Source organism: Leclercia sp. Marseille-Q4284 (assembly GCF_916618945.1).
In the GTDB taxonomy this organism is placed as follows: domain Bacteria; phylum Pseudomonadota; class Gammaproteobacteria; order Enterobacterales; family Enterobacteriaceae; genus Enterobacter; species Enterobacter tamurae.
The window spans coordinates 515,290-745,975 of the sequence record NZ_CAKAKG010000002.1 but is presented as its reverse complement, the minus strand read 5'-3'; the positions used below and the strand labels follow the sequence as shown (position 1 = coordinate 745,975).

Annotated in this window: 198 protein-coding genes, 8 tRNA genes, 3 rRNA genes, 1 other RNA gene and 1 riboswitch (2 of these 211 running past the window's edge); of the genes, 120 read left to right on the top strand and 90 right to left on the bottom strand. The window is 56.8% G+C overall.

Annotated features, from left to right (window positions below; all coding sequences use genetic code 11):
* The 3 genes from secB to cysE form a co-directional block, all read left to right on the top strand.
* Positions 1-388 carry the 3' portion of a protein-export chaperone SecB gene (gene secB / locus LG383_RS18245; RefSeq protein WP_106995460.1) on the top strand. Its footprint begins 80 nt before the window's first position, so the window shows 388 of its 468 coding nt (coding positions 81-468); its start codon lies off the left edge, out of view; it ends in the stop codon at positions 386-388.
* Positions 388-1,407 carry an NAD(P)H-dependent glycerol-3-phosphate dehydrogenase gene (gpsA, locus tag LG383_RS18240; protein ID WP_225759853.1) on the top strand — a complete coding sequence of 340 codons (1,020 nt, stop codon included), beginning with the start codon at positions 388-390 and terminating at the stop codon, positions 1,405-1,407. Before secB ends, gpsA begins: the two co-directional genes overlap by 1 nt.
* Positions 1,408-1,486: 79 nt before the next feature.
* Positions 1,487-2,305: a serine O-acetyltransferase gene (gene cysE / locus LG383_RS18235; RefSeq protein WP_106995462.1), complete on the top strand. Its 819-nt coding sequence runs from the start codon at positions 1,487-1,489 to the stop codon at positions 2,303-2,305.
* 38 nt (positions 2,306-2,343) lie between these two features.
* Here cysE and trmL read toward each other — a convergent pair whose 3' ends face one another.
* From trmL to LG383_RS18190, 9 genes are all read right to left on the bottom strand, one after another.
* The gene (gene trmL, locus LG383_RS18230; protein ID WP_225759852.1) at positions 2,344-2,814 is read right to left on the bottom strand and encodes a tRNA (uridine(34)/cytosine(34)/5-carboxymethylaminomethyluridine(34)-2'-O)-methyltransferase TrmL; all 471 of its coding nucleotides are present in this window, start codon (positions 2,812-2,814) and stop codon (positions 2,344-2,346) included.
* Positions 2,815-2,853: 39 nt separating this feature from the next.
* Positions 2,854-4,041 carry an FMN-dependent L-lactate dehydrogenase LldD gene (lldD, locus tag LG383_RS18225; RefSeq protein WP_166181162.1) on the bottom strand — a complete coding sequence of 396 codons (1,188 nt, stop codon included), beginning with the start codon at positions 4,039-4,041 and terminating at the stop codon, positions 2,854-2,856.
* Complete coding sequence (lldR, locus tag LG383_RS18220) at positions 4,038-4,811, bottom strand: transcriptional regulator LldR (RefSeq protein WP_106995465.1); 774 nt, start codon at positions 4,809-4,811, stop codon at positions 4,038-4,040. Before lldR ends, lldD begins: the two co-directional genes overlap by 4 nt.
* Positions 4,808-6,463, bottom strand: a complete 1,656-nt coding sequence (gene lldP, locus LG383_RS18215; protein WP_166181166.1) for an L-lactate permease — start codon at positions 6,461-6,463, stop codon at positions 4,808-4,810. Before lldP ends, lldR begins: the two co-directional genes overlap by 4 nt.
* 274 nt (positions 6,464-6,737) lie before the next feature.
* Positions 6,738-7,163, bottom strand: a complete 426-nt coding sequence (gene nudI, locus LG383_RS18210; RefSeq protein ID WP_225759851.1) for a nucleoside triphosphatase NudI — start codon at positions 7,161-7,163, stop codon at positions 6,738-6,740.
* Positions 7,164-7,387: 224 nt separating this feature from the next.
* Complete coding sequence (locus tag LG383_RS18205) at positions 7,388-7,750, bottom strand: YibL family ribosome-associated protein (protein WP_106995468.1); 363 nt, start codon at positions 7,748-7,750, stop codon at positions 7,388-7,390.
* Between the two features lie 59 nt (positions 7,751-7,809).
* On the bottom strand, positions 7,810-8,400 hold the full coding sequence (gene mtlR / locus LG383_RS18200; protein WP_106995469.1) for a mannitol operon repressor MtlR: 591 nt from the start codon (positions 8,398-8,400) through the stop codon (positions 7,810-7,812).
* The gene (gene mtlD / locus LG383_RS18195) at positions 8,397-9,545 is read right to left on the bottom strand and encodes a mannitol-1-phosphate 5-dehydrogenase (protein WP_225759850.1); all 1,149 of its coding nucleotides are present in this window, start codon (positions 9,543-9,545) and stop codon (positions 8,397-8,399) included. Before mtlD ends, mtlR begins: the two co-directional genes overlap by 4 nt.
* Positions 9,546-9,653: 108 nt before the next feature.
* Positions 9,654-11,567, bottom strand: coding sequence for a PTS mannitol transporter subunit IICBA (locus tag LG383_RS18190; protein WP_106995471.1), 1,914 nt, complete (start codon positions 11,565-11,567; stop codon positions 9,654-9,656).
* A gap of 660 nt (positions 11,568-12,227) precedes the next feature.
* Between LG383_RS18190 and LG383_RS18185 the strand changes: the two genes are divergently transcribed.
* The 5 genes from LG383_RS18185 to selB all read left to right on the top strand — a co-directional run bounded on the left by LG383_RS18185 (position 12,228) and on the right by selB (position 17,766).
* Positions 12,228-12,584 carry a DUF3302 domain-containing protein gene (locus tag LG383_RS18185; RefSeq protein WP_106995472.1) on the top strand — a complete coding sequence of 119 codons (357 nt, stop codon included), beginning with the start codon at positions 12,228-12,230 and terminating at the stop codon, positions 12,582-12,584.
* A 2-nt stretch (positions 12,585-12,586) separates the two neighbouring features.
* Positions 12,587-13,723: an HlyD family secretion protein gene (locus LG383_RS18180; RefSeq protein WP_225759849.1), complete on the top strand. Its 1,137-nt coding sequence runs from the start codon at positions 12,587-12,589 to the stop codon at positions 13,721-13,723.
* A gap of 93 nt (positions 13,724-13,816) precedes the next feature.
* On the top strand, positions 13,817-14,425 hold the full coding sequence (locus LG383_RS18175; RefSeq protein ID WP_225759848.1) for a glutathione S-transferase: 609 nt from the start codon (positions 13,817-13,819) through the stop codon (positions 14,423-14,425).
* A 102-nt stretch (positions 14,426-14,527) separates the two neighbouring features.
* Positions 14,528-15,913 (top strand): L-seryl-tRNA(Sec) selenium transferase, encoded by a 1,386-nt coding sequence (gene selA / locus LG383_RS18170; RefSeq protein WP_225759847.1) that lies wholly within the window; start codon positions 14,528-14,530, stop codon positions 15,911-15,913.
* On the top strand, positions 15,910-17,766 hold the full coding sequence (gene selB / locus LG383_RS18165; protein WP_225759846.1) for a selenocysteine-specific translation elongation factor: 1,857 nt from the start codon (positions 15,910-15,912) through the stop codon (positions 17,764-17,766). The genes selA and selB overlap by 4 nt, the downstream gene beginning before the upstream one ends.
* Here selB and LG383_RS18160 read toward each other — a convergent pair.
* Positions 17,763-18,650, bottom strand: coding sequence for an ROK family protein (locus LG383_RS18160; protein WP_225759845.1), 888 nt, complete (start codon positions 18,648-18,650; stop codon positions 17,763-17,765). The genes selB and LG383_RS18160 overlap by 4 nt on opposite strands.
* A gap of 166 nt (positions 18,651-18,816) precedes the next feature.
* On the opposite strand from LG383_RS18160, the gene aldB reads away from it, so the two are divergent.
* Positions 18,817-20,355 carry an aldehyde dehydrogenase AldB gene (gene aldB, locus LG383_RS18155; protein ID WP_106995478.1) on the top strand — a complete coding sequence of 513 codons (1,539 nt, stop codon included), beginning with the start codon at positions 18,817-18,819 and terminating at the stop codon, positions 20,353-20,355.
* Here aldB and LG383_RS18150 read toward each other — a convergent pair.
* Positions 20,352-21,314, bottom strand: coding sequence for a LysR family transcriptional regulator (locus LG383_RS18150; RefSeq protein ID WP_225759844.1), 963 nt, complete (start codon positions 21,312-21,314; stop codon positions 20,352-20,354). The genes aldB and LG383_RS18150 overlap by 4 nt on opposite strands.
* Positions 21,315-21,433: 119 nt before the next feature.
* Here LG383_RS18150 and LG383_RS18145 point away from each other — a divergent pair, with 119 nt between their 5' ends.
* Entirely contained in the window at positions 21,434-22,174 is a 741-nt protein-coding gene (locus LG383_RS18145) for a MipA/OmpV family protein (protein ID WP_225759843.1), read from the top strand.
* 51 nt (positions 22,175-22,225) lie between these two features.
* On the opposite strand, the gene LG383_RS18140 is transcribed toward LG383_RS18145, so the two are convergent.
* On the bottom strand, positions 22,226-24,181 hold the full coding sequence (locus LG383_RS18140) for a glycoside hydrolase family 127 protein (protein ID WP_225759842.1): 1,956 nt from the start codon (positions 24,179-24,181) through the stop codon (positions 22,226-22,228).
* Between the two features lie 10 nt (positions 24,182-24,191).
* Complete coding sequence (locus tag LG383_RS18135) at positions 24,192-25,592, bottom strand: MFS transporter (RefSeq protein WP_225759841.1); 1,401 nt, start codon at positions 25,590-25,592, stop codon at positions 24,192-24,194.
* 226 nt (positions 25,593-25,818) lie between these two features.
* Here LG383_RS18135 and LG383_RS18130 point away from each other — a divergent pair, with 226 nt between their 5' ends.
* Both LG383_RS18130 and LG383_RS18125 read left to right on the top strand, forming a co-directional pair.
* Positions 25,819-26,637, top strand: coding sequence for a helix-turn-helix transcriptional regulator (locus LG383_RS18130; RefSeq protein WP_225759840.1), 819 nt, complete (start codon positions 25,819-25,821; stop codon positions 26,635-26,637).
* A gap of 127 nt (positions 26,638-26,764) precedes the next feature.
* Positions 26,765-27,235: a 4Fe-4S binding protein gene (locus tag LG383_RS18125; RefSeq protein ID WP_225759839.1), complete on the top strand. Its 471-nt coding sequence runs from the start codon at positions 26,765-26,767 to the stop codon at positions 27,233-27,235.
* A gap of 4 nt (positions 27,236-27,239) precedes the next feature.
* Here LG383_RS18125 and avtA read toward each other — a convergent pair whose 3' ends face one another.
* Both avtA and LG383_RS18115 read right to left on the bottom strand, forming a co-directional pair.
* Positions 27,240-28,496: a valine--pyruvate transaminase gene (avtA, locus tag LG383_RS18120; RefSeq protein WP_106995486.1), complete on the bottom strand. Its 1,257-nt coding sequence runs from the start codon at positions 28,494-28,496 to the stop codon at positions 27,240-27,242.
* 176 nt (positions 28,497-28,672) lie between these two features.
* A complete protein-coding gene (locus tag LG383_RS18115) occupies positions 28,673-30,703 on the bottom strand; it encodes an alpha-amylase (RefSeq protein ID WP_225759838.1) in 2,031 nt (676 codons plus the stop codon).
* A 313-nt stretch (positions 30,704-31,016) separates the two neighbouring features.
* On the opposite strand from LG383_RS18115, the gene LG383_RS18110 reads away from it, so the two are divergent.
* On the top strand, positions 31,017-31,841 hold the full coding sequence (locus LG383_RS18110; RefSeq protein WP_106995488.1) for a protein bax: 825 nt from the start codon (positions 31,017-31,019) through the stop codon (positions 31,839-31,841).
* A 37-nt stretch (positions 31,842-31,878) separates the two neighbouring features.
* Here the strand turns inward: LG383_RS18110 and xylR are convergent, their stop codons facing one another.
* The 4 genes from xylR to xylF form a co-directional block, all read right to left on the bottom strand.
* Positions 31,879-33,057, bottom strand: a complete 1,179-nt coding sequence (gene xylR / locus LG383_RS18105) for a D-xylose utilization transcriptional activator XylR (RefSeq protein WP_106995489.1) — start codon at positions 33,055-33,057, stop codon at positions 31,879-31,881.
* 42 nt (positions 33,058-33,099) lie between these two features.
* On the bottom strand, positions 33,100-34,281 hold the full coding sequence (xylH, locus tag LG383_RS18100) for a xylose ABC transporter permease XylH (RefSeq protein ID WP_106995490.1): 1,182 nt from the start codon (positions 34,279-34,281) through the stop codon (positions 33,100-33,102).
* Positions 34,259-35,800 carry a xylose ABC transporter ATP-binding protein gene (locus LG383_RS18095; RefSeq protein ID WP_225759837.1) on the bottom strand — a complete coding sequence of 514 codons (1,542 nt, stop codon included), beginning with the start codon at positions 35,798-35,800 and terminating at the stop codon, positions 34,259-34,261. Before LG383_RS18095 ends, xylH begins: the two co-directional genes overlap by 23 nt.
* Before the next feature lie 71 nt (positions 35,801-35,871).
* On the bottom strand, positions 35,872-36,864 hold the full coding sequence (xylF, locus tag LG383_RS18090) for a D-xylose ABC transporter substrate-binding protein (protein ID WP_106995492.1): 993 nt from the start codon (positions 36,862-36,864) through the stop codon (positions 35,872-35,874).
* Between the two features lie 370 nt (positions 36,865-37,234).
* On the opposite strand from xylF, the gene xylA reads away from it, so the two are divergent.
* Positions 37,235-38,557, top strand: coding sequence for a xylose isomerase (gene xylA, locus LG383_RS18085; protein WP_106995493.1), 1,323 nt, complete (start codon positions 37,235-37,237; stop codon positions 38,555-38,557).
* A 58-nt stretch (positions 38,558-38,615) separates the two neighbouring features.
* Positions 38,616-40,070, top strand: coding sequence for a xylulokinase (xylB, locus tag LG383_RS18080; RefSeq protein ID WP_106995494.1), 1,455 nt, complete (start codon positions 38,616-38,618; stop codon positions 40,068-40,070).
* Positions 40,071-40,149: 79 nt separating this feature from the next.
* Here xylB and LG383_RS18075 read toward each other — a convergent pair whose 3' ends face one another.
* Positions 40,150-41,145 (bottom strand): acyltransferase, encoded by a 996-nt coding sequence (locus LG383_RS18075; protein ID WP_225759836.1) that lies wholly within the window; start codon positions 41,143-41,145, stop codon positions 40,150-40,152.
* A gap of 198 nt (positions 41,146-41,343) precedes the next feature.
* Between LG383_RS18075 and LG383_RS18070 the strand changes: the two genes are divergently transcribed.
* The 4 genes from LG383_RS18070 (at position 41,344) to LG383_RS18055 (ending at position 46,655) form a co-directional block, all read left to right on the top strand.
* Positions 41,344-41,631 (top strand): YsaB family lipoprotein, encoded by a 288-nt coding sequence (locus LG383_RS18070; protein WP_370635202.1) that lies wholly within the window; start codon positions 41,344-41,346, stop codon positions 41,629-41,631.
* 159 nt (positions 41,632-41,790) lie between these two features.
* Positions 41,791-42,702, top strand: a complete 912-nt coding sequence (gene glyQ, locus LG383_RS18065; RefSeq protein WP_003860141.1) for a glycine--tRNA ligase subunit alpha — start codon at positions 41,791-41,793, stop codon at positions 42,700-42,702.
* Between the two features lie 9 nt (positions 42,703-42,711).
* On the top strand, positions 42,712-44,781 hold the full coding sequence (gene glyS / locus LG383_RS18060; RefSeq protein ID WP_225759835.1) for a glycine--tRNA ligase subunit beta: 2,070 nt from the start codon (positions 42,712-42,714) through the stop codon (positions 44,779-44,781).
* Positions 44,782-45,035: 254 nt separating this feature from the next.
* Positions 45,036-46,655: an ABC-F family ATP-binding cassette domain-containing protein gene (locus LG383_RS18055; protein WP_225759834.1), complete on the top strand. Its 1,620-nt coding sequence runs from the start codon at positions 45,036-45,038 to the stop codon at positions 46,653-46,655.
* Positions 46,656-46,696: 41 nt separating this feature from the next.
* On the opposite strand, the gene LG383_RS18050 is transcribed toward LG383_RS18055, so the two are convergent.
* Positions 46,697-46,987: an HTH-type transcriptional regulator gene (locus tag LG383_RS18050; protein ID WP_106995499.1), complete on the bottom strand. Its 291-nt coding sequence runs from the start codon at positions 46,985-46,987 to the stop codon at positions 46,697-46,699.
* A gap of 331 nt (positions 46,988-47,318) precedes the next feature.
* Here LG383_RS18050 and LG383_RS18045 point away from each other — a divergent pair, with 331 nt between their 5' ends.
* Positions 47,319-48,029, top strand: a complete 711-nt coding sequence (locus tag LG383_RS18045) for a DUF3053 domain-containing protein (protein ID WP_106995500.1) — start codon at positions 47,319-47,321, stop codon at positions 48,027-48,029.
* A 269-nt stretch (positions 48,030-48,298) separates the two neighbouring features.
* Positions 48,299-48,511 carry an RNA chaperone/antiterminator CspA gene (cspA, locus tag LG383_RS18040; RefSeq protein WP_032615822.1) on the top strand — a complete coding sequence of 71 codons (213 nt, stop codon included), beginning with the start codon at positions 48,299-48,301 and terminating at the stop codon, positions 48,509-48,511.
* A gap of 55 nt (positions 48,512-48,566) precedes the next feature.
* Here cspA and ghrB read toward each other — a convergent pair whose 3' ends face one another.
* The 6 genes from ghrB to LG383_RS18010 all read right to left on the bottom strand — a co-directional run bounded on the left by ghrB (position 48,567) and on the right by LG383_RS18010 (position 54,599).
* Positions 48,567-49,541 carry a glyoxylate/hydroxypyruvate reductase GhrB gene (gene ghrB, locus LG383_RS18035; protein ID WP_225759833.1) on the bottom strand — a complete coding sequence of 325 codons (975 nt, stop codon included), beginning with the start codon at positions 49,539-49,541 and terminating at the stop codon, positions 48,567-48,569.
* A 26-nt stretch (positions 49,542-49,567) separates the two neighbouring features.
* Positions 49,568-50,848 carry an MFS transporter gene (locus LG383_RS18030; RefSeq protein ID WP_225759832.1) on the bottom strand — a complete coding sequence of 427 codons (1,281 nt, stop codon included), beginning with the start codon at positions 50,846-50,848 and terminating at the stop codon, positions 49,568-49,570.
* 108 nt (positions 50,849-50,956) lie between these two features.
* The gene (locus tag LG383_RS18025; RefSeq protein ID WP_225759831.1) at positions 50,957-51,895 is read right to left on the bottom strand and encodes a sugar kinase; all 939 of its coding nucleotides are present in this window, start codon (positions 51,893-51,895) and stop codon (positions 50,957-50,959) included.
* A 4-nt stretch (positions 51,896-51,899) separates the two neighbouring features.
* The gene (locus tag LG383_RS18020; protein WP_106995504.1) at positions 51,900-52,649 is read right to left on the bottom strand and encodes a sugar phosphate isomerase/epimerase; all 750 of its coding nucleotides are present in this window, start codon (positions 52,647-52,649) and stop codon (positions 51,900-51,902) included.
* 101 nt (positions 52,650-52,750) lie between these two features.
* The gene (locus LG383_RS18015) at positions 52,751-53,767 is read right to left on the bottom strand and encodes a substrate-binding domain-containing protein (protein WP_106995505.1); all 1,017 of its coding nucleotides are present in this window, start codon (positions 53,765-53,767) and stop codon (positions 52,751-52,753) included.
* Between the two features lie 169 nt (positions 53,768-53,936).
* Complete coding sequence (locus LG383_RS18010) at positions 53,937-54,599, bottom strand: OmpA family lipoprotein (RefSeq protein WP_106995506.1); 663 nt, start codon at positions 54,597-54,599, stop codon at positions 53,937-53,939.
* 168 nt (positions 54,600-54,767) lie between these two features.
* On the opposite strand from LG383_RS18010, the gene LG383_RS18005 reads away from it, so the two are divergent.
* On the top strand, positions 54,768-57,095 hold the full coding sequence (locus LG383_RS18005; RefSeq protein WP_225759830.1) for a molybdopterin guanine dinucleotide-containing S/N-oxide reductase: 2,328 nt from the start codon (positions 54,768-54,770) through the stop codon (positions 57,093-57,095).
* Here LG383_RS18005 and LG383_RS18000 read toward each other — a convergent pair.
* Together LG383_RS18000 and tag are read right to left on the bottom strand one after the other, a co-directional pair.
* Positions 57,058-57,504, bottom strand: coding sequence for an N-acetyltransferase (locus LG383_RS18000; protein ID WP_106995508.1), 447 nt, complete (start codon positions 57,502-57,504; stop codon positions 57,058-57,060). The genes LG383_RS18005 and LG383_RS18000 overlap by 38 nt on opposite strands.
* Entirely contained in the window at positions 57,482-58,063 is a 582-nt protein-coding gene (gene tag, locus LG383_RS17995; protein WP_106995509.1) for a DNA-3-methyladenine glycosylase I, read from the bottom strand. Before tag ends, LG383_RS18000 begins: the two co-directional genes overlap by 23 nt.
* Before the next feature lie 180 nt (positions 58,064-58,243).
* Between tag and LG383_RS17990 the strand changes: the two genes are divergently transcribed.
* The 10 genes from LG383_RS17990 to dppF all read left to right on the top strand — a co-directional run bounded on the left by LG383_RS17990 (position 58,244) and on the right by dppF (position 69,011).
* Complete coding sequence (locus LG383_RS17990) at positions 58,244-58,945, top strand: autotransporter domain-containing protein (protein ID WP_106995510.1); 702 nt, start codon at positions 58,244-58,246, stop codon at positions 58,943-58,945.
* 205 nt (positions 58,946-59,150) lie between these two features.
* Positions 59,151-60,353 carry an MFS transporter gene (locus LG383_RS17985; protein WP_106995511.1) on the top strand — a complete coding sequence of 401 codons (1,203 nt, stop codon included), beginning with the start codon at positions 59,151-59,153 and terminating at the stop codon, positions 60,351-60,353.
* A 265-nt stretch (positions 60,354-60,618) separates the two neighbouring features.
* Positions 60,619-62,310 carry a kdo(2)-lipid A phosphoethanolamine 7''-transferase gene (gene eptB / locus LG383_RS17980; protein ID WP_106995512.1) on the top strand — a complete coding sequence of 564 codons (1,692 nt, stop codon included), beginning with the start codon at positions 60,619-60,621 and terminating at the stop codon, positions 62,308-62,310.
* Positions 62,311-62,401: 91 nt separating this feature from the next.
* Positions 62,402-62,478 (top strand) — tRNA-Pro (locus LG383_RS17975).
* A 34-nt stretch (positions 62,479-62,512) separates the two neighbouring features.
* A non-coding RNA gene (locus tag LG383_RS17970) (RtT sRNA) lies at positions 62,513-62,644 on the top strand.
* A gap of 646 nt (positions 62,645-63,290) precedes the next feature.
* Positions 63,291-64,898 (top strand): dipeptide ABC transporter periplasmic-binding protein DppA, encoded by a 1,608-nt coding sequence (gene dppA, locus LG383_RS17965; RefSeq protein ID WP_225759829.1) that lies wholly within the window; start codon positions 63,291-63,293, stop codon positions 64,896-64,898.
* Between the two features lie 177 nt (positions 64,899-65,075).
* A complete protein-coding gene (gene dppB / locus LG383_RS17960; RefSeq protein WP_106995515.1) occupies positions 65,076-66,095 on the top strand; it encodes a dipeptide ABC transporter permease DppB in 1,020 nt (339 codons plus the stop codon).
* Positions 66,096-66,104: 9 nt separating this feature from the next.
* Entirely contained in the window at positions 66,105-67,007 is a 903-nt protein-coding gene (gene dppC, locus LG383_RS17955) for a dipeptide ABC transporter permease DppC (RefSeq protein ID WP_225759828.1), read from the top strand.
* 10 nt (positions 67,008-67,017) lie between these two features.
* A complete protein-coding gene (dppD, locus tag LG383_RS17950) occupies positions 67,018-68,001 on the top strand; it encodes a dipeptide ABC transporter ATP-binding protein (RefSeq protein WP_106995517.1) in 984 nt (327 codons plus the stop codon).
* Complete coding sequence (gene dppF, locus LG383_RS17945; RefSeq protein ID WP_106995518.1) at positions 67,998-69,011, top strand: dipeptide ABC transporter ATP-binding subunit DppF; 1,014 nt, start codon at positions 67,998-68,000, stop codon at positions 69,009-69,011. Before dppD ends, dppF begins: the two co-directional genes overlap by 4 nt.
* 52 nt (positions 69,012-69,063) lie before the next feature.
* Here dppF and coaA read toward each other — a convergent pair whose 3' ends face one another.
* Positions 69,064-70,014: a type I pantothenate kinase gene (gene coaA / locus LG383_RS17940; RefSeq protein WP_106995519.1), complete on the bottom strand. Its 951-nt coding sequence runs from the start codon at positions 70,012-70,014 to the stop codon at positions 69,064-69,066.
* Positions 70,015-70,350: 336 nt separating this feature from the next.
* On the opposite strand from coaA, the gene LG383_RS17935 reads away from it, so the two are divergent.
* From LG383_RS17935 to rpoC, 13 genes are all read left to right on the top strand, one after another.
* Positions 70,351-70,426 (top strand) — tRNA-Thr (locus tag LG383_RS17935).
* Between the two features lie 8 nt (positions 70,427-70,434).
* Positions 70,435-70,519 (top strand) — tRNA-Tyr (locus tag LG383_RS17930).
* A 117-nt stretch (positions 70,520-70,636) separates the two neighbouring features.
* Positions 70,637-70,711 (top strand) — tRNA-Gly (locus LG383_RS17925).
* Positions 70,712-70,717: 6 nt separating this feature from the next.
* A tRNA-Thr gene (locus LG383_RS17920) sits at positions 70,718-70,793 on the top strand.
* A 118-nt stretch (positions 70,794-70,911) separates the two neighbouring features.
* Positions 70,912-72,096, top strand: coding sequence for an elongation factor Tu (gene tuf, locus LG383_RS17915; RefSeq protein WP_225759827.1), 1,185 nt, complete (start codon positions 70,912-70,914; stop codon positions 72,094-72,096).
* Between the two features lie 231 nt (positions 72,097-72,327).
* Positions 72,328-72,711, top strand: coding sequence for a preprotein translocase subunit SecE (gene secE / locus LG383_RS17910; RefSeq protein ID WP_003862342.1), 384 nt, complete (start codon positions 72,328-72,330; stop codon positions 72,709-72,711).
* Position 72,712: 1 nt separating this feature from the next.
* Positions 72,713-73,258, top strand: a complete 546-nt coding sequence (nusG, locus tag LG383_RS17905; RefSeq protein ID WP_106996043.1) for a transcription termination/antitermination protein NusG — start codon at positions 72,713-72,715, stop codon at positions 73,256-73,258.
* Between the two features lie 156 nt (positions 73,259-73,414).
* The gene (gene rplK / locus LG383_RS17900) at positions 73,415-73,843 is read left to right on the top strand and encodes a 50S ribosomal protein L11 (protein WP_032615878.1); all 429 of its coding nucleotides are present in this window, start codon (positions 73,415-73,417) and stop codon (positions 73,841-73,843) included.
* Between the two features lie 3 nt (positions 73,844-73,846).
* Positions 73,847-74,551: a 50S ribosomal protein L1 gene (gene rplA, locus LG383_RS17895; protein ID WP_006176745.1), complete on the top strand. Its 705-nt coding sequence runs from the start codon at positions 73,847-73,849 to the stop codon at positions 74,549-74,551.
* Between the two features lie 291 nt (positions 74,552-74,842).
* The gene (gene rplJ, locus LG383_RS17890; RefSeq protein WP_024548056.1) at positions 74,843-75,340 is read left to right on the top strand and encodes a 50S ribosomal protein L10; all 498 of its coding nucleotides are present in this window, start codon (positions 74,843-74,845) and stop codon (positions 75,338-75,340) included.
* 66 nt (positions 75,341-75,406) lie between these two features.
* Positions 75,407-75,772 carry a 50S ribosomal protein L7/L12 gene (rplL, locus tag LG383_RS17885; protein ID WP_106996044.1) on the top strand — a complete coding sequence of 122 codons (366 nt, stop codon included), beginning with the start codon at positions 75,407-75,409 and terminating at the stop codon, positions 75,770-75,772.
* 317 nt (positions 75,773-76,089) lie between these two features.
* Positions 76,090-80,118, top strand: a complete 4,029-nt coding sequence (gene rpoB, locus LG383_RS17880) for a DNA-directed RNA polymerase subunit beta (RefSeq protein WP_106996045.1) — start codon at positions 76,090-76,092, stop codon at positions 80,116-80,118.
* Positions 80,119-80,194: 76 nt separating this feature from the next.
* On the top strand, positions 80,195-84,418 hold the full coding sequence (gene rpoC / locus LG383_RS17875; RefSeq protein WP_225759826.1) for a DNA-directed RNA polymerase subunit beta': 4,224 nt from the start codon (positions 80,195-80,197) through the stop codon (positions 84,416-84,418).
* 157 nt (positions 84,419-84,575) lie between these two features.
* Here the strand turns inward: rpoC and LG383_RS17870 are convergent, their stop codons facing one another.
* The 9 genes from LG383_RS17870 to rsd form a co-directional block, all read right to left on the bottom strand.
* Positions 84,576-84,893, bottom strand: coding sequence for a PTS lactose/cellobiose transporter subunit IIA (locus LG383_RS17870; RefSeq protein ID WP_032615888.1), 318 nt, complete (start codon positions 84,891-84,893; stop codon positions 84,576-84,578).
* 3 nt (positions 84,894-84,896) lie between these two features.
* The gene (locus tag LG383_RS17865; RefSeq protein ID WP_039028885.1) at positions 84,897-85,202 is read right to left on the bottom strand and encodes a PTS sugar transporter subunit IIB; all 306 of its coding nucleotides are present in this window, start codon (positions 85,200-85,202) and stop codon (positions 84,897-84,899) included.
* Positions 85,203-85,493: 291 nt separating this feature from the next.
* Complete coding sequence (gene thiH / locus LG383_RS17860) at positions 85,494-86,627, bottom strand: 2-iminoacetate synthase ThiH (RefSeq protein ID WP_225759825.1); 1,134 nt, start codon at positions 86,625-86,627, stop codon at positions 85,494-85,496.
* Entirely contained in the window at positions 86,624-87,394 is a 771-nt protein-coding gene (thiG, locus tag LG383_RS17855) for a thiazole synthase (protein ID WP_225759824.1), read from the bottom strand. The genes thiH and thiG overlap by 4 nt, the downstream gene beginning before the upstream one ends.
* Position 87,395: 1 nt before the next feature.
* Positions 87,396-87,596 carry a sulfur carrier protein ThiS gene (gene thiS, locus LG383_RS17850; RefSeq protein WP_225759823.1) on the bottom strand — a complete coding sequence of 67 codons (201 nt, stop codon included), beginning with the start codon at positions 87,594-87,596 and terminating at the stop codon, positions 87,396-87,398.
* The gene (locus LG383_RS17845; protein ID WP_225759822.1) at positions 87,580-88,335 is read right to left on the bottom strand and encodes a HesA/MoeB/ThiF family protein; all 756 of its coding nucleotides are present in this window, start codon (positions 88,333-88,335) and stop codon (positions 87,580-87,582) included. Before LG383_RS17845 ends, thiS begins: the two co-directional genes overlap by 17 nt.
* Positions 88,328-88,963: a thiamine phosphate synthase gene (thiE, locus tag LG383_RS17840; RefSeq protein ID WP_225759821.1), complete on the bottom strand. Its 636-nt coding sequence runs from the start codon at positions 88,961-88,963 to the stop codon at positions 88,328-88,330. Before thiE ends, LG383_RS17845 begins: the two co-directional genes overlap by 8 nt.
* On the bottom strand, positions 88,963-90,858 hold the full coding sequence (thiC, locus tag LG383_RS17835; RefSeq protein WP_225759820.1) for a phosphomethylpyrimidine synthase ThiC: 1,896 nt from the start codon (positions 90,856-90,858) through the stop codon (positions 88,963-88,965). Before thiC ends, thiE begins: the two co-directional genes overlap by 1 nt.
* A 76-nt stretch (positions 90,859-90,934) precedes the next feature.
* Positions 90,935-91,043: riboswitch (TPP riboswitch) on the bottom strand.
* Positions 91,044-91,096: 53 nt separating this feature from the next.
* Positions 91,097-91,594, bottom strand: coding sequence for a sigma D regulator (gene rsd, locus LG383_RS17830; RefSeq protein WP_225759819.1), 498 nt, complete (start codon positions 91,592-91,594; stop codon positions 91,097-91,099).
* Between the two features lie 95 nt (positions 91,595-91,689).
* On the opposite strand from rsd, the gene nudC reads away from it, so the two are divergent.
* The 6 genes from nudC to LG383_RS17800 all read left to right on the top strand — a co-directional run bounded on the left by nudC (position 91,690) and on the right by LG383_RS17800 (position 96,046).
* Positions 91,690-92,463 carry an NAD(+) diphosphatase gene (gene nudC / locus LG383_RS17825; RefSeq protein ID WP_225759818.1) on the top strand — a complete coding sequence of 258 codons (774 nt, stop codon included), beginning with the start codon at positions 91,690-91,692 and terminating at the stop codon, positions 92,461-92,463.
* 42 nt (positions 92,464-92,505) lie between these two features.
* Positions 92,506-93,570, top strand: coding sequence for a uroporphyrinogen decarboxylase (hemE, locus tag LG383_RS17820; protein ID WP_225759817.1), 1,065 nt, complete (start codon positions 92,506-92,508; stop codon positions 93,568-93,570).
* Positions 93,571-93,579: 9 nt separating this feature from the next.
* On the top strand, positions 93,580-94,251 hold the full coding sequence (nfi, locus tag LG383_RS17815; protein ID WP_106996057.1) for a deoxyribonuclease V: 672 nt from the start codon (positions 93,580-93,582) through the stop codon (positions 94,249-94,251).
* A gap of 41 nt (positions 94,252-94,292) precedes the next feature.
* The gene (locus LG383_RS17810) at positions 94,293-94,883 is read left to right on the top strand and encodes a YjaG family protein (RefSeq protein WP_106996058.1); all 591 of its coding nucleotides are present in this window, start codon (positions 94,293-94,295) and stop codon (positions 94,881-94,883) included.
* Positions 94,884-95,069: 186 nt separating this feature from the next.
* Positions 95,070-95,342: a nucleoid-associated protein HU-alpha gene (hupA, locus tag LG383_RS17805; RefSeq protein WP_032615913.1), complete on the top strand. Its 273-nt coding sequence runs from the start codon at positions 95,070-95,072 to the stop codon at positions 95,340-95,342.
* A gap of 11 nt (positions 95,343-95,353) precedes the next feature.
* Entirely contained in the window at positions 95,354-96,046 is a 693-nt protein-coding gene (locus LG383_RS17800) for a DUF1481 domain-containing protein (RefSeq protein ID WP_106996059.1), read from the top strand.
* A 53-nt stretch (positions 96,047-96,099) separates the two neighbouring features.
* On the opposite strand, the gene purD is transcribed toward LG383_RS17800, so the two are convergent.
* Together purD and purH are read right to left on the bottom strand one after the other, a co-directional pair.
* Positions 96,100-97,392: a phosphoribosylamine--glycine ligase gene (purD, locus tag LG383_RS17795; protein ID WP_225759816.1), complete on the bottom strand. Its 1,293-nt coding sequence runs from the start codon at positions 97,390-97,392 to the stop codon at positions 96,100-96,102.
* A 15-nt stretch (positions 97,393-97,407) separates the two neighbouring features.
* Positions 97,408-98,997, bottom strand: a complete 1,590-nt coding sequence (gene purH / locus LG383_RS17790) for a bifunctional phosphoribosylaminoimidazolecarboxamide formyltransferase/IMP cyclohydrolase (protein ID WP_225759815.1) — start codon at positions 98,995-98,997, stop codon at positions 97,408-97,410.
* A gap of 560 nt (positions 98,998-99,557) precedes the next feature.
* Between purH and LG383_RS17785 the strand changes: the two genes are divergently transcribed.
* The 9 genes from LG383_RS17785 (at position 99,558) to aceK (ending at position 110,832) form a co-directional block, all read left to right on the top strand.
* Positions 99,558-101,097, top strand: a 16S ribosomal RNA gene (locus LG383_RS17785).
* Between the two features lie 70 nt (positions 101,098-101,167).
* A tRNA-Ile gene (locus tag LG383_RS17780) sits at positions 101,168-101,244 on the top strand.
* A 37-nt stretch (positions 101,245-101,281) separates the two neighbouring features.
* Positions 101,282-101,357, top strand: a tRNA-Ala gene (locus tag LG383_RS17775).
* Positions 101,358-101,554: 197 nt separating this feature from the next.
* Positions 101,555-104,461, top strand: a 23S ribosomal RNA gene (locus LG383_RS17770).
* A gap of 97 nt (positions 104,462-104,558) precedes the next feature.
* Positions 104,559-104,674: ribosomal RNA gene (rrf, locus tag LG383_RS17765) — 5S ribosomal RNA — on the top strand.
* Together the 16S, 23S and 5S rRNA genes with 2 tRNA genes alongside form the textbook arrangement of a ribosomal RNA operon.
* Positions 104,675-104,915: 241 nt before the next feature.
* Positions 104,916-105,845, top strand: a complete 930-nt coding sequence (gene metA / locus LG383_RS17760; protein ID WP_225759814.1) for a homoserine O-succinyltransferase — start codon at positions 104,916-104,918, stop codon at positions 105,843-105,845.
* 269 nt (positions 105,846-106,114) lie between these two features.
* Positions 106,115-107,716 carry a malate synthase A gene (aceB, locus tag LG383_RS17755; protein WP_225759813.1) on the top strand — a complete coding sequence of 534 codons (1,602 nt, stop codon included), beginning with the start codon at positions 106,115-106,117 and terminating at the stop codon, positions 107,714-107,716.
* Positions 107,717-107,749: 33 nt separating this feature from the next.
* Positions 107,750-109,054, top strand: a complete 1,305-nt coding sequence (aceA, locus tag LG383_RS17750; protein ID WP_225759812.1) for an isocitrate lyase — start codon at positions 107,750-107,752, stop codon at positions 109,052-109,054.
* A 50-nt stretch (positions 109,055-109,104) separates the two neighbouring features.
* The gene (aceK, locus tag LG383_RS17745) at positions 109,105-110,832 is read left to right on the top strand and encodes a bifunctional isocitrate dehydrogenase kinase/phosphatase (protein ID WP_225759811.1); all 1,728 of its coding nucleotides are present in this window, start codon (positions 109,105-109,107) and stop codon (positions 110,830-110,832) included.
* On the opposite strand, the gene iclR is transcribed toward aceK, so the two are convergent.
* Entirely contained in the window at positions 110,829-111,653 is an 825-nt protein-coding gene (iclR, locus tag LG383_RS17740) for a glyoxylate bypass operon transcriptional repressor IclR (RefSeq protein WP_146145521.1), read from the bottom strand. The two genes, aceK and iclR, sit on opposite strands and share 4 nt — an antisense overlap.
* A 194-nt stretch (positions 111,654-111,847) precedes the next feature.
* Here iclR and metH point away from each other — a divergent pair, with 194 nt between their 5' ends.
* The 5 genes from metH to rluF all read left to right on the top strand — a co-directional run bounded on the left by metH (position 111,848) and on the right by rluF (position 118,974).
* A complete protein-coding gene (gene metH, locus LG383_RS17735) occupies positions 111,848-115,531 on the top strand; it encodes a methionine synthase (RefSeq protein ID WP_225759810.1) in 3,684 nt (1,227 codons plus the stop codon).
* A gap of 176 nt (positions 115,532-115,707) precedes the next feature.
* On the top strand, positions 115,708-117,339 hold the full coding sequence (locus LG383_RS17730) for a Na/Pi cotransporter family protein (RefSeq protein ID WP_225759809.1): 1,632 nt from the start codon (positions 115,708-115,710) through the stop codon (positions 117,337-117,339).
* A 95-nt stretch (positions 117,340-117,434) separates the two neighbouring features.
* A complete protein-coding gene (locus tag LG383_RS17725; RefSeq protein WP_225759808.1) occupies positions 117,435-117,728 on the top strand; it encodes a type II toxin-antitoxin system CcdA family antitoxin in 294 nt (97 codons plus the stop codon).
* Positions 117,728-118,045, top strand: coding sequence for a CcdB family protein (locus tag LG383_RS17720; RefSeq protein WP_225759807.1), 318 nt, complete (start codon positions 117,728-117,730; stop codon positions 118,043-118,045). The genes LG383_RS17725 and LG383_RS17720 overlap by 1 nt, the downstream gene beginning before the upstream one ends.
* A gap of 53 nt (positions 118,046-118,098) precedes the next feature.
* The gene (gene rluF, locus LG383_RS17715; protein WP_106993909.1) at positions 118,099-118,974 is read left to right on the top strand and encodes a 23S rRNA pseudouridine(2604) synthase RluF; all 876 of its coding nucleotides are present in this window, start codon (positions 118,099-118,101) and stop codon (positions 118,972-118,974) included.
* On the opposite strand, the gene LG383_RS17710 is transcribed toward rluF, so the two are convergent.
* The 3 genes from LG383_RS17710 to rtcR all read right to left on the bottom strand — a co-directional run bounded on the left by LG383_RS17710 (position 118,975) and on the right by rtcR (position 121,943).
* Positions 118,975-119,247 (bottom strand): DUF3811 domain-containing protein, encoded by a 273-nt coding sequence (locus LG383_RS17710; RefSeq protein WP_106993910.1) that lies wholly within the window; start codon positions 119,245-119,247, stop codon positions 118,975-118,977.
* Between the two features lie 63 nt (positions 119,248-119,310).
* On the bottom strand, positions 119,311-120,255 hold the full coding sequence (panS, locus tag LG383_RS17705) for a ketopantoate/pantoate/pantothenate transporter PanS (RefSeq protein WP_225759806.1): 945 nt from the start codon (positions 120,253-120,255) through the stop codon (positions 119,311-119,313).
* Positions 120,256-120,368: 113 nt separating this feature from the next.
* Positions 120,369-121,943, bottom strand: coding sequence for an RNA repair transcriptional activator RtcR (gene rtcR / locus LG383_RS17700; protein ID WP_225759805.1), 1,575 nt, complete (start codon positions 121,941-121,943; stop codon positions 120,369-120,371).
* Positions 121,944-122,131: 188 nt separating this feature from the next.
* Here rtcR and LG383_RS17695 point away from each other — a divergent pair, with 188 nt between their 5' ends.
* Positions 122,132-123,358, top strand: a complete 1,227-nt coding sequence (locus LG383_RS17695; RefSeq protein WP_225759804.1) for an RtcB family protein — start codon at positions 122,132-122,134, stop codon at positions 123,356-123,358.
* A gap of 5 nt (positions 123,359-123,363) precedes the next feature.
* Positions 123,364-124,152 carry a nucleotidyltransferase domain-containing protein gene (locus LG383_RS17690; protein WP_225759803.1) on the top strand — a complete coding sequence of 263 codons (789 nt, stop codon included), beginning with the start codon at positions 123,364-123,366 and terminating at the stop codon, positions 124,150-124,152.
* A 31-nt stretch (positions 124,153-124,183) separates the two neighbouring features.
* Here LG383_RS17690 and lysC read toward each other — a convergent pair whose 3' ends face one another.
* Entirely contained in the window at positions 124,184-125,533 is a 1,350-nt protein-coding gene (gene lysC, locus LG383_RS17685; protein ID WP_106993914.1) for a lysine-sensitive aspartokinase 3, read from the bottom strand.
* Between the two features lie 304 nt (positions 125,534-125,837).
* Here lysC and pgi point away from each other — a divergent pair, with 304 nt between their 5' ends.
* Together pgi and psiE are read left to right on the top strand one after the other, a co-directional pair.
* Complete coding sequence (pgi, locus tag LG383_RS17680) at positions 125,838-127,487, top strand: glucose-6-phosphate isomerase (protein WP_106993915.1); 1,650 nt, start codon at positions 125,838-125,840, stop codon at positions 127,485-127,487.
* A 179-nt stretch (positions 127,488-127,666) separates the two neighbouring features.
* A complete protein-coding gene (psiE, locus tag LG383_RS17675) occupies positions 127,667-128,077 on the top strand; it encodes a phosphate-starvation-inducible protein PsiE (RefSeq protein ID WP_106993916.1) in 411 nt (136 codons plus the stop codon).
* Between the two features lie 92 nt (positions 128,078-128,169).
* Here psiE and malG read toward each other — a convergent pair whose 3' ends face one another.
* From malG to malE, 3 genes are all read right to left on the bottom strand, one after another.
* Positions 128,170-129,060 (bottom strand): maltose ABC transporter permease MalG, encoded by an 891-nt coding sequence (gene malG, locus LG383_RS17670; RefSeq protein ID WP_106993917.1) that lies wholly within the window; start codon positions 129,058-129,060, stop codon positions 128,170-128,172.
* Positions 129,061-129,074: 14 nt separating this feature from the next.
* Complete coding sequence (gene malF, locus LG383_RS17665; RefSeq protein ID WP_166181271.1) at positions 129,075-130,619, bottom strand: maltose ABC transporter permease MalF; 1,545 nt, start codon at positions 130,617-130,619, stop codon at positions 129,075-129,077.
* 121 nt (positions 130,620-130,740) lie between these two features.
* Entirely contained in the window at positions 130,741-131,931 is a 1,191-nt protein-coding gene (gene malE / locus LG383_RS17660) for a maltose/maltodextrin ABC transporter substrate-binding protein MalE (RefSeq protein WP_106993919.1), read from the bottom strand.
* Between the two features lie 369 nt (positions 131,932-132,300).
* Between malE and malK the strand changes: the two genes are divergently transcribed.
* The 5 genes from malK to ubiA all read left to right on the top strand — a co-directional run bounded on the left by malK (position 132,301) and on the right by ubiA (position 137,426).
* Complete coding sequence (gene malK / locus LG383_RS17655) at positions 132,301-133,410, top strand: maltose/maltodextrin ABC transporter ATP-binding protein MalK (RefSeq protein ID WP_106993920.1); 1,110 nt, start codon at positions 132,301-132,303, stop codon at positions 133,408-133,410.
* Positions 133,411-133,484: 74 nt separating this feature from the next.
* Complete coding sequence (locus LG383_RS17650) at positions 133,485-134,789, top strand: maltoporin (protein WP_225759802.1); 1,305 nt, start codon at positions 133,485-133,487, stop codon at positions 134,787-134,789.
* A 113-nt stretch (positions 134,790-134,902) separates the two neighbouring features.
* A complete protein-coding gene (malM, locus tag LG383_RS17645; protein ID WP_106993922.1) occupies positions 134,903-135,865 on the top strand; it encodes a maltose operon protein MalM in 963 nt (320 codons plus the stop codon).
* Positions 135,866-136,046: 181 nt separating this feature from the next.
* Positions 136,047-136,544, top strand: a complete 498-nt coding sequence (gene ubiC, locus LG383_RS17640; protein ID WP_106993923.1) for a chorismate lyase — start codon at positions 136,047-136,049, stop codon at positions 136,542-136,544.
* 12 nt (positions 136,545-136,556) lie between these two features.
* The gene (gene ubiA, locus LG383_RS17635; RefSeq protein ID WP_106993924.1) at positions 136,557-137,426 is read left to right on the top strand and encodes a 4-hydroxybenzoate octaprenyltransferase; all 870 of its coding nucleotides are present in this window, start codon (positions 136,557-136,559) and stop codon (positions 137,424-137,426) included.
* A 94-nt stretch (positions 137,427-137,520) separates the two neighbouring features.
* On the opposite strand, the gene plsB is transcribed toward ubiA, so the two are convergent.
* Entirely contained in the window at positions 137,521-139,941 is a 2,421-nt protein-coding gene (gene plsB, locus LG383_RS17630; protein WP_166181279.1) for a glycerol-3-phosphate 1-O-acyltransferase PlsB, read from the bottom strand.
* A gap of 155 nt (positions 139,942-140,096) precedes the next feature.
* Between plsB and LG383_RS17625 the strand changes: the two genes are divergently transcribed.
* The 4 genes from LG383_RS17625 to LG383_RS17610 all read left to right on the top strand — a co-directional run bounded on the left by LG383_RS17625 (position 140,097) and on the right by LG383_RS17610 (position 142,917).
* Positions 140,097-140,465 (top strand): diacylglycerol kinase, encoded by a 369-nt coding sequence (locus LG383_RS17625; RefSeq protein WP_106993926.1) that lies wholly within the window; start codon positions 140,097-140,099, stop codon positions 140,463-140,465.
* Between the two features lie 109 nt (positions 140,466-140,574).
* A complete protein-coding gene (gene lexA, locus LG383_RS17620; protein WP_106993927.1) occupies positions 140,575-141,183 on the top strand; it encodes a transcriptional repressor LexA in 609 nt (202 codons plus the stop codon).
* Between the two features lie 63 nt (positions 141,184-141,246).
* Positions 141,247-142,566: an MATE family efflux transporter DinF gene (gene dinF, locus LG383_RS17615; protein ID WP_166181283.1), complete on the top strand. Its 1,320-nt coding sequence runs from the start codon at positions 141,247-141,249 to the stop codon at positions 142,564-142,566.
* A gap of 141 nt (positions 142,567-142,707) precedes the next feature.
* Positions 142,708-142,917, top strand: a complete 210-nt coding sequence (locus LG383_RS17610) for a CsbD family protein (protein ID WP_032615972.1) — start codon at positions 142,708-142,710, stop codon at positions 142,915-142,917.
* Between the two features lie 69 nt (positions 142,918-142,986).
* On the opposite strand, the gene zur is transcribed toward LG383_RS17610, so the two are convergent.
* Complete coding sequence (zur, locus tag LG383_RS17605; protein ID WP_032615974.1) at positions 142,987-143,502, bottom strand: zinc uptake transcriptional repressor Zur; 516 nt, start codon at positions 143,500-143,502, stop codon at positions 142,987-142,989.
* 112 nt (positions 143,503-143,614) lie between these two features.
* Between zur and LG383_RS17600 the strand changes: the two genes are divergently transcribed.
* From LG383_RS17600 to pspG, 4 genes are all read left to right on the top strand, one after another.
* Complete coding sequence (locus LG383_RS17600; RefSeq protein ID WP_106993929.1) at positions 143,615-144,103, top strand: cupin domain-containing protein; 489 nt, start codon at positions 143,615-143,617, stop codon at positions 144,101-144,103.
* Positions 144,104-144,266: 163 nt separating this feature from the next.
* On the top strand, positions 144,267-145,577 hold the full coding sequence (locus LG383_RS17595) for a conjugal transfer protein TraF (RefSeq protein WP_225759801.1): 1,311 nt from the start codon (positions 144,267-144,269) through the stop codon (positions 145,575-145,577).
* A gap of 80 nt (positions 145,578-145,657) precedes the next feature.
* A complete protein-coding gene (gene dusA / locus LG383_RS17590) occupies positions 145,658-146,653 on the top strand; it encodes a tRNA dihydrouridine(20/20a) synthase DusA (protein ID WP_106993931.1) in 996 nt (331 codons plus the stop codon).
* A gap of 144 nt (positions 146,654-146,797) precedes the next feature.
* The gene (gene pspG / locus LG383_RS17585; RefSeq protein WP_106993932.1) at positions 146,798-147,040 is read left to right on the top strand and encodes an envelope stress response protein PspG; all 243 of its coding nucleotides are present in this window, start codon (positions 146,798-146,800) and stop codon (positions 147,038-147,040) included.
* Between the two features lie 183 nt (positions 147,041-147,223).
* Here pspG and LG383_RS17580 read toward each other — a convergent pair whose 3' ends face one another.
* Positions 147,224-148,207, bottom strand: coding sequence for a quinone oxidoreductase (locus LG383_RS17580; protein WP_225759800.1), 984 nt, complete (start codon positions 148,205-148,207; stop codon positions 147,224-147,226).
* A 71-nt stretch (positions 148,208-148,278) separates the two neighbouring features.
* Here LG383_RS17580 and dnaB point away from each other — a divergent pair, with 71 nt between their 5' ends.
* From dnaB to LG383_RS17550, 6 genes are all read left to right on the top strand, one after another.
* Positions 148,279-149,691 (top strand): replicative DNA helicase, encoded by a 1,413-nt coding sequence (gene dnaB, locus LG383_RS17575; protein ID WP_106993934.1) that lies wholly within the window; start codon positions 148,279-148,281, stop codon positions 149,689-149,691.
* Between the two features lie 16 nt (positions 149,692-149,707).
* Positions 149,708-150,787, top strand: coding sequence for an alanine racemase (gene alr, locus LG383_RS17570; RefSeq protein WP_106993935.1), 1,080 nt, complete (start codon positions 149,708-149,710; stop codon positions 150,785-150,787).
* A 146-nt stretch (positions 150,788-150,933) separates the two neighbouring features.
* Positions 150,934-152,127: an aromatic amino acid transaminase gene (gene tyrB / locus LG383_RS17565; protein ID WP_225759799.1), complete on the top strand. Its 1,194-nt coding sequence runs from the start codon at positions 150,934-150,936 to the stop codon at positions 152,125-152,127.
* A gap of 192 nt (positions 152,128-152,319) precedes the next feature.
* Positions 152,320-153,033 carry an acid phosphatase AphA gene (aphA, locus tag LG383_RS17560; protein WP_225759798.1) on the top strand — a complete coding sequence of 238 codons (714 nt, stop codon included), beginning with the start codon at positions 152,320-152,322 and terminating at the stop codon, positions 153,031-153,033.
* A gap of 115 nt (positions 153,034-153,148) precedes the next feature.
* Positions 153,149-153,565: a secondary thiamine-phosphate synthase enzyme YjbQ gene (locus LG383_RS17555; RefSeq protein ID WP_106993938.1), complete on the top strand. Its 417-nt coding sequence runs from the start codon at positions 153,149-153,151 to the stop codon at positions 153,563-153,565.
* 2 nt (positions 153,566-153,567) lie between these two features.
* Entirely contained in the window at positions 153,568-153,921 is a 354-nt protein-coding gene (locus tag LG383_RS17550) for an MmcQ/YjbR family DNA-binding protein (RefSeq protein ID WP_106993939.1), read from the top strand.
* Here LG383_RS17550 and uvrA read toward each other — a convergent pair whose 3' ends face one another.
* A complete protein-coding gene (uvrA, locus tag LG383_RS17545) occupies positions 153,922-156,747 on the bottom strand; it encodes an excinuclease ABC subunit UvrA (protein WP_106993940.1) in 2,826 nt (941 codons plus the stop codon). It lies immediately after the preceding gene.
* Between the two features lie 249 nt (positions 156,748-156,996).
* Here uvrA and ssb1 point away from each other — a divergent pair, with 249 nt between their 5' ends.
* A complete protein-coding gene (gene ssb1 / locus LG383_RS17540; protein ID WP_106993941.1) occupies positions 156,997-157,530 on the top strand; it encodes a single-stranded DNA-binding protein SSB1 in 534 nt (177 codons plus the stop codon).
* Positions 157,531-157,594: 64 nt separating this feature from the next.
* On the opposite strand, the gene LG383_RS17535 is transcribed toward ssb1, so the two are convergent.
* Complete coding sequence (locus LG383_RS17535; protein ID WP_106993942.1) at positions 157,595-157,876, bottom strand: YjcB family protein; 282 nt, start codon at positions 157,874-157,876, stop codon at positions 157,595-157,597.
* Positions 157,877-158,424: 548 nt separating this feature from the next.
* Between LG383_RS17535 and LG383_RS17530 the strand changes: the two genes are divergently transcribed.
* Entirely contained in the window at positions 158,425-159,819 is a 1,395-nt protein-coding gene (locus tag LG383_RS17530) for a GGDEF domain-containing protein (protein ID WP_370635171.1), read from the top strand.
* A 338-nt stretch (positions 159,820-160,157) separates the two neighbouring features.
* A complete protein-coding gene (locus LG383_RS17525; protein WP_106993944.1) occupies positions 160,158-161,744 on the top strand; it encodes an EAL domain-containing protein in 1,587 nt (528 codons plus the stop codon).
* Here LG383_RS17525 and soxS read toward each other — a convergent pair.
* A complete protein-coding gene (soxS, locus tag LG383_RS17520) occupies positions 161,741-162,067 on the bottom strand; it encodes a superoxide response transcriptional regulator SoxS (protein ID WP_039031951.1) in 327 nt (108 codons plus the stop codon). The two genes, LG383_RS17525 and soxS, sit on opposite strands and share 4 nt — an antisense overlap.
* A gap of 98 nt (positions 162,068-162,165) precedes the next feature.
* Between soxS and soxR the strand changes: the two genes are divergently transcribed.
* The 4 genes from soxR to LG383_RS17500 all read left to right on the top strand — a co-directional run bounded on the left by soxR (position 162,166) and on the right by LG383_RS17500 (position 167,017).
* Positions 162,166-162,624 (top strand): redox-sensitive transcriptional activator SoxR, encoded by a 459-nt coding sequence (gene soxR / locus LG383_RS17515; RefSeq protein WP_225759796.1) that lies wholly within the window; start codon positions 162,166-162,168, stop codon positions 162,622-162,624.
* A gap of 275 nt (positions 162,625-162,899) precedes the next feature.
* Positions 162,900-163,571: a glutathione S-transferase family protein gene (locus LG383_RS17510; RefSeq protein ID WP_106993946.1), complete on the top strand. Its 672-nt coding sequence runs from the start codon at positions 162,900-162,902 to the stop codon at positions 163,569-163,571.
* A gap of 298 nt (positions 163,572-163,869) precedes the next feature.
* Positions 163,870-165,219, top strand: coding sequence for a guanine/hypoxanthine transporter GhxP (ghxP, locus tag LG383_RS17505; protein ID WP_106993947.1), 1,350 nt, complete (start codon positions 163,870-163,872; stop codon positions 165,217-165,219).
* Between the two features lie 151 nt (positions 165,220-165,370).
* Positions 165,371-167,017, top strand: coding sequence for a Na+/H+ antiporter (locus LG383_RS17500; RefSeq protein WP_106993948.1), 1,647 nt, complete (start codon positions 165,371-165,373; stop codon positions 167,015-167,017).
* Between the two features lie 94 nt (positions 167,018-167,111).
* On the opposite strand, the gene LG383_RS17495 is transcribed toward LG383_RS17500, so the two are convergent.
* Positions 167,112-167,996, bottom strand: a complete 885-nt coding sequence (locus LG383_RS17495; protein ID WP_106993949.1) for a LysR family transcriptional regulator — start codon at positions 167,994-167,996, stop codon at positions 167,112-167,114.
* 101 nt (positions 167,997-168,097) lie between these two features.
* On the opposite strand from LG383_RS17495, the gene LG383_RS17490 reads away from it, so the two are divergent.
* From LG383_RS17490 to LG383_RS17480, 3 genes are all read left to right on the top strand, one after another.
* Entirely contained in the window at positions 168,098-168,508 is a 411-nt protein-coding gene (locus tag LG383_RS17490) for a CidA/LrgA family protein (RefSeq protein ID WP_225759795.1), read from the top strand.
* On the top strand, positions 168,501-169,190 hold the full coding sequence (locus LG383_RS17485; protein ID WP_106993951.1) for an LrgB family protein: 690 nt from the start codon (positions 168,501-168,503) through the stop codon (positions 169,188-169,190). Before LG383_RS17490 ends, LG383_RS17485 begins: the two co-directional genes overlap by 8 nt.
* 143 nt (positions 169,191-169,333) lie before the next feature.
* Positions 169,334-170,485, top strand: coding sequence for an integrase core domain-containing protein (locus tag LG383_RS17480; protein WP_106996121.1), 1,152 nt, complete (start codon positions 169,334-169,336; stop codon positions 170,483-170,485).
* A 78-nt stretch (positions 170,486-170,563) separates the two neighbouring features.
* On the opposite strand, the gene LG383_RS17475 is transcribed toward LG383_RS17480, so the two are convergent.
* Positions 170,564-171,841 carry an ABC transporter substrate-binding protein gene (locus LG383_RS17475; protein WP_370635200.1) on the bottom strand — a complete coding sequence of 426 codons (1,278 nt, stop codon included), beginning with the start codon at positions 171,839-171,841 and terminating at the stop codon, positions 170,564-170,566.
* A 50-nt stretch (positions 171,842-171,891) separates the two neighbouring features.
* Positions 171,892-173,187, bottom strand: a complete 1,296-nt coding sequence (locus LG383_RS17470) for a Gfo/Idh/MocA family protein (protein WP_225759793.1) — start codon at positions 173,185-173,187, stop codon at positions 171,892-171,894.
* Between the two features lie 47 nt (positions 173,188-173,234).
* Between LG383_RS17470 and LG383_RS17465 the strand changes: the two genes are divergently transcribed.
* Positions 173,235-174,812 carry a hypothetical protein gene (locus LG383_RS17465; RefSeq protein WP_225759792.1) on the top strand — a complete coding sequence of 526 codons (1,578 nt, stop codon included), beginning with the start codon at positions 173,235-173,237 and terminating at the stop codon, positions 174,810-174,812.
* 210 nt (positions 174,813-175,022) lie between these two features.
* Here LG383_RS17465 and actP read toward each other — a convergent pair whose 3' ends face one another.
* From actP to acs, 3 genes are all read right to left on the bottom strand, one after another.
* Positions 175,023-176,672 (bottom strand): cation/acetate symporter ActP, encoded by a 1,650-nt coding sequence (gene actP, locus LG383_RS17460; protein ID WP_106993954.1) that lies wholly within the window; start codon positions 176,670-176,672, stop codon positions 175,023-175,025.
* On the bottom strand, positions 176,669-176,983 hold the full coding sequence (locus tag LG383_RS17455) for a DUF485 domain-containing protein (protein ID WP_106993955.1): 315 nt from the start codon (positions 176,981-176,983) through the stop codon (positions 176,669-176,671). Before LG383_RS17455 ends, actP begins: the two co-directional genes overlap by 4 nt.
* 82 nt (positions 176,984-177,065) lie before the next feature.
* Entirely contained in the window at positions 177,066-179,024 is a 1,959-nt protein-coding gene (acs, locus tag LG383_RS17450; protein ID WP_106993956.1) for an acetate--CoA ligase, read from the bottom strand.
* Positions 179,025-179,444: 420 nt separating this feature from the next.
* Between acs and gltP the strand changes: the two genes are divergently transcribed.
* Positions 179,445-180,758: a glutamate/aspartate:proton symporter GltP gene (gene gltP, locus LG383_RS17445; protein WP_106993957.1), complete on the top strand. Its 1,314-nt coding sequence runs from the start codon at positions 179,445-179,447 to the stop codon at positions 180,756-180,758.
* An 85-nt stretch (positions 180,759-180,843) separates the two neighbouring features.
* Here the strand turns inward: gltP and LG383_RS17440 are convergent, their stop codons facing one another.
* The 3 genes from LG383_RS17440 to fdhF form a co-directional block, all read right to left on the bottom strand.
* Positions 180,844-181,518 (bottom strand): tetratricopeptide repeat protein, encoded by a 675-nt coding sequence (locus LG383_RS17440; protein ID WP_225759791.1) that lies wholly within the window; start codon positions 181,516-181,518, stop codon positions 180,844-180,846.
* 117 nt (positions 181,519-181,635) lie between these two features.
* Positions 181,636-181,788 (bottom strand): Hok/Gef family protein, encoded by a 153-nt coding sequence (locus LG383_RS17435; protein WP_166181319.1) that lies wholly within the window; start codon positions 181,786-181,788, stop codon positions 181,636-181,638.
* A gap of 322 nt (positions 181,789-182,110) precedes the next feature.
* The gene (gene fdhF / locus LG383_RS17430; RefSeq protein ID WP_225759790.1) at positions 182,111-184,258 is read right to left on the bottom strand and encodes a formate dehydrogenase subunit alpha; all 2,148 of its coding nucleotides are present in this window, start codon (positions 184,256-184,258) and stop codon (positions 182,111-182,113) included.
* A gap of 227 nt (positions 184,259-184,485) precedes the next feature.
* Between fdhF and LG383_RS17425 the strand changes: the two genes are divergently transcribed.
* Positions 184,486-185,217, top strand: a complete 732-nt coding sequence (locus tag LG383_RS17425) for a response regulator (RefSeq protein WP_106993961.1) — start codon at positions 184,486-184,488, stop codon at positions 185,215-185,217.
* On the opposite strand, the gene LG383_RS17420 is transcribed toward LG383_RS17425, so the two are convergent.
* The 6 genes from LG383_RS17420 to LG383_RS17395 all read right to left on the bottom strand — a co-directional run bounded on the left by LG383_RS17420 (position 185,214) and on the right by LG383_RS17395 (position 191,390).
* Entirely contained in the window at positions 185,214-186,224 is a 1,011-nt protein-coding gene (locus LG383_RS17420) for a carbohydrate kinase family protein (RefSeq protein WP_225759789.1), read from the bottom strand. The two genes, LG383_RS17425 and LG383_RS17420, sit on opposite strands and share 4 nt — an antisense overlap.
* Positions 186,224-187,084 (bottom strand): ketose 1,6-bisphosphate aldolase, encoded by an 861-nt coding sequence (locus tag LG383_RS17415; protein WP_225759788.1) that lies wholly within the window; start codon positions 187,082-187,084, stop codon positions 186,224-186,226. The genes LG383_RS17420 and LG383_RS17415 overlap by 1 nt, the downstream gene beginning before the upstream one ends.
* 10 nt (positions 187,085-187,094) lie before the next feature.
* Positions 187,095-187,781 (bottom strand): D-lyxose/D-mannose family sugar isomerase, encoded by a 687-nt coding sequence (locus LG383_RS17410; protein ID WP_225759787.1) that lies wholly within the window; start codon positions 187,779-187,781, stop codon positions 187,095-187,097.
* Positions 187,782-187,907: 126 nt separating this feature from the next.
* Positions 187,908-188,849 carry an ABC transporter substrate-binding protein gene (locus tag LG383_RS17405; protein ID WP_225759786.1) on the bottom strand — a complete coding sequence of 314 codons (942 nt, stop codon included), beginning with the start codon at positions 188,847-188,849 and terminating at the stop codon, positions 187,908-187,910.
* A gap of 28 nt (positions 188,850-188,877) precedes the next feature.
* Positions 188,878-189,873: a ribose ABC transporter permease gene (locus LG383_RS17400; RefSeq protein WP_106993966.1), complete on the bottom strand. Its 996-nt coding sequence runs from the start codon at positions 189,871-189,873 to the stop codon at positions 188,878-188,880.
* 2 nt (positions 189,874-189,875) lie between these two features.
* Positions 189,876-191,390: a sugar ABC transporter ATP-binding protein gene (locus LG383_RS17395; RefSeq protein WP_166181324.1), complete on the bottom strand. Its 1,515-nt coding sequence runs from the start codon at positions 191,388-191,390 to the stop codon at positions 189,876-189,878.
* 186 nt (positions 191,391-191,576) lie between these two features.
* Here LG383_RS17395 and LG383_RS17390 point away from each other — a divergent pair, with 186 nt between their 5' ends.
* Entirely contained in the window at positions 191,577-193,859 is a 2,283-nt protein-coding gene (locus tag LG383_RS17390; RefSeq protein ID WP_225759785.1) for a hybrid sensor histidine kinase/response regulator, read from the top strand.
* A 70-nt stretch (positions 193,860-193,929) separates the two neighbouring features.
* Positions 193,930-194,256, top strand: a complete 327-nt coding sequence (gene yjdP, locus LG383_RS17385; protein ID WP_166181326.1) for a DDRRRQL repeat protein YjdP — start codon at positions 193,930-193,932, stop codon at positions 194,254-194,256.
* A 90-nt stretch (positions 194,257-194,346) separates the two neighbouring features.
* Here yjdP and phnP read toward each other — a convergent pair whose 3' ends face one another.
* The 16 genes from phnP to LG383_RS17305 form a co-directional block, all read right to left on the bottom strand.
* A complete protein-coding gene (phnP, locus tag LG383_RS17380) occupies positions 194,347-195,105 on the bottom strand; it encodes a phosphonate metabolism protein PhnP (RefSeq protein WP_225759784.1) in 759 nt (252 codons plus the stop codon).
* Positions 195,106-195,114: 9 nt separating this feature from the next.
* Positions 195,115-195,549, bottom strand: coding sequence for an aminoalkylphosphonate N-acetyltransferase (phnO, locus tag LG383_RS17375; protein ID WP_225759783.1), 435 nt, complete (start codon positions 195,547-195,549; stop codon positions 195,115-195,117).
* A complete protein-coding gene (gene phnN, locus LG383_RS17370) occupies positions 195,542-196,093 on the bottom strand; it encodes a ribose 1,5-bisphosphokinase (protein WP_225760160.1) in 552 nt (183 codons plus the stop codon). Before phnN ends, phnO begins: the two co-directional genes overlap by 8 nt.
* Positions 196,090-197,226, bottom strand: a complete 1,137-nt coding sequence (phnM, locus tag LG383_RS17365; RefSeq protein ID WP_225759782.1) for an alpha-D-ribose 1-methylphosphonate 5-triphosphate diphosphatase — start codon at positions 197,224-197,226, stop codon at positions 196,090-196,092. The genes phnN and phnM overlap by 4 nt, the downstream gene beginning before the upstream one ends.
* Positions 197,223-197,903 (bottom strand): phosphonate C-P lyase system protein PhnL, encoded by a 681-nt coding sequence (gene phnL, locus LG383_RS17360; RefSeq protein ID WP_225759781.1) that lies wholly within the window; start codon positions 197,901-197,903, stop codon positions 197,223-197,225. Before phnL ends, phnM begins: the two co-directional genes overlap by 4 nt.
* A 107-nt stretch (positions 197,904-198,010) precedes the next feature.
* Entirely contained in the window at positions 198,011-198,766 is a 756-nt protein-coding gene (gene phnK, locus LG383_RS17355; RefSeq protein WP_225759780.1) for a phosphonate C-P lyase system protein PhnK, read from the bottom strand.
* Positions 198,763-199,608, bottom strand: coding sequence for an alpha-D-ribose 1-methylphosphonate 5-phosphate C-P-lyase PhnJ (gene phnJ / locus LG383_RS17350; protein WP_106993978.1), 846 nt, complete (start codon positions 199,606-199,608; stop codon positions 198,763-198,765). Before phnJ ends, phnK begins: the two co-directional genes overlap by 4 nt.
* Complete coding sequence (locus LG383_RS17345) at positions 199,601-200,665, bottom strand: carbon-phosphorus lyase complex subunit PhnI (protein ID WP_225759779.1); 1,065 nt, start codon at positions 200,663-200,665, stop codon at positions 199,601-199,603. The genes phnJ and LG383_RS17345 overlap by 8 nt, the downstream gene beginning before the upstream one ends.
* Positions 200,665-201,249, bottom strand: a complete 585-nt coding sequence (gene phnH, locus LG383_RS17340; protein WP_166181334.1) for a phosphonate C-P lyase system protein PhnH — start codon at positions 201,247-201,249, stop codon at positions 200,665-200,667. The genes LG383_RS17345 and phnH overlap by 1 nt, the downstream gene beginning before the upstream one ends.
* On the bottom strand, positions 201,246-201,698 hold the full coding sequence (phnG, locus tag LG383_RS17335) for a phosphonate C-P lyase system protein PhnG (RefSeq protein ID WP_225759778.1): 453 nt from the start codon (positions 201,696-201,698) through the stop codon (positions 201,246-201,248). Before phnG ends, phnH begins: the two co-directional genes overlap by 4 nt.
* A complete protein-coding gene (gene phnF, locus LG383_RS17330) occupies positions 201,699-202,424 on the bottom strand; it encodes a phosphonate metabolism transcriptional regulator PhnF (RefSeq protein ID WP_225759777.1) in 726 nt (241 codons plus the stop codon).
* 20 nt (positions 202,425-202,444) lie between these two features.
* Positions 202,445-203,224 (bottom strand): phosphonate ABC transporter, permease protein PhnE, encoded by a 780-nt coding sequence (gene phnE / locus LG383_RS17325; RefSeq protein ID WP_166181337.1) that lies wholly within the window; start codon positions 203,222-203,224, stop codon positions 202,445-202,447.
* A 124-nt stretch (positions 203,225-203,348) separates the two neighbouring features.
* Positions 203,349-204,365: a phosphonate ABC transporter substrate-binding protein gene (gene phnD, locus LG383_RS17320; RefSeq protein WP_225759776.1), complete on the bottom strand. Its 1,017-nt coding sequence runs from the start codon at positions 204,363-204,365 to the stop codon at positions 203,349-203,351.
* A gap of 24 nt (positions 204,366-204,389) precedes the next feature.
* Positions 204,390-205,178 (bottom strand): phosphonate ABC transporter ATP-binding protein, encoded by a 789-nt coding sequence (phnC, locus tag LG383_RS17315; RefSeq protein WP_225759775.1) that lies wholly within the window; start codon positions 205,176-205,178, stop codon positions 204,390-204,392.
* Positions 205,179-205,311: 133 nt separating this feature from the next.
* Complete coding sequence (gene yjdN, locus LG383_RS17310; RefSeq protein WP_225759774.1) at positions 205,312-205,743, bottom strand: VOC family metalloprotein YjdN; 432 nt, start codon at positions 205,741-205,743, stop codon at positions 205,312-205,314.
* Between the two features lie 124 nt (positions 205,744-205,867).
* Positions 205,868-206,203 carry a zinc ribbon domain-containing protein YjdM gene (locus LG383_RS17305; protein WP_225759773.1) on the bottom strand — a complete coding sequence of 112 codons (336 nt, stop codon included), beginning with the start codon at positions 206,201-206,203 and terminating at the stop codon, positions 205,868-205,870.
* Positions 206,204-206,796: 593 nt separating this feature from the next.
* Here LG383_RS17305 and crfC point away from each other — a divergent pair.
* Complete coding sequence (gene crfC, locus LG383_RS17300; RefSeq protein ID WP_225759772.1) at positions 206,797-209,154, top strand: clamp-binding protein CrfC; 2,358 nt, start codon at positions 206,797-206,799, stop codon at positions 209,152-209,154.
* Complete coding sequence (locus LG383_RS17295; protein WP_106993989.1) at positions 209,151-210,062, top strand: diguanylate cyclase regulator RdcB family protein; 912 nt, start codon at positions 209,151-209,153, stop codon at positions 210,060-210,062. Before crfC ends, LG383_RS17295 begins: the two co-directional genes overlap by 4 nt.
* Before the next feature lie 5 nt (positions 210,063-210,067).
* On the opposite strand, the gene kdgT is transcribed toward LG383_RS17295, so the two are convergent.
* The gene (gene kdgT, locus LG383_RS17290; RefSeq protein ID WP_106994126.1) at positions 210,068-211,063 is read right to left on the bottom strand and encodes a 2-keto-3-deoxygluconate transporter; all 996 of its coding nucleotides are present in this window, start codon (positions 211,061-211,063) and stop codon (positions 210,068-210,070) included.
* A gap of 656 nt (positions 211,064-211,719) precedes the next feature.
* Here kdgT and proP point away from each other — a divergent pair.
* The 11 genes from proP to LG383_RS17235 all read left to right on the top strand — a co-directional run bounded on the left by proP (position 211,720) and on the right by LG383_RS17235 (position 225,226).
* Complete coding sequence (proP, locus tag LG383_RS17285) at positions 211,720-213,222, top strand: glycine betaine/L-proline transporter ProP (protein ID WP_166181344.1); 1,503 nt, start codon at positions 211,720-211,722, stop codon at positions 213,220-213,222.
* 319 nt (positions 213,223-213,541) lie between these two features.
* Positions 213,542-214,957, top strand: a complete 1,416-nt coding sequence (locus tag LG383_RS17280) for an undecaprenyl-phosphate glucose phosphotransferase (protein WP_106993991.1) — start codon at positions 213,542-213,544, stop codon at positions 214,955-214,957.
* Positions 214,947-216,233, top strand: coding sequence for an outer membrane beta-barrel protein (locus LG383_RS17275; protein WP_106993992.1), 1,287 nt, complete (start codon positions 214,947-214,949; stop codon positions 216,231-216,233). The genes LG383_RS17280 and LG383_RS17275 overlap by 11 nt, the downstream gene beginning before the upstream one ends.
* Position 216,234: 1 nt before the next feature.
* Positions 216,235-216,792: a polysaccharide biosynthesis/export family protein gene (locus LG383_RS17270; RefSeq protein ID WP_106993993.1), complete on the top strand. Its 558-nt coding sequence runs from the start codon at positions 216,235-216,237 to the stop codon at positions 216,790-216,792.
* Positions 216,793-216,794: 2 nt separating this feature from the next.
* The gene (locus LG383_RS17265) at positions 216,795-218,915 is read left to right on the top strand and encodes a tyrosine-protein kinase domain-containing protein (protein WP_166181347.1); all 2,121 of its coding nucleotides are present in this window, start codon (positions 216,795-216,797) and stop codon (positions 218,913-218,915) included.
* Positions 218,912-220,123, top strand: a complete 1,212-nt coding sequence (locus LG383_RS17260) for an oligosaccharide flippase family protein (RefSeq protein ID WP_225759771.1) — start codon at positions 218,912-218,914, stop codon at positions 220,121-220,123. The genes LG383_RS17265 and LG383_RS17260 overlap by 4 nt, the downstream gene beginning before the upstream one ends.
* The gene (locus tag LG383_RS17255; RefSeq protein WP_225759770.1) at positions 220,120-221,496 is read left to right on the top strand and encodes a capsular biosynthesis protein; all 1,377 of its coding nucleotides are present in this window, start codon (positions 220,120-220,122) and stop codon (positions 221,494-221,496) included. The genes LG383_RS17260 and LG383_RS17255 overlap by 4 nt, the downstream gene beginning before the upstream one ends.
* Positions 221,493-222,491 carry a glycosyltransferase family 2 protein gene (locus LG383_RS17250; protein ID WP_106993997.1) on the top strand — a complete coding sequence of 333 codons (999 nt, stop codon included), beginning with the start codon at positions 221,493-221,495 and terminating at the stop codon, positions 222,489-222,491. Before LG383_RS17255 ends, LG383_RS17250 begins: the two co-directional genes overlap by 4 nt.
* Positions 222,491-223,702, top strand: a complete 1,212-nt coding sequence (locus LG383_RS17245; RefSeq protein WP_106993998.1) for a glycosyltransferase family 4 protein — start codon at positions 222,491-222,493, stop codon at positions 223,700-223,702. The genes LG383_RS17250 and LG383_RS17245 overlap by 1 nt, the downstream gene beginning before the upstream one ends.
* Position 223,703: 1 nt before the next feature.
* Complete coding sequence (locus LG383_RS17240; RefSeq protein WP_225759769.1) at positions 223,704-224,816, top strand: glycosyltransferase family 4 protein; 1,113 nt, start codon at positions 223,704-223,706, stop codon at positions 224,814-224,816.
* A 2-nt stretch (positions 224,817-224,818) separates the two neighbouring features.
* Positions 224,819-225,226 (top strand): hypothetical protein, encoded by a 408-nt coding sequence (locus tag LG383_RS17235; protein ID WP_166181352.1) that lies wholly within the window; start codon positions 224,819-224,821, stop codon positions 225,224-225,226.
* Here LG383_RS17235 and galE read toward each other — a convergent pair whose 3' ends face one another.
* Both galE and LG383_RS17225 read right to left on the bottom strand, forming a co-directional pair.
* Positions 225,227-226,243, bottom strand: coding sequence for a UDP-glucose 4-epimerase GalE (galE, locus tag LG383_RS17230; protein ID WP_225759768.1), 1,017 nt, complete (start codon positions 226,241-226,243; stop codon positions 225,227-225,229). It lies immediately after the preceding gene.
* Between the two features lie 121 nt (positions 226,244-226,364).
* Entirely contained in the window at positions 226,365-227,291 is a 927-nt protein-coding gene (locus tag LG383_RS17225) for a hypothetical protein (RefSeq protein WP_106994002.1), read from the bottom strand.
* 196 nt (positions 227,292-227,487) lie between these two features.
* Here LG383_RS17225 and LG383_RS17220 point away from each other — a divergent pair, with 196 nt between their 5' ends.
* From LG383_RS17220 to LG383_RS17210, 3 genes are all read left to right on the top strand, one after another.
* Positions 227,488-228,912 (top strand): DUF4832 domain-containing protein, encoded by a 1,425-nt coding sequence (locus LG383_RS17220; RefSeq protein WP_225759767.1) that lies wholly within the window; start codon positions 227,488-227,490, stop codon positions 228,910-228,912.
* Positions 228,913-229,032: 120 nt separating this feature from the next.
* A complete protein-coding gene (locus LG383_RS17215) occupies positions 229,033-229,326 on the top strand; it encodes a DUF1778 domain-containing protein (protein ID WP_106994004.1) in 294 nt (97 codons plus the stop codon).
* Positions 229,323-229,808 carry a GNAT family N-acetyltransferase gene (locus tag LG383_RS17210; RefSeq protein ID WP_106994005.1) on the top strand — a complete coding sequence of 162 codons (486 nt, stop codon included), beginning with the start codon at positions 229,323-229,325 and terminating at the stop codon, positions 229,806-229,808. The genes LG383_RS17215 and LG383_RS17210 overlap by 4 nt, the downstream gene beginning before the upstream one ends.
* A gap of 261 nt (positions 229,809-230,069) precedes the next feature.
* Here the strand turns inward: LG383_RS17210 and LG383_RS17205 are convergent.
* Positions 230,070-230,145 (bottom strand) — tRNA-Phe (locus LG383_RS17205).
* A 172-nt stretch (positions 230,146-230,317) separates the two neighbouring features.
* Between LG383_RS17205 and LG383_RS17200 the strand changes: the two genes are divergently transcribed.
* On the top strand, positions 230,318-230,686 hold the start of the coding sequence (locus tag LG383_RS17200; protein ID WP_225759766.1) for an AraC family transcriptional regulator. Its footprint extends 474 nt past the window's final position; only the first 369 of its 843 coding nucleotides appear in the window; the start codon lies at positions 230,318-230,320; its stop codon lies off the right edge, out of view.

Below are 230,686 nucleotides of genomic sequence, written 5' to 3'. Positions count from 1 at the left end.
TGCGCCGCATGTTTTCCAGAAAGACTGGCAGCCAGAGGTTAAACTTGATCTGGATACCGCATCCACCCAACTGGCGGATGACGTGTATGAAGTCGTGCTGCGTGTTACCGTAACCGCCTCTCTGGGCGAAGAGACTGCATTCCTGTGCGAAGTACAGCAGGGCGGCATCTTCTCCATTGGCGGCATCGAAGGTAATCAGATGGCGCATTGCCTGGGTGCATACTGCCCGAACATCCTGTTCCCGTATGCCCGCGAATGCATCACCAGCCTGGTTTCCCGTGGTACGTTCCCGCAACTGAACCTTGCGCCGGTGAATTTCGATGCGCTGTTCATGAACTATCTGCAGCAGCAAGCTGGCGAAGGTACTGAACAACATCAGGATGCCTGATGAGTACTGTCAATGCGTCAATGACTGTGATCGGTGCCGGCTCTTACGGCACCGCTCTTGCTATCACGCTGGCAAGAAATGGTCACGAAGTGGTTCTCTGGGGCCACAATCCTGAACATATCGCGACGTTAGAAGCCGATCGCTGCAACGTTGCGTTCCTCCCTGATGTGCCTTTCCCTGACTCACTGCATCTTGAAAGCGACCTGGCAACCGCGCTGGCCGCCAGCCGTAATATTCTGATCGTTGTGCCGAGCCACGTGTTTGGCAAGGTGCTGCGACAGATTAAACCGCTGATGCGTGATGATGCGCGCGTGGTCTGGGCCACCAAAGGGCTGGAAGCCGAGACCGGCCGCCTGCTGCAGGATGTCGCCCGCGAAGCGCTGGGTGATGCCATTCCGCTGGCGGTGATCTCCGGCCCGACCTTTGCGAAAGAGCTGGCGGCAGGGCTGCCGACGGCCATTTCACTGGCCTCGACCGACGAGACCTTTGCTGACGATCTGCAGCAGCTGCTGCACTGCGGTAAAAGCTTCCGCGTCTACAGCAACCCCGATTTTATCGGCGTTCAGCTGGGCGGTGCGGTGAAGAACGTTATCGCGATCGGTGCGGGCATGTCTGACGGTATCGGCTTTGGCGCGAACGCGCGTACGGCTTTGATTACCCGTGGCCTGACCGAAATGTCCCGTCTGGGCGCGGCGCTGGGTGCCGATCCGGCCACCTTTATGGGGATGGCAGGGTTAGGCGATCTGGTGCTGACCTGTACCGACAACCAGTCGCGTAACCGCCGTTTTGGCATGATGCTCGGACAGGGCATGGATGTTATCGGCGCGCAGGAGAAGATCGGCCAGGTGGTGGAAGGCTACCGCAATACCAAGGAAGTCCGCGAGTTGGCACACCGCTTTGGTGTCGAAATGCCAATAACCGAGGAAATTTATCAGGTATTGTATTGCGGAAAAAATGCGCGCGAGGCAGCATTGACCTTATTAGGTCGTGCACGCAAGGACGAGCGTAGCAGCAATTAACTGCAGGAAAGCGTTATCACCTGAATGACCCGGCCGGCAAAGAACTGGCCGGTCATTATCATTACGTCTGGAGTAAGCAATGCCGTGTGAAGAACTGGATATCGTCTGGAACAATATTAAAGCCGAAGCCCGGGCTCTGGCCGACTGTGAGCCGATGCTCGCCAGTTTCTACCACGCGACGCTACTCAAGCACGAAAACCTCGGCAGCGCCCTGAGCTATATGCTCGCCAACAAACTGGCTTCCCCAATCATGCCGGCCATCGCCATTCGTGAAGTGGTGGAAGAGGCCTATGCGGCCGACCCGGAGATGATCGCCTCCGCCGCGTATGATATCCAGGCGGTACGCAATCGTGACCCGGCGGTGGACAAATACTCCACGCCGCTGCTCTATCTGAAAGGTTTCCACGCTTTGCAGTCCTACCGTATCGGCCACTGGCTGTGGAACGAAGGCCGCCGCGCGCTGGCGATCTTCCTGCAAAACCAGGTCTCGGTGAGCTTCCAGGTGGATATCCACCCGGCGGCGAAGATTGGTCGCGGGATCATGCTCGACCACGCCACCGGGATTGTGGTGGGTGAAACGGCGGTGATTGAAAACGACGTCTCGATCCTGCAGTCGGTGACCCTGGGCGGGACCGGCAAAACCAGCGGCGATCGCCACCCGAAAATCCGTGAAGGGGTGATGATTGGCGCGGGCGCGAAGATTCTGGGCAATATCGAAGTCGGGCGCGGGGCGAAAATTGGCGCCGGTTCAGTGGTGTTGCAACCTGTACCGCCGCATACCACCGCCGCAGGCGTCCCGGCGCGTATTGTCGGCAGGCCGGACAGTGATAAACCGGCGATGGATATGGATCAGTTCTTCAACGGCCACCATACCTTTGAGTATGGCGACGGCATTTAAGTAAACGCCCGGTGGCGCGACGCTTACCGGGCCTGGCTCTACCGTAATATCGCACCGGCATACCCCAGCTGGCGCCAGGCTTCATACACCACCACCGACACCGCATTTGACAGGTTCATGCTGCGGCTGTCCGGCATCATCGGAATACGGATTTTTTGTTCGGCAGGGAGGGCATCGAGAATGGTGGCTGGCAGGCCGCGCGTTTCCGGGCCAAACAGCAGATAGTCGCCTTCCTGATAGCTCACCGCGCTGTGCGCAGGCGTACCTTTGGTCGTCAGGGCAAAAATCCGTTCCGGCTTTTCCGTGTCCATAAATGCGCTCAGGTCCTGATGGCGGACCACGGCGGTAAATTCATGATAATCCAGCCCGGCGCGGCGCAGGCGCTTGTCATCCCAGGTAAAGCCCATCGGCTCAATAATATGCAGACGGAACCCGGTATTAGCGCACAGGCGGATGATATTGCCGGTATTGGGTGGAATTTCTGGTTCGAATAAGACGATGTTAAGCATGCTGCCCCCTTAATTTGCGGGGGCAGAATAGCATTTTCACTACGCCGCGTCCCCCTGTGCCAGCGGTGCCAGCCCGGCAGGGATCTTGCTCAGCTCCTGCACCAGCATCTCCTTGCTGATCTCGGGAATGGATTTCGCCCCGGTAAGCGTCATTGCCACCTTCATCTCTTTCTCGATCAGATTAAGCAGATTCGCCACCCCCGCCTGACCGTGGGTCGCCAGCGCATAGAGATAAGCCCGGCCCAGCAGGACGGTATCGGCGCCGAGGGCAATCATGCGCACCACGTCCAGACCGTTGCGGATCCCGGAGTCCGCCAGAATCGCGATATCGCCCTTCACCGCATCGGCAATGGCGGGCAGGGCGCGGGCTGAGGAGAGCACCCCGTCCAGCTGGCGGCCGCCGTGGTTCGACACCACGATGCCGTCGGCACCAAAGCGCACCGCGTCGCGGGCATCTTCAGGATCGAGGATCCCCTTGATCACCATCGGACCATCCCAGAACTCACGGATCCACTCCAGGTCTTTCCACGAGATCGACGGATCGAAGTTATTCGCCAGCCAGCCAATGTAATCTTCCAGCCCGGTCGGTTTACCCAGATAGGCAGAGATATTCCCCAGATCGTGCGGGCGGCCGTTGAGCCCGACATCCCACGCCCACTGCGGATGGGTCACTGCCTGCCAGTAACGGCGCATCGCCGCGTTCGCGCCGCTCATCCCGGAATGGGCATCGCGATAGCGTGCGCCGGGCGTCGGCATATCGACGGTAAACACCAGCGTGGAGCAGCCCGCCGCTTTGGCGCGCTCCAGGGCATTACGCATAAAGCCGCGATCGCGCAGGACGTACAGCTGGAACCACATCGGACGCTTGATGGTCGGGGCGACCTCTTCAATCGGGCAGACCGAGACGGTGGATAGGGTAAAGGGGATGCCTTTGGCATCGGCGGCCGCGGCGGCTTGCACTTCACCGCGACGGGCGTACATGCCGCACAGCCCGACGGGGGCGAGGGCTACCGGCATGGAGAGCGTTTCGTTGAAAAGCTTCGTCTCAAGGCTCAGGTCGGACATATTCTTCAGCACGCGCTGGCGCAGGGCCACCTGGGACAGATCTTCCACATTGCGGCGCAGGGTGTATTCCGAGTAAGCCCCGCCGTCAATGTAGTGAAACAGGAACGGGGGCAGGATGCGCTGCGCTGCGGCGCGATAGTCACTGGCTGCGGAAATGATCATGCTTTGTTCTCCCTGGAAATAGCGTTGTCGCCAGGCAGACGGGTAATACGCGCCTGTCGGGCCTGATCTTCATCGAATTGTTTGATGGTGGTATGCACGAAGCCCAGATGCGCCATCATCGCCTGACGGGCCGCTTCGGCATCCCCGGTAAGAATGGCGTTCAGCACCGCCTCGTGCTGCTCGGTCAGTTGCGCAAAGACCGGCGGCACCAGATACATACGCTGGCGACTCTGCTTGACGGAGGATTGCAGCAGATCGAAGAAGCCGCGCATGGTCTGGAGCAGAACAACGTTGTGAGAGGCTTCGGCAATCGCCAGATGAAAACGCACATCCGCCTGCGAGGCGATATCCGGATCGCTGCTTTGTGTTGCCTCGAAGCAGGCTTTGAGCTTCTCTTTGTCGGCTTCTGTCGCCCGCATGGCCGCATGCCAGGCGGTGCTGGCTTCGATGGCGTGACGGGCTTCGAGAATATCGAAGCTGTAGTCCGGGTCGTTGGCCATTAAGGTTTTCAGCGGCTGGACGATCGCCTGTTCTGACCACGCCTCCTGCTGCCAGCGCACAAAGGTCCCGCCGCCGCGACGGCTCAGCAAAACCCCGTCGCTGACCAGCGTCGCCAGGGCTTCGCGCAGCGAGTTGCGCGACACGCCAAGCTGGGCGGCAAGCTGGCGCTCGGCGGGCAACTTCATACCCGCCTCCAGCTGTTGTTCTTCAATCAGCGCCCGCACGCGAGAGGCGATCTCGTCGGACAGGCGTCTGGGCATCACTATCATGGGATCATCCAGGTTAAGACGTAAGCCTGCAGGGTGGTGATCACCCCCACCATGCAGGTGAATATCAGGCTGTGCTTCACGGTAAAGCGGAACAGATCCGACTCTTTGCCCACCAGGCCAACCGCCGCACAGGCAATGGCGATGGACTGCGGCGAGATCATCTTCCCGGTCACGCCGCCGGTGGTGTTAGCGGCGACCAGCAGCACGTCCGAGACGCCAATCTGCTGGGCGGCGGTCGCCTGCAGGGCGGCGAACAGGGCGTTCGATGAGGTATCCGACCCGGTCAGGAATACCCCCAGCCAGCCAAGGAACGGCGAGAAGAAGGTAAACGCGGAGCCGGTATGCGCCAGCGCCAGGGCCAGCGTCGATGACAGCCCGGAGTAGTTAGAGATAAAGGCGAAGGCCAGCACCATCCCGATGGAGTAAATCGGCAGCGCCAGCTCTTTCAGCGTACTGGCAAAGGTCTGTACCGCCGCCGCGGGTTTCATCCGCAGCCACACAATAGAAAGGATAGCGGCAAACAGGATGGCCGTGCCGGTGGCAGAGAACCAGTCGAATTTGTACACCGCAGCATACGGCGTGGCGTCGTGGACCACAGGCGGCATGCGGGCAACCATTTTATCGAGGAACGGCACGGAGATATTCACCACCATGTCGTACAGCGCGCCGTTCGGGGCAAACAGAGCTTTAAACGGCGGGATACTCCACAGGGTAACCGTGGCGGTCAGGAACAGGAACGGCGACCAGGCGCGGATAATTTGTCCCGGCGTGTAGCGGGTGCGGGCCAGGGTCATATCCACCTGTGACGCGCCCATATCGCCAAAGCGGAAGGTACGCACCGGCTGCCAGCGTTTCAGGAACAGGGTCAGACAGACCAGCGAGACCAGGGAGGAGATAATGTCCGGCAGTTCCGGACCGAGGAAGTTGGAGCTCAGATACTGGGCGATAGCAAAAGAGCCACCCGCCACCACTACCGCAGGCCAGGTCTCCTTCACGCCGCGCCAGCCATCCATAATCGCCATGATCCAGAACAGCACGATAATGGTCAGGAACGGCAGCTGACGGCCCACCATCTGGCCGATCTCGAAGCTGTCCAGCCCGGTCACCTGCCCGGCCACCAGAATCGGAATGCCCATTGCGCCAAAGGCCACCGGCGCGGTATTCACGATCAGACACAGGCCAGCGGCATACAGCGGGTTAAAGCCCAGCCCGACCAGCAGCGCGGCGGTAATCGCCACTGGCGCACCGAATCCGGCCGCCCCTTCCAGGAAGGCACCAAAACAGAAGCCGACGATCAGCATCTGCAGACGCTGGTCCGGCGTAATCGAAAGAATCGACGAGCGGATAATGTCGAATTGCCCGGTCTTTACCGAGATTTTATAGACAAAGACCGCGGCGATGATGATCCACGCAATCGGCCACAGACCATAGAAGAAGCCATACACCACCGAGGCCAGGGCGCGATCCACCGGCATTTTATAGAAGAACAGGGCTACCAGCAGGGCGATGGCGACGGTATAGGTCGCGGCGAGATAGCCCTTCAGCTTGAGTTTAATCAGCGCGAAGAAGAAGAACAGGATGGGAAGCGAGGCGATCAGACTCGACAGCCAGATATTTCCCGCCGGATCGTAGTTTTGTTGCCAGAGGCTCATTGCAGGTCTCCCGAGGACCACACAGCTGCAACGCGGTGAGTCTGTGCTCATCTCGGCGTCACATTGCGTGTAAAAGTGGTCCTGCCAATAGTGTGATGTAGGGTTAATGACAACAAATGGTTAACCAAATGTTATTGGTCGGCAATGTGTTTGTGAGCAAAGATTATGGAATTGTGAACCAAGAGAGGGTTGGTTGCGGAATTGGTTGGGCCAATTTTGCGGGGCTTTCAAAGAGTAGGCTCACCCCGCAATTATCAAACAAAGCGAAAAACCGTCAAATGAGTCCCTTTTGGGCGAACGTGATCAGAGTGGCCTCGTTGAGATCCATATCTTTAAGCTTTTCAGGGGCCACCCAGATAATTTCCTGAAATTCTTCATTGAAAGTGATATTCCGGTTTGCACTCACACAATCAAAGATAAGATAGATCATGTAAATTTCTTCGGTAGTACCATCCTGATAGGTTTTAATACGGGTATCATCACGAAATGCCCACGGCTGTATATCAGCGATAACAAGTTCTTCACCTAACTCTTCCTTGATTTCTCGCCTTAGCGCGGTTTCCATCGTCTCACCCGGTTCCATACCGCCGCCAGGCAGAGCCCACTGCCCCGGAAAAACGCCACGGTCCGATGCCATTTTACAAAGCAGATACTCGCCGTTGTTTTGGATAACAGGGCACACGATCATTCTCTGGCGCATTTTTTCTCCTTAAAAACATAGCGTTCTGAAGTATCAGATCAGAAAACATTCCAATATTATCAGCATGATGACAAACCCCCACCCGCTGGCGAAAATGCTCATGGAAGGGTTTTAATATTGTACGTCGAGGTTAAGTGGGGAAAAAAGGGAATACAGGGGATATAAAAAACCCAATGCATTCTCAATATGAATGCATTGGGTTACTAAAACAGAACGTGAACTTATCAGAACTCAGTCTTACTAAAACCCGTCATCTCTTTCAGGCCCATCTCACGGCCCAGCTCGGTCATCGGGTGGACAACCACCAGGCCGCGCACGCTTTTTTTCAGCTTGCCCATGTCGGCCTGCTCTTTTTTAGTGATCGCACGGCGGAACGGCAGGTTTGACAGCTTCTGCGCTTCTTTGCTCAGCTTCTGCTCTTTCACGCCGCGCAGACGCTCGATTTCGGTTTCCAGCGTCGCTTTCTCTTTTTCCAGCTCGGCGTATTTCTCGGCGGCCTCAACCAGCGAGAGGCTGGCCTGCTGGTGGCGGATCAGATCCAGGCGGTCGCTCAGGCGTTTAATTTCGTTCTTTTCGACTTCTTTCATCACAAATAGCTCTAAAAACAGGGGAGATTACAGGGAAGGATACACCAATGTGCGCAGGCTTACTTCTGAAACGCTTTTTTTAAGCTGATTCGGGAAATCAGCTCAGTCAGGGAGAGGACCATGGTGGAGCGGACAATCTGCTGGTAACGCTGCTTCTGCATCGCGTACAGCTCCGGGTCGCTGATATCAAAATGCGGCGACGGGGGCAGGGCGGTCACGCAGTGCAGCTCTCCAAGCGGGCCGAGGATCTCGTCGTCGGTGAACCCATACTCGTTGCCGTCGTGATTCAACTCTTCGCGCAGCGCCATCAGCAGCTCAGCATCTTCATACTCATGACGGCTGATAACGCCAAGGCCATAGATCAGTTTCAGACGCACGGATAAATCGCCCAAGGGGCCGTCGCCGTCGAGTAACGGTTCAACTGCGTATTTCACCGCGTAGTCGTCTTTGCGAAACACCTGAAGCACCAGGATATTCACCGCCTCGGTTAACAACTCGACGGCAGATATCAGGAAACTTCGAACGGTTTTGCCAGCATTCAGACGCTCCAGCACACGGTTTTCAAAGGCCTGGGTTTGTTCCATTATTGCCTGCATATCTGACAATCTATATTCCGGGCGCAGGATGACCTGCGCCAGTTCCTGCATCATTTGGTTGCGTTGTAGTTTTTTACCGCCTCCACCACCACGTCGCTGTTGGCATCCAGACCGGATACCTGCGCCAGCGCGGCTTGTGGACCTTGCTCGTCAATCAGCTGTGCCAGCTCCTGCGCCTGCGGATCTTCTTCGCTGCGATAGTGCATCGCGGCGGCAATGCCTTTGACCAGGCTGGTGTGCGGCAGACCATATTCCAGCGTACCGAGCAGCGGCTTGATCAGACGATCGCCCGCACTCAGCTTACGCAGCGGCTGACGACCCACGCGCTCAACGTCATCTTTCAGATACGGGTTTTCAAAACGACCGAGGATTTTCTGAATATATGCCGCATGCTTATCGGCATCAAAACCGTAGCGTTGAATCAGTACCGCGCCGCTCTCGTCCATTGCACCTTTTACCACGGCGCGAACGTTCTCATCGAGAATGGCGTCACGAATGGTCTGATGACTGGCTAATTTACCGAGGTAGGCGGTTATAGCATGCCCGGTGTTCAGCGTGAAGAGTTTACGTTCGACAAATGCCATCAGGTTATCAGTTAATTCCATCCCGGCGATCTCAGGCAGCGCGCCTTTGAACTGGGTTTTGTCGACGATCCATTCGCTGAAGGTCTCTACGGTCACTTCCAGCGGATCGTGGGTCGCGGAGGCCGACGGCGGAACGATGCGGTCCACGGCGGAATCGACAAAGCCTACGTGCTCTTCAACCCAGGCTTTATCTTCGTCAGCCACCGCGGCCATGACATGACCTTTCAGCTGGGTGGTGCCGCGCACCATATTCTCACAGGCGATAATGTTCAGCGGGGTGTCGTTACCCTGGGCCTTACGTTTTGCCAGCCCTTTGGCGACGGCCGGGGCGATGCGCTCCAGCACGACCGGGCCGACCGCGGTGGTGACCAGGTCAACGCTGGCGATCAGGTCAATAACCTCGTCGCCAATGCTGCTGACCGCGTTCACGCCGGTTACGGTTTCAACCTGCTCGTTTTCACCCACCACATGAACCTGATAGCTATGACGGGCATTCAGGGCATCCAGTACCGTCTGATTAACATCCGCGAATGTCAGCGTAATGCCCGCGTCTGCCAGCAGTTTGCCGATAAAACCACGACCGATATTACCTGCGCCGAAATGTAATGCTTTCATCGTATTAACCTTCATCAATGTTGTTACCCGAGAGGGCTGGGGTGAGGAACCACGCGAATTTCCCCTCACCCTAGCCCTCTCCCCGGTGGGGAGAGGGAAGGGAAAGACTTACTTGTTCAACAGCGCCAGGACTTCTTCGACGCTGGTGGTATTTGCCAGACGTTCGATAACGGTCTCATCGTCCAGAGCGTTAGTCAGGCTGGTAATCACCTGGATGTGCTCGTTGTTGCGAGCGGCGATACCAATCACCAGACGGGCGATGTCATCTTCTTCTTCACCGAAGCGCACGCCTGCCGGGTACTGACAGAACACCACGCCGGTTTTCAGAACGCGATCTTTCGCTTCTACCGTACCGTGCGGCACCGCAATGGATTCGCCCAGGTAGGTCGGGGTCAGTTTTTCACGTTCCAGCATTGCTTCAACATATTCCGGCTGCACGTAGCCGCCTTTCACCAGCTGCTCACCGGCAAAGCGAATCGCTTCTTCTTTATGGCTCGCGGTACGGCCAAGGAAGATGTTCTCCGCACCCAGACGGAACAGGTGGCTGTTGCTCTCGTCGAAGCTGTCCTGCAGGCTGGTACGTACTTTCACTTCGTTATCTTCGTGACGCTGTGCGGCTACCAGACGTTCGGTCAGGCTGGTGTACAGACCGCTGTCGAGGAAGTTGGTCAGCGAAATGTGCTGCGCCTGCGGAACCTGGCGCATCGCACGCTCGGTCAGGTCGCGGTGGGTGATGACCAGGTCAACATCCGGCGGCAGGCTGTTAATAGCGCTGTTGGTAACGGAGATCTGAGACAGACCGGCATCCGCTACTTTCTTACGCAGTACACCGGCACCCATGGCGCTGGAACCCATACCGGCGTCGCAGGCAACGATGATTTTACGCACGTGGCTCAGGTCGTTAGAGACATCACCTGCGGTCAGTGGCGTTGCAGCAACACCTTTAGACTGAGATTTCATGTCCTGCATACGACGGGTTGCCGCTTCGATATCGTCTTCTTCTTTCACTTTGCTGGTTTTCAGCAGGATAGCTGAGACCACGAAGGAGACCGCCATGGCCGCACAGATAGCAGCGATGTTAGCGAAGTAGGCACCTTTCGGTGTCATCGCCAGTACCGCCAGGATAGAGCCCGGGGAAGCAGGGGACACCAGACCGCCGCCCAGCACGCTCAGCGTGAACACGCCAGTCATACCGCCGAGGATAACGGCAAGGATCAGACGTGGGTTCATCAGCACGTACGGGAAGTAAATTTCGTGGATACCACCGAGGAAGTGGATGATAGCCGCACCGCCAGCAGACTGCTTAGCGCTACCGCGACCAAAGAACATATACGCCAGCAGCACGCCCATACCCGGACCCGGGTTCGCTTCAATCAGGAAGAAGATGGATTTGCCGAGGTCATGGGACTGCTGAATACCCAGCGGGGAGAAGATCCCGTGGTTGATGGCGTTGTTGAGGAACAGGATTTTTGCCGGTTCAACAAAGATGGACGCCAGCGGCAGCATGTCGTGGGCAACCATGAAGTTAACGCCCGCCGCCAGCAGTTTGGAGAGCACTTCAACTGCCGGGCCAATGCCGAGGAACGCCAGAATCGCCAGGATCATGCCGATGATGCCGGCAGAGAAGTTGTTCACCAGCATTTCGAAGCCGGATTTGATTTTACCATCAACCCAGACGTCGAACTTCTTAATCGCCCAGCCGCCCAGAGGACCGGCAATCATGGCGCCGAGGAACATTGGCATATCGGCACCGACGATCACGCCCATGGTGGTGATCGCACCCACCACGCCACCGCGGTCTCCGCCCACCAGACGACCACCGGTATAACCGATGAGCAGCGGCAGCAGATAGGTGATCATTGGGCCAACAAGTTTCGCCAGCGTTTCGTTAGGCAACCACCCTGTCGGAATAAATAACGCAGTGATGATACCCCACGCGATAAACGCGCCGATATTTGGCATCACCATGTTGCTGAGGAATCGACCAAAGCTTTGAACTTTGATCTTGAAATCGGATGACATAAAACACCCCTTCTTTTTGTTAACGCAGGCTTAGAGCCCGAGGTTTGTTGTTAATGCGGTGGCAGAGGTTGCCCAGCCCTGTTCTGATGAGGTGAAATTTGGCACTTAATAGTTTACCTGTCCAGACAGGGCAAAATAGTGTGATTTAGATCACGTAAATATAGGGGGTGTGATAATGATTGAGGTGATCTTCGTCACAAAAATGAAGTGTAAAAAAAATACAATGGCCGCAAAAGCGGCAGTTTGACGGCTAAAATGTGAAATAAATCACATTTCGTTGTCGTGAGTTTGTTTCCGGAGTGTGATCGATTCCACAAAATATTTTTATACGGATTTCTCTGGATGTGATCGACGGCAACATCTGTTTAACCCAGCAGCGCCAGGATGTAAGTAAGCAACACTTATCGTTAAAAAAATAGTACCAGAATATGGTATGGCGAAAAGCGCTAAGCTGGATTAAGCTCATACTGTAAACTTAAGTCTATTATTATTCAGGATATATTTTGTCACGCTTCTAAACTTGCATGGAGATATAAGAAAAAATCATACTCCCCGGCTCTGAAATAATAAGTACACATTCGTGTGCTTAACCAATAATTAATTTGGCTGCTTACCATTTAATTATTTTAATGAGTTTACGATTTATTTAGTGAGGCAAATATGTTTCTCAACTATTTTGCGCTGGGTGTGTTGATTTTTGTCTTCCTGGTTCTTTTTTATGGAATCATCGCTATCCATGACATTCCGTATAATATGGCCAAAAAGCGCAATCATCCCCATGCCGATGCGATCCATACCGCGGGATGGATTAGCCTGTTTACGCTGCATGCCATTTGGCCGTTTCTGTGGATTTGGGCCACCCTCTACCAGCCAGAGCGTGGCTGGGGGATGCAGAACCACATACAGCCGCCCGAACGCAGCCCCGACGTCGATGCGCTGGCAAAGCGCGTAGCCGAGCTGGAAAACAAACTGGCCGCAGTGCAACCCACTGCTGATAAGAACACGTCGGAGCGCTAATCATGGATCTGTTGATCATCCTGACCTATGTCGCGTTTGCATGGGCGATCTTTAAAATATTCCGTATTCCGGTAAACCAGTGGACGTTAGCCACCGCGACCTTAGGCGGCGTGTTTATTGTGGCCGGGCTTATTTTATTAATGAACTATAACCACCCGTATACGTTTACGGCGCAGAAAGCGGTTATTTCTATTCCTATTACTCCGCAGGTCACGGGGGTGGTGAGTGAAGTTACCGATAAAAATAACCAGCTTATTAAAAAGGGCGACGTGTTATTTAAAATCGATCCGAGCCGCTATCAGGCTCGCGTCGATCGTCTCCAGGCCGACCTGGTCACCGCGACGCACAATATCAAGGTACTGAAAGCACAGCTTGCGGAAGCCCAGTCGAATACCACCCGCGTCTCTGCCGAGCGCGATCGTCTGTTTAAAGACTATCAGCGCTATTTAAAAGGCAGCCAGGCGAAGGTCAATCCGTTCTCTGAAAGCGATATCGATAACGCGCGGCAAAACTACCTGGCGCAGGATGCCATGGTGAAAGGCTCAGTGGCGGAACAAACCCAGATCCAGAGCCAGTTAGACAGCATGTCTAACGGCGAGCAGTCGCAGATCGCCTCGCTGCGCGCCCAGTTAGCAGAAGCGCAATACAACCTGGATCAGACCATTATCCGTGCGCCAAGCAACGGCTATGTCACTCAGGTGCTGATTCGCCCGGGGACCTACGCGGCCTCTCTGCCGCTGCGCCCGGTAATGGTGTTTATCCCTGAGCAGAAACGGCAGATCGTGGCGCAGTTCCGTCAGAACTCGTTGCTGCGTCTGAAACCAGGCGATGAAGCGGAGGTGGTGTTCAATGCCCTGCCAGGGCAGGTCTTCTCCGGTAAGCTCACCAGCATTCTGCCGGTGGTGCCGGGCGGCTCCTACCAGGCACAGGGCGCGCTGCAGGCGCTGACGGTGGTGCCGGGTACGGATGGCGTACTTGGCACTATCGAGCTGGAGCCGAACGCCGACGTGGACGCGCTGCCTGACGGCATCTACGCCCAGGTCGCGGTTTACTCCGACCACTTCTCGCACGTCTCGGTGATGCGTAAAGTGCTGCTGCGTATGACCAGCTGGATGCACTACCTCTATCTCGACCATTAATCCTTTCACAGGCAGGTATGCGATACGCATAGCCTGCCTTTTTTCTTTGCCTGGGCCATACTTATCCTTTTGTTGGCGAATAAGGAGCAGGCAATGAAACTCATCGGCAGCTATACCAGTCCCTTCGTGCGTAAAATCTCCATTCTCCTGCTGGAGAAAGGCATCACCTTCGAATTTGTAAACGAGCAACCCTATCAGGCCGATAACGGTGTCGCGCACTACAATCCGCTGGGGAAAGTCCCGGCGCTGGTGACCGATGATGGGGAGCACTGGTTCGATTCGCCGATTATTGCCAGCTATATCGAGCTGCTGGATATTGCCCCGGCGATGATCCCCCGCGACCCCAAAGCTGCGCTGGCTATCCGACAAATTGAGGCGCTGGCGGATGGGATCATGGATGCGGCTCTGGCCTCGGTGCGTGAGCAGGCGCGTCCGGCGGCACAGCAGTCGGAGACCGAGCTGCTGCGTCAGCGCGAGAAAATCCTCCGCAGCCTTGATCAATGTGAACAGCTGATCCGCGACGGGAAAATCGCTACCGACAGCGTCAACCTGGCGACCATCGCCATTGCCTGCGCCATCGGCTACCTGAATTTCCGTCGCGTCTCGCCGGGCTGGTGCGTGGATCGCCCCCTGCTGGTTAAACTGGCAGAAACCCTGTTCCAGCGCGAAAGCTTCGCCCGCACCGAACCGCCAAAGGCTTGATGTCGTCGATAACACTTCCTTGCCGGACGCGGTACAATCGCCCTGACATTGACTCCCTCTCCCGTCGGGAGGGGGGAAGATACCCAACCGTCAGGCGCTTCCATGACTACTCAGCACGCACTCTATAGCCAACTTCCCGCGACCGATCGTCTGCTTCGCGACGCCCGTCTTTCCGCCGTTATTGCCCGTTTTGGTCACAGCCGAACGGTCGAGACCTTACGCCTGTTGCAGGACGAAGCCCGCGCCGGGATCCGCGCCGACAATCGCCTGCCAGCGTGGTGTGACGATTGGGCTCAGGAGACCGAAAAACGGCTGGCGACGGAAGACGCGCCGGGCCTGCGGCCGGTCATCAACCTGACGGGAACGGTGCTGCACACCAATCTGGGGCGCGCGCTGCTGGCTCAGGAGGCGGTGGCTGCGGTAACCCAGGCGATGCAGACGCCGGTTACCCTGGAGTACGATCTTGACGGCGCCGGGCGCGGCCATCGCGATCGGCCGCTGGCGGCGCTGCTGTGCCAGCTCACCGGGGCGGAAGATGCCTGCATTGTGAATAACAACGCTGCGGCGGTGCTGCTGATGCTGGCCGCAACCGCCAGCGGGAAAGAGGTGGTGGTCTCCCGCGGCGAGCTGGTGGAGATCGGCGGGGCGTTTCGCATCCCGGACGTGATGACCCAGGCCGGGTGCCAGCTGCGGGAAGTGGGCACCACCAACCGCACCCACGAGCGGGACTACGCCGCGGCCATCAATGACAATACCGCCCTGCTGATGAAGGTGCATACCAGCAATTACCATATTGAAGGCTTCACCCATGCCGTTGACGAGGCGGATCTGGTGCGCATCGGCCAGGAGAGAGACGTGCCTGTGGTGGTCGATCTCGGCAGCGGTTCGCTGGTGGATCTCAGCCGCTATGGCCTGCCGAAAGAGCCGATGCCGCAGGCGTTAATTGCCGCTGGCGTCAGCCTGGTGAGCTTCTCGGGTGACAAGCTGCTGGGCGGCCCGCAGGCGGGGATCATCGTCGGCAAGCGCGACCTGATCGCCAGATTGCAACAGCACCCACTGAAACGCGCCCTGCGCGCGGATAAAATGACCCTCGCCGCGCTGGAGGCCACCTTACGCCTCTATCTCCATCCGGAGACGCTGGCCGAACGCCTGCCGACGTTGCGCCTGTTGAGCCGCGACGCCGCCGCGATCCAGCGTCAGGGGGAGCGGCTGCAGGCCCTGGTCGCGCCGCACTATCCTGATTTTGAGGTTCGCGTGGAAGCGTGCCTGTCACAGCCGGGCAGCGGATCGCTGCCGGTGGATCGCCTGCCGGGCGCGGCCCTGACCTTTACCCCGCGCGACGGCCGCGGTGCGCAGCTGGAGGCGCTGGCGTTACGCTGGCGATCCCTGCCGGTGCCGGTGCTTGGCCGGATAAAGGACGGGCGTCTGTGGCTGGATTTACGCTGTCTGGAAGATGAAGCACAGTTTCTGGAGATGTTGTTGAGATGATTATTGCCACTGCCGGTCATGTTGACCACGGCAAAACCACCCTGCTGCAGGCGATCACCGGCGTCAACGCCGACCGCCTGCCGGAAGAGAAAAAGCGCGGCATGACCATCGATCTGGGTTATGCCTACTGGCCCCAGCCGGATGGCCGGGTGCTGGGATTTATCGACGTGCCGGGGCACGAAAAGTTTTTGTCCAACATGCTGGCCGGGGTCGGCGGGATCGACCACGCCCTGCTGGTGGTGGCCTGCGATGACGGAGTGATGGCGCAGACGCGCGAGCACCTGCAGATCCTCCAGCTGACCGGCAACCCGCAGCTGACGGTGGCCCTGACCAAAGCCGATCGCGTCGACGACGCCCGGGTAGAGGCGGTGCGCGACGAGGTGCTCGCCACCCTGGGGGAGTATGGCTTTGCCGACGCGACGCTGTTTGTCACCGTCGCCACCGAGGGGCGGGGCATTAATGCCCTGCGCGATCACCTGCAACAGCTCCCGGCCCGCGCCCATGCGGATCATCACCGCTTCCGTCTGGCCATCGACCGCGCCTTTACCGTGAAAGGGGCCGGTCTGGTGGTCACCGGCACGGCGCTGTCGGGCGAAGTGCGGGTGGGGGATAGCCTGTGGCTGACCGGGGTCAATAAGCCGGTGCGCATTCGTGGGCTGCACGCGCAAAACCAACCTGCTGAGCAGGCTCACGCCGGACAGCGCATTGCCCTGAATCTGGTGGGCGACGCGGAAAAAGCGGCGCTGAACCGCGGCGACTGGCTACTGGCCGACGCCCCGCCGGAGCCCACCACGCGGGCGATCGTCACGCTGCAAGGCGACGTGCCGCTGGCGCAGTGGCAGCCGCTGCATATTCACCATGCCGCCAGCCACGTCACTGGCCGCGTCTCGCTGCTGGAGGGGGCGCTGGCGGAGCTGGTCTTTGATGCCCCGTTATGGCTGGCCGACAACGATCGGCTGGTGCTGCGCGATATCTCAGCCCGCGTCACCCTGGCCGGGGCGCGGGTGGTTACCCTTAACCCGCCGCGTCGCGGGAAGCGCAAGCCGGAGTACCTGCAGTGGCTGGCCACGCTGGCACCGGCGACGGATGACCATGCTGCATTGCTGGTACATCTCGAACGCGGGGCGGTAAATCTGGAGGCGTTCGGCTGGGCACGCCAGCTCAGCGGGGAAGGGCTGCGTCAGCTGACCCAACAGCCGGGGTTTATCCAGGCCGGTTCCGGTCTGTTAAATACCGCTGTCGCGGCGCGCTGGCAGCGTAAAATTCTGGAGGTGTTGGCGACCTATCATCAGCAGCATCAGGATGAACCTGGCCCCGGGCGGGAACGCCTGCGGCGCATGGCCCTGCCGATGGAAGACGAGGCCCTGGTTCTGCTGCTGATCGAGCGGATGCGCGAGAGCGGGGAGCTGCACAGCTATCACGGCTGGCTGCACCTGCCGGATCACAAGGCGGGCTTTACCCCGGCGCAGCAGGCTGTGTGGGAAAAAGCTACCCTGCTGTTTGGCGACGAACCCTGGTGGGTGCGCGACCTGGCCCGTGAAACCGCCACCGACGAGCAGACCATGCGTCAGGTGCTGAAGCATGCGGCGCAGCAGGGGTTGATTACCGCGATCGTCAAAGATCGTTATTACCGCCACGATCGGATTGTCACCTTTGCCAACCTGATCCGCGAGCTGGACCAGGCGCGCGGCTCCACCTGCGCGGCGGATTTCCGCGACCGGTTGAACGTCGGACGTAAGCTGGCGATCCAGATCCTCGAGTACTTCAACCGCATTGGCTTTACCCGCCGCCGCGGTAACGATCATCTCCTGCGGGATGCGTTGCTCTTTGCCGACGAGAGGCAGCAGGGTTAATCCTTTTTGCTGGCGAACTTCTGTTTCGCCAGCCATACGGCACCCAGCCTGCCCGCCTGGTTCCCCAGCTGGCAGGGCAGGATCGGCACCTGCAGCGAGTCCCACTCTTCAAAGGTTTGCAGGTGTTTGTCGAGCAGCGTATAGATTTTCTCCTGCTCGCTGATGCCGCCGCCAATCAGTACGACCTGCGGGTCGAACATCGAGATCACGCTGTAGACGCCGCGGGCGAGGAACAGGGCCCACTCCTCTACGGCTTCGCGCAGGTGCAGATCGTTCTCCATCCGCTCGAACAGCTCTTCCCCTTTCGGCATATCGTCCCCGGAGACTCCCAGCGCCCGGCGGCAGGTCTCCATCAGCCCTTTGGCAGAGGCCACCTCATGCATCCCTTCGCCTTTTTTGCCGACCGGGATAACCCCGAACTCTCCGGCGCGGTAGTGTGAGCCGCGATAGAGATCGCCCCCGAGCACAATCCCGCCGCCAATCCCGGTGCCGAGCGTCATGCAGACAAAATTCTCATACTCGCGCCCTGCGCCACACCAGCGTTCGCCGAGGGCGGCACAGCTGGCGTCATTGTCGGCCACCAGCGGCAGGTCGGTCAGCTCTGCGAAGAGTTCGTACAGGTTGACGTTATCCAGGTACTCCAGCGCGCCAGCCTTCGCCGCTTCGCCGGTATGGGTGTTAATGTGGCCGGGGATGCTCACCCCGATCGCCGTAATCTCGTGCTCTTTCTCATAGGCCTCGACCACCTCGCGCCACTTCTGCTTAAAGCTCTCTTCATCCTCCGGCGTATCAAACTGATCGGTGGTGAGTTCGTTGCCGTCCTCGTCGATCACGCCGTGTTTAATGTGGGTTCCGCCCACGTCGAAGCCGATAAAAAGCCGCATTTATCCTTCCTTCTGCCAGAGTTGTGCGTCTTAAGTATGGCTCAGGGCAGGAAACCAAACGTAAAGTAAGGTAATGCGTGAAGGGGCTCGCAAAGCAGGCGACAACTGGCGATATTTTCACCGCCGGGGTCTACCTTTGAAGGACACTTCACGCAAGGAGACAGTCATGACGAATAACCCTCCCTCAGCACGTATCCTGCCCGGCGAATATGGTTTCCCCCTCCAACTGAAAGCCCGTTATGACAACTTTATCGGCGGCGACTGGGTTCCTCCGGCCGACGGCGAGTATTACCAGAACCTCACGCCGGTAACCGGCCAGCCGCTGTGCGAAATCGCCAGCTCCGGGAAGCGCGATATCGATCTGGCGCTGGATGCGGCCCACAAGATAAAAGAGAAATGGGCCCACACTTCGGTGCAGGATCGTGCCGCGATCCTGTTCAAAATTGCCGATCGTATGGAGCAGAACCTGGAGCTACTGGCTACGGCTGAGACCTGGGACAACGGGAAACCGATCCGCGAAACCATGGCCGCCGACGTGCCGCTGGCAATCGACCACTTCCGCTATTTCGCCTCCTGTATTCGCGCCCAGGAGGGCGGGATTAGCGAGGTGGACAAGGATACCGTTGCCTATCACTTCCATGAGCCGCTGGGCGTGGTCGGGCAGATCATCCCGTGGAACTTCCCCCTGCTGATGGCCGCCTGGAAAATGGCGCCTGCGCTGGCAGCCGGGAACTGCGTGGTGCTAAAGCCAGCGCGCTTAACGCCGCTGTCGATCCTGCTGCTGATGGAAGTGGTAGGCGACCTGCTCCCGCCGGGGGTAGTAAACGTGGTCAACGGCGCCGGAGGGGAAATCGGGGAATATCTGGCGACCTCCAAACGGATCGCCAAAGTGGCCTTTACCGGCTCCACCGAAGTGGGCCAGCAGATCATGCAGTACGCCACCCAGAACATCATTCCGGTGACGCTGGAGCTCGGCGGCAAATCCCCGAACATCTTCTTCGCCGACGTCATGGATGAAGAGGATGCCTTCTTTGATAAGGCCCTGGAAGGGTTCGCTCTCTTTGCCTTCAACCAGGGCGAAGTCTGCACCTGTCCAAGCCGGGCGCTGGTACAGGAGTCGATCTACGAGCGCTTTATGGAGCGCGCCATTCGTCGCGTGGAGTCGATCCGCAGCGGCAACCCGCTGGACAGCGTCACCCAGATGGGGGCGCAGGTGTCCCACGGGCAGCTGGAGACCATCCTCAACTATATCGATATCGGTAAAAATGAGGGGGCCGAGATCTTAACCGGCGGTCGGCGTAAGCAGCTGGATGGCGAGCTGAAAGAGGGGTATTACCTCGAGCCGACCATTCTGTCCGGCAAAAACAACATGCGCGTCTTCCAGGAGGAGATCTTTGGCCCGGTGCTGGCGGTGACCACCTTCAAAACCATGGCGGAGGCGCTGGAGCTGGCCAACGATACGCAGTATGGCCTGGGGGCAGGGGTCTGGAGCCGTAACGGCAATCTTGCTTATCAGATGGGGCGTGGGATCCAGGCCGGACGCGTCTGGACCAACTGCTATCATGCTTACCCGGCCCATGCTGCGTTTGGCGGCTACAAACAGTCGGGTATTGGCCGTGAAACCCACAAGATGATGCTGGAACATTACCAGCAGACCAAATGCCTGCTGGTGAGCTACTCCGATAAACCGTTGGGCCTGTTCTAACTTCTGAGAGCAGGCCGCCCCAGGGGGGTCTGCTCAATCTGTTTACGCAGGGTATTCAGCACCCCATCCAGGACAAACTGCACCCGCCACGGCTGATAGTCACGTTTGCGGAAGATGGCCACCAGATCCAGCCACCACTCCTCCTGATGGGTGAAGCAGGGCACCATTGAGCCCTGTTCTATCTCCCGGAGCAGACTCTCTTTTGGCGCAAAGACGATGCCCAGATGATTGCGGGCCAGCTCCAGCGCCGTCTGGGTGTTGTCGCAAATATAGTTACCCGAGACTTTATAATCGAGCACCTGCTCGCTATTATTCGCGCGAAAACGCCAGATGTTAGCATCGTCGATTATCATTGAGTCGATAAGAATGCAGGAGTGATTAATAAGATCGTCGGGTTTGTTGATGGGGTGTTTTTTTATATATTCCGGCGTGGCGAAAGCCGTAACAGAATATTTAGTTAAGGTGCTGGCGACCAGACTTTCATCTTTTGGTTGGGCATAGGTAATTAAAATATCGCAGTCATCGGGAAAGGTAACCCCTTCAAAAAACTCATTCCGGTCCAGGTTGTAGGTTTTCAGGCTAATACGGATATCGCCAATATTTTCGATCTCATGAATGACGTGGCGAGCCAGGTAGGTGACGATCCCTGAGGGGGCATAAAGGGTGACTTTACCGCATTTTTCGTGTTTGTAATCAGCAATAAAATTAATGAGTTGCTCGTTTTTTTCCAGCGATGCATCGATAAACGGCAGCAGCGATTCACCAAACTGGGTCAGCGCCAGATGGCGGGTGGTGCGTTCAAACACCTTCAGCCCGACGCGCGTCTCGAAATCAGCGAGATATTTACTGACATTGGCCTGGGCCATCCCCAGCAATGCCGCTGCATCACCAATGCTGTGCGTCGCGGCAATGACGGAAACAATCTTTAATTCTCGCGGTTTGATTTGCAACTTGTTCATTGCCTGACATCCATCTATATGAATTTATATATAATATTATACAAATAACCACATTGCATCGCGATTTTTGTAACCATTATTATGCGCGGCGTCGTATGACATTTAATGGATTACAAACAATGACGTTTAAAAAGAATTTACTTATTGCGGTCGCTTTATTTACGGCGACATCCGCAATGGCCGATGATTTTTCAGTTGGCGCTGGCGCAGTGTTTAATGAATCACCCTATAAAGGCTATAACGACAACGTCTCCGCTGTCCCGTTAATGAGCTACGAAGGCGAGCACTTCTACGTGCGTCAGACCACCGGCGGCTGGATTGTCTGGAAAGATGGCAAAAACGAGCTCAGCCTGACTGCCTCGTGGATGCCGCTGCACTTCGACCCGGACGATAACGACGATCGTGCCATGAGCCAGCTGGATGAGCGTAAAGCCTCCGCGATGCTGGGCGGGGCCTACTATCGTCACGAAAGCTGGGGGAGCCTGAAAGTTGCGCTGGCGGCGGATGCGATGGACGAGAGCGGCGGCGTGATGGGCGAGCTGTCCTACTTCCGTCCGATCCGCATGGAGCGCCTGACCCTGACGCCGTCGGTGGGCGTATTCTTCCATGACGAAAGCTTCAACGATTATTACTACGGTGTGTCTGAGAAAGAGTCCCGTCGCAGCGGCCTGCAGCAGTATACCGCTGGCGAAACCGTGACCCCCTATATTGGCCTGGCGGCGAAGTATCAGCTGACGCAGAACCTCTATCTGAACGCCAGCGCAATCTATACCGTGCTGCCTGACGAGGTGAAAAACAGCCCGATGATCGACCGTGACGACAGCTTCGCGCTGATGACCGGGCTTTCCTGGACGTTTTAAGAGTCCAAAAAGCTGCCCTCAGGGACGAGGGCAGCCTCACTCGTTTTCTGCTTACGCCTCATCCACCCAGATCCGCATCTCCCCCTCTCCGCGGTTCGCCCAGCTAAACCATGGAATAAAGGTCAGGGTCTGCGCCTGCTGCGTGACCGGGGCGCGATCGTATTGCCACAGCGGTTGCTGTTCTGCGTTCGCAGCGTGGCGGGCATAACCCTGGGTCTGAATCAGCATTTTGTGGGCAAAAATTCCCTTCCCTTCCACGAGCTTAAATTCGCTATCCGCAGGCAGGGTCAGATTATGTAGCCCGGCGCCGTTATCCGCCTCTTCGAGACAGTAGACCAGCGGCCCGCGCTGAAGCGCCACTTTTCCGGCCTGCTGGCGCACCTGCGGATTACCGTATACCCGACGAACCGGCATCGGCAGGGTTAACTGCAGCCTGTCGCCCTCCTGCCAGCGGCGGGTCAGGTAGAGATAACCCTGGCGTACCTCACCGGTGACCGCTTCGCCGTTCAGCGTCAGCAGCGGGTTGTCGCACCAGTCCGGCAGACGCAGGGCCAGAGTATGGTCGATCGCCACCGGGGAGGTGATCTCAATGTTGACCTGCTCCTGCCACGGGTAGTTGCCGCTGATCCGCACCTGCAACTCTTTATCACCTACCGGGAAGGCCATGCTGTTGCCGATATAGAGGTTAATAAACAGGGCATCCTCACGGACGGTGTAGATGTAGTGACCGATCGAGGTCAGCACCCGGGCGATATTCGGCGGGCAGCAGGCACAGCCGAACCAGCGCTGGCGAACCGGCTTCACATGATCGTAGATATGGTTAAACTTCAGTGACTTCGGATGCACCTCCAGCGGGTTGACGTAGAAGAAGTGTTTCCCGTCCAGCGCCATACCGCCCAACACGGTGTTGTACAGGGCGCGTTCCATCACGTCGGCATACTGACTGTTGGCCTCCATCTCCAGCATCCGCCGGGCAAACATCATCAGGCCGATCGAGGCGCAGCTTTCGGCATAGACGGTGTCGTTCGGCAGATCGTAATCGCTGCTGAAGGCTTCGCCGCTGCTCTGGGAGCCAATCCCGCCGGTAATATACAGCTGGCGCTGGGCCATGTTGTTCCACAGGCGCAGGCAGTCCTGGCGTTTGCCTTCGTCCTGGCTCAGGCGGGCCAGGTGCGCGACGCCGGCCATCAGATAGACGAAGCGCACCGCGTGGCCGATGGCCGTCTGCTGTTCGGCCAGCGGCTGATGCGCCTGACTGTAGGCTTTATCCTGCACCATCCACGCCGGGCCGTAAGTGTTCCAGTAGGACGTCTTGCCGCGCTTTTCATATTCGATGTCGTAGAAGTGCGGCTGAGTCCCGCGCTGCTCGACAAAGTATTTCACCAGTGCCAGATAGCGTGGCTCCTGTGTGACATCGAACAGGCGCATCAGCGCCAGCTCAATCTCCGGGTGACCCGGATAGCCGTGCAGCTGCTGCTCGCCCGGACCAAAGACGCTGTCGATATGGTCGGCCAGCTTGCAGACCACTTCCAGCAGACGGCGTTTGCCGGTGCCCTGGAAGTAGGCCACGCCCGCTTCAATCATGTGCCCGGCGCAGTAGAGCTCGTGGCACTCCGCCAGGTTCGTCCAGCGCTCCTCCGGGGCTTTGACCGTGAAGTAGGTATTCAGGTAGCCATCGTCGCACTGCGCGGCGGCTACCAGATCGATCACCTCATCGGCGGTCTTTTCCAGCTCCGGGTCGGGTTTCTGGCACAGCGACCAGGCCACCGCCTCCAGCCATTTCGCTACGTCACTGTCCTGAAAAACCATCCCGTAAAATTCACCGCTCTGCTGGCCTGCCGCAATGCGGAAGTTGGCGATCGCATGGCTCGGTTCGGCCTCGGTGATGCGATCGTTCAGGGCATCCCACTGGTAGGGAATAACCACATCGCGCACCAGCTGTTGATACTGGCCGAGAAACGGGTCGCTGATTTTCAGTTTATGCAGGTCGGGTTCCATTATGGACATCATGTTCTCCTCAGGAGTGAGCGTGACGCTGGCGCAGGTCGGTGGCAATGCGCGCCATCATCGGATTATTGAGTCGGCACTTGCGGATCGCCAGCGCCAGCAGCAGATGGAAAAGGGCGGGCAGCAGGGTCTCCATGGTGGTGATGCCCTGCAGCGAGGCAGCGGTCTGGTTGCCTGCCCCCGGCTGATAGGCGACAAAAATGAACACCAGGCTGATGATCCCGGCGCTGGAGGCCCAGGCCAGCTTGATGAAAAACAGGTTAAAGGCGAAGTTCATCCCGGATGAGCGCACGCCGGTTTTCCACTCGCCGTAGTCATCGGCAAAGGCCATTAACGCGAAGTGCAGCGGCAGGGTAAAGCCGAGGATCACCCCATTCGCCAGGATAACGATCAGCCACAGCGTCTGATACGCCGGACCACTGGGCAGGAACCACATCCCTGCCGCCAGTACCGCCAGCACCAGGTTGGTGTAGTAGTAGAGTTTGACGGTATCGCTGCGGCGCGACAGCAGGTTGACGATCACCGCCCCGAGAATGGCGGCAAAGGTCACCATGGTGAAGAACAGCGAGGTATAGGCGGTGCTGCCTTCCAGCACGTAGGTGATGAAATACATGTAGCCGCCGCCACGGATGTTAAAGACGTTGATCAGCAGGAAGGACATCACCAGCATCAGCAGCAGCTGGTCGTTGTTACGCAGACCGGCGAGGTGCTCTTTCAGGGTGAATTTGCCCATCATCGCCAGCGGGACGCGCTCGCGCACCCAGAAGAAGCAGCACAGGAACATCACCACCGCAATGGCACACAGCACCCCCACGCCTAGCTGATAGCCCTGGGCCGTGTTGCCCTGACCGAGCACCGAGACCAGCCACGGCAGGCCGACCGACACCAGAAAACCGGCCACGCCGCACAGGACAAAGCGCCAGGACTGGCAGGAGAGCACCTCGCTGTGGCGGGTGGTCATGGTGTTGATCAGCGCGCAGTACGGCACGTTGATGGCGGTATAGCCCACCGAAAGCAGCAGGTAGGTACCGAACGCCCAGGCGATTTTGACTCCCATCCCGGCATCCGGCACGGTAAAGGTTAGCACCCCAATCACGCCAATCGGCAGGGCGATCCACAGCTGCCACGGGCGAAAGCGTCCCCAGCGGCTTTGGGTACGGTCGGCAATGATCCCCATAACCGGGTCGGAGATGGCGTCGAAAATGCGCAGGGCGATAAACAGCGTGCCGACCAGCGCCGGGGTTAAGCCAAAGACATCGGTATAGAAAAAGGTCAGAAAATTCATGATCAGACAGGTGATGACCGTCCCGCCCGCATCACCCAGGCCGTAGCCGATTTTTTCTCGCATCGAGAGGCGATCGTTGACGGCCTGCCGGGCAATCTCTGTTTGTGTAATCGGAGTGGAAGTCATGAGGTAACTCCTCGGGTTATCGGATTTTTTATGTTGTTTTGTCAGGTACCCGATTAATTTTGCACTGTTACCCGGTCTCAACAAGGGAAGGGAAAAGTATAAAAAGGTGAGGATTCCGACCTCGTGCTCAAAGTGTGATTTCGATCGGGACGAAAGGCAATTATCTGTTAATAATCAGTGATAAAGCGTCATAAATTGTCTGTTAATAGCGGGAAAGTGAATAGCAATGCTCGAATTATCCATAGCACTTCCGATCAGGGTTCAGAATGGTGGCTATTTCATCTCCCGGGGCGTAGGGCGACATCCGGCGCGCAAGCTCGACTCCTGGGAGGTGATCTTTGTCGAAAAGGGGACATTAACGATCCAGGAGGAGGGAACCGTTTTCGAGGTGCATGCCGGGGAGAGCCTGCTGCTCTGGCCGCACCGTCGACATAAGGGCATCGAGGATTTTCCCGCCGAGTTACGCTTTTACTGGCTGCATTTTGAGGTCGACGAGCAGAGTGCGCCTTCCGCCTGGAGCACGCTGCTGTCGGTTCAGCAGCACGGGAAAAGCGGCGACCCGCAGGCGATGGTTGCGCTATTCCGCCAGTTTCTGACCGAGCAGGAGAAGCTTCAGCGCAGCCCGGCGCTGGAATTTATCTTGCTGCTGATCCTCCAGCAGCTCTCCCAGGTGGCGGGGCAGGAACTGCCGCCGGATGAGGCGGGAGTGAACCTGGCCTGGAAGGCGCGGCAGCTGATCGGCACCCAGTTTCACCTGCCGATCTCCACCTCCTCGCTGGCCAAAGAGCTGCACTGCAACACGGACTACCTGGGGCGGGTGTTTCGGCGGGTCTTCCATCTGACCCTGACCGAGGCGATCCACCGCCAGCGCGTCAGGGCTGCAGAAAAGCTGCTGCTCAACGATGCCGTATCGCTGAAAGAGGTGGCGGTTCGCTGCGGCTTTAACGACGTGGGCTACTTCCGGCAAATCTTTCGCAAGCATACGGGATTGACCCCCGGAGTCTGGAAACGTCGCTACTGCAAAGAGCACATCAACTCCGCCTGAGGACCTGTAGTAGATGGCCAGTTTTCACGGCAGGGCACACAAATCGGCTCTTTTACCCTGTCGGATCAAGGCGCTGGCCCCGATCGCTCTGGCAACCTGACTTTTTTCAGCAAGGATGGAGCAGGCGATGAATCCCTTTATTGTTGCCGACCCGGCGAAATGTATTGGCTGTCGCACCTGCGAAGTGGCCTGCGTGGTGTCGCATCAGGACAATCAGGACTGTACGGCGGTGACGCCTGGCACCTTTATGTCGCGCATTCGGGTGGTAAAAGGTAACACCTTCACCACGGCGGTCACCTGTCATCAGTGTGAAGATGCGCCCTGCGCCAACGTCTGCCCGACCCGGGCCATTCAGCGTCAGGCGGGAGTGTGGCAGGTGGATCAGGCGCGCTGTATCGGCTGTAAAAGCTGTATGCTCGCCTGTCCGTTCGGGGCGATGCAGGTGACGGGAAGTGCTGAAAAGGTTCAGGCCCTGAAGTGTGACCGTTGTGTACATCGCGAAGCGGGACCGGCCTGCGTGGAGGCCTGTCCCACTTACGCGTTAAGCTGCGTCGATCCTGCCAGATTACGCGCCGAACGGCTGCGTTATCTGGCGTAAATCCTTACTGGCCGTTTTCACGCCAGGCAAGCTCAACCTCTTCGGCCAGAATTTTCACCCCGGCTTCGATTTTGTCCGGGTCCGGCACATAGTTCATGCGCATGCACTGGTGGGTGTGCGGCCAGGGCTTATCCAGCCCCGGGAAGAAGTAATCTCCCGGCACCATCAACACCCCGCGCTTTTTCAGACGCTGGTACAGCAGTTCGGTGGTGATCGGCAGATCCTTAAACCACAGCCAGAGGAAAATCGCCCCTTCGGGTTTATGGATCAGGCAGCGATTTTCCGGTAAGTAGCGGCGAATCGTGGCGATCGTCTCGTGAACACGCTGATAATAGAACGGCTTAATCACCTCATTCGACAGGCGCAGCAGATCGTTGCGCTTGATCATCTCGCACATCATCGCCGGGCCAATCCCGCCCGGTGACAGGCTGATAATGCCGTTCATATTGGTGATGGCGGTAATGATTTTTTCATCAGCGATGATGATCCCGCAGCGACTGCCCGGCAGACCCAGCTTGGAGAGGCTCATGCACAGGACAATGTTCGGGTTCCACAGCGGGCGTGCTTCACTGAAGATGATGCCCGGGAAGGGCACGCCATAGGCGTTATCAATCACCAGCGGAATGCCGTGCTGGTTCGCCAGCGCATCCAGCTTCATCAGCTCTTCGTCGGTGATGACGTTGCCGGTGGGGTTGGTAGGCCGCGACACGCAGATCATGCCGGTCTCTTCGCCAATATGCAGATGCTCAAAATCGACGTGATACTTGAACTGGCCTTCCGGTAGCAGTTCGATGTTCGGGCGCGCGGAGACGAACAGGTCTTCCTCCAGCCCGGAATCGGCGTAACCGATGTACTCCGGGGTGAGCGGGAAGAGCACCTTTTTGGTGGTGCCGTCGGCGCGTCGGCCTGCGAAGAGGTTAAACAAGTAGAAAAACGCGCTCTGGCTGCCGTTTGTCAGTGCAATATTCTGTGGCCCGATCTCCCAGCCAAGGGTGTCGCGCAGCATCTCCGCCAGGACGGTAAGCAGCTCGGTTTTCCCCTGTGGGCCGTCGTAATTGCACAGTGCATCAGTGGCTTTGCCATTTTCCAGCATGTCTGCGAGGAGCGTCTGAAAATAGGCGTTCATCTCCGGAATTTGTGCCGGGTTACCGCCGCCGAGCATGATGGCGCCCGGTGTGCGCAGCCCGTCGTTGAGATCCTCCATCAGGCGGGTAATGCCTGAATGGCGGGTGAATTTGTCGCCGAAAAGTGAAAAAGTCATAGCAGGTGTTCTGTCGGGCTTGTTCTAAGAGTGGCTCACCATAACGCTACAACTGCGCGGGTGCAAATCAGCGTGGAAAGACGGAATGATTGTTTTGTGTTATCAGTTTGCCATCAGGCAGCGAATTGTTCTGTATTCTCCCCCTCCCGGCGGGAGAGGGATACTGAACGTAACGATCAGCGATTACCCGCCCAGACCACCATTACCTTGTCGCCCTGATGCTCACGTACAAAGCCGTAGCCCTGAGGCATCGTCAGCGTAGTTTGCGTCCCTTCGCCCACCGCCGGATGGCGGGCGCGGAACTGCCCGAGCAACTGCCAGTGGGCGACGGTGGCGGCCTGCGCGCCGCTGATATCCTGCCAGTTCATGTCTGAGCGCGTTCCCTGCAGCGGATCGGAGCCCGTCGGGCCAAATGGCCGGGCGGACTCATCGCCATAAAATATCTGCACGCTGCCCGGCGCCAGTAACAGCAGCTCTGCCGCACGCTGGTCACCTTCGCGGAACAGGCGGGTATCATGGGAGGAGAGATAGCTCAGGACGTTAAAGCTCTGCAGTTTCTCCGCCATCTGCTGCCAGGTCAGGTCGATGTTGGCCAGGCAATCCACCGCTTTTGCCGCCTGTTCCTGATAATCAAAATTGATCATCGCATCGAAGCCGTGGCGGTAGTAATCGCTCTGCATCACTCCGTGACCCCAGGATTCACCGGTCATCCAGAAAGGCGCATCGTCGAGTTTTTTCTCCGGGTTGGCCTGCTTCCAGGCTTTTAACGCATCGCTGGCCTGGTCCTTCAGCTGCTTCCAGCCCGCCAGCTCCACGTGCTTGGCGGTATCAACGCGGAAACCGTCGATGCCGTAATCCCGCACCCACTGGCTCAGCCAGTGAGTAAGGTAGTCCCTGGGCGTGTAGCCATCGACGGCTTTTGCCCCGGTGTCGGGTTTATGGCGATAAAAGTTCGGCAGGCCTGATGGGGTGGTGGATTCGGTTTTCAGATCCGGCAGGAAGGCCAGCGACATGGTCAGATCGCCAAAACCGGGATTGTCATAATCGCCGATATCGGTGCGTATCCAATTTTTGCCCCACCAGTTTTCCCATGCGGCTTTATCGCTGAAATTGATGTAGTCGTTAAAGCTGTGCCAGCTCTGCCCGGCACCAGGCTTCCAGTCGGTCCAGCGTTCACCGAGGGTTTTCTTCAGCTCGTCACCCTGCAGATAGAGGGCGCCGAACTGGTACTCCTGCATGTCGGCCAGCGTCGCGTAACCGGTGTGATTCATCACCACGTCAAACAGGATGCGGATCCCCCGACGATGGGCCTCGTCCACCAGCTGGCGTAAATCGTCTTCCGTGCCCATGTTGGCATCGAGCCGGGTCCAGTCCTGGGTGTAGTAGCCGTGATAGGCGTAATGGGGGAAGTCACCCTTGGTGCCGCCGCCGACCCAGCCGTGGATCTGCTCCAGCGGGGAGCTGATCCACAGGGCGTTGACGCCGAGCTGTTGCAGGTAATCCAGCTTGCTGGTGAGCCCTTTCAGGTCACCGCCGTGGAAGGTGCCGATCTCCTGCATGCCATCTTTATGGCGTCCGTAGCTGTTGTCGTTGGCCGGATCGCCGTTCTCAAACCGATCGGTCAGGACAAAATAGACGGTGGCGTTTTGCCAGCTGAACGGGGCGGGTTTGTCCGTCCCGGCGCGCTCCAGTAACAGCAGGCCGTTGCTGCCCGGCGCGGGTTGCAGGGTAATTTTGCCCTGCTGCACGGTGGCGGTCTGTTTGCTGTAAAAATCACGCACCACGCTCCCTTCCGGGAAGGTGTTGCTGACGTCGAGCGTCAGGGGGGTGCCGTCCCATTTCGGGCACTGGCGCACCACGCTCGTCACCGCCTTTTCGCTCTCGCTGGCGACAGTCAACATCAGGGTTGGCGTACCGGAGCGGGTATCAATCCGGGCCTGATAATCGCCGTCGCGGAACAGACGCCACTGCACCGGATCCCCTTCGCACGGCTTGAGAGACATCATCTCATTGAGTTTTATCGCATTTGTGGGTTGCCAGCACGTCTTGTCAAAACTCACTGTCAGCGGGCGGGTACCCTTCGTCAGCTTTGCCTGTGCCGTGAACACCCCCGATCCTTCAGCAGTGAAGGCCGGAAAACCCGGGGCTGACCAGTCGGCGCTGGCCATAGCAGGTAAGAGGAGAAGAGCGAGAGCGGAACGTTTCATACCGGTTTCCTGTCACAGCATTTTGTTCAGTTTGCCATCTATTGTAGAGGGCTAACTCATCCCCTGGCGCTATCGCGCAGGGAGGAGCAATGAGGGTGAGTGATCTCACGCTTATAGCGCTGTTTAACTGCGATATTGAGCACATTTTGATGAAAATGATGCTTAAGCGCGCGATTTCTGGATGACAGGGTTTCGGATTTAGACTATTTCTTTGAATGCTCTTCTCGTCTATTTTTGCTAGGATCTGAGATTCACTTCTCATTTTACGAAAAAAATAAGGTGTTGGAATGTTTCTATCCGACCAGGAGACTTAATGATATCGACTCCCATTCGACGATATGGGGCCGCGATACTCATGTTACTCACCATGGCAATTTCTGGTGAGGTGCTTGCGAAGACGCACACGGATACGACGAGTAAAAAGGCCCACGTCATAAAGACGACAAGTAATAAGGTTAGCAGTAAACAAGAGTATTCTCGCAATAGTGCAAAGAGTAGTTCACTTCCTGATTTGCGAAAATACCCTTCCGGAACACCAAGGAAAAAAGCGTTTCTCCGGACGGTAATGCCTTATATTACAAGTCAAAATGCCGCGATTACGGCGGATCGTAACTGGCTTATTTCCAAGCAGTACGATAGCCGTTGGTCGCCATCTGAGCGCACGCGTCTGAAAGAAATTTCAAAACGCTATAAGGTGAGCTGGAACGGAAACACGCGACGTGTGCCGTGGAACTCACTGTTAGAGCGCGTGGATATTATTCCAGGCAGCATGGTCGCAACGATGGCTGCAGCCGAAAGTGGCTGGGGTACCTCGAAGCTTGCGCGCAGTAATAACAACCTCTTCGGCATGAAATGTGCGAAAGGTCGTTGTAACAATGCACCGGGTAAAGTGAAAGGCTACTCACAGTTCGAATCGGTAAAAGATTCCGTGAACGCTTATGTTGTGAACCTGAATACGCATCCGGCGTATAAATCCTTCCGTAAGTCGCGCGCGCAGTTGCGTAAAGCGGACCAGGAAGTGACGGCCAGCACCATGATCCATAAGCTGAAAGGTTACTCAACCCAGGGCCAACGCTATAACAATTATCTGTTTGCGATGTACCAGGATAACCAGCGCTTAATCGCCGCCCATATGTAATATAAAAAAAGCCTTCCCTGCGGAAGGCTTTTTTTATTTAAACCAGCACTTCACTGTAGCGATCGCGATACTCTTTCGGCGTGGTGTCATACTCTTTTTTAAATACCGAATAGAAATACTGCAGCGACGGATAACCGCACATCTGTGAGATCTCGTGAATGGAAAGCGAGGTTGAAATCAGCAGGCTGCGGGCTTTCTCCAGCTTCTCGGCGTGAATCACCGCATGGATCGTCTCGCCCACCTCTTCCTTAAACCGCTTCTCCAGATTTGAACGTGAAATCCCTACCGCATCCAGGACCTGATCCACTTTAATGCCTTTGCAGGCGTGGTTACGAATGTAGTGCATCGCCTGAATCACCGCCGGATCGTTCAGCGAGCGGTAATCGGTTGAGCGTCGCTCCACCACGCGCACCGGCGGCACCAGCAGGCGCTGCAGGGGCAGGTTTTCGTTATCCAGCAGACGGTGCAGCAGTTTGGCTGCCTGGTAGCCCATCTGCCGGGTTCCCTGCGCCACCGACGACAGCGCCACCCGTGACAGGTAACGCGTAAGTTCTTCATTATCGATGCCAATCACGCACAGCTTTTCCGGCACCGGAATATGCAGATGTTCGCACACCTGGAGCACGTGTCGGGCGCGGGCATCGGTCACGGCGATAATCCCGGTCTGCGGCGGCAGGGTTTGCAGCCAGTCGGCGAGACGATTCTGCGCGTGCTGCCAGTTCTCCGGAGCCGTTTCCAGCCCCTGATAGACAACGCCGCGATACTTCTCCTTTGCCACCAGCTGACAGAAGGCATACTCACGCTCTGCCGCCCAGCCTTTGCCGCTGGAAACGGGCAGGCCATAAAAGGCGAAGCGGTGCACCCCTTTCTCCTTCAGGTGGAGAAACGCGCTCTCTACCAGGGCGTGGTTGTCGGTCGCGATATAGTGAACGGGAGGGTAGTTCTCCGGCTTATGGAAGGAGCCGCCGACGCCGACGATGGGCACGTCGACATCCACCAGCAGCTGCTGGATAACGGCATCGTCAAAATCCGCGATGACGCCGTCGCCCAGCCACTCTTTGATATTATCGGTGCGCGTACGGAAATCTTCTTCGATGAAGATATCCCACTCGGACTGCGACGCCTGCAAGTATTCACCCACACCCTCTACAACCTGACGGTCATAGGCTTTATTGGCATTGAATAACAACGTAATGCGGTGACGCTTCTCAAACATGGCGCTATTTTTCCAGAATCAGTGACAGACGATAAAGCATCCTCAGGCGCGCCGTTTGGTCGCGGAATCCATCCATACCGCCAGCAGCAGAATCGCACCCTTGACGATATACTGCCAGAATGTCGGGACGTCCATCATACTCATTCCGTTATCCAGCGACGCCATAATAAAGGCACCCATCACCGCCCCGGCAACGCTACCGATCCCCCCTGCCAGACTGGTTCCGCCAATAACGCAGGCGGCGATAGCATCGAGTTCGGCAATGTTCCCCGCCGACGGCGAGCCTGCCCCCAGGCGCGAGCTTAAGATAAGCCCGGCGACGGCGACCATCAGGCCATTGATGGCAAAGACGGCAAGCTTGGTGCGCTCAACGTTGATACCGGACAGGCGTGCAGCTTCGAGATTGCCGCCAATGGCATAAATGCGGCGGCCAAAGGCGGTACGGGTCGCCATAAACATTCCGGCCAGCAGCAGCAGAACCAGCAGCAGGACCGGTGTCGGCACGCCGCGATAGTCGTTCAGCAGCCAGATCGCCCCAAGGACAATCACCGCCGTCAGCGCCTGGCGTCCGACAACCGACGTAGACGGTGCCGTTGCTAATCCTAAGGTCTGACGACGCATTCTGCTCCGCCACTGCCAGGCAACAAATGCCATCAGGCCAATCGCCCCGAGGCTAAAGCCGATCCCGCTGGAGAGATAGCTCTGCCCAATCTGCGACATGGAGGCGCTGGTGGGGGAGACGGTGGTGCCGTTAGTCACGCCGATCAGGATGCCGCGAAAGGCCAGCATCCCCGCCAGGGTGACGATAAACGACGGCACTTTGCGGTAGGCCACCCACCAGCCGTTCCAGGTCCCGAGGAGTAAACCCAGTACCAGCGTCACCACGATAGTCAGAGGCAGCGGCCAGCCCAGCCAGACATCGAAAATGGCTGCCATGCCGCCGAGCAGGCCCATCATCGAGCCCACAGAGAGGTCGATCTCCGCCGAGATAATGACGAACACCATCCCCACCGCCAGAATGCCGGTAATGGCGGTCTGACGCAGCAGGTTAGAGACGTTACGGGCGCTAAGGTACGAGCCGTCGGTGGTCCAGGTAAAGAACAGCATGATCGCCACAATGGCGGCAATCATGACAAAAACCTGCAAATTAAGCGCTTTTAACCCTGAAAACAGACCCGGTGCGGGCGCCGCGGCTTTTAACTCAGATGGATTGCTTTTCGACATGGCGTTCGCTCCTTAATGCGGCTTCCATCACCTGTTCCTGCGTCAGGTTCTGGTTAATCAGATTGGCTTTCAGTTTTCCTTCGTGCATCACCAGTACCCGGTCGCTCAGACCCAGCACTTCAGGCAGTTCCGAGGAGATCACGACCACGGCGATACCCTGCTGGACCAGCTGGTTGATCAGCTTGTAGATTTCGTATTTCGCACCGATATCGATCCCGCGCGTCGGTTCATCAAGGATCAGAATACGTGGGTTGAGCAACAGGCAGCGGGCAAGTATTGCCTTCTGCTGGTTACCACCGCTAAGACGACCAATGGCGAGGTCCGGGGAGGACGTTTTTACCTTCAGGCGCTGCAGGGAGTGCAAAATACAGTGCTGTTCGGCGGCGTCGTCCAGGCTGCTCAGCTTGCCGCTGAACTGATCTAAGGCGGCGAGAGTGATGTTTTTACCCACAGCCATCACCGGCACGATGCCATCTTTTTTCCGATCTTCCGGCACCATCGCGATGCCATGGGCAATGGCCTGCTGACAGTTTTTAATGTCGACCGGCTGCCCGTCGATAAATACGCTGCCTTCCCAACGCCCGGGCCAAACCCCGAACAGGCACTGCACCGCCTCAGTACGCCCGGCGCCAACCAGCCCGGCCACGCCAAGGATCTCCCCGCGATGCAGGGAGAAGGAGACGTCGTTCACCCGTTTGATATGGCGATTCACCGGGTGCCAGGCGGTGAGATGTTCCACCCGCAGGATCTCTTCCCCGAGAGTATGCGGCTCATTCGGATAGAGCGCGGTCAGCTCGCGCCCCACCATCATGGTAATGATGTCATCCTCGCTCATACCCTGCGCGTCGCGGGTGCCGATATGCTGTCCGTCACGAATGACGCAGACGGTGTCAGAGATGGCTTTCACTTCGTTGAGCTTGTGGGAGATGTAAATGCAGGCAATCCCGTGGTGTTGCAGGTCACGTATGATGTCCAGCAATACGGCGGTTTCCTGTTCCGTCAGCGAGGCGGTCGGTTCATCGAGGATCAGCAGCCGCACCTGTTTGTTGAGCGCTTTGGCGATCTCCACCAGCTGCTGCTGCCCCAGTCCGAGATCGCCGACCCGCGTGTCGGGGGAGATCGCGAGGCTCACCTGCGCCAGCAGCTTTTCGCAGCGCAGGGTCATGGTGTCGTAATCCAGCACCCCGTGACGGCTAATCTCGGCCCCGAGGAAGATGTTCTCCAGAACGGTGAGGTGCTTCACCAGCGCCAGCTCCTGGTGAATGATGGCGATACCTTTGCGCTCGGTGTCGCGGATGTGCGTGGCCTGCAGGGTTTCGCCGGCAAAGACAATTTCACCGTCATAGCTGCCATGCGGATAAATGCCGCACAGCACCTTCATCAGCGTGGATTTGCCCGAGCCATTTTCACCGCACAGCGAAACGATCTCGCCGGGATTTAAGCGCAGGCTGACGTTGTCCACGGCCTTCACCGCGCCAAACGCCTTAGTAATATTTTTCATTTCAAGAAGATAAGACATAACTGCCCCACATGACCCGAAGGAAAACGGTACACGTCGATGCGCCCCCGCCAGGCAGGGGCGATGATGGATTACAGTTCGCTCTTTTTATGGAAACCGTCTTTCACAACGGTGGCGTCAATGTTCTCTTTATTGACTTCGATAGGGGTCAGCAGTCGGGACGGCACATCTTTCAGGCCATTGTTTAAGCTGGCATCCGCTTTAGGCTGTTGGTCATTGCCCAGCTCAACGGCAATTTCTGCGGCGGTGGTGGCCAGTTCGGTGATCGGTTTATAGACCGTCATGGTCTGGGTACCGGCTACGATACGCTTCACCCCGGCAAGGTCCGCATCCTGCCCGGAGATCGCCACTTTTCCTGCCAGCCCCTGAGCGCTGAGTGCCTGGATCGCGCCGCCTGCGGTAGCATCGTTGGAAGCCACCACGGCGTCAATTTTGTTATTGTTGGCGGTTAAGGCGTTTTCCATGATTTTCAGCGCGTTTTCTGGCAGCCAGCCATCCGCCCACTGATCGCCCACCACTTTGATTTTGCCTTCGTCGATGTACGGCTTCAGTACTTTCATCTGCCCGGCGCGGAACAATTTAGCGTTGTTGTCTACCGGCGAGCCACCCATCAGGAAATAGTTACCCTGCGGCACTTTCGCCACCAGGCTTTGCGCCTGTAATTCACCGACCTTTTCATTGTCGAAGGAGATATAATAATCGATGTCGGCATTATTAATCATGCGGTCATAGGCCAGCACTTTAATCCCTTCGCGTTTGGCTTCTTTTACCACATTACTTAAAACCTGACCGTTATACGGAATAATAACCAGCACGTCGACGCCGCGGTTGATCATATTTTCGATTTGCGACATTTGGGTTTCTTCATTGCCATTAGCAGACTGAACAAAAACTTTTGCACCCAATGCTTCTGCCTTATTGACAAAAATATCGCGATCTTTTTGCCAGCGCTCCAGACGGAGGTCATCAATCGCCATGCCGATTTTGACTTCTTTTGCATGACTCGCCGTACTCGCCAGCAGCAGCGATGCACAGAGAGTGAGGCACAGGTTCTTTATCTTCATAATTTTTTTGCCTTTTGTAGGGTGAGGTTGCTGAGATAAAAGAAACAATCATTGCAAGAGACGTAGCAAATTCTTAACGGGGAACGGCAGACTGGCAATTACAGATTTTTATCTTCTCGTTATGATATTTGGTTTATTTCTGAATTTATGACCGCGATCTGATTTTAAATTACATAACTTATTAATTACACATGAATCTGGAATTTACGCTGTGAAATTCGTTCGGCTGCAAATTGATTTTGCGAGCCAGCGCACGTTTGTGCATTCTCTCAATAGCAGTGTGAAATAACGTAATTGAGCAACCTGCGATCACTATTCAGTATTACTCCAGTATCTTCTTTTCGCCGCACCCCTGATTATGGAGTTCAATATGCAAGCTTATTTCGATCAACTCGATCGCGTTCGTTATGAAGGCCCGAAATCCTCTAATCCTTTAGCGTTTCGTCATTACAACCCGGACGAGCTGGTGCTGGGTAAGCGCATGGAAGATCACCTGCGTTTTGCCGCCTGCTACTGGCATACCTTCTGCTGGAATGGGGCCGATATGTTTGGCGTGGGCTCGTTCGATCGCCCATGGCAGCAGCCGGGCGAAGCGCTGGAGCTGGCGAAGCGCAAAGCGGACGTTGCTTTTGAGTTCTTCCACAAGCTGAACGTGCCGTACTACTGCTTCCACGATGTGGACGTCTCCCCGGAAGGCGCTTCGCTGAAAGAGTACCTGAATAACTTCGCGCAGATGGTCGACGTGCTGGCCGAAAAACAGCAGCAGAGCGGCGTGAAGCTGCTGTGGGGCACCGCCAACTGCTTTACCCACCCGCGCTATGGCGCAGGGGCTGCCACTAACCCGGATCCGGAAGTGTTCAGCTGGGCGGCCACCCAGGTGGTGACGGCGATGAACGCGACCCATCAGCTGGGCGGTGAAAACTACGTCCTGTGGGGCGGACGTGAAGGCTACGAAACGCTGCTCAACACCGATTTACGCCAGGAGCGCGAGCAGATTGGCCGCTTCATGCAGATGGTGGTGGAGCATAAACACAAAATCGGCTTCCAGGGTACGCTGCTGATTGAACCAAAACCGCAGGAGCCGACCAAGCACCAGTACGATTACGACGTGGCGACGGTGTACGGCTTCCTCAAGCAGTTCGGCTTGGAAAAAGAGATCAAAGTAAATATCGAAGCCAACCACGCCACCCTGGCTGGCCACTCGTTCCACCACGAGATCGCCTCCGCTATCGCGCTGGGCATTTTTGGCTCCGTGGATGCCAACCGCGGCGACCCGCAGCTGGGCTGGGATACCGATCAGTTCCCGGTCAGCGTGGAAGAGAACGCGCTGGTGATGTACGAAATCATCAAAGCGGGTGGGTTCACCACCGGTGGCCTGAACTTTGACGCCAAAGTGCGCCGTCAGAGTACCGATAAATACGATCTCTTCTATGGTCATATTGGGGCGATGGACACCATGGCGCTGTCGCTGAAAGTGGCTGCCCGCATGATTGAAGACGGTGAGCTGGATAAGCGTGTGGCGAAACGCTATGGCGGCTGGAACAGTGAGCTGGGTCAGCAAATTTTGAAAGGCCAGTTATCCCTGACCGAGCTGGCGAAGTACGCTGAACAGCATAACCTGGCGCCGCAGCACCAGAGTGGTCATCAGGAGCTGCTGGAAAACCTGGTGAATCATTACCTCTTCGACAAGTAACGGGGATCGCCGGGCGGCGCTACGCTTGCCCGGCCTACATTTTTAAGGAACCCACCATATGTATATCGGGATCGATCTTGGCACATCGGGTGTGAAAGCCATTCTGTTGAATGAACAGGGCGACGTGCTGGCAACGCAAACAGAAAAACTGCACGTTTCACGGCCACACCCGCTCTGGTCTGAACAGGATCCCGAAGCATGGTGGCTGGCAACGGATCGCGCCCTGAAGGCGCTTGGCGAGCAACACTCGCTGCGGGAAGTTAAAGCTTTGGGGATTGCCGGACAGATGCACGGCGCCACGCTGCTGGACAAGGACAACCGCGTGTTGCGCCCGGCCATTTTATGGAACGACGGCCGCTGCGGCGAAGAGTGCGCCCTGCTGGAAGCGCGCGTGCCGACATCGCGGGAGATCACCGGCAACCTGATGATGCCGGGCTTTACCGCACCAAAACTGCTGTGGGTTCAGCGCCACGAACCCGAGATTTTTAGCCAGGTGGCGAAGGTATTGCTGCCAAAAGATTATCTGCGTCTGCGTATGACCGGCGAGTACGCCAGTGATATGTCGGATGCGGCAGGTACCATGTGGCTCGACGTTGCTAAACGCGACTGGAGCGAGACGATGCTCGACGCCTGCCATCTCACCCGCGACCATATGCCTGCCCTGTTTGAAGGCTGCGAGCAGACAGGCACCCTGCTGCCGTCGATCGCGCAGCAGTGGAATATGCCAGCCGTTCCTGTCGTGGCGGGAGGCGGGGATAACGCCGCGGGTGCGGTCGGCGTAGGGATGGCCGATGCCGGACAGGCGATGCTGTCGTTGGGCACCTCCGGCGTCTACTTTGCCGTGAGCGACGGCTATCGCAGCAATCCTGACAGCGCGGTGCACAGCTTCTGCCATGCGTTACCCGGCAAATGGCATCTGATGTCGGTGATGCTCAGCGCGGCGTCCTGCCTGGACTGGGCGGCAAAACTGACCGGATTAGACAGCGTTCCGGCCCTGCTCGATGCCGCACAGCAGGCCGATGATAATGCGGGTACCCTCTGGTTCCTGCCCTATCTTTCCGGCGAGCGCACCCCGCATAACAATCCGCAGGCGAAAGGGGTGTTCTTTGGTTTAACCCATCAGCATGGTCCGGCCGAACTGGCGCGCGCGGTGTTGGAAGGGGTGGGCTATGCCCTGGCCGATGGCATGGATGTGGTGCATGAGTGCGGGCTCAAACCAACCAGCATTACGCTGATCGGCGGTGGGGCGCGCAGCCCGTACTGGCGTCAGATGCTGGCGGATATCAGCGGTCAGCAGCTGGATTACCGTACCGGTGGTGACGTCGGGCCTGCGCTCGGCGCGGCGCGACTGGCGCAGATCGCGATGAATCCGGATAAACCGCTGTCGGCACTGTTGCCACAGCTGGCGCTGGAACAGCAGCACATCCCTGATACCGCGCGTCATGCCCGCTATGCCGGGCAACGCGAAGTGTTCCGCAAGATCTATCAGCAGCTTCTGCCGCTAATGTCGTGAAACGTTGCCGGGTGGCGTTTCGTTTGCACAGCCTTGTAGGCCCGTGCAAGCGAAGCGCCGCCGGGCAAGCAAGCCGTGCTTAACTCACAAACCTGCGCGTATCAATCCGCTGCAGCAGCATCGACAGCAGCAAACTGACCACCAGCGTGGCCGTAAAGATCCAGACGATATCCAGCAGCGGCCAACTCTTTAACTCCACCCCGCGCGTGCGCAGAGCGTGGATCACCAGCGCGTGAAAACCATATATCCCCAGCGAGTTACGCGAAATTAACCCCAGCAGCGGCAGAGGGCGCGCATTGAGGGTGTTTTTCACCAGGGTAAATAACGATATCGCGCAGATAAAGACCATCGGGCCGCAGTAGAGATACCAGGTATCGGCGAAGGTGCCGCGCCACTGCAGCTCATGCAGCGTCCCACGGGAAATAATCGCGACCGCAGCAATAAACAGCGCGGCGCAAATACCATTCAACCAGCGTTTGCGGGTATCCATCATCCCAAGGGCGCGACCCAGCATGCCGTACAGCACGTAATAGAAGGTGTCGCCGTTGATATACAGGTTGATAGGCAGCCATTCAAATCCATCAATTTTCTGCGAAACCGTGTTGGGGTTGGCCACGATACCGATCACGATCATCAGCGCCAGCAGCATTTTACCGTTCGCGCTTTTCACCTGCAGCAGGGGAGAAAGCAGATAAATGACGATAATGGCGAAGAAAAACCACAGGTGATAGAACACTGGCTTTTGCAGCAGGTATTTCAGGGATAGCTCGCTGTTGATCGAGGTAAACAGCACGATATAGAGGAACGCCACGGTGCTATAAAACAGCAGGCACAGACCGATGCGTAAAAAATGGCGCGGCTGCGCGCTGCGTTCGCCAAAAAAGAGATAGCCGGAGATCATGAAAAACAGCGGCACGCTCACGCGCGAGGCGGAGTTGAGAACGTTGGCGATATCCCAGTTAACGAGGCTGATGCTTGCGGCATTGGTGATATACCAGGTCGTGGTATGGATCATCACCACCATTAAACAGGCTATTCCCCGCAGATTATCAATCCAGTTAATTTTTTCCTGCATCCATCCCTCTGTTTATGCGTTAAAAAGAGTCTGACTGTGGTATTGCTACAGACGCTCACTGGAAAATTCTGAGTTTGCACCACCCTGCTTGTGCCGGGCCGGTGAGGTTCGCAGAATGCCGGGCGATAATCTATAAAGTTTAGAGTTTAAAAATAACAGCCACAGCAAAGGGCGGTAATAAAAATGATGATACGCGCGATGTGGATCCTGCTTCCCGCGTTACTGGCCGGCTGCGCGGCTCAGGAGACGTCCCCGGCGCAAAACGCGCAAACGAAGAAAGTCAGCCCGGTGCGTTCGCTGGACATGGAACAGCTATGTAAGGATCGGGCAGCCGAGCGCTACAATACCGGTGCGCAAAAAATCGACGTCACCGCATTCGAACAGTTCCAGGGTAGCTATGAAATGCAGGGTTTCACTGCCCGCAATGAGAGTTTCATCTGTTCTTTTGACGCAGAGGGCCATTTTTTACATCTTTCGATGCGTTAAGGCTGCCGCGTAATGAGCTGGCTGCGCCTGGAGGGTGTTGTCAGCACTGCTTATTTCCCAATTTTCCCTAAACAAACCCGTTTCGTACTGTATATCTTGCATCCGACGGGTATACTGATCCCTTCCATTCAAAACCACACGTATCCAGCACGAAATACTATGCAAAAGTTCGATACTAAGACCTTCCAGGGCCTGATCCTGACCTTACAGGATTACTGGGCTCGCCAGGGCTGCACCATTGTTCAACCTTTGGACATGGAAGTTGGCGCCGGCACTTCACACCCGATGACCAGCCTGCGCGCGCTGGGGCCAGAGCCAATGGCGACCGCCTACGTGCAGCCATCCCGTCGTCCGACCGATGGTCGCTACGGTGAAAACCCGAACCGCTTACAGCACTACTATCAGTTCCAGGTGGTCATTAAGCCGTCCCCGGACAATATTCAGGAGCTGTACCTCGGGTCGCTGAAAGAGCTGGGTATGGATCCGACCATCCACGACATCCGTTTCGTGGAAGATAACTGGGAAAACCCAACGCTGGGTGCCTGGGGTCTGGGCTGGGAAGTGTGGCTGAACGGCATGGAAGTGACGCAGTTCACCTACTTCCAGCAGGTTGGCGGTCTGGAATGTAAGCCGATCACCGGTGAAATCACCTACGGTCTGGAACGTCTGGCCATGTACATTCAGGGCGTAGACAGCGTTTACGACCTGGTCTGGAGCGACGGCCCGCTGGGTAAAACCACCTACGGCGACGTGTTCCATCAGAACGAAGTGGAGCAATCCACCTACAACTTCGAATACGCGGACGTGGACTTCCTGTTCACCTGCTTCGAGCAGTACGAGAAAGAAGCCCAGCAACTGCTGGCGCTGGAGACTCCGCTGCCGCTGCCAGCCTACGAGCGTATTCTGAAGGCCGCCCACAGCTTCAACCTGCTCGACGCCCGTAAAGCGATCTCCGTGACTGAACGTCAGCGCTACATTCTGCGTATTCGTACCCTGACCAAAGCCGTTGCAGAAGCTTACTACGCGTCCCGTGAAGCCCTTGGCTTCCCGATGTGCAACCGAAACAAATAAGAGGCGGCCATGTCTGAGAAAACTTTCCTGGTGGAAATCGGCACCGAAGAGCTGCCACCAAAAGCATTGCGCAGCCTGGCGGAGTCCTTTGCTGCGAACGTGACTGCCGAGCTGGATAACGCTGGCCTCGCACACGGTAAAATTGAATGGTTTGCTGCTCCGCGCCGTCTGGCGCTGAAAGTGGCGAGCCTTGCGGCGGCCCAGCAAGATCGCGAAGTAGAAAAGCGCGGCCCGGCCATTTCCCAGGCGTTCGACGCCGAAGGTAAGCCGAGCAAAGCGGCAGAAGGCTGGGCGCGTGGCTGCGGTATCACCGTTGACCAGGCCGAGCGTCTGACCACCGACAAAGGCGAATGGCTGCTGTATCGCGCCCATGTGAAGGGCGAGAGCGCGGAAGCGCTGCTGCCGAACATGATCGCCACCTCGCTGGCCAAACTGCCTATTCCAAAACTGATGCGCTGGGGCGCAAGCGACGTGCACTTTGTGCGTCCGGTTCACACCGTGACCCTGCTGCTGGGCGACACCGTCATCCCTGCCACCATTCTGGGCGTGGCATCCGATCGCGTGATCCGCGGCCACCGTTTTATGGGCGAGCCGGAGTTCACCATCGACAATGCCGATCAGTACCCTGCAATTCTGCTGGAGCGCGGTAAAGTCATTGCTGACTACGAACTGCGTAAAGCCCGCATTAAAGCGGACGCGGAAGAAGCGGCACGTCAGATTGGTGGTAACGCCGATCTGAGCGACAGCCTGCTGGAAGAAGTGACCTCGCTGGTGGAGTGGCCAGTAGTCCTGACCGCGAAGTTCGAAGAGAAATTCCTCGCGGTGCCGGCAGAAGCACTGGTTCACACCATGAAGGGCGACCAGAAGTACTTCCCGGTCTATGCCAACGACGGCAAACTGCTGCCGAACTTCATCTTTGTGGCCAACATCGAATCGAAAGATCCGATTCAGATCATCTCCGGTAATGAGAAGGTGGTGCGTCCGCGTCTGGCGGATGCCGAGTTCTTCTTTAATAGCGACCGTAAAAAGCGTCTGGAAGATCACCTCCCGCGCCTGCAAACCGTGCTGTTCCAGCAACAGCTGGGGACGCTGCGCGACAAGACTGACCGTATCGCGGAGCTGTCCGGCTGGATCGCTCGTGAAATCGGTGCTGACGTCAATCACGCGACCCGTGCAGGCCTGCTCTCCAAGTGCGACCTGATGACCAACATGGTGTTCGAATTTACCGACACCCAGGGTGTGATGGGTATGCACTACGCGCGCCACGATGGCGAAGCGGAAGATGTGGCCGTGGCCCTGAACGAGCAGTATCAGCCGCGCTTTGCCGGTGACGATCTGCCGTCTAACCCGGTAGCCTGTGCGGTGGCGATTGCCGATAAGATGGACACCCTGGCGGGTATCTTCGGTATCGGTCAGCATCCGAAAGGTGACAAAGACCCGTTTGCGCTGCGTCGTGCTGCGCTGGGCGTGCTGCGTATCATCGTTGAGAAGAACCTGAACCTGGATCTGCAGACCCTGACCGAAGAAGCGGTGCGTCTGTACGGTGACAAGCTGACCAACACTAACGTGGTGGATGAGGTTATCGACTTTATGCTGGGCCGTTTCCGCGCCTGGTATCAGGACGAAGGCTACACCGTTGACACCATTCAGGCGGTTCTGGCGCGTCGTCCAACCCGTCCGGCAGATTTTGATGCCCGTATGAAGGCGGTGTCCCACTTCCGTACCCTGGAAGCGGCATCGGCGCTGGCTGCGGCCAACAAGCGTGTCTCCAATATCCTGGCGAAGTCCGATGAGAAGCTGAACGAGCGTGTTAACGCCGCGACGCTGAAAGAGCCGGAAGAGATCGCCCTGGCGATGCAGGTTGTGGTGCTGCGCGACAAGCTGGAACCGGTCTTTGCGGAAGGTCGCTACCAGGAAGCGCTGGTGGAACTGGCTGAGTTGCGCGACGTGATCGACGCCTTCTTCGAGAAAGTGATGGTGAACGTAGAAGATAAAGATCTGCGTATCAACCGTCTGTCGATGCTCGAAAAACTGCGCGAATTGTTCCTGCGCGTGGCGGACATTTCCCTGCTGCAGTAATGCGCCCATTGCCCGGCGGCGCTATGCTTGCTCGGGCCTACAGTTGTTTAAAACCCGCTTCGGCGGGTTTTTTATAGTAAGTTGCGGAAAAATTAATCTTGAAACGGTCAATTAAAACCCGTTATTCTTCCTCCCGTTAACTTTCTCTCCCTGGAGCGCCCCCCAAAAATGAACAACCACGACTGATGAATTTCGATCCTTGCTAAACGCCACCGCGTCGGCAGGGGATGTTTTGATTTCATTCAGGAGTGCTTATGGCTCATTTTGCGCAATCCCCTTCTTTTATTTTGCATCAGGTCACCTGTCAGTTTGCGACGGGCGATACCCTTTTTGGTCCGCTGAATTTCTCTCTCGAGCCGTCGCTGTGCGCCCTCGTTGGCCGCAACGGCAGCGGCAAGACCCGGCTCCTGCGCCTGCTGGCCGGGCTGGACGAACCCGCCAGCGGCCATATCGAACGTTTCGGCACGCACGCTTACGTTGCGCAACAGCACGATATTTCTCCGCACACTACGCTGGCCCAACTGCTTGGCTATGAAGCCATCTTTGCTGCCCGCAAGCGGATCGACACCGGCGAGTACCAGCCTGAGGATCTGGAGCGCCTCGACGGTTTCTGGGATATCGGCGAGCGGCTGAGCGAGGCATTCAGGGAAGCTCAGCTTCCGGCGTTTGCGCCAGACAGGCTGGCAGCTGAGCTGAGTGGTGGCGAGCGGGTTCGTGCTCTGCTGAGCGGCGCGTTTACGGCCAATGCGGACTTTCTGCTACTGGATGAACCCACCAACCACCTCGACCAACAGGGAAGGGCGTGGTTTTATGCCCGGTTGGCGCGGTATTCCGGCGGTGTGCTGGTGGCGTCCCACGATCGTGAGTTGCTGGCGCAGGTGCCGCGCATTCTGGAACTCAGCCCCTCCGCTTTACACAGTTATGGCGGCAATTACGCCGACTATCAGCGTCAGCGGGATGCCGAGCAGCAGGCTGCCCGCGCAGCGCTGGAGCACGCGGCAACCGAGCGCAAGCGCACCCGCGTCCGTATGCAGAAAGAGCATGACGACAGCCTGCGCCGCTCGGCTAAAACCCTGCGCACGGTGGATTCGCTCAACATCGCCTCGTTTGAGCGGGTTAAATACAAAGGCGCGGCAAAGGAGCGTCCGGCCTCGTGGCGCAAACAGCATCATGATCAACAGGACGCGTTGAACGCAGCGGTCAATCAGGCGCGGGAACGGGTCGAAGAGGAGTGTCCGGTGATGTTTACTCTTCCGGGCAGCCAGCTTGCGGAGGGTAAACAGGTGCTGGTCCTGGACGAGCTGGTGCTGCCCTATGTCACGATGCCGCCGCTCAACTGGCGTATGGACGGGCCGATGCGGGTGGCCTTGCGGGGGCCGAACGGCAGCGGGAAATCCACCCTGCTGAAAACGATCCTCGGCGAGTGCACGCCCGTCGACGGTGCCTGTTGCGTGTCGGTCAACGTGGCGTATCTCGACCAGCATCTGTCGCGGCTGGATCTGACGCAGTCCGTTATTAGCCATCTCAATCTGCATAACACGCCGCTGGAGGAGGGGGTGCTGCGCAGTCGCCTGGCGCAGCTGCAGCTGGGTGCCGATAAGGTTACGCTCCCGCTGGCAGAGCTGAGCGGCGGCGAGCGGTTAAAAGCAGCGCTGGCCTGCGTGCTGTGGCGGGAAGAGGCGACGCAGCTGTTACTGTTTGATGAACCGACCAATCACCTGGATCTGGCCTCAATGCAGGCCATCGAGGCGGCGCTGGCAGGCTTTCCCGGCGCACTGCTGGTGGTATCGCATGACGAGCATTTTCTGGAGGGGCTTAACCTGACGCATGACCTGGTATGGCGGGACGGGGAGTGGTGCGGTGAACGGCGGTAACAAAAACACAAACCCCCGCAAATGCGGGGGCTAAAACAATGTTATTCAGTCAACTGCTTACGGAGGGCCGGGTTAGCCTGAATCAGGCTCATCAGCTTCAGCTCGGTCATGGAGGGCTTCACTCTTTTCGATTCCCACTCCTGGACCATTGCCACGCTGACACCCATAGCTCGCGCGAAATCATCGTTTTTCATCCCTGTCCCTTTGCGTAAGCGCTCAAATTCCGTAAAGGGGTTAGACTTTTGCGAACGGGTCACCGTCTGCGGTACATCTTTAAAAACAATCTGTTCCAGACTGCTTAGCAGATCGAACATAGGATCTTTTAATTCCATTGAAAACTCCTCTTAAATCACACTGCGGGATCGTGAACATAGAGAGCAATTTAAGAATAGTCGGTAAAACTGACAGGAGATCGTAACGTGCGTGATTAATTGTTGGAGATACGTTTCGCTCGCTTGTTTTCGGGGTGAGTAACTATGCTAATGACTTGATTAATCAGTAGCGCCTTAGCATCAGGTATATTTTTGTAAATCGTAAGAATTTATATGGCAATAGCCGTTTTACATGAAAAGAGTATCTTGCAGGCCTGACCTGGACTATTCTTGGCAGCGTTGGGCACGCGTGTGCCGGGGTGCGCTTTTTTGGGTGAAAGGAGTAATAACAATGGCGACAGGAAAGCTCTGCTCTCGCTGGTTTGCGCCGCTTGCGGCGTTGTTAATGGTAGTGAGCCTGAGTGGGTGTTTCGATAAGGAAGGCGATCAGCGCAAAGCGTTTATCGATTTCCTGCAAAATACTGCGATGCGCAGTGGCGAGCGTTTGCCAACGCTGACTGCGGATCAGAAAAAACAGTTTGGTCCCTTCGTTTCCGACTATGCCATTTTGTATGGTTATTCACAGCAGGTGAATCAGGCGATGGACGCCGGTCTACGTCCGGTAGTGGACAGCGTGAATGCGATTCGCGTCCCACAGGACTATGTGACCCAGCGTGAGCCGCTGAGCCAGGCAAACGGTGCGCTGGGTGTGCTGGGCCAGCAGCTGCAGAATGCTAAAATGCAGGCTGATGGCGCACGCTCTGCGCTGAAACAGGGCGACGACCTGAAACCTGTGTTCGACAAAGCGTATGAAAAAGTGGTGACCAAACCTGCCGATGCGCTGCAGCCGCTCATTCCGGCCGCGCAGATCTTTACTCAGCAGCTGGTACAGGTGGCGGATTATATTTCGCAGCAGGGGACCCAGGTGAGCTTTGTCTCCAACGGCATTCAGTTCCCGACCTCACAGCAGGCCAGCCAGTACAATACGCTGATTGGGCCGCTGGCAGCGCAGCATCAGGCGTTTAGTCAGGCCTGGGGCGCGGCGATGGCCGCAACGGAGTAGCGTCAGACGCGTACGTTGGCCGTATAAAAACCCCGCTGGAAAGCGGGTTTTTTTATTAAGGTAGAAAATAAAGCTTGTCTTTGATGTCGTAACTATGTTTAATAGTCCTCGTCGGTTTGTTACACAGACCTAAAGCAGTTTAGTTAAGCAGTCCAGATGCGTTATCCTTAGATACCCTTCGTAGTGACCCTTCCTTCATCGCTTAAAAATCTGTAACACATTCCATCATCGCGCCGGAAGGCAAAACAAATTTTTAAAAGGTAATTTCTATGTCTGGTAAAATGACTGGTCTGGTAAAATGGTTCAACGCTGATAAAGGTTTCGGCTTCATCACTCCTGACGATGGCTCAAAAGACGTGTTCGTACACTTCTCTGCTATCCAGAACGATGGCTACAAATCTCTGGACGAAGGTCAGAAAGTTTCCTTCACCATCGAAAGCGGCGCTAAAGGCCCAGCAGCTGGTAACGTTGTAAGCCTGTAAGCTTCCAACTCAGCTAAAAGAATTTAAAAACCCGCCTCTGGCGGGTTTTTTTCGTTCAGGCCTTAGCCTGCGGATTCACGCAGTTTTTATCGACCTTGCCCTGCAGGGCGTCGATCAGGTTGTCCACCGCACATGCCGCCATGTTATAGCGCGTCTCGTGCGTCGCAGAGCCAATGTGCGGCAGTGCCACGACGTTAGGCAGCTTCAGCAACTCTGAGCTGCCAGGCAGCGGCTCCTGCTCGAACACGTCCAGCCCGGCCGCATGGATCTCACCGTTTTTCAGCGCCGCGATCAGCGCCTGCTCATCCACCACCGGTCCACGGCCCGCATTAATAAAGATGGCGGACTTCTTCATCTTCTCAAACTGCGCTTTGCCCATCAGATGATGCGTCTCATCGGTCAGGGGCAGGATCAGGCAGACGAAGTCCGCTTCCTGCAACAGGGTATCGAGATCGCAGTAGCGGGCGTTGAAACGCTCCTCGGCTTCCTTATGCTGGCGGCGTGCGTTGTAGAGGATCGGCATGTTGAAGCCGAAGTGGGCGCGCTGCGCCAGCGCCAGGCCGATGCGGCCCATCCCAACGATACCCAGCGTTTTGCCGTGCACGTCGGTGCCGAACCAGTCCGGGCCGATGCTTTTGGTCCATTCCCCGGCTTTGACGCGCTCGGCCACTTCCACCACCCGGCGCGCACTGCTGAGTACCAGCGCCATCACCGTATCGGCCACGGTTTCGGTCAGTACGGTTGGGGTGTGCATCAGCAGGACGTTACGGGCATTCAGCGCGTCGACATCAAAGTTGTCATAGCCCACTGAAATGGTCGAGGTTGCACGAAGCGCAGGCATTTTCTCCAGCAGCGCGGCGTCCACTTTTTCGCTGGAGCCGAGCAGCCCGACGGCACCGGCGAAGGCGTCAGCGTGTTGCTGCACCGTCTCCGGGCTCAGGTTGTTGACCCGGGTAACGGTAAAATGATCTTCAAGGCGCTGCTGTAACGCATCAGGCAGGGCTTTATACAAAATGACGGACGGCTTCATGCTAATCTCCGTTGATTTAAAAGGGTTCAGGCGTGGCGTGCGCCGACGGGAACGTTTTGATTATTAGCAGGCTTAACAATTAAAGTAAGCCACACCGAGGCAAAAAGCGCCACCCCCATAAAGATGTACGAGGCCGACGGGCTGCCGGTTGCGCCATTCAGATACCCCACGAACCACGAACCAAAGAACGAGCCCAGCGCACCCATGCTGTTGATCAGCGCCATCGCGCCGCCCGCCACGTTACGCGGCAGCATTTCCGGGATGATGGCAAAGAACGGACCATACGGGGCATACATTGCCGCACCGGCGATCACCAGCAGGGTATAGGAAACCCAGAAGTGGTTGGCGCCAACCGCCCACGAGCCGATAAAGGCGCAGGCAGCAATTAACAGCAGCGGCCAGACGAACAGCTTACGGTTTTGCAGTTTATCCGACGCCCAGGAGACCACGATCATCGCGATGGTTGCTGCCAGATACGGCACGGATGACAGCCAGCCCACTTCGACCATACCGAGGTTATCGCCCGCGCTACGAATGATGGACGGCAGCCACAGGACAAAACCGTAAACCCCGATGCTCCAGGTGAAGTACTGCATGCACAGCAGCACCACGTTGCGTGACCGGAAGGCTTCGCCGTAGTTACGCACCGCTTTCAGCCCCTGCTGCTCTTTATCCAGCTGCGCCTGCAGGGCCGCTTTTTCATCTTCCGACAGCCATTTGGCCTGCGCCGGTTTGTCTTTCACCAGCACCCACCAGCAGAAGGCCCAGATCACCGCCGGAACGCCCTCAATAATGAACATCTCGCGCCAGCCGAAGGACTGGATCAGGTACCCGGAGACCACCGACATCCACAGCACCGTGACCGGGTTACCGAGAATAAGGAAGGTATTGGCGCGCGAGCGTTCGGATTTGGTAAACCAGTTGCTGATGTAGATCAGCATCGCGGGCATTACCGCCGCTTCCACTACGCCGAGGATAAAGCGAATGGCCGCCAGCGCCGGGATGTTATTCACCATCCCGGTCAGGGAGGCACAGGCGCCCCACAGGATCAGGCAGATGAAGATCAGTTTGCGCACGCTGCGGCGTTCGGCGTAGATCGCGCCGGGGATCTGGAAGAAGAAATAGCCGAGGAAGAACAGGGCACCCAGCAGCGAGGAGACGCCTTTGGTGATCCCCAAATCTTCGGTGATGCCAGCGGCGGACGCGAAGCTGAAGTTCGCGCGATCGAGATACGCCAGGCTGTACGTGATGAACACGACAGGCATGATGTACCACCAGCGTTTTACTGCATTTGTTGCATTGTTCATGGGCTTGCCTCTGTGGTTGAGGAAATGACCGCCGCTGTCTGTAGGGTACAGGGCGGTCTGTTTGTTTATTCCCTCTCCCCTCTGGGGAGAGGGGCAGGGTGAGGGGATTTACTCCCCTAACTGTTGCCGGGTCGGTAATCCTTCGCTGTCGCCCTGAACCTGGATCGCCAGCGAGCCGATGATATTGCCGCGGGTGATGGCCTGCTGCAGGGTTTTCCCCTCGAGCAGGGCGCTGACCACGCCAACGGCAAAACCGTCTCCCGCCCCAACGGTATCGACGACGTTTTCGACCCTGACCGCCGCCACGGCACCTTGCTCACCGTCGGCGGTTTTAAACCAGGCGCCGTCGGCCCCGGTCTTCAGGATCACCGCCTTCACGCCGCGATTCAGGTAAAAATCAGCGATCCCTTCCGGCGTTTTTTCTCCGGTCAGGATCTGGCCCTCTTTCACACCGGGCAATACCCAGTCGGCCTGGAAGGCGAGGTGGTTGAGCTTCTCCACCATCTCCGCTTCGCTTTTCCACAGTACCGGGCGCAGATTCGGATCGAAGGAGATCGTCTTGCCTGCGGCTTTCATTGCGCCCGCAGCATGATCGAGCAGGGCGTATGAGCTGGCGGACAACGCCGCCGCCACGCCGCTCAGGTGCAGATGCCGTGCCGCGGTAAACCAGATCGGGTTGAAATCCTCTACTGACAGATGGCTAGCCGCCGAGCCTTTACGGAAGTACTCCACAATGGGATCGGTTCCATCGGTGACTTTCGATTTGAGCTGAAAGCCTGTCGGATAACGGCCATCCAGGGTCACGCCTGCGGTCTCGATCCCCTCGTTTTTCAGGGTATCGAGCACAAACTGACCAAAGCTGTCATTGCCGACGCGGCTCACCCAGCCCACCTTCAGGCCAAGGCGCGCCAGGCCGGTGGCGACGTTCAGTTCTGCCCCAGCAACGCGCTTGATAAAGTGGTCGACGGCACTGAGTTCGCCGGTCTTCGTGGCGACAAACATGGCCATGGCTTCGCCAATGGTGATGACATCCAGAGCGTGTGGCATGTCGTTACTCCTCGCGCAGCAAATTAACGTAGTGACGGGTGACCGCCGTCAGATCTGGCCCTTCCAGCGGAAACTCGATCCCGCGTGGAGCATCGGCAGGGAGCTGATCCAGCAGCGCCTGCCAGCGGGCGCTGTCGTTGTCCGGCGGCACGGCGCGATACTGTTGCTGATGGGGAACGGCGGCTTTGACGTGGATATAGCTCACCGCAGGCGCCAGATGCTTTGCGGCCTCCTCCGGGGATTCACCCACCCACAGCCAGTTGCCCATATCAAAGGTCAGGGTGACCGGAAGGTTCATTACCCGGCAGGCTGCCTTGAAACGCTGCATCGGCGCCAGCTGCCCACAGCGCGTCTGGTCGTTTTCCACCACCAGCGTCATGCCGGTTTCATCGAGCAGGGCGCGCAGCGCATCGAGCTGCTGCTTATCGCTGAAATGGCCGAGAGAGACTTTCAGCCACAGGGCGTTAAGCGTCGCGGCTTCGGCAAGGTAGCGGGGCAGCATGGGATTGAGATTGCCGTCCGGGGTAAAGAGGGCATCGGGGGCGGAGTAGCAGGCCAGCAGGCCGAGCAGTTCAATGGACCCGGCCAGCGTGGGTAAAGACGCCAGTTCGGCGTCGCTGAATAACTCCCGGCGGATCTCGACCCCGTCGGCACCCGCACCGGCGATCACGTGCAGCATGGCGCGCTGGCCACCTGCTTCACGTACCTTGTCAGCGCCATACGCGGCGGTGACAACAATAATTTTTCTGCCCATTGGCGGACTCCATCACGTAGCTGATACTCTTTACGCTAGATGGAACCGGTTCCAAAGAAAAGTTCAGGATGCTGGATTTATGATCGCCATCACGAAGGGGGTTAACGTGACGTGGAACCGCGGACGATCAGCTCGCCGGAGAAGACCTGCTCGCGCACGGCCTCATCCGCGCCGTTAATCCGGCGGACCACCTGCTCGACGGCAGCGAAGCCAATCTGCCAGGTGGGTTGTTTGAGGGTGGTAATGCCGACGCCTGCCAGCTCCGCCCACTCAAGTTCGTCAAAACCCAGCAGGCCGATGTCGCTGCCCCAGTGCAGGCCAATGCGCTTCAGCGCTCGGGCAATCTGCAGTGTCAGCGCGCCATTTGCGGAGATCACCGCCTTGCGCATTCCGCGATGGCGGGTGTGAAACTGGCGCAGGGCGTTGTCCAGTTGCTCAGACTCGTGGAGCGGGATTTCGACGTTCTCGGCCACCACGCCAGCGTAGCGGGCGAGGGTGGTGCGAAAGGCGCTCAGGCGTTCGCGGCGGGTATTGACCATCCCCAGCGGTTCGCTCAGGAACAGGATCGCTTCAAAGCCTTGTTCGATAAGGTGTTCGGTGGCGGTGGTCGCAGCCTGAGTATTATCCAGTCCCACCACATCGCAGGCGAAGTCCGGGATTTTGCGGTCAATCAACACCATCGGCAGGGCCGACTGCTGCAGGCGGTTCAGCCCCTCCTCGCGCATGCCCACGGCGTTAACCACGATGCCTTCCACCTGATAGCTGCGCAGCAGATCGAGGTAGTGCAGCTCCTGGTCGACTTCGTTATTAGTGTTGCACACCAGCGGGGTAAACCCTTTTTCCCGGCACGCGGCTTCGATGCCGCTGAGGACGTTAACGGAGTAGGGGTTGGTGATATCGGCGATGATCAGGCCGATGAGACGGGTTTTGCCGTGTTTCAGACCGCGGGCCATCAGGCTCGGGCGATAGTCGAGGTCGGCGATAGCCTGTTCAATGCGGGCCAGCAGCGCGTCGGACAGCAGGTGTTTTTCGCCGTTGAGATAACGGGAGATGCTGGTTTTACCGGTTTTTGCGGCTTTCGCCACGTCGCTAATGGTGGACCGTGTTGATTTGCTCATCGCTGATTTCCTTGCTATTGGTGCGTACACCTTAGCGCGAAAATGCCCGGTGGCGCTACGCTTACCGGGCCTGGGGTTTGTGCAGCCTGATGCCCTCACCCCGGCCCTCTCCCACGGGGAGAGGGTGCAAACACTAAAAACGGCAACCAGGTTGCCGTTTTGCTTTTACCTACTGGATCGGGCTAAGCGTGATCTCCACGCGGCGGTTCTGCGCTTTGCCTTCCGCCGTGCTGTTGCTGGCGATTGGATTGGCCGGGCCCATACCGCTGGTGCGAATGCGGTTTGCCGCGACGTTCTGGGTGATCAGGGCGCTGGCTACTGCGTCAGCACGCTGCTGGGAGAGACGCATGTTCAGATCCTGGCTACCGGTGCTGTCGGTATAGCCCAGCACGTTCACCGCGGTTTTTTCGTACTCTTTCAGCACCATCGCCACGCCGGTCAGGGTGTTGGCACCTTCTGGTTTCAGCGTCGCGCTGCTGCTGTCGAAGGTCACGTTGTTCGGCATGTTCAGAATGATGTTATCGCCGCTGCGGGTGACGCTCACGCCGGTACCTTTCATCTTGTCGCGCAGCTTCGCTTCCTGCACGTCCATGTAATAACCGGCCCCGCCGCCCAGCGCGGCGCCTGCTGCGGCACCAATCAGAGCGCCTTTGCCGCGATCTTTCTTCGAGGAGGAGAGTGCGCCAACGCCTGCGCCGACCAGGGAGCCGATGCCCGCGCCAATGCCCGATTTACCCGCTTCGCGTTCGCCGGTGTAAGGGTTGGTGGTGCAGCCTGAAACAACCAGTGCGCCGCTGACTACGGCGGCAATCATAAGTGCGCTTTTTTTCATCTTCTTTCCTTAAGCTTTTTTATTCTTTGCCACGACGGGCGTGGCGGTTGATTATGACGTGCAGTTACGGAGAAAATTCCGGGGATAACTCTTAAATTTGTGACGAATCATAAACAGCCTCAATGAAGGCTGAGAAAACCTGCAACCGGCAATCCAGGAGCACACGCTGTGACCACTTCTACAAAAACCATTCTGACGGCAGCCCACTGGGGGCCCATGCTGGTCGAAACCGACGGCGACACGGTGATCTCGTCCCGTGGCGCGTTGCCGACGCAGCACCCTAACTCTCTGCAAACCGCAGTGCGCGACCAGGTGCACAGCAAAACCCGCGTGCGCTGGCCGATGGTCCGTAAAGGCTTTCTGGCGTCGCCGGATAACCCACAGGGGGTGCGCGGGCAGGATGAGTTTGTGCGCGTCAGCTGGGATCAGGCGCTGGATCTTATCGACGCGCAGCATAAACGTATTCGTGAGAACTATGGTCCGTCGTCCATTTTTGCCGGGTCGTACGGCTGGCGCTCGAACGGTGTGCTGCACAAGGCCGCGACCCTGCTTCAGCGCTATATGAGCCTGGCGGGCGGCTACACCGGTCATCTGGGGGATTACTCCACCGGTGCGGCGCAGGCCATCATGCCCTATGTGGTGGGCGGCAACGAGGTGTACCAGCAGCAGACCAGCTGGCCGCTGGTGCTGGAGCACAGCGACGTGGTGGTGCTGTGGAGCGCCAACCCGCTCAATACCCTGAAAATTGCCTGGAACGCCAGCGATGAGCAGGGGATCCCGTACTTCGACGCGCTGCGTAAAAGCGGAAAGCGCCTGATCTGTATCGATCCGATGCGCTCCGAAACCATGGATTTCTTTGGCGAGAGCGCCGAGTGGATCGCCCCGCATATGGGGACCGATGTGGCAATGATGCTCGGCATCGCCCATACGCTGGTGGAGAACGGCTGGCAGGACGAGGAATTCCTCGCCCGCTGTACCAGCGGCTATGAAAAATTTGCCGATTACCTTCTCGGCGCGACCGACGGTATCGCCAAAACCGCCGAGTGGGCTGCCGACATCTGCGGCGTTCCGGCAGATAAAATCCGCGAACTGGCAGCGTTATTCCACAGTAACACCACCATGTTGATGTCCGGCTGGGGCATGCAGCGCCAGCAGTTTGGCGAGCAGAAACATTGGATGCTGGTCACTCTCGCGGCGATGCTCGGCCAGATCGGCACCCCGGGCGGCGGCTTTGGTCTTTCATACCACTTTGCCAACGGCGGGAACCCAACGCGGCGCGCGGCGGTACTGGCCTCAATGCAGGGGTCGGTCAAGGGCGGTACGGACGCGGTGGATAAATTCCCGGTCGCCCGGATTGTCGAGGCGCTGGAAAACCCGGGCGGCTTCTATCAGCACAACGGGCTGGATCGCCACTTCCCGGATATTCGCTTCGTCTGGTGGGCGGGTGGCGCCAACTTTACCCATCATCAGGACACTAACCGACTGATCCGCGCCTGGCAAAAGCCGGAGCTGGTGGTCATCTCCGAGTGCTTCTGGACCGCGGCGGCGAAGCATGCCGATATCGTGCTGCCGGCGACCACCTCGTTTGAACGTAATGACATGACCATGACCGGGGATTACAGCAACCAGCATATGGTGCCGATGAAGCGGGTCGTGGCACCACGGGATGAAGCGCGGGATGACCTGGAGGTATTTGCCGAGCTGAGCGAACGCTGGGAGCAGGGCGGGCGCGAGCGATTTACCGAGGGTAAAACCGATCTCGAGTGGCTGGAGACCTTCTACCAAATCGCCGGGCAGCGCGGCGCAGCACAGGGGGTGACGTTAGCGCCCTTTGCCGAGTTCTGGGAGGCCAATGCCATCGTTGAAATGCCGGAGTCCGAGGAGAACGCGACGTTCGTGCGCTTCGCCGATTTCCGTCGCGATCCCGCGAGCCATCCGCTGAAAACCGAGAGCGGCAAAATTGTGATCCACTCTGAGCGTATCGCCAGCTACAACTATGCCGACTGTCCGCCGCACCCGATGTGGCTGGAGCCGGACGAGTGGCATGGCAATGCCGAGCCGGAGCAGCTGCAGATCCTCTCTGCCCATCCGGCGCACCGTCTGCACAGCCAGCTGAACTACTCCTCCCTGCGTGAGCAGTACGCGGTGGCCGGGCGCGAGCCGGTGACGCTGCACCCGGATGACGCGAAGGCGCGCGGCATTGCCGATGGCGACGTGGTCCGCGTCTGGAATCATCGCGGCCAGGTGCTGGCCGGGGCGGTGGTCAGCGACGGCATTAAGCCTGGGGTGATCTGTATTCATCAGGGAGCATGGCCGGATCTGGATGGTGATAATGGCGGAATTTGTAAGAACGGGGCGGTCAACGTGCTGACCAAAGATCTCCCCAGCTCGAAGCTGGGGAACGGCTGTGCGGGGAATACCGCGCTGGCATGGCTGGAAAAATATCAGGGGCCGACGCTTACGCTAACGGCGTTTGATCCGCCTGCCAGCTCATAAGCCAGGTCGGGTGTTGGGTATCTTCCTGCCAGGCGCTGTCTTCAATCCGAAAGCCCTGAGCATGGTAGAAATTCACCGCCCGGCTGTTCTTCTGGTAAACCTCCAGACTTAATGACGGGTAGCGCTGCTGCACATGGTGGATCAGCGCATGCCCGATCCCCTGTCCGGCATACGCCGGGTCGACAAACAGCGCGCCGACATAGACTGACTGCATGACGCTGATGAAGCCCCGAAGCTGACCGTCCTCTTCCCACACCCAGGTCTCTGCCGACGGGAGGTAGACCTCTCGCACGACCGCCTCGCTCTCCTGCCAGTACTGCGCGTCGATAAACGGATGGGCGACGGTGGTGCTTTCAAGCCAGAGAGCCAGCAGAGGTTCGAGCTCCTCATTGAGCCATTTGCGGATCATGTTGACCTCCGGGATGACAGTGGCAGACGGTGACGTGATCGTTGACCAGCCCGCAGGCCTGCATAAAGGAGTAACAGATGGTGGTGCCGACGAACTTAAAGCCGCGCTTTTTCAGCGCCTTCGACAGTGCGTCTGAGGCGGGCGTGGAGGTGGGGATCTCTGCCAGCGTCGCCGCCCGGGTCACCTGCGGGGTGTTATCGACAAAAGACCAGACGAAATCGGTAAAGCGCTCGCCGTGCTCTTCCATCGCCAGATAAGCCCGGGCGTTGCCGATAATGGCTTCGATTTTGCCGCGATGGCGAATAATGCCCGCATCCAGCACTAACCTGTCGACATCCTCAGGGGTCATCCCGGCGACCAGAACCGGGTCGAACTGATGAAAGGCCTGGCGATAGTTCTCCCGCTTTTTAAGCACGGTGATCCAGGATAATCCGGCCTGCTGACCCTCAAGGCAGATCATCTCAAACAAATTCTTTCCGTCAGTTTCCGGCACGCCCCACTCTTTATCGTGATAGGCGATGTAGAGCGGATCCTGGCTAACCCAGCCACAACGTTGCATCGGTTCTCTCCCTTATTGCTCATGAAATCGCAAAAATTTCAATCGACCCGGCTTGACGTGTCACCTAAAGAGACAATAGTTAATACAGGCTGATACGCAACATTCTTCATGTCGCCGCGTAGCCTTACTATAAACAATCACAAATATCGCCGAATTCGGCTCTTCTCTGGAGTCGCTTTGATGATTATAAAAAAAATAAGTGGCCGCCATGCCCCGGGCCTGGTGAGTTTCTTAGCCTGTCTGCTGACAGGCAACACAGCAAATGCCTGGCAACAGGAATATATCGTTTCGGATACAAAAAGTAATACCACTGAGCGTTATACATGGGACGACGATCACCAACCGCGTTATGAGGACATTCTCAAAGAGCGGATCCTCTCTTCGCAGAATACGCCTGGTCTGGCGCTGAATTTGCCCGATTCGTCCCCGACGGATGCGACCAGTTCAATGAGCGTGGGGTGGAGTATTCCCGTTGCCCGCCGTTTCACCACCGGACCGGTTGCCGCCTGGCATTACGACGGCTCCACGCCCAATATGGTTAACGAGTTTGGCGACAGCGTGAATACCCAATCGCTGACCGACCCGCTATGGCATGCCAGCGTCAGCACCCTGGGCTGGCGCGTCGATACCCGACTGGGGGATGTGCGGCCGTGGGCGCAAATCAGCTATAACCAGCAGTTCGGTGATAATCAGTGGAAGATGCAGTCCGGCCTGGGGCGGCTGGCACCCTCGACGCAGTACGGCAACTGGATGGATGTCACCGTCGGGGCGGATATGCTGCTCAACCCGTACATGGCGGCCTATGCTTCAATGTCGCAGGCCGAAAACATGACCACCGGAGAAGATTATCTCTATACCCTCGGCGTCAGCGCGAGGTTCTGAATTCAGTGCATGAATGACCTGGTCGGCACCGGGAGTTCGCTTATCCGGGGCAGGTTCAGACGATAGTCCAGGTCATTCATTCCTGATTTCTGGCATTTCATTCCGTCCCGTCTGCATTTCATGCCGTTTTACCCCTGCTCATGTAGGGTTTTGGTTATCGTTGTCAGCAGTGAACTTCCCTTTTTTCTGCTGCAGGACAACTGCCATGAATACCTCAACGTATAACCGCACCCGCTGGCTAACCCTTATCGGCACCATCGTGACCCAGTTTGCTCTGGGTTCAGTCTATACCTGGAGCCTGTTTAACAGCGCCCTCTCCGATAAACTCAATGCTCCGGTCAGCCAGGTGGCCTTCTCCTTTGGCCTGCTGAGCCTGGGTCTGGCCCTCTCATCCTCTATCGCCGGTAAATTACAGGAACGCTTCGGCGTAAAACGCGTCACCATGGCCTCCGGGATTTTGCTGGGGGTCGGCTTCTTCCTGACCGCCCACTCCAGCAACCTGATGATGCTGTGGCTGAGCGCCGGGGTGCTGGTGGGGCTGGCAGATGGCGCAGGCTACCTGTTAACGCTGTCCAACTGTGTGAAGTGGTTCCCGGAGCGTAAAGGGTTGATCTCCGCCTTCGCCATTGGTTCTTATGGTCTCGGCAGCCTGGGCTTCAAATTCATCGACAGCCATCTGCTGGCTACCGTCGGCCTGGAAAAGACCTTCATGATCTGGGGCGCTATCGTGCTGGTGATGATCCTGTTCGGGGCGACGCTGATGAAAGATGCCCCGCAGCAGGAAGTAAAATCCGTTAACGGCGTAGTGGAGAACGACTTCACTCTGGCCCAGTCCATGCGTAAACCGCAGTACTGGATGCTGGCGGTGATGTTCCTGACCGCCTGCATGAGTGGCCTGTATGTAATTGGTGTAGCGAAAGATATCGCCCAGGGGATGGTGAAGCTGGATGCCGCAACCGCGGCCAACGCGGTCACCATTATCTCCATCGCTAACCTCTCTGGCCGCCTGGTGCTGGGGATCCTCTCCGATAAAATCGCCCGTATCCGCGTGATCACGATAGGCCAGGTCGTATCGCTGGTGGGGATGGCGGCCCTGTTATTCGCCCCGCTCAATGAAGTGACCTTCTTTGCCGCCATCGCCTGCGTGGCATTTAACTTCGGCGGCACCATTACCGTATTCCCGTCGCTGGTGAGTGAATTCTTCGGTCTGAATAACCTGGCGAAAAACTACGGTGTTATTTATTTAGGCTTTGGTATCGGCAGTATTTGCGGTTCGCTTATTGCTTCGCTGTTCGGCGGCTTTTATGTCACCTTCTGCGTTATATTTGCCCTGCTGATCCTCTCCCTGGCGCTTTCCACCACTATTCGCCAGCCGCAGCGCGAAATATTTAACGAAGCGCATGCCTGATTAAAACTCACCCTAAAGGCCGGATATTCCGGCCTTTTTTGTTTCTGCAATAGGTAAAGAGCAGGCCGCAGGTATGTCATCGGACTTGTTTTTTTGTAAATATTTGCAGGGATCACATTCTCTGCTGCCACTTTTTCTTTTCCCTGTGGTCTACTTACCGCGCTTAAAGACGTTTTCGATAACGGTCCCCTGAGCAATGAATTATCCTGTTCACTTTTTGACCAAAAGTGAAACGGTTCTATTTACCTTTCTCCAGGTTGCATTAATGAAATATATCAAAGCGATGACGCAACAAAAGCTCAGTTTTTTGCTCGCGTTGTACATCGGTCTGTTTATGAATGGCGCGGTTTTTTTCCGTCGGTTTGATGGTTATGCGCAAGACTTTACCGCCTGGAAAGGAATCGCTGCGGTCGTCGAACTGGTTGCCACGGTGCTGGTTACCTTCTTTCTGCTGCGTTTGCTGTCGCTGTTTGGACGGCGGATCTGGCGCGTACTCGCCACGCTGGTGGTGTTGTGCTCGGCCGGTGCCAGCTATTACATGACCTTTATGAACGTGGTGATTGGCTACGGCATTATTGCCTCGGTGATGACCACGGATATCGACCTCTCGAAAGAGGTGGTCGGTTTGCACTTTATTCTCTGGCTGGTTTGCGTCAGCATTCTGCCTCTGCTGCTTATCTGGAACAACCGCTGCCGCTATACCTTATTGCGCCAGCTGCGTACGCCAGGGCAGCGCATCCGCAGCGCCGCGGTAGTGGTGCTGGCAGGATTAATGGTCTGGGGGCCAATTCGCCTGCTCGACCTGCAACAGAAAAACGTTGAGCGTACCTCCGGCGTGGATATGCCGAGCTACGGCGGCGTGGTGGCGAACTCCTATCTGCCGTCCAACTGGATCTCCGCGCTGGGGTTATATGCCTGGGCGCAAGTGGATGAGTCCTCCGATAATAAATCGCTGATGAACCCGGCGAAGAAATTCACCTATCAGGCACCGACGGATATCGACGATACCTACGTGGTGTTCATTATTGGTGAAACCACGCGCTGGGATCATATGGGCATGCTGGGCTATGAGCGGGATACTACGCCGAAGCTGGCGCAGGAGAAAAACCTCGTCGCCTTCCGCGGCTATTCCTGCGATACCGCCACCAAGCTCTCGTTGCGCTGCATGTTTGTGCGTGAGGGTGGGGCGAGCGATAACCCACAGCGGACGCTGAAAGAGCAGAACGTCTTCTCGGTACTGCGTCAGCTCGGCTTTAGCTCCGACCTCTACGCGATGCAGAGCGAGATGTGGTTCTACAGCAACACCATGGCCAACAACATCGCCTACCGCGAGCAGATTGGCGCCGAGCCGCGTAACCGCGGTAAGAGCGTGGACGATATGCTGCTGATCGATGAGATGCAGCGCTCCCTGCAGGGCAACCAGAACGGTAAGCACATGATCATCCTGCATACCAAAGGGTCGCACTTTAACTACACCCAGCGTTATCCGCGCAGCTTTGCCAAATGGACGCCGGAATGTAAGGGCGTGGATAAAGACTGTACCAAAGCGCAGCTGATCAACTCTTATGACAACTCGGTGACCTACGTGGATCACTTTATCGACAGCGTGATTGACCAGGTGCGCGATAAGAAGGCGATTGTCTTCTACGCCGCCGACCATGGTGAGTCGATTAACGAGAAAGAGCACCTGCACGGTACACCGCGCAAGATGGCACCGCCGGAGCAGTTCCGCGTGCCGATGATGGTGTGGATGTCTGACAAATATCTGGAGAACCCGGATAAAGCTAAAATGTTCGCTCACCTGAAAGAGCAGGCGGATATGAAAGTGGCGCGTCGTCATGTGGAGTTGTACGACACTATTCTCGGTTGCCTCGGTTACACCTCGCCAGACGGCGGGATTAACGAGAATAACAACTGGTGTAAAGTGCCGGACGGTGCTGCAAAAGCCGCAAAGTAACAGGTCTGGCGACTTTATAGCCGATTGAAAGGCTTTTGCAAAATAAGGGATTGACGGAGATGGGGCGTAGCAGTAAGATGCGCTCCGCAAACGGCGAGTAGCGCAGCTTGGTAGCGCAACTGGTTTGGGACCAGTGGGTCGGAGGTTCGAATCCTCTCTCGCCGACCACATTCGAAAACCCCGCTCTAAGAGCGGGGTTTTTTGCATCTGAAGGTTATGAGGATGAGAACCTCCGGGGCAGGAGGTTCGACCCGAGCGAAGCGAGAGAACGTTGCTTCAGCAACGGCCCGCAGGGCGAGTCACGAAGTGACGAGTCATCCTCTCTCGCCGACCACATTCGAAACCCCTGCTCTTAGAGCAGGGGTTTTTTGCATTTATCGTCCGCCGAAATTAATTCCCCGCAAGACTTACTTCTCTTAACTCACCAAAATACGCCTTACCTCTGTTTAGCCCTGCCTGCTAACGTTTTTGTGACATATTCCATTGTATTTTTTTATCTTTGGATTGATCTTTTTTCGCGTTGCTTATGGATAACCTCAGCATTTTCCCCTGTGCGTTTTAACGTTCATGGCATTTAGTGCGCAGATAATCGCCATTCCGTAAGAAAATTTACCCCGGTTGAATAAATGTTAATCACTGGTTGTAGCAGATTGCGTAGAGAGTTGTGCTGCATCATGGCGGGTAGCATAAATTTCCCTGCTGAAAATACGCTCCGGTAGTTTTTTTAATCTTTGTTTGCCAATTCTCACACTTAGCGTAAATCCCCGTCACCTGTATTGACGTTTTCACATTCTGTTGACAGATTGTAGGGCACGAGGGGCACTTCAGGGAGGATCTGCGCTGCAACTCAGTCGCTCTTCTGAAAGGAATCTCCATCCCTTATAACGCCTCAGGGCAACACCGACCGGACCGGGTAAAAAATAAATTAAAGGTCAGGCGGAGTAACACAACAAAAAACATCACATTGGAGCAGAATAACAATGAGTATTTCCTTGAAGAAGTCAGGGATGCTGAAGCTTGGTCTGAGCCTGGTGGCTATGACCGTCGCAGCAGGCGTACAGGCAAAAACCCTGGTCTACTGTTCTGAAGGCTCGCCGGAAGGCTTTAACCCACAGCTCTTTACTTCTGGTACGACGTACGACGCCAGCTCTGTACCAATCTATAACCGTCTGGTTGAATTCAAAATCGGTACCACGGAAGTTATTCCGGGTCTGGCTGAGAAATGGGAAGTCAGCGAAGACGGTAAAACCTATACCTTCCACCTGCGTCAGGGCGTGAAGTGGCAGGACAGCAAAGATTTCAAACCGACGCGTGAGCTGAATGCCGACGACGTGGTGTTCTCCTTCGACCGTCAGAAAAATGCCCAGAACCCGTATCACAAAGTTTCTGGTGGCAGCTATGAGTACTTCGAAGGGATGGGTCTGCCAGACCTGATCAGCGAAATCAAAAAAGTGGACGACAACACCGTTCAGTTCGTCCTGAGCCGTCCGGAAGCGCCATTCCTGGCTGACCTGGCCATGGACTTCGCCTCTATTCTGTCAAAAGAATATGCCGACAACATGCTGAAAGCCGGTACGCCGGAGAAAGTGGATCTGAACCCAATCGGTACCGGTCCATTCCAGATGCAGCAGTACCAGAAAGACTCCCGTATTCTGTACAAAGCGTTCGAAGGTTACTGGGGCACCAAGCCGCAGATCGACCGTCTGGTCTTCTCCATCACGCCTGATGCCTCCGTGCGTTACGCCAAACTGCAGAAGAACGAGTGCCAGGTGATGCCGTACCCGAACCCGGCTGATATCGCGCGCATGAAGCAGGACAAGAACATCACCCTGCACGAGCAGGCGGGCCTGAACGTCGGCTATCTCTCCTTCAACACCGAGAAGAAACCGTTTGATGACGTGAAAGTGCGTCAGGCGCTGACTTACGCGGTGAACAAAGAAGCGATCATCAAGGCCGTTTATCAGGGCGCTGGCGTTGCCGCGAAGAACCTGATCCCACCAACCATGTGGGGCTACAACGACGACGTTAAGGATTACACCTATGACGTTGAGAAAGCGAAAGCACTGCTGAAAGAAGCGGGCCAGGATAAAGGCTTTACCGTTGAGCTGTGGGCGATGCCGGTACAGCGTCCATACAACCCGAACGCGCGCCGTATGGCTGAGATGGTTCAGGCTGACTGGGCGAAGATTGGCGTTCAGGCCAAGATCGTGACCTATGAGTGGGGCGAGTACCTGAAGCGTGCTAAAGCAGGTGAGCACCAAGCAGTGATGATGGGCTGGACCGGCGACAATGGGGATCCAGACAACTTCTTCGCGACCCTGTTCAGCTGTGATGCAGCCAAACAAGGCTCTAACTACTCTCGCTGGTGCTACAAGCCGTTTGAAGATCTGATTCAGCCGGCACGTGCCACTGACGACCACAACAAGCGTATCGAACTGTACAAACAGGCTCAGGTTGTGATGCATGACCAGGCGCCAGCGCTGATCGTGGCTCACTCCACCGTGTACGAACCAGTGCGTAAAGAAGTTAAAGGCTATGTGGTTGATCCACTGGGCAAACACCACTTCGAAAACGTTTCTGTTGAATAATTAAAAGCAATGCCAGGCGGCGCTGCGCTTGCACTGGCCTACGGTATGTAGGCCGGGTAAGCGTAGCGTCACCCGGCAGCAGTGCTTTATTCCCTCTCTGAAAGGGGAGGGAATAAGATTTGTGAGCAATACAGACGTCACGCCTCCAGGCGTACGTCATTAGAGAGAATCCGGGTTATGTTGCAGTTCATCCTCCGACGTCTGGGACTTGTTATCCCCACGTTTATCGGTATCACCCTTCTCACCTTTGCCTTCGTCCATATGATCCCCGGTGACCCGGTAATGATTATGGCGGGCGAGCGTGGAATTTCTCCTGAACGTCATGCACAACTGTTGGCTGAACTGGGGCTGGACAAGCCTATGTGGCAGCAGTATCTCCACTATATCTGGGGCGTGCTGCATGGTGATTTGGGTATGTCGCTGAAAAGCCGTCTGCCGGTGTGGGAAGAGTTCGTTCCGCGCTTTCAGGCTACGCTTGAGCTTGGCGTCTGCGCCATGATTTTTGCCGTCGCCGTGGGTATTCCGGTGGGCGTGCTGGCTGCGGTGAAACGTGGCTCTATCTTTGACCACACGGCCGTTGGCCTGGCGCTGACCGGCTACTCCATGCCTATCTTCTGGTGGGGCATGATGCTGATTATGCTGGTGTCGGTGCAGTGGAACCTGACCCCCGTCTCGGGACGCGTCAGCGACATGGTCTTCCTCGACGATTCCAACCCGCTGACCGGCTTTATGCTGATCGACACGGCCATCTGGGGCGAAGAGGGCAACTTTATCGATGCGCTGGCGCACATGATCCTCCCGGCCATGGTGCTCGGGACGATCCCACTGGCGGTTATCGTGCGTATGACCCGTTCGTCAATGCTGGAAGTGCTGGGCGAGGATTACATCCGTACCGCCCGTGCCAAAGGTCTGACCCGCATGCGGGTGATCATCGTCCATGCCCTGCGTAACGCCATGCTCCCGGTAGTAACCGTTATCGGGCTGCAGGTGGGGACGTTGCTGGCAGGGGCGATCCTGACCGAAACCATCTTCTCCTGGCCGGGTCTGGGACGCTGGCTGATTGACGCGCTGCAACGCCGTGATTATCCGGTGGTGCAGGGCGGTGTACTGCTGGTGGCGACGATGATTATCCTCGTCAACCTGCTGGTCGATTTGCTGTACGGCGTGGTGAACCCGCGTATTCGTCATAAGAAGTAAGGGGCCATCATGTCACACGTTTCTGAAAATAAAGTGGTCGCTGCACCGGTGCCAATGACGCCGCTGCAGGAGTTCTGGCACTACTTCAAACGCAACAAAGGCGCAGTCGTCGGGCTGGCGTATGTTGTCATCATGATCTTGATCGCGGTGTTCGCGAACTTTCTTGCGCCGTACAACCCGGCGGAGCAGTTCCGTGATGCGCTGCTTGCGCCACCTGCATGGCGGGACGGCGGTACCCTGTCGCATTTGCTGGGTACAGACGATGTAGGCCGCGATGTGCTGTCTCGTCTGATGTACGGCGCGCGTCTGTCGCTGCTGGTCGGCTGTCTGGTGGTGGTACTGTCGCTGATCATGGGCGTGGTGCTCGGTCTGGTGGCGGGCTACTTCGGCGGTCTGGTTGATAACATCATTATGCGTGTTGTCGACATCATGCTGGCGCTGCCAAGCCTGCTGCTGGCTTTGGTGCTGGTGGCGGTCTTTGGGCCATCCATCGGCAACGCCGCCCTGGCCCTGACGTTTGTTGCGCTGCCGCACTATGTGCGCTTAACCCGTGCGGCCGTACTGGTCGAGGTTAACCGCGACTATGTGACCGCTTCCCGCGTAGCGGGTGCGGGGGCAATGCGTCAGATGTTCGTCAACATTCTTCCAAACTGCCTTGCGCCGCTGATTGTTCAGGCGTCGCTCGGTTTCTCTAACGCCATTCTCGATATGGCTGCTCTTGGCTTCCTTGGCATGGGTGCGCAACCGCCAACACCGGAGTGGGGCACCATGCTCTCCGACGTGTTGCAGTTCGCGCAGAGCGCCTGGTGGGTCGTGACCTTCCCGGGTCTGGCGATCCTGCTGACGGTGCTGGCATTTAACCTGATGGGTGATGGTCTGCGTGATGCACTTGATCCCAAACTGAAGCAGTAAGAGGCACGAGATGGCGTTATTAAATGTAGATAAATTATCGGTGCACTTCGGTGAAGTGGGCTCCGAGTTTCGCGCCGTAGATCGGGTTAGCTACAGCGTAAATCAGGGTGAAGTGGTCGGCATTGTCGGTGAGTCAGGTTCCGGTAAATCGGTAAGCTCGCTGGCGATCATGGGGCTGATTGATTACCCCGGCCGCGTAATGGCGGAAAGCCTGGAGTTCAACGGCCAGGATCTGAAGCGTATCTCTGAAAAAGAGCGTCGCAACCTGGTTGGCGCCGAAGTGGCGATGATCTTCCAGGACCCGATGACCAGCCTTAACCCGTGCTACACCGTCGGTTTCCAGATCATGGAAGCGATTAAGGTGCATCAGGGTGGGAATAAGCAAACCCGTCGTCAGCGGGCGATTGACCTGCTGAACCAGGTGGGTATTCCCGATCCGGCCTCGCGTCTGGATGTGTATCCGCACCAGCTGTCCGGTGGGATGAGCCAGCGCGTGATGATCGCCATGGCCATTGCCTGTCGTCCGAAGCTGCTGATTGCCGACGAACCGACGACTGCGCTGGACGTGACCATTCAGGCGCAGATCATCGAGCTGCTGCTGGAGCTGCAGCAGAAAGAGAACATGGCGCTGATCCTGATCACCCATGACCTGGCGTTAGTGGCCGAAGCAGCGCACAAAATTATCGTGATGTACGCCGGGCAGGTGGTTGAAACCGGCAACTCGCACGATATCTTCCGCGCGCCGCGTCATCCGTATACCCAGGCCCTGCTGCGCGCCCTGCCGGAGTTTGCTCAGGACAAGGCGCGTCTGGCGTCACTGCCGGGCGTGGTACCGGGTAAATACGATCGCCCGACCGGCTGTCTGCTGAACCCGCGCTGCCCGTATGCCACGGACAAATGCCGTATCGATGAGCCGGATCTCTATACCCTCAGCGATGGCCGTCAGTCTAAATGCCACTACCCACTCGATGACGCCGGGAGGCCCACACTATGAGTACGCAAGAGGCCACCCTGCAACAGCCGCTGTTGCAGGCTATCGACCTGAAAAAACACTACCCGGTGAAGAAGGGGCTGTTTGCTCCGGAACGCCTGGTGAAAGCGCTGGATGGCGTCTCCTTTACCCTGGAGCGCGGCAAAACGCTGGCAGTAGTGGGGGAGTCCGGCTGCGGGAAATCCACCCTCGGCCGTCTGCTGACCATGATTGAAACCCCGACCGGGGGCGAGCTGTACTATCAGGGGCAGGATCTGCTCAAGCACGATCCCGACGCGCAGAAGCTGCGTCGCCAGAAAATCCAGATTGTGTTCCAGAACCCGTACGGTTCCCTGAACCCGCGTAAGAAAGTGGGTCAGATTCTGGAGGAGCCGCTGCAGATCAACTCCACGTTGAGCAAAGAGCAGCGTCGCGAGAAGGCGCTGGCGATGATGGCGAAAGTGGGGCTCAAGACCGAGCACTACGATCGTTATCCGCATATGTTCTCCGGCGGCCAGCGTCAGCGTATCGCTATTGCCCGTGGTCTGATGCTCGACCCGGATGTGGTGATTGCCGATGAACCGGTCTCCGCGCTCGACGTTTCCGTCCGTGCGCAGGTACTGAACCTGATGATGGATCTGCAGCAGGATTTAGGCCTGTCGTACGTCTTCATCTCCCATGACCTGTCGGTGGTGGAGCACATTGCTGACGAGGTGATGGTGATGTATCTGGGACGCTGTGTGGAGAAGGGGACGAAAGACCAGATCTTTAATAACCCGCGCCACCCTTATACCCAGGCGTTACTCTCTGCGACACCGCGTCTGAATCCGGATGAACGTCGGGAACGTATTAAGCTCACCGGCGAGCTGCCGAGCCCGCTCAACCCGCCGCCGGGCTGCGCCTTCAACGCCCGCTGCCGTCGTCGCTTTGGGCCGTGCACCCAGCTGCAACCGCAGTTAAAAGACTACGGCGGTCAACTGGTGGCCTGCTTCGCGGTCGATCAGGATGAAAACGGCGAGAAGCCTCAGGCGTAAGCCATAAAAAAACCGGCGATAATCGCCGGTTTTTTATTGGGATGATGAAAGACTATTTTCGTAAACGCACATGGTCGACAGCGTGTTTCTCACTCTTGGTGAGGATCAGGCTGGCGCGTTCGCGGGTCGGCAGGATGTTCTCTTTCAGGTTCACGTAGTTGATCTCATTCCACAGCGAGGTAGCCACATTAATAGCCTCTTCTTTCGAGAGCTGGGCGTAGTTATGGAAGTAAGAGTCCGGATCGGTGAACGCCCCTTCACGGAACTTAAGGAAGCGATTGATATACCAGTTCTGCAGCAGATCTTCCGGCGCATCCACATAGATAGAGAAATCAACAAAGTCAGACACGAATACATGATGCGGATCGTGAGGATAATCCATTCCGCTCTGCAGAACGTTTAACCCTTCCAGAATCAGGATGTCCGGCTGCACCACCGTTTTATCCCCGTCAGGGATACGGTCGTAAATCAGGTGTGAATAGACCGGGGCCGTCACGTTCGGCACGCCGGATTTCAGATCCGACACGAATTTCACCAGACGGTGCATATCATAAGAGAGGGGGAAGCCCTTCTTCTTCATCAGACCGCGTTCTTTTAATACCTCGTTCGGATGCAGAAAACCGTCGGTGGTGATCAGCTCCACGCTGCGATGTTCCGGCCAGCGACTCAGGAGCGCCTGCAGAACACGCGCGGTGGTGCTTTTACCCACGGCGACGCTACCGGCAATACTGATGATATAAGGAATGCGCTGCCCGTTAGTACCGAGGAACTGCTCCAGTACGGCCTGCCGGCGAAGGTTGGAACTGATATAGAAATTCAGCAAACGCGATAGAGGCAAATATATTTCGGCCACTTCTTCAAGCGACAGGTCTTCGTTTATCCCTTTTAACCGTGCGATTTCGCCTTCCGTTAAGGTCATAGGAACGGAGTCACGCAGAGCAGCCCACTGGCTGCGGCTAAACTGGAGATAAGGCGTCATTAACGTTTGCTCTTTTTTGCTCATAAGCATGCTTGAGTGAGGCGTCTATCCCACATCAGAGGCTAGCCATGCGGGGGAAGGCACATCACATAATAGTTAATTTTGGACAATGCGCAGGAGGTTAACACCAGATGAGCCGAATAATAAGAAAAAATATGGCCCAGTGTTGCGTTAAGCGTGAATCGTCACAGACCGGGTTTGCCCCCTTTTCAGGGCGATAAATGCTGAATATTTGCCCGCATTTGCCTGGAATTACAGCGTTATTCGCTCTCCTCGCACAAAATGTGAGCGAAAGAACGATTTATGCAAATTTTTAGTTGCATGAACCCGCGGGTCTCCCTAAAATGCGCGCTACTTGATGCCGACTTAGCTCAGTAGGTAGAGCAACTGACTTGTAATCAGTAGGTCACCAGTTCGATTCCGGTAGTCGGCACCATCAAGTCCGGTGGGGTTCCCGAGCGGCCAAAGGGAGCAGACTGTAAATCTGCCGTCACAGACTTCGAAGGTTCGAATCCTTCCCCCACCACCACTTTCTGGCAGCGTTAACGCCGCCGGAGCTGGTTGAAAAAATTAGCCAGCTCGAACTTAAAAAGAGAGAAATCTCTTTTTTTGTTACAGAAAGAACTGGGTAGCCGAGTTTCAGGATGCGGGCATCGTATAATGGCTATTACCTCAGCCTTCCAAGCTGATGATGCGGGTTCGATTCCCGCTGCCCGCTCCAATACGTGCTGATATGGCTCAGTTGGTAGAGCGCACCCTTGGTAAGGGTGAGGTCCCCAGTTCGACTCTGGGTATCAGCACCACTTCACTTCTCCCTCCCGTTTCTCTCTGTTTCAATTTAAATGAATTCAACAGTTCAGGCATTTCGCCTGGTTGATGTGGTGATATCACCGATTTATCCGTGTCTTAGAGGGACAATCGATGTCTAAAGAAAAGTTTGAACGTACAAAACCGCACGTTAACGTCGGTACTATCGGCCACGTTGACCATGGTAAAACAACGCTGACCGCTGCAATCACTACCGTTCTGGCAAAAACCTACGGTGGTTCTGCTCGCGCATTCGATCAGATCGATAACGCACCAGAAGAAAAAGCTCGTGGTATCACCATCAACACTTCCCACGTTGAATATGACACCCCGACTCGCCACTACGCACACGTAGACTGCCCGGGCCACGCCGACTATGTTAAAAACATGATCACCGGTGCTGCGCAGATGGACGGCGCGATCCTGGTTGTTGCTGCGACTGACGGCCCTATGCCTCAGACCCGTGAGCACATCCTGCTGGGTCGTCAGGTAGGCGTTCCTTTCATCATCGTGTTCCTGAACAAATGCGACATGGTTGATGACGAAGAGCTGCTGGAACTGGTTGAGATGGAAGTTCGTGAACTTCTGTCCCAGTACGACTTCCCGGGCGACGACACCCCAATCGTTCGTGGTTCTGCACTGAAAGCGCTGGAAGGCGAAGCACAGTGGGAAGAGAAAATCATCGAACTGGCTGGCTTCCTGGATTCCTACATCCCAGAGCCAGAGCGTGCGATTGACAAGCCGTTCCTGCTGCCTATCGAAGACGTATTCTCTATCTCCGGCCGTGGTACTGTTGTTACCGGTCGTGTAGAGCGCGGCATCATCAAAGTGGGTGAAGAAGTTGAAATCGTTGGTATCAAAGATACTGCGAAATCAACCTGTACCGGCGTTGAAATGTTCCGCAAACTGCTGGACGAAGGTCGTGCAGGCGAGAACTGCGGCGTTCTGCTGCGTGGTATCAAGCGTGAAGAGATCCAGCGTGGCCAGGTTCTGGCTAAGCCAGGCTCTATCAAGCCGCACACCAAGTTCGAATCTGAAGTGTACATCCTGTCCAAAGACGAAGGCGGCCGTCATACTCCGTTCTTCAAAGGCTACCGTCCACAGTTCTACTTCCGTACTACTGACGTGACCGGTACCATCGAACTGCCAGAAGGCGTTGAGATGGTAATGCCAGGCGACAACATCAAGATGGTTGTTACCCTGATCCACCCAATCGCGATGGATGACGGTCTGCGTTTCGCAATCCGTGAAGGTGGCCGTACCGTTGGTGCGGGCGTTGTTGCTAAAGTTCTCGGCTAATTGCTGATAACATTTGACGCAATGCGCATGAAAAGGGCATCATTTGATGCCCTTTTTGCACGCTTTCGAACCAGAACCTGGCTCATCAGTGATTTTATTTGTCATAATCATTGCTGAGACAGGCTCTGAAGAGGGCGTTTTTAGTCCGAAACGCAACAGAGCATTTCGGTTTGGTTCGCCTCGCTATCGCGGGGTGAAAATGTTTGTAGAATACTTCTGACAGGTTGGTTTATGAGTGCGAATACCGAAGCTCAAGGGAGCGGGCGCGGCCTGGAAGCGATGAAATGGGTAGTAGTAGCCGTATTGTTGATCGTAGCAATCGTGGGCAACTACCTGTATCGCGACATGATGCTGCCGCTACGCGCGCTTGCAGTGGTAATTCTGATTGCTGCAGCGGGTGGTGTCGCGCTGTTGACGACCAAAGGTAAAGCGACCGTTGCTTTTGCCCGCGAAGCGAGAACCGAAGTCCGTAAGGTCATTTGGCCGACTCGCCAGGAAACATTGCACACCACGCTGATTGTAGCTGCGGTTACCGCTGTAATGTCACTGATCCTGTGGGGACTGGATGGTATTCTGGTTCGCCTGGTATCCTTTATCACTGGCCTGAGGTTCTGAGATGTCTGAAGCCCCTAAAAAGCGCTGGTACGTCGTTCAGGCGTTTTCCGGTTTTGAAGGCCGCGTAGCTACGTCGCTGCGTGAGCATATCAAATTACACAATATGGAAGAGTTGTTTGGCGATGTTATGGTTCCGACCGAAGAAGTGGTCGAGATCCGTGGTGGCCAGCGTCGCAAAAGCGAACGCAAATTCTTCCCAGGTTACGTGCTTGTTCAGATGGTGATGAACGATGCAAGCTGGCACTTAGTGCGCAGCGTACCGCGCGTAATGGGCTTTATCGGCGGCACGTCTGACCGTCCGGCGCCAATCAGCGATAAAGAAGTTGATGCGATTATGAACCGCCTGCAGCAGGTTGGGGATAAGCCGCGTCCGAAAACGCTGTTTGAACCGGGTGAAATGGTTCGTGTTAATGACGGTCCGTTTGCTGACTTTAACGGCGTGGTTGAAGAAGTGGACTACGAGAAGTCCCGCCTGAAAGTTTCCGTTTCTATCTTCGGTCGTGCGACCCCGGTAGAACTGGACTTTGCCCAGGTAGAAAAAGCCTAAGCAGCGATCAAAAAAGCGACGATTTAATCGTTGCACAGGGCGCGAGATTGGAATACAATTTCGCGCCTTTTGTTTTTATGGGCCCCGGCCTGTAAAACGATTTTTATTCACGGGGAGCCTCCTTGAGGCGCTATTACCCAATCAGAGGATTTTAGAATGGCTAAGAAAGTACAAGCCTACGTCAAGCTGCAGGTTGCAGCTGGTATGGCGAACCCAAGTCCACCAGTTGGTCCAGCTCTGGGTCAGCAAGGTGTGAACATCATGGAATTCTGTAAAGCGTTCAACGCCAAAACCGAATCCCTGGAAAAAGGTCTGCCAATCCCAGTCGTAATCACTGTTTACGCTGACCGTTCTTTCACTTTCGTTACCAAGACCCCGCCGGCAGCAGTACTGCTGAAAAAAGCGGCTGGTATCAAGTCTGGTTCCGGTAAGCCGAACAAAGATAAAGTTGGTAAAATTTCCCGCGCTCAGCTGCAGGAAATCGCGCAGACCAAAGCTGCCGACATGACTGGTTCCGACGTTGAAGCGATGACTCGCTCCATCGAAGGTACTGCACGTTCCATGGGCCTGGTAGTGGAGGACTAAGAAATGGCTAAACTGACCAAGCGCATGTCCGTGATCCGTGACAAAGTTGATGCGACCAAACAGTACGACATCAACGAAGCTATCGCTCTGCTGAAAGAACTGGCTACCGCTAAGTTCGTTGAAAGCGTTGACGTTGCTGTTAACCTGGGCATCGATGCTCGTAAATCCGATCAGAACGTTCGTGGCGCAACTGTACTGCCACACGGTACTGGCCGTTCCGTACGCGTAGCTGTATTTGCTCAGGGTGCAAACGCTGAAGCTGCTAAAGCTGCCGGCGCTGAACTGGTAGGTATGGAAGATCTGGCTGATCAGATCAAGAAAGGCGAAATGAACTTTGACGTTGTTATTGCTTCCCCGGATGCAATGCGCGTTGTTGGCCAACTCGGCCAGGTTCTGGGTCCACGCGGCCTGATGCCAAACCCGAAAGTTGGTACTGTAACTCCTAACGTTGCTGAAGCAGTTAAGAACGCTAAAGCAGGTCAGGTTCGTTATCGTAACGACAAAAACGGCATCATCCACACCACCATCGGTAAAGTGGACTTTGACGCTGACAAACTGAAAGAAAACCTGGAATCTCTGCTGGTTGCGCTGAAAAAAGCAAAACCAACTCAGGCGAAAGGCGTGTACATCAAGAAAGTTAGCATCTCCACCACCATGGGTGCGGGTGTTGCAGTTGACCAGGCTGGCCTGAGCGCTGCTGCAAACTAATGCCTTTACGTGGGCGGTGGATTTGTCTACAATCTTACCCCCACGTTTGCTAACAATAGTTAGCGGCTAAAAGATTTGTTCGTTGGAGCCTGGCCTAATCCAGGCCTCCGTCGAAGACCGCAGGTGTTTCGCAAGAGACTTAATCCCCTGCGTAGACGGTGACAGAACGCTAAGATTATTTTTGGATACTCTGGCTTGTTTCTGCTCACCGTATTAAGACGCTCTTTCCGTTGGACTGAGTGAAGTGAGTTCCGGAACATGAGTTCCGGCAAACATCCAGGAGCAAAGCTAATGGCTTTAAATCTTCAAGACAAACAAGCGATTGTTGCTGAAGTCAGCGAAGTAGCCAAAGGCGCGCTGTCTGCAGTAGTTGCGGATTCCCGTGGCGTTACTGTAGATAAAATGACTGAACTGCGTAAAGCAGGTCGTGAAGCTGGCGTTTACATGCGTGTTGTTCGTAACACCCTGCTGCGCCGCGTAGTTGAAGGTACTCAGTTCGAGTGCCTGAAAGACACGTTTGTTGGTCCAACCTTGATTGCATATTCTATGGAACACCCGGGCGCTGCTGCTCGTCTGTTCAAAGATTTCGCGAAAGCGAATGCAAAATTTGAGGTTAAAGCTGCAGCCTTTGAAGGTGAGTTGATCCCGGCATCGCAAATCGATCGCCTGGCAACCCTGCCGACCTACGAAGAAGCAATTGCACGCCTGATGGCAACCATGAAAGAAGCTTCGGCTGGCAAACTGGTTCGCACTCTGGCTGCTGTTCGCGATGCGAAAGAAGCTGCTTAATAGCAGTCATCTTTATCAAGTATTCGCTTACGTATAAACTTATTCTGATTTTCAGGAACAATTTAAATGTCTATCACTAAAGATCAAATCATTGAAGCAGTTGCAGCTATGTCCGTAATGGACGTTGTAGAACTGATCTCTGCAATGGAAGAAAAATTCGGTGTTTCCGCTGCTGCTGCTGTAGCTGTAGCTGCTGGCCCGGCTGAAGTAGCTGAAGAAAAAACTGAATTCGACGTAATTCTGAAAGCTGCTGGCGCTAACAAAGTTGCCGTAATCAAAGCAGTACGTTCTGCAACTGGCCTGGGTCTGAAAGAAGCTAAAGACCTGGTAGAATCTGCTCCAGCTGCGCTGAAAGAAGGCGTGAGCAAAGATGACGCAGAAGCACTGAAAAAATCTCTGGAAGAAGCTGGCGCTGAAGTTGAAGTTAAATAAGCCAACCCTTCCGGTTGCAGCCTGAGAAATTAGGCTGATGGCTGGTGACTTTTAGTCACCAGCCTTTTTGCGCTGTAAGGCGCCAGTAGCGTTTCACACTGTTTGACTGCTGGCTGTCCTGACAATGCTTGTTTCTATCGACGACTTAATATACTGCGACAGGGTGCTCGCTCTGGGTAAATCGCAATGAAATGGTTTAAGCGTGATAGCAACAGGCATTGCGGAAAGTGTTCGATTTTCCGATCAACAAAATGGTGTTGCACAAACTGTCCGTCAATGGACAGATGCGTCGACTTGTCAGCGAGCTGAGGAACCCTATGGTTTACTCCTATACCGAGAAAAAACGTATTCGTAAGGATTTTGGTAAACGTCCACAAGTTCTGGACATTCCATATCTCCTTTCTATCCAGCTTGACTCGTTCCAGAAGTTTATCGAGCAAGATCCTGAAGGGCAGTACGGTCTGGAAGCCGCCTTCCGTTCCGTGTTCCCGATTAAGAGCTACAGCGGTAATTCCGAGCTGCAATACGTCAGCTACCGCCTTGGCGAACCGGTATTTGACGTTCAGGAATGTCAAATCCGTGGCGTGACCTACTCGGCACCGCTGCGCGTTAAGCTGCGTCTGGTGATCTACGAGCGCGAAGCGCCGGAAGGCACCGTTAAAGACATTAAAGAACAAGAAGTCTACATGGGCGAAATTCCGCTCATGACCGACAACGGTACTTTCGTAATCAACGGTACTGAGCGTGTTATCGTTTCCCAGCTGCACCGTAGCCCGGGCGTCTTCTTCGACAGCGATAAAGGTAAAACGCACTCATCCGGTAAAGTACTGTATAACGCACGTATCATTCCTTACCGTGGTTCCTGGCTGGACTTCGAGTTCGATCCGAAAGACAACCTGTTTGTCCGTATCGACCGTCGTCGTAAACTGCCTGCGACCATTATTCTGCGTGCTCTGCAATACACCACTGAGCAGATTCTTGATCTGTTCTTTGAGAAAGTTGTCTTTGAAATTCGCGACAACAAGCTGCAAATGGAGCTGGTGCCTGAGCGTCTGCGTGGTGATACCGCGTCGTTCGACATCGAAGCCGACGGCAAAGTGTATGTGGAAAAAGGCCGCCGTATTACCGCGCGCCACATCCGTCAGCTGGAAAAAGATGATATCAAACACATCGAAGTCCCGGTTGAATACATTGCTGGAAAAGTAGCTGCAAAAGATTACGTTGATGCATCCACTGGCGAGCTGATCTGCCCGGCTAACATGGAGCTGAGTCTGGATCTGCTGGCTAAGCTTAGCCAGTCTGGCCACAAGCGTATCGAAACGCTGTTCACCAACGATCTGGACCACGGTCCATACATGTCGGAAACGATTCGCGTCGACCCGACCACCGATCGTCTGAGCGCGCTGGTAGAAATCTACCGCATGATGCGTCCTGGTGAGCCACCAACTCGCGAAGCGGCTGAAAGCCTGTTCGAGAACCTGTTCTTCTCCGAAGACCGCTACGATCTCTCCGCGGTTGGTCGTATGAAGTTCAACCGTTCTCTGCTGCGTGATGCGATCGAAGGTTCCGGTATCCTGAGCAAAGAAGACATCATCGAAGTGATGAAGAAGCTCATCGATATCCGTAACGGCAAAGGCGAAGTGGACGATATCGACCACCTCGGCAACCGTCGTATCCGTTCCGTAGGCGAAATGGCGGAAAACCAGTTCCGCGTTGGCCTGGTGCGTGTAGAGCGTGCGGTGAAAGAGCGTCTGTCTCTGGGCGATCTGGATACCCTGATGCCTCAGGATATGATCAACGCCAAGCCGATCTCCGCAGCAGTGAAAGAGTTCTTTGGTTCCAGCCAGCTGTCTCAGTTTATGGACCAGAACAACCCGCTGTCTGAGATCACGCACAAGCGTCGTATCTCTGCCCTCGGCCCAGGCGGTCTGACCCGTGAACGTGCAGGCTTTGAAGTTCGAGACGTACACCCGACTCACTACGGTCGCGTATGTCCTATCGAAACGCCTGAAGGTCCAAACATCGGTCTGATCAACTCCCTGTCCGTGTACGCACAGACTAACGAATACGGTTTCCTTGAGACCCCGTATCGTAAAGTGACTGACGGTGTTGTAACCGACGAAATTCACTACCTGTCTGCTATCGAAGAAGGTAACTACGTCATCGCTCAGGCGAACTCCAACCTGGATGACGAAGGCCACTTTGAAGAAGACCTGGTAACCTGCCGTAGCAAAGGTGAATCGAGCTTGTTCAGTCGTGACCAGGTTGACTACATGGACGTTTCCACTCAACAGGTGGTTTCCGTCGGTGCGTCCCTGATCCCGTTCCTGGAACACGATGACGCCAACCGTGCATTGATGGGTGCGAACATGCAACGTCAGGCGGTTCCAACTCTGCGCGCTGATAAGCCGCTGGTTGGTACCGGTATGGAACGTGCTGTTGCCGTTGACTCCGGTGTTACTGCAGTTGCTAAACGTGGCGGTACTGTTCAGTACGTCGATGCTTCCCGTATCGTTATCAAAGTTAACGAAGACGAGATGCATGCAGGCGAAGCGGGTATCGACATCTATAACCTGACCAAGTACACCCGTTCTAACCAGAACACCTGTATCAACCAGATGCCATGTGTTTCTCTGGGTGAGCCAATTGAGCGCGGCGACGTGCTGGCTGACGGCCCGTCCACCGACCTCGGTGAACTGGCGCTCGGTCAGAACATGCGCGTAGCGTTCATGCCGTGGAATGGTTACAACTTCGAAGACTCCATCCTCGTCTCCGAGCGTGTGGTTCAGGAAGATCGTTTCACTACTATTCACATCCAGGAACTGGCATGTGTGTCCCGTGACACCAAGCTGGGGCCAGAAGAGATCACCGCTGACATCCCGAACGTGGGTGAAGCTGCGCTCTCCAAACTGGATGAATCCGGTATCGTTTACATCGGTGCAGAAGTGACCGGCGGCGACATTCTGGTTGGTAAGGTTACGCCGAAAGGTGAAACCCAGCTGACGCCAGAAGAGAAACTGCTGCGCGCGATCTTCGGTGAGAAAGCGTCTGACGTTAAAGACTCTTCTCTGCGTGTGCCGAACGGTGTTTCCGGTACGGTTATCGACGTTCAGGTCTTTACTCGCGATGGCGTAGAAAAAGACAAACGTGCGCTCGAAATCGAAGAGATGCAACTGAAGCAGGCTAAGAAAGACCTGTCTGAAGAGCTGCAGATCCTCGAAGCTGGCCTGTTTAGTCGTATCTACGCGGTGCTGGTTGCCGGTGGTGTTGAAGCTGAGAAGCTCGACAAACTGCCACGCGACCGCTGGCTGGAACTGGGCCTGGCCGACGAAGAGAAACAAAATCAGCTGGAACAGCTGGCTGAGCAGTACGACGAACTGAAACACGAGTTCGAGAAAAAACTCGAAGCAAAACGCCGCAAAATCACTCAGGGCGACGATCTGGCACCAGGCGTGCTGAAGATTGTTAAGGTCTATCTGGCCGTTAAACGTCAGATCCAGCCTGGTGATAAGATGGCAGGTCGTCACGGTAACAAGGGTGTTATCTCTAAGATCAACCCGATCGAAGATATGCCGCACGATGCTAACGGTACGCCGGTAGATATCGTACTGAACCCGCTGGGCGTACCGTCTCGTATGAACATTGGTCAGATCCTCGAAACTCACCTGGGTATGGCTGCGAAAGGTATCGGCGATAAGATCAACGCCATGCTGAAGCAGCAGGAAGAAGTCGCGAAACTGCGCGAATTCATCCAGCGTGCGTACGATCTGGGTACTGATGTTCGTCAGAAAGTCGACCTGAACACCTTCAGCGATGAAGAAGTGCTGCGTCTGGCTGAGAACCTGAAAAAAGGTATGCCAATCGCAACGCCAGTCTTCGATGGTGCGAAAGAGTCTGAAATCAAGGAACTGTTACAGCTGGGTGGCCTGCCAAGTTCTGGTCAGATCACACTGTTCGACGGTCGTACCGGTGAGCAGTTCGAGCGCCAGGTAACCGTGGGTTACATGTACATGCTGAAACTGAACCACCTGGTTGATGACAAGATGCACGCGCGTTCTACCGGTTCTTACAGCCTGGTTACTCAGCAGCCGCTGGGTGGTAAGGCGCAGTTCGGTGGTCAGCGCTTCGGGGAGATGGAAGTGTGGGCGCTGGAAGCATATGGCGCAGCATACACCCTGCAGGAAATGCTCACCGTTAAGTCTGATGACGTGAACGGTCGTACCAAGATGTATAAAAACATCGTGGACGGCAACCATCAGATGGAACCGGGCATGCCAGAGTCCTTCAACGTACTGTTGAAAGAGATTCGTTCGCTGGGTATCAACATCGAACTGGAAGACGAGTAACTCTCGCTCAAACAGGTCACTGGTGCCGGAGTAGTTTCCGGCACCAGATTGTGCTAACTCCGACGGGAGCAAATCCGTGAAAGACTTATTAAAGTTTCTGAAAGCGCAAACTAAAACCGAAGAGTTTGATGCGATCAAAATTGCTCTGGCCTCGCCAGACATGATCCGTTCATGGTCTTTTGGTGAAGTTAAAAAGCCAGAAACCATCAACTACCGTACGTTCAAACCTGAGCGTGACGGCCTTTTCTGTGCGCGTATTTTCGGGCCAGTAAAAGATTACGAGTGCCTGTGCGGTAAGTACAAGCGCCTGAAACACCGTGGTGTGATCTGTGAGAAGTGCGGCGTTGAAGTGACCCAGACTAAAGTGCGTCGTGAGCGCATGGGCCACATCGAGCTGGCGTCTCCGACTGCCCACATCTGGTTCCTGAAATCTCTGCCGTCCCGTATCGGTCTGCTGCTGGATATGCCGCTGCGCGATATCGAACGTGTTCTGTACTTCGAATCTTATGTCGTTATCGAAGGCGGCATGACCAATCTGGAACGTAACCAGATCCTGACCGAAGAACAGTATCTCGACGCGCTGGAAGAGTTCGGTGACGAATTCGACGCGAAGATGGGTGCGGAAGCGATCCAGGCCCTGCTGAAGAGCATGGATCTGGAGCAAGAGTGTGAAACTCTGCGTGAAGAGCTGAACGAAACCAACTCCGAAACCAAGCGTAAAAAGCTGACCAAGCGTATCAAACTGCTGGAAGCGTTCGTTCAGTCTGGTAACAAACCAGAGTGGATGATCCTGACCGTTCTGCCGGTTCTGCCGCCAGATCTGCGTCCGCTGGTACCGCTGGATGGTGGTCGTTTCGCGACATCTGACCTGAACGATCTGTATCGTCGCGTCATTAACCGTAACAACCGTCTGAAGCGTCTGCTGGATCTGGCTGCGCCAGATATCATCGTACGCAACGAAAAACGTATGCTGCAGGAAGCGGTAGATGCCCTGCTGGATAACGGTCGTCGCGGTCGTGCGATCACCGGTTCTAACAAGCGTCCTCTGAAATCTTTGGCCGACATGATCAAAGGTAAACAGGGTCGTTTCCGTCAGAACCTGCTCGGTAAGCGTGTTGACTACTCCGGTCGTTCTGTAATCACCGTAGGTCCATACCTGCGTCTGCATCAGTGCGGTCTGCCGAAGAAAATGGCACTGGAGCTGTTCAAACCGTTCATTTACGGCAAGCTGGAACTGCGTGGCCTGGCCACCACCATCAAAGCCGCGAAGAAAATGGTTGAGCGTGAAGAAGCTGTCGTTTGGGATATCCTGGACGAAGTTATCCGCGAACACCCGGTACTGCTGAACCGTGCACCAACCCTGCACCGTCTGGGTATCCAGGCCTTTGAGCCAGTACTGATCGAAGGTAAAGCTATCCAGCTGCACCCGCTGGTTTGTGCGGCATACAACGCCGACTTCGATGGTGACCAGATGGCAGTACACGTACCGCTGACGCTGGAAGCCCAGCTCGAAGCGCGTGCGCTGATGATGTCTACCAACAACATCCTGTCCCCAGCGAACGGTGAACCAATTATCGTTCCTTCTCAGGACGTTGTACTGGGTCTGTACTACATGACCCGTGACTGTGTTAACGCCAAAGGCGAAGGCATGGTGCTGACTGGCCCTAAAGAAGCTGAGCGTATTTATCGCGCTGGCCTGGCCTCTCTGCATGCGCGTGTAAAAGTGCGTATCACCGAGTATGAAAAAGCTGAAAACGGCGAACTCGTTGCGAAAACCAGCCTGATCGACACGACAGTTGGCCGTGCGATTCTGTGGATGATCGTACCGAAAGGTCTGCCTTTCTCCATCGTCAACCAGGCGCTGGGCAAGAAAGCGATCTCCAAGATGCTGAACACCTGTTACCGCATCCTGGGCCTGAAGCCGACCGTTATCTTCGCTGACCAGACAATGTACACCGGCTTTGCTTATGCAGCGCGTTCAGGTGCCTCTGTTGGTATCGATGACATGGTCATCCCAGAGAAGAAATACGAGATCATCTCTGAAGCGGAAGCCGAAGTTGCTGAGATCCAGGAGCAGTTCCAGTCTGGTCTGGTTACCGCGGGCGAACGCTATAACAAAGTTATCGATATCTGGGCAGCGGCGAACGATCGTGTATCCAAAGCGATGATGGACAACCTGCAGACCGAAACCGTTATTAACCGTGACGGCGTCGAAGAGCAGCAGGTTTCCTTCAACAGCATCTACATGATGGCCGACTCCGGTGCGCGTGGTTCTGCAGCACAGATTCGTCAGCTGGCAGGTATGCGTGGTCTGATGGCGAAGCCAGATGGCTCCATCATCGAAACGCCAATCACCGCGAACTTCCGTGAAGGTCTGAACGTACTCCAGTACTTCATCTCCACTCACGGTGCGCGTAAAGGTCTGGCGGATACCGCACTGAAAACTGCGAACTCCGGTTATCTGACGCGTCGTCTGGTAGACGTTGCGCAGGATCTGGTTGTGACCGAAGACGATTGTGGCACCCTCGAAGGTATCACCATGACCCCGGTTATCGAGGGTGGTGATGTTAAAGAGCCGCTGCGCGATCGCGTTCTGGGCCGTGTGACTGCAGAAGACATTCTGAAGCCGGGTACCGCAGACATTCTGGTTCCACGCAACACGCTGCTGCACGAGCATTGGTGTGACCTGCTGGAAGCGAACTCTGTTGACTCCGTCAAGGTACGTTCTGTCGTATCTTGTGACACCGACTTTGGTGTATGTGCGCACTGCTACGGTCGTGACCTGGCGCGTGGCCACATCATCAACAAAGGTGAAGCGATCGGTGTTATCGCGGCACAGTCCATCGGTGAGCCGGGTACACAGCTGACGATGCGTACGTTCCACATCGGTGGTGCGGCATCTCGTGCGGCTGCTGAATCCAGCATCCAGGTGAAGAACAAAGGTAGCATCAAGCTCAGCAACGCGAAGTCGGTTGTGAACTCTGCCGGTAAGCTGGTTGTGACGTCTCGTAACACCGAGCTGAAGCTGATCGACGAATTCGGTCGTACCAAAGAGAGCTATAAAGTGCCTTACGGCGCGGTAATGGGCAAAGGTGATGGTGAGCAGGTTGCAGGCGGCGAAACCGTAGCAAACTGGGATCCGCACACCATGCCGGTTATCACCGAAGTGGCTGGTTTCATCCGCTTCACCGATATGATCGACGGCCAGACGATTACTCGTCAGACCGACGACCTGACCGGCCTCTCTTCCTTGGTGGTTCTGGATTCTGCAGAACGTACCGCGGGTGGTAAAGATCTGCGTCCAGCACTGAAAATCGTTGACGCTAACGGTAACGACGTTCTGATCCCGGGCACCGACATGCCAGCTCAGTACTTCCTGCCAGGTAAAGCGATTGTTCAGCTGGAAGATGGTATTCAGATCGGTGCGGGTGATGCTCTGGCGCGTATTCCTCAGGAATCCAGCGGTACCAAAGATATCACCGGTGGTCTGCCACGCGTTGCGGACCTGTTCGAAGCACGTCGTCCGAAAGAGCCAGCAATCCTGGCTGAAATCAGCGGTATCATTTCCTTCGGTAAAGAGACCAAAGGGAAGCGCCGTCTGGTGATCACGCCGCTGGATGGCAGCGATCCGTACGAAGAGATGATTCCAAAATGGCGTCAGCTCAACGTGTTTGAAGGTGAACGTGTAGAACGTGGTGACGTGGTTTCCGACGGTCCGGAAGCACCGCACGACATTCTGCGTCTTCGTGGCGTCCACGCGGTAACGCGTTACATCACCAACGAAGTACAGGACGTTTACCGTCTGCAAGGCGTTAAGATCAACGATAAGCACATCGAAGTTATCGTTCGTCAGATGCTGCGTAAAGCCACCATCGTGAATGCCGGTAGCTCCGACTTCCTCGAAGGTGAGCAGGTTGAATACTCTCGCGTCAAGATTGCTAACCGCGATCTGGAATCGAATGGCAAGCTCAGTGCGACCTTCGCACGTGACCTGCTGGGTATCACCAAAGCGTCTCTGGCAACCGAGTCCTTCATCTCCGCGGCATCGTTCCAGGAGACCACTCGTGTGCTTACCGAAGCAGCCGTTGCGGGCAAACGCGACGAACTGCGCGGTCTGAAAGAGAACGTTATCGTGGGTCGTCTGATCCCGGCCGGTACCGGTTATGCGTACCACCAGGATCGTATGCGCCGTCGCGCAGCGGGCGAAATCCCTGCTGCACCACAGGTGACTGCTGAAGATGCATCTGCCAGCCTGGCAGAGCTGCTGAACGCAGGCCTGGGCGGTTCTGACAACGAGTAATCGTTACGTCAGCCCATAAAAAAACCCGCTTCGGCGGGTTTTTTTTTGCGCTTATCCGGCTGGGGTTCGGTGCTGCTATTGCCGGGTGGCGCTGCGCTTACCCGGCCTACGGTTCGGGGCCGTTGTAGGCCCGGTAAGCGTAGCGCCACCCGGCGTGTTAGTTCACCAGCGGCAACCGGCGATACAGCTCGATCATGTCGCCCGCCAGATCCTGAATCACCATCGCGTTCATCAGGTGATCCTGAGAGTGAACGGTAATCAGGTTAACCGGCAGCTTGCCGGTTCCTTCATCCATACCAATCAGCTTTGTCTGGATGGTGTGCGCATGCTTAACAAATTCGCGCGACTCTTCCATCGCCTTTTCCGCATCGGCAAAATCGCCTTTGCGCGCCATCTGCAATGCGGTTAGTGCTGAGCTACGGGCTGCACCGGCATTCACCAGCAGCTCCATAATGATGGTTTCTAAATCTTCCATGGGTCACTCCAGCAGTTTGAGGGCTTTTTCGAGAACGGCATCGCCTTTCATCATGCCGTAATCCATCATGTCGATAACGGCGACTTTTTTACCCAGCGGTTCTGCCTGTGCCTGGAGATTATTGAGTTCGTATTTGACCTGCGGGCCAAGCAACACAATGTCGGCTGCGGCGATTTCATCTTTAAACTCAGCAACCGGTACGGCTTTGATGGTTACTTCGACCCCTTTTTTCTGCGCGGCGTCTTTCATGCGTTGGACCAGCATGCTGGTGGACATTCCCGCTGCACAGCATAAAACGATGTTCTTCATAGTCAGCCTCAATGTACATGTGTTTATTGATAATTATCCCGCGCAGCTCGCTTCGACAACCGCGTTACCGCGATTGTGTGTGAGTCATCACAAAGAAACCCGCATTTTCTGAAACCGGTTACAACTGTTACAGAGCAGGGAAGGCAGGGCGAAACGAGGAAGAAGCTTTCCGCCCTGGTCAGCATCCCCTGCTGACGTAATAAGCGTAAAAAATAGATACCCAGGCTGGCAATGGCCCGTTGATGAAGTTACGTGAAGCCTCGTAATAACTTCTTCGGCTTACACTCTCTTTCAGCCTGACTGCGAGGCGCGTCCCAGCCAGCTATCCCAGTCTTTCCATACCGGCTGCAATCCCTGCTGGGTGAGCGCCCCGGCCACCTCTTCCGGGCGACGGTTATCGTGCGGAGCAAACTGCTCCAGCTCGGGATGGTCGTCGGCATAACCGCCGGGCTGAGTTTTGGAAAAGGCGCTGACGTTGTTGATCGCCAGGGGAATGACGCGATCGCGAAACGCCGGCGACTCCCGGGTAGACAGGGAGAGCTCCACATCCGGCGCCAGCAGACGAAACGCGCAGATGGTCTGCACCAGCTGACGTTCATCCATGATCGACGCTGGCTGGATCCCACCGGCACACGGGCGCAATCGGGGGAAGGAGATGGAATACCGGCTCTGCCAGTAGTGTTGCTGCAACCACAGGAGATGTTCCGCCACCATAAAGTTGTCGACCCGCCAGCTGTCAGAGAGCCCGGTTAATGCCCCGAGGCCGATCTTGTCGATCCCGGCGCGACCCAGCCGATCCGGGGTCTCCAGCCGCCAGAAGAAGTCCTGCTTTTTTCCTTTCAGGTGGTGCTGAGCATACACCGCCTCGTGGTAGGTCTCCTGATAGACCAGCACGCCATCCAGCCCCAGCGTTTTCAGCTCGCCATATTCGGCCTGTGACAGGGGTTGCACCTCCATCTGCAACGAGGCGAACTGGCGGCGAATGGCCGGGAGATGGCGGCGAAAATAGTCCATTCCGACCTTAGTCTGGTGTTCGCCGGTGACCAGCAGCAGATGCTCAAAGCCCATCTCGCGGATCGCGGCACACTCCCGGGCAATCTCATTTTCATCCAGCGTTTTGCGCTTGATGTGATTACTCATTGAGAAGCCGCAGTAGGTGCAGTCGTTGGCGCACAGGTTGGAGAGATAGAGCGGGACATAAAAGCTCACCGTATTGCCAAAACGCTGGCGGGTCAGGCGCTGGGCACGCTGGGCTATCGGCTCCAGATACGCGCTGGCGGCGGGGGAGAGCAGGGCCATCATGTCCTCGCGCGACGGCTGCCGGGCATTCAGGGCGCGCTCAACGTCCGCCGGGGTTTTGCTGTTGATGCGCAGGCGAATATCGTCCCAGTTGAGCTGGCGCCAGCGATCGGTAAAGGTATTCATGAGAAGGCCTCCAGAAACCCGGTTAACGGGCTGGTGGCCTGAGCTTCAAGGCTGCGGGAGCCGGGGCCTGACTGGCGGGCCAATACGCCAGCCTCCACCGCCAGACGAAACGCCCGGGCCATCATCACCGGATCGTCCGCAACCGCAATGGCGGTGTTAACCAGCACCGCATCGGCCCCCATCTCAAGCGCCTGCGCGGCATGGCTGGGCACGCCGATCCCGGCATCCACCACTACCGGCACGGTCGCCTGTTGAATGATGATCTCCAGCATCGCACGGGTCTCCAGCCCCTGGTTGGAACCAATCGGCGCCCCGAGTGGCATCACCGCCGCGCAGCCCGCCTCTTCGAGCCGTTTGCACAGCACCGGATCGGCCCCGCAGTACGGCAGCACCGTGAACCCCTCTTTGACCAGCATCTCCGCCGCTTTCAGCGTCTCGATGGGATCGGGCAGCAACCAGCGGGCATCGGGATGGATCTCCAGCTTGAGCCAGCGTGTCCCCAGCGCCTCGCGCGCCAGCCGGGCGGCGAACACGGCTTCCTCCGCGGTTTTGGCCCCGGAAGTATTGGGCAGCAGAGTGACGCCCGCCGCCAGCAGCGGGGCCAGAATGGCGTCATTGTGATTGCGCAGGTCGACGCGCTTCATCGCCAGGGTCACCAGCTGGCTGCCGCTCTCACGAATGGCGTCCACCATCAGCTGCGGCGAGGCGAACTTGCCGGTGCCGGTAAATAAATGAGAATCAAAACTTTTATCCGCAATGCGTAACATTTCAGCCTCCGGCAATCACCTGAAAGAGCAGGATCTGATCGCCTTCGCGAACCTGCTGTTTATCCCACTGCTCGCGCGGCAGGATCTGTTGATTCAGGGCCAGTGCGACCCCGGGTTTTAACTGGCGCAGCTGGTGGAGCAGGGTGGCGACGGTTAAGCCGTCCACGCACTGCATCGGTTCATCGTTAAACAGGATCCGCATGCTGGCCTCCACATACCTGGCAGCCACTGGCGCGCTGTAGGGCCAGCTGCCGCCAGTTTCCTGCCCGGGCATCAAACAGGCGCAGCGCATTGCGCGGGGACTCGATGCCGCTGAGCAGCTTGATCGCCTCCAGCGCCTGTAAGGTTCCCATCACGCCCACCACCGGCCCGACGATACCCGCGGTGCGGCAGTTGCGTTGCGGCTCGTCGTCTTCCGGCCACAGGCAGCGGTAGCAGCCCTGCGTCCAGGGCGGCGTCAGCACCATCATCTGCCCGCCAAAGCCGACGGCGCTGGCGGTGATGAGCGGGGTGTTGAGCATTACGCAGGCGGCGTTGATCGCCTGGCGGGTGGCCATGTTATCGGTGCAGTCCAGCACCACGTCGGCGCGGGCGATCTCCTCCTGCAGGGCCTGGCCTTCCAGGCGAGTCTGCAGGGCAATCAGCCGGATATCCGGATTGAGCTGCTGCAAACGGCGCTGCGTCACCTGCGCTTTCGGCTGGGCGATATCGTCGTTGGTAAACATAATCTGGCGCTGCAAATTACTCAGATGCACCTCGTCATCGTCGGTCAGCACCAGCGTGCCGATCCCGGCCCCGGCCAGGTACAGCGCCGCCGGGGCACCTAACCCGCCAAGGCCGATCAGTAACACCCGGCTGGCGAGCAGCTTCTGCTGCCCGTCAATGGCGATATCCTCCAGCAGGATCTGACGGCTGTAGCGCATAAAGTCACGGTCATTCATCGTCCACCCCCGCCAGTTGCAGTAGCTGCGCCGTTGCCGCCTGCCACTCCTCGGCCTGAGTGATGGCGCTGACTACCGCAATGCTGCCCACCCCGGTCGCCAACACCGCCGGGGCGCGTTCAAGGCTGATACCGCCGATGGCGACGGTAGGGTAATCCGCAAGGCGTTCGATATGCCGGGCCAGCTGTTCCAGCCCCTGAGGGGCGGAAGGCATCTGCTTGGTCTGAGTGGGGAAAACGTGCCCCAGGGCGATGTAGGAGGGACGCGCTGCCAGCGCCACGTCGATCTCCATGTCGTCATGGGTCGAGACGCCGAGGCGTAATCCGGCGGCGCGAATGGCCTCAAGATCGGTGGTTTCCAGATCCTCCTGACCCAGATGCACACCGTAAGCCTGATGCTTGATCGCCAGCCGCCAGTAGTCGTTGATGAACAGGCGGGCGTCGTAGCGACGCCCCAGGGCAATGGCCGCCACGATATCGGCCTCCACCTCATCATCCTGCTTATCCTTGATACGCAGCTGGATAGTTTTTACGCCCGCGGCCAGCAGACGTTCGATCCAGGCCACGCTGTTGACCACCGGATAGAGTCCGAGACGAAAGGGCACCGAAGGAAAGTTGGGCTGATACATTACGCCTCCTCTTTCTTGAGATAGATCTCGCCGCCCCGGGCGCGGAAGGTTTCTGACATGTCAGCCATCCCCACTTCGATGGTCTGCGCCGCAGCGTAATCGCGCACCTCCTGGCTGATTTTCATCGAGCAGAATTTCGGTCCACACATGGAGCAGAAGTGCGCCACTTTGCCCGACTCCTGGGGCAGGGTTTCGTCGTGGTAGGCGCGGGCGGTGAACGGGTCGAGGGCGAGGTTGAACTGATCTTCCCAGCGGAATTCGAAGCGCGCTTTCGACATGGCGTTATCGCGGATTTGCGCACCCGGATGGCCCTTCGCCAGGTCGGCGGCATGGGCAGCAATCTTGTAGGTGATCAGCCCCTGTTTGACGTCCTCTTTGTTCGGCAGGCCAAGATGCTCTTTCGGCGTGACGTAGCAAAGCATGGCGCAGCCAAACCAGCCGATCATCGCCGCGCCAATCCCGGAGGTGAAGTGGTCATAGCCCGGTGCGATATCAGTGGTCAACGGTCCGAGGGTGTAGAACGGCGCTTCGTGACAGTGCTCCAGCTCCTCGGTCATGTTGCGGCGGATCATCTGCATTGGTACGTGGCCCGGACCTTCAATCATCACCTGGACGTCATACTCCCAGGCGATTTTGGTCAGCTCGCCCAGGGTATGGAGTTCGGCAAACTGCGCTTCGTCGTTGGCGTCGCGAATGGAGCCCGGACGCAAGCCGTCGCCCAGCGACAGGGAGACGTCGTACGCGGCGCAGATTTCGCAGATCTCGCGGAAGTGCTCATACAGGAAGTTCTCCTGATGATGGGAGAGGCACCATTTCGCCATGATCGACCCGCCGCGGGAGACGATGCCGGTCAGGCGTTTAGCGGTCATCGGCACGTAGCGCAGCAGCACGCCTGCATGAATGGTGAAGTAGTCCACGCCCTGCTCGGCCTGCTCCAGCAGGGTGTCGCGGAACGCTTCCCAGGTGAGATCTTCCGCAATGCCGTTTACCTTCTCCAGCGCCTGGTAGATAGGCACCGTCCCGATCGGCACCGGGCTGTTACGCAGGATCCACTCGCGCGTTTCGTGAATATAGCGCCCGGTGGAGAGGTCCATCACCGTGTCCGCACCCCAGCGGGTGGACCAGACCAGTTTCTCTACCTCTTCTTCGATGGAAGAGGTGACCGCCGAGTTACCGATGTTGGCATTCACCTTCACCAGGAAGTTACGCCCGATGATCATCGGCTCTGATTCCGGGTGGTTGATGTTGGCCGGGATAATGGCGCGACCCGCGGCCACTTCGTCACGGACAAATTCCGGGGTGATGTTCTCCGGCAGGCGGGCACCAAAGCCTTCGCCCGGATGCTGATGGCGCAGCACCTCGCCACGAATGCGCTCGCGGCCCATGTTTTCGCGGATGGCGATAAACTCCATCTCCGGGGTCACGATCCCCTGGCGGGCGTAGTGCAACTGGGTCACGCACTTGCCCGCTCTGGCACGCTTCGGCGTCAGCAGGCCGGTGAAGCGCAGCTCGTCCAGACCGTCGTCGGCCAGCCGCTCCCGGGTATAGGCCGAGCTTTGCTCGTTCAGGGCTTCGCAGTCGTTACGGGCGTCGATCCACGGCTGGCGCAGCCTGGCCAGCCCCTGCTGGACGTTAATGGCAATCGCCGGATCGCCATAAGGCCCGGAGGTGTCGTAGACCGGTACCGCTTCGTTCTCTTCAAACTGCGGGTTCTCTTTGCTGCCGCCGATCAGCGTCGGGCTGAGCTGGATCTCGCGCATTGGCACGCGGATATCATCCTGCGAACCCGTCAGATAGATGCGTTTCGAGTTAGGGAAAGCGGTGCCTTCCAGGGTGTCGATAAAATGTTGGGCGTGTGCGCGCTGTTCGCGGCGGGTCATTTTTGTGGCAGACATAGCTCGTTCCAGTAAGTTCAGGAAGTGGCTTGTCAGACGACGGATGAAGCAAGAGAGGATCGCCCTTGGGCGATACAATAAATTGACTCTTGTTCCCTTCGCAGGTCTTAACCTGATCAGGTTCCGCGGATCCCGAATTAACGGTCTCAGCCCGGCTTTCGCACTGGGCACTCCGACAAGAATATGCTCCCCTACAGCGGGAGCAGTGAATGTAAACTACGCGTTAACGAGAAATAACTCAAGCCGGTCGGGCGACGTTATCTTCGTTACTCACTTTCAGATTGTGATCCAGCGCAAGGGCGATCAGGTTGTCTTCCAGGGTGAAGCGTTGCTCCAGCGCCTCGCCGATATCGGAGAGCGCCTGCTGGAATTCGAGATAGTTATCCTGATCGATGGCGTTTTCGAGCGTGGAGTCGTAGTAATCCATGATTTGCTGAGTATTGGCTTCCAGCAGGGGGTAGAGTCTGGTGGCGGCTAACTGCGGGCTATCACCTTCCAGGTCACGGATAATGCGCTCATAAATATTGAAATGCCCGTTAGAAAGGTAATCGACCAGACTCTGACAAAAATCGTCCAGCGCTTTTTCGTTGAGGCGCATATAAGATTCTTTGCCAGGCTTAATGCCAACGAGATTGTAATAGGCAACAAGCAGATGTTTACGCACGTGCAGCCAGCGATCGACCAGTTTGTTACTTCCGCCAACGCGCTCTGTCAGGTTTTCTAGCTGGTTTAGCATGTTTGACTCCGCAAGGTTAAGATTAAAAGCTGCCCACCCAAAATGTAATAGTAATGTTACCAACATGCCTGTGAAGCAAAGGTAGTGCAATAGATATGGATCGTATAATTGAAAAATCGGATCGCGGCTGGTGGTTAGTCAGCCATGAACAAAAATTATGGTTGCCCGGTGGTGAATTACCCTATGGCGAAGCAAATAATTTCGATCTTGCGGGGCAACACGCACTAAATATTGGTGAGTGGAAAGGCGATTCTGTGTGGTTGATCCAACAAAATCGCCGTCACGATATGGGATCGGTGCGCCAGGTGCTCGATCTCGAGGTTGGCCTGTTCCAGCTGGCGGGTCGTGCTGTGCAGTTGGCCGAGTTTTATCGCTCGCATAAATTCTGTGGCTACTGCGGCCACACCATGCACCCGAGCAAAACCGAGTGGGCGATGCTCTGCAGCCACTGCCGGGAACGCTATTACCCGCAAATCGCCCCGTGCATCATTGTCGCCATCCGCCGGGATGACGCTATCCTGCTGGCGCAACACACTCGTCACCGCAATGGGGTACATACCGTGCTGGCCGGGTTTGTCGAAGTGGGCGAAACCCTCGAGCAGGCCGTGGCGCGGGAAGTGATGGAGGAGAGCGGCATCAAGGTGAAGAACCTGCGCTATGTCACCTCCCAGCCGTGGCCGTTCCCGCAATCGCTGATGACCGCCTTTATGGCCGAGTACGACAGCGGCGAGATCGTCATCGACCCGAAAGAGTTGCTGTCCGCCGACTGGTATCGCTACGACGATTTGCCGCTGCTGCCACCGCCGGGTACCGTGGCGCGCCGGCTGATAGAAGATACGGTGGCAATGTGTCGGGCTGATGATGTGTGAGACATGTTACACTGGAGATAAGACGCTTAAGGAACTGCAAAAATGACCGAACTGAAGAACGATCGTTATCTGCGTGCGCTGCTGCGCCAACCCGTTGATATCACCCCGGTATGGATGATGCGCCAGGCGGGCCGCTATTTGCCGGAGTACAAAGCCACGCGCGCGCAGGCGGGCGATTTTATGTCGCTGTGTAAAAATGCGGAGCTGGCCTGCGAAGTGACGCTTCAGCCGCTGCGCCGTTATCCGCTGGACGCGGCGATCCTCTTCTCTGACATCCTGACCATCCCGGACGCCATGGGGCTGGGCCTGTACTTTGAGACCGGCGAAGGCCCGCGCTTTAGCTCGCCGATTAAGAGCAAAGCGGATATCGACAATCTGCCGATCCCGGACCCGGAGCAGGAGCTCGGTTATGTGATGAATGCGGTGCGTACCATTCGTCGCGAGCTGAAAGGCGAGGTGCCGCTAATCGGCTTCTCCGGCAGCCCGTGGACGCTGGCGACCTACATGATCGAAGGCGGCAGCAGCAAAGCCTTTACCGTCATCAAGAATATGATGTATGCCGATCCGCTGGCGCTGCATGCCCTGCTGGATAAGCTGGCGAAAAGCGTCACCCTGTACCTGAACGCGCAGATCAAAGCGGGCGCCCAGTCGGTGATGATCTTCGATACCTGGGGTGGCGTGCTGACGGGTCGCGATTATCAGCAATTCTCGCTCTACTACATGCATAAAATCGTCGATGGCCTGCTGCGTGAAAACGAAGGCCGTCGCGTGCCGGTAACCCTGTTCACCAAAGGCGGTGGTCAGTGGCTGGAAGCCCTGGCAGCAACCGGTTGTGATGCGCTGGGCCTCGACTGGACCACCGATATTGCCGATGCTCGCCGCCGCGTAGGAGACAAAGTCGCCCTGCAGGGCAACATGGATCCGTCTATGCTGTATGCTCCGGCCGCCCGTATTGAAGAAGAAGTCGCGACCATTCTGGCGGGCTTCGGTCAGGGCGAGGGCCATGTGTTTAACCTGGGGCACGGTATTCATCAGGATGTACCGCCAGAACATGCAGGCGTGTTTGTGGAGGCGGTGCACCGACTTTCTGCCCAGTATCACCTCTAAGGAGTCGTTATGGATCTTGCATCACTTCGCGCTCAACAACTTAAACTGGCTGCGTCGGTCTCCCGTGAAGACCGGCTGGATAAAGACCCACCCGCGCTGATTGCCGGGGCGGATGTCGGGTTTGAGCAGGGTGGAGAGGTGACGCGGGCGGCGATAGTGCTCCTGACCTGGCCCGGACTGGAGCTGGTGGAGTACCAGGTGGCGCGCATTGCCACCACCATGCCCTATATCCCCGGCTTCCTCTCTTTTCGTGAATATCCCGCGCTGCTGGCGGCGTGGGATCAGCTTTCCCGAAGACCCGATCTGCTGTTCGTAGATGGCCACGGGATCTCCCATCCGCGCCGTCTCGGCGTCGCCAGCCATTTCGGCATGCTGGTAGATGTCCCGACCATCGGGGTGGCGAAAAAGCGCCTCTGCGGCAAGTTTGAACCCCTGTCGGCCGAACCCGGCGCGCTGGCACCCTTGATGGACAAAGGCGAGCAGCTGGCCTGGGTCTGGCGCAGCAAGGCGCGCTGTAATCCGCTGTTCATCGCTACCGGTCATCGAGTCAGTACTGACACCGCCCTGGCGTGGGTGCAGCGCTGTATGAAAGGCTATCGATTACCCGAGCCGACCCGCTGGGCCGATGCAGTGGCTTCCGGGCGTCCGGCTTTTGTTCGATGGCAGGAAATTCAGCGCTGATTCAGGTAAACTGCGGCTAATTTTCGATTCGAGACTTCATCATGTTACAAAACCCGATTCACCTGCGCCTCGAGAAGCTGGAAAGCTGGCAGCATGTCACCTTTATGGCCTGTCTGTGCGAACGCATGTATCCGAACTACGCCATGTTCTGCAAGCAGACCGAATTTGGTGACGGCCAGCTGTATCGCCGTATTCTCGATCTGGTGTGGGAGACGCTGACGGTCAAAGATGCGAAGGTGAACTTCGATTCTCAGCTCGATAAGCTGGAAGAGGCGATCCCGGCGGCTGATGACTATGATGTCTATGGCGTCTATCCGGCGATTGATGCCTGCGTGGCATTAAGTGAACTGATTCACTCGCGCCTGAGTGGCGAAACGCTCGAGCATGCCATCGAAGTCAGTAAGGCTTCAATTACGTCAGTGGCGATGCTGGAGATGACCCAGGAAGGTCGGGAAATGACCGATGAAGAGCTCCGTTTAAACCCGGCTGTTGAGCAGGAATGGGACATTCAGTGGGAAATATTCCGTTTGCTGGCAGAGTGCGAAGAACGCGATATCGAGCTGATCAAAGGTCTGCGTGCAGACTTGCGTGAGGCTGGCGAGAGTAACATTGGTATAAATCTTCACCAGTGAAACAATAAAACGTGATTTTACGCCTGTTTTGTCATACCTGTACTCTTCCCTTCTGCCCCCCGTCTGGTCTACATTTGGGGGGCGAAAAAAAGTGGCTATCGGTGCGTGTATGCAGGAGAGTGCTTTTTTGGCATTTTCGTCGCACTCGATGCTTAGCAAGCGATAAACACATTGAAAGGATAACTTATGAACAAGACTCAACTGATTGATGTAATTGCGGACAAGGCTGATCTGTCTAAAGTGCAGGCTAAAGCTGCTCTGGAATCCACCCTGGCTGCTATTACTGAGTCTCTGAAAGAAGGCGATGCTGTACAACTGGTAGGTTTCGGTACCTTCAAAGTGAACCACCGCGCTGAGCGTACTGGCCGCAACCCGCAGACCGGTAACGAGATCAAAATCGCTGCAGCTAACGTGCCAGCATTTGTATCTGGCAAAGCACTGAAAGACGCAGTTAAGTAAGCCGCGTAGCAGTGAACAGTTTTATCGAGGGGGCGGTTTCGCCCCTTTTGTCTGTCTGGCGCCAGGCAATGGCGCTGGCAGGCATACTTTTGCTGTCGGCCTGCAGCCATGACGCCTCTCTGCCGCCTTTTACTGCCAGCGGTTACGCTGACAATCAGGGTGCGGTACGTATCTGGCGTAAAGACACCGACGATGAAGTCCATCTGCTCTCCGCCTTTAGTCCCTGGCACAGCGGCAGTACCACGACCAGCGAGTACAGCTGGCAGGGTGATACCCTTACCCTTATCGACGTGAATATCTACAGTAAGGTGCCCGAGCATGTGCGGGTGCGTTTTGACGACCACGGTGAGCTGAGCTTTATGCAGCGCGAAATCGGCGGTCATAAGCAGCAACTCTCAACCGACCAAATTGACCTCTACCGCTACCGTGCTGACCAGGTTCGTCAGACCAGTGACGCGCTGCGACAGGGGCGGGTAGTGCTGCATCAGGGGCGCTGGCATGCCGATGGCACTGTGACTACCTGCGAAGGCCAGACCCTGAAACCGGATCTTGATAGCTGGGCGACGGAACATATCGGACGCCGTCAGAGCCACTCCTCCATGGAAGTGAGCGTCGCGTGGCTGGAAGCGCCGGAAGGATCACAGCTGCTGCTGGTAGCGAACGAAGATTTCTGTACCTGGCAGCCAACCGAGAAGAGTTTTTAAATCCCCTCTCCTTTGAAGGAGAGGGTTAGGGTGAAGGGAAACAGACGGCTCCGTTACTCCCCTTGCTCCCGCGCAATCGCACGATAACCAATATCGCTACGGCTGAAGCTGCCGTTCCAGTGAATGTCCGCCATCAGGGCATAGGCACGCTGCTGTGCTTCTGCGACGGTATGACCCAGCGCGGTGGCGCACAGGACGCGGCCCCCGTTGGTCAGCACGCGATCATCATCAGACAGCGTCGTGCCGGCATGGAACACCTTCGCGCCTTCCACCTGCTCCAGCGGCAGACCGTGGATTTCGTCCCCGGTGCTGTAGTTGCCCGGATAACCGCCCGCTGCAATTACCACGCCCAGCGATGCGCGCTCGTCCCACTCGGAGGTTTTCTTGTCCAGCTTGCCTTCGCAGGCCGCCAGGCACAGATCCACCAGATCGGATTTCATGCGCAGCATGATCGGCTGAGTTTCCGGATCGCCAAAGCGGCAGTTGAACTCGATCACCTTCGGGTTGCCCTGCTTGTCGATCATCAGGCCTGCATAGAGGAAGCCGGTGTAGGTATTGCCTTCCGCCGCCATGCCTTTCACGGTTGGCCAGATGATGCGGTCCATGGTGCGCTGGTGAACTTCATCGGTCACCACCGGCGCAGGGGAGTAAGCCCCCATCCCCCCGGTATTCGGGCCGGTATCCGCATTGCCAACGCGCTTATGGTCCTGGCTGGTGGCCATCGGCAGCACGTGCTCGCCGTCGACCATCACGATAAAGCTCGCCTCTTCCCCGTCGAGGAACTCTTCGATCACGATACGGTGGCCCGCATCGCCAAAAGCGTTACCCGCCAGCATATCGTGAACCGCGGCTTCGGCTTCTTCGAGGGTCATCGCCACGATCACGCCTTTACCAGCAGCCAGACCGTCGGCTTTAATCACAATCGGGGCGCCTTTTTCACGTAAGTAAGCCAGGGCTGGCTCGACTTCAGTGAAGTTCTGGTATTCCGCGGTCGGGATGTTGTGACGCGCGAGGAAATCTTTGGTGAAGGCTTTAGAGCCTTCCAGCTGGGCGGCACCTTCGGTCGGACCGAAGATGGTCAGGCCCGCAGCACGGAAGGCATCCACCACGCCAATCACCAGCGGCGCTTCCGGGCCGACGATGGTCAGATCGATCTTCTCGTTCTGGGCAAAGCTCAGCAGCGCCGGGATATCGGTCACGCTGATGGCGACGTTCTGCAGGGCGGGCTCCAGTGCGGTACCGGCGTTACCCGGGGCCACGAAGACGGTTTTCACCTGCGCAGACTGCGCCGCTTTCCACGCCAGGGCGTGCTCGCGCCCGCCGTTACCAATCACTAATACTTTCATTCTCTGCTCCGGGAATTAATGGCGGAAATGACGCATGTCGGTGAAGATCATCGCGATGTCGTGTTCGTCAGCCGCGGCAATGACTTCGTCATCGCGGATAGAACCGCCAGGCTGGATCACACAGGTGATGCCTACCGCTGCTGCCGCATCGATACCGTCACGGAACGGGAAGAAGGCGTCAGAGGCCATGGCAGAACCTTTCACTTCCAGCCCTTCATCACCTGCCTTGATACCGGCAATTTTCGCGGAGTAGACGCGGCTCATCTGGCCTGCGCCTATCCCGATGGTCATGTTCTCTTTCGCATAGACGATGGCGTTGGATTTCACGAACTTCGCCACTTTCCAGCAGAACAGCGCATCACGCAGTTCCTGTTCAGTCGGCTGACGCTTGGTGACCACGCGCAGGTCGGCTTCTGTCACCATACCCAGGTCACGATCCTGAACCAGCAGACCGCCGTTCACGCGTTTGAAGTCCAGGCCCGGAACGCGTTCCGCCCACTGGCCACAGGTCAGCACGCGCACGTTCTGTTTCGCCGCGGTGATTTTCAGGGCTTCTTCAGTAGCAGAAGGGGCGATAATCACTTCAACGAACTGACGGGAGATGATTGCCTGAGCGGTTTCAGCATCCAGCTCGCGGTTGAAGGCGATAATGCCGCCGAACGCAGAGGTCGGGTCGGTTTTGTATGCGCGATCGTAAGCATCAAGAATCGAGGTGCTGACCGCCACGCCGCATGGGTTCGCGTGCTTGACGATCACGCAGGCTGGCTCGCTGAACTCTTTCACGCACTCCAGCGCCGCGTCGGTGTCCGCGATGTTGTTATAGGAGAGCGCTTTGCCCTGAACCTGCTGCGCTGTTGCAACAGAGGCTTCTTTTACCTCTTCTTCTATATAGAAGGCTGCCTGCTGGTGGCTGTTCTCACCGTAACGCATATCCTGCTTCTTAATGAAGTTCAGGTTTAAGGTACGAGAGAAACGGCCGGATGGTTCGCTGCTTTCGCCGTGATAGGCAGGTACCAGGCTACCGAAGTAGTTGGCAATCATGCTGTCGTAGGCGGCGGTATGTTCGAAGGCTTTAATTGCGAGGTCAAAGCGGGTTTCGAGATTCAGGGAGCCTTCGTTGGCATCCATCTCGTTAATAATGGCGTCGTAGTCGCTGCTCTTCACGACGATGGCGACATCTTTATGGTTTTTGGCAGCGGAGCGCACCATGGTCGGGCCGCCGATATCGATATTCTCTACGGCGTCTTCCAGTGAGCAGCCTTCACGGGCAACGGTCTGGGCGAATGGATAGAGGTTAACGACAACCATATCGATTGGCGCGATCCCGTGCTGATCCATAATGCCGTCATCCTGACCGCGACGACCCAGAATGCCACCGTGAACTTTCGGGTGCAGGGTTTTGACACGTCCATCCATCATTTCCGGGAAACCGGTGTAATCGGACACTTCGGTTACCGGCAGGCCTTTCTCTGCTAACAGGCGGGCGGTACCGCCGGTGGACAGCAGCTCCACACCACGTACAGAAAGTGCCTGAGCGAATTCGACGATACCGGCTTTATCAGAAACACTGAGCAGAGCGCGGCGGACTGGACGACGTTGTTGCATGGTAAATCCCCTGGATTTGACGATTACAGAGAGCGTTAGTTGAGTTTTCTACATAAAAACTCAACTAACACACCTGGCGGGGCCACTTTATTTAGCGCCAGCATTTTAACGAAAACGTTTGCGCAACGCTCGCACATTTTCACTTTTTCGTCGCATTGTGGATAAGTCTGTGAGTAATCAGGTATAAGGCGGTGTTTTGCTGGGGAATGCAGCAGTCAGTCATTTTTCTGTCATTTAAGGGTTGCGGCTCCGGGAGAACTCCCTATAATGCGCCTCCATCGACACGGCAGATGTGAATCACTTCACACAAACAGCCGGGTCGGTTGAAGAGAAAAGCGAAAATAAACGCTTGACTCTGAAAGAGGAAAGCGTAATATACGCCACCTCGCAACGGTGAGCGAAAGCCGCGTTGCACTGCTCTTTAACAATTTATCAGACAATCTGTGTGGGCACTCAAAGTGACATGGATTCTTAACGTCGCAAGACGATAAATGAATACCAAAGTCTCTGAGTGAACATACGTAATTCATTACGAAGTTTAATTCACGAGCATCAAACTTAAATTGAAGAGTTTGATCATGGCTCAGATTGAACGCTGGCGGCAGGCCTAACACATGCAAGTCGAACGGTAGCACAGAGAGCTTGCTCTCGGGTGACGAGTGGCGGACGGGTGAGTAATGTCTGGGAAACTGCCTGATGGAGGGGGATAACTACTGGAAACGGTAGCTAATACCGCATAACGTCGCAAGACCAAAGAGGGGGACCTTCGGGCCTCTTGCCATCAGATGTGCCCAGATGGGATTAGCTAGTAGGTGGGGTAATGGCTCACCTAGGCGACGATCCCTAGCTGGTCTGAGAGGATGACCAGCCACACTGGAACTGAGACACGGTCCAGACTCCTACGGGAGGCAGCAGTGGGGAATATTGCACAATGGGCGCAAGCCTGATGCAGCCATGCCGCGTGTATGAAGAAGGCCTTCGGGTTGTAAAGTACTTTCAGCGAGGAGGAAGGCGGTGAGGTTAATAACCTCATCGATTGACGTTACTCGCAGAAGAAGCACCGGCTAACTCCGTGCCAGCAGCCGCGGTAATACGGAGGGTGCAAGCGTTAATCGGAATTACTGGGCGTAAAGCGCACGCAGGCGGTCTGTCAAGTCGAATGTGAAATCCCCGGGCTCAACCTGGGAACTGCATTCGAAACTGGCAGGCTAGAGTCTTGTAGAGGGGGGTAGAATTCCAGGTGTAGCGGTGAAATGCGTAGAGATCTGGAGGAATACCGGTGGCGAAGGCGGCCCCCTGGACAAAGACTGACGCTCAGGTGCGAAAGCGTGGGGAGCAAACAGGATTAGATACCCTGGTAGTCCACGCCGTAAACGATGTCGACTTGGAGGTTGTTCCCTTGAGGAGTGGCTTCCGGAGCTAACGCGTTAAGTCGACCGCCTGGGGAGTACGGCCGCAAGGTTAAAACTCAAATGAATTGACGGGGGCCCGCACAAGCGGTGGAGCATGTGGTTTAATTCGATGCAACGCGAAGAACCTTACCTACTCTTGACATCCAGAGAACTTAGCAGAGATGCTTTGGTGCCTTCGGGAACTCTGAGACAGGTGCTGCATGGCTGTCGTCAGCTCGTGTTGTGAAATGTTGGGTTAAGTCCCGCAACGAGCGCAACCCTTATCCTTTGTTGCCAGCGGTCCGGCCGGGAACTCAAAGGAGACTGCCAGTGATAAACTGGAGGAAGGTGGGGATGACGTCAAGTCATCATGGCCCTTACGAGTAGGGCTACACACGTGCTACAATGGCGCATACAAAGAGAAGCGACCTCGCGAGAGCAAGCGGACCTCATAAAGTGCGTCGTAGTCCGGATTGGAGTCTGCAACTCGACTCCATGAAGTCGGAATCGCTAGTAATCGTAGATCAGAATGCTACGGTGAATACGTTCCCGGGCCTTGTACACACCGCCCGTCACACCATGGGAGTGGGTTGCAAAAGAAGTAGGTAGCTTAACCTTCGGGAGGGCGCTTACCACTTTGTGATTCATGACTGGGGTGAAGTCGTAACAAGGTAACCGTAGGGGAACCTGCGGTTGGATCACCTCCTTACCTTAAAGAACCTGCCTTTGTAGTGTCCACACAGATTGTCTGATGAAAAGTAAGCAGTAAAAATCTCTGCAGGCTTGTAGCTCAGGCGGTTAGAGCGCACCCCTGATAAGGGTGAGGTCGGTGGTTCAAGTCCACTCAGGCCTACCAAATTTGCCACGCAAATTTGAAGAGATTTAACTACGATGGGGTTATAGCTCAGCTGGGAGAGCGCCTGCCTTGCACGCAGGAGGTCTGCGGTTCGATCCCGCATAGCTCCACCATCCTTTACTGCGACAACACAAAAACTTCAGAGTGTACCTGCGAAGGTGCGCTGCGAAGTTTTGCTCTTTAAAAATCTGGATCAAGCTGAAAATTGAAACGACACACTGTGTCTGCTCTCCGTAATAAGAGCAGATGAGCGGTGTGTTCGAGTCTCTCAAATTTTCGCAATCAGAAGTGAAACAGCTTCGGGTTGTGAGGTTAAGCGACTAAGCGTACACGGTGGATGCCTAGGCAGTCAGAGGCGATGAAGGACGTGCTAATCTGCGATAAGCGTCGGTAAGGTGATATGAACCGTTATAGCCGACGATTTCCGAATGGGGAAACCCAGTGCAATCCGTTGCACTATCGTTAAGTGAATACATAGCTTAACGAAGCGAACCAGGGGAACTGAAACATCTAAGTACCCTGAGGAAAAGAAATCAACCGAGATTCCCCCAGTAGCGGCGAGCGAACGGGGAGCAGCCCAGAGTCTGAATCAGCATGTGTGTCAGTGGAAGCGTCTGGAAAGTCGCAGGGTACAGGGTGATACTCCCGTACACGAAGATGCATGTGCTGTGAACTCGAAGAGTAGGGCGGGACACGTGGTATCCTGTCTGAATATGGGGGGACCATCCTCCAAGGCTAAATACTCCTGACTGACCGATAGTGAACCAGTACCGTGAGGGAAAGGCGAAAAGAACCCCGGCGAGGGGAGTGAAAAAGAACCTGAAACCGTGTACGTACAAGCAGTGGGAGCACCTTCGTGGTGTGACTGCGTACCTTTTGTATAATGGGTCAGCGACTTATATTCTGTAGCAAGGTTAACCGTATAGGGGAGCCGAAGGGAAACCGAGTCTTAACTGGGCGTTAAGTTGCAGGGTATAGACCCGAAACCCGGTGATCTAGCCATGGGCAGGTTGAAGGTTGGGTAACACTAACTGGAGGACCGAACCGACTAATGTTGAAAAATTAGCGGATGACTTGTGGCTGGGGGTGAAAGGCCAATCAAACCGGGAGATAGCTGGTTCTCCCCGAAAGCTATTTAGGTAGCGCCTCGTGAACTCATCTCCGGGGGTAGAGCACTGTTTCGGCTAGGGGGCCATCCCGGCTTACCAACCCGATGCAAACTGCGAATACCGGAGAATGTTATCACGGGAGACACACGGCGGGTGCTAACGTCCGTCGTGAAGAGGGAAACAACCCAGACCGCCAGCTAAGGTCCCAAAGTCATGGTTAAGTGGGAAACGATGTGGGAAGGCACAGACAGCCAGGATGTTGGCTTAGAAGCAGCCATCATTTAAAGAAAGCGTAATAGCTCACTGGTCGAGTCGGCCTGCGCGGAAGATGTAACGGGGCTAAACCATGCACCGAAGCTGCGGCAGCGACGCTTATGTGTTGTTGGGTAGGGGAGCGTTCTGTAAGCCGTTGAAGGTGGACTGTGAGGTCTGCTGGAGGTATCAGAAGTGCGAATGCTGACATAAGTAACGATAAAGCGGGTGAAAAACCCGCTCGCCGGAAGACCAAGGGTTCCTGTCCAACGTTAATCGGGGCAGGGTGAGTCGACCCCTAAGGCGAGGCCGAAAGGCGTAGTCGATGGGAAACAGGTTAATATTCCTGTACTCGGTGTTACTGCGAAGGGGGGACGGAGAAGGCTATGTTGGCCGGGCGACGGTTGTCCCGGTTTAAGCATGTAGGCGGAGGTTCCAGGTAAATCCGGAACCTTACTAACGCTGAGGTGTGATGACGAGGCACTACGGTGCTGAAGCAACAAATGCCCTGCTTCCAGGAAAAGCCTCTAAGCATCAGGTAACATCAAATCGTACCCCAAACCGACACAGGTGGTCAGGTAGAGAATACCAAGGCGCTTGAGAGAACTCGGGTGAAGGAACGAGGCAAAATGGTGCCGTAACTTCGGGAGAAGGCACGCTGATGGTAAGTGAAGCGACTTGCTCGTGGAGCTGAAATCAGTCGAAGATACCAGCTGGCTGCAACTGTTTATTAAAAACACAGCACTGTGCAAACACGAAAGTGGACGTATACGGTGTGACGCCTGCCCGGTGCCGGAAGGTTAATTGATGGGGTTAGCGGCAACGCGAAGCTCTTGATCGAAGCCCCGGTAAACGGCGGCCGTAACTATAACGGTCCTAAGGTAGCGAAATTCCTTGTCGGGTAAGTTCCGACCTGCACGAATGGCGTAATGATGGCCAGGCTGTCTCCACCCGAGACTCAGTGAAATTGAAATCGCTGTGAAGATGCAGTGTACCCGCGGCAAGACGGAAAGACCCCGTGAACCTTTACTATAGCTTGACACTGAACACTGGTCCTTGATGTGTAGGATAGGTGGGAGGCTTTGAAGCGTGGACGCCAGTCTGCGTGGAGCCAACCTTGAAATACCACCCTTTAATGGCTGGTGTTCTAACGTGGACCCGTAATCCGGGTTGCGGACAGTGTCTGGTGGGTAGTTTGACTGGGGCGGTCTCCTCCTAAAGAGTAACGGAGGAGCACGAAGGTTAGCTAATCCTGGTCGGACATCAGGAGGTTAGTGCAATGGCATAAGCTAGCTTGACTGCGAGAGTGACGGCTCGAGCAGGTGCGAAAGCAGGTCATAGTGATCCGGTGGTTCTGTATGGAAGGGCCATCGCTCAACGGATAAAAGGTACTCCGGGGATAACAGGCTGATACCGCCCAAGAGTTCATATCGACGGCGGTGTTTGGCACCTCGATGTCGGCTCATCACATCCTGGGGCTGAAGTAGGTCCCAAGGGTACGGCTGTTCGCCGTTTAAAGTGGTACGCGAGCTGGGTTTAGAACGTCGTGAGACAGTTCGGTCCCTATCTGCCGTGGGCGCTGGAGAATTGAGGGGGGCTGCTCCTAGTACGAGAGGACCGGAGTGGACGCATCACTGGTGTTCGGGTTGTCATGCCAATGGCACTGCCCGGTAGCTAAATGCGGAAAAGATAAGTGCTGAAAGCATCTAAGCACGAAACTTGCCCCGAGATGAGTTCTCCCTGACCCTTTAAGGGTCCTGAAGGAACGTTGAAGACGACGACGTTGATAGGTCGGGTGTGTAAGCGCAGCGATGCGTTGAGCTAACCGATACTAATGAACCGTGAGGCTTAACCTTACAACGCCGAAGCTGTTTCGGCGGATTTGAGAAGACGATTTTCAGCTGATTACAGATTACTCATCACGCCTGAGGGCGGGGTGAACAACAGAATTTGCCTGGCGGCTGTAGCGCGGTGGTCCCACCTGACCCCATGCCGAACTCAGAAGTGAAACGCCGTAGCGCCGATGGTAGTGTGGGGTCTCCCCATGCGAGAGTAGGGAACTGCCAGGCATCAATTAAAGAAACCCCGTACCGGAAGGTGCGGGGTTTTTTGCCGTCTGCGCCTTACCGGCCTGCAACACCCTCCAGGCCCGGTAAGCGTAGCGCCACCGGGCAACACCTGCCGCACCCAACCCCTTCCTTGAAACTTTCTCACCTTTCACATGCAGACTCGACATTTGCCTGATTCCTGGTTATTGTCAGCTATCTGGATGTCTAAACGTTTATACGTATGCTTTGAGGATTTAAGGTTATGCCGATTCGGGTGCAGGACGAGCTACCAGCCGTCAATTTCTTGCGTGATGAAAATGTCTTTGTGATGAAGGCATCGCGCGCTACAGGTCAGGAAATTCGTCCTCTGAAGGTGCTTATCCTCAACCTGATGCCAAAGAAGATTGAGACGGAAAATCAGTTCCTCCGTTTGCTCTCTAACTCCCCGCTGCAGGTCGATATCCAGCTGCTACGTATTGATGCGCGTGAGTCCCGCAACACGCCTTCAGAGCATCTCAATAACTTCTACTGTAACTTCGATGATATCAGCGACGAGAATTTCGATGGCCTGATTGTCACCGGCGCACCGCTGGGCCTGGTAGAGTTCAATGACGTGGCCTACTGGCCGCAAATCAAACAGGTACTGGAGTGGGCTAAAGATCATGTCACCTCTACGCTGTTTGTCTGCTGGGCAGTGCAGGCTGCACTCAATATTCTTTACGGCATACCTAAGCAGACCCGGAGCGAAAAACTGTCGGGCGTCTATGAGCACCATATTCTGCATCCCCATGCATTGCTGACGCGTGGCTTCGATGATTCCTTCCTGGCCCCTCATTCACGCTATGCCGATTTCCCGGCTGCACTGATCCGCGACTACACCGATCTGGAGATCCTCGCCGAGAGCGAAGAGGGTGATGCCTACCTGTTCGCCAGCAAAGACAAGCGCATTGCCTTTGTCACCGGCCATCCGGAATATGATCCTGATACCCTGGCCAGTGAATATTTCCGTGATGTCGAAGCGGGTTTGAACCCGGACGTGCCGTACAACTATTTCCCGCAAAACGATCCACAGAACAAACCGCGGGCAACCTGGCGCAGCCATGGCAATCTGCTGTTTACTAACTGGCTCAACTATTACGTCTACCAGATCACGCCATACGATCTGCGCCACATGAATCCGACGCTGGAGTAATCCTCTGAGGATCCTCGTCCTGTAGCGTTTCAGCTCTCCAGTTAAGGCACCTTCGGGTGCCTTTTTTATTTCCGAAATCCCCTCCGTCTGGTGAATGATTTTTAAACTTATCAATATCAAAGCATTACATGCATTTAAAATTAAAAATGGAAATAGTTTTTGATTTTACGATAAATCCAGATAGTCTTAATTTTGCTGAACGAAAACTACACAACGATCTTCGTTCGCGTGGGGGAAGTGAATTCGGATCAACGACGAGGAGCAGTAAAATGAATCAACAGGCAACCATTATCGATGAACTGGCCTTTAACCAACCGCATGGAGAGCAGGAGCAGCAGGTTCTGACGCCCGATGCCGTTGAATTTCTTACCGAGCTGGTGACCCGCTTCACGCCAAAACGCAATAAGTTACTGGCGGCACGTATCCAGCAGCAGCAAGACATTGATAATGGAAAGCTGCCTGACTTTATTTCGGAAACCGATTCCATTCGTGAAGGTGACTGGGCGATCCGCGGCATTCCGCAGGATCTGCAGGACCGACGCGTCGAGATCACCGGCCCGGTAGAGCGCAAAATGGTGATCAATGCGCTGAATGCCAATGTGAAAGTCTTTATGGCCGATTTTGAAGATTCGCTGGCACCTGACTGGAGCAAAGTGATCGAAGGGCAGATCAACCTGCGCGACGCGGTGAACGGTACCATCAGCCACACCAATGAAGCCGGCAAAATCTATCAACTCAAGCCCAACCCGGCGGTACTGGTCTGTCGCGTGCGCGGCCTGCATTTACCGGAAAAGCATGTTACCTGGAACGGGGAAGCGATCCCCGGCAGCCTGTTCGACTTTGCCCTCTACTTCTTCCACAACCATAAGACCTTGCTGGCCAAAGGCAGCGGTCCCTACTTCTACCTGCCGAAAACCCAGGCCTGGCAGGAAGCGGCCTGGTGGAGTGAGGTCTTCAGCTATGCCGAGGATCGTTTCGATCTGCCGCGCGGCACCATCAAAGCCACCCTGTTGATTGAAACCCTGCCAGCTGTGTTCCAGATGGATGAAATTCTGCATGCCCTGCGCGACCATATTGTCGGCCTGAACTGTGGTCGCTGGGATTACATCTTTAGCTATATCAAGACCCTGAAAAACCACCCGGATCGCGTCCTGCCGGACCGTCAGGTGGTCACGATGGACAAATCATTCCTCAGTGCCTACTCGCGTCTGCTGATCAAGACCTGCCACAAACGCGGCGCCTTCGCGATGGGCGGCATGGCGGCCTTTATCCCGAGTAAAGACAGCGAACGTAACAATCAGGTGCTGAACAAGGTGAAGGCCGACAAAGAGCTGGAAGCCAGCAACGGCCATGACGGCACTTGGGTGGCGCACCCTGGGCTGGCCGATACCGCCATGGAGGTGTTCAACCGTATCCTGGGCGATAACAAAAATCAGCTGCACGTGACCCGCGAAGACGATGCGCCTATCACCGCCGCTCAGCTGCTCGAGCCGTGCGAGGGCGAGCGCACCGAAGAGGGGATGCGCGCCAATATCCGCGTGGCGGTGCAGTACATCGAGGCATGGATCTCCGGCAACGGCTGTGTGCCGATTTACGGTCTGATGGAGGATGCCGCCACCGCCGAGATCTCACGTACCTCTATCTGGCAGTGGATCCACCATCAGAAGACCCTCAGCAACGGCAAACCGGTGACTAAAGCCCTGTTCCGCCAGATGCTGTCGGAAGAGATGCTGAACATTCAGGAAGAGCTGGGCGAGCACCGCTTCAGCAGCGGTCGCTTCGATGCCACCGCACGCCTGATGGAACAGATCACTACCTCAGATGACTTAATCGACTTCCTGACGCTGCCTGGCTACCGCCTGCTGGCCTGATTTCACCACATAACAATAATGGAGCATCTGCACATGAAAACCCGTACCCAACAAATCGAAGCATTACAGAACGAGTGGACTCAACCGCGCTGGGAAGGCATTGAACGCCCGTATAGCGCAGAGGAAGTGGTGAAGTTACGCGGCTCGGTCAACCCGGAGTGCACCCTGGCGCAGCTTGGGGCGGCTAAAATGTGGCGTCTGCTGCACGGCGAATCGAAAAAGGGCTACATCAACAGCCTCGGCGCGCTGACCGGGGGGCAGGCCTTGCAGCAGGCGAAAGCGGGGATTGAAGCGGTCTATCTCTCAGGCTGGCAGGTCGCGGCGGACGCCAACCTGGCGTCCAGCATGTACCCGGACCAGTCCCTCTACCCGGCAAACTCCGTTCCGGCCGTGGTGGAGCGCATCAACAACACCTTCCGTCGTGCGGATCAGATCCAGTGGGCCTCCGGTATTGAGCCAAACGACCCGCGCTTTGTGGATTACTTCTTGCCGATTGTTGCCGATGCGGAAGCGGGCTTTGGCGGGGTACTGAACGCCTTCGAGCTGATGAAATCGATGATCGAGGCCGGTGCAGCGGCTGTTCATTTTGAAGATCAGCTGGCCTCAGTGAAGAAGTGCGGACACATGGGCGGCAAGGTGCTGGTCCCGACTCAGGAAGCGATCCAGAAACTGGTGGCGGCTCGTCTGGCCGCTGACGTGCTGGGCGTCCCGACGCTGGTGATTGCCCGTACCGATGCCGATGCGGCGGACCTGATCACCTCCGATTGTGACCCTTACGACAGCCAGTTTATTACCGGGGAGCGCACCAGCGAAGGTTTCTACCGTACCCATGCCGGCATTGAACAGGCTATCAGCCGCGGCCTGGCCTACGCCCCTTATGCGGACCTGGTATGGTGTGAAACCTCCACTCCGGATCTGGCCCTGGCTAAACGCTTCGCTGACGCCATCCATGCGAAATACCCGGGCAAACTGCTGGCCTATAACTGCTCCCCGTCCTTCAACTGGCAGAAGAACCTGGACGATAAAACCATCGCCAGCTTCCAGCAGGAGCTGTCGGACATGGGCTACAAATACCAGTTCATCACCCTCGCGGGTATTCACAGCATGTGGTTCAACATGTTCGACCTGGCGCATGCTTATGCCCAGGGTGAAGGCATGAAGCACTACGTTGAGAAGGTCCAACAGCCGGAATTTGAGGCCAGCAAACAGGGCTACACCTTCGCCTCGCACCAGCAGGAGGTGGGCACGGGCTACTTCGATAAAGTGACCACTATTATTCAGGGCGGCACCTCCTCCGTGACCGCGCTAACCGGGTCGACCGAAGAAGCACAGTTCTGATATTTTTCCCCTCTCCCCTCTGGGGAGAGGGTTAGGGTGAGGGGGAATCAATGTCGCGTGGCCTGGAATTACTGATTGCACAAACCATCCTGCAGGGCTTTGATGCCCAGTATGGTCGTTTCCTTGAGGTGACGTCCGGGGCGCAACAGCGCTTTGAGCAGGCCGACTGGCACGCGGTGCAGCAGGCCATGAAGCAGCGTATCCATCTTTACGATCATCACGTTGGCCTGGTGGTGGAGCAATTACGCTGCATCACCGGCCACACCAGTACCGATGCCGCATTCTTGCTGCGGGTGAAAGAGCATTACACCCATCTGCTGCCGGATTACCCTCGCTTTGAAATTGCGGAAAGCTTTTTCAATTCCGTCTATTGTCGGCTGTTTGACCACCGTTCCCTGTCACCGGAGCGGCTCTTTATTTTCAGCTCTCAGCCTGAGCAACGCTTTCGTGCTTTGCCGCGTCCGCTGGCGAAAGCATTTTTTCCCGATCACGGCTGGGAGGCGCTGTTAACCAAGGTGTTAGCCGATCTGCCCCTGCGTCTGCCGTGGCAAAATCGCCCGCGTGATGTCGGGTATATCATTGCTCATCTCTCGGAAACGCTCGGGACCGATAACCTGCAGAACTGCCATCTTCAAATCGCTAATGAGCTTTTCTACCGCAACAAAGCCGCCTGGCTGGTAGGTAAGCTGATTACGCCGGACGCCACGCTGCCGTTTTTGCTGCCCATTCACCGCAGCGATGAAGGGGAGCTGGCGGTCGATACCTGTCTGACCACCAGCGCCGAGGCGAGCATCGTTTTCGGCTTCGCCCGCTCCTATTTTATGGTGTATGCCCCGCTGCCGGGGGCGCTGGTAGAGTGGCTTCGGGAGATCCTGCCAGGTAAAACCACCGCCGAACTGTACATGGCGATAGGCTGCCAGAAACACGCCAAAACCGAGAGTTACCGGGAGTATCTGCACTATATCAACCGTGCTGATGAGCAGTTTATCGAGGCGCCGGGCATTCGCGGCATGGTGATGCTGGTCTTTACCCTGCCGGGGTTTGATCGGGTGTTTAAGGTGATTAAGGATAAATTCGCCCCGCAAAAAGAGATGACGGCCGCCCACGTGCGCGCCTGCTATCAGCTGGTAAAGGAGCACGATCGCGTCGGGCGAATGGCGGATACCCAGGAGTTTGAGAACTTCGTGCTCGACAAGCGGCAGATTGCGCCGGAACTGATGGCGCTGCTATTGCAGGAAGCGCCTGGCAAGATTACCGATCTGGGCGACCGGATCGCCATCAGCCATCTCTATATCGAACGGCGGATGGTGCCGCTCAATATCTGGCTGGCGCAGGTAGAGGGGCAGGCGCTTCACGATGCCATCGAAGAATATGGCAACGCTATCCGCCAGCTGGCGGCGGCCAACATCTTTCCGGGCGATATGCTGTTTAAAAACTTCGGCGTCACCCGGCACGGGCGGGTGGTGTTCTACGATTACGACGAAATCTGCTACATGACGGAAGTGAATTTCCGCCAGATCCCGCCCCCGCGTTATCCGGAGGATGAGCTCGCCAGCGAGCCGTGGTATAGCGTCTCGCCGGGGGACGTTTTCCCGGAGGAGTTTCGGCACTGGCTCTGCGCCGACCCGCGCATCGGAGCGCTGTTTGAAGAGATGCATGCCGATCTGTTTCGCGCTGACTACTGGCGGAGCCTGCAGACGCGCATCCAGAACGGGCATGTGGAAGATGTGTATGCTTACCGGCGCAAGCAGCGGTTTAGCGTCAGATACACGACTTAACGAATCCCACCATACGCCAGCGTCACTTCCTTCGCCGCTTTGATCACCAGCGCCCCCAACTCGGTCACGCGATCGTCGGTCATTCGCGAGATTGGCCCGGAAATGGAGATGGCGGCAAAGGGCTCGCGATGCTCGTCATAAATGCAGGCGGCAAGACAGCGCAGGCCGAGGGCATGCTCTTCATCATCAAAGGAGTAGCCGCGCTTGCGCGTCAGGGCTAAATCCTCTTTCAGATGCAGTGGGGAAACCAGCGTCGCGTGGGTATAAGCATGTAAGCCTTTGCGGTGCAGCAGCCCGGTGACCTGCTCCTCGCTGAGCTGGGAGAGGAACGCTTTTCCTGCCCCGGAGGCGTGCATCGGCAGCTTGCCGCCAATCGGCGCAGACATGCGCATCAGCTGGGTGCACTGCACCTGGTCGATAATAATCGCCTGGTGATCGCTCTGGTCGAGCACCGCCAGGTTGACCGTCTCCCCGGAATCTTCCATCAGCTTGCGCAGGATCGGATGGACGATGGCGAGCAGGTTTCGGCTCTGCAAAAAGCTGCTGCCGACGATAAACGCGTGAGCACCCACGGACCAGTGTCCCAGCTCGCCCACCTGACGGACAAAGCCCAACTGCTGCATAGTGGTGAGCAGGCGATGGGTAGTGGAGTTCGGCAGGCCTGCCTGCTGGGCCAGCTCGGTGAGCGCCACGCTGCTGTGCGACTCGGCTATCCACTCCAGCAGTTTAAGGCCCCGCGTCAGGGACTGGACTTGTCCGCCCGGCTGGGCGGTTGCGGCGGCAGGTTTTCTGCCGCGTTTAGCGGGAACGGTGGCAACCATGACAGGCTCCTTTTTCTGTATCGTGGAAATCATTTTCGTTTTATTTGGCTGTTTTGCAACCGCTATCCTTACTGATCGGAGGAGTTATAGTGAACATGTCTCATGTTACCGCGGTGTGACTTTTCCCCTTTGCAAGATTATGCCAGTATGGTCTGCTGGCCTTTTGGCCTGGTTGAGCGTTGTCGGGAGCAAGTGTGAGCAGCAAAGTAGATCAACTTCGTGCGCAGTTAAATGAACGCATTCTGGTGCTGGATGGCGGTATGGGCACCATGATCCAGAGCTATCGTCTGAGTGAAGACGACTTTCGCGGCGACCGCTTCGCCGACTGGCCCTGCGATCTGAAAGGTAACAACGACCTGCTGGTGCTCAGCAAGCCAGAGATTATCGCCGCCATTCATTACGCCTATTTCGAGGCGGGTGCGGATATCGTTGAGACCAACACCTTCAACTCGACAACCATCGCCATGGCGGATTACCAGATGGAATCCCTGTCGGCGGAGATCAACTACGAGGCGGCCAAACTGGCGCGTGCCTGTGCCGACGAGTGGACGGCCCGCACGCCAGAGAAACCGCGCTACGTTGCCGGGGTACTTGGCCCGACCAACCGCACCGCCTCTATCTCACCGGATGTGAACGATCCGGCGTTCCGTAATGTCACCTTTGACCAGCTGGTGGCCGCGTACCGCGAGTCGACCCGCGCGCTGGTGGAAGGCGGTTCCGATCTGATCATGATCGAGACGGTGTTCGATACCCTCAACGCCAAAGCCGCAATCTATGCGGTTAAAGAGGAGTTCGACGCCCTGGGCGTGGACCTGCCGATCATGATCTCCGGCACCATCACCGATGCCTCGGGCCGTACCCTTTCCGGGCAGACCACCGAGGCGTTTTACAACTCCCTGCGCCATGCCGATGCCCTGAGCTTCGGCCTGAACTGCGCGCTGGGGCCGGACGAACTGCGCCAGTATGTGCAGGAGCTGTCCCGTATCGCTGATTGCTACGTGACCGCCCACCCGAACGCTGGCCTGCCGAACGCCTTTGGTGAATACGATCTCGACGCCGCGACGATGGCGGAGCAGATCCGCGAGTGGGCAGAGTCCGGGTTCCTGAATATTGTCGGCGGTTGCTGCGGTACCACGCCAGAGCATATCGCCGCCATGAGCAACGCCGTGGCGGGGCTGCCACCGCGTAAATTGCCCGAGCTGCCGGTTGCCTGCCGCCTTGCAGGCCTTGAACCGCTGAACATCGGCGATGACAGCCTGTTTGTGAACGTCGGGGAACGTACCAACGTCACCGGCTCCGCGAAGTTCAAGCGCCTGATCAAAGAAGAGAAATACAGCGAAGCGCTGGACGTTGCCCGCCAGCAGGTAGAGAGCGGCGCGCAAATTATCGATATCAACATGGATGAGGGGATGCTCGACGCCGAAGCGGCGATGGTGCGTTTCCTCAACCTGATTGCCGGTGAGCCGGACATTGCCCGCGTGCCAATTATGATCGACTCCTCAAAATGGGAAGTGATCGAGAAAGGCCTGAAGTGCATCCAGGGCAAGGGCATCGTCAACTCCATCTCGATGAAAGAGGGGGTTGAGCCCTTTATTCATCACGCCAAACTGGTGCGCCGCTATGGTGCCGCCGTGGTGGTGATGGCCTTTGATGAAGTCGGCCAAGCCGATACCCGTGAGCGCAAAATTGAGATCTGCCGCCGCGCGTACCAGATTCTGACCGAAGAGGTCGGCTTCCCACCGGAAGACATTATCTTTGACCCGAACATTTTTGCCGTTGCGACCGGGATTGAAGAGCACAACAACTATGCCCAGGACTTTATCGGCGCCTGCGAAGACATCAAACGCGAGCTGCCGCATGCCCTGATCTCCGGCGGTGTCTCCAACGTCTCGTTCTCGTTCCGCGGTAACGACCCGGTGCGTGAGGCGATCCACGCCGTGTTCCTCTACTACGCCATCCGTAACGGGATGGATATGGGGATCGTCAACGCTGGTCAGCTGGCGATTTATGACGACCTGCCAGCGGAGCTGCGCGATGGCGTTGAAGACGTGATCCTCAACCGTCGCGACGACGCCACCGAACGCATGCTGGAGCTGGCCGAAAAATATCGCGGCAGCAAAGCTGATGACAGCGCCAACGTGCAGCAGGCGGAGTGGCGTTCCTGGGACGTGAAAAAGCGTCTCGAATATTCGCTGGTAAAAGGCATCACCGAGTTTATCGAATTGGATACCGAAGAGGCCCGCCAGCAGGCCGCGCGTCCGATTGAGGTGATTGAAGGCCCGCTGATGGACGGCATGAACGTGGTGGGCGATCTGTTCGGCGAGGGCAAAATGTTCCTGCCGCAGGTGGTTAAATCCGCCCGCGTAATGAAACAGGCGGTGGCCTATCTGGAACCTTATATCGAAGCCAGCAAAGAGAAAGGCTCCAGTAACGGCAAGATGGTGATCGCCACCGTGAAAGGCGACGTGCATGACATCGGCAAAAACATCGTCGGCGTGGTGCTGCAGTGTAATAACTACGAGATTATCGATCTGGGCGTGATGGTTCCGGCGGATAAAATCCTCAAAACCGCGCGGGAAGTGAATGCTGACCTGATAGGCCTCTCCGGGCTGATCACCCCGTCGCTGGACGAGATGGTCAACGTGGCAAAAGAGATGGAGCGCCAGGGCTTTACCCTGCCGCTGCTGATTGGCGGCGCGACTACCTCGAAAGCGCACACCGCAGTGAAGATCGAGCAGAACTACAGCGGGCCGACGGTGTATGTGCAGAACGCCTCGCGCACGGTGGGCGTGGTTTCGGCGCTGCTGTCGGCAACCCAGCGGGACGACTTTGTTGCCCGAACCCGCAAAGAGTACGAAACGGTGCGTATCCAGCACGCACGTAAAAAGCCGCGTACCCCGCCGGTTACCCTGGCCGCGGCACGCGACAACGACCTGGCCTTTGACTGGTCAAGCTATACGCCGCCGGTTGCCCATCGTCTGGGCGTGCAGGAGGTGACGGCCAGCATCGAGACCCTGCGCAACTACATCGACTGGACGCCGTTCTTTATGACCTGGTCGCTGGCCGGAAAATACCCGCGCATTCTCGAAGATGAGGTGGTGGGTGAAGAGGCCCAGCGCCTGTTTAAAGACGCTAATGACCTGCTCGATCAGCTCAGCGCTGAGAAAACCCTCAACCCGCGCGGCGTGGTAGGGCTGTTCCCGGCCAACCGCGTGGGGGATGACATCGAAATCTATCGCGATGAAACCCGCACCCATGTACTGACGGTCAGCCATCATCTGCGTCAACAGACCGAGAAGGTCGGTTTCGCCAACTATTGTCTGGCCGATTTCGTCGCGCCGAAGCTGAGCGGCAAAGCGGACTACATCGGTGCCTTTGCCGTCACCGGTGGGCTGGAGGAGGACGCGCTGGCGGAGGCCTTTGAAGCGCAGCACGATGATTACAACAAAATCATGGTTAAAGCGATCGCCGACCGTCTGGCCGAGGCCTTTGCCGAATACCTGCATGAGCGGGTGCGTAAAGTGCACTGGGGCTATGCGCCGAACGAGAACCTCAGCAACGAGGAGCTGATCCGCGAGAACTACCAGGGCATTCGCCCGGCGCCAGGCTACCCGGCCTGCCCGGAACATACCGAGAAAGGCACCATCTGGCAGCTGCTGGATGTTGAAACCCATACCGGGATGAAACTCACCGAGTCCTTCGCCATGTGGCCGGGGGCGTCGGTCTCCGGCTGGTATTTCAGCCATCCTGACAGCAAGTATTATGCTGTGGCGCAGATCCAGCGCGATCAGGTGGAGGATTATGCTCAGCGTAAAGGGATGAGCGTTTCTGAAGTTGAGCGCTGGCTGGCACCGAATCTGGGGTACGACGCAGATTAAGGTCACGTTTCCTTACAACAAACAGGGCACCTACAGGGTGCCCTGTCTCTTTCTTACGTTTGACCCCTTATACTTGAGAAGAGCTCAGGTCAGGCGTAGGCCGGATAAGCGAAGCGCCATCCGGCGTTTCTGGCATGGGCTTAAGGAACTGATAACGAAAAGGAGAACCTACATCCGTGCTGACTCTGCTACATCTGCTTTCTGCCGTGGCGTTGCTGGTCTGGGGCACGCACATTGTCCGTACCGGCGTGATGCGTGTTTTTGGTGCCCGTTTACGTACCGTCCTCAGCCGCAGCGTTGAGAAAAAGCCGCTCGCCTTCTGCGCCGGCATTGGCGTGACCGCGCTGGTGCAAAGCAGCAACGCCACCACCATGCTGGTCACCTCATTTGTGGCTCAGGATCTGGTGGCGCTGACCCCTGCGCTGGTGATTGTCCTTGGCGCTGATGTCGGCACCGCCCTGATGGCGCGGGTATTAACCTTCGATCTCTCCTGGCTGTCGCCGCTGCTGATTTTCATCGGCGTGATTTTCTTCCTTGGCCGCAAGCAGACCCGCGCCGGACAGCTGGGACGCGTGGGGATTGGCCTTGGGCTGATTCTGCTGGCGCTGGAGCTGATCGTCCAGGCCGTCACCCCTATCACCCAGGCCAGCGGCGTTCAGGTCATTTTCGCCTCGCTGACCGGCGATATCCTGCTGGATGCGCTGATTGGCGCGGTGTTTGCCCTGATCAGTTACTCCAGCCTGGCGGCAGTGCTGTTAACCGCCACACTCACCGCGGCGGGGATCATCTCCTTCCCGGTGGCGCTTTGTCTGGTGATTGGCGCCAACCTTGGCTCCGGCCTGCTGGCAGTACTCAACAACAGCGCCGCTAACGCTGCAGCCCGTCGCGTGGCGCTCGGCAGCCTGCTGTTCAAGCTGGTGGGTAGCCTGGCCATTCTGCCGTTCATTTATCCGCTGGCGAATCTGATGGACAACCTGCCGCTGCCGAAATCGGAGCTGGTGATCTACTTCCACGTCTTCTACAACCTGGTGCGCTGCGTGGTGATGGTGCCCTTTGCCGGCGTGATGGCGCGGTTCTGTGAACGGATTATCCGCGATGAACCCGAGCTGGATGCGCGCCTGAAACCCAAGCATCTGGACACTTCAGCCCTGGATACCCCGGCGCTGGCACTGGCCAATGCCGCCCGGGAAACGCTGCGCATGGGCGATGCCATGGAGCAGATGCTGGAGGGGCTGAAAAAGGTGATGCACGGCGAACCGCGAGAAGAGAAAGAGCTGCGCAAACTCGCGGATGACATCAACGTGCTCTATACCGCCATCAAGCTCTATCTGGCGCGGATGCCAAAAGATGAGCTGGCGGAGGAGGAATCCCGCCGCTGGGCGGAGATCATCGAGATGGCACTCAACCTTGAGCAGGCCTCTGATATTGTCGAGCGCATGGGAAGTGAAATCGCGGATAAATCGCTGGCGGCTCGCCGGGCGTTTTCCCTCGAAGGCGTTAAAGAGCTGGATGCGCTGCACGATCAGCTGCTCGCCAACCTGAAGCTGGCCATGTCAGTCTTCTTCTCCAGCGATCTGGCCAGCGCCCGTCGTCTGCGCCGTAACAAGCACCGTTTCCGCATCCTCAACCGCCGCTATTCCCACGCGCACGTTGACCGGCTGCACCAGCAGAACGTGCAAAGTATCGAGACCAGCTCCCTGCATATGGGGCTGCTGGGGGATATGAAGCGTCTCAACTCCCTGTTCTGCGCGGTGGCGTACAGCGTGATGGAGCAGCCGGATGAAGATGATGGCCGGGATGAGTATTAATCTGGATAACGCCTCGCAGAAGTGAACTGCGGGGCGTGACGACAGTCCTCTGGCACGCTACCGTGAAGCCCTTATTTTCCCGGAGGGTATAGAAAATGCTCATTTACTACGCTACGCTGCAACACATCATGCGCATTGCTACGGGAGTTATTATGCGCACCAGACCAGGCATTAAAAAATCTGTGAATGTCTCTCTGTCGCCAGAGGTACTGGAGCATGCACGTCAACTTAACATCAACCTGTCCGCAGTTTTGACCGAAGCGTTGATGGAGAAATATCGTGAAAATAAACGGGCGGAGTGGTTGCAGGACAACACCTCTTCTATAGAAGCGGTTAATCAGTGGGTAGATGAAAACGGCTCATTCAGTGATTTTCAGCGATCGTTCTGATGGAACAGTTCTTCGCGTACCAGAATAAAGGACCCGGTAAAGGAGTTTATCCTTATCTGATTAATCTTCAGCACCCGATAGCCAGTGTGTTGAAGCATGTGCTGGTGGTGCCAGCGATCGAATTAGCTCAATTGTCAGGCAATAAACCACCTGCCAAAATTTGTCCTGTTGTCGACATAGCCGAAAAGCCACATGTGGTGATGACGCATATGATGGCGGGGATCCCGGCAAAGGAGGTCGGAGAGCGTATTGCTGATTTAACCCATGAACGAACCGCGTTACGGGATGCTCTCGATTTTCTCATCAATGGATACTAACCCATTTTTGTTGCCCGCAACCTAAGGTATATTTCGCCTCTACAGGAGAAATTATGCTGCCAACTCAATCCACCCGATTAAACAAATACATTAGCGAGAGCGGGATCTGCTCGCGTCGCGAGGCTGACCGTTACATCGAACAGGGCAACGTGTTTATCAATGGTAAACGCGCCACCATTGGCGATCAGGTCGCTCCTGGCGACGTGGTCAAAGTGAATGGTCAACTGATCGAGCCCCGGGACGAAGAAGACCTGGTGTTTATCGCGCTGAATAAACCGGTTGGCATTGTCAGTACCACAGAAGATGGCGAGCGGGACAACATTGTCGATTTCGTTAACCACAGCAGCCGTATCTTCCCGATTGGCCGTCTGGATAAGGACTCCCAGGGGCTGATTTTCCTCACCAACCACGGCGATCTGGTGAATAAGATCCTGCGGGCCGGTAACGACCACGAGAAAGAGTACATCGTCACGGTCAACAAGCCGGTCACGGACGACTTTATTCGCGGGATGGGGGCGGGCGTGCCGATCCTCGGTACGGTGACGAAAAAGTGCAAGGTGAAGAAAGAAGCGCCGTTCGCGTTTCGTATCACCCTGGTTCAGGGCTTAAACCGCCAGATCCGCCGCATGTGCGAACATTTTGGTTTCGAAGTGACCAGGCTGGAACGTACCCGCATCATGAACGTTAGTCTCTCCGGCATCCCGCTGGGTGAATGGCGCGATCTGACCGGGGATGAGTTGATTGAGCTGTTTAAGCTGATCGAGAATTCGTCCTCAGAAGCGAAGCCGAAAGCGAAGGCAAAACCGAAAACGCAGGGCATTAAACGCCCGGTGGTTAAAGCCCCGCAGGGGGAAGAGAAAAGCAAAGCCAAACCGGCCGGGAACGGAAAACGCTTTACCCAGCCAGGGCGCAAAAAGAAAGGGCGCTAATCAGCGCCTTCCACGGGTTGGGGTACTGGCCGACCAGGAAAACGTTGCCTCTTTATCCACTTTATAAGCCTGCTCTTTTTTAAGTTTGCGGGCTTTTTTGGCTTCCACTTCACGCTGAGCCATCAGTTTATCGATGTACTCTTTTTTAACGTGATTGGTTTCGGCGTTGGTCAGCAGTCGGCCATGGGCGATACGGGCGCGATCGAGCAGGGTTTTCAGTTCGCGCTGCTCGCTTTCCGTCATCTCTTTCTGGGTCAATCTCGGTGTGGACATACCTGAAGCCTCCTGTGGACGAGGCTTCAGTGTAAAGCATGCCTTCGCTGTCGCGAAGCTGAATTAACTTTCCTTCACCACATCGCGTTTCTTTTGGTCATCGATCGGCTTACCCGACCAGTAACCTGCCAGCAGCGAGCCGGACAGGTTATGCCATACCGAGAACAGCGCGCCCGGCAGTGCCGCCAGCGGCGAGAAGTAGATTTTGCCGAGCGCCGCGGCCAGGCCGGAGTTCTGCATCCCCACCTCAATCGCCAGCGTGCGGCAGGTGGATTCGTCAAAGCCGAACAGCTTCCCGCCCCAGTAACCGCCCAGCAGGCCGATAGTGTTGTGCAGCACCACGGCGATAATCACCACAAAACCAACCGAGGCGATATGCGCCGCAGAACCGGCCACCACGGCGCTGATGATCGCCAGAATACACAGCATTGAAAATGCCGGCAGGTACGGCTCCACGGCTTTCACCAGCCGCGGGAAAAGGTGGTGGATAACCAGCCCCAGCGCAATCGGGATCACCACGATCTGCAGAATGCTCAGCAGCATCCCCATCACATCCACCTGAATGTGGGCATCCACGTACAGACGCGTCAGCAGCGGGGTCGCCACTACGCCCACCAGCGTGGAGACAGAAGAGATGGTCACCGACAGGGCCACATCGCCTTTCGCCAGATAGATCATCACGTTGGAGGCCGTCCCGCTGGCGACGCTGCCCACCAGTACCATCCCGGCGGAAAGGTCCGGCGGCATCTTAAAAGCAATAGCCAGCAACCATGCCGCCAGCGGCATCACCAGGTAGTGCAGGAAAATCCCCGCCGCGACCGGTGCCGGGCGTGACAGCACGCGTTTAAAATCGTCGATTTTCAGGTGTACGCCCATGCCGAACATGATCAGCATCAGCAGCGTGGTGACCCACGGGCCAATAGGGGTAAAAGTGGTTGGGGTGTAATACGCTAATACAGAGAGCAGCAGCGCCCATAACGGGAACAGCCGGGTGATGGCGGATAACATACGGATTCCTTGCGATTGTGTTGTGTCATGTAGTTATAAAAAAAAGCCGGGTTCGAGCCCGGCTTAGAGATAGTGTTTATCCTGCTAACTAATTTTATTCAACCAAATTTTCTTCATGATCCCGGGTGCAGGCTTTCCCAGCTCAGCCCAAAGCGGGCGAGATATTTGCGCAGCCGGTCAGCATCGTTAGGATTGACCTTTTTCATCCGGGAGACCGAGAATAGTTCGCGTCCGGCCTCGGATAATGAAGCGCTACGACGGCACACCTCCAGCACGGTTTCCAGCTGCCGCTGGTCGAAGAGATCGAGTTCCATCGCCACTGATGGCGTGGCGGTTTGCCAGTTCGCCTGCAGCCTGGCAATCTCTTCCTCAACCAGCGCTAAGGTGATGCGCCCCTGATCCGCAAGCGTGGCCATCCGCGCCACCGAGGAGCCCAGTTCACGAAAGTTACCCCGCCATAACGCCTGAGGCGAGTCAGCAAAACGCAGATAGCGCTCGCGCGCCTCTTTGTCGAAGCGAACCTGAGACTGGGCTTCGGCCGCGAAGCGTTGCAGTTCGTACTCCACGTTCGGGGCGATATCTTCCCGGCGCTGCGCCAGGCCGGGCAGGGCAAAACTCCACATATTGATACGGGCGAAGAGATCCTCCCGGAAACGGCCTTCAGCCACCCACTGACGCATATACCGGTGCGTGCCGGCAATCAGCTGAAAATCGCTCCTGACCTCTTTGTCGGAGCCAAACGGGAAGAAGGTTTTTTCTTCGATAGCCTTCAACAGCATGGCCTGTTCGTCGAGGCCCAGTTCGGCGATCTCATCTAAAAACAGCACGCCGCCGTCGGCCTCACGTAGCAGCCCGGCGCGGGCCGTTGCTGCTCCGGTAAAGGCGCCTTTGACATGGCCGAAAAGAGTCGACATGGCGTTGTCACCCCGCAGCGTGGCGCAGTTTACCGCCACCAGCCTGCCTGTCAGCTGATGGCGGGATTGCTTAAGCTGGTAGATACGGTTGGCGAGGAAGGATTTTCCGGCCCCCGTTGGGCCAGTCAGCAGAACAGGGGCGGTCGAGCGCAGCGCCACACGCTCAATCTGATCGATCAGGGCGTTAAAGGTGGCATTGCGGGTATCAATCCCGGCTTTCAGGAACGAAATGGACTCCTGCTGTTCACGTTGAAAGCGGCTGGTCAGCGTGGCATAGCGGCTTAAATCCAGATCGATGAGCGAGTAGCGTCCGACGGGCACGGCCTCTTCCGGCGCGTCCCTGCTGGCGGGACCGGTCTGGATCAGACTGGCGGGGAGGTACCGCGCTTCGGTCAGCAAAAACCAGCAGATCTGCGCCACGTGGGTGCCGGTGGTGATATGCACCAGGTACTCCTCATTTTCGGTGTCAAACTTATAGCGTGTGGCGAAATCGAGAAACGCGGCGTAGACCTCTTCAAAATCCCAGGGATCGGCGATGGTGACGGGACACGGGCGCACGGTGGTATGGGGTGAGAGCAACCTGATATCTTCCGTTAGCTGTTCCGCCATCCCCCGATCCTGGGGCTGGTGGAGGAGCTCAAGCCTGTCGACGGGGAGATCGGGCTGCTGGCAAAGCGCGACCGTTGGGCGCCATTTGCGTAAGCGGTTGGCCCGCTTGCCGCGTTTGTCCATCACCGTACCCAGGACCCCAATAACCACTCGCCGCTTTTTCATGTTTATCCTGCAAGATAAGAATCGATAATAAAAGATAAAAAGGTTCTGCGGGTTACGCAATGCCCGGAAAAGTCTTGAAGACAAAAACTAGCACAATCAATGGCATATGTTTTTTATGAACAGGGTGAGTAATTTGGCACGCTTCTGGCAATACTTCTCAGTAACAGACGGCCCTGAGGGTGAGCACCATGAAACAGAATGATTTTGATGTATTAACGGCGCAACACAGCGCCCCGGTAAAAATGTGGACGCACGGGGTGCCCGTTGAGCCAGAGGCGCGCGAGCAACTGCTGAATACCGCGAAGATGCCGTTTATTTTTAAACATCTGGCGGTAATGCCGGATGTGCATCTCGGAAAAGGCTCCACCATTGGCAGCGTAATCCCCACCAAAGGAGCCATTATTCCCGCGGCGGTAGGGGTGGATATCGGCTGCGGGATGATCGCCGTGCGGACCTCACTGCTGGCAGGCGATCTGCCGGATAACCTCCACGGACTGCGCAGCGCCATTGAACAGGCCGTGCCACACGGGCGCACCAACACCCGCTCCCGTCGCGACAAAGGGGCGTGGGAAAAGACGCCGAATGAAGTGGATAACCACTGGCGACAGCTGGCGCCGCGCTTCAAACGGCTGACGGATAAGTATCCGCAACTGCTGAAAACCAATAACCATCAGCACCTGGGGACGCTGGGCACCGGGAATCACTTTATCGAGATCTGCCTGGACGAGCAGCAACGGGTGTGGGTCATGCTGCACAGCGGCTCGCGTGGCGTGGGCAACGCGATCGGCAACGTGTTTATCGCCCTGGCGCAGAAGGATATGCAGCAGCACATCGCCAACCTGCCGGACAGGAACCTGGCCTATTTCCAGGAGGGGAGCCGGCACTATAACGACTACATCGAAGCCGTGGAGTGGGCGCAGGATTTTGCCCGCCATAACCGCGAGGTGATGATGTCGCGGGTGCTGGCCGCGCTGTCGCGCATCGTACCAAAGCCTTTCCTGACCCAGCAGGAGGCGGTGAATTGCCATCACAACTATGTGCAGAAAGAGCGTCATTTTGGTGAAGAGGTGCTGGTGACGCGCAAAGGGGCGGTGTCGGCGCAGAAGGGCGAGATGGGGATCATCCCCGGCTCGATGGGGGCGAAAAGCTTTATTGTGCGCGGTCTGGGCAATGAAGAGAGCTTCTGCTCCTGCAGTCATGGGGCAGGGCGGGTGATGAGCCGCACGGCAGCTAAAAAACGCTTCACCGTGGCCGATCAGATCCGCGCCACGGCCCACGTCGAGTGCAGAAAAGACAACGAGGTCATCGATGAGATCCCGATGGCCTATAAAGACATCGATGCGGTCATGGCGGCGCAGTCGTCGCTGGTCGAAATCGTCCATACGTTGCGCCAGGTGGTATGTGTAAAGGGATAAAGCAGATGGTTGATAATGGTGTAGATACTGTCATGCGCGAGCGCGTGCGGCAGCAACTCAACGAAATAGAACAACGATTTAATGTGACCGTGCTGTATGCCTGTGAATCGGGCAGCCGGGGCTGGGGCTTTGCCTCGCCGGACAGCGATTATGACGTGCGCTTTCTGTATGTGCATAAACCTGACTGGTATTTGCGCGTAGAGCCGCAGCGGGACGTGATCGAACTGCCTGTCGACGATGAGCTGGACGTGAGCGGCTGGGAGTGGCGCAAGGCGCTTGGCCTGCTGAAAGCGGCCAACCCTACGCTTATCGAGTGGCTGGATTCGCCGGTGGTCTATCAGCAGAGCGACACGGTGATAACAGAACTACGCGCACAGGTACCCGCCTGGTTTTCCCCGGTTCGTGCGCGCTGGCACTACTACTCCATGGCGCGCAAAAACTTCCGCGGTTATTTACAGGGCGAAGAGGTGCGGCTGAAGAAGTACTTTTACGTCCTGCGTCCACTGTTAGCGGTGCGCTGGATAGAGGCCGGAAAAGGTATGCCGCCGATGCGCTTTGCCGAACTGCTGGCGGGAAGCGATCTCGATACGCCGTTACGTCAGGAGATCGATGCGCTGCTGGCGATAAAACAGCGTGCGGGAGAGGCGCAGTACGGCCCGAGACGCCCCTTGCTGCACGCATTCATCACCCGGGAGCTGGCGCGAGGCGAAAATCCGCCCACGCTGCCGGACAGCCGGGATGGCAAGATAGCCTCGCTGGATTCGCTGCTGATGAGAACGGTGCTGGCGGGATAAAAAATGGCCCGGTTTCCCGGGCCATTTCCTGTTACTCAAACAAGTTGTGATGCAGTTTCTGCACGACCTGCTCGGCTTCATGGCCTGGTACCAGGAAGCACAGGTTGTAGCTGGATGCGCCGTAGCAAATCATGCGGATGTTAAACGGATCCAGCACGCCAAACACCTCTTTGCCCACGCCGCTGGCGCGGGACAGCTCGTTACCGATGATCGCCACCAGGGCGAGATCTTCTTCCACCTCGACGCGGCACAGTTCCGACAGCTCCATCAGCAGGGACTGGGTCAGCAGGGTATCGCCGGTAGAGGTTGAGCCGGTGGTATCCAGGGTCAGGGCGATGTTCACTTCTGAGGTGGTCACCAGATCCACCGAGATGCTGTGGCGCGCCAGAATGCTAAACACTTCGGCCAGGAAGCCGCGGGAGTGCAGCATGCTCAGGCTGTGCAGGGTCAGCAGGGTCTGCTTGCGACGCAGGGCGATGGCGCGGAACAGCGGTGGGTTTTCAGTGGTGTTGCACACGATAGTGCCGCCCGCTTTTGGATCTTTGCTGGAACCGACGAAGACCGGGATATTGCTGCGTACCGCAGGCATCAGCGTCGCCGGGTGCAGCACTTTCGCGCCAAAGGTTGCCATCTCAGCGGCCTCTTCAAAGGCGATCACGTCAATACGTTTTGCCGCTGGCACCACGCGCGGGTCGGTGGTGTAGATACCCGGTACGTCCGTCCAGATATCGACGCGGGAGGCCTGCAGGGCTTCACCCAGCAGGGCTGCGGTGTAGTCGCTGCCGCCACGGCCCAGCGTGGTGGTACGGCCTTTGGCTTCGCTGCCGATAAAGCCCTGAGTGATGACAATCCCTTCAGCCAGACGCGGCGCCAGCTGTTGGGTGGTCAGTTCGGCAATGGCGGTAACGTCCGGCTCGGCGCGGCCAAAGCGGTCGCTGGTGCGCAGCACTTTACGCACGTCAAACCACTGTGACTGAACGTTACGCTCGCGCAGCACTTCAACAAACAGCAGGGTCGACATCAGCTCACCGTGGCTGACCAGCTCGTCGGTCAGGGCGGTGGAGGTCGCCAGCGAGGCCGCTTCCGCCAGGGTGATGATATTTTCCAGCAGGCGTTCAATCTCTTCGCTGATCACGCTCGGATTGCGCAGACGGCCAAGAATATCGAACTGAATTTTGTGCAGCGCTGCGAGCTTCGCCTGGCGCTCGCTCGCTTCCAGCCCTTCAGCAAGGGCGACCAGCAGATTGGTGACGCCAGCCGAAGCGGACAACACCACCAGGCGGGTATCAGGATCGGCCAGCACCACATCGGCGCTGCGGTTCATGGCATCAAAATCGGCCACGCTGGTACCGCCAAATTTGGCGACAACAAAACTCGTCATAACAACCTCGTGTCAGGGAAGGAAAAAAGCGACCATGGCACAAGGACAAAATAGTTTTATCGGTGCAGGCGCAAATACCGTGTGTATAAATAAAATGTGCAGGGGATCCTGTCAACGCCGGGATTATGCGGATTTTTCATGCTGCCTTCCATATGAGAAACAGGACTTATAACAGCTATACTTTTGGAGCTTTTGCGCTGCACTTGATACAGGCCAGGCCAATGGCATAAAAACCATCACAATTTTTAGCGACAGAGGCTACAATCGACCGAGGTCACAATTCTCAATTCAGAAGAGTATTGCTATGAAAAATATCAATCCAACGCAGACTTCAGCCTGGCAGGCATTACAGAAACACTTTGATGAAATGAAAGACGTCACCATCGCAGAGCTGTTCGCGAAAGACGCCGATCGTTTCAGCAAGTTCTCCGCGACCTTCGACGATCAGATGCTGGTAGATTTTTCCAAAAACCGCATCACTGAAGAGACGCTGGCAAAACTGCAGGATCTGGCGAAAGAAACCGATCTGAGCGGTGCCATCAAGTCCATGTTCTCCGGTGAGAAGATCAACCGCACCGAAGACCGCGCTGTGCTGCACGTGGCCCTGCGTAACCGTAGCAATACGCCGATTATCGTTGACGGCAAAGATGTGATGCCGGAAGTGAACGCGGTGCTGGAAAAGATGAAGACCTTCTCTGAAGCGATCATCTCAGGTAGCTGGAAAGGCTATACCGGCCAGGCGATCACTGACGTGGTGAACATCGGTATCGGCGGCTCCGACCTCGGCCCGTTCATGGTGACCGAAGCGCTGCGTCCGTACAAAAACCACCTCAATATGCACTTTGTCTCTAACGTCGATGGTACCCACATCGCCGAAGTGCTGAAAAACGTCAATCCGGAAACCACCCTGTTCCTGGTGGCGTCCAAAACCTTCACTACTCAGGAAACCATGACCAACGCCCACAGCGCGCGCGACTGGTTCCTGAAAACAGCCGGTGATCAGCAGCACGTAGCGAAACACTTCGCGGCGCTCTCCACTAACGCCAAAGCAGTAGGCGAGTTCGGCATCGACACCGCCAACATGTTTGAATTCTGGGACTGGGTGGGCGGTCGTTACTCTCTGTGGTCAGCCATCGGTCTGTCGATCATCCTCTCCGTGGGCTACGACAACTTTGTTGAGCTGCTCTCCGGCGCGCATGCGATGGATAACCACTTCGCCACCACTCCAGCAGAGAAAAACCTGCCGGTTCTGCTGGCGCTGATCGGCATCTGGTACAACAACTTCTTCGGCGCTGAAACCGAAGCGATCCTGCCTTACGATCAGTACATGCACCGCTTTGCGGCCTACTTCCAGCAGGGCAACATGGAATCCAACGGTAAATACGTTGACCGTAACGGCAACGCCGTGGATTACCAGACCGGCCCAATCATCTGGGGTGAGCCAGGTACCAACGGCCAGCATGCGTTCTATCAGCTGATCCACCAGGGCACCAAAATGGTTCCGTGCGACTTTATCGCGCCGGCCATTACCCACAACCCACTGTCCGATCACCATCCGAAGCTGCTGTCGAACTTCTTCGCGCAAACTGAAGCGCTGGCGTTCGGTAAAGCGCGTGATGTGGTTGAGCAAGAGTATCGCGATCAGGGTAAAGATCCGGCGACCCTGGACCACGTGGTGCCGTTCAAAGTGTTCGAAGGCAACCGTCCGACCAACTCCATCCTGCTGCGTGAGATCACCCCGTTCAGCCTGGGCGCGCTGATTGCCCTGTATGAGCACAAAATCTTCACCCAGGGCGCGATCCTGAACATCTTCACCTTCGACCAGTGGGGCGTTGAGCTGGGCAAACAGCTGGCAAACCGCATTCTGCCAGAGCTGGGTGATAACCAGGATATCAACAGCCACGACAGCTCCACCAACGGTCTGATTAACCGTTATAAAGCCTGGCGTGCATAAGTAAGTCTGCTGCGGTCTGTGTGCCCGGTGGCGCTACGCTTACCGGGCCTACAAAACCCCGTAGGCCGGGCAAACGAAGTGCCGCCCGGCAGATCTGCACAAAACATAAACAAAAAATATAGATCCCCGTCACATTTTTGCGTTATACAGGAACCTCGCCCCGGAGAATGAGGTGCTGTATGACATCCCTGACTCGCCCACGCGTTGAATTTATCGCAACCATTCTGCAGACCGTGCTGAACCTGGGCCTGCTGAGCCTTGGCCTGATCCTGGTGGTCTTCCTCGGTAAAGAGACGGTGCATCTGGCTGATGTGCTTTTTGCCCCTGAGCAAACCAGCAAATACGAGCTGGTTGAAGGGCTGGTGGTTTACTTTCTCTACTTCGAATTTATCGCCCTGATCGTGAAGTACTTTCAGTCTGGCTTTCACTTCCCGCTACGCTACTTTGTCTACATTGGTATCACCGCGATTGTGCGACTGATTATCGTCGATCATAAATCGCCTCTCGACGTGTTGCTCTACTCGGCGGCTATCCTGCTGCTGGTGGTCACACTCTGGCTGTGCAACTCGAAGCGACTGAAACGGGAATAAAAAAGGGCGGCCCGAGGGCCGCCGAAAACAGTCACAAGTTGGATTATTACATCAAGGCAAAGTTGAGGGTTGCAGTGGCATAACGATGAAACTTACCCTTTCACACCCCCCGCGGTCAGGCCGTTCACCAGCCAGCGCTGGGCCAGCAGGAACACGACGGTGATCGGGATAGCGGAAAGGACGGCGGCTGCGGCAAAGTCGCCCCACAGGTAGTTTTGTGGGTTGAGATATTGCTGCATCCCTACCGCCAGGGTGTAGCTGTTCACATCACGCAGCAGCAGTGACGCGACCGGCACTTCAGTGATGGCGGCGATAAACGACAGAATAAAGACCACCGCCAGAATCGGCACGGAGAGCGGCAGCAGCACCAGGCGGAACGCCTGCCATGGGGTGGCGCCATCCAGCGAGGCTGCTTCTTCCAGCGAGTTGTCGATGGTTTCGAAATAGCCCTTGATGGTCCAGACGTGCAGTGCGATGCCGCCGAGATAGGCGAAGATCACCCCGCCGTGGGTGTTCAGACCGATAAACGGCACGTACTGGCCGAGGCGGTCAAACAAGGCGTACAGGGCCACCAGCGACAGTACCGCCGGGAACATCTGGAAAATCAGCATCCCTTTCAGCAGCGTCGCTTTCCCCTTGAAGCGCATACGGGCAAATGCGTAGGCGCAGGTAGTGGATAGGGTCACGATACCAATCGCGGTGATGGTGGCGACTTTTACCGAGTTCCACAGCCACAGCAGGACCGGGAACGGCGGCGGCGTGACGCGGCCATCAGCGTGTTCCACGCTGAAGCCCAGCGCCAGTTTCCAGTGCTCCCAGGAGATTTGCTCCGGGATCAGGCTCCCGGTGGCGAAGTTACCCGAACGCAGGGAGATGGCGATAACCATCAGCAGCGGGAACATGATCGCCGCGATAAAAATCAGCAGGCCTAAGTGCGTGGCGAAGAGGCGCAGCTTCTGAGATTTGGGTTGGACCATAGACATATTCTGTGCCCTCCTTAGTCGAATTTCATGCGTGTGGCTTTCAGGTTTACCACCGCCAGCGCGCCTACCAGCAGGAAGATCAGGGTGGCAATCGCCGCCGCCAGACCGAAGTCCTGACCACCGCCGCCTTCGAAGGCGATACGGTAGGTGTAGCTCACGAGCAGGTCGGTATAACCGGCTGGCGTGGTGGTGCCGAGACGGTCCGGGCCACCGTTGGTTAACAGCTGAATCAGCACGAAGTTGTTAAAGTTAAAGGCGAAGCTGGCGATCATCAGCGGCGTCAGCGGCTTGATCAGCAGCGGGAGCGTAATCTTAAAGAAGTTCTGGAACGGGGTCGCACCGTCCATCGCCGAGGCTTCGTACAGGTCATCCGGGATAGCCTTCAGCAGCCCCATGCACAGGATCATCATGTACGGATAGCCGAGCCAGGTGTTGACGATAACGATCATGGTGCGGGCGGTGGTCGGGTCGCTGAACCAGGCCGGCTTGATGCCAAACAGCCCGCTCAGCATCATGTTGATTTCACCAAAGCTCTGGTTGAACAGCCCCTTGAAAATCAGAATCGAGATGAACGACGGCACGGCATACGGCAGGATCAGCAGCACACGGTAAATCGCTTTCCCTTTTAACGCTTCCCACTGCACCAGGCAGGCCAGCACCATCCCGACGGCCACGGTCAGGATCACGGTCAGTACCGAGAAGACCACCGTCCAGACAAAGATAGCGAAGAACGGCTTCTGAATGCCTTCGTCGGTAAAGACGCGGGTAAAGTTGTCCCAGCCGATGGTCACGGTATAGCCCGGGCTGAGTTTATCGTCGCCCCAGTTGCCGTCGGCATTCACAGACTGGTAAAAGCCAATCTCGTTGTTCGGGCGGTACTTCACGCCGGTCTGGTTGTTGGTGAGCGTGCTGTCATCGCCCAGCGTGTAGAGCGGGCGGGTGCCGGAGAACTGGCGCAGTGAGCTCATGATCACTTTGCTTTCGTCCGGCAGCTCGGCGGTAATCTGGGTCAGCGCCTGACGGTTCTGGGTGATAACACGCAGGTTAGCGCGTTCCCCTTCCGGCAACGCATCCGCTTCTTTCAGGGCCAGTTTCTGCTCGCCGCCAAACTTGAAGGCGTCGGAAACGTAGTATTTGCCCGCGGCATCGTCGGTCAGGGCCAGCTTCCACTCGTCACCGGACGGGTAGAGGCCAAAGTTGAAGGTCTTACCGGCCTGATAGGAACGATCCATCAGCACCTGCTGGGCGCGCTCTTGCGCGAGCTGGTTGGTGCTGCTGTAGTTGGTAAAGGCAATGGCGATGGTGCAGATCAGAGGGAACAGGACAAACAGTCCCATCCCGGCCACGCCCGGATAGACATAACGCCAGGCGTAGGCTTTACGATTGGCGAAAATATAGAGGCCGACCGCGCTTAAGATCAGCGTCATGGCGGCAAACAGGTACTCCCCCTGGGCGTACATTACAACGATAAGGTAACCCACCAGCAAGCCCAGCAGACCAATCACTGACCATTTCAGCGTGTCGCTTTGCCACCAGTGTTTCTTTTTAACGACATCCATGGGGATCTTCCTCTACAACAATTAAACAACCCTCACCCCAACCCTCTCCCTGAGGGAGAGGGGGCGGTTTTCTCCTTCTCCCTTGAGGGAGAAGGCCGGGATGAGGGGGTTACAGCCAGTCTTACTTGGTAATACGACCTTGAGCATCTTTCAGTGCGGCATCCACAGTCTGACGACCGCTGGCGGCGTTGATCACCGCAGTACGGGTGGCATACCAGAAGGCAGCCATCTGTGGGATGTTCGGCATGATTTCGCCTTTCTCGGCGTTGCTCATGGTGGCGGCGATGCGTGGATCTTTCGCCAGCGTTTCCTGGAAGGATTTCAGCGCCACGGCACCCAACGGTTTGTCCTTGTTCACTTCTTCCAGACCCTGATCGGTCAGCAGGTAGTTTTCGAGGAACTCTTTCGCCAGCTCTTTATTCGGGCTGGCAGCGTTGATACCGGCGCTCAGCACGCCAACAAAGGGTTTAGACGGCTTGCCATTGAAGGTTGGCAGCACCGCCACGCCGTAGTTGATCTTACTCTTGTCGATGTTGGACCACGCCCACGGACCGTTGATGGTCATCGCGGTTTCGCCCTTGTTGAAGGCCGCTTCAGCGATGGAGTAATCGGTATCCGCATTCATCTGTTTGTTCTTGATCAGGTCGACCAGGAAGGTCAGACCGGCTTTCGCCCCTGCGTTGTCCACGCCGACATCTTTCACGTCGTATTTGCCGTCAGCAAATTTGAACGCGTAACCGCCATCGGCAGCAATCAGCGGCCAGGTGAAGTACGGCTCTTGCAGGTTGAACATCAGCGCGCTCTTACCTTTCGCCTTCAGCTCTTTATCCAGAGCCGGGATCTCTTCCCAGGTTTTCGGCGGGTTCGGTACGAGGTCTTTGTTGTAGATCAGGGAGAGGGATTCAACCGCGACCGGATAAGCGATCAGCTTGCCGTTGTAACGTACGGCATCCCAGGTGAACGGGAACAGTTTGTCCTGGAAGGCTTTATCCGGGGAGACTTCCGCCAGCAGGCCAGACTGTGCATAGCCGCCGAAACGGTCATGCGCCCAGAAGATGATGTCCGGGCCGTCGCCAGTCGCCGCAACCTGCGGGAATTTCTCTTCCAGCTTGTCCGGGTGTTCAACGGTAACTTTGATGCCGGTGTCTTTCTCGAATTTTTTACCCACTTCGGCCAGGCCGTTGTAGCCTTTGTCGCCGTTAATCCAGATTACCAGCTTACCTTCTTCAATTTTGGCGAGCGCCGGAGCGGAGATCATCATTGCTGCAAGGGCGGACAATGCGAAAACGCGTGCGCCAGTCTTGATATTCATATCTGCCATCCTTTTTGGTGATGTGCTGTGGATACATGAGGTGGTTCAACGTCGCTCAGTCTCCTTATTTGACATCCTCTTTCCATCCTCCTGTCCCCTACGCCCCACCCCCGCTTTATGTGATCTGCGTTGCATAAATTTAAGTTATGTGTCCCAGCGCACATAAAAGTACGGTGAATTTTGCCAGTGACATCACGAATTTAGCCTCAGCCCCCCGGTCGCGCTGGCGGAGTCCTCTCTCTCATCCTCCCGCCTCCTCCCCCATAAAAAAGGCTGGGGGTGGAGGATTTGCGACGCCGCGTGATACCCCATAGTGAACTTATCTTGAATGTTTCTGTCGGCGACAGGTTGTAACGAAGGGAGTAGGGCATGGCGAGCGTAGAACTGCGTAACGTAACGAAAGCCTGGGGTGACGTGGTGGTGTCAAAAGATATCAACCTCGATATCCAGGAAGGCGAATTCGTGGTTTTTGTTGGCCCGTCAGGCTGCGGTAAATCGACGCTGCTGCGCATGATTGCCGGTCTGGAAACCATCACCAGCGGTGATTTGATGATTGGCGATACCCGGATGAACGATATCCCGCCTGCGGAACGTGGCGTCGGGATGGTCTTCCAGTCCTATGCGCTCTATCCCCATCTCTCCGTTGCCGAGAACATGTCGTTCGGCCTGAAGCTGGCCGGCGCCAAAAAAGAGGTCATCAACCAGCGCGTGACTCAGGTCGCCGAAGTGCTTCAGCTGGCGCACCTGCTGGAGCGTAAGCCGAAGGCACTCTCCGGTGGTCAACGTCAGCGTGTGGCGATTGGCCGTACGCTGGTGGCGGAACCGCGCGTGTTCCTGCTCGATGAGCCGCTGTCGAACCTCGACGCCGCATTGCGCGTGCAGATGCGTATTGAAATCTCCCGCCTGCACAAGCGTCTGGGCCGCACCATGATTTACGTCACCCACGATCAGGTCGAAGCGATGACTCTGGCCGACAAGATTGTGGTGCTGGATGCCGGCCGCGTGGCGCAGGTGGGCAAACCGCTGGAACTCTATCACTACCCGGCAGACCGCTTTGTTGCGGGCTTTATTGGCTCGCCAAAGATGAACTTCCTGCCGGTCAAAGTCACCGCCACCGCCATTGAACAGGTTCAGGTTGAACTGCCGAACCGCCAGCAGGTGTGGTTACCGGTAGACAGCGCAAACGTCAATGTCGGGGCAAACATGTCCCTCGGGATCCGTCCTGAGCACCTGCTGCCGAGCCACATCGCTGATGTGACGCTTGAAGGCGAGGTTCAGGTGGTTGAGCAACTTGGTCACGAAACACAGATTCATATCCAGATCCCCGCCATTCGTCAGAACCTGGTGTACCGCCAGAATGACGTGGTGTTGGTAAAAGAGGGTGCCACATTCGCTATCGGCTTGCCGCCAGAGCGCTGCCATCTGTTCCGAGAAGATGGCACTGCATGTCGTCGGCTGCATCAGGAGCCCGGCGTTTAAGCAATCCCAATAATAAGCACGAAACCATCAGGTGAAGTGTTCAAAGAAAAGCAATGATCTCAGGAGATAGAACAATGATTACTCTGCGCAAAGTCCCTCTGGCGGTCGCCATTGCGGCAGGCATCCTGTCTGCCCAGGCCGGCGCTGTAGACTTTAAAGGTTATGCTCGTTCTGGCATTGGCTGGACCGGGAGTGGTGGCGAACAGCAGTGTTTCCAGGCAACAGGTGCACAAAGTAAATACCGTCTTGGTAACGAATGTGAAACCTATGCCGAGATTAAACTGGGCCAGGAAGTGTGGAAAGAGGGCGACAAGAGCTTCTATTTCGACACCAACGTAGCGTATTCCGTTTCTCAGCGTAATGACTGGGAAGCCACTGACCCGGCATTCCGTGAAGCAAACGTGCAGGGTAAAAACCTGATTGAATGGCTGCCAGGCTCCACCATCTGGGCCGGTAAGCGCTTCTATCAGCGTCATGACGTTCACATGATCGACTTCTACTACTGGGATATCTCCGGTCCTGGTGCGGGTATCGAAAACATCGATCTGGGCTTCGGTAAACTCTCTCTGGCAGCGACCCGTTCTTCTGAATCCGGCGGCTCTTCTGCGTTCGCTGACTTCGATACTGATGGCAACCGTATTTACGACAATATCGTGCCGAACGATGTCTTCGACGTTCGTTTAGCCGGTATGGAAATCAACCCAGGCGGTACCCTGGAGCTGGGCGTTGACTACGGTCACACCAACATTCCAGACGACTACTACCTGCAGCCTGGCGCCTCTAAAGATGGCTGGATGTTCACCGCTGAACATACCCAGAGCATGTTGAAAGGCTTCAACAAGTTTGTGCTGCAGTACGCAACGGATTCCATGACCTCCAACGGGAAAGGTATTCCGCAGGGTGCTGGCCTGAACAACAACGGTTCTCTGATCCGCGTTCTCGACCACGGTGCCATCACCCTGGCAGACCAGTGGGATCTGATGTACGTCGGTATGTACCAGAATATCGATCTGGACAACAACAACGGTACCGAGTGGTGGACCGTCGGTATTCGTCCTATGTACAAATGGACACCAATCATGTCCACCCTGCTGGAAGTTGGCTATGACAACGTGAAATCCCAGCGTACTGAAGACAACAACAACCAGTACAAAATTACCCTGGCACAACAGTGGCAGGCAGGCGACAGCATCTGGTCTCGTCCGGCTATCCGCGTGTTCGCAACCTACGCCAAGTGGGATGAGAAATGGGGTTACGCTAACAATGGCGATACCGGTTACTCCTCTGGCGTAGCGTATAACGACACCTCCGCGAAGACCTTCAGCCGCGGCGACAACGATGAGTGGACCTTCGGTGCCCAGATGGAAATCTGGTGGTAAGACGTAGTCTCTGATGTATTGACCTAAAAGAGGGGCGCAAGCCCCTCTCTTCATAGAGTCCTGCGCGCTATTGCCTGGCCACCGCAGTGCTTATGCTATCTGAGGTAATAACAATGAAAATGAAGAAAAGTCTCGTCGCGCTGTGCCTCTCTGCAGGGTTGCTGGCAAGTGCTCCCGCCATCACCCTGGCGAACGTCAATTTTGTTCCGCAAAACACCAGCGCCGCGCCTGCTGTTCCGGCCGCCGCGCTGCAACAGCTGGTCTGGACGCCTGTCGACCAGTCTAAAACCCAGACCACCCAGCTCTCTACCGGCGGTCAGTCGCTGAATGTGCCGGGGATCGCCGGCCCGGTGGCCGCCTACAGCGTGCCTGCCAATATCGGTGAAATCACCCTCACGCTGACCAGTATTGTCAATAAACAAACCAGCGTATTTGCCCCGAACGTGCTGATTCTGGATCAGAACCTGACGCCATCGGCTTACTTCCCAAGCGAATACTTCACCTACCAGGAGCCGGGCGTGATGAGCGCGGACCGCCTGGAAGGGGTCATGCGCCTGACGCCAGCGCTGGGTCAGCAAAAACTCTATGTGCTGGTGTTTACTACCGATAAAGATCTGCAGCACACCACCAAACTTCTCAACCCGGCAAAAGCCTATGCCAAAGGCACCGGCAACGCCGTACCGGATATTCCGGACCCGCTTGCCCGCCACGTTACCGAGGGTGAGCTGAAGCTGAAAGTCTCGACCAACAACGCCTCCAGCGTGCTGGTCGGCCCGCTGTTTGGCTCTTCCGGCCCGGGTCCGGTCACGGTGGGTAACACCGCAGCGCCAGCTCCGGTCTATGCCGCGCCAGTCGCTGCACCGGCTACCGCTGCTGCCCCAGTCGCTGCCCCAGTTGCCGCGAAGAAGAGCGAGCCGGTGCTTAACGACACCGAAACCTACTTCAATCAGGCGATTAAACAGGCAGTTGCTAAAGGCGACGTCGACAAGGCGCTGAAACTCCTTGATGAAGCCGAGCGTTTAGGCTCGACCACTGCCCGTTCCACCTTTATCAGCAGTGTAAAAGGCAAGGGGTGACCGTCTCCCCACAGTGCTGATTTTGTCAGTAGTTTGGTGCGCCCTTACGGGCGCACTTTTTTTGCACGGTCTGCCGCTGTTGCATCTCTGTTGCGATAATGTTCGCTAGTTCTCGTTTGCCCGCCCCCATTCCGCGTTTCTGCGATACAATAGCTTCACGTTATGTATCGGAGAGTCTGGCATGTCACACCCCGCGCTAACGCAACTGCGCGCGCTGCGTTATTTTGACGAAATCCCTGCGCTGGAACCGGAGCAGCTCGACTGGCTGCTGCTGGAAGATTCCATGACCAAACGTTTTGAGCAGCAGGGCAAAAAGGTCACCGTGACCCTTATTCAGGAAGGATTCGTCACGCCTGACGCGGTAGCGGATGAACTGCCGTTGCTGCCGAAAGAGGCCCGCTACTGGCTGCGGGAGATCCTGCTCTGCGCCGACGGCGAGCCGTGGCTGGCCGGGCGCACCGTGGTGCCGGAATCTACTCTTACCGGGCCGGAGCTGGCGCTGCAGCAGATGGGCAAAACCCCGCTGGGACGTTATCTGTTCACCTCCTCCGAGCTTACCCGTGATTTTATTGAGATTGGTCGCGATGCCGGGCTATTGGGACGTCGTTCCCGCCTGCGCCTGAGTGGTAAACCCTTGATGCTGACCGAGCTGTTTTTACCGGCGTCGCCGTTGTACTAAGAGGAAGAGAAAATGGAGTGGAGTCTGACGCAGAACAAGCTGCTGGCGTACCACCGTCTGATGCGAACCGACAAGCCGATCGGGGCGCTGCTGCTGCTGTGGCCGACGCTGTGGGCGCTATGGGTGGCGACCCCCGGGCTGCCGCCGCTGTGGATCCTGGCGGTGTTTGTGGCGGGCGTCTGGTTGATGCGTGCGGCAGGCTGTGTCGTCAACGACTATGCCGACCGTAAGTTTGATGGCCATGTAAAACGCACCGCTAATCGCCCGCTGCCGAGCGGCGATGTCACCGAGAAAGAGGCGCGCACGCTGTTTGTGGTGCTGGTCCTGCTGTCGTTCCTGCTGGTGTTAACCCTGAATACCATGACCATCCTGCTCTCCGTGGCAGCACTGGCTCTGGCCTGGGTCTACCCGTTTATGAAGCGCTACACCCATCTGCCGCAGGTGGTGCTGGGCGCCGCTTTTGGCTGGTCGATTCCGATGGCGTTTGCCGCCGTCAGCGAGAGCGTACCCTTGAGCTGCTGGCTGATGTTCCTGGCCAACATCCTCTGGGCGGTAGCCTACGATACGCAATACGCGATGGTCGATCGGGATGATGATCTGAAAATCGGCATCAAATCCACTGCCATTCTGTTTGGTCGACAGGACAAGCTGATCATCGGGATTTTGCAGGTGGCGGTGCTGGGACTGATGGTGGCGATTGGTTACCTGAACCAGCTGAACGGGGCGTTTTACGCGGCGGTTGCGGCGGCGGGCGTGCTGTTTATCTACCAGCAGAAACTTATCGCCAACCGCGAGCGCGAAGCCTGTTTTAAAGCGTTTCTGAACAATAACTACGTCGGTCTGGTGCTGTTCCTGGGGCTGGCGGTGAGTTACCTGGCGTAAAAAAAGCCGGGTGGCGACTTCGCCTTACCCGGCCTACATATTGTGCAGAATCGTAGGCCGGGTAAGCGTGAGCGCCACCCGGCTTTTTTACGCACTACTCGCCCTGCGTCGCGCTCTCAATCGTTAAGCGCACGTCAGAGGTAATCAGGTCCGCCAACATCTGGTACACCTTCATCGTCTCGGCCGGCTCGGCATCACCGCTGTCGCTGATATAGCCCTCGTCGCGCAGCGTCAACACCAGCGAACTGAACACCGCTTTATCGAAGAACTCCGGCGCGTTGATGCCGTGGAGCATCGACAGACGCTGTGCCAGGGTGCGGCTCTCTTTCTCCAGCGTCCCGCGGTTGATCGACGGGTTGGCGCTCAGCAGCCAGAAGGTAATGGCGTAGCGCTGCACGGTTTCGCGTGCCCCCGCCGCCAGCAGCTGCAGCGTGCGTGCCCGGGACGGATTGATCAGCAGAATGTCATCTCTCTGCGAAATCAGCTCCTGGCGGGTCAGCTCTTCAATCTGCTTATCCAGCACCTCTGCCAGCTCGTCGTTATCCCAGCGCAGGAACAGCTCCGCTTTCAGCATCGGGTAGAGAGCAGTCACATGCTCCAGCAGCGCCTGACGGGTGATCTGGCGATGTTGGGTGATGATGGCCGCCATCAGCGAAGGCAGCATCAGCATATGCGCAATGTTGTTGCGGTAGTAGGTCATCAGTACCGCCTGCTCGCGCGGCAGAATGATGATATCGCCGATGGTGTCCTTCTCGACCTCGAACTTGTTCATCTGCAGCGCGTGCTCGAGCAGCTCGTTGGCGCTGGCGGTCGGCACCGTGGCATCTTCCGCGTACGGTACGTTGCGCAACAGGTTCAGATAGCAGTCGAGCTGCTCAAGCAGCTGTTCGCGGGTGAGCGAGCGCTGGCGAGAGCCCAGCAGGGCGGTAGAACACAGGTTCATGGCGTTAGCCGCCCCGGCGTTGTTAATACGCACCATCAGATCGGCAGCAATGGCATTCACCGTTGGCGTCAGCCAGGCCGGACGTACCGCTTCGATCGGATCGATAGACTCGCGCCACTCCGGTACCCGGTGGTTCAGGTAGGTCATCAGCGGCATCGGTTCACCGAAGTTGACATACCCCTGACCGAGGTTACGCAGCTTGCTCAGACCACGCAGCATCTGCAGCAGGCTCTCTTTCTCTTTGGTGGCGCCGCGCAGCTCTTTGGCGTAGGTACCCACTTCCATCACGTGCTCGTAACCAATGTAAATCGGCACCAGGGTGATTGGACGCGTACCGCCACGCAGCATCGCCTGAATGGTCATCGACAGGGTGCCGGTCTTCGGATCGAGCAAACGCCCGGTACGGGAACGGCCGCCCTCCACGAAATATTCCACCGAGTAGCCACGGCTGAACAGCTCGCCCAGATACTCACGGAACACCGTCGAGTAGAGCTTATTGCCTTTAAAGGTACGGCGAATAAAGAACGCACCCAGACGGCGGAAGATCGGGCCTGCCGGCCAGAAGTTGAGGTTGATCCCCGCAGCAATGTGCGGCGGCACCAGCCCCTGGTGATAGAGCACGTACGAGAGCAGCAGGTAGTCCATGTGGCTGCGGTGGCAGGGCACATAGACGATCTCATGGCCGTCGTGGGCAAGCTGGCGCACACGCTCGGCGTTGTGCACGTTAATCCCCTGATAGAGACGGTTCCAGGTAAAGCTCAGGATACGGTCGCTAAGGCGGATCATCTCGTAGGAGAAGTTAGCCGCAATCTCTTCCATCAGGGCGATGGCGTTTTGTTGCGCCTTCTCATGGGAGATTTTTTTGCTGCGCGCTTCGTCTTCAACGGCGCGGGCAATGGCTTTTGAGGCCAGCAGCTTATTAAACAGATCCTGACGAGCGGGCAGGCGTGGGCCTACCGCAGCCAGACGCTGACGGGCAAAGTGCATGCGCGCCACGCGGGCCAGCTTCTGGGCGATGGTCTTATCCGTGCCGTGCTCATCGGCCATCCGGCGCAGTGAGACTGACGGCGAAAAACGGACAAAGCTGTCGCGGCCCAGCCAGTTGACTGCGAAAAATTTCTGCACCCCGTTGAGCATGCGCAACGGCGGGTTCTCTTCGCCCTTATCGCGCCCCGGACGACGGCCAAACATCACCGACACGGGGACCATCTGCACGTCCAGCAGCGGGTTGCTGCGGTGCAGATCGAGGTAGTCGTGGAACAGCTTGATCGACTCTTCTTTCGGCGTGTACCAGGTGAACACACGAGGGCCACCGTGGATAAAGATGTAGCGCGGCAGCAGGGTGCCGTCGATCTCCAGCGGCTCCAGCGGATCGGGAAGATCGTGCGCCAGGCATTGGGCGCGCAGCGTCAGCAAGTCGGCCTTCGAGTTATAAGGCAACACATACATAATAGGACGCGAGGTATCGAGTCCTAATTCCAGCGTGGGAACCGCCGGGATAGACTTGCTTTTTACCAGGACGCTTAATGGTAAATTAAGTAATTTGTAGTAAATTCGTGGCCAGCCAGACATAAACGATGTAAAGCCTCTGGTTAAAAATGCAATTGCGGCGCAAGGATAACAGAAAGCGCGCAAGATTTCTGTTGTTACCCGTCATACTTCCGGGGGCGGCGCATAGCGCTTAAGCCACCGTTTCTGACGCTATTTTCGAAGAAAGGTTTCTTTTAATGGCCAATAATACCACTGGGTTAACCCGAATCATTAAAGCTGCCGGTTATTCATGGAAAGGCATCCGTGCTGCCTGGATCAATGAAGCCGCATTTCGCCAGGAGGGGGTTGCGGTCGCCGTGGCGATTATTATTGCCTGCTGGCTGGATGTTGATCCCATCACCCGCGTATTGCTGATTGGCTCGGTGATGTTGGTGATGATAGTCGAAATTCTGAACAGTGCGATTGAGGCGGTAGTCGACCGCATTGGCACTGATTTTCACGAGCTCTCGGGCCGGGCGAAAGATATGGGCTCTGCCGCGGTGCTGATGGCGATTATCGTTGCGTTGTTTACCTGGGTCACGCTGCTTTGGGGACATTTACGATAAGCCTTCAGAAACCGAACAAGTCTCTGGTTTTTTATGCGGTTTGTGGTTCCAAAATCACCTTTAGCTGTATATACTCACAGCATAACTGTATATACACCCAGGGGGCGGAATGAAAGCGTTAACGACCAGGCAGCAAGAGGTGTTTGATCTCATTCGGGATCATATCAGCCAGACGGGTATGCCGCCGACGCGTGCAGAAATCGCGCAGCGTCTGGGCTTCCGTTCTCCAAACGCCGCTGAAGAGCACCTTAAGGCACTGGCGCGCAAGGGTGTGCTTGAGATTGTCTCCGGTGCGTCTCGCGGTATTCGTCTGCTGATTGAAGCCGAAGAGGGCCTTCCGCTCGTCGGTCGCGTCGCCGCTGGTGAACCGCTGCTGGCGCAACAGCACATCGAAGGCCACTATCAGGTCGATCCTGGCATGTTTAAACCGAGCGCAGATTTTCTGCTGCGCGTAAGCGGCATGTCGATGAAAGATATCGGTATTCTCGACGGCGATCTGCTGGCGGTGCATAAAACGCAGGACGTGCGTAACGGCCAGGTGGTTGTGGCGCGTATCGACGACGAAGTGACCGTTAAGCGCCTGAAAAAGCAGGGCAACACCGTGCAACTGCTGCCGGAAAACAGTGAGTTTTCCCCGATTGTTGTCGACCTGCGTGAAAATAACTTCTCCATCGAAGGCCTGGCGGTTGGCGTCATCCGCAACGGTGAGTGGTTATAACTCCTTTCTGACAGACTGCGGCCCTGTCGCAGTCTGCTTCTTCTGTCTCCGGCGAACATTCCCATGTCTCTCCTGACTGCTTCCGACAAGGCGTTGTGGCGTCTTGCACTTCCCATGATCGTCTCCAATATCAGCGTCCCTCTGCTTGGGCTGGTGGATACGGCAGTTATTGGTCATCTCGATTCGCCCGTCTATCTGGGCGGTGTCGCCATCGGCGCGACGGCAACCAGCTTCCTGTTTATGCTGCTGCTCTTCTTGCGCATGAGCACCACCGGGCTTACCGCCCAGGCCTATGGTGCGAAAGATCCGCTGCGTCTGGCCCGGGCGCTGGTACAGCCGCTGATCCTGGCCCTGGGTGCCGGATTATTGATTGTGCTGTTGCGCACGCCGCTTATCGATCTGGCCCTGCATATCGTCGGTGGCAGCGAGGCCGTTCTCTATCAGGCGCGACGCTTCCTTGAAATACGCTGGCTCAGCGCCCCGGCATCGCTGGCTAACCTGGTCCTGCTCGGCTGGCTGTTGGGCGTTCAGTATGCCCGGGCGCCGGTGATCCTGCTGGTGGTGGGTAACCTGCTCAATATCGTGCTGGATCTCTGGCTGGTGATGGGTCTGCAGATGAACGTGCAGGGCGCTGCCCTGGCGACCGCTATCGCAGAATATGCCACCCTGGCGATCGGCCTGTGGATGGTCTGGCGGGTGCTGGCCCTGCGCGGTATTTCGCTGGCGTTGCTGAAGGCAAGCTGGCGGGGCAATATCCGCAAGCTGCTTGCCCTCAATCGCGACATCATGCTGCGCTCGCTGCTGCTGCAACTCTGTTTCGGGGCGCTGACGGTAATGGGGGCGCGGCTGGGGCCGGAGATTATCGCCGTCAACGCCGTGCTGATGACCCTGCTGACCTTTACCGCCTACGCCCTGGATGGCTTCGCCTATGCGGTCGAAGCGCACTCCGGGCAGGCCTATGGTGCCCGGGAAAGCGGTCAACTGCGGGAAGTGTGGCGGGCGGCCTGCCGTCAGTCCGGCCTGGTGGCGCTGGCCTTTGCGCTCATCTATGCCCTGGCAGGCGACAACATCATTGCCCTGCTGACCTCACTGCCCGAGTTGCGCGCGCTGGCGAGCCACTATCTTATCTGGCAGGTGGTGTTACCGGTGGTGGGCGTCTGGTGCTATTTGCTGGATGGCATGTTTATCGGCGCAACCCGCGGAGCAGAGATGCGCAACAGCATGGCCGTGGCGGCCGCCGGGTTTGGCCTGACGCTGTTCACCCTGCCGTGGCTGGGTAATCACGGTCTGTGGCTGGCCCTGAGCGTGTTCCTGGCCCTGCGTGGGCTCTCTCTGGCGTGGATTTGGCACCGGCACTGGCGCAACGGAACCTGGTTTCTGTAGCGGCTTCGCCTGACCAAATGGTAAAAGATTCCGAATAACAAACCTAACGCCGCAGGCTTATCTATAATTATTATCACGTCCAGCACGAAACGTATTTCAGGACGAACTTAACCTTAACGACCGAACGAAGAGGAATCGATGATGAATAAAGACCAAGTCGGCGGTAACTGGAAGCAATTTAAAGGTAAAGTAAAAGAACAGTGGGGCGATCTGACTGATGACGATATGACCGTCATTGAAGGTAAACGTGACCAGCTGGTGGGTAAAATCCAGGAACGCTATGGTTATGAGAAAGACCAGGCGGAGAAAGAAGTTGGTGACTGGGAAACCCGTAACAACTATCGCTGGTAATTAACCTATACCCGCAGGTACACGGATGTACGCCCAGGGCGACCTTTCAGGTCGCCCGTTTTTTTGCCCTCAGCGCGGCTTTTTCTTCAGCTGGATAGAGTGATCGTGCTGACAATCTTCCTGATGGCGACAGGCTTCCACTTCCACGCAGTTGCGGCACAGACCGTGCGCTTCAATCACGTTGTGGCGCAGAGCAAACCCCATCTTCGCCGCCAGGGTATGCATGATATCTTCCACCCCTTCAGCGCCTTCTTCCTTCACGCTGCCACAGCGGTCACAGATAAACATCGCTGAGGTGTGAGTCGGCTGATCGAACAGATGGCACAGCACGTAGCTGTTGGTCGATTCCACCTTATGTACAAAACCCTGCTCGAGTAAAAAATCGAGCGCCCGATAGACGGTAGGCGGTTTAGCCTGCGGCTCGCTTTCGCGCAGCAGGTCGAGCAGGTCGTAGGCGCTGATGGCCCCGTTTTGCAGGCTCAGCAGACGCAACACTTCAAGGCGCTGCGGAGTCAGGCGCACATTGCGTTGCGCGCACAGCTTTTCGGCTTGCGCTAACAGTGCCTGCATTGTGGTCGTTTCCATTTTGCACCTCGAATAACGTGGAATAACAAACCGCCAGTTTACCATGTTCTGGCCTAAACGCCGAGATCCCCCGGGTGTGCTACCCTGACGAAAAACCACAGGGGATGAAAAGATGAAAAGACCTGACTGTATTCGGCACTGGCGCGAAGTAGAAGGCGCTGACAACTCAACCTATCCCGACAGCACAGAGCGTTTCTCTATTGGCGCACCGCTGGCCCGAGCATTGGGGCTGGGCCGCCTCGGTATCCATCATGAGCGCCTCCCGCCCGGGCGCCGTACTTCGTACCCGCATGCCGAAAGCGACGAAGAAGAGTTCATCTTTGTGCTCGAAGGTTATCCCGAAGCCTGGATCAACGGTTATTTATGGAAACTGGAGCCGGGGGACAGCGTCGGTTTTCCTGCCGGGACAGGGGTCTGCCACACCTTTATTAATAACACCAGTGAAGAGGTACGGTTATTAGTTGTGGGAGAAGCGAATAAAAAATATAACCGTATTTATTATCCGCTGAATGCGGTATATGCCGCCACGCGCGAAGATCGCTGGATAGATCATCCGCCGCAATTTTTTGGTCCTCATGATGGAAAACCAGGGCAAAAGTAATTTCTTGTTCTATACATATTAAAGAAATAAGGAAATCAATAACTTAATCTAATACTAAAGTTTAGATAAATTCGGCTTCTCATACTTTTTTCACAAAGGACGTATGCCCCTGCGCGGTATTTAGCCGCCGGGGTTTATTCACCCACAATAAGTCAGGTGTCCTGTGAAAATTAAATTCAAACTTTCTGTGGCGGGAATTGCCACCGCTTTTCTTTTGCCTAATCACGCTGGAGCAGAAAATACCTGGACGGAAGCACGCGGCGATGCCATGGGTGGGACGGGCGTTGCGGCGGCGCATTATAGCAGCGGGGTGCTGATTAACCCGGCCCTGTTGGCAAAATCGCAAGCAGAGGATGATGTCGCCATTATATTTCCCTCGGTCGGGGCGCAAATCAGCGATAAAGACAATCTGCAGGACAAAATCGATGAAATCAGCGATGAGATCCGCGCCGATCGGGAGATGATCGACGATCTCACCGTGGCGCAGATCCTGGCCGATCCTCAGGGGACGCTCAGCGATCTTCAGGGCGCTGCAGGCAGTCTGGCCGATCAGCTGGAGTTCCTCGAGGGCAAAACCGCCCACGGCAACGCCGGGGCAGGAATAGCCGTCAGTATTCCGGGCTCGGGGCTGTCGCTGGCGTTTGTCGCTAAGGCCAATGCCCATGCGCGCGTCAGTTCGGAGATCGATCCGCAGGATATTGCGTTCCTGCGCAGGTTGCAGGGCAATGCAGGGATGACCAACCAGATGGCGCTGGGTGCGGCGCGAAACGGCAGCGATGTGATTACCCGCAACCTTAACTCTGTCGCCCTGGGCAGGGCGGCGATCGTCTCTGACTACGGCGTGGCGGTGGCCCGCCAGTTTGAATTCAACGGCCTGCCTGTTTCGGTCGGCGTGACGCCAAAGCTGCAGCAAACCTGGCTCTACAACTACACCACCTCCATCTATACCTACGACAGCAGCGACTTTAACAGCAGCCGCTACCGCAATGACGACACCAGTTTTAACATTGATGTCGGCGTGGCGGTCGACTTTGGTGAAAACTGGACGGTAGGCCTCAGCGGGCAGAACCTGTTCTCACGTGACATTGATACCAACGATATCCGCATTCTCAACGGGCGCACTGGGGAAGAGGTGAGTTATCAGGACACCTACCAAATCCGGCCCCTTGTCACGGCAGGCGTGGCCTGGCATACCGGTCTTATCACCCTCAGCGCCGATGGCGATCTGACCGAAACCCGGGGCTTCAGGAGCGAAGAAAACTCGCAGTATATCGGGGTGGGGGCGGAGGTGTCCCTGCTCGGCTGGCTGGCGGTGCGCGGCGGCTTTCGTGGGGACGTGAAGGGCAACGACAGCAACGTCTTTACCGGCGGTTTCGGTTTCGCCCCGTTTAATTCCGTGCATTTCGATCTTACCGGCATTGTCGGGGAGGACGAAACCTGGGGTGCCGGGGCGCAATTCAGCGTGCGGTTCTGACCGGATCCGGAGGCGATCTGCCTCCGGCGAATATGTGCTATAGTAGCGCCCCATTTTCAGCAGATGCTTAAAACTTCGCCATGTCGTCAGAAAACTCGTCCCTCTATCCTGCTCACCGTTTCTCCATCGCGCCGATGCTCGACTGGACAGACAGACACTGCCGCTACTTCCTGCGCCTGCTGTCGCGCCATACCCTGCTCTATACCGAGATGGTGACCACCGGGGCGATTATTCATGGCAAGGGCGACTACCTCGCCTTCAGCGAAGAGGAGCATCCGGTAGCGTTGCAGCTCGGCGGCAGCGATCCGGCCGCGCTGGCGCACTGCGCGAAGCTGGCAGAGGCGCGCGGCTACGACGAGATCAACCTCAACGTCGGCTGCCCCTCCGATCGCGTGCAGAACGGTATGTTCGGTGCCTGCCTGATGGGCAATGCGCAACTGGTGGCCGACTGCGTGAAAGCGATGCGTGATGTGGTCTCCATTCCGGTGACGGTCAAAACCCGTATCGGCATCGACGATCAGGACAGCTACGAATTTCTCTGCGACTTCATCGGCACGGTGGCCGGCAAGGGCGAGTGCGAGATGTTTATCATCCACGCCCGTAAAGCCTGGCTCTCTGGCCTGAGCCCGAAAGAGAACCGGGAGATCCCGCCTCTGGATTACCCCCGCGTTTATCAGCTGAAGCGTGATTTCCCGCAGCTGACGATGTCGATCAACGGCGGCATCAAGTCCCTTGAGGAGGCCAAAGCGCATTTACAGCATATGGATGGCGTGATGGTGGGGCGCGAGGCGTACCAGAACCCGGGCGTGCTGGCGGCGGTAGATCGTGAGATCTTCGGTGTGGACAGCGCCGATCGCGATCCGGTGGCAGTGGTGCGGGCGATGTATCCCTACATTGAACGCGAGCTGAGCAACGGTACCTATCTGGGCCACGTGACCCGCCACATGCTGGGTCTGTTCCAGGGGATCCCGGGCGCGCGCCAGTGGCGCCGTTACCTGAGTGAAAATGCTCATAAAGCCGGTGCCGATATTGAAGTGCTTGAGCAGGCGCTGCGTCTGGTGGCAGACAAGCGATAATTTTCACTAAAACTTCGTCAAATTCACCACGCCCGGCGCAATATCGCCGGGCGTTTTGCTTTTAAATCAGTTATTTATATTTTGGCACGGATCTTGTAATGGTATTAATTAGCGTATCGTTGTGATGCATTTCGGGAGAGAGCCATGCTGGAACTACTTTTTGTGATTGGATTTTTTGTCATGTTGATGGCAACCGGCGTCTCGCTGCTGGGGATCATTGCCGCGCTGGTGGTCGCCACGGTGGTGATGTTTATCGGCGGACTGTTTGCCCTGATGCTGAAACTGCTGCCGTGGTTGCTGTTGGCCGTGGCGGTGGTGTGGGCGATACGGGCGATTAAATCGCCAAAAATCCCACGCTATCAGCGCAATAACCGCTTTCGTTACTAAGGTATTGAGTGGTTCGTCACATCCTTGCAACTTTTACGGCAGCATTGCTTAGAACGGAATAGGATTTACTTATCGAATCTGTCACTATTGCCGCCGTTAAAGAATTCATCGCGCTGTACCCTACATACAGCCGAACTAAAAAAAGAAAAGAAAAGGGCTTCCTTCGGGAAGCCCAATTTCTTTTTAGGGGATCAGTAAACTCGAACCCTGCGTCGCCCGGCTCTCCAGCACCTCATGCGCGCGTTGCGCATCAGCCAGCGGATACCTCTGCGCTTCTGCCACATCCACCTTAATCACCCCGCTGGCAATCAACGAGAACAGCTCGTTGCTGGCCTCGACCAGTTCGTCATGATTAGTGACGTAACCCTGCAACGAAGGACGGGTGGCAAACAGCGAACCTTTCTGGTTAAGAATGCCCAGATTGACGCCGGTCACCGGGCCGGAGGCGTTGCCGAAGCTGACCATCAGGCCACGGCGCTGCAGACAGTCCAGCGAGGCTTCCCAGGTATCTTTGCCCACCGAGTCATACACCACGCGCACCTTTTTACCGCCGGTGATCTCTTTCACCCGCTCAACGATGCTCTCTTCGCGGTAGTTAATTACCTGCCAGGCACCCGCCTGCAGCGCGCGCTGCGCCTTTTGCGCATTGCCAACGGTGCCGATCAGCTTGGCCCCCAGCGCTTTTGCCCACTGGCAGGCAATCAGCCCGACGCCGCCTGCGGCCGCGTGGAACAGGAACTGTTCGTCAGGCTTGATCTCATAGGTTTTGCGCAACAGATAAAAGACCGTCAGCCCTTTCAGGAAGGAGGCGGCGGCCTGCTCGAAGGAGATGGCGTCCGGCAGAATGGCGGCTTTATCCGCCGGGACGTTGTGAACCGAGCTGTAGGCGCCAAGGGCAGATTGCGCATACACCACGCGGTCGCCCTCTTTTATATGCTTAACGGCGCTGCCTACTTTCACCACTACACCGGCCGCCTCGGTACCCAGCCCGCTTGGCAGGGCCGGAGGCGGATAGAGGCCCCCGCGGATATAAGTGTCAATGTAGTTAATGCCAATGGCTTTGTTTTCGACCTGGATTTCCTGCTCGCCTGGCGCGGCGGGCGTAAACTCCACCGCCCGCAAAACCTCCGGGCCGCCGTGCTTATGAAATTCAATACGCGTTGCCATGCTCCCTCCATTAGAATTAGAAAATATGGTAATCTTTCGACCCACTCTCTATCTCGGTAACTCCATTCACTATGGCAGGAAACAAACCCTTCAACAAACAGACTGAACCCCGTGAACGCGATCCGCAGTTAGCCGGGTTAAAAGTCCCGCCGCACTCGATTGAAGCGGAACAGTCGGTGTTGGGCGGTTTAATGCTGGATAACGAGCGCTGGGACGACGTTGCCGAGCGCGTCGTCACCGACGACTTCTATACCCGCCCGCACCGCCATATCTTTACTGAGATGGCGCGTCTGCAGGAGTCGGGCAGCCCCATCGATCTGATCACCCTCGCGGAATCGCTGGAGCGTCAGGGGCAACTGGAGACCGTTGGCGGCTTCGCCTATCTGGCCGAGTTATCGAAAAATACGCCAAGTGCGGCGAACATCAGCGCCTACGCTGATATCGTACGCGAACGTGCGGTAGTGCGTGACATGATCTCCGTCGCCAACGAGATCGCCGAAGCTGGTTTTGATCCGCAGGGGCGTAACAGCGACGAACTGCTCGACCTGGCCGAGTCCCGGGTGTTTAAAATCGCCGAAAGCCGCGCCAATAAAGACGAAGGGCCGAAGAACATTGCCGACGTTCTCGATTCGACCATTGCGCGTATCGAACAGCTGTTCCAGCAGCCGCATGACGGGGTCACCGGGGTCAACACCGGCTATGACGATCTGAATAAAAAGACCGCCGGTCTTCAGCCGTCGGATCTGATCATCGTCGCCGCACGTCCGTCGATGGGTAAAACCACCTTTGCGATGAACCTCGTCGAAAACGCGGCGATGTTGCAGGATAAACCAGTATTAATCTTCAGTCTGGAGATGCCATCGGACCAGATCATGATGCGTTCTCTGGCGTCGCTGTCCCGCGTGGACCAGACCCGCATTCGTACCGGCCAGCTGGACGACGAGGACTGGGCGCGGATCTCCGGCACCATGGGTATTCTGCTGGAAAAACGGAACATCTATATCGATGACTCCTCCGGCCTGACGCCGACGGAAGTGCGCTCCCGCGCGCGCCGAATCGCCCGCGAGCACGGCGGCATTGGCCTGATCATGATCGACTACCTCCAGCTGATGCGCGTTCCATCGCTGTCGGACAACCGTACTCTGGAAATTGCCGAAATCTCCCGCTCGCTGAAAGCACTGGCGAAAGAGTTGCAGGTGCCGGTGGTGGCGCTGTCGCAGCTTAACCGCTCCCTGGAGCAGCGTGCCGACAAGCGTCCGGTCAACTCCGATCTGCGTGAATCGGGCTCCATCGAGCAGGATGCCGACTTAATCATGTTCATCTATCGTGATGAGGTCTATCACGAGAACAGCGACCTGAAAGGCATCGCAGAAATTATTATTGGTAAGCAGCGTAACGGCCCAATCGGTACGGTGCGTCTGACCTTTAACGGCCAATGGTCACGCTTCGACAACTATGCGGGACCGCAATATGATGATGAGTGATTTCTAAGGAATTCAAATGCAAGCGGCAACTGTAGTCATTAACCGCCGCGCTCTGCGACACAACCTGCAACGCCTGCGTGAACTGGCTCCCGCCAGCAAACTGGTTGCAGTCGTGAAAGCGAACGCTTACGGACACGGTCTGATCGAGACCGCGCGAACGCTCCCCGATGCCGACGCCTTTGGCGTCGCCCGTCTCGAAGAGGCCCTGCGCCTGCGCGAGGGGGGCATCACCCAGCCGATCCTGCTGCTCGAAGGCTTCTTTAATGGTGCCGACCTGCCGACCATCGCCGCAAAACAGCTGCATACCGCCGTGCACAACATGGAGCAGCTCGAGGCGCTGGAGAACGCGGTGCTCTGCGAGCCCGTTACCGTATGGATGAAGCTCGACACCGGCATGCATCGCCTGGGCGTGCGTCCGGAACAGGCGGAGGCCTTTTATCAGCGCTTAAGCCAGTGCCAGAACGTTCGCCAGCCGGTCAATATCGTCAGCCATTTCGCCCGGGCCGACGAGCCCGAGTGCGGCGCGACCGAACAGCAGCTCGATATCTTCAACACCTTCTGCGAAGGCAAGCCGGGGATGCGCTCGATCGCGGCCTCCGGCGGTATTCTGCTGTGGCCGCAGTCCCACTTCGACTGGGCGCGTCCGGGCATTATTCTGTACGGCGTTTCGCCGCTGGAGGGCCAACCCTGGGGGCCGGACTTCGGTTTTCAGCCGGTGATGTCGCTCACCTCCAGCCTGATTGCGGTGCGCGAGCACAAAGCCGGGGAGCCGGTAGGCTATGGCGGTACCTGGGTCAGCGAGCGTGACACCCGTCTGGGCGTGGTGGCGATGGGCTATGGCGACGGCTACCCGCGCGCTGCCCCCTCCGGTACGCCAGTGCTGGTGAACGGTCGGGAAGTGACCATCGTCGGACGCGTGGCGATGGACATGATCTGCGTTGACCTCGGGCCAGAGGCGCAGGAGAAAGCGGGCGATCCGGTGACTCTGTGGGGCGAAGGTTTACCCGTGGAGCGGATCGCGGAAATTACAAAAGTGAGTGCTTACGAACTTATCACCCGGCTGACGTCGCGGGTGGCGATGCACTACCTCGATTGATCCCGACTTTCCCTCTCCCTCCAGGGAGAGGGAGTCAAGCAGGTTCTGTCGCCCACACCCCATCTTCCTTAACATCCTCTCGATCTTCTTCTGCTTCCGGTTTATTGTTGAATTCCCTGCCTCATTATTATCCGGAGAACCATCGCGTGTTCCAGAAAGTCGACGCCTATGCTGGCGACCCCATCCTCTCCTTAATGGAGCGTTTCAAAGAAGATCCCCGGGGCGATAAAGTTAACCTCAGTATCGGTCTGTACTACAACGAAGCAGGCATTATTCCGCAGCTGCAGGCGGTGGCCAAAGCCGAAGCACGTCTCAATGCCACGCCGCACGGCGCGTCGCTCTATCTGCCGATGGAAGGGCTGAACAGCTATCGTCACACCATTGCTCCGCTGCTGTTTGGCGCAGATCATCCGGTGCTGGTGGAAAAGCGTGTGGCCACCATCCAGACCCTGGGCGGCTCAGGCGCGCTGAAGGTGGGTGCCGACTTCCTGCACAAGTATTTCCCGGAATCCGCTGTCTGGGTGAGCGACCCGACCTGGGAAAACCACGTCGCCATCTTTGAAGGCGCGGGCTTCACGGTTAACACCTACCCATGGTTTGACGATCAGACCAACGGCGTGCGCGTTGGCGCGTTGCTGGAAAAACTGAGCACCCTGCCGGAGCGCAGCATCGTGCTGCTGCACCCGTGCTGCCATAACCCGACCGGTGCCGATCTGACCAACGATCAGTGGGATGCGGTGATTGAAGTGCTGAAGGCCCGCAACCTGATCCCATTCCTCGACATTGCCTATCAGGGCTTTGGCGCCGGGATGGAAGAGGACGCCTACGCCATTCGCGCCATCGCCAGCGCAGGCCTGCCGGCGCTGGTCAGCAACTCCTTCTCCAAAATCTTCTCGCTGTATGGCGAGCGTGTCGGTGGCCTGTCGGTGGTCTGCGAAGACCAGGATGCCGCCGGACGCGTGCTGGGCCAGCTGAAAGCCACCGTGCGTCGTATCTACTCCAGCCCACCAAACTTTGGTGCGCAGGTGGTGGCGACCGTGCTGGGCGATGACGAACTCAAAGCCGAGTGGCTGGCGGAAGTGGAGGCGATGCGTATCCGTATCCTTTCCATGCGTCAGACGCTGGTCGATGTGCTGAAAGAGGCGGTGCCGGGGCACAGCTTTGACTACCTGCTGCAGCAGCGCGGCATGTTCAGCTACACCGGCTTCAGCGCGCAGCAGGTGGATCGCCTGCGCGATGAGTTTGGTGTCTACCTGATTGCCAGCGGACGCATGTGCGTGGCGGGCCTGAACAGCAGCAATGTTCAGCGCGTAGCGCAGGCCTTTGCCGCTGTAATGTAAGTACTTACTCACGGCCTCCTTCTTTTGCGAGGGGGCCGGAATGGGTAAAACCCCGCCTTGTGATATCCCTCTTTTTATTACGGCTTATATAAAAAATTCCCTTTCAATCCCCTGCGGCTACGGTTATTTTCAATCTGGTTTTTGACCATCCGCTCAAAATAAAAATAACGGTTTGAATATTCAGGGGAAAATATGCGCAAGATCACACAGGCGCTCAGCGCTGTCTGCTTATTGCTCTCACTCAGCCACCCGGCGGTGGCGCGCCCCTCATCACCTCCACCGCTCTACACCGGCACCAATGCCGCCAGGCTGGCCGAGCAGGCCCCAATCCACTGGGTGTCCGTGGCCCAGATTGAAAACAGCCTGATGGGGCGTGCGCCCATGTCGGTAGGATTTGATATTGATGACACCGTGCTGTTCTCCAGCCCGGGCTTCTGGCGGGGTAAAAAGAGCTGGTCGCCGGACAGCGACGATTACCTGAAAAACCCGGATTTCTGGCAGCAGATGAACAACGGCTGGGATGAGTTCAGCATTCCGAAAGAGGTGGCCCGCGCGCTGATTGCCATGCACGTTAAGCGTGGCGACAGGATCTGGTTTATTACCGGGCGGCATGCCACTAAAACCGAATCCGTCACCAAAGCCTTGCAGGACGCCTTTCTGATCCCCGCCGCGGCCATGAACCCGGTTATTTTTGCCGGTGAGAGCTCAGGCAGAAACAACAAAGCCTCATGGATGGAGCAGAAGCAGATCAAGATTTACTACGGCGATGCCGACAGCGACATCATTGCCGCTCGCGAGGCGGGGGCCAGAGGCATTCGGGTGCTGCGTGCCTCTAACTCGACCTGGAAACCGCTGCCGCAGGCCGGGGCGTTTGGCGAAGAGGTGATCGTCAATTCAGAATACTGAGTACCTGATCGGGGCAGAAAAGACGCTTTTTTAAGCAGATTTACCCGCTACGGGTTTTACCTTTCGTCGTATTGCTGCACACTTAGAGTGATTATCCTGTAGAACGGAGCAGCACATGTGGTATCAGCAAACCCTGACCCTGCGCGCCAGGTCCCGAGGTTTTCACCTGGTGACGGACGAGGTCCTCGGACAGATCCGCGATCTATCCCGCATTAAGGTCGGTTTACTGCATCTGTTACTGCAACACACGTCAGCCTCTCTCACCCTCAACGAGAATTGCGATCCCACCGTCCGTTCCGATATGGAGCAGCATTTTCTTAAATCCGTTCCCGATGATGCCCATTGGGAACATGATGACGAGGGGCCAGACGACATGCCTTCCCACATTAAATCCTCCTTGCTGGGCGTCTCTTTGCTGCTGCCGGTCAATCACGGCCGCGTGCAGCTCGGCACCTGGCAGGGGATCTGGCTGGGAGAACACCGTATCCATGGCGGTTCGCGCACCATTATCGCGACGCTACAAGGGGAATAATGATGACAATTTCGGAGATACTTCAGTACTGCATGAATAAGCCGGGTGCGGAGCAAAGCGTGCACAGCGACTGGAAGGCAACCCAGATTAAGGTCGCAGACGTGCTGTTTGCGATGGTGAAAGATGTGGAAGGACGTCCGGCGGCCGCGCTAAAAACCAGCCCGGAACTGGCGGATCTGCTGCGCCAGCAGCATACCGACGTGCGTCCCAGCAAGCACCTGAATAAGGCGCACTGGAGCACGGTCTACCTGGATGGATCGATACCGGATTCGCAGATTTACTATCTGGTGGATGCCTCTTACAAGCAGGCGGTGGAACTGCTGCCGGAGATGACCCGGCAGCAGCTGTCAGTCTGACTAGTTCAGAAGGGGTTTAAGGAAGCGGGCCGTGTGCGAGGCTTCGCACTCCGCAACGGTTTCCGGGGTACCGGAAACCAGGATTTCGCCGCCGCCGCTGCCGCCTTCCGGACCGAGATCCACAATCCAGTCCGCGGTTTTAATCACGTCCAGGTTGTGCTCAATCACCACGATGGTGTTGCCCTGATCGCGCAGCTGATGCAGCACGTCGAGTAACTGCTGGATATCAGCAAAGTGCAGACCGGTGGTCGGCTCATCCAGAATGTACAGCGTCTGACCGGTGCCGCGTTTGGAGAGCTCACGCGCCAGCTTAACGCGCTGCGCCTCGCCGCCCGACAGGGTGGTCGCCGACTGGCCCAGACGAATGTAGGTCAGACCAACATCCATCAGGGTCTGGAGCTTACGCGCCAGCGCCGGAACGGCATCAAAGAACTCACGCGCTTCTTCGATGGTCATATCCAGCACTTCGTGGATGGTCTTGCCCTTGTATTTGATCTCCAGCGTTTCGCGGTTATAGCGCTTGCCTTTGCACTGATCGCACGGCACATAAATATCCGGCAGGAAGTGCATTTCGACCTTGATCACCCCATCGCCCTGACAGGCTTCACAGCGCCCGCCGCGAACGTTAAAGCTGAAACGGCCCGGCGTATAGCCGCGCGAACGCGATTCCGGCACGCCGGCAAAGAGTTCACGTACTGGCGTAAACACGCCGGTATAGGTCGCCGGGTTGGAACGCGGCGTACGACCGATTGGACTCTGGTCGATATCGATCACCTTGTCGAAGTGCTCCAGGCCGTGGATCTCGCGATACGGCGCCGGTTCAGCCAGGGTTGCCCCGTTCAGCTGGGTCTGAGCAATCGGGAACAGGGTGTCGTTAATCAGCGTTGATTTACCGGAACCCGACACCCCGGTGATGCAGGTGAACAGGCCGACCGGCAGGGTCAGAGTCACGTCTTTCAGGTTGTTGCCGCGAGCACCGGTAAGCTTCAGCACTTTCTCCGGATTGGCGGGCACGCGCTGTTGCGGGACTTCAATCTTGCGCTTGCCGCTCATGTACTGGCCGGTCAGGGATTCCGGGACCGCCATAATGGCGTCCAGAGGCCCTTCTGCCACTACCTGGCCACCGTGGACACCAGCCCCCGGGCCGATGTCGATCACGTGGTCGGCCGCGCGGATGGCGTCTTCGTCGTGCTCAACCACAATCACCGTGTTGCCGAGGTTACGCAGGTGGATCAGCGTCCCGAGCAGGCGTTCGTTGTCGCGCTGGTGCAGGCCGATAGACGGCTCATCCAGCACGTACATCACCCCCACGAGGCCCGCGCCGATCTGGCTCGCCAGACGGATACGCTGCGCTTCGCCGCCGGACAGGGTCTCAGCCGAGCGGGAAAGGGTGAGATAGTTCAGGCCGACGTTAACCAGGAACTTGAGGCGATCCCCGATCTCTTTCAGCACTTTCTCGGCGATTTGCGCCCGCTGTCCGGAGAGCTTCAGGTTATTGAAGAAGTCCATCGCATGGCCGATGCTCATGTCCGAGATGGTCGGCAGCGGCGTGTTTTCAACATACACGTGGCGCGCTTCGCGACGCAGGCGGGTGCCGTCACAGGTGGCGCAGGAGCGGTTGCTGATGAACTTCGCCAGCTCTTCACGTACCGCGCTGGATTCCGTCTCTTTGTAACGGCGCTCCATGTTGTGCAGCACGCCTTCGAACGGATGACGGCGCACCGAGGTATCGCCGCGATCGTTCATGTATTTGAACTCAATGTTCTCTTTCGCAGAGCCGAACAGGATCACCTTGTGCACGGTCGGGCTCAGGCTGCCCCACGGCGCTTCGACATCGAACTTATAGTGTTCAGCCAGCGACTTCAGCATCTGGAAATAGTAGAAGTTACGCTTATCCCAGCCGCGGATCGCGCCGCCAGCCAGGGACAGCTCCGGGTTCTGGATCACCCGGTCAGGATCGAAATACTGCTGCACGCCGAGTCCGTCACAGGTCGGGCAGGCGCCGGCCGGGTTGTTGAACGAGAACAGACGCGGTTCGAGCTCGCGCATGCTATAACCGCAAATCGGGCAGGCGAAGTTGGCAGAGAAGAGCAGCTCGTCTGCTTTCGGGTCGTCCATATCGGCAACCACCGCCGTACCGCCGGAGAGATCCAGCGCGGTTTCGAACGACTCAGCCAGACGCTGGGTCAGATCGTCACGCACCTTAAAGCGGTCGATCACCACCTCGATGGTGTGTTTCTTCTGCAGCTCCAGCTTCGGCGGATCGGAGAGATCGCACACTTCCCCGTCGATACGGGCGCGGATATAACCCTGGCTGGCCAGGTTTTCCAGCGTTTTGGTGTGCTCGCCTTTACGCTCTTTAATGATTGGCGCCAGCAGCATCAGGCGTTTGCCTTCCGGCTGCGCCAGCACGTTATCCACCATCTGGCTGACGGTCTGGGCCGCCAGCGGGACATCATGGTCCGGGCAGCGCGGCTCACCCACGCGGGCATACAGCAGACGCAGGTAGTCATGGATTTCGGTGATAGTCCCGACGGTGGAGCGCGGGTTATGGGAGGTCGACTTCTGCTCAATAGAGATAGCCGGCGACAACCCTTCGATATGGTCGACATCCGGCTTTTCCATCAGCGACAGGAACTGACGCGCATAAGCAGAAAGCGATTCAACGTAACGACGCTGACCTTCGGCATACAGGGTGTCGAAAGCCAGGGAGGATTTGCCTGAGCCTGAAAGCCCGGTCACGACGATCAGTTTGTCGCGAGGGATGACGAGGTTGATATTCTTGAGATTGTGGGTGCGGGCGCCCCGAACTTCTATCTTATCCATTCACCTTTCCCGGTAGGTAGATACACGGAATGCCTGGTTTGTTTGAAGGACAACCGGCAGAAACGATTAATTATGACACAAATTGAACTGGCTGGATATACAGTATTGGAATGCATCTTCTGATTACTTGTGCAACAATGTAACCTTCGTGAGAACTCTGGAAGATGCTTCGAAACTATCGAAAGACCACGTGGAAATGGTACACTCGCGCGCTTACACTATTCAGACAAGTTTTCAGGAGACACGATCATGGCCAGCAGAGGCGTAAACAAGGTGATTCTCGTCGGTAATCTGGGCCAGGACCCGGAAGTACGCTATATGCCGAGTGGTGGTGCAGTGGCCAACATTACGCTGGCTACTTCCGAATCCTGGCGTGATAAAGCGACCGGTGAGATGAAAGAGCAGACCGAATGGCACCGCGTTGTGCTGTTTGGCAAACTGGCCGAAGTGGCCGGTGAATATCTGCGTAAAGGCTCCCAGGTCTATATCGAAGGCCAGCTGCGTACCCGCAAATGGACCGATCAGGCCGGCGCAGAAAAATACACCACCGAAGTGGTGGTAAACGTCGGCGGCACCATGCAGATGCTGGGTGGCCGTCAGGGCGGTGGCGCACCAGCAGGTGGCGGTCAGCAGCAGCAGCAGGGCGGTTGGGGTCAGCCTCAGCAGCCACAGGGCGGCAACCAGTTCAGCGGCGGCGCGCAGTCTCGTCCGCAGCAGCAGCCGTCTGCACCCGCGCAGTCTAACGAACCGCCAATGGATTTCGACGACGACATCCCGTTCTGATAATCAGAACCTGCGTTTCGCAACCACAAAAAACCCAGACATGGTCTGGGTTTTTTTATATTCACTAGGTGTACATCATTGGCCAGTCTGGTGGCGTATGGCTCATCGCCTCAACCATTACCGCTTTAACGTTGTTCCAGATAACGGCCACATCCAGCAGGGTGATGCCCAGCAGGCCAGTGGCGAACCAGCATGCCGCCGCCAGACCGAGACAGGTGCTGATCACCGCCAGCGCCGTGTAATCTGATTTACGAAACTGAATGTTCAGCGTGCTGGCCAGAAACATCAGCACTGCGCTCAACAACTCCCAGCGTGCAAACACAACGCCAGTGGTAATAGCTGCCATAAAAACGATCCTCAAAGATAACCGCCGCCGGGGATAGCGCGACGTTGCCCACACACTGTGGCAAACTGGCTATCGGCAGGCTCAGACTCACAACAATGAAACAATGTTTCTTGTTACATAAGATATGTGAACTATATCACGTTTGTTCTTTTATTCGCCACTGGGCAAATGCATAAAAATGGCCTTTTTTAACCCTATTATTACCAGGGTTTTAGTGAGCAGAAATATATATTTAGGCTGCTAAGCGGTCTATTTATGACAACTTTGCTGAGAATTCATCGGGATAAGAAAACATGTACAGGCCGGATGGCGATGTACAATATTTACAGCCTCAGAGCTATAGCTTATGCTTCTTGCGGTTGCTTACTCTGTTCGTAATAAATAAATCAGGCTTGAACGTCTTTTGCTGTTTATTATTTTTTATCATTTTAATTTTACACACGCGTCCCGGTAAGGCAGTCACATTAATGTATGCTGGCTGAATATCATTTTATTCCTGATTAATTCGTTGCGGTATTTCTGTCTCGTTAATGAGCTACGAATAAACAATGAAGCAAGTAAATCGAGAAAATATTAATGACAGTACCCGGGCCCTGCACGCATTAGCTAAATTAATGCCAAAATTATCATCCCATGCGACCTTAACGTCTCTGCTGGAGACGATTAATCATACCTTTGGCGCCCAGCTCAGCTGGATGATGATGCAGGATGATACGGGCCAGCCGCAGTTTGTCAGTGCCGGGGAATTAACCTGCCATCCGCTGGAAATTAATGGGTTTATTGCCAGCCAGTTATTGCAACGTCATCCCCGTTCATGGCAGATAATCGGCTGGAAAGAGAATACCGGCACGCTGATATTTCCTCCCGGGCATCCGGGACATCACCAGTTACAGTGCGGCGTGCTGTGTAAAATGGCCCCGCATCAGCACGGCTACTTCTTCCTCGGGTTTACGCAACCGCAAAGCACCCTCACCGTGCTGAAAGAGGTGGTGATTATCCTTGTTGAAAAGCTGAAGGATTTTGTCACCGGGCTGGTGGCCCGTGAGCGTACGGCAAAAGAGATGCAGCGGATGCTCGCCCAGTACAAAACGCTGTTTGAACGGGCACCGGTGCTGATGAACTCTTTCGACCGGAGTAGCCGCTGCGTATTGTGGAATGCTGAATGCGAAAAGGTATTTGGCTGGACGATGGCGGAGATCAACGCTCATGCCGATCCGCTGGCGCTGTTTTATTCTGACCCGGAGGTGCGTCGCCGGGTCCACGAGTCGGTTAACACCTCCCCGCTGAACGACATGTACGAATGGCACCCGGTGCGCCGGGACGGGATGCAGTTGACCATCCTGTGGTCAAACATCTCCCTGCCGGACGGCTCGATCCTCAATATCGGGCTCGATATTACCGCCCGCAAAAAAGTGGAGCGGCAGCTGGAGATGAAGGCCACGACCGACGATCTGACGCGCTGCTTAAATCGTTTTGCCATCCTGCAGCAGATTGCCGCTGCCCTGGAGATCAGCCAGCGGCAGGAGGCCGACAGCCACTTCTCGGTGCTGATGTTTGACCTGGATTTCTTTAAACAGATTAATGACCAGTGGGGTCACCTGGTGGGGGATGCCGCCCTGGTGCACTTCTGCGACTGCCTGCGGGGGCTGATCCCGCCCGGCTCGGCGCTGGGTCGGGTAGGTGGAGAGGAGTTTTTACTGCTGCTGCCGAAGACCCGCAGCGACGCGGCGGTGCGGCTCTCCACCCGGCTGCGCCGGGCGCTGTCCATCACGCCCCTTAACGTCGGCAGCCGGAGGCTGACTCTCTCCTTCAGCGCGGGAGTGGTGGAGGTGAGCGACAAACAGCATGATACCTCCTCGCTACTCATTAGCGCAGATAAGGCACTTTATGATGCCAAGCGTGCAGGAAGAGGAAAAACAATCGTCGCGGTTGATTATTTATAAATCACTTTAATCATTATCATGGGATAAATAGCACAAAATCTCATGATGAAGTTGCGCTTTTTTCACGCTGTCGGTAGTTTGACTTAATCGACGACATTCTGTTGAGTTATCCGGGAGCCTGGCTTTCAGAACCGGTAATTATTTTCCTTAATAAACAGGAAACGAATACTTTCAGTTTGGCTTACGGACAAATATTATCGGCATAACCAACTATTAGGTTATTGGTGTTAAAAGTCAGTTGCTAACTTCGCATGATTCATGCAACGTAATCACCTGTTTAGCAAAGCATCCGGCCTTCAAGATTACAGGCACATAAAAAGCAGGGATATAGGGCGGAAATGAATCGTAGCGCACGGGACAAGGTGCTGAGGATAGTCGGGGTTATCATGGTAGTTTTGCTACCTGTGATGCTTGCGCTATGGTTTGCCCAGCAACGCGCGGTTAACGAAACAAGCAGCCAGCTTCGATCCTTTGCGGAACTCGCTTTAGATAAAACTGAACTGGTCATTCAGCAGGTTGAGCTGGCTCGTCATTCTGCAGAACAGTATTCGGGCGATATTTGCACGCCAGCACACCGGCAATATATGTTAAATATCGTCCGCGGTCGGCTCTACATTGCCGATCTATTGTATGCGGATGGCCGCCAATTTCTTTGCTCAACGACGAGCACCCCCGCGGATCCCTATACGATTTCCGCCGCCAATTACCAACGCCAGCCAGACGTCTCTATCTATTATTACCGCGACACGCCCTTTTATGAGGGATATAAAATGATCTATATGCAGTTAGGTCATTATGTGGTGGTCGTTAATCCTCTGACCTATAGCGAAGTAATGTCTTCGGATCGCTCTCTGGCGTGGGGCGTATTTGATACAGTGACCAATGCCTTCTTTTCCGTTAGTGAACAGGCTAATCAAAAAGAATTAAAAGCGCTGATTGGCGAGAACAATCTCGCATTCCAGAATGAAGGCCGTTTTTATACTATTGTTCGTTCAGACAAGCGCCCGATTGCCGCCATTGTCTCCACCACTAACCAGCGTTTTTATGAAGTGCTTTATCATCAGGCGACATTAACCCTGCCGCTGGGGATGATCAGCAGCATTATTATTTTACTGATGTGGTCGAGAACGCGACGCGAATTTAACTCTCCGGGTCGCTTATTGCATCGGGCATTAAATAAAAGACAGCTTTGCCTGCACTACCAGCCGATTATCGATATTAAAAGCAATGTTTGTGTCGGGGCGGAGGCGCTATTGCGATGGCCAGGTTTTAACGGCCCGGTGATGAGCCCGGTAGAATTTATCCCGCTGGCAGAAGAAGAGGGCATGAGCGAGCGCATCACTGACTACGTGGTGGAAGAAGTCTTCAGCGATCTGGGCCCTTTCCTGGCCTGCAACCCGCATATCTATATCTCCATTAACCTGTCGGCCACGGACTTCCACTCTTCACGCCTGATTGCGATGATCAGCGATAAAGCCCGCCACTACAACGTCCGGGCCCAGCAAATCAAAATCGAAGTGACCGAGCGCGGGTTTATCGACGTGCCGAAAACGACGCCGGTGATTCAGGCGTTTCGTCAGGCGGGATATGAAGTGGCGATCGATGATTTCGGTACCGGTTATTCCAACCTGCACAACCTCTACTCGCTGAACGTCGATATCCTGAAAATCGATAAATCCTTTATCGACACGCTGACCACCAACAGCACCAGCCACCTGATCGTCGAGCACATTATTGAAATGGCCCAAAGCCTGCGCTTAAAAACCATCGCCGAAGGGGTGGAAACACCGGAACAGGTCACCTGGTTAAACAAGCGCGGCGTGCAGTATTGTCAGGGCTGGCACTTCGCGAAGGCCATGTCGCCGCAGGATTTCATGACCTGGCAGCAACAGCCAGTCACGCCATCACTTGCCCACAGCCACTAATTCAGCTGATGACGATAGTCGCTGGGGGTGCGATCAAACTCGCGGCGGAATACGCGGGAAAACGTCTGCTGGGAGACATAGCCCAGGTCCATGGCGATATCAAAAATAGGGCGCTGGGTGGTGCGTAACGCCTGAGCCGCCAACAATAATCTGCGTTGACGAATGTACTCGCCCAGCGTCTGATGCATAACGGCGCGGAACATTCTCTGCAAGTACCACTTCGAGTAACCCGACTTTTTTGCCACCACATCGATACTCAAGGGTTGATCGATATGGTCATCCATCCATTCAATAAGTGTCTGAATAATTTGTTGATGCGACATAGAGCAGCCTCTTTCTGGTTACACCTGTATCGGTTAATTCGTCGTTTTGTCTGCGGGCGAGTATAATTCCTCAAGTTAACTTGAGGTAAAGAGGTTTTATGGAAAAGAAATTACCGCGGATTAAAGCGCTGCTGACGCCGGGCGAGGTGGCAAGGCGCAGCGGCGTGGCGGTGTCAGCACTGCATTTCTATGAAAGCAAAGGGTTAATTAAGAGCATCCGCAACACCGGCAACCAGCGGCGATATACCCGCGACGTACTGCGCTACGTGGCGATCATTAAGATTGCTCAACGCATCGGCATCCCACTGGCCACTATTGGCGAAGCGTTAGGTATTCTGCCGGAGGGACATACCCTGAGCGCGAAGGAGTGGAAGGCACTCTCTTCCCAGTGGCGCGACGAGCTGGAGCGGCGCATTCATACCCTGGAGGCGCTGCGGGACGAGCTGGACGGCTGCATTGGCTGTGGATGTCTGTCGCGCAGCGACTGCCCGCTGCGAAACCCTGGCGATAGGCTGGGCGAGCAGGGCACTGGCGCGCGGTTGCTGGAAGAGGATTAGCCCGACGCAGTAAAAACTAAAGCGCCACAACTGAGCGCTTTAGTTTATTCCCGGTCTTTGTCTTTCTCTCTATCCCGCTGGTTTACAGGAGGGTTTCCCCCGACATCAACACCCCTCAGTCGAGCATGCTTTGGAGGTTCCGGTTTGTGCTGACAATTTAAGTCTAGGCCGGGAGCCCGGGTTTGCCAGCGCCACAGCGCAAAATCTCGGCAAAATTTTTTCGCCAGGTTGTGCAATTTTCTATAGTTAGTGGACAAGCCCAACTGGAGATAATCATGATTAAGGTCCACCACCTCAACCAGTCCCGATCCCAGCGCGTGCTCTGGGCGCTGGAAGAGCTCGCTCTGCCTTATCAGATTGAACGTTATCAGCGGGATAAAACCATGATGGCACCCGCCGCGTTGCGCAAAGTCCACCCGCTGGGTAAATCCCCGGTGCTGGAGGATAACGGCCTGATCCTGGCAGAATCGGGCGCGATCCTCGAATATCTGCAGGAGACCTACGATCCCGGTTCGCAGCTTAAGCCGCAGGATAGCGAGATGAAACTGCACTACCGTTTCTGGCTCCATTACGCGGAAGGCTCCCTGATGCCGCTCCTGTTAATGAAGCTGGTTTTCTCCAGCCTTGGTAAACCGCCGATCCCGTTTGGCCTGCGCTCGCTGGGCAAAGTGCTGGGGCAGGGGGTGCAGAAGGCGTACCTCAACCGCCAGCTGGAAACCCACGCCCGTTTTCTGGAATCCTGGCTGAAGGATCACCGCTGGTTTGCCGGGGAGAATCTCAGCATGGCGGATGTGCAGATGAGTTTTCCGGTGTTTGCCCTGCTGGAGCGGGGCGGCATCGACGATCTCCCTCACCTGCAGACGTGGAAGAAAAACGTCGAAATGCGTCCGGCCTGGCAGCGGGCGATCCAGCAGGGCGGTCCGTTTGAAATCCCTGGCGCGTCCTGAAAATGTTATCAAATTGCGCATTCACGATAACGTTTGCGCATACTCTGTCTACTTCTTCACCACCCCGCATGCAAATTAGCGAAAAACGGCAAAGTTAAGTTGAAAACGCCCATGTTTAAGCCGGATAATCGTTTGCCTTTAATTCAACACCCGTTTTGTCAGCGCGAAGCTAAACGTTTGCTTTTTTTATGACGCCCCTCTTTGTCATAAACGCAGCACAGGGATAAGACGTTTCGCTGGTCGTGGAGTGTCCATCACGCTGACCGACGACGATAATAATTTTCAGGGGATGTTTTCTATGTCTACGCCATCTGCGCGTACCGGCGGTTCACTCGACGCCATGTTCAAAATTTCTGCCCGTGGCAGTACCGTGCGTCAGGAGATCGTTGCCGGTCTGACGACCTTCCTGGCGATGGTCTACTCGGTAATCGTGGTCCCGGGCATGCTGGGCAAAGCCGGTTTCCCACCGGCGGCGGTCTTTGTCGCCACCTGTCTGGTTGCTGGCGTAGGCTCCATCGTGATGGGTCTGTGGGCCAACCTGCCGCTGGCGATCGGCTGCGCCATCTCGCTGACCGCCTTTACCGCGTTCAGCCTGGTGCTGGGTCAGCAGATCAGTGTCCCGGTTGCCCTGGGTGCCGTGTTCCTGATGGGTGTGCTGTTTACCATTATCTCTGCCACCGGCATCCGTAGCTGGATCCTCCGCAACCTGCCGCAGGGCGTTGCGCACGGCACCGGGATCGGTATCGGCCTGTTCCTGCTGCTGATTGCTGCCAACGGTGTTGGCCTGGTGATCAAAAACCCACTGGACGGTCTGCCGGTTGCGCTGGGTAATTTCGCCAGCTTCCCGGTGATCATGTCGCTGATTGGCCTGGCGGTGATCATCGGTCTGGAAAAACTGAAAGTGCCGGGCGGCATCCTGCTGACCATCATTGGCGTCTCGGTTGTGGGTCTGATTTTCGATCCGGCGGTGCACTTCTCCGGCGTGTTCGCCATGCCATCCCTGAGCGATGAAAACGGCAACTCCCTGATTGGCAGCCTGGATATCATGGGCGCGCTGAACCCGGTGGTGCTGCCAAGCGTGCTGGCGCTGGTGATGACCGCGGTCTTCGACGCTACCGGCACCATCCGCGCGGTGGCGGGCCAGGCGAACCTGCTGGATAAAGACGGTCAGATTATCGATGGCGGCAAAGCGCTGACCACCGACTCCCTGAGCAGCGTCTTCTCGGGTTTAGTGGGTGCCGCGCCGGCAGCCGTGTATATCGAATCTGCGGCGGGTACGGCGGCTGGCGGTAAAACCGGTCTGACGGCGATTACCATCGGCGTGCTGTTCCTGCTGATCCTGTTCCTCGCTCCGCTCTCCTATCTGGTGCCGGCGTACGCCACCGCCCCTGCGCTGATGTACGTTGGCCTGCTGATGCTGAGCAACGTGGCGAAAATTGATTTTGCCGACTTCGTTGACGCGATGGCCGGTCTTATCACTGCGGTGTTCATCGTTCTGACCTGTAACATTGTTACCGGCATCATGATCGGTTTCGCTTCGCTGGTGATCGGGCGCGTTGTCTCCGGTGAATGGCGTAAGCTGAACATCGGTACGGTGGTGATTGCCGTGGCGCTGGTGGCGTTCTACGCGGGCGGCTGGGCTATCTAAGCTGTCAACTGCGCAAAAAGACGGGTGGCTCAGGCCGCCCGTTTTTATTTTCGGAACACATCTTGTTGCCTTATGCGTTACTCTGGGGGAGATACACTGTGGCAAGATGCCAGTGATGTAAACGTACAGAAATCTCGCAAACAGGGAACGCATGGAAATCTTCTTCACAATACTCATCATGACCCTTTTGGTCTCCCTCTCCGGGGTAGTCACCCGCGTACTGCCCTTCCAGTTACCGCTGCCGCTGATGCAGATCGCCATCGGTGCTCTGCTGGCGTGGCCGACGTTCGGATTGCATGTCGAGTTTGATCCCGAACTGTTTCTGGTGCTGTTTATCCCACCTCTGCTGTTTGCCGACGGCTGGAAAACGCCGACGCGGGAGTTTCTCGAGCATGGGCGCGAGATCTTCGGTCTGGCGCTGGCGCTGGTCGTTGTCACCGTGGTGGGGATTGGTTTTCTCATCTACTGGGTGGTGCCGGGGATCCCGCTGATACCGGCCTTTGCGCTGGCAGCAGTGCTGTCACCCACCGATGCCGTGGCGCTGTCCGGGATCGTCGGTGAAGGACGCATTCCGAAGAAAATCATGGGCATCCTGCAGGGCGAGGCGCTGATGAACGACGCTTCCGGCCTGGTGGCGCTGAAATTTGCCGTCGCCGTGGCGATGGGCACCATGGTCTTCACCATCGGCGGGGCGTCCGTTGAATTCTTTAAGGTGGCGATTGGCGGCATCATTGCCGGCTTCGTGGTGAGCTGGCTGTACGGTCGCTCGCTGCGCTTCCTCAGCCGCTGGGGTGGCGACGAGCCTGCCACGCAGATCGTGCTGCTGTTCCTGCTGCCGTTCGCCTCTTACCTGATTGCGGAACACCTTGGCGTGTCGGGCATTCTGGCGGCGGTAGCGGCCGGGATGACCATCACCCGCGCCGGGGTTATGCGCCGTGCGCCGCTGGCGATGCGCCTGCGTGCCAACAGCACCTGGTCGATGCTGGAGTTTGTCTTTAACGGCATGGTGTTCCTGCTGTTGGGCCTGCAGCTGCCGGGGATCCTCGAGTCCTCGCTGGTGGCGGCCGAGGCTGACCCGAATGTCGAAACCTGGATGCTGTTTACCGACATCGTGCTGATTTACGCCGCGCTGATGCTGGTGCGTTTCGGCTGGCTGTGGACGATGAAAAACTTCAGCATGCGTTTCCTGAAAAAGAAACCGATGGAGTTTGGCTCCTGGACCACGCGTGAACTGCTGATTTCAACCTTCGCCGGGGTACGTGGGGCGATTACCCTCGCCGGTGTGCTCTCCATTCCACTGCTGCTGCCGACCGGCGACGTCTTCCCGGCCCGCTACGAGCTGGTGTTCCTGGCGGCAGGGGTGATCCTGTTCTCACTGTTTGTTGGCGTGGTGATGCTGCCGATCCTGCTGCAGCATATGGAGGTGGGCGATCACGTTCAGCAGCATAAAGAGGCACGTATTGCCCGGGCGGCAACCGCTGAAGTCGCCATTGTCGCCATCCAGAAGATGGAGGAGCGTCTGGCCGCGGACACCGAAGAGAACATCGATAACCAGCTGCTGAAAGAGGTGAGTTCGCGGGTGATTGGTAACCTGCGCCGCCGCGCGGATGGCCGCAATGACGTGGAAAGCTCGCTGATGGAAGAGAACCTCGAGCGCCGCTTCCGTCTGGCTGCGCTGCGCTCTGAACGCGCGGAGCTGTATCACCTGCGCGCTACCCGGGAGATCAGCAACGAGACGCTGCAGAAGCTGCTGCACGATCTCGATCTGATGGAAGCGTTGTTGATAGAGAAGCAGTAGGGTGTGTGCGGTCTGATGCCCTCACCCCGGCCCTCTCCCACAGGGAGAGGGTGCAAACACTAAAAACGGTAACCTGGTGGTTATCGTTTTGCGTTTACCTCGGCACCCAAAACCCTTCACAGCATTTCAGCCACGCCTGGGCGCTGTTCGACAAATAGACCCCTTCCCGCCAGATCATCCCCAACTGCCAGTGCAGGTCGCTCTGCAGCGGTATCCAGCGCAGCGTGTTTTTATCCAGTCGCTCGCAGATAGGCTGCGGCAATATCGCAATCCCCACGCCCGCCTGCACCATCGCCGCCAGAAAGTCCCACTGCCCGCTGCGCACCGCGATGCGAGGCTTAACCCCATGCTGGCTGAAGAGCTGCATCAGCTGGCGGCTGAGGGCGAAATCTTCGTTGTAGATCAGCAGAGGATGCTCGGCCAGCAGCTCCGGATTGATGGCGTCGAGCGTCAACCAGTTGCCGGAGCGCGGCACCAGCACGCACAGCGGGTGGCTGAACAGCGGCAGGGCCGTCAGGCCGCTATCCTCCTCCACCGGCAGGGCGGTCATCGCCAGATCCAGCTCACCGTTGATCACCGCCTGCTGGACGGTTAACCCGCCAAATTCAGAAATTTTCAGCTCCACGCCGGGATAGCGCTGGCGAAACAGGCCGATGGGCCCGGCCATCATCATCCCTACCATCGGCGGAATACCGAGGCGCAATACTCCCTTATTGAGGTGGTTGATGTCGCCCAGCTCGGCCTCCAGCTGGCGAAACTCGGCGAGGATCGCCAGCCCGCGCTCAAACACCACCCGGCCAGTGTCGGTTAACAGCAGCTTGCGACCGTCGCGGATCAGCAGGGTACAGTTCAGTTCATCTTCGAGGTTTTTCAGCATTTTGCTGATGGTGGGTTGAGTGACAAAAAGCTTCTCCGCGGCGCGGGTGAAACTCTGCTGGCGGACGACTTCGACAAAGTAACGCAGCGTGCGTATGTCCATGACTATTCCTCGAAACTATACCTTTGATGATTTTAATTCATTTCAGTCAATTACGGGCGCTGACTATACTGGCTCTCCATCTCATTTTGAGGAAATCCCCCATGACCGTGGCGTTAGGTCGCGTTACGCCTGCCGTCGTGCAACGACTCCAGGTACCGGTTCAGGTACTGCTTTACGCGGGTCTTTTTGTCTTCGCTGAATACCTTGTTAGCTGGCTCCATCTGCCGCTGCCGGCCAATCTGGTCGGGATGGTGCTGATGTTCAGCCTGATCCTCTGCCGCGTTATCCCCCTGAATTGGGTGCGGGCCGGCTCGCGCTGGCTGCTGGCGGAGATGCTGCTCTTTTTTGTGCCAGCGGTGGTGGCGGTGGTTAATTATGTCCAGCTGCTGATGGTGGACGGCTGGCGTATCTTTGCGGTGATCGCCCTGAGCACGCTGATGGTGCTGGGCGCTACCGCGTGGGTGGTGGATAAAGTCTATCGCTATGAAATCAGCAGGCAGAAACATGACTAACTTTCAGGTCAGCGTCCTCTGCCTGGTGGTGACCCTGATTATCTACTTCGCCAACAAGCGCCTGTATCGCCGCTTTCGTAAACTGCCCCTGATGCCGCTGGTCTTCACCCCGATTCTGCTGGTGATGATGCTGGTATGGGGCCATATCTCCTGGCAGAACTATATCGGCGAAGCGCACTGGCTACTGTGGCTGCTCGGCCCGGCGACCATCGCCTTTGCGGTACCGGTGTATGACAACCTCGCGGTGATCAAACGTCACTGGATGTCGCTCTCCGCCGGGGTGATCACCGCCACGGTGGTGGCCGTCACCAGCTCGGTCTGGCTGGCGCGGCTGTTTACGCTGTCGGATGAGATCCAGCGCAGCCTGGCGGTGCGCTCCGTCACCACGCCGTTTGCGCTGGCCGCGGCAAAACCGCTCGGCGGACAGCCGGATCTGGTGGCGCTGTTCGTGGTGGTGACCGGGGTGTTTGGCATGGCGGTGGGGGACATGCTGTTTTTACGGCTCTCGATCCGCGAAGGGATGGCGAAAGGGGCCGGGTTTGGCGCGGCCTCCCATGGCGCCGGCACCGCTCGCTCCTATGAGCTGGGCCAGCAGGAGGGCGTGGTCGCCAGCCTGGTGATGATGCTCTCCGGCGTGGTAATGGTGCTGGTGGCCCCGCTGGTGGGCTGGTTGATGTTCTGATTTTTGCCCGGCGGCGCTGCGCTTGCACGGGCCTACGGTTCTGTAGGCCGGGTAAGCGCAGGGTATGAACCGGATACATGGGTAACACTTTAGACCGGATACATGGGTAACAGTTATAACTGGCATAGAAGAGGAGACTCGCTATGCCCTGGACTGAGACCCGACCCATGCAACGCCTTGATTTTATCCGTGCCTGCCACGCAGGCACGGACTCCTTTTCCGCCCTCTGTCGGCTCTTCGGCATCAGCCGCAAGACCGGCTATAAATGGCTTCAACGCTTCGACCCGGATGACCTCTCATCCCTCTCTGACCGCTCCCGTGCCCCGCACTCGCACTCCCGGTCCGTTCCGGACGGTATCGCGGCTTACCTGACGGCCCTGCGGCAAAAGCACCCTGACTGGGGGCCCAAAAAACTGCGGATGTGGTGCCTCAATCATCATGTCGGTTTTACCGTGCCTGCCGCCAGTACCATCGGCGATATCCTTAAACGCGAGGGCCTGGTTCCGGATAAAAAGCGAAAACGCCGGACGCCGGGCAACCGTCAGCCCCTGACCGCCATCAGTGAGAACAATCAGGTCTGGAGCGCGGACTTTAAGGGCAGGTTCAGGCTGCTGAGCAGGGAATACTGCCACCCCTTCACCCTGACCGATAACCACAGCCGGTATCTGCTGAGCTGCCGGGGAACGGACCGGGAGAGCGAGCCCTTCGTCAGACAGTGCCTGACTGATGCGTTCCTGGAGTACGGGCTCCCGGAGGTGCTCAGAACCGACAACGGTCAGCCCTTCGCGGGGACAGGTATCGCCGGGTTAAGCCGTCTTGCGGTCTGGCTGATAAAGCTGGGCGTCAGGCCGGAACGTATCCGGCTGGGTCATCCGGAGGAAAACGGGCGGCACGAGCGCATGCACCGTTCCCTGAAAAGCGCGCTGACGCATGGCAACACCTTCATGACGATGGAGGAGCAGCAACAGTGGTTCAGTGACTACAGGGAAGAGTTCAACCACGAAAGACCGCATGAAGCACTGAACGGTTCGACGCCGGGAGTGGTGTGGCAGCCTTCATGCCGAAGATGGAACGGAAATGTACCTGAGTACGTCTGGCCGGAAGGCGCCCGGCTGTACCGGGTGATGTCGAAAGGGGTGATACATACAGGAAAGAGTGTGTTCCTGAGTGAGGCGCTCATCGGGGAACATATCATGCTGGAAGAACAGGATGATGGCCTTGAGGCCATCATCTTCAATGGAATAACGCTTGCGTACTATGACCGGAAAACCCAGAGTGTGATCCGGATAGACTAGAAAAGTGTTACCTGTGTTCCCGGTCTGATCTGTCACCTGTGTATCCGGTCATACAGCAGCGCCACCCGGCAATGAATGCTAACGGTTCAAACGTCGCACAATCCGCTCCACTTTCTGCCGGAAATCCGCCGCGACCTGGGCGGGGGCCTGGCCCATCTCCAGTTTTTCTCGCGCCGAGGTGAACTGGTCGATCACCTGCAAATCCTCAATATAAGGCGTGGCGACGACGGTGGTGTGCAGCGCCTGCGCCTGACGCAACCCGGCAATCACCGGATCCTGCGGGTCAATCACCCCTTTCGCCGTTAACTGCGTTTCCGCCGCCTTGTTGAGCGGAATGCCGCGCTCCAGCCCCAGAGCGTCCACCGACTGCGGATCGTTAAGCAGGTAGTTCACCAGTATCGCCGCCTCTTTCGGATGCTTCGTGGATTTCGCCACCGACAGCATCTGCGCCGTTTTGAAGTACACCCCTGATTCCTCCGTCCCGGGCTGCATCACGTAGTCCCCCAGCACCAGCTTCGCCGGCGGCGTCATGTTGTTGGCAAACATGCGGATGGTGATGTTCCAGGTGAACAGACCGCCCCATTCGCCGTTAATCCACGGCTTCATCTCATAGAGATTGCCTTTGCCGTAGGAGGAGAGGGTCTTTGGCGACGGGAGAACGCGATCGTCGCTCAGGCGCTTCACAAAGCTGAAGGCCTCCTCCCACTGGGCATCGTTCCAGGCGAAGCTACCGTCACTGTTGAACATCGGCTTCTGGTGCTTCTGCATCATGTACGCATTGAGCAGCAGGATGACGTCCTGATCGACCATCGCGTAGGGATAGTAGTTATTGCCGAGCTTTTGCTGGAAGGTTTTCCCGGCGGCAAAAAAGTCGTCCCAGGTTTTCGGGTACGCCAGCCCGGCTTTCTGCCAGGTGACGTCGTTGTAGTAAAAGACCGGGGCGTTGACCGAGATCGGCAGGCCGTTAAGCTTGCCTTTGATGGTGGTGGATTGCAGATCCTGCGGCTGGTACTGGCTTAAATCGAGTTCCGCTTTGAGCTTGTCGAGATCGTAATAGCCTTCGCCGTTTTTGGAAAAGATGATCAGCCACGGCCAGTTGGTCTGCATCACATCCGGCTCGGTGCCGCTTGCCATCTGGGTGGTCAGGCGTGAAAGATGCCCGTCCCAGCCGGTGTATTCGGCCTTCACTTTGATCTCCGGATGCGCTTTTTCGAAGGCTTCCAGCGCCTTCAGCGTGGCCTGGTGGCGGCTGTTGCCACCCCACCACGACATGCGTAATTCAACGGGCTGCGCCCAGGCAGAGGTACAGGAAAATAACAGCGATGCGATGACACCTGACAGGAGTTTATTCATTATTTTTCTCCGGGACTTTTATTATTAAGCAGGTGAATAACGGTCCAGCACCCTTAGCGTTTCGTCAGACGGGAAACCAGCTCAAACTCCTTAAAGTTGACCGGACGCTGCTGCTGCATGGAAATATTGCCCGCAATGCCGGTGAGGATCGACATCGCCCCGGCCCGATGGTCAGCCGCGCGCTGCAGCGGGTCGTGACCCGGCGCACCAAACAGATCCGCCAGCATGGCGTTGTCGCCGCCGCCGTGGCCCCCTTCGCCGAGGCTGAACGTCGCTTTCCAGGGTTCGGCAAACATCGGGAAGACGGTGAGATCGCACTGTTCGAGGCTGCCCTCGTTTTCCCGCTCGCCCCCGGCGTTGACGTAGGACTTCTCGACGATCTTCATCTCCAGCCGGCCTTCGGTGCCGTTAAAGACCACGTTCAGCCCTTCCCACGGCAGGTAGGCGTTGAGGGAGTAGGTGAGCTGGACCTGGTTCTGGTACTTCACCAGTACCGACATCGTGTCTTCGATGGTGATGCCGTCGCTGAACACGCTCTGATCGCGGAAGTAGTTATCTTCATGCTCGGCGTCGAGATAGAGCGCTTTCAGCTGGGCGTTATCCGCCATCTGCAGGGCAAAGGGATCCGCTTTCGCCCCGGCAAAGCCGTGGGCGCGCGGGTAGAAGTGCGTCACGCCGCGCTTCTCGGCGTTCTCCCGGCCATAGAACTGCAGGCTGCCTTCAGCGTAAACCCGCTCCGGGTAGCTGCCGAGCCAGAAGTTCATCAGATCGAAGTGGTGGGTGGATTTGTGCACCAGCAGGCCGCCGCTGTTGCGTTTTTCCCGATGCCAGCGGCGGAAGTAGTCCGCGCCGTGTTCGGTGTTGAGCAGCCACTCGAAGTGTACCGAGGTGACGGTGCCGATCGTCCCCTGCATCAGCAGCTCGCGCACCTTGCTGTGGTGCGGGGCGTAGCGGTAGTTAAAGGCCACCCGCACGCTGCGGCCGGTCTCTTCGATGGCGTCGAGAATGCGCAGGGCGCGCTGTTCATCGATGGTCATCGGCTTTTCGGTGATCACATCGCAGCCGGCGTGCAGGGCGCGAACGATGTAGTCGTCATGGGTACGATCCATGGTGGTGACGATGACGACATCAGGACGCGTTTCGCGGATCATCTCCTCAAACTGCGCCGCCTGCCAGGTGGAAACCGGCTCAGCCCCTTCGTTTTTTAATAGCTGATTAGCGTAGTGCATCCGCGTGGTGTTGGTATCGCAAAACGCGACCATTCTGGCATTTTCCCGCCAGGCACCGCCAATGGCGGAAATATATAAACCCGCACGACCGCCGGTTCCGACCAGAGCATATTTTTTCATGGCATCCTCGATTAAGATGAGAAAATAAATATCAGCAAGGTGAATCAATGAAACGTATTCCACATCAGTTGATGGAGCTGAACAGCACTTTTATCTGGCACTGGCCCTGGTTTATTCAGGGGGTAAAAAGCGCGAAACAGCACGGTTTCACTGGGATCATCCTGCACCAACAGGAACTGCTTTCAGTACTTGCGACGCCCTCGCCGTTAAGTCAAAAACTCAACGTCGAGAACCTTATTCATCAGCAAAATTACGCCCTGCAATATTTAACCCGCGTCGATCGTTATCTGGCGGAAAATAACCTGTCGTTCTGGCTTCAGGGGGAGGCCGCGCCCAATGACGACATTATTAAGCGTAAATTTCCTGAACTGACGTTCGACGAAAAAAGCGCGCCGGATTTCTGGCACCATTTTTATGCCGCCATATTGCATCCGCTATTACACGCCTTGCCCCATCTCAGCGGGCTTATTCTCAGCCTGACGACGCCGGACTTTCAGACCACCCGCTGGCAGCAAAGCCTGCATGATGTCTGGAGCCTGCTGCGCGCCCGGGGCAAAAAGCTGATCCTGCGCGACTTCATTGATAACAGCTGGCCGCGCCAGCAGCTCGCGAACATTCTGGCGACGCTGCCGGACGACGTGCGCGCCTCGGTAAAAGCCACCGAGCTGGACTACCACCCCGGCTTTGCCAACCACCCGCACATCGCCACCCTGCCGGGGCATAAAAAGTGGATTGAGTATGACCTCTTCGGCACTGGCTACGGCTGGACCGCGCTGCCGTGCTATCTGGGCGATGAGATCAGCGGCCGCTTAAGCTGGGCGCTCAGCGCCGCCGAAAACGAAATCGAAGCCATCACCTCCCGCGTGAGCTGGCAGTGGCTGCCCGACAGCCGGGTGATGGACTCCGCCAACGCCATCAACCTGTTCGGCCTCACCGCCGCCAACCAGGCCGCCGATGCGGCGCTGCCCGCCACCTTCGATCGCTGGGCGGCGCACCATCAGCTCGGCTTTCGCTCTCTGCAGGACAAGCATCAACTCTCGGCTATCGTCCACGCCAGCTATGACTGGCTGTGTAAAACGCCGAATCTCCTCGGGCGACGGCTGCACTATCAGAGCCAGATCCCGGAGAGCATCGCCCAGGCGCAACAGCTGCTGCATATGGATACCCGCAGCGCCAACTGGATGCACGCCTGGCAGCCGCTGATGCCTACTGACGATCCTACGCTGGGCAAAGAGCAGCGGGAGCGGATGGCGCTGGAGAAAGAGGCCGCCTGCTTCCTCGCATCACGCACGCTGCACAACCTGCGTGAGCTGATGCCGCGTATTACCTGCCCGGACGACACCCTGGCGATCCTGCTCGCCGCCTGGCGCAGCGCGGAGATCTACAGCCAGATGTTCTCCCACGTGGCCGCCGCGGTGACCGACGTGCTGTGGCTCGACCATTACGGCGCCAACAGCCTGCCCGCTGACACCCTGCAGAAGCATCAGCAGCGGCTGCTTGACTACACCGACACCCTGGATCGCTGGCTGGCGGACCCGCCCGCCAGCGGCCCGTTATTCCTGCCGCTGTTGCTGAGCCCGGATCGGCTGGAGCGCTTTGCCAGAAGCCTGAGCGAGTCGCTGTAACTACAGCATAAAAACTGAGAGGGGGATTGTCTGTACGGGGGGCAGAGGGAAAGCGAAGGATTGGCGTGAAATCGGGAAAAGTGTGATGGCCTTTACGGATCGCAGATAAAGCCTGTGATGCGTATCGGCTTTTTCCGTTCTGGTGACGTGATAAACGTCACCAGAAGGGGAAAAAAATGTGATCCCCGACCAGCGGCCGGGGAGGGGAGGTTAGTGCGCGCGGCCCTGTTCAACACCCAGGCCGGTTTGAGAGCGAATAAACTGGGCGCGGAACTTCTCACGCTCCAGATTACCTTCCGCCGAGTTATCGGTGGCGGAGAAGAACCAGATCCCAATGAAGGCCACAGCGATGGAGAACAGCGCCGGGTATTCGTACGGGAAGATTGCGCTGGCATGACCGAGCACCTGTACCCAGATGGTCGGGCCGAGCACCATCAGGATCACCGCGGTCAACAGCCCCAGCCAGCCACCCACCATCGCCCCACGGGTGGTCAGTTTTGACCAGTACATGGAGAGCAGAATGATCGGGAAGTTACAGCTTGCCGCAATCGAGAAGGCCAGACCCACCATAAAGGCGATGTTCTGATTCTCGAACAGGATCCCCAGCAGAATAGCGACGACGCCCAGCACCAGCACGGTGATTTTGGACACCCGCAGCTCATCACGTTCACTGGCGCCTTTACGGAACACGTTCGCATAGAGGTCATGGGAGACCGCAGACGCGCCGGCTAGCGTCAGACCCGCAACCACCGCCAGAATGGTGGCGAAAGCCACTGCCGAGATAAAGCCAAGGAACAGGTTACCGCCGACGGCATTCGCCAGATGGACCGCAGCCATGTTGTTGCCGCCAATCAGTGCGCCCGTCGCGTCTTTAAACGCCGGGTTCGCGCCCACCAGCATGATGGCGCCAAAGCCGATGATAAAGGTCAGAATATAGAAATAACCCATAAAACCGGTGGCGAAGAAGACGCTCTTACGCGCCTCGCGGGCATCGGACACCGTGAAGAAACGCATCAGGATATGCGGTAAACCGGCGGTACCAAACATCAGTCCCAGGCCCAGGGACAGGGCGGATATCGGATCTTTTACCAGTCCGCCCGGGCTCATGATTGCTTCCCCTTTCGGGTGCACCGCCATCGCTTCGGTAAACAGGTTATTGAAGCTGAACCCGACGTGCTTCATGACCATAAAGGCCATAAAGCTGGCGCCGAACAGCAGCAGTACCGCTTTGATGATCTGTACCCAGGTGGTGGCGAGCATGCCGCCGAACAGAACGTACATCACCATCAGCACGCCCACCAGCACCACGGCGATGTGGTAGTTCAGGCCGAACAGAAGTTGGATCAGCTTACCGGCACCCACCATCTGGGCGATCAGGTACAGCGCCACCACCACCAGCGAACCGCAGGCGGAGAGAACACGAATCGGCCCCTGTTTCAGGCGATAGGAGGCGACGTCGGCAAAGGTATATTTGCCCAGGTTGCGCAGGCGCTCGGCGATCAGGAACAGAATGATCGGCCAGCCCACCAGGAAGCCCAGGGAGTAGATCAGCCCGTCATAACCAGAGGTAAACACCAGCGCGGAGATACCGAGGAATGAGGCGGCAGACATGTAATCGCCCGCAATCGCCAGCCCGTTCTGAAAACCGGTGATATTGCCCCCTGCGGTGTAATAGTCGTTACGGGAGCGCACGCGTTTTGACGCCCAGTAGGTAATACCGAGCGTAAACACGACAAACACCAGGAACATGATAATTGCCTGCCAGTTGGTTGGCTGGCGCTGGACTGCACCGCTAATGGCATCCGCTGCGTTGGCTGCAAAGGGTAGCGTGGCGGCGAGCGCCGTCAGGACTCTCTTCATGATGCTTTTACCTCGCGCAGCACAGCTTTGTTCAGACGGTCAAACTCACCATTTGCCCGCCAGATATATATTCCGGTGAGGGCGAAAGAGATCAAAATGACACCGACGCCAATGGGGATCCCGCGGGTCACGCTGGTACCCGGATGCAGAGGGGTGCCGAGCCATTGTGGGGCGAAGGCGATGAGCAGAATAAAGCCAACGTAAATGATCAGCATGATGATAGATAACATGTAGGCAAACCGTTGCCGTTTTTCTACGAGCTCCCTGTAGTGCGCACTGTTCTCTATCTGCTGACAAATATTGTCATTCATCACAGAATCTCCAGAGGTAAGGTAGGTTTGTTTTTATCCCCTCTCCCCTATGGGGAGAGGGCTAGGGTGAGGGGGAGTGCTTTTACGATGGCATTGCGATGGCCTGCTTCTCTTCGAGCAGTTTGTCCACCACGCCAGGATCGGCGAGCGTTGAGGTATCGCCTAAGTTGCTGGTATCACCCGCGGCGATTTTGCGCAGAATACGACGCATGATCTTGCCGGAACGGGTTTTCGGCAGCGAGTCGGTCCAGTGCAGCACGTCCGGGGTGGCAAGCGGGCCGATCTCTTTTCGTACCCAGTTACGCACTTCGGTATACAGCTCCGGCGACGGCTCTTCGCCATGATTCAGCGTGACGTAGGCGTAGATCGCCTGGCCTTTGATGCTGTGCGGAATACCGACCACCGCCGCTTCGGCAATCTTCGGATGTGACACCAGCGCCGATTCAATCTCGGCGGTGCCCAGACGGTGGCCGGAGACGTTCAGCACGTCGTCCACGCGGCCGGTGATCCAGTAGTAACCGTCTTCATCCCGACGGGCGCCGTCGCCGCTGAAGTACATGTTTTTGAAGGTGGAGAAATAGGTCTGCTCGAAGCGATCGTGATCGCCGAACAGGGTCCGCGCCTGGCCTGGCCAGGAGTCGACGATCACCAGGTTGCCTTCGGTAGCCCCTTCGAGCGCATTGCCTTCGTTATCCACCAGCGCAGGCTGGACGCCAAAGAACGGACGGGTCGCGGAGCCCGCTTTCAGCTGGGTAGCGCCCGGCAGCGGGGTGATCATGAACCCGCCGGTTTCGGTCTGCCACCAGGTGTCGACGACCGGGCACTTCTCGTTACCGATCTTCTTCCAGTACCACTCCCAGGCTTCCGGGTTGATCGGCTCGCCTACGGATCCGAGGATGCGCAGGGAGGAACGGTCCGTGCCTTCGATGGCCTTGTCGCCCTCGGCCATCAGCGCGCGGATCGCAGTCGGGGCGGTATAGAGAATATTGACCTGATGTTTGTCCACCACCTGGCTCATGCGCGCCGGGGTCGGCCAGTTCGGCACCCCTTCGAACATCAGGGTGGTCGCGCCGCAGGCCAGCGGGCCATACAGCAGATAGCTGTGGCCGGTGACCCAGCCCACGTCAGCGGTACACCAGTAGATATCGCCCTGATGATAATCAAAGACATACTTGAAGGTGGTGGCGGCATAGACCAGATAGCCGCCGGTGGTGTGCAACACCCCCTTCGGCTTGCCGGTAGAACCGGAGGTATAAAGGATAAACAGCGGATCTTCCGCGTTCATCGCTTCCGGCTGGTGCTGGTCGCTGGCCTGTTCAATCAGGTCGCTCCACCACAGGTCGCGTCCCTCATGCCATTCAACAGCATTACCGGTGCGTTTCAGCACAATCACGCTGTTAACGGTGTTTACGTTCGGGTTGTTCAGCGCGTCGTCGACGTTCTTTTTCAGCGGAACGGCACGACCAGCACGCACGCCTTCATCGGCGGTGATCACCAGTTTTGAGCTGGAGTCGATAATGCGTCCGGCCACCGCTTCCGGCGAGAAGCCGCCGAAGATCACGGAGTGCACGGCGCCGATGCGGGCGCAGGCCAGCATCGCCACGGCCGCTTCCGGCACCATTGGCATATAGATAGCCACCACGTCGCCTTTTTTGATGCCCTGGGCCAGCAGGACGTTGGCAAAGCGGCAGACGTCGCGGTGCAGTTCGCGGTAGGTGATATTTTTGCTCTGAGTGGCGTCATCGCCTTCCCAGATGATTGCCGTCTGGTCGCCGCGCTCGGCGAGATGACGATCCAGGCAGTTGGCGGCGAGGTTTAGCGTGCCGTCTTCATACCATTTAATAGAGACGTTGCCGGGGGCAAAAGAGGTGTTCTTGACTGTCTGATACGGCGTGATCCAGTCAAGGATTTTGCCCTGCTCACCCCAGAAGGCGTCAGGGTTAGTAATAGAGAGCTGATACTTCTCCTGGTACTGCTCCGGATTAATCAGGCAGCGGTCCGCAATATTTGCGGGAATGTCGTGTTTATGGACCTGGCTCATGGTTTTTGTTCTCCTTGTAGAATGTTAATAATATGTCGCAAAAACGTTAATAGTAGGGGCTTTGGGACCTTTGTTTACTATTTGGGCGACAGATCACGCAAAAATTAAAGAGTTCGAAAATTGAGCAAATGACACTTTGCAGAAAAATAATTACTCTTGCGGATTATTTACATTTATGGATAAAAAAGCGTTTTTATAACAAAAGGTTATTTATCATGACTAATACAAATTAGCGTGATAACGCCTTTTGTCAGTCAAATGCCTCGTTCTTAAAGGCTTGCGCAGCATGCCGTGCAAATGGTACTGATACGGCGCGTTAAAAAACCCCATAAATGAACGCAACACAATTCATACCCTTTCAGTATGTGTCGTCCCCATCGTTTTACGAGTACGAACACTTCATTGAGGAAGTTTCTTGTCATGAAAAATTTGAAAGTCAGCCTTGCCTGGCAAATTTTGCTGGCCCTTGTGCTGGGTATCTTGCTGGGTAGTTATCTGCATTATCACAGTGACAGCCGCGAATGGCTGATCGCTAACTTACTGTCGCCAGCCGGTGATATCTTTATCCATCTGATCAAGATGATTGTGGTGCCGATTGTGATCTCGACGCTGGTGGTAGGGATTGCCGGGGTCGGTGATGCGAAGCAGCTGGGCCGCATCGGTGCAAAAACCATTCTTTATTTCGAAGTGATCACTACGGTGGCGATCATACTCGGCATCACGCTGGCGAATGTGTTCCAGCCTGGGGCGGGCATTGATATGTCGCAGCTGGCGACGGTGGATATTTCGAAATACCAAAGCACGACCGCCGATGTGCAAAGTCACTCTCATGGCCTGATGGGAACCATCCTGTCGCTGGTGCCGACCAATATCGTGGCGTCGATGGCGAAAGGCGAAATGCTGCCGATCATCTTCTTCTCGGTGCTTTTTGGTCTGGGGCTGGCGTCACTGCCGTCCACCCATCGCGAGCCGCTGGTGACCGTGTTCCGCTCCATCTCTGAAACCATGTTCAAAGTGACCCACATGGTGATGCGTTATGCGCCGGTCGGGGTGTTCGCGCTGATCTCGGTGACGGTGGCGAACTTCGGCTTTGCCTCCCTGTGGCCGCTGGCGAAGCTGGTGCTGCTGGTTCACTTCGCGATCCTGTTCTTCGCCCTGGTGGTGCTGGGGCTGGTGGCACGGATGTGTGGCCTGAGCATCTGGATCCTGATCCGCATCCTGAAAGACGAGCTGATTCTGGCGTACTCTACCGCCAGCTCCGAGAGTGTGCTGCCGCGTATTATTGAGAAGATGGAAGCCTACGGGGCGCCGGCGTCGATCACCAGCTTCGTGGTGCCGACCGGTTACTCGTTTAACCTTGACGGCTCGACGCTGTACCAGAGTATCGCCGCGATCTTTATCGCTCAGCTGTACGGTATCGACCTCTCCCTGTGGCAGGAAATTGTTCTCGTACTGACCCTGATGGTGACCTCGAAAGGGATTGCTGGCGTGCCGGGCGTGTCGTTTGTGGTACTGCTGGCAACGCTGGGTAGCGTGGGTATTCCGCTGGAAGGGCTGGCGTTTATCGCCGGGGTTGACCGTATCCTCGACATGGCGCGTACCGCCCTGAACGTGGTGGGTAATGCCCTGGCGGTGCTGGTGATTGCCAAGTGGGAACACAAATTCGACCGCAAGAAAGCCCTGGCGTATGAACGCGAGGTGCTGGGTCGTTTCGATAAGACAGCAGACCAGTAAAGTAATAAGCCGGGTGGCGCTACCGCTTACCCGGCCTACGGTCTTCGTGCCGGGCAAGCGAAGCGCCCCCGGCATGCAGACCGCACTACTCCCCGCTTAACGTATCAAACTCCTCGCACCCCGTATCAAAGCCTTCGCTACAGCTCAGATTTAACCAGTACAGCGCCTTCTGTTTATTCGGCGTGATAAACCCGGCCTCCCCCTGGTGAAACACCTGGCCTGCCCAGTACTCTGCGTAACCCGTGCGCGAGAGGGTAGAGCTCTGCTTAAACCACTGGGCGGCCTGAACGTCATCCTGCGCGACCTCCACGCCGTTGGCGTAGATCAGCCCCAGCAGCAGTTGGGCATCAACGGCGGCGTCATCCTCGGTATTCCCGGCAACCTTATGCAGTAAGGTCAGCGCCTGCGGGTAGTCGGTTTGCCCGGCCCCGGTATTCACCAGTAAACGCGCCAGCATCACTGCACCCGGTGAACTGCCCGCCACGGTGGCCTGCTGCGCCAGCCCTTTCGCCTGCGCCAGATCGCCGTGTTTAAACTTGATTTGCGACAGCAGCGCCATGGCATCCACGTCACCGTTTTTAGCCGCTTTCTCGGCCCAGGTTTCGGCCTGCTTATCATCACCCGAGCTGTACCAGGTTTCGGCAAGATAATACTGAGCCCGGCTGTCGCCCGCCTCAGCCTGCTTCAGGTACTGGCCACCAATCTCCTCGGCGCAAACCAGGGAAGAAAAAAGGATCAACAACAGATAAAGAGGTTTCATGCGTTATTTTCGTAGGGGTAGATAACGGGCAGTATAAGCGCGGTATGAGAAGAAAAAAATGGGTGCGTTAAGACCTCACCTCCCCACAAGCCGGGCGGGTTTCCCCGCCCGCTGACGTTAACCTGCTGCGCAGGCTAATTTAGTCGCCACTTCATATTTTTCACTCTTTATTGTGAGTTCGCATAACATGCCGCGATTAATAAAGGCGAATATTATTATAGTCAGGCAAATAATAACTATTATGCCTAACACGGTTTTTAATGGCGTCATGCCCTTTACTCCTTGCTAATAAAAGAATAAGGGGCTATCCTCAACTTGTGAGTGGTTGAGGGATAGCCCCGGTTAATGGAAACATTTCCGGGGTTTTTCACTTTCTGTCCCTCAACTTATGCTCAAGACAGAAAGCCTTAAGCACCCGTCGGTAATCTTATCCCTATGAACTAAAAAGAAAAGATGTAATTCAATTTGTGGGCAATTACATTTATCTGGAATCATGCTCGCAAAATAATATTCGCCATATTTCGTTATTATTATGCAAATAAAAGCGGGGTGAATATTTCACCCCGTTTTATTAATCGCTCCTTTAATTGCATCAACCCATCGCGGTTTCCCGTAACGCGTTTTTCAGCTTATTATATTCATCAATCACATATTGCTCGGCGGCAGCCTGATCCGCTATCGGCTCGACGCGCACGGCGCAATATTTATATTCCGGCGTTTTGGTTATCGGGCTAAGGTTCTCCGTCACCAGCTCGTTGCAGGCCCCGATCCACCACTGATAGGTCATATACACCGCACCAACGTTTGGCCGATCGCTTACCTGGGCCCGGGTGATGACCCGGCCTTTGCGGGAGTTGACCCACACCAGCGCCTCATCCTCAATGCCCAGCTGTTTGGCATCCTCGGTGTTGATCTGCACATAGCCGGGCTCATCCGCCAGCGCCGCCAGGGCCGCACAGTTGCCGGTCATTGAGCGGCAGGAGTAGTGACCCACTTCGCGCACGGTGGAGAGTACCATCGGATAGTCGTCATCCAGCTTATCGATGGGGGCCATCCAGTCGCAGGTGAAGAACTGCGCCAGCCCGTTCGGGGTGTCGAATTTCTCTGCAAACAGGAATGAGGTACCCTGGTCCTCCGGCGACTCGTCCCGGCACGGCCACTGGATATAGCCCAGCTCGCCCATCTTCTCGTAGGTTGCCCCTTTAAAGCCCGGGCACAGCTGCCGCAGCTCGTCCCAGATTTGCTGCGTGTTGTCGTAGTGCATCGGGTAGCCCATCCGGGTGGCGATCTCACTGATAATCTGCCAGTCGGTTTTCAGATCCCACTTCGGCTCGACGGCCTTAAAGAAGCGCTGGAAGCCGCGGTCAGCGGCGGTGTAGACCCCTTCATGTTCGCCCCACGAGGTGGACGGCAGGATCACATCCGCCACCGCCGCGGTTTTGGTCATAAAGATATCCTGGACAATCACCAGCTCAAGATCGGCAAACGCCTGACGCACCGCCGAAAGCTCAGCATCGGTCTGGAGCGGATCTTCCCCCATGATGTACGCCGCCCGCACCTCTTTGTGCGCCACGCGGTGCGGCAGCTCGCTGATACGGTACCCGGGATGCGCCGGCAGGCTGTCGACACCCCAGGCTCTGGCGAACTTCTCACGGTTTTCCGGGAACTTAACGAACTGGTAGCCCGGGTAGGTATCCGGCAATGCGCCCATATCGCAGGCACCCTGGACGTTATTCTGCCCCCGTACCGGGTTGACCCCGACGTGGGCTTTGCCGAGGTTGCCGGTCAGCATGGCGAGGCTGGTCAGCGCGCGCACGGTCTCCACCCCCTGCCAGAACTGGGTCACGCCCATCCCCCACAGCAGGGTGGCCGTTTTCGCCCCGGCATACAGGCGGGCAGCCTGGCGGATCTCCCGCGCGCTCACGCCGGTAATGGCCTCGACCGACTCCGGCGTGTAGCGTTCCACAATCTGACGGTACGCATCAAAGCCTTCCGTACGGGTGGCGACGAAGGCCCGATCGTAGAGGTTCTCGGTAATAATCACGTGGCCGATGGCATTAAGCAGGGCGATGTTCGAGCCGTTTCGCAATGCAATGTGCATATCGGCAATGCGCGCGGTTTCGATACGCCGCGGATCGCAGACGATGATTCTGGCCCCGTTCTGCTTCGCGCGCAGAATATGATTCGCGACAATCGGGTGCGAATCTGCCGGGTTATAGCCAAAAATAAACACCAGATCGCTGTTATCAATCTCGTTGATGGCATTGCTCATGGCGCCATTCCCGACCGACTGGTGCAGACCTGCAACCGAGGGGCCGTGTCAGACGCGTGCGCAGCAGTCGACGTTGTTGGTGCCAATCACCGCGCGGGCAAATTTTTGCATCAGGTAGTTGGTTTCATTTCCGGTACCGCGCGAGGAGCCGGTGGTCTGGATCGCGTCCGGGCCATACTGTTCCTTGATGGCGCTGAGGCGCTGTGCGACATAGTCCAGCGCCTCATCCCAGCTGACAGCCTCCAGCCTGCCGCCGCGTTCGCGGCGGATCATTGGGCTCTTCAGCCGCGGGGTGAGGATTTGGGTGTCGTTGATAAAATCCCAGCCGTAATAGCCCTTCAGGCACAGCTTGCCCTGATTGGTTTTCCCGTCGGCTGCCTCCGCCCGGATGATGTTGCCGTTAGCGACCACCAGGTTGATCTTGCATCCTGAGGCGCAATAGGGGCACACCGTGATGACGTTTTGCATCGCTCTCGCTCCAGATTCAAATGATGCTGACATGTAGGTTTCCCCTGACTTTACGGGCGAATCCGGGTCAAAACCCTGACGGAAAACAGGCCCGCGTCAAAAATTGCGACAGCGGAAGCGATGGGGATGTGACGGCGGTTGAAGATCCGTGACGGAAAAGGCGTTTTGGCTGGAGCCTTGCACAGAATGGGCCAGACTGATCTTTACCTCCCCAATGGAATCCCGTGATGAAACCAGCAATTCTGGTGGTCGATGACGACACCGCGGTCTGCGAACTGTTGCAGGATGTGCTCAACGAGCACGTCTTTACCGTCCATGTGTGCCACAACGGCCAGGATGCCCTGCGGCTGGCGCAGCAGGTACCGGAGATCGCGCTGGTATTGCTGGATATGATGCTGCCGGATATCAACGGCTTGCAGGTGCTCCAGCAGCTGCAAAAGCAGCGCCCGGAACTGCCGGTGATCATGCTTACCGGCCTCGGCAGTGAGTCGGACGTGGTGGTGGGCCTTGAGATGGGGGCCGACGACTACATCGGTAAGCCCTTCAACCCCCGGGTGGTGGTGGCGCGGGTCAAAGCCGTGCTGCGCCGCACTGGCGCGCTGGCGGCAGAACCGGTCGTTGCGCGGGTGGCCGGGATCGGCTTTAACGGCTGGACGCTGGACACCACCCGCTGTGAACTGATTGACCCGCAGCGCGGCGTGGTGGCCCTGACCCAGGGCGAGTACGGTTTACTCCTGGCCCTGACGCAAAATGCCCGCCGGGTGCTGAGCCGCGAACAGCTCCTGGAGCTGACCCACAGCGAAAGCGCGGAGGTATTCGATCGCACCATCGACGTGCTGATCATGCGTCTGCGCCGCAAAATTGAGATCAACCCCCATCAGCCGCTGCTGATCAAAACCATCCGCGGGCTGGGCTATGTCTTTGCCGCCGACGTGCAGCACGGCGACAGGGCGGCTTAAGCCAGCGGGTTCTCCTGAATAAACAGCTGTAGCTCCGACAGGGTTTTCGCCCCGTCGATGGCGTTGGCCGCCAGCAGGCTGGCCCGCGCGCAGGCATGCGCCATGCGGATGCTCTCCGCCAGCGACAGCGATTCGTGGCAGCCATATAAAAAACCGGCGCAGAAGGCATCTCCCGCCCCGACGCTGCCGACAATCTCCTCCCGGGTCAGTCGCCATGAGGGGATCCAGCCTCCCTTCTGGTCCGGCTCCTGCCCCCAGGCCCCTTCCGGACAGTGGATCACTACCCGTGACTTCACGCCCGCCGCCAGCAGCTCTGCCGCCGCCGCGGCGATATTAGCGATTACCGGCGCATCATGGTCATCGCGCATCGGCAGGCCGCTGAATTCGCCCGCCTCCAGCTCGTTGATCACCAGATAGTCGAGATGGCGCAGGGTAGGGAGCACCAGCGGCTGATAGCGCGGATCGCCCTTGCGCGACACCAGGTCGAGTGAGGTCTGAAACCCCAGCTCGCGCATCTGCGCCAGCAGCCGCGCGCTGCGGGTGCCGTACTCTTCGTCCGGCATATCCAGGCTGTCGAGCAGCAGGAGATAGCCCAGATGGAAGATCTTCAGGCTGTGATCGAGCCGGTCGAAGGCGGGTAGATCCAGCAGCCGGTTGGCTCCCGGGGAGTGGAAAAAGGTGCGCTGGCCGCTGGGGTCGGTCATCACCTGCGACATGGAGGTGGGGGCAAAGGTGGTGCGCTGCACCCGCTGGCGATTGACGTGATACTGGTCGAGCATGGCGAGAATATAATCTCCGTCATGGTCATCCCCCACCAGCCCGACCGCCTGCAACGGGAGTCCGGCATGCATCTTCGCCAGGGTTAACAGCACGTTGAGGGGCGCACCCCCGGTGGCGCGCTCGCTGTGGACGATCTCCGCCAGCCAGCCGCGCTCCGGCCACTGCACAATCTGGTGGACGTGATCCACCAGCATATTGCCCGCCGCGATAATGCCCCGGCGTTCCATTATGCAAACCCCGCGCTGCCAAAGGTGCGCATCTGCGCAGCCACGGTGTCGGTAATTGCCTCTTCGATGCCCAGCAGCAGTTCAGCAAACTCGTCGTACAGCGGCTGGCGGTTGGCCATTCGCTGCTCCACCTCCGCCAGCGCCGCCTGGGACATGCCGGTATAGAAGTTAATTTTGTGGATCCCCAGCTCAATGGCGCGGCGGAAATCGGCATCGCTGATCCCGGAGCCGCCGTGCAGCACCAGCGGCAGGCCGGTCTGTTGGCGGATGGCGTCAAGACGGGGGAAATCGAGCTTCGGCTCGCCCTTGTACTTGCCGTGGGCATTGCCGATCGCCACCGCCAGGGCGTCGATGCCGGTCTGGTCGACAAACTCCCTTGCCAGTTGCGGATCGGTGAAAAAGGCTTCGTCGGCATGGCCGTACAGGGCGCCGCCCTCATCGCCGCCCACGGCACCGAGTTCCGCCTCCACCGACACGCCCACCGCGTGGCACATCTTCACCACTTCCCGCGTCTGGCGAATGTTCTCCTCGTAGCTCAGCGTGGAGCCGTCGAACATCACCGAGCTGAATCCCAGGCGTAGCGCCCGCACCACCGCCTCGAAATGCAGGCCGTGATCGAGGTTCAGCACCACCGGAATGTCATGCCGGGCGGCTTCGAATTTGACCGCCTCCACCAGCGAGTCGAGGGAGACATACTTAAAATGCACTTCGGCAATGTTGATGATAAAGGGCGAGTTCTCCTGACGGGCGGCGGCAAACAGCGCTCGCAGGAAATGAGAGTCGAGGACGTTAAACGCCCCCAGCGCGTAACGGTGCCCGCGGGCGTGCGCCAGCCCGTCGGCGAGAGAGATAAGCGGCATGATTCACTCCTTACTGACGAAACAGGCTGTACTCATTGCACAGGACCAGCACGGCCGGTTCGTCTTCGTCGATGTTGTTATAGCGGGCGGTGGGCTGCAGGAAGTGGTTATCCGTCTCGTCATCATTTACAGAGGAGACTTCACCCACCAGCACATCACCAAAGCCCTTCTCACCCCAGAAACTGTGGTACAGACCGGGCGGCAGGCAGATGCTCTCCCCCGGGGCGAGGCGAATATGGCTGCCCGCCACGTGGGTCTGCAGGCATCCGTCGATGGCGACGCTGATATCGCCATCCTCTTTCTGCTCATTTTCATCAGTGTTCCACAGCTCGACGATCAGATTCCCGCCGCCGCGGTTGATGATGTCCTCGCGTTTGCGCCAGTGAAAGTGCAGGGGGGTCACCTGGCCCTCACGCACGTGCATGATCTTCTCGGCGTAGCATTTGGCCCATGGCTTGCCGCCGGGAGAGCCGTTGCGCAGGGCAAAGAGAGTTAAGCCCTGCGCCGCAAAGTTGTCGCCGCCGAACGCGGTCACGTCCCAGCCAAGCCGCAGGTCGAACACTTCCTGCCAGGCATCAGGGTTAAGTTGCTGCCAGCGGGTGGGAGGAAAGCTGGCAAAGGGGGGCAGATGCACATCGTGCATCGAGAAAAACTGTCGCGTGTGGCCGAGGATCTCGTTGATTTCGGAGCGTTTCATAATGACTCCTTGAATGGTGTGCAAAACCCCCTCACCCTAACCCTCTCCCCATAGGGGAGAGGGAATCTGAACACCCTCTCCCCTTTGGGGAGAGGGCCGGGGTGAGGGGATCAGGCCGCACAAGGCTTACTTAACCGTCCAGCCCTTGTAATTGCCGATGTTGCTCTTGTCGATCAGCGTCACCGGGATCAGCACCGGCTCTTTCGGCGCCGGTTTGCCCTGCAGAATGTCATAGCCGATCTCCACCGCTTTCGCCGCCATCACCTGCGGGTCCTGCGCCGGGGTAGCAACAAACAGGGAGTTTTCGCGCTTCAGCGCCTCTTCGGCATCCGGCGAGCCATCAACGCCGACGATAAAGAACTCGTTACGTTGCGCCTGTTTTGCTGCCAGATCGGCACCGATCGCCGTTGGATCGTTGATGGCGAATACGCCGTCGATCTTCGGATTGGCGGCCAGCAGGGAGGTCATCACCTCCAGTCCGCCGTCACGGCTGCCTTTGGCGTTCTGGTTATCGGAAAGCACTTTGATATCCGGATGTTTTTTAAACTCAGCCTTGCAGCCTTCGACCCGGTTTTGCACCGCAGAGACCGGTGGTCCGTTGATGATCACCACGTTGCCTTTGCCTTTCAGGCGGTCGGTGATCAGCTTACAGGCCATCTCACCGGCCTGGGTGTTGTTGGAGGTGATGGTCGCATCGGCACCCTCTGCCGCCACGTCAACCGCCACCACCACAATCCCGGCGTCTTTCGCGCGTTTCACCGCCGGGCCGATCCCTTTCGAATCGGCGGCGTTGAGGATGATCATATCGACCTTCGCGGCGATAAAGTTATCAATCTGAGAAACCTGCTGGCCGAGATCGTAGCCGCTGGAGACCAGGGTCACTTTCACGTTATCGCCCGCCAGTTTGCGCGCTTCCAGCTCGGCCCCTTTGGTGATCTGGACAAAGAACGGGTTAGCCAGGTCGCCCACCGTCACGCCGATGGACTTCAGATCTTTGGCCTGGGCAAACGGGGCTGCTGCGAGCAGTGCGCCAGCACAGAGCGCGGTAACTAATGGCTTTAATCTCATGCTGTAATCCTCACGTAGGGTATTGTTGTTATGCACTTTGATGGTGTCGGGTACGGTACTTATCGATCAGAACCGCAATGATGATCACCGCCCCTTTGATCACCAGTTGCCAGAAATAGGAGACCCCCATCAGCGTCATGCCGTTGTTGAGGGTGGCGATAATCAGCGCCCCCACCAGCGTGCCGGTGATGGTACCGATCCCGCCGACGAAGCTGGTGCCACCGAGGATCACCGCCGCGATAGCGTCCAGCTCATAGCCGGTGCCTAAGTTGCCGTTGGCACTGTAAAGCCTGGATGCGCTCATCACCCCGCCGAGACCCGAGAGCAGGCCGCTCATGCCGTAGACAAACAGCAGCACCATCCAGACCTTGATACCCGTTAAGCGCGCGGCCTGCATGTTGCCGCCCACCGCGTAGATATGTACCCCGAGGGTGGTGCGGCGCAGGATAAACCAGCAGACGGCGATCACCGCCAGAGCAATGACCACCAGCCACGGCACCGGTCCGAGATAGTTATTGCCGATCCACTCAAAGCTGATGCTGGAGTTGATCACCGTGGTGCCGTCGGCCAGCAGATAGGCCGCCCCGCGCAGCGCCGTATAGGTGCCGAGGGTGACGATAAAGGGCGGCAGTCCGGCAAAGGCCACCAGCGCGCCGTTGAACAGCCCCAGCACCATCCCGAGCATCAGCGCCGCCGGTACTGAGAGCATCGACAGCTCCGGCATCAGCGAGACCACCATCGCCGCCACCGCGGTGGTGCCCAGAATCGAGCCCACCGACAGGTCGATGCCGCCAGTCAAAATAATGAAGGTCATCCCCGCCGCCAGCACGATGTTGATCGACGCCTGACGAGTGATGTTCAGCAGGTTGCTCTCGGTGAAAAAGTTTGGCGCGATAAAGCCAAATACCGCGACAATCAGGATCAATATCGGCAGGATGCCGATGGTTTGCATCAGATCGCCCATCAGCATTTTTTTGGCGGAGGCCGCTTTGGCCACCTGTTGCGGAGTGTTAGGTTGCGTCATGGTTATACCGCCCGATGGTGAGAGTCGTTAACGCCGGTCGCCAGCGTCATGATGTTTTCTTGTGTGATATCGGCCCGATGGAGCTCCCCGGCGATGCTCCCTTCGCGCATGACGTACACGCGATCGCTCATGCCGACCACTTCCGGCAGTTCGCTGGAGATCATCAGGATCGCCACCCCTTTGCGCGCCATCTGGTTCATGATCCGGTAGATCTCGCTTTTGGCCCCCACGTCCACGCCGCGGGTCGGCTCGTCGAGGATCAGAATGCGCGGGCCAATCGCCACCCAGCGGGAGATGAGCAGCTTCTGCTGGTTACCGCCCGAGAGCCCGCCCGCCCGCACCTGGGAGTGCGGCACGCGAATATTGAGCAGGGCGATGGCGTCATCGGAGATCGACTGGGCTTTTTTACGGTTCAGCCAGCCGAAGGTGGCGTCGCGCTCCAGGGTCGCCATGGTGATGTTCTCCTGCGCCGCCAGCTCGAGAAACAGCCCCTGCTCCTTGCGGTTCTCGGTTAAAAAGCCGATCCCATGATCGATGGCGGCGCGGGGGGAGTGGATCACCACCGGCTCGCCATCCACCTCAATCATCCCGCCCGTCGCCTTGCGCACGCCGAAAATCAGCTGCGCCAGTTCAGAGCGACCAGCGCCTACCAGCCCGGCGAGGCCGACGATTTCGCCGGAACGCACCAGCAGGCTGCAGGGCTGCACTTTGCCGCCGTCGGTCAGGTGGTGGACGTTGAGACGCGGGCTGCCGAGAGGAATATCGCGCTCTTTGTTGAACAGATCGCTCAGTGGCCGCCCGACCATCATCCGCACCAGCTCCGAGGCGTTGAGCTTGTCGCGGGTCAGGCTGCCGACATACTGGCCGTCACGCAGCACGCTGACCCGATCGGATAACTCATACACCTCAGCCATGCGGTGGCTGATATAGATAATCGCCATCCCTTCGTCGCGCAGGCGCAATATGAGCTCGAACAGACGGTGGGTTTCCCGCGAGGAGAGGGCGGCGGTGGGTTCATCCATCACCAGGATGCGGCTGTTGCGGTGCAGCGCCCGGGCGATCTCCACCTGCTGCTGCTCGGCGATGGTCAGCTTCATCACCAGGTCGGTGGCTTTGAAGTGGGCGCCGAGGCGATCGATCACCGCCTGGGCCTGGGCGGCCATCGTTTTGCGCTGCACCAGCCCGCCGCGCGACAGCTCGCTGCCGAGGAAAATGTTCTCGGCTACGGTGAGGTTGGGGGCGAGCTGCATCTCCTGATAGATAAGGGTGATGCCTGCCGCCAGGGCGTCTTTCGGGCCTTTGATGTGAAACGGCTTGCCGTCAATCAGGATCTCACCGCCGGTGGCGGTGTAGGCCCCGGCGAGAATTTTCATCAGGGTGCTTTTTCCGGCGCCGTTTTCGCCCATTAAAGCGTGGATTTCGCCGGGGAAGACCGTCAGATCCACACCCTTCAGCGCGTGGAAGTTGCCAAAGGTTTTGGCAATGTTGCGCATCTCTAAAACCGGGGTTCTGCTCATGGCGGATCTCCTGTGAGGGTCGATATCCGCACTTCATCACACCCCGGTAAATGCAAAATGTCAGAAGTCGTTCATATTTGTCATAGTTATGAATAGTTAACCGCCGTCACAATTCCCCGCTTTTTTCCCTCTCCCTGTGGGAGAGGGCCAGGGTGAGGGCATCACACCGCACAGGAGCTGACATAAATGCCCTCACGCCGTCCCCCCTTCTTCGCCAGCGCCCGTGGCCGCCTGCTGATCTTCAATCTGCTGGTGGTGGCGGTGACGTTAATGGTCAGCGGCGTGGCGGTGCTGGGCTTTCGCCATGCCAGTAACATCCAGGAGCAGGTGCAGCGCCAGACCCTGGACGACATGACCGGCAGCATGAATCTGGCGCGGGAAACCGCCAACGTGGCGACGGCGGCGGTGCGGCTGTCGCAGGTGGTGGGGGCCCTGGAGTATAAAGACGAAGCCAACCGGCTGAAACAGACCCAGACGGCGCTGGGCCGCGCGCTGGAGCAGCTTGCCGACGCACCGCTGGCGCAGCAGGAGCCGGCGCTGGTGGCGCGGATCATCCAGCGCAGCAACGAGCTTCAGCAAAGCGTGACCGGCATGCTGGAGCGCGGGCAGCGACGCCACCTGGAGCGTAACGCGCTGCTCAGCTCCCTCTACCAGAGCCAGAGCTATCTCCGCCATCTGCAGGAGATCAACCGCCGCAATGCCAGCAACCTGCCCGACGCCCGGCAGCTCAGCGAGATGGACCGGCTGATCGCCGCCGCCATCGAAACCCCCTCGCCGCGCGCCACTATTCAGCAGCTGGATACGGTGACGGCGATGTTACCCCGTCAGGCCGCGCAGCCGGTGGTGAGCTTCGTCCTGCCCGATTTTAACGCCGAACTCAACAAGCTCGGCCCGCTCTCCGGGCAGCTGGAACAGAGCGATCTGTCGATCAACTGGTATATGTTCCACATCAAGGCGCTGGTGGCGATCCTGAACAGCGATATCAACCGCTACGTAGAGCAGGTGGCGCAGGCCTCGCAGCTGCGTACCGCCGAGAGCCATCAGGAGCTGCGCTCCATCAGCATCTTTATCACCCTGTTTGCCGTGCTGGCGCTGATCATCACCGCCTTTGCCTGCTGGTATATCTACCGCAATCTGGGCACCAATCTGACCGCCATCTCCCGGGCGATGTCTCGGCTGGCCCACGGCGAGCAGGATGTCTCGGTGCCTGCGCTGCAACGTCGGGATGAGCTGGGGGAGCTGGCCCGGGCATTTAACGTCTTTGCCCGTAATACCGCTTCGCTGGAGCACACCACCCGGTTGCTGAAGGAGAAGACCTCGCAGATGGAGGTGGATCGTCTTGAACGCCAGGGGCTGGAGGAGGCGCTGCTGCACAGCCAGAAGATGAAGGCGGTCGGCCAGCTGACGGGCGGGCTGGCGCATGATTTCAATAACCTGCTGGCGGTGATCATCGGTAGCCTGGAGCTGGCCGATCCCCAGTCGCCTGATGCCCCGCGCATCAGCCGCGCGCTGAAGGCCGCCGAGCGCGGGGCGCTGTTGACCCAGCGCCTGCTGGCCTTCTCCCGCAAGCAGTCCCTGAACCCGCACGCGGTGGAGATGAAGCCCCTGCTGGAAAACCTCGCCGAGCTGATGCGCCACTCTCTGCCCGCCACGGTGGCGCTGGATATCGAAGCGCAGACCCCGGCGTGGCCGGCGTGGATTGACGTTGGCCAACTGGAAAACGCCCTCATCAACCTGGTGATGAACGCCCGCGATGCGATGGAAGGACACAGCGGGACCATCAAAATACGCACCTGGAACCAGCGCGTGACCCGCAGCGACGGACGTAAGCAGGACATGGTGGCGCTGGAGGTGATCGACCACGGCGCCGGGATGTCGCAGGCGATCAAATCCCAGGTCTTTGAACCCTTCTTCACCACCAAACAGACCGGCAGCGGCAGCGGGCTGGGGCTGTCGATGGTCTACGGCTTCGTGCGCCAGTCCGGCGGTCGGGTGGAGATCGAAAGCGCCCCCGGACAGGGCACTACCGTCCGGCTGCATTTGCCGCGCGCCACCTTACAGGCGGTCCCCTCCCCGGAAGCCGGTGCAACCTTAACTTCGCCGCCAGGCGACCGGCTGGTGCTGGTACTGGACGACCAGACCGACGTCCGGCAGACGCTGTGCGAGCAGCTCCACCAGCTGGGTTACCTGACCCTGGAGGCCGAAACCGGCGAGCAGGCGCTGGAGATGCTGAACGCCTCTGCGGATATTGAGATGTTTATCAGTGATTTAATGCTGCCCGGCAACCTGAGCGGCGCGGAAGTGATCCAGCATGTGCGCCAGCATTTCCCGCATCTCCCGGTACTGCTGATGAGCGGCCAGGATCTGCGCCCGGCGCACAACCCGCAACTGCCGGAAGTGGAGCTGTTGCGTAAGCCATTCACCCGCGGGCAGCTGGCGCAGGCGCTGGAGAAAGCGGTCAACATTTGAGAATCCTCCGCTACTCGCTTTACCCGCTGTTTATTACCGTAAAGCCAGCTCACCCTGCGAGACTGGCTTTATGAAACGTACCTCTACCGCTCTGTTATTTGGTCTGCTCTCTTTAACCAGCCAACTGGCGCATGCCGACATCGTTGACGATGCGATCGGCAATATTCAGCAGGCGATTAACGACGCCTACAACCCCAACAGCAATAATCGCAATTCCGACGACGATCGTTACGAAGATAGCCGTCGCAGCAGCGACAGCCGTCAGTATGACGATCGGCGCAGGCAGCTTGAGGACCGGCGCCGCCAGCTGGATGACCGCCAGCGCCAGTTGGATGAAGACCGGCGTCGGCTGGAAGATGACGAGCGGCGCTTAGAAGATGATTACGATCGGCGGTAACGCCCGGCGGCGCTTCGCTTGCACGGGCCTACAAATGGCCGCGAACCGTAGGCCGGGTAAGGCGTAGCCGCCACCCGGCGATGCGATGCCTCAGTCCAGCACCAATACCATTCCGTCATACCCCGCCTCGAATCCTTCCGGCAGCGGGTTGTCCATCATCCACACGTCAAACTGATGGCTGATATGGGTCAGGATCACCTGCGGGCAGCCAATCACCTCATTCAGGGCGATCACCGTATTCAGATCGCAATGGTTGCGCGGCGTCTCCGTGCGCGGCTCGTGGCTGCAGTCAATCACCATCGCCTGCGGGTGGTTGTTGAGTAAAAACTTCACCGTTTTGTCCGGCAGCCCGGCGGTGTCCGACAGCCAGGCCACCCGGCTATGGGCGCTCTCCAGCAGATAGCCAAACGTCAGCTTCGAATGGTTGAGCGGCAGCGGCGTCACGCGTAAACCCTGCAGTTCAAACACCACAAAGGGCTCCAGGGTGTGGCTAAAGTCGAGAATACCGGGATGCTTAAACAGATCGTCGCAGCCGACTTCATCCGGCGGGCCGTACACCGGGATGGTCGCCCCCACGCCCCAGCGCAGCGGGAACAGCCCCTGGACATGATCCATATGGTAGTGGGTGAGTAAAAACTGCTGAAAGCTGCCTGCGGGCCAGTCGTCCATCAGGTGCGGGATCCCCGCGTCCAGCAGCGTCACCGCGTCGTTGAATTTGACCACCGCGCTACAGGGGCGACGGCGCCAGGCGTCCTGCAAACGCGCCCGACGGCAGGCCGGACAGTCACAGCCAAAAGCGGGCACCAGCTGGGCGCCACCGGTTCCTGTTAACGTAATGGTCAGACTCATAGCGCCCCCTTACAGCGGTTTGGTGAAGCGAAAATGGCTCTGTGTGTACCCTTCCCGACGATAAAAGCGGTGCGCGTCGAGGCGCTTTACGCTGGTGGAGAGCTCGGTCATCTCTGCCCCGGCCTGACGCGCGAACGCCTCGGCCCAGGCTAACAGCTGGCTGCCCACCTTCAGCCCGCGCGCCTGCGGCATCACCACCAGCTCCTGGATTTCGCCGATCCAGTTGGCATGATGCAGATGAAACTGCATATGCAGGCCGATCATGCCGACAATGTGTCCATCCTGTTCGGCCAGCTGGTAACGCATATTGTGATCCAGCAGATTGGCCGCAAAACCGGCGTGAAAAGCCGATCGGTCCAGCTCGGCCTGCTTAAGTTCGCAAATCAGGCCGTATACCGCGTCAACGTCCTCCGCCGTGGCGGGACGCAACTCACACTCAGGCATGGTTTTTCTCCTTCTGGTGAATCAGTGAGAGGAAGCGCTCGACGGACTGGAGCAAACTTCCGTCGTTATTCAGGACAGGACAGTGGGAAGGCGTATAGCGGGCGGCGCGCTCCAGCCGCTGGTCGATCTCCCGGGCGTTCTCCCGGCCACGGCTTTGCAGTCGGCTACGCAGGATCTCTGGCGATACCTGCAGGCAGATCGGCAGTAACGCTGCCGCATAGCGCGCCTGCGCCTGGGGCAGATGGGCCCGCGAGCCGTTCACCACCACGTCGAACCCGGCGTGCAGCCAGAGGTCGATCTCCAGACCCACCCCATAATAATAGCCGTTAGCGTGCCAGCTCAGGGCAAACAGTTGCTGTCCGGCGCGGGTAAAAAACTCGGGCTCGCTGAGGGCAATGTGATTTTCATTCCCGGCAGTGGCGGGGCGGGTGATGTAGCGGTGCGCCACCAGCAGCAGCGGGTGGGTATGCTGGCGTAATGCCTCCAGCAGGCTGTCCTTTCCGGAGCCCGAAGGCCCCATTAACCAGATCACTCTTCCCATCAGAACACCCGTTTTCCCTGACGCCAGACGTGGTCGATATGAATATGCTCGCCTTTGCGGTGCGCCAGCACCAGGTCCGCCCGCTTGCCTTCGCCAATCACCCCGCGGTCGTGCAGGTTCAGCGCCTGCGCCGGGTTCTTCGTCACCAGACGGATCGCCTGCGGCAGGGTAAAAGCGTTGCCCTCGTCGTCGGCCACCCGGAACGCCGCATCCAGCAGGCTGGCCGGGTAGTAATCGGACGAGAGAATATCCAGCAGCCCGAGCGAGGCCAGCGAGCTGGCCGCTACGTTGCCGGAGTGCGATCCGCCGCGCACGATATTTGGTGCCCCCATCAGGACGTTCATGCCGTGCTGGCGGGAGGCTTCTGCCGCTTCAAAGGTGGTGGGAAATTCGGCGATCGTGCTGCCAAGCTGCCGGGATTCGAGCACATGATCCGCTGTAGCGTCATCATGGCTGGCGAGGGCGATATTGCGCTCCCGGCACATTGCCGCGATGGCCTGACGATTGGGCTGCGACCAGCGTGCCGCCAGGGCCAACTGCTCCTCTTCGTAGCGCGCCATCTGCTGGTCGGTAAGGGAGTATTTGCCCTGATAATATTCACGGTACTTTTCAATATTGGCGAACTGACGCTGGCCCGGGGAGTGATCCATCAGCGACACCAGAGTCACCGGCTCGCGGCCCGCCAGCTTTTCGAACAGCGGCAGGGTGGTGTGATGGGGCAGCTCGCAGCGCAGGTGCAGGCGGTGCTCGGCGCGGTTGAGGCCGCGCTTCTGCGTCTCCTCCACGGCGTTGATCATCTTCTCCAGATTCTCCAGCCGGTCGCCGCCGTCGCGTACGTCGCCGATCGCCACCGCGTCCAGCACGGTGGTGATGCCGCTGGCGACCATCATTCCGTCGTGGCTGCTCATCGCCGAATGGGCGGGCCAGTCGACTTTCGGGCGTGGAGTGAAGAACTTGTCCATGTTGTCGGTGTGTAGCTCGATAAGCCCTGGCAGCAGCCAGCCGCCTTCGCCGTCCATTGCCTCGGGTGAGCGGCTCGGGGTTTCGGCAAAGGCACGAATGACGCCGTCCTGAACCTCGATGGAGCCGTTAATGACTTCGTTTTCCAGCACCAGTTTTACGTTGTTTACGATCATGCGGTGATCCCCATCGGGTGCAGACGATCCGCCACGCGATCCCGCACCGCGTCGTCGTGGAAGATCCCGACGATCGCTGCGCCGCGCGCTTTGGCCTCTTCGATCAGTTCAATAACCGCCGTACCGTTTTTGCCATCCAGCGAGGCGGTGGGTTCATCGAGCAGTAAAATTGGGTAATCGACGATAAAGCCGCGGGCGATGTTCACCCGCTGCTGCTCTCCGCCGGAGAAGGTGGAGGGGGCGAGATGCCACAGGCGCTCCGGCACGTTGAGGCGCGTCAGCAGGCTGGCGGCTTTGGCGGCGCAGATGTCGCGCGGCACGCCGAGATCCAGCAGGGGCTGCATCACCACCTCCAGCGTCGGCACGCGGGGGATGACGCGTAAAAACTGGCTGACCCAGCCGATGGTGGTGCGGCGGACGTCCCGCACCTTGCGTGCCGGGGCCTGTACCAGATCCACCCATTCGTCGCCGTGACGGATATGGATATGGCCTTCGTCCGGCAGGTAGTTGGCGTACAAAGAGCGCAGCAGGGTCGATTTGCCGCTGCCGGAGTGGCCGTGCAGCACCACGCATTCGCCGTTGTTGACCTCAAGGGAGGCATTTTGCAGCACCGGCAGGCGCACGCCGTTTTGTTGGTGGAGCACAAAGGTTTTACTGACGTTTTCGACGCGGATCATGTTGGCCTCGTGGTTCGGGATGCCGGGTGGCGCTTCGCTTACCCGGCCTACAAAGAGCGCGGTCCGTAGGCCGGGTAAGGCGAAGCCGCCACCCGGCAACAGCAACCTCAATTCTGCAAAACGGATGACACCAGCAGTTGGGTGTACGGATGGTGCGGATCGTCGAGCACCCGGTCGGTCAGCCCACTTTCCACCACCTCGCCACTCTTCATCACCAGCAGACGGTCTGCCAGCAGGCGGGCGACGCCCAGATCGTGGGTGACAATCACCACCGCCAGGTTTAGCTCCACCACCAGACCGCGGAGCAAGTCCAGCAGCCGCGCCTGCACCGACACATCCAGCCCGCCGGTGGGTTCGTCCATAAACACCAGCTTCGGATGGGTGACCAGGTTGCGGGCGATCTGTAAACGCTGCTGCATTCCGCCGGAGAACGTGGTCGGCAGGTCGTCGATGCGCGAGGCCGGAATTTCCACATCGATCAGCCACTTCTGGGCGGTGGCGCGGATCTCGCCGTAATGCCGCGCGCCGGTAGCCATCAGCCGTTCGCCGATGTTCCCCCCCGCCGAGACCTGGCGGCGCAGGCCGTCCATCGGGTGCTGATGCACCACGCCCCACTCGGTGCGCAGCAGGCGGCGGCGTTCGGCCTCGCTCATGCCGTACAGGGAGTGATCTTCATATAAAATTTCACCGTTTTGCGGGGCCAGACGGGCGGAGATCGCCTTTAGCAGGGTGGTTTTGCCGGAGCCGGACTCGCCGACAATCCCCAGCACTTCCCCCGGCCAGAGGTCGAAAGACACGTCGCTGAAGCCTTTGCCCGGCGCATAGAGGTGGGTCAGGTTATTGACCGAAAGCAGCGGTTTCATTGGCTGTTGGCCTCGCTCTGTTGGCGGCAAAAATCGGTATCGGAGCAGACAAACATCCGCTTGCCGGTGTCATCCAGCACCACTTCATCGAGATAGCTGTGTTGCGATCCGCAAATGGCGCAGGGCTCGTCCCACTCCTGGACCCTGAACGGGTGGTCGTCGAAGTCGAGACTCTCGACGCGGGTGTACGGCGGCACGGCGTAGATGCGCTTCTCGCGCCCGGCGCCGAACAGCTGCAGGGCTGGCATCATGTCCATCTTCGGGTTATCGAATTTCGGGATCGGCGACGGGTCCATCACGTAGCGACCGTTGACCTTCACCGGGTAGGCGTAGGTGGTGGCGATATGGCCGAAGCGGGCGATGTCTTCGTACAGCTTCACCTGCATCACGCCGTACTCTTCCAGGGCGTGCATGGTGCGGGTTTCGGTTTCCCGCGGCTCGATAAAGCGCAGCGGCTCCGGGATCGGCACCTGGAAAATCAAAATCTGATCTTCAGTGAGCGGGGTTTCCGGGATGCGGTGGCGGGTCTGGATCAGCGTGGCGTCTTCGGTGCGCTCGGTGGTGTTGACCCCGGTGACGCGCTGGAAGAACTGGCGGATCGACACCGCATTGGTGGTGTCGTCGGCCCCCTGGTCAATCACCTTCAGGACGTCCGCTTCGCCAATCACGCTGGCGGTGATCTGGATCCCGCCGGTGCCCCAGCCGTAGGGCATCGGCATCTCCCGGCCGCCGAACGGCACCTGATAGCCGGGGATGGCCACCGCTTTGAGGATGGCGCGGCGGATCATGCGTTTGGTCTGCTCATCCAGATAAGCAAAGTTGTAGCCGCTGAGGTTAGCCATTATCGCGCTCCTGTTGCAGACGTTTCAGCAGTTCCAGTTCGGCCTGGAAATCGACGTAGTGCGGCAGCTTGAGGTGCGAGACAAACCCGGCGGCCTCAACGTTATCCGCGTGGGCCAGCACGAACTCCTCATCCTGCGCCGGGCCAGCGAGGTTTTCGTCGTAGTCCGGGGCCTGTAGCGCCCGGTCGACCAGCGCCATCGCCATCGCCTTGCGCTCGCCCATGCCGAACACCAGCCCGTAGCCGCGGGTGAAGTGCGGGGCGTCGTTATCCGGGGTAACAAAGCCGTTAACCATTTCGCACTCAGTCATCAGCAGTTCGCCGACGTTCACCGCAAAACCCAGCTCTTCCGGCACAATTTCAATATCAACATGGCCGCTGCGGATCTCTCCGGCAAAGGGGTGGTTGCGCCCGTAGCCGCGCTGGGTGGAGTAGGCCAGCGCCAGCAGGTAGCCCTCGTCGCCGCGCATCAGCTGTTGCAGGCGCGAGGCGCGGGAGCAGGGATAAACCGGCGGGGTGCGGGTGATGTCGTCCGGCTCGCTGCCATTATCCTCTTCCGCCTTCGCCAGCCCCTGGTTGGCCAACAGGCTAAAGACGTGCGGAGCCGCATCCTGCGGGGCGTCTGAGGTTTTCAGAGGCGGATTTTCGCCGTTCGCCAGCAGGGTGAAATCGAGCAGGCGGTGGGTGTAGTCGTAGGTCGGGCCGAGCAGCTGGCCGCCGGGGATGTCTTTATAAACGGCCGAAATACGGCGCTCGAGGCGCATCTCCGCGGTGTTGATCGGCTCGCTCACCGCCAGCTTCGCCAGGGTGGTGCGGTACGCGCGCAGCAGGAAAATGGCCTCGACGTTATCGCCGCTGGCCTGCTTCAGCGCCAGCGCCGCCAGCTCGCGGTCGGCAATGCCGCCTTCGGTCATCACCCGGTCCACGGCGAGGTTGAGCTGCTGTTCGATCTGGGCGACGCTCAGCTCGGGGAGCTGCTCATCGCCCCGGCGTCTGTGCTCCTGCAGGGCGTGGGCGGCGGCGATCGCCTTCTCGCCCCCTTTGACGGCAACGTACATCAGCACACCTCCACGTGGGTGGTTCGCGGGATCGCCAGCAGGCGTTCGCCGCAGGTCAGGAGCAGGTCGATCCCCAACGGGAACGGGTGCGGGCGCTCGGTCAGCTCATGAATAATGCACTCCGGCAGCTGTGGAGCGACCATGCGTTCCTCGGCAATCCCGGCCCCGGTCAGGCGCAGCATGCGTCCGCCGCTCAGGCTCGGCACCTGCAAAATCAGGGTGGCGCTGGTTTCCGGTGCCACGGCGCTGCCTTCGCTCAGGGCGTTTAGCTGCTGGTGGCTGATCTGTTCGTCGGCGACGGCGAACACCGCCAGCTGGGGCTGATCCACCAGCGGGGCGCTGGTATGAAAACGCAGGTTGCTGCTGACGATATCGTTGCCGACGGCGCCCGACAGCCAGACCGGGGTGTCGTTATCGGCCAGAGTCAGCAGCACGCTGGTGGTGGCGAGGTTCAGCGGCTGCCAGCCGTGTTTCAGCTGATGCAGGGAGACGATCACCCCCGGTTCGCTCATCGCTTTCAGCAGACGGCGAAAACTGTGTTGGGCATCCTGCACGGCAAGGGTAAAAGCGGGTTGAAGGGTCATGCGTTGTCTCCGCGAACGAGCGTAAAGAAGTCGACCCGGCTGGTGTTGATTTCGGCCTGACGGGCGGCAAGGCGTGCGGCACGGTCGGCTTCCAGTGGGGCAATGAGGGTTTCCATTAAGGTCTGAAAGTGCGGCGCTTCCTGCAGCAGGGCATCGATCACCGCGCACTGCTCGGCATGGGTTTTATTGCGCCCGAGCAGGTAGCTGTAGCCGAGCGTGCCGCTGGCCAGGCGCACCACGGTGCGGGTCAGGGTGGCATCCCCGGCAAAGTAGCGTGCCCCGGTGCCGCCCATCCGCGCCTGGATCTGCACCAGGCCGGTTTCCGGGGCGCGAATGCGCTCATAAGCGGGCGTCAGGCTCAGCGCCGACATCCTCGTGGCAAGCGCCGCAGGCTGGCTGTGGGCCAGCACGGCCATCCAGTGCTGACGGGTGGAGGTATCGAAATGCATTCAGTGCTCCATGGTGAATTCAATCATGTCGGCGCGAGTCAGGCTGACGGAGTACTCCGTCGCGTTAATCTCGCCGTCACGGTGGTTGAGGGTGCGCACGCAGAGCAGGGGCGCCATGTTGGGAATTTCCAGCACCTTGCTCTCTTTGGCCTGCGCGCGGCGGGCGCTGATGCGGGTCTGGGTGCGCTTGAGCGCAATCCCGGTGGCTTCGAACAGGAAGTCGTGCAGCGAGCCGCTGGCGAAGTTTTGCAGCACTGGCCAGAGGGCCAGGTCAGCGAAGTAGTGGTCGATCTGACACACCGCCACGCCGTTGACCCGGCGCAGGGTACGCAGGTGGACGACGTTATCGCCCTCCGAAATCCCCAGCGCGTCGGCGACGTGGCTGGAGGCCGGGCGCAGCACCGAGAGCAGTTTTTCGCTGGTGGGGTGGCTGCCCTGATCCAGCAGGTTCTGGCTGAAACGCGCCTGGGCATTGAGCGGGTAGTCGAACGGACGCATCAGGACCAGCACGCCAACTCCCTGACGGCGCTGCACCCAGCCGCGCTCGACAAGCTGGTCAATGGCGCGGCGCAGGGTGTGGCGGTTCACTTCATAGCGGTCGGCGAGCTGTTGCTCGGCGGGCAGGTAGTCCCCGCAGCGGTAGTGGGTGCGCAGCTCCACTTCGAGCTTCGCGGCAATCTCTTGCCAGCGGGTGGGGTAACTGGTCGGATGTCTGGATAAGTGCATACAAATCAAAGCCTCGCTTCTCAGATGAAGTGCTTACGCAAACGTTGAGAGAGGAAGTCCAGCAGGCTGACCGTCACGATGATGAGTACCATCAGGGCGCAGGTTTGCTGGAACTGGAAACCACGAATCGCTTCCCACAGGGTGACGCCAATCCCGCCCGCGCCGACCATACCGACGACGGTCGCGGAGCGGACGTTGGATTCAAAGCGGTACAGGGAGTAGGAGATGAGCAGCGGCATCACCTGGGGCAGGACGCCGTAGAGGATCTCTTCCAGCTTGTTGGCCCCGGTAGCGCGAATGCCTTCCACCGGGCCGGGCTCGATGGCTTCCACCGCTTCTGAAAGCAGTTTGGAGAGCACCCCGGTGGTGTGGATGAACAGCGCCATTACCCCGGCGAACGGCCCGAGACCGACGGCCACCACGAACAGCATCGCAAAGACCATTTCGTTGATGGCGCGGCAGGCGTCCATCAGGCGGCGCACCGGCTGGTAGATCCACCAGGGCACGATGTTGTCGGCGCTCATCAGGCCAAACGGAATGGAGAGCACCACGGCGAGGGCGGTGCCCCAGACGGCGATTTGCAGGGTGATGGCCATTTCACCGAGGTAGTCCTGCCACTGGCTGAAGTCCGGCGGGAAGAAGTCGGCGGCGAAGGTCGCCATATTGCCGGAATCCTGAATCAGCGTGAGCGGGGCCATTTCCGCGCCCTTCCAGGAGACAACGAGCACCGCCAGCAGGACGGCCCAGCCGATCAGCGAGAACCAGCTGCGTTTGGGCGGTGGGAGAGTGATGGTTTGCATGATAACTCCGTTGGTTTATGTCCCCTCACCCCGACCCTCTCCCCTATGGGGAGAGGGGGAAAAGACCGCTCCGGGCAGTCCCCTCTCCCCTATGGGGAGAGGGTTAGGGTGAGGGGTAGAAGCCTTACTGCACCGCTTTATTCACGCTGCTCATCGCACCCAGCGCGGCGGTCAGGCGGTCGAGATCGTCCAGCTGCGCCTGAATTTCAGACATCTTGCTGCTCTTCTCTTCCTCCTTCAGACCCTTGTTCTCCTTCACGCCCTGGATCTGTTTGAACAGCGCCAGCTGGCGAATCGGTACCAGCTGCAGGTCGCTGGAGGCGCGGAACGGCGCCCAGCCCAGACGTTCCAGCACGGTCTTCTCTTCCGCGGTTTTGCCGTAGTTCATAAAGAAGTCGTACACCTTGTCCTTGGTGCTTTCGGAGAGGTTTTTACGCCATACAATCGGGTCGCCCGGGATCAGCGGCGACTTCCAGATCACCTTCAGTTCTTTCAGCTTGTCCGGGGCGGAAGTCTTCAGCTTGTCGAGGTTTTCGGTGTTGTTGGTGGCCACATCCACCTGCTTGTTGGCGACGGCGAGGGCGTTGGTTTCATGCCCGGCGTTGACCGTGCGTTTGAATTCGTTGGTGGAGACGTTGTTTTTGGCGAAGACGTAATAGCCCGGGACCAGGAAGCCGGAGGTGGAGTTCGGGTCGCCGTTGCCAAAGGTCAGCTCTTTACGTTTGGCGAGCATGTCGTTGAGGTTGTTGATCGGGCTGTCTTTGTTGACGATCAGCACGCTCCAGTAACCCGGGGAGCCGTCTGCGGCCACCGTCTGGGCAAAGACCTGACCGTTAGCGCGGTCCACCGCTTCCATCGCCGAGAGGTTGCCGTACCAGGCGATATCGACTTTGTTAAAGCGCATCCCCTGGATGATGCCCGCGTAGTCCGGGGCGAAGAAGGCGTTTACTTTGATCCCCAGTTTGCTCTCCATCTCTTTCAGGAAAGGTTCCCACTGCGGCTTCAGGTTCTGCTGTGATTCCGTCGAAATGATGCCAAAGTTCAGCGCTTTTTCCTGCTCCTGGGCGTACGCCGGGCTTAACAGGGTGCTGATGCTGAACATGCTGGTAAAGGCCAGCGCGGCAACGGCTTTGTAGCTCATGGACTTTCCTCGGATCGGGTTTAGTTATGCAGCTTGCGCGTTCTCTTCGACGCGATTGATGCTGCGGTAGAGATGGTCAAAACGGTCGTTATCAAACTGATGGCTGGCACCATCAAAGAACACGTGCCCCTGACGCAGGGCGACGATGCGCTCGCAGTAGCGCAGGGCGTAGTCCACCTGATGCAGCGTCACCACGATGGTGATGCCGTCCTTCTGGTTAATGTCGCGCAGGGTTTCCATCACGATGCGGGCCGATTCCGGGTCCAGCGAGGCAATCGGCTCATCGGCGAGAATGATTTTGGCTTTCTGCATCAGCGCCCGGGCAATCGCCACACGCTGCTGCTGTCCACCGGACAGGGTGGAGACACGCTGGTGGGCGAAATGGGCCATCCCGACGCGGGTCAGGGCCTGTAGCGCTTCCTGCTTCTGCTCAGGTGCGAACCAGCGCAGGCAGGTGCGCCAGAACGGGGTGCTGCCGAGCGCGCCGATCAGCACGTTCTCCAGCACCGTCAGACGGTTCACCAGGTTGAACTGCTGGAAGATGTAGCCGGTCTGCGCGCGGCTTTTGCGGATATCACTCGCCAGACGGCCCGCGCGCTGCACGGTGTTGCCCAGCAGCTCTACGTGGCTTTCAGAGGTTTTATCGCAGGTGATAAGGCCGCTTAAGTGGCGCAGAAGGGTGGATTTACCTGAACCGGAGGGCCCCAGCAGCGCTACCATTTCGCCCTGCTGGACGGTCAGATCAACGGCATGCAGGGCCTTGTTGTGATGGAAGGTCTTGCTCAGTTTCTCGACGAGGATGACAGTTTGCATGGGTGAGGCCTCGATTCAAATGTGGCCTCATGCTGGCGGATCAATGTGACATTTGGGTTAAGTGTTGGTTGCGGGAGTTTGAAGAGTTGACGTGAAAGCGATGACAGGCGGGCGCGGGGGCCCGCCGTCGGGATCATTGCTGTTTAACGACGTTGATCATCCAGGGAACGCCGTATTTATCGGCTACTTTGCCGAAGCCGTGGGCCCAGAAGGTCTCCTGCCAGGCCATGTCGATGGTGCCGCCCGCGGCCAGGTTATCGAACCAGCGCTTGCCTTCTGCCACGTCCTGGGTGTCGAGTACCAGCGTAAAGCCAGCGTAGGTGGCTTCTGTGCCGAACGTGCCGTCGCTCATCATGATATCGCTGCCGGCGATGCGCACGTTGGAGTGGGCGATGGCGGAATCCGGATACGACATGCCGGACGGACAGCCTTCGTCGCTGTTATCGTCTTTAGGCATTTCGCCGAAGGTGATTTTATAGAGGAGTTCTGCGCCGACGGCCTGCTGATAGAAGGCGGTAGCCTCTGCGCAGTTACCGGGGAACGAGATGTAGGGACTTAATGGCATAATCATTACCTCAGGTAAAGAGAAGCTCAGTAAGTGTAGTTCGGTATTTGTAGGCCGGATAAGCGCAGCGCATCCGGCAAAAGCGCCCGGCGGCGCTTCGCTTGCCGGGCCTGGATAAAAAAAATCAGTTCTTTTTCACGAACTCGGATTTCAGCTTCATTGGGCCGAAACCGTCAATTTTGCAGTCGATATTGTGGTCGCCTTCAACCAGGCGGATGCCTTTGACTTTGGTGCCAATCTTCAGCATCGACGAGCTGCCTTTCACTTTCAGATCTTTAATAACGGTAACGTTATCGCCATCGGCCAGCAGGTTGCCGTTGGCATCTTTCACGATCAGCTCATCGCTCTCTTGCGCTGGTTCTGCGTTGTTCCATTCGTGAGCGCATTCAGGGCAAATGAACATCCCGTTATCTTCGTAGGTATATTCAGAGCTGCATTTTGGACAGTGTGGCATTGACATGGGGTGTTCTCCTCAAAATAGTGCGAACCGGCGGCAATCAGGCCCGCCAAAAATCGACAGGTTGTCGAAAAAGGCGGCAAGTATAACGCATGTCCTTACTGTTGTCGGTGACATTATTTTTCGCTTTTGGCAAAAAAAAGTCTTTTCAATGACATTCTCTGTCAGTGATCCAGGCGATGCTGGAGGTCAGACGCGGGAAAGAAACGCGCCTGATTAAAAGCGAGAATATTTTATTGCGGCAAATTGATACGCCGTGTCATTTCAGATAAGGTGAAGACACTAATGATATTTCACTTACTTGCTTTAATAGCCATCCCTGGTCTGCAAAGGATGATTTACCCCTCATTTTTGGTGGGTAACTGATGGTGATTTTCCCTGATTTTTTTAAAATTTGAGCTACGCTCTTAATCTTTCGGTTTCCCTGACCGAAGGAGCGTGCTCCGCTGCTTATACGCTGAAAGAATATATTTTTACTGTCATCAGTGAATTATATTGCGTCGAACATATTTACAACACGTAATCATATAAGCCGATCTTTCATTCTTAAAAACAATTCGGTTATATAAAATTTGTGTTAGGGAAGGCTTTTTACTATGCACACACAGACCATATTTGAATTAAGCCAGGAAGCTGAAAGGCTGCTGCAGCTCTCATTGCAAAATCTTGAGGCGTTAAGCGCCATGCCTGCCGCGATGCTGGATAGCGCCACGTCGGCCATTACCGGCGAACCCAGCAATGTATTACCGCTGCATTTTAGTGCCCGCGGCTTAGAGGCGCAGCAGTCGATGCTGAATAATGAGCTGCGTAAAATTACCCGCCTGGAGATGGTGCTGGCGATCGTGGGTACCATGAAGGCCGGGAAGTCCACCACCATTAACGCCATCGTGGGCACCGAAGTGTTACCCAACCGCAACCGCCCGATGACCGCGTTGCCGACGCTTATCCGTCATACGCCAGGTCAGAAAGAGCCGGTGCTGCATTTTTCTCACGTTGCGCCCATCGATACATTAATAAAGCAAATGCAAAAGAAGCTCGCCAATTACGATCGGGGCAAGCTGGCGCAGCAGCTGGAAATTGACAAAGATATGAATGCGCTACTCGGGCGCATTGAAACCGGCGAGGCATTTGAAAAACATTATTTAGGTGCGCAGCCAATATTTAACTGTTTAAAAAACCTGAATGATTTGGTGCGGCTTTCTCAGGCGCTGGGCACCGATTTCCCCTTCCCGGCCTATGCCGCGATCGAGAATATCCCGGTTATCGAGGTGGAGTTTGTCCATCTGGCGGGGCTGGATGCGCATCTGGGGCAATTAACCCTGCTGGATACCCCCGGGCCGAACGAGGCCGGGCAGCCACATCTGCAAAAAATGCTCACCGAGCAGCTCGCCCGCGCCTCGGCGGTACTGGCGGTGATGGACTATACCCAACTGAAGTCGATCTCCGATGCCGAAGTACGGCTGGCCATTTCTGCCGTCGGCAAATCGGTGCCGCTGTACGCCCTGGTCAATAAGTTCGATCAGAAAGACCGCAACAGCGATGATGAAGAGCAGGTGCGGGCGATGATCTCCGGCACCCTGATGAAGGGCCATATCTCTCCGGGCCAGATCTTCCCGGTCTCCTCGATGTGGGGATACCTGGCGAACCGGGCGCGTCACGAACTAGCGATGCACGGTAAGTTGCCCGATCACCAGGAGCAGCGTTGGGTGCAGGACTTCGCCGAAGCTGCACTGGGCCGCCGCTGGCGCACCGCCGATCTGGATGATATTGAACACGTTCGCCACTCCGCCGATCTGCTGTGGGAGGACTCCCTGTTTGAGCAGCCGATCCGCAAGCTGATCTATGCCGCCTACGCTAACGCCTCGCTGTACGCGCTGCGCTCCGCGTCGCATAAGCTGCTGAACTACGCCCAGAACGCCCGCGAGTACCTGGATTTCCGCTATCAGGGGCTGACGGTGGCCTTCGACGAGTTGCAGAACAATATTACCCGTCTGGAAGATGACATGGCGCTGCTGCACTCCCGTCAGGCGTCGGTGAGCGATGAGGTCCGGCATGAGGTGAGCCAGGCGCTGAATGCCTCAAACCTGTTTCTTTCCGCCCAGCAGAGCGAAATCAAACTCGCCATCGCCCATGTCTTCAATCCTGACAATATGCTCGATCTGGCGGGGTTTGATCCGCATAAGCAGCGGGCTGATACCGCAGCGACGCCCGGTCAGCTGGTGCTGGAGGATGAAGGCCAGGCGCAGATCCTGTTGAGCAAAATCCGCTCCGCCTGCGAGCTGATCATGCTGGATGCGCAGGCAAAAATCGGTCGTGAGCTGGCGCTGCGTTTCGACCAACTGGAGTCGACGCTGGCGCGGGCGCTGAATGACGCCATGCGCCCGATTGAAACGCGCATTAAAGAGGAGTTGAGCCATGCCGGTTTCCGGGCGCGGATCAGTTTCCCGGCGTTTCAGGCCAGCCAGCTTAACTTCAATACTCAGGGGCTGTTCAACGACGCTATCGCCCAGGAGAGTGAGCCTGCCGGTCAGTCTCAGGGAGCTGGCAGCGCGCTACGCGAGACGGTCTCCCGCTGGCTGAACAATCCGGACTGGGGTTGGGAAGACTATGTCATGACGCGGACGCGGTATGTTATCGACGTGTCACAGCTTCATGAGAAACTTAAACACCATATTGATCACTTTTGTGAACAAATCCGTAAAGCTTTGGCCGCCCAGGTCGATGTCTCTGTTACAGCAGGCATGGCGACATTCTTTGCGGAATTCTCTTTATGCCTTGCAGGGTTACAGGAAAGCTTGCGTGATAGCCTCGCGGTGCGCCAGCAGAATGAGCATGCCACGCGCGCGCTCAGCCAGCTGCTGCAGCAATGTATTACCACTGCGACGTGGATTCAGGAAGATACCCGACTGTTACGCGATGATATTCAAACGCTATTCGCGGCAGAGCAACCATGACAAAACAATTACTGGACGGTCCCGGGCGGACGCTGGAATGTATCCATCCTAAATTTATGGTCGACCTGGTGCAGGGGGCTGACGCGCAGCGTCACACCTCTGTGGGGTCGCAACAGCAGCACTTTCGTGAACGTTTAACTCAGGAGATCATGGCGCAGGCTCAGCTTCGCCAGTGGGCGATGGGAGGAATGTTCAGCGAAAATGCTGTGCTGCGGCTCGGGCTGGCAGAGAAGCTGGCGGGCATGGTTGATCCCGGTCATCTGGCGCTGACCCGCATGACCCAGACCCTCACCACGCTGCGCCAGCAGGCTAATCTGCGTAATCAACCGCCCATTGGCGCGGTACATCAGTACGAGGTTCTCTCCGCGCATTTCCACCAACGCGCGCAGTTTAAAGAGAAAGCGTTAACCCAGCGCGGGTTAACGGTGCAGGCCGGCGTTCATAGCGAACAGATTTTTACCCGCTGGCGGGCCGGGCATTATGACGGCTGGTCGCTGGCCGGACGCGGCTATGTAGTGCTGGAGGAGCTGCGCTGGGGGGCGTTCGGTGACGCCTGTCGGCTGGCGAATGCGGATGTCAGCGCCATGCTGAAAGATAATTTGTGCAGCATGGTGGCTAACTATCTGGCGCAGGGGATCAATGCGTCTCCTGCGACCCGCCATTTTTATCATCAGTGGCTGACCACGCCCAGTACGCCGGGGATTATCGACCATAAAGATATGCTCGGCTGGCTGGGGGACTGGTGTGATGCCGACCGGCATCCGGTGTGCTGGTCAGTGACGCAGAGCTGGCAGAATGTGGCGCTGGGGATGCCGAGACTTTGTTCGGCGGCAAGGCTGGCAAAAGCGATGGTGGAAGAGGTGTTTGGGGAGGAAGGTTTTACCCTCTCCCCAGTGGGGAGAGGGTAAACGTATTAGTGATGCAGTGATTCAACCGGGCTCTGTTCCGGCGTTTTGGCCGGGATGTTGCCATAACGTCTGGCATACAGCGCGGTAATAATCGGAACCAGAATCGCCGTCACGATGACGCTTGCTGCAACCAGCGCGGTGGCGGAAGCGGCAACCGGTTCGAACGCCGGGTTAATCTGGGCGATAATCATCGGGTTCGCTACCGCAGCCCCTGCAGCAGATGACGCTGCAACCCCCGCAGTACCATTCCCTCCACCGATAACACGGTCGGCAATAATCAGCGGAATACCGGTGATAATGATAACCGCCACACCCAGCACGATACCCAGCAGGCCGGTATCCAGAATCACGTTCAGGTTGATGGTGTTACCCAGCGCGAAGCCGAAGAACGGGATCAGAACCGGGGTCGCTTTGCTGAAGAAGTCACGCAGGTCGTGGTCGAGGTTGCCGAGAGCAAAACCGATCAGGAACGGCAGGACGGCGCCGACAAAGTGGTGCGGTTCAAAGGAGGCCAGACCGGCAGAGCCGAGGATCAGCATGGTGACCAGTGGGCCAGATTCCAGAGACATCAGTACGAAGGCGCCGGACTCTTCTTTGGTGCCGTACTGATTCATCAGGCTGGCGTACAGGCCGCCGTTGGTCATGTCCATCGCAGAGACAATCGCCAGCACGGAGAGGCCCGCGAAGAAGCCAGTCTGAATGCCATTTTCCGGGATAAACATGGCGCAAATCATCGCTACAACCCAGGCTACGGCAATTTTGGTAATCACCAGCGTACCGGATTTACGTAATACTGTGCCCGTTGCCCGTAAATTAATGGAGGCGCCGATACAGAAGAACCATACCGCCAGAATCGGAACTGTCCCGGTAATCATGCCTTTGGTGAATCCACCAAAATAGGCTCCGGTATCAGGCGCTAAGGTATTTAAAATTGCACCCAGTACCAGCGGAACCAGCATCATCCCTCCGGGGATGCGTTCAATCGTGGCTTTAATCTTCATCATTAACCCTCACACCTCATCACGCATCGCCAGCGGACAAGTGATATTTAATAATCTAATGAATTCAACGGATTGTGACTTCACGGTGCCAGGCAATTCGTTGTTCATACAGCAGATATAACCAGTTTGGTTTTTTAAGCCTTCACGTGAAGGCCACCCCACTCGTTTTGACAGGCTTATGATGCGATCGTTGGAATGATGATTCAATGAAAATAAAACAGTGTTTTAGTTATCTTCATCACATATTTTAAGGAAAGACGATTTTCGCCTCTTGATTATTAAAATGGCTGTGAACGCATTGTAAAAAAATGTCGTCATTTTTTCATTTCACAGCAAATAATAACGTCTGAAAGAGTATTTCCAGAGGCGGGTATTAGAAATAACGCAATACGGCTTATTTACACTTTTGACACTTCTGGTAAAAACCTTAAAAATATATGTGAAGTTGATCACAAATATAAACGCTGGTAGGGTAATGGCTCCATAAACAGCCCAGACAGGCGTCAACAGGTTCGGTTGTACCGCTCCGAAAGGTCAGTGTAAGTAAACCTGCTACGCTTGAGAAAGGAGAATGCGCATGAGGCGCTTCCCGGGTTCCACAGAGCGCACTTTTCAGGCGCTGTGGTGAGGACTGGGCTTAGTCAACGAGGATAGCCATGCTGAAAAGGAAAAAAGTTAAACCGATCACCCTGCGCGACGTCACCATTATTGACGACGGAAAACTGCGCAAAGCGATCACCGCCGCCTCGCTCGGTAATGCGATGGAATGGTTCGATTTCGGTGTGTATGGCTTCGTGGCCTACGCGCTGGGTAAAGTCTTCTTCCCTGGTGCCGATCCCAGCGTGCAGATGATTGCCGCGCTCGGGACATTCTCTGTTCCCTTCCTTATACGCCCGTTAGGGGGTCTGTTCTTTGGGATGCTGGGGGATAAGTACGGTCGCCAGAAAATCCTCGCTATCACGATAGTGATTATGTCGGTCAGTACGTTCTGTATCGGCCTGATCCCGTCGTATGCGAGCATAGGCATCTGGGCACCCATCCTGCTGCTGCTGTGTAAGATGGCTCAGGGCTTCTCGGTTGGGGGTGAGTATACCGGGGCATCTATTTTTGTTGCCGAATACTCTCCGGACCGTAAGCGCGGCTTTATGGGTAGCTGGCTCGACTTTGGTTCCATCGCCGGGTTCGTGCTGGGTGCGGGCGTAGTGGTGTTGCTCTCTACCGTCGTGGGCGAAGAGAACTTCCTCGCCTGGGGCTGGCGTATTCCGTTCTTCCTGGCGCTGCCGCTGGGGCTTATTGGCCTCTATCTGCGTCACGCGTTAGAAGAGACCCCGGCGTTCCAGCAGCACGTTGAAAAGCTGGAGCAGGGCGATCGTGAAGGTCTGCAGGATGGACCGAAGGTCTCGTTCAAAGAGATTGCCACGCGCCACTGGCGTAGTCTGCTGACCTGTATTGGTCTGGTGATCTCCACCAACGTGACCTATTACATGCTGCTGACCTACATGCCGAGCTACCTGTCGCATAACCTGCATTACTCAGAAGATCACGGCGTGCTGATCATCATCGCCATTATGGTGGGGATGCTGTTTGTGCAGCCGATCATGGGCCTGCTGAGCGACCGCTTCGGACGTCGTCCGTTCATTATCTTCGGCAGCGTCGCGCTGTTTGTGCTGGCTATCCCGGCCTTCATCATGATTAACAGTGATGTCATCGGCCTGATATTTGCCGGGCTGCTGATGCTGGCGGTGATCCTCAACTGCTTTATTGGCGTGATGGCGTCGACCCTGCCGGCGATGTTCCCGACGCACATCCGTTACAGCGCGCTGGCGGCGGCCTTTAACATCTCGGTACTGATCGCCGGTCTGACGCCGACGCTGGCAGCCTCGCTGGTGGAGAGCACGCAGAACCTGATGATGCCTGCCTACTATCTGATGGTGATTGCGGTCATCGGCCTGATTACCGGCATTTACATGAAGGAGACGGCGAACCTGCCGCTGAAAGGGGCGACACCTGCTGCCTCTGACCTTCAGGAAGCCAAAGAGATCCTGCGTGAGCACCACGACAACATTGAGCAGAAGATAGAAGATATCGATGCTGAAATTGCGACGCTACAAGAGAAGCGTACCCGTCTGGTCGATCAACACCCCCGCATTAATGAGTAAATAAAAAACCCGGCGCTAGCCGGGTTTTTTTTCATACCCAAATGGAATACAACGAAAGTTTATTGGCGGTTTTATTGAATAGTGCTTACGCTGTATATAAGCGGATGTCTCTATAAAATCGACGCTTTCTTCTCTGTGAGGGGTATGTATGCTGAGCTTCACACCAATCTAGATTTCCACGCACACATAGCCTGAAATGCTGATTCTTTTCGGCGGTTTACCTTTTCCCGAAACGGCATTTTAACTTTTGTAATATATCCACAGGTGCAACGGGCACAGCAAAAATAATACCGAAGATAAATTATAAGTAGGGCTGGACATGCTGAGAAATTCGCAAAAGATCACCCATGGAAGTTACTCGGTATTCATTAAATTAATTGATTTCTTTTCAATTAATTTAATTTTAATACTCAGTGGTTGGGTATTGAAAATGGAATCTTTCGATACTGTAATTTTGATCAGCTTACTGTACTCCACTGCCTTTTTACTGTTTGGTGAATACACGCAGTGCTATCTCTATCGTCCTAAAAACAACAATTTGCGTAACCAAAGACGCCTGTTTTTGACCGCTTTTTTAGCCATCCTTTTTATCGGCCTGGTGCGTCTGCTGGTCGCGAAATTATACGCCTTAGGCTACGTCAGCTTTATCGACGTGCGTAATATTCCTGCTATGCCGCTCTGGTACGCCTCGCCGATCCCTTTTCTCTACGTCGTCCGTCTGATTATTTTTAAGCTGTCGGCGAAAAAGAAAATAAGGGTGGCCATTATCGGCATTACCGATAACGGCCTGGCGGCTGAACGGGCGCTGCGCCTGGAGTACGCTGACGTTCAACTGGACCTCGCCTTCTACGATGAGCGTGGCCCTGAGCGGCTTGGCGAGCTGGCCACCAAAATTACCAGCCCCTATAACGGGCCGGTGATCAAGCTGGTTGAAGAGGCCAATGCCGGCCGGGTCGACGAAATTTATATTGCCCTGCCGATGGTGGCGCTGGATCGCATCCGCCATTTTCTGGCGATGATGTCCGATACCACGGTGGATACTTATATTGTGCCGGACTTTTACGCTTACAGCACCAATACCTCTCAGATCCGTTCCATCCACAACCTGCAGACCATCGGCATTTTCACCTCCCCGCTGGACGGGGTGGGAGCGTTTATTAAACGCGCAGAAGATCTGGTGCTGGGCAGCGTGATTATGGTAATGATTGTGCTGTTAATGATCGTAATTGCCATTGGCATCAAACTCACTTCACGTGGGCCTGTTTTCTTCAAACAGGATCGCTATGGCCTGAGCGGGCAGAAGATTAAAGTCTGGAAGTTCCGGACGATGAAAGTGATGGAAAATACCGACAAGGTGGTTCAGGCGACACGAGACGATCCTCGGGTCACCCGCTTTGGCGCATTCTTACGTCGGACATCTCTGGATGAACTGCCGCAGTTCATTAATGTAATACAGGGGAATATGTCTATTGTCGGGCCACGGCCGCACGCTGTGGCGCACAACGAGCTTTACCGTAAGCAAGTCGAAAACTACATGATTCGCCATAAAGTAAAGCCTGGGATCACAGGTTTAGCGCAAATTAATGGCTATCGTGGCGAAATTGATGCGCTATACAAAATGGAAAAGCGAGTCCAGTACGACATTGAATATATTCAGAACTGGTCCTTTTGGTTAGATATAAAAATCATCATTAAAACCATTTTTAAGGGATTTGTCGGTAAGAATGCATACTAAAATTATTATTATCGCTGGGATGATAGCGTCTCCGGTTGCCGTGGCAGAATTAACGCCAAAATCACACATCGGTTGGGCGGGCATCGATTTTCAAAGCAACGTCGGTGTGGATTACGGGCATAACGATAACGTGACCTACCAGCATCACGATAGCGACGCCAAAGGCTCCGACTTCCAGGGGCTCAAGCCCGTGATAAGTCTGAACGGGGAGCGCGGGCAGGATAAATACCTGCTGATGTACTCCGGGGATTATCGCCACTACTCCAGCGATTCTACAGACGATTATGACGATCACCTCTTCCGCTTCAAAGGTGACTGGCGTTTTGGTCTGATGCATGGCCTGACCCTGAATCTTGAAGATTCACTCGGTCATGAGGCGCGCGGGCGCGGGGTGACGGAAGGATTTCTGCCTGAACAGTTCCGGCAATTTGGCGTTAGGTCACCGTTAACCACCAATCTGTTCAACAGCGAGCTACGCTATAGTTATGGTGCGCCGGACGGACGGGGAAGGGCAGACCTGGCGTTGATGCACCGCAAGTGGACCTTTGGCAATACCGGTCAGGTTGAAAGCCAGGATAAGGACTTCGCACAATATATCGACGAGCAGGAGTGGGACGAAAATACGCTGATTGCAGAAATTTTCGATCAGTACACATCTAAGACACGTTTTCGCTATAGTTTTATTACCAACCAGTTCCGTTACGGCCATGCGTCGGAAAAAGACAGTAATGAATATTATTTGCGTTACGGCATTCAGTCGCAGGTAACGGGCAAAACAAATGTCGATGCGAACGTGTCGTGGCTCTATAAAACCTTTGAAAATAACCCCGGGTCGAAGGATTTCAACGGGATTAACTGGGATATTCTCGGTGAATGGCGACCTCTTCAGCAGTCAATTTTTACGTTAAGAACATCCCAAAGTATTAAAGACCCTTCCGAAGCGGGAGGATATAATTTAGTCACGGAATACGGCATCTCTTACAAACACCTATGGATGAACGACCGTTTAACGACGTTGCTTGATTACGCATACATCACTGAAGACTACAAAGATCAGGACAAGGATCGTCACGACAAGAATGGCGTGTTTTCATTTATTGTCGGTTATGACCTCACACCATCGATTAACGTTGGTGTGGAATATCATCTTGATACGCTTAAGTCTAATAAAGATACAGATACGTTCACCATCGGCCCCAACGATGACCGCGTAGTGACTGAAACGTTGGGCTATGATCAATCTTTGATTATGCTTACAGCTAAGGTTCAGATTTAAAATGAAAATAATTAAACTGTGCGCGTTTTTACTCCTCAGCATTGTTTTCGCTGGCTGCAAATCACCGCAGCCGACGTTAAAGGACAATAGCGTGGTTGATACAGCAAATTATTTACTGGGCTCCGGTGATACCGTCAACATTAACGTTGCCGGGCAACCTGACCTGACCATGAAAGTAGTACTTGATAATAGTGGGGCTATTAATTACCCCTATATTGGCAGGCTGGAATTAAAGGGCAAATCCGCAAGTCAGGTTGATGCAGAGATTACGCAACGTCTGCGCAAAGGGTTTGTGCTTAATCCCATGGTGACCGTGAATATTGCTGAGTTCCGCAAATTCTATATCTCGGGTGAGATAGAGAATCCCAATGGTTATGCCTATGAACCAGGGCTGACCGTGGAAAAAGCTATCGCCTTAGGCGGGGGATATACCGACCGTGCAGACCGCAGTGACCTCAGTATTCGACAATCATCCACTGGCGAGTTACTCGAAAATGTTGATGTGACTCACTCCGTGCTCCCCGGTGATCTCGTAATTATAGGCATAGGGTTCTTCTGACCATGAAACTATCAATAGTGGAAAATGGCAAAAAGCGAGAAAGCGCTATCGATATCGCCAGATTTGCCAGTGAAATAAAAAAGAACCTCTGGAAAATCATTCTCTCCGGCATTATTGCCGGGGCGATTGCCTGGCCACTAATGAGTTTGATGCCGTCAAAATATGTCTCTACGGCCACGGTCCTGCTCAAAGCCCAGCCCGATAATGTCACCCCTTTCCAGAAGGTTGAGGGATATGACTCAACCCGTAACGGGTATTACGAAACTCAAAACGCGCTGATGCAGTCGCGCGTGGTGCTTGAGCAGGCGGTGCGTACCCTGAAGCTGGATCAAAATCCCGCGTTCACCGGCAGCAACGATGACGGCGCAACGGGGAAAGAGAGCGAGCAGCAGCGGATCGACAATGCGCTGAAAACGTTGAGCAAGAACCTCACCATTAACAGCGTGCGTACCACCCATCTGGCCACCGTCTCGTATGAGTCCACCTCGCCGCAGCTGTCGGCTGATATTGCCAACGGGGTGGCTGAGTCGTTTATCAATTACAGCTTAGGGCTCAAGCAGCAGAAAACGCTGCAGGCCAGCGAAGATAACCAGCACAAGCTGCAGCAGCTCAAGCAGCAGATGATCCAGCAGAAAACCGCGCTGGATGACTATCTGGCGAAAGCGGGGCTACTGACCTTCCGCGGCGTTGACGGGTTTGAAACCGAACAGATGGGCATTGTCACCAACCGTCTGGCGAATGCCACCGAGCGTCGGGTGGCGGCTGAGTCTATCTATAACGAAGTGCGTTCCGGTGGCGGCAGAGCCATCTCGCTGCCGTCGATCTCAAATCATGCCCAGATCCAGGATTTACGCATTGCGTTGATCCAGGCTAACAGCGAGCTTTCTCAGCTGGAGAAATCCTACGGGCCACAGCATGACAAAGTGATCCAGGCGCGGGCCCGTATCAGCGCGATCCAGGCGCAAACGGCGATGACCCTCAGAGAGCAGGAGGCCGGGTTACGCCAGAGCTACGAGGCGGCGGTGGCGGATGAAAAGAATTACCAGAAGCAGCTGGATGAGCAGCGCCAGAACTTCCAGAAGCTGTCGATGAAGCGCGAAGGCTACAACGAGCTGAAGCTGGCGCTGGATAAAACGGAAGAGATGTACAAGGTGGTCTACCAGCGTACGCAGGAGCTGACGCTGCCGGGCACCTATACCGATGCCGACGCGGAGCTCTACGATCCTGCCGTGCCCGCCACGCGTCCTGCGAAGCCGAATAAACCGCTGCTGATGCTGATGATCGTGCTGCTGGTGATGCTCTTCTACGTCATGTACGTGATGGTGAAAGCGGCGACGGATCGGTCCGTGAATACCCTCAGCCAGATGCAGAAACGGCTTAACCTTATGCCGCTGGGGGAGATCCGCCGCTTCAGGGGCGTGGGAGGTCGGGGCAAGATCCGCGATCTGATGTTCAGCGATCCGCTCAATGCCGACGTGATTCACAGCATGCGTACGCAGATCATGCTGAGCAGTCACCCGCTGCAGGTTATCGCCGTCACCTCGGCGGAAGCCGGAGAGGGACGGACGCTGCTGGCGAACCTGCTGGCGAACTCCTTTAGCTTTGACCAGAAAACGCTGCTGATCGATATGGACTTCTTCAACAACGACGGTCTGTCGGGCGAGCTGGGCTCACCAAAAGCGCCGGGCGTGGCGGAAGTGCTGCGCGGTGAAGGCGACACTGACAGCGTGCTGGTGAAGGTCAACGATAAGCTCGATTTCCTGCCGCGCGGCAATACCCCGGTCTCGGCGCTGCTGCTGCTGTCGCCTGAACGGTTAAAACCGCTGCTCGAGACGCTGCGCAGCCGTTATCAGCGCATCATCATTGATGTGGCTGCGGTGAATCAGAGCCAGGAAGTGCAGCTGGTGAGCCAGGTGACGGATGGTCTGATCTTCGTCCTGAAAGCGGGCCAGAACAGTGCCGATACCATCGCCCATGCCGTTGATAAAGCCGCCAGCGATCGCTGCGTGGTGATCGGTGGGGTGCTGAATCAGGTGGTGGATAAAAATCTGGAGAGCAAAGAGGGGCTGCGTTCGCTCAACTACCATACCCATGAATTGATGAACAACACAGGCCGGGCATGAGTCTGCTCAGGAGCGCCTCCACGATCGCAGGGTCATCAGTTATTTCACAGCTGATTGGTGCCCTGTCGATCTGGCTCATTTCGCATAAGTACGATCTTGGCGAAGTGGGACTCTACGCGCTCAACTACAGTATTGCCCTGATTGGGGCCCAGGTCTGTACCTTTGCCTCACAGCTGTTGATCCCCAGGCAGCCGGATGAGGAACTGGCGCAGAACGTGGTGTTTTGTCTCCTGCAAAGCCTGACCATCGCCGTCCCCTATGCCGTGCTGACGGGCTGGCTGTTTCATCAGAACATGCTCTTTCTGTACCTGCTCACGCTCTCGAATACCTGGGTGCTGGTGGCAGAAAACCTGTCGCTGCGGACGGCAAACTTTCGCTTTCTGGTGGTCCAGCGCATCTCCGTTTCGGTGGTGGTGGTGCTGTCCGTCCTGCTCACCAGCCAGGTGATGGCGTTTTACTGGATGTGGGCGATCCTGATGATGGTGCTGACCAGCGCCTGCATCATGCGGGCATTTGATCTTCGCAGCATCACCCTGCATCACCTGCGGCCCTCCAGTAACCTGGCGTTCCTGAAAAAAAATATTCATCACGTTACCAAAGTGGGCAGTGCCGAAGTGCTGGCGATGGCGAGCAACAACCTGCCGATTATGCTGATCAACTTCTGGTTCTCGGCCCTGACGGCGGGCTACTTCTCGGTGGTCAGCCGCTTCTGCCTGGCTCCGGTGGTGATCATCGGCAATGCGGTACGCAATACCATTTTCTCAAAATGGTCGATTGATTTCAGAAACAACATCTTCAACTACGAAGAGTACACAAAGGTCCGTCTGCTGCTGTTGGTGCTGGGAGTGGTCTGCACGCTGGGCGTGTTTATCTTCTACCCGATTGTGATGAATCTGGGCTTCAGCGAGGAGTGGATCGCCTCCGTGCCGACTTCGCGCTATATGCTGCCGTACCTGTTCCCGGCGCTGGCGGTCTGTCCGCTGACGGTGATAGAGCTGATTTTCGGCTCGCACCGCTACTTCCTGCGGATCCAGCTTGAGCAACTGGCGATCGTGGGGATCGCGTTCGTTGTTGTGCCGTATTTCTACAATGACTATGCGACATCCATCATCTTATTTTCGATTCTGACGTTTATCCGCTACGCCTTTATCTACCTGAAGGTGAACAAGCGCGCCGACATTCTGAGAAACGGGTCAGTGACATCATGAATCTTAATACCGGACATTATTTACAGAGCTTCGCGCTGTTTACCCTGATCTTCTGCGGGCTGGTGCAGTATTTTACCGGTGAGCTGGCGGTACTGTGGCTGCCCTTTGTCATGACGCTGCTGATGGCCGGTTTCCTGGTATTGCAGACCCGCGAAGAGCCCATGCGACTGGATGCCCAGGAAGCCATCATCCTGACGCTGTATGGTGCTTTTATCGTACTGGCCGGTATGTCGACCCTCTTTCAGGGCGGGGCGCTGATTACCCTCGTCGGATTCAAGAACGAGATTGGGCTGTCGCTGGTAATGGTCTGCCTGCTGCTGGGCTTCTGCCGGGAATCGCAGATCTATCAGGTGACCCGGGCGCTGTACTGGGTGTTTTACATCCAGTTCCCGGTAGCCATTTACCAGCTGATCTTTGTCCTGCCGGAGCGCGTGGCGCTGCACGGCGAGGCGGAGAAATGGGACTCGGTGGTGGGGACCTTTGGCGGCGATCCTATGGGGGGCGGCAACACTGCCGCGATGGGGCTGTTCTGTCTGCTGATCATGCTGCTGAAAGTTTCGGAATATAAACATGGGCTGGCCAGCTTCAAATCCATGGCGCTGCATATCGTGCTGGGGTTTGTGATGTGCATCATTGGCGAAGTTAAATTCGTGATCCTGCTGTCGCCGCTGCTGCTGGGCTGGGTGTGGCTGACCCCCTCCTGGGTTAAAGAGGCGAGCAAGGTCAACCTGGGCGTGCTGCTCTCTATTCTGATCGGCATGGCGCTGCTGATCGGGCTGGCGGTTGTCGCTCTGGCCTATACCTATTCGACGGCCTACGGCGGCGATACGGCGGAGAACCCCTTCGTGGTCTTCCTCGACTCCATGGATTACATCTTCGATCCGGACTTTATTACCCCCGGCGGGGAAGTGGGCCGCTTCACCTCTCTGCTGTTCTGGGCACAGCATAACGATCTGTCAGGGCTGCCGGGAACGCTGTTCGGCTACGGCCTGAACGCCACCAACAGCGGCAGCGCCGTCTCTCCTGGCTTCCTGCATCAGTATTACAACCTGTATCTCGATAGTACCTCCCTGAGCATGTTGTTATGGGAAGTGGGCGTGGTGGGGACGGTGCTGTTTGTGGGTCTGGTTATCTACATCCTGAAGGCGGTCCGGCCCGAGCCGGTGCTGTCTGTGGAACAGCTCGATAAGCCGGACGTTCAGCTTCTGAGTTTTGCGCCGGCGTTTAACGTCTTCGCCATCGCCTGTCTGCTCAGCCTGCCGTACAGCCAGATACTGATGATTACGCCGATGTTGCAGTTCTTGTTTTATATGTCGTTAGGTTCCAGTTTGATTATTCGCCGGACCGTACGCCGTCATACGGGGCATTATTGATGTACAAACCGTTTATTACCGTCAGTATCAAAACCTTTAACGAAGCCGAATGTATTGAGAAAACCATCGACAGTATCCGCAGCCAGCTGGGTACGTATCCGCATAAAATTATTGTTGCCGACAGTCTTTCAACGGATAACACCCAGCAGTTGGCCAGCGATAAAGGGGTGATGGTGGTGTCGTTAACCGAACCGGCAGACCGCTGCTGCGGCGTCGGGCATCAGCTGGGCTACCTTCACAGCGAAGGGGAGTTTATCCTGCTGATGGATGGCGATATGGAGCTGGAGCCCGGTTTTATCGATCATGCGGTGGCGTTTCTGCAGAATAACCCGACGTACGCTGGCGTGGCCGGTACGGTGGAGATGGATGACGCCTCAAACTACGAATTTACCTCCCGCAAGCAGCGTATCAATAAAATCTACCCGCTGGGGGATAGCGACCATCTGGGCGGTGGCGGCCTGTATCGCCTGTCTGCGATTGCCGATATCGGCTACCTGACCAACCGCAGCCTGCACGCCTATGAAGAGGCGGAGTTAGGCATGCGCCTGCTGGCCGCGGGCTATAAACTGCATCGCCTGAACGTGCCCTATTTCCGTCATACCTCTTACACGATGCCGACCTTCAGGATGCTGCGCTATCGCTGGAAGAGCGGCTTCCATCAGGCGCCCGGCGAGCTGCTGCGCAGCGCGTGGGGGAAACCCTGGTTCCGTGATGCGTTGATGATGGTGAAAAACGAAGTGATCTTTGCGAGCTACATCTTCATCGTACTGATTGCGTTCTTCTCTTTCGACGTCAGCCTGATTGATATCGCGCTGTTGCCGCTGCTGGCCTTTATCCTGCTAAAAACCCTGCGTAACCGCTCATTAAAAAATGGCCTGAACAGCGTGATCAACCTCGCCGTGCTCTCTGCCGGACTGGTGAAAGGTCTTTTCCACCCGCAGCGCGATCCCCGGGTTCCGCCGGATAATAAAGTTATTCATGAACAGGTAGAGTAATGAAAGTCTTACTGGTGAATAAGTTCTTCTTTATCAAAGGAGGCGCTGAGACGGTCTATTTTCAGGAACGTCAGATGCTGAAAGAGGCCGGTGTGGAGGTGATCGATTTCTCCATGCAGCATGAGAAGAACTTTCCGTCTGAGTATGCCGACCACTTCGTCAGCAATGTCGATTACCACAAAGAGGGCGGCCTGCTGGCGGGGGCGAAAACCGCCATCAACTTTATTCACAACCGGGCGGCCTGTAAAAAAATGCGGGCGCTGCTGGAGCAGACCCGCCCGGAGATCGTCCATTTCCACAATATCTATCACCAGCTGACCCCGGCCCTGATCAAGGTCGCCCGGGATTTCGGCTGTAAAACCGTTCTGACCGCCCACGACTATAAGATTATGTGCCCGTCGTACTCGATGCTGCGCGACGGCAAAGTGTGTGACGCCTGCGTCACGGGCAGCGTCTTTAATGCGTTTCGCTATCGCTGCCAGGAGGGATCGGCGTCGAAGAGCCTGCTGCTGTCGCTGGAGGCGACCTGGCAGTACATCGCGCAAAATTATCAGGCGCTGGACGTTATTGTCTCCCCGAGCGAGTTTCTGCGTAGCGAGCTGAAACGCTCCCTGCCGGATTCGCGCATCGATGTGATTGTGAACGGTATCGACGACAGCCACACGCCGGAGGCGGGGAAGGATGAGGGATACCTGCTGTACGTCGGGCGTTTGAGCCGGGAGAAAGGGGTCCCGACCCTGGCCCGGGCGCATCAGCTCATGCGCAATCACATGCCGTTAAAAATCGTCGGCCACGGGCCGCTGTATGACGAGATGGTGGTGGACTATCCCAACGCGGAGTTCCTCGGCTATGTGCAGCAGGGCCCGGCGCTGGATGCGTTGATTCAAAACGCCCGGGCCGTGGTGCTGCCGTCAGAGTGTTATGAAAACTGCTCCATGGCGGTGCTGGAGGCGATGTCATTCGCCCGGGCCGTGGTGGGCGCCCGCATCGGCGGGATCCCGGAGCAGGTACGTCACGGTGTGGAAGGATTGCTGTTTGAACCTGGCAACGCTCAGGATCTGGCCGATGCGCTGGACGTGATGGCGGAAAACCCGGCGCAGGCCCATGCGATGGGGCTGAAAGGCCGGGTACGGCTTTGCCAGAAATACTCACTGCGCAAGCACATGGAGACGTTGCAGTCGCTCTATCGCGAACTGCTCGACAGGCCATAATATGCCAAAAAAAATCACGGTGTTGGGTACCCGCGGGATCCCCGATGTATTAGGCGGCGTCGAAACCCATTGTCAGAATCTGTATCCGGCTATCCGCCAGCAATATGACGTGGAGATCTGCGTGATCGCCCGGTCACCCTATGTCCACTACCGGCGCTCGAGCTATAAAAATGTCGAGACGCTGGCGATCTGGGCGCCCAAAAAACGCAGTTTCGAAGCCATTGTGCATTCTGTTATTGCGGCGTTGAGGACATTCGTTGACCGATCCGATATTGTGCATGTTCACGCCATCGGACCCGGCCTCGTGGTGCCGTTGCTACGCCTGATGGGCAAACGTGTGGTCTTTACCCATCATGGGCCGGACTACGAGCGCCAGAAGTGGGGCAGGATGGCGAAAAAAATCCTGATGCTCGGTGAGAAAGTGGCGGTGAAATATGCCCACGAAGTGATTGTTATTTCTGAGGTGATCAACCAGCTGATCCAACAGAAATACCATCGCTACAATGCGCATCTGGTTTATAACGGCGTTAACGTGCCGGAGCCGCTGGCTGACGAGACCATCGACAGGATCCTCGGGCGGTATGAGTTGCAGCCCGGGCGTTATATCGTGATGGTCGGGCGGTTCGTTGAAGAGAAGGGGATGCATGATGCCATCGCCGCGTACCAGCAGTCGGGCCTGACGCTGCCGCTGGTATTGGTCGGGGATGCGGATCATGATACGGAGTACAGTATCCACCTGAAACAGCTGGCGTTTCAAACGCCCGGCGTCGTGATGACCGGCTTTTTAAAAGGTGAGGCGCTGCAGGTCGTCTTCTCTCAGGCCTCGCTGTTTGTGATGCCTTCGTACCATGAGGGACTGCCCATTGCGCTGCTGGAGGCGATGTCGTTTTCGCTCCCGGTGGTGGTGAGCGATATTTTGCCGAACCTTGAGGTCGGCTTACCGGCTGAGACCAGTTTTAAGCTGGGTAATGTCGCTGATCTGGCAGATAAAATGTCCCGATGGGCGGACTCACCCCGGATTGATTACGGCGATTTTTTGCAGCGTTACAGCTGGGATGAGATCGCCAGAAAGACCGTGTCCATTTACCATAGATTAGACAAAACAATAGGTTAAAATTGACCAGTAAGCCCCGAAACCCGATTGTTATCGACCGTTTTTATGAAGTGCTTGATAAGGATGTCAGCGCCCAGCTGACCCCGGAGCAAAAAGAGGAGATCGAGAGCGCGATTGTCTCGGTTACCCTGGCGTCGCGGCACCGGATCGATTTCCGTAAAAGTTTTCCTTTCTTCGGCAAACGCCTCTATATGGTGTTCCTGCTGGGACGGGATCTGCGTGCCCGCTCGCGTCCGGAGTCAAAGCTGTCGCGTATCGTGGTGACGTTTCTTATCCTGTTCGCCACCCTGTTCCTGCTGTGTTGCGTGCTGCTGACGTTGTACATGATCAAATCTGCGCTGGGCATAGACGTTTTCCAGAACTACCACGTCGGGATTTGGGACTGGTGGCTCAATCTGAAATACCAGTAATCAGGCGCTGTAACCGCCGGGATTGTTCTTCTGCCAGTTCCAGGCGTCGCGCATCATCTCCTCGAGATTGCGCGTGGCCTGCCATCCCAGCTGCTGGCGTGCCAGCGATGAGTCCGACCAGCACTCTGCCACGTCGCCGGAACGTCTGCCGACAACCCGGTAGTTAATCTTGGTCTGCGCGGCTTTTTCAAAAGCCTTGATCAGGTCCATCACCGAATAGCCCACCCCGGTACCGAGATTGATGGTCTTAAATGCCTCACCCTCATCTTTATGATCCAGCGCGGCCAGATGGCCGTGGGCGAGATCCATCACGTGAATATAGTCCCGCACGCCGGTGCCGTCCGGCGTCGGATAATCATCCCCAAAGACCGTCAGGCACGGCAGCTTGCCGATGGCCACCTGAGAAATATAGGGCACCAGGTTATTCGGAATACCGTTCGGATCTTCCCCCAGACGCCCGGAGGGATGCGCGCCAACGGGATTGAAATAGCGCAGACAGGTGATCCTGAAGTGCGGCTCGGCGACGGAAAAATCAGCTAAAATCTGCTCCACCATCAGCTTGGAGGTACCGTACGGATTGGTGGTACCGCCGGTGCGCGACTGCTCGCTTAAAGGCACCGATTCGGGATTGCCATACACCGTGGCCGAGGAGCTGAAAATAAGACTGTGGACGCCCGCGCGCTGCATTTCATCCAGCAGCACTAAGGTCCCGACAACATTATTTTCATAATAGGCGAGGGGCTGGGCAATGGACTCTGAAACGGATTTAAGACCGGCGAAATGGATAACGTCGGTGATGGTGTGTTGCGAGAAAAGGGTTTTTAATGCGTGACGATCCAGAATATCAGCGATGCAAATTACTGGCTGTTTGCCGGTTAATTCTGCGACCCGGAGTAATGACTCCTGCGAGGCATTAGAAAGGTTATCAAGGACGACAACGTCTTCGCCTCTCTCCAGTAATGCCAGCACCGTATGAGAACCAATATAGCCTGCGCCACCCGTGACCAGAATTGCCATAATAAATCCCCCAAAACGCCATCACCAGCCGACACAAAGAGCTGCCGGAACAGAGATGCGCTTTCGCAGTATTTTATTTTGCCGCTCTGGTTAGCGTAGTGCGGCTTCCCGATATTGTCACTTAGTTGAAAAGCCGCTTACGGTGATTAACCATAATTTTATACGCCAGCTTTTTAAGCGTAGAGAGCAGGCTGAAGGTCAGGTGCTTGGTATCGTAGACAATATAGTTGTCGGTGAAGTTTAAGGTGTGGATCCCATCGCTGTTGTTAATCGACGCACTTATTTTCCCCACCAGTTTCTCCTGGTATTTATGCGGGGTTAACGTGGTCAATTCCTTAATGAAGATGGATTTCCCGTATACCTCAGGATGGCTCTCCTGGGTAAAGATGTAGGTTTTATTGTTGATGGAGTACGGCTTACCGGCCCCGCGAAAATGAACGTTGCAGACATCCAGGTTCGGGGAGATCAGGGTCCAGTCGCCCAGAATGCCCTCTGAGGTGTGAATCACCAGCTCGTTATCCATGGTGGTTGAGACCATGTAACTGACGCCATTCAACTCAAAGACCACGTTATCCGTGACGGCCATATCGGAGACCAGCACTTTGACCTTTTCCCAGCGCGCGGGGAAGTCGACGGACTGGAACAGAATCACTTCTTTGCGTTCTGACGACTCCGGGATCATGAACAGTTTCCCGTCGAGCTGGAACAGAAAGGGAAAAGAGAGATGGCATTTTAAGTCATCAAATCCTTCCAGCTTCAGATCATCGATCTCGTCGAGATTTTTATTGAGGATACGGCAGCGCAGTACCCCCTTCGAATTCAGAAAAGAAAACGCTTCATAAAAAACATACAGCAGATCGTTTTTATCAATAATAAAAGGATCGGCCTGGAAGGTATATTTTTTATCAAGCTGCTGTGCTTTGCTGGTACGCAGGATATCCAGCGTGTTTTCCGGGAAAACGTGCTGGCCATGGCTGTTAATGACCATGATGTCCCAGGACTCATGGAAGAACAGCTTTTTGATTATCCTGTTATTTTTATTAAACATTTTGCCGTGCGTCCCATCAAAAGGTATTAATAAATCCGGAAAGGAAAAGGATATTTCATAGTATAACAACCTTATGACGAATGGTTAGGCAAAGAAATAATAGGAATGGGTGAGTCCGGGATATATCGTATGAAATAAAATAAACTTTAATTCTGCCACAGCTTTATTAACTGGCCCCAGGGTAAAGGAACATTCAATGCGCGTAGACAATCTGTCATGCAAAAAAAGTCGGTGGTGGCTGCTTGTTGCTGGGGGGCTCACCCTCTCATCGGGCTGGGCGAAGGCGGAGAGTACGGAGCTGCTGCAAACGGTGAATCCTCCGGCCATCAGTGGACTGTTGACCAACCCGGGCAGTGGCGTGGCCCGTTTTCACGACCAGGACTTAAGCGTCGCGCAATATCCGGCGACAGGCCTCGAGTATCGTCGCTATTACTGGAGCGAAGTGGAACCAAAGGAGGGGCAGTACAATTTTGCGCTGGTGGATGAGGGGTTTGCCGCTGCGGCAGCGCATCAGCCGGCGATGAACGTTGGCCTGCGGTTTATGATCCTTGATGGACCAGAGTCGGGCTCAGAGATCCCGCAGTGGCTGATCGATAAAGGTATCAAAGGCAGCTGGACACCGGATCATAAAACCTTTGTCCCGGATCTGGACGATCCCACCTATCTGGCTTACGCCCAGCGTCTCCTTCAGGCGTTTGGCGCGCGTTATAACAACAATCCGGAGCTGGCTTTTATCGATATCGGGATGGTTGGCGCATGGGGAGAGTGGCACAACAGCAACTTCCCGACCCTGCAACCGTTGCAGGAACGCTATCCTCCAGCGCTGCTTAACCGCTATGTCGACATGCACTTCAGCGCCTTCCCTGATACTCCTAAAATCATGCTGCTCAACGGCTATGATTCTGTGGCTTATGCGGCAAAGAGAGGGGCGGGCTGGCGGGCGGACTGCCTCGGCGACTGGCGCAACTTTAGCCGCACCTGGAGCCACATGAGCAATGATTATCCGGAGCGCATTGCGGCGGCAGACGCGGCCTGGCCGGGGTTTACCCAGGCGTGGAAAAAAGCCCCCGTCAGCCTGGAGATCTGCGGCCATATGGCGGAATGGCTGAGCGAGCAGAAGTATACCCGGGAAGAGGTGCAGGCCACCTTTGACTGGGCCCTGGCGCAGCATGCCAGCACCCTGAACCTGAAATCCACCGATGTGCCGCAGGTATACCGCGATATCCTCGACAAGGCGCTGGCAAAAATCGGTTACCGCTTCCGGGTGGTGTCGCTGACCCATTCGGCAAGCGCCCGCCCGGGTCAGGCGGTTTCCCTCAATAGCCAGTGGGCCAACGACGGCGTGGCGCCGATTTATTTGCGCTATACCCTCGCCTGGCGTCTACAGGACCCGCGCGGGAACACGGTCGCGCAGGGCAGCGCCGGGGATGATATCCGCCAGTGGCTACCGGGCAGGCACAGCTCGGCATATCAGCTGGCCACCCCGCGTAATCTGCAGGCAGGACGCTATCAGCTGGATGTGGGGTTGGTGGATAAAAACAACAAAGCGCGTATTCAGCTTGCCAACGAAGGGAAGCTGAGCGATGGCTGGTACAGGCTGTCGTCGGTGATGATTGAGTGAGGGCGCAGAAAAGCATTTGGTTCGCTACTCTGGTTCGTTTCCTTCTAAATCTATCGTAATGACATCTGCGTTACGTTTGTTGTATACTTAATATCCACATAAATCCAGGAGGACAACCCCATGCCAGCCGCAAACAGTATGGCGATTAAACGCGAAACTCTGAACTTGCGCATCAGACCCGCTGAGCGCGATCTCATCGATCGAGCGGCGAAAGCAAGAGGGAAAAACCGCACTGACTTTGTGTTGGAGGCCGCCCGTGCCGCCGCCGAGGAAGCGCTGATCGAGCAACGTATCATCATGGCCGATCCGCAAGCTTATCAGGAATTTCTTGCCCGTCTGGACCAGGCTCCTGCGCCCAATGCCGCGCTGCGTAAAACCATGCAGACCCCTGCGCCGTGGGAGCAGGAAAAGTGATCTCCGCGCCAGAACCGCTTCATGCCGGGCATATTCCTACCTCGTTTTGCTGCGGTGTGGATTCTATGGATAACTGGCTGAAACAGCGGGCGATGAAGAACCAGCTTTCTGGCGCATCCCGTACGTTTGTCTGCTGCGACGATGCTAAGGTGATGGCTTACTACTCGCTGGCTTCAAGCGCTGTGGTGACAAATAATGCGCCCGGTCGCTTCCGCCGCAATATGCCTGATCCTATCCCGGTTGTAGTGCTGGGCCGTCTGGCAGTGGATAAATCATTGCACGGGCAGGGCCTCGGGCGTGCGCTGATACGGGATGCCGGGCTGCGGGTGATTCAGGTGGCAGAGACTATTGGCATTCGCGGGATGCTTGTTCACGCTCTGTCGGATGAAGCGCGAGAGTTTTACCTGCGGGTGGGGTTTGAGCCGTCGCCAATGGATCCGATGATGTTGATGGTGACGTTGGGGGATTTGGTAAATGCATGATTGATACTATTTGCAACCAATAAGGTGGTAGGGTCGTCTATTTAGATGCGGTATTAGCAAAAAGCAAAAACCCGCCTTTGGGGCGGGTTCTTTAAATAGTGGTGCCCGGACTCGGACTAACGCCGAAGGCGTTGAACAACGCGCTCGTCGCGCTGGCCCCGAAGGGGTGAGCCGCTGGCGGCGAATAATCGAACGTAGTTCGATGGAGAGTCCGGTTCTCCAAAAGCAAAAACCCGCCTTTTGGGCGGGTTCTTTAAATAGTGGTGCCCGGACTCGGAATCGAACCAAGGACACGGGGATTTTCAATCCCCTGCTCTACCGACTGAGCTATCCGGGCAACGGGGCGCATTAAACCGCAATCACGTACGGTCGTCAACCTTATTTCGGGAAAAGCTGTTCAACTGCTTAAGTTTGCGGCAATCTGTCGGTTTGCGCGGCGATTTTGCACAAATCTTCCAGACACAGAGGTAAACCCGGGCAATGCTGACAGCGAAAAAGGGGGCGCGACAGTGAACGACTGGCTTGAGCTGCGACAGCATGCAGATACGGGAATTGAAACCATCAAGGCGCACTTTGAAGGGCACGCCTACGATCCGCACTGGCACGACAGCTATCTGGTGGGGATCACCCTCAGCGGCACCCAGCAGTTTCATTGCCGCCGGGAGCGCCACCGTAGCCATCCGGGGGATGCGTTCCTGCTTGAACCAGGCGAGATCCACGACGGCGACGCGCCGGTTGCGGGCGGCTTCACCTATCTGACGTTCTATCTCGACGAGCGCTGGCTCACCCATACCCTGCACGGCCTGTATGATTCCACGCCCGGCAGTTATTCTCTGCATTTCACCCAAACCCTGACTCGCGAGCCGCAGCTGGTGCGC

Excerpts from the sequence above, each read along its gene's own strand:
- gpsA (WP_225759853.1), top strand. The coding sequence starts at position 388 with ATGAGTACTGTCAATGCGTCAATGACTGTGATCGGTGCCGGCTCTTAC.
- cysE (WP_106995462.1), top strand. The coding sequence starts at position 1,487 with ATGCCGTGTGAAGAACTGGATATCGTCTGGAACAATATTAAAGCCGAA.
- trmL (WP_225759852.1), bottom strand. The coding sequence starts at position 2,814 with ATGCTTAACATCGTCTTATTCGAACCAGAAATTCCACCCAATACCGGC.
- lldD (WP_166181162.1), bottom strand. The coding sequence starts at position 4,041 with ATGATCATTTCCGCAGCCAGTGACTATCGCGCCGCAGCGCAGCGCATC.
- lldR (WP_106995465.1), bottom strand. The coding sequence starts at position 4,811 with ATGATAGTGATGCCCAGACGCCTGTCCGACGAGATCGCCTCTCGCGTG.
- lldP (WP_166181166.1), bottom strand. The coding sequence starts at position 6,463 with ATGAGCCTCTGGCAACAAAACTACGATCCGGCGGGAAATATCTGGCTG.
- nudI (WP_225759851.1), bottom strand. The coding sequence starts at position 7,163 with ATGCGCCAGAGAATGATCGTGTGCCCTGTTATCCAAAACAACGGCGAG.
- LG383_RS18205 (WP_106995468.1), bottom strand. The coding sequence starts at position 7,750 with ATGAAAGAAGTCGAAAAGAACGAAATTAAACGCCTGAGCGACCGCCTG.
- mtlR (WP_106995469.1), bottom strand. The coding sequence starts at position 8,400 with ATGATGCAGGAACTGGCGCAGGTCATCCTGCGCCCGGAATATAGATTG.
- mtlD (WP_225759850.1), bottom strand. The coding sequence starts at position 9,545 with ATGAAAGCATTACATTTCGGCGCAGGTAATATCGGTCGTGGTTTTATC.
- LG383_RS18190 (WP_106995471.1), bottom strand. The coding sequence starts at position 11,567 with ATGTCATCCGATTTCAAGATCAAAGTTCAAAGCTTTGGTCGATTCCTC.
- LG383_RS18185 (WP_106995472.1), top strand. The coding sequence starts at position 12,228 with ATGTTTCTCAACTATTTTGCGCTGGGTGTGTTGATTTTTGTCTTCCTG.
- LG383_RS18180 (WP_225759849.1), top strand. The coding sequence starts at position 12,587 with ATGGATCTGTTGATCATCCTGACCTATGTCGCGTTTGCATGGGCGATC.
- LG383_RS18175 (WP_225759848.1), top strand. The coding sequence starts at position 13,817 with ATGAAACTCATCGGCAGCTATACCAGTCCCTTCGTGCGTAAAATCTCC.
- selA (WP_225759847.1), top strand. The coding sequence starts at position 14,528 with ATGACTACTCAGCACGCACTCTATAGCCAACTTCCCGCGACCGATCGT.
- selB (WP_225759846.1), top strand. The coding sequence starts at position 15,910 with ATGATTATTGCCACTGCCGGTCATGTTGACCACGGCAAAACCACCCTG.
- LG383_RS18160 (WP_225759845.1), bottom strand. The coding sequence starts at position 18,650 with ATGCGGCTTTTTATCGGCTTCGACGTGGGCGGAACCCACATTAAACAC.
- aldB (WP_106995478.1), top strand. The coding sequence starts at position 18,817 with ATGACGAATAACCCTCCCTCAGCACGTATCCTGCCCGGCGAATATGGT.
- LG383_RS18150 (WP_225759844.1), bottom strand. The coding sequence starts at position 21,314 with ATGAACAAGTTGCAAATCAAACCGCGAGAATTAAAGATTGTTTCCGTC.
- LG383_RS18145 (WP_225759843.1), top strand. The coding sequence starts at position 21,434 with ATGACGTTTAAAAAGAATTTACTTATTGCGGTCGCTTTATTTACGGCG.
- LG383_RS18140 (WP_225759842.1), bottom strand. The coding sequence starts at position 24,181 with ATGTCCATAATGGAACCCGACCTGCATAAACTGAAAATCAGCGACCCG.
- LG383_RS18135 (WP_225759841.1), bottom strand. The coding sequence starts at position 25,592 with ATGACTTCCACTCCGATTACACAAACAGAGATTGCCCGGCAGGCCGTC.
- LG383_RS18130 (WP_225759840.1), top strand. The coding sequence starts at position 25,819 with ATGCTCGAATTATCCATAGCACTTCCGATCAGGGTTCAGAATGGTGGC.
- LG383_RS18125 (WP_225759839.1), top strand. The coding sequence starts at position 26,765 with ATGAATCCCTTTATTGTTGCCGACCCGGCGAAATGTATTGGCTGTCGC.
- avtA (WP_106995486.1), bottom strand. The coding sequence starts at position 28,496 with ATGACTTTTTCACTTTTCGGCGACAAATTCACCCGCCATTCAGGCATT.
- LG383_RS18115 (WP_225759838.1), bottom strand. The coding sequence starts at position 30,703 with ATGAAACGTTCCGCTCTCGCTCTTCTCCTCTTACCTGCTATGGCCAGC.
- LG383_RS18110 (WP_106995488.1), top strand. The coding sequence starts at position 31,017 with ATGATATCGACTCCCATTCGACGATATGGGGCCGCGATACTCATGTTA.
- xylR (WP_106995489.1), bottom strand. The coding sequence starts at position 33,057 with ATGTTTGAGAAGCGTCACCGCATTACGTTGTTATTCAATGCCAATAAA.
- xylH (WP_106995490.1), bottom strand. The coding sequence starts at position 34,281 with ATGTCGAAAAGCAATCCATCTGAGTTAAAAGCCGCGGCGCCCGCACCG.
- LG383_RS18095 (WP_225759837.1), bottom strand. The coding sequence starts at position 35,800 with ATGTCTTATCTTCTTGAAATGAAAAATATTACTAAGGCGTTTGGCGCG.
- xylF (WP_106995492.1), bottom strand. The coding sequence starts at position 36,864 with ATGAAGATAAAGAACCTGTGCCTCACTCTCTGTGCATCGCTGCTGCTG.
- xylA (WP_106995493.1), top strand. The coding sequence starts at position 37,235 with ATGCAAGCTTATTTCGATCAACTCGATCGCGTTCGTTATGAAGGCCCG.
- xylB (WP_106995494.1), top strand. The coding sequence starts at position 38,616 with ATGTATATCGGGATCGATCTTGGCACATCGGGTGTGAAAGCCATTCTG.
- LG383_RS18075 (WP_225759836.1), bottom strand. The coding sequence starts at position 41,145 with ATGCAGGAAAAAATTAACTGGATTGATAATCTGCGGGGAATAGCCTGT.
- LG383_RS18070 (WP_370635202.1), top strand. The coding sequence starts at position 41,344 with ATGTGGATCCTGCTTCCCGCGTTACTGGCCGGCTGCGCGGCTCAGGAG.
- glyQ (WP_003860141.1), top strand. The coding sequence starts at position 41,791 with ATGCAAAAGTTCGATACTAAGACCTTCCAGGGCCTGATCCTGACCTTA.
- glyS (WP_225759835.1), top strand. The coding sequence starts at position 42,712 with ATGTCTGAGAAAACTTTCCTGGTGGAAATCGGCACCGAAGAGCTGCCA.
- LG383_RS18055 (WP_225759834.1), top strand. The coding sequence starts at position 45,036 with ATGGCTCATTTTGCGCAATCCCCTTCTTTTATTTTGCATCAGGTCACC.
- LG383_RS18050 (WP_106995499.1), bottom strand. The coding sequence starts at position 46,987 with ATGGAATTAAAAGATCCTATGTTCGATCTGCTAAGCAGTCTGGAACAG.
- LG383_RS18045 (WP_106995500.1), top strand. The coding sequence starts at position 47,319 with ATGGCGACAGGAAAGCTCTGCTCTCGCTGGTTTGCGCCGCTTGCGGCG.
- cspA (WP_032615822.1), top strand. The coding sequence starts at position 48,299 with ATGTCTGGTAAAATGACTGGTCTGGTAAAATGGTTCAACGCTGATAAA.
- ghrB (WP_225759833.1), bottom strand. The coding sequence starts at position 49,541 with ATGAAGCCGTCCGTCATTTTGTATAAAGCCCTGCCTGATGCGTTACAG.
- LG383_RS18030 (WP_225759832.1), bottom strand. The coding sequence starts at position 50,848 with ATGAACAATGCAACAAATGCAGTAAAACGCTGGTGGTACATCATGCCT.
- LG383_RS18025 (WP_225759831.1), bottom strand. The coding sequence starts at position 51,895 with ATGCCACACGCTCTGGATGTCATCACCATTGGCGAAGCCATGGCCATG.
- LG383_RS18020 (WP_106995504.1), bottom strand. The coding sequence starts at position 52,649 with ATGGGCAGAAAAATTATTGTTGTCACCGCCGCGTATGGCGCTGACAAG.
- LG383_RS18015 (WP_106995505.1), bottom strand. The coding sequence starts at position 53,767 with ATGAGCAAATCAACACGGTCCACCATTAGCGACGTGGCGAAAGCCGCA.
- LG383_RS18010 (WP_106995506.1), bottom strand. The coding sequence starts at position 54,599 with ATGAAAAAAAGCGCACTTATGATTGCCGCCGTAGTCAGCGGCGCACTG.
- LG383_RS18000 (WP_106995508.1), bottom strand. The coding sequence starts at position 57,504 with ATGATCCGCAAATGGCTCAATGAGGAGCTCGAACCTCTGCTGGCTCTC.
- tag (WP_106995509.1), bottom strand. The coding sequence starts at position 58,063 with ATGCAACGTTGTGGCTGGGTTAGCCAGGATCCGCTCTACATCGCCTAT.
- LG383_RS17990 (WP_106995510.1), top strand. The coding sequence starts at position 58,244 with ATGATTATAAAAAAAATAAGTGGCCGCCATGCCCCGGGCCTGGTGAGT.
- LG383_RS17985 (WP_106995511.1), top strand. The coding sequence starts at position 59,151 with ATGAATACCTCAACGTATAACCGCACCCGCTGGCTAACCCTTATCGGC.
- eptB (WP_106995512.1), top strand. The coding sequence starts at position 60,619 with ATGAAATATATCAAAGCGATGACGCAACAAAAGCTCAGTTTTTTGCTC.
- dppA (WP_225759829.1), top strand. The coding sequence starts at position 63,291 with ATGAGTATTTCCTTGAAGAAGTCAGGGATGCTGAAGCTTGGTCTGAGC.
- dppB (WP_106995515.1), top strand. The coding sequence starts at position 65,076 with ATGTTGCAGTTCATCCTCCGACGTCTGGGACTTGTTATCCCCACGTTT.
- dppC (WP_225759828.1), top strand. The coding sequence starts at position 66,105 with ATGTCACACGTTTCTGAAAATAAAGTGGTCGCTGCACCGGTGCCAATG.
- dppD (WP_106995517.1), top strand. The coding sequence starts at position 67,018 with ATGGCGTTATTAAATGTAGATAAATTATCGGTGCACTTCGGTGAAGTG.
- dppF (WP_106995518.1), top strand. The coding sequence starts at position 67,998 with ATGAGTACGCAAGAGGCCACCCTGCAACAGCCGCTGTTGCAGGCTATC.
- coaA (WP_106995519.1), bottom strand. The coding sequence starts at position 70,014 with ATGAGCAAAAAAGAGCAAACGTTAATGACGCCTTATCTCCAGTTTAGC.
- tuf (WP_225759827.1), top strand. The coding sequence starts at position 70,912 with ATGTCTAAAGAAAAGTTTGAACGTACAAAACCGCACGTTAACGTCGGT.
- secE (WP_003862342.1), top strand. The coding sequence starts at position 72,328 with ATGAGTGCGAATACCGAAGCTCAAGGGAGCGGGCGCGGCCTGGAAGCG.
- nusG (WP_106996043.1), top strand. The coding sequence starts at position 72,713 with ATGTCTGAAGCCCCTAAAAAGCGCTGGTACGTCGTTCAGGCGTTTTCC.
- rplK (WP_032615878.1), top strand. The coding sequence starts at position 73,415 with ATGGCTAAGAAAGTACAAGCCTACGTCAAGCTGCAGGTTGCAGCTGGT.
- rplA (WP_006176745.1), top strand. The coding sequence starts at position 73,847 with ATGGCTAAACTGACCAAGCGCATGTCCGTGATCCGTGACAAAGTTGAT.
- rplJ (WP_024548056.1), top strand. The coding sequence starts at position 74,843 with ATGGCTTTAAATCTTCAAGACAAACAAGCGATTGTTGCTGAAGTCAGC.
- rplL (WP_106996044.1), top strand. The coding sequence starts at position 75,407 with ATGTCTATCACTAAAGATCAAATCATTGAAGCAGTTGCAGCTATGTCC.
- rpoB (WP_106996045.1), top strand. The coding sequence starts at position 76,090 with ATGGTTTACTCCTATACCGAGAAAAAACGTATTCGTAAGGATTTTGGT.
- LG383_RS17870 (WP_032615888.1), bottom strand. The coding sequence starts at position 84,893 with ATGGAAGATTTAGAAACCATCATTATGGAGCTGCTGGTGAATGCCGGT.
- LG383_RS17865 (WP_039028885.1), bottom strand. The coding sequence starts at position 85,202 with ATGAAGAACATCGTTTTATGCTGTGCAGCGGGAATGTCCACCAGCATG.
- thiH (WP_225759825.1), bottom strand. The coding sequence starts at position 86,627 with ATGAATACCTTTACCGATCGCTGGCGCCAGCTCAACTGGGACGATATT.
- thiG (WP_225759824.1), bottom strand. The coding sequence starts at position 87,394 with ATGTTACGCATTGCGGATAAAAGTTTTGATTCTCATTTATTTACCGGC.
- thiS (WP_225759823.1), bottom strand. The coding sequence starts at position 87,596 with ATGCGGATCCTGTTTAACGATGAACCGATGCAGTGCGTGGACGGCTTA.
- LG383_RS17845 (WP_225759822.1), bottom strand. The coding sequence starts at position 88,335 with ATGAATGACCGTGACTTTATGCGCTACAGCCGTCAGATCCTGCTGGAG.
- thiE (WP_225759821.1), bottom strand. The coding sequence starts at position 88,963 with ATGTATCAGCCCAACTTTCCTTCGGTGCCCTTTCGTCTCGGACTCTAT.
- thiC (WP_225759820.1), bottom strand. The coding sequence starts at position 90,858 with ATGTCTGCCACAAAAATGACCCGCCGCGAACAGCGCGCACACGCCCAA.
- rsd (WP_225759819.1), bottom strand. The coding sequence starts at position 91,594 with ATGCTAAACCAGCTAGAAAACCTGACAGAGCGCGTTGGCGGAAGTAAC.
- nudC (WP_225759818.1), top strand. The coding sequence starts at position 91,690 with ATGGATCGTATAATTGAAAAATCGGATCGCGGCTGGTGGTTAGTCAGC.
- hemE (WP_225759817.1), top strand. The coding sequence starts at position 92,506 with ATGACCGAACTGAAGAACGATCGTTATCTGCGTGCGCTGCTGCGCCAA.
- nfi (WP_106996057.1), top strand. The coding sequence starts at position 93,580 with ATGGATCTTGCATCACTTCGCGCTCAACAACTTAAACTGGCTGCGTCG.
- LG383_RS17810 (WP_106996058.1), top strand. The coding sequence starts at position 94,293 with ATGTTACAAAACCCGATTCACCTGCGCCTCGAGAAGCTGGAAAGCTGG.
- hupA (WP_032615913.1), top strand. The coding sequence starts at position 95,070 with ATGAACAAGACTCAACTGATTGATGTAATTGCGGACAAGGCTGATCTG.
- purD (WP_225759816.1), bottom strand. The coding sequence starts at position 97,392 with ATGAAAGTATTAGTGATTGGTAACGGCGGGCGCGAGCACGCCCTGGCG.
- purH (WP_225759815.1), bottom strand. The coding sequence starts at position 98,997 with ATGCAACAACGTCGTCCAGTCCGCCGCGCTCTGCTCAGTGTTTCTGAT.
- metA (WP_225759814.1), top strand. The coding sequence starts at position 104,916 with ATGCCGATTCGGGTGCAGGACGAGCTACCAGCCGTCAATTTCTTGCGT.
- aceB (WP_225759813.1), top strand. The coding sequence starts at position 106,115 with ATGAATCAACAGGCAACCATTATCGATGAACTGGCCTTTAACCAACCG.
- aceA (WP_225759812.1), top strand. The coding sequence starts at position 107,750 with ATGAAAACCCGTACCCAACAAATCGAAGCATTACAGAACGAGTGGACT.
- aceK (WP_225759811.1), top strand. The coding sequence starts at position 109,105 with ATGTCGCGTGGCCTGGAATTACTGATTGCACAAACCATCCTGCAGGGC.
- iclR (WP_146145521.1), bottom strand. The coding sequence starts at position 111,653 with ATGGTTGCCACCGTTCCCGCTAAACGCGGCAGAAAACCTGCCGCCGCA.
- LG383_RS17725 (WP_225759808.1), top strand. The coding sequence starts at position 117,435 with ATGCTCATTTACTACGCTACGCTGCAACACATCATGCGCATTGCTACG.
- LG383_RS17720 (WP_225759807.1), top strand. The coding sequence starts at position 117,728 with ATGGAACAGTTCTTCGCGTACCAGAATAAAGGACCCGGTAAAGGAGTT.
- rluF (WP_106993909.1), top strand. The coding sequence starts at position 118,099 with ATGCTGCCAACTCAATCCACCCGATTAAACAAATACATTAGCGAGAGC.
- LG383_RS17710 (WP_106993910.1), bottom strand. The coding sequence starts at position 119,247 with ATGTCCACACCGAGATTGACCCAGAAAGAGATGACGGAAAGCGAGCAG.
- panS (WP_225759806.1), bottom strand. The coding sequence starts at position 120,255 with ATGTTATCCGCCATCACCCGGCTGTTCCCGTTATGGGCGCTGCTGCTC.
- rtcR (WP_225759805.1), bottom strand. The coding sequence starts at position 121,943 with ATGAAAAAGCGGCGAGTGGTTATTGGGGTCCTGGGTACGGTGATGGAC.
- LG383_RS17695 (WP_225759804.1), top strand. The coding sequence starts at position 122,132 with ATGAAACAGAATGATTTTGATGTATTAACGGCGCAACACAGCGCCCCG.
- LG383_RS17690 (WP_225759803.1), top strand. The coding sequence starts at position 123,364 with ATGGTTGATAATGGTGTAGATACTGTCATGCGCGAGCGCGTGCGGCAG.
- lysC (WP_106993914.1), bottom strand. The coding sequence starts at position 125,533 with ATGACGAGTTTTGTTGTCGCCAAATTTGGCGGTACCAGCGTGGCCGAT.
- pgi (WP_106993915.1), top strand. The coding sequence starts at position 125,838 with ATGAAAAATATCAATCCAACGCAGACTTCAGCCTGGCAGGCATTACAG.
- psiE (WP_106993916.1), top strand. The coding sequence starts at position 127,667 with ATGACATCCCTGACTCGCCCACGCGTTGAATTTATCGCAACCATTCTG.
- malG (WP_106993917.1), bottom strand. The coding sequence starts at position 129,060 with ATGTCTATGGTCCAACCCAAATCTCAGAAGCTGCGCCTCTTCGCCACG.
- malF (WP_166181271.1), bottom strand. The coding sequence starts at position 130,619 with ATGGATGTCGTTAAAAAGAAACACTGGTGGCAAAGCGACACGCTGAAA.
- malE (WP_106993919.1), bottom strand. The coding sequence starts at position 131,931 with ATGAATATCAAGACTGGCGCACGCGTTTTCGCATTGTCCGCCCTTGCA.
- malK (WP_106993920.1), top strand. The coding sequence starts at position 132,301 with ATGGCGAGCGTAGAACTGCGTAACGTAACGAAAGCCTGGGGTGACGTG.
- LG383_RS17650 (WP_225759802.1), top strand. The coding sequence starts at position 133,485 with ATGATTACTCTGCGCAAAGTCCCTCTGGCGGTCGCCATTGCGGCAGGC.
- malM (WP_106993922.1), top strand. The coding sequence starts at position 134,903 with ATGAAAATGAAGAAAAGTCTCGTCGCGCTGTGCCTCTCTGCAGGGTTG.
- ubiC (WP_106993923.1), top strand. The coding sequence starts at position 136,047 with ATGTCACACCCCGCGCTAACGCAACTGCGCGCGCTGCGTTATTTTGAC.
- ubiA (WP_106993924.1), top strand. The coding sequence starts at position 136,557 with ATGGAGTGGAGTCTGACGCAGAACAAGCTGCTGGCGTACCACCGTCTG.
- plsB (WP_166181279.1), bottom strand. The coding sequence starts at position 139,941 with ATGTCTGGCTGGCCACGAATTTACTACAAATTACTTAATTTACCATTA.
- LG383_RS17625 (WP_106993926.1), top strand. The coding sequence starts at position 140,097 with ATGGCCAATAATACCACTGGGTTAACCCGAATCATTAAAGCTGCCGGT.
- lexA (WP_106993927.1), top strand. The coding sequence starts at position 140,575 with ATGAAAGCGTTAACGACCAGGCAGCAAGAGGTGTTTGATCTCATTCGG.
- dinF (WP_166181283.1), top strand. The coding sequence starts at position 141,247 with ATGTCTCTCCTGACTGCTTCCGACAAGGCGTTGTGGCGTCTTGCACTT.
- LG383_RS17610 (WP_032615972.1), top strand. The coding sequence starts at position 142,708 with ATGAATAAAGACCAAGTCGGCGGTAACTGGAAGCAATTTAAAGGTAAA.
- zur (WP_032615974.1), bottom strand. The coding sequence starts at position 143,502 with ATGGAAACGACCACAATGCAGGCACTGTTAGCGCAAGCCGAAAAGCTG.
- LG383_RS17600 (WP_106993929.1), top strand. The coding sequence starts at position 143,615 with ATGAAAAGACCTGACTGTATTCGGCACTGGCGCGAAGTAGAAGGCGCT.
- dusA (WP_106993931.1), top strand. The coding sequence starts at position 145,658 with ATGTCGTCAGAAAACTCGTCCCTCTATCCTGCTCACCGTTTCTCCATC.
- pspG (WP_106993932.1), top strand. The coding sequence starts at position 146,798 with ATGCTGGAACTACTTTTTGTGATTGGATTTTTTGTCATGTTGATGGCA.
- LG383_RS17580 (WP_225759800.1), bottom strand. The coding sequence starts at position 148,207 with ATGGCAACGCGTATTGAATTTCATAAGCACGGCGGCCCGGAGGTTTTG.
- dnaB (WP_106993934.1), top strand. The coding sequence starts at position 148,279 with ATGGCAGGAAACAAACCCTTCAACAAACAGACTGAACCCCGTGAACGC.
- alr (WP_106993935.1), top strand. The coding sequence starts at position 149,708 with ATGCAAGCGGCAACTGTAGTCATTAACCGCCGCGCTCTGCGACACAAC.
- aphA (WP_225759798.1), top strand. The coding sequence starts at position 152,320 with ATGCGCAAGATCACACAGGCGCTCAGCGCTGTCTGCTTATTGCTCTCA.
- LG383_RS17555 (WP_106993938.1), top strand. The coding sequence starts at position 153,149 with ATGTGGTATCAGCAAACCCTGACCCTGCGCGCCAGGTCCCGAGGTTTT.
- LG383_RS17550 (WP_106993939.1), top strand. The coding sequence starts at position 153,568 with ATGACAATTTCGGAGATACTTCAGTACTGCATGAATAAGCCGGGTGCG.
- uvrA (WP_106993940.1), bottom strand. The coding sequence starts at position 156,747 with ATGGATAAGATAGAAGTTCGGGGCGCCCGCACCCACAATCTCAAGAAT.
- ssb1 (WP_106993941.1), top strand. The coding sequence starts at position 156,997 with ATGGCCAGCAGAGGCGTAAACAAGGTGATTCTCGTCGGTAATCTGGGC.
- LG383_RS17535 (WP_106993942.1), bottom strand. The coding sequence starts at position 157,876 with ATGGCAGCTATTACCACTGGCGTTGTGTTTGCACGCTGGGAGTTGTTG.
- LG383_RS17530 (WP_370635171.1), top strand. The coding sequence starts at position 158,425 with ATGAAGCAAGTAAATCGAGAAAATATTAATGACAGTACCCGGGCCCTG.
- LG383_RS17525 (WP_106993944.1), top strand. The coding sequence starts at position 160,158 with ATGAATCGTAGCGCACGGGACAAGGTGCTGAGGATAGTCGGGGTTATC.
- soxS (WP_039031951.1), bottom strand. The coding sequence starts at position 162,067 with ATGTCGCATCAACAAATTATTCAGACACTTATTGAATGGATGGATGAC.
- soxR (WP_225759796.1), top strand. The coding sequence starts at position 162,166 with ATGGAAAAGAAATTACCGCGGATTAAAGCGCTGCTGACGCCGGGCGAG.
- LG383_RS17510 (WP_106993946.1), top strand. The coding sequence starts at position 162,900 with ATGATTAAGGTCCACCACCTCAACCAGTCCCGATCCCAGCGCGTGCTC.
- ghxP (WP_106993947.1), top strand. The coding sequence starts at position 163,870 with ATGTCTACGCCATCTGCGCGTACCGGCGGTTCACTCGACGCCATGTTC.
- LG383_RS17500 (WP_106993948.1), top strand. The coding sequence starts at position 165,371 with ATGGAAATCTTCTTCACAATACTCATCATGACCCTTTTGGTCTCCCTC.
- LG383_RS17495 (WP_106993949.1), bottom strand. The coding sequence starts at position 167,996 with ATGGACATACGCACGCTGCGTTACTTTGTCGAAGTCGTCCGCCAGCAG.
- LG383_RS17490 (WP_225759795.1), top strand. The coding sequence starts at position 168,098 with ATGACCGTGGCGTTAGGTCGCGTTACGCCTGCCGTCGTGCAACGACTC.
- LG383_RS17485 (WP_106993951.1), top strand. The coding sequence starts at position 168,501 with ATGACTAACTTTCAGGTCAGCGTCCTCTGCCTGGTGGTGACCCTGATT.
- LG383_RS17480 (WP_106996121.1), top strand. The coding sequence starts at position 169,334 with ATGCCCTGGACTGAGACCCGACCCATGCAACGCCTTGATTTTATCCGT.
- LG383_RS17470 (WP_225759793.1), bottom strand. The coding sequence starts at position 173,187 with ATGAAAAAATATGCTCTGGTCGGAACCGGCGGTCGTGCGGGTTTATAT.
- LG383_RS17465 (WP_225759792.1), top strand. The coding sequence starts at position 173,235 with ATGAAACGTATTCCACATCAGTTGATGGAGCTGAACAGCACTTTTATC.
- actP (WP_106993954.1), bottom strand. The coding sequence starts at position 176,672 with ATGAAGAGAGTCCTGACGGCGCTCGCCGCCACGCTACCCTTTGCAGCC.
- LG383_RS17455 (WP_106993955.1), bottom strand. The coding sequence starts at position 176,983 with ATGAATGACAATATTTGTCAGCAGATAGAGAACAGTGCGCACTACAGG.
- acs (WP_106993956.1), bottom strand. The coding sequence starts at position 179,024 with ATGAGCCAGGTCCATAAACACGACATTCCCGCAAATATTGCGGACCGC.
- gltP (WP_106993957.1), top strand. The coding sequence starts at position 179,445 with ATGAAAAATTTGAAAGTCAGCCTTGCCTGGCAAATTTTGCTGGCCCTT.
- LG383_RS17440 (WP_225759791.1), bottom strand. The coding sequence starts at position 181,518 with ATGAAACCTCTTTATCTGTTGTTGATCCTTTTTTCTTCCCTGGTTTGC.
- LG383_RS17435 (WP_166181319.1), bottom strand. The coding sequence starts at position 181,788 with ATGACGCCATTAAAAACCGTGTTAGGCATAATAGTTATTATTTGCCTG.
- LG383_RS17425 (WP_106993961.1), top strand. The coding sequence starts at position 184,486 with ATGAAACCAGCAATTCTGGTGGTCGATGACGACACCGCGGTCTGCGAA.
- LG383_RS17420 (WP_225759789.1), bottom strand. The coding sequence starts at position 186,224 with ATGGAACGCCGGGGCATTATCGCGGCGGGCAATATGCTGGTGGATCAC.
- LG383_RS17415 (WP_225759788.1), bottom strand. The coding sequence starts at position 187,084 with ATGCCGCTTATCTCTCTCGCCGACGGGCTGGCGCACGCCCGCGGGCAC.
- LG383_RS17410 (WP_225759787.1), bottom strand. The coding sequence starts at position 187,781 with ATGAAACGCTCCGAAATCAACGAGATCCTCGGCCACACGCGACAGTTT.
- LG383_RS17405 (WP_225759786.1), bottom strand. The coding sequence starts at position 188,849 with ATGAGATTAAAGCCATTAGTTACCGCGCTCTGTGCTGGCGCACTGCTC.
- LG383_RS17400 (WP_106993966.1), bottom strand. The coding sequence starts at position 189,873 with ATGACGCAACCTAACACTCCGCAACAGGTGGCCAAAGCGGCCTCCGCC.
- LG383_RS17395 (WP_166181324.1), bottom strand. The coding sequence starts at position 191,390 with ATGAGCAGAACCCCGGTTTTAGAGATGCGCAACATTGCCAAAACCTTT.
- LG383_RS17390 (WP_225759785.1), top strand. The coding sequence starts at position 191,577 with ATGCCCTCACGCCGTCCCCCCTTCTTCGCCAGCGCCCGTGGCCGCCTG.
- yjdP (WP_166181326.1), top strand. The coding sequence starts at position 193,930 with ATGAAACGTACCTCTACCGCTCTGTTATTTGGTCTGCTCTCTTTAACC.
- phnP (WP_225759784.1), bottom strand. The coding sequence starts at position 195,105 with ATGAGTCTGACCATTACGTTAACAGGAACCGGTGGCGCCCAGCTGGTG.
- phnO (WP_225759783.1), bottom strand. The coding sequence starts at position 195,549 with ATGCCTGAGTGTGAGTTGCGTCCCGCCACGGCGGAGGACGTTGACGCG.
- phnM (WP_225759782.1), bottom strand. The coding sequence starts at position 197,226 with ATGATCGTAAACAACGTAAAACTGGTGCTGGAAAACGAAGTCATTAAC.
- phnL (WP_225759781.1), bottom strand. The coding sequence starts at position 197,903 with ATGATCCGCGTCGAAAACGTCAGTAAAACCTTTGTGCTCCACCAACAA.
- phnK (WP_225759780.1), bottom strand. The coding sequence starts at position 198,766 with ATGAAACCGCTGCTTTCGGTCAATAACCTGACCCACCTCTATGCGCCG.
- phnJ (WP_106993978.1), bottom strand. The coding sequence starts at position 199,608 with ATGGCTAACCTCAGCGGCTACAACTTTGCTTATCTGGATGAGCAGACC.
- LG383_RS17345 (WP_225759779.1), bottom strand. The coding sequence starts at position 200,665 with ATGTACGTTGCCGTCAAAGGGGGCGAGAAGGCGATCGCCGCCGCCCAC.
- phnH (WP_166181334.1), bottom strand. The coding sequence starts at position 201,249 with ATGACCCTTCAACCCGCTTTTACCCTTGCCGTGCAGGATGCCCAACAC.
- phnG (WP_225759778.1), bottom strand. The coding sequence starts at position 201,698 with ATGCATTTCGATACCTCCACCCGTCAGCACTGGATGGCCGTGCTGGCC.
- phnF (WP_225759777.1), bottom strand. The coding sequence starts at position 202,424 with ATGCACTTATCCAGACATCCGACCAGTTACCCCACCCGCTGGCAAGAG.
- phnE (WP_166181337.1), bottom strand. The coding sequence starts at position 203,224 with ATGCAAACCATCACTCTCCCACCGCCCAAACGCAGCTGGTTCTCGCTG.
- phnD (WP_225759776.1), bottom strand. The coding sequence starts at position 204,365 with ATGAGCTACAAAGCCGTTGCCGCGCTGGCCTTTACCAGCATGTTCAGC.
- phnC (WP_225759775.1), bottom strand. The coding sequence starts at position 205,178 with ATGCAAACTGTCATCCTCGTCGAGAAACTGAGCAAGACCTTCCATCAC.
- yjdN (WP_225759774.1), bottom strand. The coding sequence starts at position 205,743 with ATGCCATTAAGTCCCTACATCTCGTTCCCCGGTAACTGCGCAGAGGCT.
- LG383_RS17305 (WP_225759773.1), bottom strand. The coding sequence starts at position 206,203 with ATGTCAATGCCACACTGTCCAAAATGCAGCTCTGAATATACCTACGAA.
- crfC (WP_225759772.1), top strand. The coding sequence starts at position 206,797 with ATGCACACACAGACCATATTTGAATTAAGCCAGGAAGCTGAAAGGCTG.
- LG383_RS17295 (WP_106993989.1), top strand. The coding sequence starts at position 209,151 with ATGACAAAACAATTACTGGACGGTCCCGGGCGGACGCTGGAATGTATC.
- kdgT (WP_106994126.1), bottom strand. The coding sequence starts at position 211,063 with ATGAAGATTAAAGCCACGATTGAACGCATCCCCGGAGGGATGATGCTG.
- proP (WP_166181344.1), top strand. The coding sequence starts at position 211,720 with ATGCTGAAAAGGAAAAAAGTTAAACCGATCACCCTGCGCGACGTCACC.
- LG383_RS17280 (WP_106993991.1), top strand. The coding sequence starts at position 213,542 with ATGCTGAGAAATTCGCAAAAGATCACCCATGGAAGTTACTCGGTATTC.
- LG383_RS17275 (WP_106993992.1), top strand. The coding sequence starts at position 214,947 with ATGCATACTAAAATTATTATTATCGCTGGGATGATAGCGTCTCCGGTT.
- LG383_RS17270 (WP_106993993.1), top strand. The coding sequence starts at position 216,235 with ATGAAAATAATTAAACTGTGCGCGTTTTTACTCCTCAGCATTGTTTTC.
- LG383_RS17265 (WP_166181347.1), top strand. The coding sequence starts at position 216,795 with ATGAAACTATCAATAGTGGAAAATGGCAAAAAGCGAGAAAGCGCTATC.
- LG383_RS17260 (WP_225759771.1), top strand. The coding sequence starts at position 218,912 with ATGAGTCTGCTCAGGAGCGCCTCCACGATCGCAGGGTCATCAGTTATT.
- LG383_RS17255 (WP_225759770.1), top strand. The coding sequence starts at position 220,120 with ATGAATCTTAATACCGGACATTATTTACAGAGCTTCGCGCTGTTTACC.
- LG383_RS17245 (WP_106993998.1), top strand. The coding sequence starts at position 222,491 with ATGAAAGTCTTACTGGTGAATAAGTTCTTCTTTATCAAAGGAGGCGCT.
- LG383_RS17240 (WP_225759769.1), top strand. The coding sequence starts at position 223,704 with ATGCCAAAAAAAATCACGGTGTTGGGTACCCGCGGGATCCCCGATGTA.
- galE (WP_225759768.1), bottom strand. The coding sequence starts at position 226,243 with ATGGCAATTCTGGTCACGGGTGGCGCAGGCTATATTGGTTCTCATACG.
- LG383_RS17225 (WP_106994002.1), bottom strand. The coding sequence starts at position 227,291 with ATGTTTAATAAAAATAACAGGATAATCAAAAAGCTGTTCTTCCATGAG.
- LG383_RS17220 (WP_225759767.1), top strand. The coding sequence starts at position 227,488 with ATGCGCGTAGACAATCTGTCATGCAAAAAAAGTCGGTGGTGGCTGCTT.
- LG383_RS17215 (WP_106994004.1), top strand. The coding sequence starts at position 229,033 with ATGCCAGCCGCAAACAGTATGGCGATTAAACGCGAAACTCTGAACTTG.